Here is a 226,445-nt window from a genome sequence, read left to right on the forward strand (position 1 = left end):
AAGCCTCTGCAAATTTGGCCCGTTACGATGCCGTCAAATATGGCACCCGTAATGCTGCAGCCGATAACCTTGTTGATATGTACACCCAAACCCGGGCCGCTGGTTTTGGCCCCGAGGTAAAGCGCCGGATTATGCTCGGCACCTATACCCTCTCCGCTGGTTACTATGATGCCTACTACCTCAAAGCCCAGAAAGTACGCACTTTAATTAAAGAAGACTTCGATCAAGCCTTTGCCAAAGTGGACGTGCTCATTTGTCCCACTTCCCCCAGCACCGCTTTCAAAGCCGGCGAAAAAACCGACGATCCCCTCAGCATGTATCTCTCTGACTTGATGACTATTCCTGTCAATTTGGCAGGTCTGCCGGCCCTGAGTCTTCCCTGTGGCTTTGATGCCCAAGGACTCCCCATCGGGATGCAACTGATCGGCAATGTTCTCCGAGAGGATCTCTTACTCCAGGTGGCCCATGTCTATGAACAGGCAACGGCTTGGCACCAGAAAGAACCCCAGCTATAAAAAAAGCCCTTACACAAAACAAATTTAACAAATTCAACTTATCAGTCCCCCTCAATCACTGCAGGGGGATTTTTTTATGCCGTAAATGCCGCAGCAGAGCCCCAATCATCAAGATCAAAAAAAAGCGAACAGATAACCTGTCCGCTAATCAATCAACTAAATATTAATTGAATCTATACTTATCTAACAATAAGCAAGTTGATATAAATTACTTAACGCTTGCTTTTGCACCAGCATCTTCAAGTTGCTTCTTGATGGCTTCAGCATCTTCTTTGCCAGTGCCTTCTTTGATGGGCTTAGGCGCAGATTCAACCATTTCTTTGGCTTCCTTAAGACCGAGGCCAGTGATGCCACGAACAACCTTAAGAACGGCGATTTTCTTGTCAGCGGGAACTTCATCGAGAATAACGTCAAATTCAGTCTTCTCTTCAACTTCCTCAGCAGCAGCAGCACCGGGGGCAGCCATTACCATGCCACCAACGGGAGCAGCAGCGCTAACGCCAAAGGTTTCTTCGATTTGCTTAACTAATTCAGCTGCTTCGAGCAGGGTTAGAGATTGCAACTTCTCCAAAATTTCATCGGTAGTAGCAGACATTTAATCTATCTCCTTAGTGAATAAAAATTACGTTTAGAACAACGAGAAAGTTAGGCCGCAATGATAGAAATCACGCGACGTTGAGAGTTAGGCTGCTTCTTTTTCGGAAACAGCTTTGATGGCTCTGGCCAAAGAACCCGGTACTTCGTTGATGCCGATGGCGATTTTTGCAGTAACTGCATTGATCGCACCTGCAATCTGACCGTAAAGTTGGTCTTTGGTGGGCAGATCACCGAGGGCTTCGATTTGGTCGCTGGTTAAAGCTTGACCTTCCATAACGCCGCCACGAAGTTCGGTTTTCTTCGTTGCTTTGCGGAATTCTTTGTAAGCTTTAACGGCGGAAGCAACATCTTCTCCAGCAATTAAAAATGCGGAGGAATCTTTTAAGAGAGATTGCACAGGTTGCCACGTTTCGTCACCATCAACGGCAATATGCATCAGCGTATTTTTCGCAATTTTGCAATATGCCCCGGCAGGACGAAGGCGGTTACGCAAATCAGTGATTTCCGCAACGGTTAAACCCTTGTAATCAATCACAAAAGTAAGTTGTGCATCCTTGAGCAAATCCTTGATCTCAGCAACCAATTCTTGCTTATCTGCTAGCGATTTTCCCATTCTGTTCTCACCTCCTTTTTGGGGAAAGGTTATTAAAGTAGGGACAAAAAATAGACCCCAGCGACAATGCCAGGGTCACGCTCTTCTTCCAAGCAAACTTGGAAAAAACTTGTTTAGTCTTGTAGCGTTTTACCTCGGCAGGATATTAAGCGATCGCCCCTGCTGTCTCTGGCATGAATACAAATCTATTTAATTGTTTTGCCTAAGAAGACCTAGGCTTTTTCTTCAATGGAAAGATCCCGGAGGGCGTTGATATCCACCTGGATCGAAGGTCCCATGGAAGCAGACACATAAATGCTCCGCCAGTAACGACCTTTGGCCCCAGAAGGACGGTTCCGGTCGATGGTTTCCTGAAGAGCCTTTAAGTTTACCAGAAGATCTTCCGCAGCGAAAGAGGATTTACCAAAAAGCACGTGGACAATCCCTGCACGGTCAGCCCGGAACTCTTGTTTCCCTGCTTTAAAGGCGGCGATCGCCGTGGCAACATCCGTCGTCACAGTGCCACCCTTGGGCGAAGGCATCAAACCACGGGGGCCAAGCTGACGACCCAAACGAGCGACCTTCGGCATCATATCGGGCGTTGCGATCAAGACTTCAAAGTCCATCATGCCCTTCTGGATATCTTCAATGAGTTCCTCAGAACCAACGAGATCTGCTCCGGACTCTTCCGCAACCTTTACCTGTTCACCGCTAGTAATGACGGCGACCCGCACAGACTGACCTGTGCCTTTCGGAAAAGCAACGGTCGTTCTCAACTGCTGATCCGTGTATTTCGGATCAATCCCTAAACGGATGTGAGCCTCAGCCGTTTCATCAAACTTAGCTGTGGCAGTTTCTTTCAAAAGGGTCAAAGCTTCTAGAGGCTCATAGGCTCTATCTTCAACCTTTTCAAGCGCCTCACGAAGCCGACGAGATAATTTTTTTGCCATACTTACTCCTTGGGTACATAACGAGACACACGCCTCTCCCCAAACATAAAGATTAAAAACTTAACTGTTGTATCCAGTTTCCAAGCAGTTACTAATCCGTAACTGTAATGCCCATATTCCGCGCTGTACCGGCAACAATATTCATTGCTGCTTCGATATCGTTCGCATTCAAATCAGGCATTTTAGTTTGGGCGATTTCCTGCAATTGAGCCCGGGAGATAGAACCCGCCTTCTGCTTATTAGGCTGGGCAGAACCTTTCTCAACCCCAGCTGCCTTACGAATCAAGACAGAAGCGGGGGGCGTTTTCAGGATAAAGGTGAAACTCCGGTCTTCATATACCGAGATTTCTACAGGAATAATCATGCCTGCCTGGTCAGAAGTCTTCGCGTTGTACTCCTTACAGAAGGCCATGATGTTAACCCCATGCTGACCCAGGGCTGGCCCAACAGGAGGTGCAGGGTTGGCCTTACCCGCAGGCAAGGCTAATTTAATTACCGTAACAACTTTTTTTGCCATCGCTAGCTCTGTTTTTCCACTTGAGTAAATTCAAGTTCTACTGGCGTATCTCGACCAAAGATCGACAATAGAGCTTTCAGTTTGCTGCGCTCAGGGCTGACTTCAATGATCTCGCCTTCAAAATCCTTAAAAGGACCAGAAAGCACAAGAATTTTGTCGCCAATGGCCATATCGACTTTAACAGTCGGTTCAACAACCTGAGCTTGTTTAAAGATGCGCTCTACTTCAGACTTACTGAGAGGCACGGGTTTAACATGGCCCCGTCCCCGACCGTAGCTACGCTTCTGTTCGGCCCCAACAAAATTAATCACATGGGGCGTATTTTTGATAACCTGCCAAGCTTCATCATCTAGGGTCATCTGAATCAAGACATAACCAGGAAAAACTTTTTCTTCTCCATGTTGCCGACTGCCATCCTTACGGATTTTGACGGTTGGGGTTTGGGGAATCTGAACCTGAAAGATCCGATCCGCCACATCGAGAGTATGAATCCGTTGTTCAAGGTTTGCTTTGACTCTTTGTTCGCACCCAGATGCAACTTGGACGGCATACCAACGCGGTTTGGGTCCAGCTTGCGTTCCTGTGTATTCTTCTGAATGTTCCATAGAAAGTTAAAGAGTCTTTTAAAATACAGCACCTGAAACGAAAATGAAGAGATTGTCCACGACGTAGATAACAGTCGCAACAAGAATCACCATCAAAATGACAGCGGCAGATTCACTAATGAGCTGCTGGCGAGAGGGCCAAACAACCTTAGCTAGTTCTTCTTTTGTTTCATTGGCGTATTTCGTAACATCGAAACCTTCGGGCTTATTGGCTTCAGTCTCGACGGTCTTCTTTGTTTTGGCCACAATCAGAAACTCCTCCCAGAGCCACTGCAATACTTCAACTAAAGTTTAATGTAAATTGAAACGCGCCCTGGAGGACTCGAACCCCCGACATCAGGTTTTGGAGACCTGCGTTCTACCAACTGAACTAAGGACGCTTGGGTACTTGCTCTTAACAAGCCTTAGCAATCTTAGCACAGGTGGCAGGCTTTGTGCAAAACATTTTGAGCGAATCAAATGGATTACAAAAAGCCTAGATCGGGCGATCGAAACGTTGCTTGATCCGAGTTGCCTTACCAACGCGATCGCGCAAGTAATACAGTTTAGCCCGGCGGACTTTACCACGACGGATAACTTTGATGTTATCAACGAGGGGAGAGTGCAACAGGAAGACCCGTTCAACACCAATCCCTTGGAAAATTTTACGCACAGTGATGGTTTCGTTAATCCCACCATTGCGCATGGCAATAACGGTACCTTCGTAGGGCTGAACCCGTTCTTTGGTACCTTCTTTGATTTTGACTCCGACTCGAACGGTGTCGCCCACGTGGATGGTCGGGAGATCATCCTTGAGCTGTTCCGCTTCGATGGAGCGAATGATTGCTTCAGCGTTCATGGTTTTTCAAAAAACTCACAATTTATCAGTATATGTACAATACAACTTAAAGTCAAAATAAAACTCAGTTCCCTAAATTTAAAAGCTTAATAACTTCAAAAAAAAGTGAGCCGAAATCGACCCACTCTAAATACTCTTAGTTGTGAAGAACAACAATTCTCGGAAATCTCAATTTAAAAACTAAATCTAGTCCGAATTGCACCCACCACAATGGTGTCATTATTATCGTTATTGTTGGGGTTGAAAATGACATAAGCACCAGGAGTAATAGTGATATTGTCGTTCAACTTATAACGATACTGGAGCTCAGCAAGGTAAGAAGTGTCATCATTTTCACCAAGCGCATCAACGCCACTAGCGCTAGTTACCTTAGGCGGTTGACCGAAGATGAAGCCAAGAACGTTGCCATCGCCACCGACATCGAGGAGAGCCGCATTAACAGCCCAGTTCCAGATGTCTGCCTCGCCATCTCCTAATTCAAAGTCGGCTTTGGTGTAGCCAACCCAACCAGCAAGATTAAAACGAGAGCCGACCATCCAACTACCTTCGATACCAAAGTTGTTAGCAGTTGTGGCTTCATTCCCAAAGGGACGTCTTGGTAGACCATCAATGGTGCTAGCACTAAGGTTAACAGACCCAGATTTCTGATATGTGTTGGTGTAGGTGAGAGCCAGATCAATCTTGTCGGTGGGAGAGAATGCTAGCTGAGCCCCGGTAACATAGCTACCGTTGAAAAGGCCATTCTTTTCTTCAGGATTATTGACGTCGCCATCGTCGGCCAAATAAATACCGGAGAGAGTAAATCTATCACTGAGATTGTAGTTGAAACCGACACCAGCACCGTCAGAACCACGTAAAGTGAGCGGGTTACGGCGGCCAAAACGAGACAAAGCACCATCACCACTGCTTTCAAAATAAGGGTTAGTCGCGGTAAAGACATCATCGATACCCATGCCAATGGCACCTACGTAACCACGGGCTCTGGAACCGACAGGGAACCGATAATACAACTTAGAAATTTCGACATCATTCCCGTTATCACCGTCAAAACCAAGACGAGCAGTACGAGTTCCAGTCGCATCATTTAACTCAGCAACATTACCAGCTTCCAAACGAGTACGGAGGCGGTCTCTGCCAGTGAAGCTAGTGTCGAGATTTAGACGAACACGGTTGCTGAAAGTAATTTGATCATCAATGTCTTCGCCATCACTGTCAGCTTTCTCTTCACCGAAGGCACCAACAAGGTTAAAGAGCACTTCCCCACCGAGTTTGGTGGTAGTGGAGAATTGGTTGTCTTCGAGAAATTCAACGCGGCCTTCGAGGTCATCAACGCGAGCACCGAGGGTCGCAAGTTCGGCCTCAAATTCGTTTACGAGACGACGGAGTGCAGCGAGATCTTCGGGGGTTACTTCAGAAGTACCACTTTGAATCATCCGCTCGATTTGCTGTAAACAAGCGTTTAGGCCAGCAGCAAATTCATAACGGCTGAGGGGACGGCTACCACGGAAAGTGCCATCGGGATAACCAACGATACAGTTGTAGTTTTCGACTAGGTTGCGCAGTGCGTCAAAGGCCCAGTCAGAAGGAGAAACATCGCTGAGTTGGAAAACGCTATTAACCTGAGCGATGTCGTCTTGGCTATAGCTGTTGATTTGATCGAGAAGTTCAGTGTTGGCTTGGGCAGTGCCAGAAAAAGCTACGGTTGCACCTAGGGCAACGGAAGCGCCACTGAGAAAAGTTCTCACTGTTTTAGACATATTCGATTGAACCTCACACCTGAGATATTTTTTGACTTTGAGCTTGGGCATTTATGTTATTGATAAGCATGTTTTATTACTGCAAATCATTTTCAAAACGCCGCTTAGCAGTATAGCACCAGAAATTCACAACTTTCAATATCTGTAAAGTTGGATACGGGCTAGTTTATAGTTTGATGCACCTCTAGTGAACCAAAGGAGGATTAATATCGCCTTGATGTTGGATTAATGGCAGGTTAAAGATCCAAGAATAGACGGATAGTGGTGTGTTGGAAATGTGACAAAAAAGTTGACATAAACACAAAAGCGGTTAAGAAAATGCGTAAAGAGGCTTTCTAGGGGGGATTCTCTCGCTACAGTGAAATTATTGGCAGAGGCGACAGGCGATCGCCCCAGGCCATGTAATTTTAGACAATGGGAAATTCAACTATGCAAGGACTTAACGACTGTCTCCGCCATAAGGTTGCGTATGTGGCGATCGGTGAATTTAAACCTGGACGGTTTGCCCAGGCCCAAACCCTTTATGAAAAAATTGTGTCCAGCTATTCAGAGGGATTCCAAGGGGCTTTTTTGCTGCAAAAAATGGGGCCAAACAGTGATCAAGGCATTGCGATGATCCTTTGGGACAATATTGAAGATATGGATAAAAATCAGACGGAACTCAGCCAAAAAATTATGGCGGAAATGAATCCTCTCTTTGCAGAACCGCCAGAAACAGATTTTTATCAGGTTTGCAGTGAGGTTCAACCATAGGGAAGGAACCCCTTCCGGCCTGCGGCCACCTTCCCCAGGGAAGGATTTATTAGCTTTCGGCGGCGAGTTGTTCGAGTTGAGCCTGTTGGTCTTGGGAGATGCAAGCCTGGAGCATATCCTCAATATCTCCTTCTAGGGCCGGGGCTAAGGAAAAGTTTTGGCCTAGGCGGTGATCTGTGACGCGATTATCTTTGTAATTGTAGGTGCGAATTTTTTCAGAACGGGCGCCGGTACCCACCTGGGATTTACGCATGGAACTGACTTCCTCTTGCTGCCGCTGGAGTTCCATTTCATAGAGCTTTGCCCGGAGAATTTGCATTGCCCGCTCTCGGTTCTGTAATTGCGATCGCTCTTCTGTACAAAAGACGCGGATTCCCGTCGGTTTGTGGAACAGGTCAACGGCCGTTTCTACTTTGTTGACGTTCTGGCCCCCAGCACCGCCAGAACGGGCGGTGGTCATCTCAATGTCCTTAGGATCAATTTCGACTTCGACATCATCAACTTCTGGCATCACAGCAATGGTTGCTGTGGAGGTGTGAACCCGCCCCCCAGCTTCGGTAACAGGTACCCGCTGGACTCGGTGGACGCCAGCTTCATACTTTAATTTGCTGTAAACTTGTTCCCCTTGAATTTCTAGGATGACGGCCTTGAAGCCCCCCATGTCGGCGGCCGATTCACTCAGGAGTTTCACCCGCCAGTTTTGACCTTCGGCATAGCGAGAATACATGCGGAGCAGATCCCCAGCCCAAATGCTTGCCTCATCGCCCCCTGTTCCGGCGCGAATTTCTAACATGATGTTCTTTTCGTCGTTGGGATCTTTGGGTAACAGCAGAATCTTCAGACGATTTTCGAGGGTATCAATGGTATTTTCGAGTTCCTCGACTTCTAAATCCGCCATTTCCTTCATTTCGGGATCTCCGGCGGATTCTTTGAGAATTTCTTTGGCACCCCGGAGTTCTTCTTGTGCTTCTTTCCACTGATTGAAGGTATTTACTGTTTCTTCGAGGGAGGAGCGAATTTTTGCCACCCGTTGTAGCTCATCGGGGTTCGTCGCAATGTCGGGATCGGCCAGGCGTCGGGTCATTTCCTGGAAGGTTTGTTCGACGGACTTTAGTTTATCGAGTAAGTATGCTTCAGCCATAATGCACAGAACGTTTTTACGCTAGGGGAAGGAAAGAGATCCCTAAAAAACAAAGGAACCCAGCAGGGGGCTGCCGGGTTGGGAAAACTCAAGGAAATACCTATTTCTGGTCGTCGGAATTGTTGCTGAGCATACCGTACTTCCGGAGGAAACGGTCTACACGACCTTCGGTATCGATAATCTTTTGAGTTCCGGTGTAGAAGGGGTGGTTACCAGACCAAATTTCAACGTTGATTTCAGGTTGGGTAGAACCAATCGTCATCACAACTTCACCGTTACAGATGACTTTGGCGTCTGGGTACCATTCGGGATGAATATCAGCTTTGGGCATGGGAATTATTCTCTAATCAATTTAGTTTAATAAAATGCATAAAGGCGATCGCCACAGTAGCCATAACGAACGCCAGACCAAATAAATTAACGCTTGGAGAACTGAGGTGCTTTGCGGGCCTTGTGTAAACCGTACTTTTTCCGTTCCTTACAGCGGGGGTCACGGGTCAAATAGCCTTCAATTTTTAAAGGCTGGCGGTTGTCTGGATCCAATTCACACAGCGCACGAGCAACACCCAGCTTCACGGCATCTGCTTGACCAGTCAAGCCACCACCATGGGCATTCACAAGAATGTCATACTCGCTTTCTAGGCCCAGGGTTTCCAGGGGAGACTTTAGCACCGCAAGGTAACCAGGAATCCGGTTGAAATAATCTTCCCCGGAGCGGTTGTTAACAACAACTTTGCCAGAACCAGGTACAAGGCGTACCCGGGCAATGGATGCCTTACGACGACCTGTTCCCCAGTAAATAGGGCGATCTTGAGTAGCAGTTGCGTTCATTAGTTATCTCCTCCGGGAATAGTATTGATGGTCAGAACTTCGGGTTGTTGGGCGGCATGGGGATGTTCAGTCCCAGCATAGACCTTTAGCTTGGTGAACAGACGACGACCGAGGGCATTTTTCGGCAGCATTCCTTTCACTGCTTTTTCGATAATGCGCTCAGGAATCCGGTCTTGCAGCTGATTAAAGGTTTCAACTTTCATCCCACCAGGACGACCGGAGTGACGACGGTAAAGCTTTTGCTCAGGCTTGCGACCCGTCACAACCACTTTTTCGGCATTCACGACAATCACAAAATCCCCAGTATCCATGTGGGGAGTGTATTCTGCTTTGTTTTTGCCCCGGAGTACTTTGGCAACTTCGCTGGCTAAACGACCCAAGCGTTGGTCAGCAGCATCGACCACGTACCATTTCTGGTCGAGGGTTTCTTGTTTCGGTAAAGGTGTCTTAATCATAAAATTTTTGCGCTAGATGACGCATAAGGAATTCAACTAATGAGTTAGTAGAAAAGTTGGCTGGGTATCAAACCAAATATGGGGTGGAAACAAAGGCTCAGGATAACCAACCCTAAGTAAACATAAGCCTTTTGCTGGGGCTGAATATTTTACAAGGTGTCGCTTCTCATTTTTCCAAATATCTTGGAATTGCGCTAAAGAAAGTTTACCTTGTCCAATGTCCACTAGCATCCCGACCAGTAGGCGAACCATCCCATACAAAAACCCATTGGCTTGAATTTCTATATGAATAAAGGAGCCTCGACGGGAACATTCTGCTGCCTGTACATTGACCCATGCATGGGATCGCTTGGAACCAGTCCGTTGAAAAGCAGCGAGGTGATGTTCACCCAATAAGGGCGTCAGGGCTGCTTGGATGAGAGTCTCATCGAGGAGGGCTTGGTAATAATGCCAAGCATAGGGCTGAATGAACAGGTTTGGGGTTGGGTGGGTATAGATGGTGTATCGATACCGCCGCCATTGGGCAGAAAATTGTGCGTGCCAATCCTGGGGAACTTCGCAAGCACCACGGATATTGATATCGGGTGGCAGGCGATCGTTGAGGATTTTGGCCCATTTATAACCAGGGATTAGGCTTTCACATTCAAAGTGGGCGAATTGTCCGGCGGCATGGACACCACTATCGGTTCGGCCGGCACCATGAATTGTGATTTTTTGGCCGACAACGGTGGAGATTGTCTCTTCAATGACGGCTTGCACTGTTCTTTCTGCTGTTTGCCGTTGCCAACCACAAAAGTGAGTGCCGATATATTGGATGACCAACGCGATGCGTTTTCTGGGGTTGGCTTGGGACATGGGCATGGACAGTTGGCAGATTAGTCTGGGTTAGACTAATTCGATAATTGCCATTTCTGCGTTGTCACCGCGACGACGAACGGTGCGCACAACGCGGCTATAACCCCCTTGGCGATCGCCATAGCGATCTTTTGCTTGGGCGAACAGGGCATGGACAAGATCTTTGTCGTACATATAGCCCAAAGCCCGACGACGGGCAGCCAAGGAACCATCTTTTGCCAAGGTGATCATGCGATCCACTTCAGAACGAACCGCCTTAGCCCGCGCTTTGGTGGTTTTTACTTGGCCATGGCGAATCAGTTGAGTGGTGAGGGCACGTAAGAGGGCCTTCCGTTGATCCGCCGGTCTCCCCAATTCGGGAACGCGACAACCGTGACGCATTTTTTCTTCCTCCCTAGGATGTAAACAGTACAGTCAATGAAAAATCAAATAAATTTAAACTTACTTCGCCGTTTTTTCTTCCGGTAAAGTAATGCCTAAACGGGTTTTGAGGGCGTCGATCACTTCTTCAGCTGATTTTTGACCAAAGTTTTTGATTTCTAGCAAATCTTCTTGGCTATAGTCTAAAAGATCAGCGACAGAGTTGATTTGCGCCCGCTTGAGACAGTTGTAAGCCCGTACCGATAGCTGTAATTCTTCGATGGGAATTTGGCTAGTGGGGTCTTCGTCCTCTTGCAACTCATCTTGGATGGCTTCGAGGGTGAGATCCTTGAGGGGATTAAACAGTTCAACGGCGATCGCCGCTGCCTGGGATAATGCTTCCTCTGGCTTAATACTGCCGTTTGTCCAGATTTCGAGAGTTAGGCGATCGCGAACCGCGTCTCCCTCACTATGGATACTATCGACGCTATAGTTCACCTTAGTGACTGGCATGAACACCGCATCAATCTGTAGAAAATCTAAAGCAGTGGCTTCGTCCCGATTCCGCTGAACGGCGCGATAGCTTTTCCCCTTCTCGATCCGAAACTCCATTTCCAGCTTTGCACCATCAGCGAGGGTCGCAATATACTGGGTCGGGTCTACGACCTCCACCTCAGAAGGCAGATCAAACTGAGCCGCAGTCACCTGACCAGGGCCAGTGGCTGTTAAGCGGCCAATCTGGGGCTGATGGGTGTAGCTCTTGAGAATGATTTCCTTCATATTGAGGATAATCTCAAGGGCATCTTCCCGCACACCAGGGATCGTCGCGAACTCATGGTTCACGCCACCAATCCGCAGCGCTGTTACGGCGGTTCCTTCTAAGTTAGACAGTAGAATTCGTCTGAGGGAATTGCCGAGGGTTGTTCCTTGACCCCGCTCTAGGGGTTCAAAGACAAACTTGCTATATTGACTTTGATTTTTGTGTGTTTTGCTTTCTACACACTCGATTTGAAACTGTGTCACGCTTTTTCTGATCTCCCGTTTTTCGCGATCTGAGCCAGGCACCAAGCCTTCAGACAAGATGGATATTTACTTGGACTGATTTTCTTGTTGTCAAGAATTCAGTCGCAGAGGATTTATACCCGTCTACGCTTGGGCGGACGACAACCATTGTGGGGAATGGGGGTAACATCGCGAATCAAGGTAATCTCCAAACCAGCGGCTTGTAGAGCACGAATCGCAGTTTCACGACCCGCACCGGGGCCACTCACCATCACTTCAATTTGGCGCATTCCTTGTTCCATTGCGCGGCGAGCTGCGTTATCAGCGGCAGTTTGGGCAGCAAAGGGAGTCCCTTTTTTGGCCCCTTTAAAACCACTTGCACCGGCAGAAGACCAGGACACGGCATCGCCTTTGGTATCGGAGATGGTAACGATTGTGTTGTTAAAGGTGGATTGAATGTGGGCAACACCGTTGGGGATATTCTTTTTAACCTTCTTAGGGCTGCCTTTCTTTTGTCGTGCCATAATTTTAATCTGTAGAAGATAGGATAAATGCGTAGCTTTGTGAGGTAAAACTCAAGGGATTAACGCGGTGCTTTCTTCTTACCGGCAACAGTGACGCGACGACCACGGCGGGTGCGGGCATTGGTCCGGGTTCTTTGACCACGTACGGGCAAACCTTGGCGATGACGACGGCCCCGGTAGGTGCCGATGTCCACCAGACGCTTGATGTTCATGGACTCTAGACGTCTGAGATCCCCTTCAACTTGGTAGTTATCGGTAACGTAAGACCGGAGCTTAAGAGCATCTTCGTCAGATAGATCCCTTACTCTGGTGTCGGGGTTTACCCCGGTGTTTGCGATGATCTCCTGGGCTCTTGATAAACCAATGCCATACACATAGGTCAGGGCAATTTCAATGCGTTTATCGCGGGGAAGATCAACACCTGCAATTCGTGCCACGATTTTTTCTCCCTAAATGAACAATTTCAATAATTTATAAGTTACGGAATAAATGCCTCAGCGACTTCTACGATTTACCCTTGACGTTGCTTGTGCTTGGGATTGGCGCAGATCACCATGACACGACCGCGACGGCGTATCACGCGACATTTATCACACATTTTTTTGACGGATGCTCGAACTTTCATAGGTTTTCAGGTTAGATTTAGCAATTTTCTATATATTGATTCTGCTATGAACCGATTGGCGATTAGCACAAAACTCCGCAAGCTTATCATCATAGCAAGTTTTTTTGCTATTGAATATAAGAAACGGATGGGATTGGCTTATTTTTTTCGGAGTCGGTAGGTGATCCGCCCTTTGGTTAAGTCGTAGGGGGTCAGTTCTACTTTGACGCGATCGCCCGGTAAAATTTTGATGTAATTCCGGCGAATTTTGCCCGAGATGTGGGCAAGCACATTAAAGCCATTGTCCAAGTCAACCCGGAACATAGCGTTGGGAAGGGACTCGGTGACGGTACCTTCCATTTCAATTAGATCTTGTTTAGACAAAACAAATAGATCTCCTAATAAATTTCATCAATCGGCATCGAATTCTAACCAGGAGTTATGAAGCGATCGCCTGCTCTAGGGCGGCGGTAACTTCTTCGAGGGAGCGATCGCCATCGACGGATTTCAGAGAACCCTGTTTTTGGTAGAAGTCAATAACTGGGGCTGTTTGCTCCCGGTAAACTTCTAAACGACGCCGAATGGTCTCCTGGTTGTCATCTTTTCTGCCACGACTTAGTAAGCGTTCTACCAATGTGGCATCGGGAACTTCCAAGTTAAGGGCAACGTCACATTGCTGCTTCAGCTCGGTGAGTAAGGTGTTGAGGAACTCGGCTTGGCTCACATTGCGCGGGAAACCATCCAAAATCCAGCCTTGCTGGGCATCCTGCTCCTGTAGTCTTTCGCGAATTAAATTCAGAATCAGACTATCGGGCACTAATTCACCACGATCCACAAATCCCTGGGCCTGTTGGCCAAGTTCTGTTTGATTGGCGATCGCCGCCCGGAGAATTTCGCCAGTAGAAATGTGGGGGATTCCACAAGACTCTGCCAAAACCTGAGCTTGAGTGCCCTTTCCAGCCCCTGGGGGCCCCAAAAAAATCAACCTTACTCCCTGAGCCATAACGCCTCTATTCCCATCCAAATTGCTTACTAAATCAACAAAGAGTTTAGATATTCCAGCTAATATCTAAACCCTGCTAAAAACACTATTGTTTAACCATGCCTTCATAACGCTGGGAAATAACATAGGTTTGAATTTGCTTGGCTGTGTCAATCGCAACCCCCACCAAGATGAGTAGGGAAGTGGCCCCAAAACCCCGTAGAGTTGTGACCCCCGTTGCCCCTTCCACAAAAGTAGGAACCGTTGCGACTAAGCCAAGGAAAATTGCCCCCAATAGGGTCAAACGATTGATCACTTTTTCGAGGTATTCACTCGTGGCCCGACCAGGACGAATGCCAGGAATACTAGACCCCATCTTTTTCAAGTTCTGGGCCATATCTACCGGATTCACGATCAAAGACGCGTAGAAATAGCTGAAAAAGAGAATCAAAGCGAGATAGACCAACACATAAGGAATTCTGCCCGGTTGTAGCAGTGTCGAAATTGTGGCGATCGCTTGACCAAAGAACCCTTCCCCTGAGCCAGCCAGACCCGCCAAAGAAGAAGGCAGCACCAGAACAGCAGAAGCGAAAATAATCGGCATTACCCCACCCTGATTGAGTCGTAGGGGCAAGTAGCTTGTGCGTTCCCGATAGAGCTTACGACCCACCTGACGACGGGCAGAAACAATCGGAATCCGGCGTGTCCCTTCCTGCACAAACACAATCCCGACAATCATGATCAGAAAAACGACCAGCAGCAAAATGACTTTAGCAATCACTGCTCGACCACCAGTCTGGGCAAATTCAATAGTATTGCCTAAAGTTCTTGGTAATACGGCCACAATGTTGACGAAAATCAACAGAGAAGCCCCATTGCCTAAACCTTTTTCGGTAATCAACTCAGAAATCCACATCACAAAGACAGAACCTGCCGTCAGTGCTAATGTGGTTTCCAACACGAAAGTAAAACCAGGATCTAAAGCATAGGGGCGCAGAATTTGCAGCGTAATCCCAAAACTTTGTAAAGCCGCCCAGCCCACCGTCACATAACGGATAATCTGGGAAATTTTACGACGCCCAGCCTCACCATCATTCTTTTGCATGTCTTCAAGGGCAGGAATTGCTGCCGTCATGAGCTGCATAATAATTGAGGCATTGATGTAGGGAAGGATCCCTAGGGCAAAAATGCCGACAGCGGAAAGACCACCACCGGCAAATACATCTAGAAAGCCCAAGAGAGGAGAATTTTGGATCCCCTCACTTAGGGCCACCCGGTCAATGCCGGGGATTGGAATAAAAACGCCAAACCGAACAAGAACCAAAAGACCAAGGGTGACAAGCAGACGACCCCGAAGGCCAGCGGCTTGTGCCATTTGCATAAAGGTTTCCTGGGCGGTTGGTGTTTTTTCGCGACTGACAACCATAGTGATGTTCTCTTCGGGAGTTTACGTAATGAACAGTTCTAAGAAGTATTAAGCAACCTTGATAAATTCTAACTTAGTGCTTTGTTCCCGAATTTTTCTAGGCTTCACAACTGCCGCCAGCCGCCTCGATTTTTGCTTTAGCGCCGTTAGAAAACGCCGCTGCAGTTACTTTGAGAGCAACGGACAATTCACCATCACCAAGAACCTTGAGGGGGCCATCGTTGGTGGTGACAATGCCTGCTGCCATTAAGCTTTCAAGGGTAACTTCTGTGTTGGCTGGCAGGTCAGCTAATTGGCCAACATTCACAATGGTGAAGTTTTTCGGATTCACGATGGTGAAGTGCTTTAGCTTCGGTACACGGCGGTAAAGGGGCATTTGTCCCCCTTCAAATCCAGCTTTTGTACCAGTACCAGAACGGGATTTTTGACCCCGCATGCCGAAGCCACAGCTTGCGCCTTGGCCAGCAGCAATGCCACGGCCGACACGGCGACGACGCTTCTTTGACCCCGCTTTGGGGGATAGATTGGATAACTTCATGGTTTTTTTGAGTAAACGTTTTACTAATGTCCTTAGCCCGCCAAATTAGGGTTAGGCATAGATCCGTTCGATAGAAACGCCACGCTCTTGGGCAACGGAGGAGAAACTCCGGAGGTTACCCAATGCATCAACGGTCGCCCGAGCATTGTTCAGGGGGCTACTAGAACCCAATTGTTTGGCGAGAATATTTTTCACACCAGCGAGTTCGAGTACAGTCCGCACAGCACCACCAGCAATTACACCGGTACCGGGAGCAGCGGGACGCATCATGACTTTTGCGCCACCCGCAACGCCATTGATCCGGTGGGTAATGGTGTTGGTTTTTGTTAAAGGAACATCGACAACGTGTTTTTTCGCATCGGAGACACCTTTGCGAACAGCACCAATGACATCTCCTGCTTTACCGACGCCAACGCCGACCTTTCCGGTCTCATTGCCAATGACAACAATGGCGCGAAAACTGAGTTTCTTACCACCCTTGACAACTTTGCTGACGCGACGGATTTGGATCACACGCTCTTGCCAGTTTGTTTCTTTTTCTTTGTTCTTTGATGATTTACGACGCTTTGCCATAATTATTTTCCTAATGATTTCATCAACAGCTTAAAAGTCCAGACCGGCTTCTCTAGCGGCATCTGCTAAGGCTTTGACACGACCATGATAAAGGTTACCGCCGCGATCAAAGACGACTTTGGTAATGCCTTTTTCGAGGGCGCGCTTGGCAATGAGATTACCGACTGCAGTGGAAGCTGAGATGTTACCACCGGATGCGAGTTCGCCCTTGAGATCTTTGTCTAGGGTAGAAGCAGCCACTAGGGTATGTTGCTTCTCATCGTCAATCACCTGGGCATAGATATGCTTGTGGGAGCGGAATACTGCTAAACGGGGGCGATCGCCAGTCCCTTCGACACGACGGCGAATACGGAAATGACGACGCTGCGTGAGTTGTTTGCGAGTTGCTTTCATCTCTACTTCTTACCTGCCTTACCAGCTTTACGTCTGATGTATTCACCTTGGTAACGGATCCCTTTACCTTTGTAGGGTTCAGGAGGTCTGACAGCACGAACTTTAGCAGCCGTGTTACCCACAACCTCTTTATCAATACCAGAGATGATCACTTGAGTATTTTTTTCACCCATAGCCGCAGTCACGCCTTCAGGCATTTGCATTTCTACAGGCTTACTGTAGCCCACATTAAGGGTGAGCTTATTTCCCTGTACCTGGGCCCGATAACCAACACCGATAATTTCGAGTTGTTTAGAGTAACCCTGGGAAACGCCTGCAATCATGTTAGCCACAAGGGTGCGGCACAAGCCATGACGTTCGCGGGCCGTCCGAGAGTTATCCACGGGGGAAACAACAACGGTGTTGTCTTCTTGGGTGACAGTTACTTTTTCGGGTAATGTCCGCTCAAGGGAACCTTTCGGGCCCTTAACCGCAACATTGGCACCATTGAGGGTAACGGTCACTTTGTCGGGGATGGGAATTGGTTTTTTACCAATACGAGACATTCGTTTTTCTCCTGATATCAACTTCAGCCACGATTACCAGACGTAGCAAAGAATTTCACCACCAATACCTTCTTTACGGGCTTGGCGATCTGTCATCACGCCTTTGGAAGTTGAAATAATCGCAATTCCAATCCCACCGAGCACGCGAGGCAAGTCTTTGTGGTTACTGTATACCCGAAGCCCCGGCTTACTTACCCGTTGAAGTTTTTGGATAATCGGTTGACGATTACGACCTTTGTACTTCAGGGAAATAACAAGGTGTTTTTCAATCCCTTCACCTGCTTCGGTGTAGTTGTCAATGAAACCTTCGTCCTTCAGCACTTCAGCAATGCTCCGGGTCATGCGAGTCATCGGGACTTTTGTGTTGTCATGCTGCACCATGCACGCATTACGGATGCGGGTGAGCATATCGGAAATGGTATCGTTAGCCGCCATTATTACCTTTAATCTCTCCTAAGATTTAGCTTTCACGGAAGGGCATACCCATTTCTCTCAGCAGCGCACGACCTTCTTCATCGGTTCTCGCGGTGGTGATGATGGAAATGTCCATTCCTCGGATTTGATCAATGGAATCGTAGTCAATTTCAGGGAAAATCAGTTGCTCACGAATCCCTAAGCTGTAGTTGCCACGTCCATCGAAACTTTTAGGGCTGATGCCACGGAAGTCGCGGATGCGGGGCAGGGCTAAGCTGATGAGACGATCCAAAAAGGAATACATTTTTTCGGAGCGCAGCGTCACCATCACGCCGACGGGCATCCCTTCACGAATCTTGAAGCCGGCGATCGCCTTTTTCGCACGGGTGATTACGGGGCGTTGACCAGTGATGGTTGAAAGTTCCTTAATGGAAGACTCCATTGCCTTGGCATTAGAAGAAGCTTCTCCGAGACCCCGGTTCACTGAAATTTTGACAAGCTTGGGCACTTCATGGACATTGCTGTACCCAAACTGCTCCGTTAATTTAGGAACAATATTGTCTTGATAAAGGGTTTTGAGTCTTTGAGACATAGATTTTACGTTTAACCTCCCTGGGCTTGGTCAGGGAAAAACTAAATGTAGATAAAAATTTCAAGAAAAGCCGATTAGTCGATCACTTCACCGGTTTTCTTTAATACACGCACTTTACGGCCATCTTCAGTCAGCTGGTAGCCAATGCGACTAGCGACTTTTTCCTTTTCGGAATAGTGCATCACATTGGAGCTGTGGATCGGTGCTTCAAAGGTTTGAATCTGACCCGACTCACCTTCCTGTTGAGGCTTGACATGCTTGGTGCGGATATTGACATCCTTGACTACGACTTTGCTGGATTTGGGCAGAGTTTTAATGACTTCGCCTACTTTGCCTTTGTCGCGACCAGAAATGACTTGAACCGTATCACCCGTTTTCACATGCATTTTGTGACGTGTGGGGGTGGAACTTTTGCGTCCTGCCATGGTTAGATGACCTCCGGTGCAAGGGAAACAATTTTGGTGAAGTTTTTATCCCGTAACTCACGGGCGACGGGACCAAAAACACGAGTGCCTTTCGGATTGCCTTCTGCATTGATAATGACAGCGGCATTGTCATCGAAACGAATACTCATACCGCTAGCACGGCGGAGTGGTTGACGCGTCCGCACGATAACGGCTCGAACGACATCAGATTTTTTGACACCCATGTTGGGAATTGCTTCTTTAACAACAGCGATGATTTGATCGCCGATGCCACCATAACGACAATTCCCTGTACTCAGAACCCGTAAGCACATCAGTTTACGAGCACCGCTATTATCGGCAACATTAAGATAGGTTTGTTGTTGAATCACGGCTTTACGGTAAGGGTAAAGAAAATAGATTAGGGTCAACAGTTAGTAAAAACTATTGGTTGAGGATTTCGGCAATAGTCCAGCGCTTGGTTTTGCTGGTGGGAGGAGTTTCGCGAATACGAACGCGATCACCAACTTTGCACTTATTTTCCTCGTCGTGGGCTTTAAAACGCTTGGTCTTAACCACGATTTTTTTGTATTTCGGGTGGGGAGAGCGGTTTTCCACAGCCACAATCACGGTTTTATCCATCTTGTCGCTGACGACCATTCCCACTCTTTCTTTCGTAGCCATACGAGATTCTGTCTCCTACTTTTACTGAGCTTGGAGTTGTCTTTGGCGCTCGACTGTCATCAACTGGGCGAGACGGTGACGAGCATGCTTGATCTCATGGGTTTTCTCCAGGCGACCAGTACCTTGTTGGAGACGGAGGTCAAACAATTGTTTCTTGACGGCAACGATTTCGTCAGCAAGCTCTTGGTCATTGAGTTTGCGAGCATCTTCAATCTTGGGTAAAGGCATGATTTAGATATACTCCTCGTTGCGGGTGATGAACTTGGTTTTAATCGGCAGCTTTTGGGCCGCAAGGCGCATGGCTTCACGGGCGATCGGCTCAGCGACACCATTCATCTCAAACATGATCCGACCGGGTTTAACCACAGCAACCCAGAATTCAGGGTTACCTTTACCAGAACCCATACGGGTTTCTGCCGGACGCATGGTGATGGGCTTATCGGGGAAAATTCGGATCCAAATCTTACCACCTCGCTTGATGTAACGGGTCATCGCACGACGGGCGGCTTCAATTTGACGGGCGGTAATCCAACTGGGTTCAACGGCTTGGAGCGCGTAGTCACCAAATTGAATGTTGTTGCCGCGATACGCCATTCCCCGCATGCGACCGCGATGCTGCTTCCGGAATTTTGTACGTTTTGGACTTAGCATTGTTTCCTAAAGGGTAAACAGTGAGGGTAGAAAATTAAATTGCCAGTAGTTGGGCAATTTATTGTTCGCTACGGTCTTCAAACTGCTGACGTCGGGATTTACGACGGGGCAGAGGGGCAGCATTAGCGGCAGAAGTTTCTTCTTGACCCGGAATAATTTCGCCTTTGAAGATCCAAACTTTAATCCCAAGAATTCCGTAAATGGTTTGGGCAGTTTTGTAAGAGTAGTCGATGTCAGCGCGGAGTGTGTGTAGGGGAACACGTCCTTCACGTACCCACTCTGTCCGGGCAATTTCTGCACCGTTTAAGCGACCACTTACTTGGATTTTGATCCCTTGAACTTCCGCTCTTTGGGCCCGTTGAACGGCTTGGCGAACAACCCGACGGAAGGATACCCGTCGCTCAAGTTGCTGAACGATATATTCAGCGATGAGGGCGGCGTCGGCGTCAACGCGGTTAACTTCGACAACGTTGATGCGGATTTGGCGCTGATCGCCAAGGACATCCTGGAGACCCGTTCTGAGGGCTTCGATGCCAGAACCACCACGGCCAACGACAACACCGGGCCGGGCAGTGTGAATCTCTAGGTCAACTTGATCGGCTTTACGCTCGATCAAAACTTTGGAGATACCAGCATTATTGAGGTTTGCATCAATGTGCTGGCGGATTTTGTAGTCTTCCTGCACGAGGGCAGGGTATTGTTTGGGGTCGGCGTACCAACGGGAGAGGTGCTCTTTTGTAATCCCCAAACGGAAACCAACTGGATGAATTTTCTGTCCCACGGTTTGTTCCTTTTGATGTTTACGATCTACGACAGGTTAGGAGTACTATTCGGCAGCACCAGGGGCCACAGCAACGGTGATGTGACAGGTGGGCTTACGAATTTGATAAGCACGTCCTTGGGCCCGGGGGCGGAACCGCTTCAACACGGGGCCAGCATCAGCAAAGGCTGCACTAACAACGAGATCGGCGGGGTCTAACCCTTCGTTATGTTCCGCATTAGCAACGGCAGATCGTAAAACCTTCAGTACAGGTTCACAAGCGCGATAGGGCATAAATTCGAGAATGATCAAGGCTTCGCGGTAGCTACGGCCACGAATCTGATCGAGGACTCGTCTGACCTTGATCGGAGACATCCGAATATAGCGGGCGATCGCCTTGACTTCAGTTTGAGTATCGATAGTCATTGTTTTCTTTAACCCTTATCGACGTGCTTTCTTATCACTCTTGGCATGGCCCTTGAAGGTCCGTGTGGGGGCAAATTCTCCCAGCTTGTGACCTACCATTTGCTCAGACACAAAAACAGGCACATGTTGGCGACCGTTGTGAACGGCGATCGTGTGACCCACCATCTGAGGCAAAATTGTCGATGCCCGTGACCAAGTTTTAATCACTTGTTTATCACCGGAAGCATTAAGCTTCTCGATTTTTTTTAGGAGGCTGTCCGCAATGAACGGACCCTTTTTCAGTGAACGACCCATAGTTTCTTACAGCGTGTAATGAACAAAAATAGATAATTAACGGCGACGGCGCACAATCAAAGAGCTACTTTGCTTCTTCTTCTTGCGAGTCTTCTTACCGAGGGCAGGTTTACCCCAAGGCGTCACAGGACCACTGCGACCAATGGGTGCTCTACCCTCACCACCACCATGGGGGTGATCTACCGGGTTCATAACACTACCGCGGACTTGGGGCCGACGTCCCAGGTGACGGGTTCTCCCCGCTTTCCCAAGCTTCAGGTTCCGAGCTTCGGCGTTGCCCACTTTGCCAATGGTGGCGTAGCACTCTTTGCGAACCATCCGGACTTCCTTGGAAGGCAGCTTGATGGTGACATAATCACCTTCTTTAGCGACCAATTGGGCAAAAGCACCCGCAGAACGAACCATCTGGCCACCACGACCAGCGTAAAGCTCGATATTGTGGATTTCAGTACCAAGGGGGATTTTGTAGAGCGGTAAAGCATTGCCGATTTCGTAGGGCGCTTCTTCCCCAGCGATAATCGTGTCACCGACGCCAAGGCCAGCTGGTTGCAGGATATAGCGTTTTTCGCCATCTTCGTACTGCACCAGGGCGATGCGAGCATTCCGGTTTGGATCGTACTCAATCGCAATCACCTGGGCGGTCATATCCCGCTTGTCGCGGCGAAAATCGATCAGACGATAAAGGCGCTTGTGGCCACCACCCCGGTGACGACAAGTGATCACACCACGGTTGTTACGGCCTTTTTTGCGGTGTTTGTATTTGGTAAGAGATTTTTCCGGTTTGGATTTGGTAATCTCCGAAAAGTCAGAGACCGTAGCCTGACGAGTTCCCGGAGTATATGGTCTAAATGAACGAATACCCATGATTTATTCAAGTGAATGACGACTATACTTCTGGGAACAATGTGATTGTATCCCCTTCTGCCAAGGTGATGACTGCCCGCTTGTACTGGGGTTTGAAGCCCATAAAGCGACCGACGCGCTTTTTCTTGCGGGGTGGCCGACTGGTGTTGACCTTAACAACTTTGACTTCAAACAGAGTTTCAATGGCTGCTTTGATGTCGGTTTTTGTTGCTTTGAGGGCAACATCAAACACATATTTGTTGTCTTCAAGCAGAATTGTCGCCTTTTCACTAACAATGGGCTTGAGAATTAGATCAGCGAGGTCACGGGTTGGCACCCGGCTCGCGGTAGGCATTCTACTAGTCATTGTAAACCTCCTGGATTTTAGCCAGTGCTTCGGAGGTGACTACGATTTTGCCAGCGTTAAGAATATCAAAAATATTCAAACCATCGGCAGGAACCATTTTCACAGAAGCAATGTTGCGGGCAGAGAGATATACGTTGTCAGTCATCTCAGCAAGTACAAGGAGTACTTTTTCTCCGGATGCGACGCCCCAGCGGGTCATGGCATTGACCAACTCTTTGGTTTTGGGAGCGGCAAATTGCTCGGCAAAGTTTTCAACGACGATGAGATCTCCGTTCCGGCTGTGGAAAGCGGTACGAAGTGCTAAACGACGCTCTTTGCGGTTCATTTTAAGGTTGTACTCTTTGGGTTTGGGGCCAAAGATGACACCGCCACCTTTCCATAATGGGGAACGGATTGAACCAGCTCTTGCCCGGCCAGTTCCTTTTTGACGCCAAGGTTTGCGTCCACCCCCACGGACTTCTGCACGGGTTTTCGTGGAAGAAGTTCCCTGACGTGCGTTATTTAGCTGACGTACAAGGGCGCGGTGGACAATATGTGCGGCATTTTCTTCTTTGGCAACTTTGAAGTCGAGGTTGGCCTGGCCAACTTCTTCTCCTTGCCAATTTTTTACTGCGCAGTTAACCATAGTGATGAAGTATCGGATTATCGGTTATCAGCTAATGAAATAAATAAAGCTGTGGTTTTTCGTAAAGGGGTTGCAAATGGCGATCGCCACGCAAGCCCAATTACTTTTGGCCCACAATATTGCTCGGAGCAATACTTAATAAATTGCCGGCTTTGCCAGGAATTGCACCTTTGATCAGCAATAAATTCTTTTCTTCGTCAACGCGAACAACTTCGAGTTTACGGACGGTGATCTTGGTTCCACCATAACGACCCGCCATGCGCTTACCGGGATAAACGCGACCGGGAGTCGTCCCTGCGCCGGTAGAACCGGGGAGACGGTGGTTCTTAGAACCATGGGTCATGTTGCCTCGCTTAAAGTTATGGCGTTTTTGATAACCAGCGAAACCACGACCAATGGTATTTCCAGAAACATCGACAACTTGGCCGGCCTCAAAAATATTTGCGGTGATCGCTTGGCCAAGTTCATAGCCAGAAACGTCATCGAGGCGATATTCCTTGAGGTGGCGGAGGGGGGCAGCATCTGCTTTTTTGAGATGCCCCAGTTGAGGCTTCGTTAAGTTCTTTTCCTTAACGTCTCCGTAGCCGATTTGCACGGAGGTGTAGCCATCTGTTTCGGAGGTTTTGATTTGGGTGACGGTACAGGGCCCTGCTTGGACAACGGTAACAGGAATCGCAGTTCCAGTTTCGTTATCAAAGATTTGGGTCATACCGAGTTTAGTACCGAGGATACCGAGTGACACGGAACAGAGACCTCTATCTACTAATAGACAACATTAAAAGGTGAGTAGAAATAATATGAACCGCTCCCGAAGGAGTTGTGGTTCTTGTCTTCTACTCTTGGATATTCAGAGTGTTTTATGGCTCTGAAAGGTTTTTGCCTACAGGTAGGTGTACTACGTTTTACCCAAGACTTAAAGCGCTTGCTTCAGTATCTTGCTGTAACTGCAGGAGGGGGGCTGTCGCTTGGGGCGATCGCCTAAAAATTGTGACCGGAAAATGCAGCCTGAGGGAAGCCTGTTTCTGGGTTGAACCGATGCGACGAACAAGGGGGCAGGGGTTCTATGCTTCGTCAGGAAACTTCGTATAACTGGTTACATTTAGCCACAAGCGAGCATTATAAGCGGAGAAAGTGAGCCTTGGCAAGGGGCGTATCAGAAAAACATGACAGTTCTTAATTCTTGAGACAGAGATTGACGCTTTGAAGGAGATTTTTGGGAGTTCAAGGAACCAGGGGCGATCGCCAATGCTGTCTAGGATCGGGGCCAGCATAAAGTGTTACGATTGCCACAGAACGAAGAAAAGTGATCATAAACAAAAGGACAACACGCAATAATGCAAGAACATATTCAGTCGATTTCTTTCGATGGGCGAGAAATTCGACTAAAAACAGGTTTGTTTGCGCCTCAGGCCGGCGGGTCAGTTTTAATTGAATCAGGAGATACAGCGGTTTTAGTCAGTGCAACGACAGCCCCTGGCAGACAAGGAATTGACTTTCTACCTTTGCTGGTAGATTACGAAGAACGGTTATACGCAGCAGGACGAATTCCCGGTGGTTATCTAAGAAGAGAAGGCCGACCCCCAGAACGGGCAACGCTCATTTCGCGCCTCATTGACCGACCGATGCGCCCGCTATTTCCCCAGTGGTTGCGGGACGATATTCAGATTGTCGCCACAACGCTCTCCCTCGATGAAGAGGTGCCGCCGGATGTTCTCGCTGTGACGGGGGCTTCTGTGGCCACATTGCTCGCGGGTTTACCTTTCTACGGGCCGATGGCTGCCGTCCGGGTTGGTCTGGTGGGGGATGATTTTATCCTCAATCCCACCTACCGAGAAATGATGAATGGGGATTTAGACCTCGTGGTTGCTGGCACCCCCGACGGTGTGATCATGGTTGAGGCCGGAGCCAATCAGTTGCCAGAAGCGGACATGATCGAGGCGATTGATTTCGCCTACGAGGCGATCCAAGAGTTGATCGAAGCCCAACGCGCGCTGATGAAGGAACTTGGCGTTGAAATGGTTAGCGCTGAGCCACCTGCTAAGGATGAGGAACTCGAAAAATTCATTGGCGATCGCGCCACGGACAAGATCAAAAAAGTCTTGAGTCAATTTGATCTCGATAAAAATGGTCGCGATGCCGCCCTCGATGAAATCAAAGCAACAGAAATCATTGAGGCCATTGAAGCTCTGCCGGAAGATGCACCACTGCGGCTGAAAACCACAGAAGAACCCAAGCTCATTGATAACACTTTCAAGGCGCTGACGAAAAAGCTGATGCGGAGCCAAATCGTCGAAGATGGGGTTCGGGTTGATGGTCGTAAATTGGATCAAGTGCGCCCCATTTCCTGTCGCACTGCTGTGTTACCGAGAGCCGTCCATGGTAGCGGTTTATTTAACCGAGGTCTGACCCAGGTTTTATCCATTGCCACCCTCGGAACGCCCGGTGATGCCCAAGAGATGGACGATTTACATCCCTCCGACGAAAAGCGCTACTTGCACCATTACAATTTCCCCCCCTACTCCGTGGGTGAAACTCGCCCAATGCGATCGCCTGGCCGTCGGGAGATTGGTCACGGGGCCTTAGCCGAACGCGCCCTTTTACCCGTATTGCCGCCGAAGGATGAATTTCCCTATGTCATTCGGGTCGTTTCTGAAGTCTTATCTTCCAACGGCTCTACCTCTATGGGCTCTGTCTGTGGCTCTACCCTGGCCTTGATGGACGCTGGGGTACCCATTGCAAAGCCCGTGAGTGGTGCCGCGATGGGGCTGATCAAAGAAGGAAAAGAAGTCCGTATCCTCACCGATATCCAAGGGATTGAAGACTTCCTCGGCGACATGGACTTTAAGGTTGCCGGGACAGCTGACGGAATTACCGCCCTCCAGATGGATATGAAGATCACTGGCCTGGCCGTTGAGGTGGTCGCAGAAGCGATTAAGCAAGCTTTGCCCGCTCGCCTCCATATCCTTGAAAAGATGACCGATGTCATTGCCGAGCCGAAGGAATTGTCCCCAGCCGCTCCCCGTCTGCTCACCATTAAGATTGATCCTGATTTAATTGGGATGGTCATTGGCCCTGGTGGCAAAACCATTAAAGGGATTACCGAGCAAACCCGTGCCAAGGTGGATATTGCCGATGACGGTACCGTAACGATTGCCTCCTCTGAGTCGGAAAATGCCGAGAAAGCCAAGCGCCTAATCGTAAACATGACTCGCAAGCTCAACGAAGGGGATGTGTATTTCGGTAAAGTCACCCGTATTATTCAAATTGGTGCCTTTGTGGAAATTATGCCGGGGAAAGAGGGCATGATTCACATTTCGCAACTGGCAGAAGGTCGCGTAGGCAAAGTCGAAGATGAAGTTGCTGTCGGTGATGAAGTAGTGGTTAAAGTGCGCGAAATTGATAATAAAGGACGCATTAATCTCACCCGCCTAGGGATCCATCCTGATGAAGCAGCCGCCGCTCGGGTTGCTGCTCAATAAAAATATAAAACATCACGATTTTTCGGTGTTGTAATTTAATGTAATTTCCCCCAAGTCACTTGGGGGATTTTTTTGTTTGGCACCAGAATTTATCGTCGTCAAACGGTCGAAGGAATAGCCTAACTGATCAAATTGTTTCAAGGTAAGAAATTTTCAACAAAAGATTAAGATTAGACTTTAAGAAACTGTGATTTTCAGGGAAGCTAAATTAGATACAAGCTGGTTTGCTAGAAACTGCCACACTCGAGGGTAACCATCGCGATCGCTTTAAAGTTATTCAGGGTGTGGATCGTCCCCACGCTGCACCTCAATTTTCTCAAACCCCTTTTCAACGGGTGACAACTGGGTCGATCTTTTTTTCAATCACCATTGTGATTGCGATCTGCGGCTACATGCTGTTCGGTTGGACGGCCCTAGAATCGTTTTATATGGTCGTGATCACGGTGTTTGGGGTGGGATATGGAGAAGTCAAACCCCTGGAGACGCTGCCGGAAAAACTGTTTACGATTTTTGTCATCTTAGCGGGGACATCAGCGGCCATCATTGACTTCAAAAAAAGATCTGGATATGATTTAAGGCGTTATCATTGTGTAGATTAATCAATTAGCTGTTGCCATGAATGTAAAAAAACTAAGCCTATATCTTTTCTCTATCAATTTAGTGACTAGTTTTTTTGCTGTGGCTGCAGCAGATGAAGTCAACGAATCTCTGATAGGAACTTCTACAGATACAAATGCTTTCGACTTAGAAAATAGTGCTCAGATACTGATTTCAGATATTGTTGAGCAGGAAGATGCCGATACTCAAGAAGAAACAGTCACAGGAAATCGAGTCATTGAATATTCGACCAGTCCTTTCGAGGCTAATTTTTTAGAGCCTGCAACTATAGAATCAGCAACTACATTGCCTTCAGGCGTTCTTGATCTTAGTTCTGGATTTATTGTCTATCCTACTAATTCAGAATCCACTGGTGTGGGGTTACAAGTATATTATGGTTCTATTGAGTATGGTGTTACGGACAGGTTACAAATAGGTGCGGATGTCTCATTTTTTGATGATGTTTTAGGTGATAGATTTAATGGAGAAAGAACTAATCTAACTTTTTCATCTGTAGCACCAAATGTTAAATACAAGCTGATCGAAGAGCCTTCCTATAGTCTTGGGATTGTTGGTTCACTTGAATGGATACAAGTCCGTTCCGAAAATGGTTTATTCAGTGAACAAGGTACTTCTGCCCGCCAAAAAGATAATGTTCTGGCTGGTACCATTCAATTACCAGTGACATATAACATCTCCGAAAATGCTCAGTGGCATGCAGTGGCTGGAGCGACGATTTTCCCTGAGACCGTTAATGGGGGAGATTTCTACGGTACTTTCTTTAATGTTGGTACAGGGATAACTCTTCAATTAAGCGAAAGATTTGGTTTGCTAGCGGACATTAATTTTCCGATTGGCTCTTCTGGCGGCAATAGCGTCAATACAGACGGTAGTATTAGCGAAAAAGTGGTTTGGAATGCTGGTTTTAGTTATTTGCATAGTCCGAATCTCGCCTTGGATTTTTCAGTGACCAACCGGCTAGGCACCACACCAGCAACTAAGTTACTAACCTTTCTACCCAATGGTGATGAAGTAGGAGCTCTATTTAAGCTTAGATATACACCTGATCTTGCTCAAACCTATCGGGGGAACTTTGGAGATAATCCTTTTCCCCCTATGACGTATCGAGAGAAGCAATTACTATTTGATGGCATTCTTCTTAGTAGTCCTACCACTGTTCGTAAAGGCATGATTCTTTTGGATGGTGGAATTACTACTGATGGGGACAGTGGTGGCGCACAGCTTAGTTTTGGTCTCAGTGATACCGCTCAAATAGAATTTCTAGCTTCGCAATTAGCAGATAATGATCAGCCGTTACAAAATAATTTTAAATCTGGTGTTGCGACTAAACTTAATTTTTTGAATCAGGCCCAAGGTGATCCCTTTTCCTTAGGTTCGAGAATTGCACTTGTATTTCAAGATGGTACCGATTCCTTTTTAGGAGATTTATCTTTTGCTTATTCTCCCAATGATACGATTAGTTTTACGTTAAATCCGAAAGTAGCGTTATTTTCTGACGAGAGCATTGTTGGTGCAGGTTTAGGTGTTAATTTACAGCTGTCTCCCGGACTACAGCTAATTGGTGAAGTAACTCCTATGCTTAGTGATGATCCCTTTGTTTGGGCAGCTGGTGCGCGTTATTTATTTCCCAAATCCAATTTTGGTTTAGGAGTTTATGGTACCAACACCTCAGGCAAAGGAAATATTGGTAGCCTAATTCGTCAATCTGATGATGATGTGAGCGTTGGTTTTAATTTAATGTGGTTATTAGGTGGTGGTAGAAGTGATTAAACATATCTTATGAAATCGTCTCCATACCTCTAAAAAAATGACTGATGTCATTCATTTTAAGTTGCAGGAATTGTTTCTGGCAGCCTCGTCTACCCACCATCAAGATTAATACTAATTTTCTACATCTTATCCCCTCAATTTAGCTGCAGAATTTGGGATAAATACCGTCGTTTTTCAGGGTTTTTACTTAACATAAAATCCTCAAGCGGCTTGGGAATTTTTCTTATTTAATGCCATTATCTATCTCTGTAAAATCACCAGAAGAACAAATCAATCAATTTTCTCCGGAGTAAGAAATTTCAAGCAAAAGGTTAAGGCTAAATTCCAGAAAACTGCGATTTTCAGGGAAGCTAAATTAGATACAAGCTAGATTGAAAGAAACTGCCATACTCTAGGGTAACCATCGTGATCGCTTTAAAGTTATTCAGGGTATGGATCGTCCCCACGCTGCACCTCAATTTTCCCAAACCCCTTTTCAACGGGTAACAACTGGGTCGATCTTTTTTTTAATCACCATTGTGATTGCGATCTGCGGCTACATGCTGTTTGGTTGGACGGCCCTAGAATCGTTTTATATGGTCGTGATCACGGTGTTTGGGGTGGGATATGGAGAAGTCAAGCCCCTGGAGACGACGCCGGAAAAACTATTTACGATTTTTGTCATCTTAGCGGGGACATCAGCGGCCATCTATGGGGTGGGAGGATTTGTGCAAATGGTGACGGAGGGAGAGATTAATCGGGCGTTTGAGGCAGAAAGACAGCGCAAAAGCATTTCCAATTTAGAAAATCACATTATTATTTGTGGCTTTGGCTATATTGGCCAAATTTTAGCCCAAAAACTTGAAGATTCGGGACACGCTTTTGTGGTGCTCAGTATTGATCCAGAACAATTGGCGATCGCCGAACAGCGGGGTTATCTGACTAAGGAGGGAGATCCGGCAGATGAGCTGATTTTGCAGGGGTTAGGCATTCGGCGGGCCAAGGCTTTAGCGACGGTGCTTGATAGCGATGCCAGCAATGTATTTATTACTTTGACTGCCCGGGAATTGAACCCAGACTTAATGATTTTGGCGCGGGGGGAAGTGCCCAGTACCGAAAAAAAGCTCCGGTTAGCAGGGGCAAACCACGTCATTTTACCGGCCAGTGTTAGTGGGGCGCGGATGGCTAATTTGATTACGACACCTCCCGCAACGGATTTTTTTAGTCAGTCTTCTCAACAAGAACAACTGAATGATCTTTTGCAACAAATTAATGTGCAGATGATCGAGTTGGCGATCGCCCCCCAATCATCCCTCGTGGGGAAAACAGTCCGGGAGCTAGAAATTCGCGGCAAAGGGGCTTTTATTGTGGTGGCTTTACGGCGATTTCAAGGCGATTTTATCACCCATCCAAGTCCAACTTTAATGTTGACTTCTGGGGATATTTTAGTGGTTTTGGGTCACGAAGAAGACATTCCTAAATTTGCCCGGTTTTATCAATTATTTCAACCTAAATAAGCTTTTTTCCTCAGCAAAATTAATTTAATCCCGATGAATTATCCGTTTCTAAGGAAACCCATTACTTTATGATTGATCAACTGTGGTTGCTAATTTGTGCTGGTTTGGTACTGTTGATGCAAGCTGGCTTTATGTGCCTCGAATCTGGCCTGACCCGCACAAAAAATAACATTAATGTGGCCGTTAAAAACCTCTCCGATTTTGGTCTGTCGGTGATGCTGTTCTGGGGGATTGGCTATGGTTTGATGTTTGGGCTATCCCAATGGGGAGGGATCGGTGGAAGCAATTTCTTTTTGGGCACGACTGGCAACCCCGAAGAGGCCGCTTTTTTCCTATTTCAGGCGATGTTTTGCGGTACGGCCACAACGATTATTTCGGGGGCGATCGCCGAACGCCTCAAGTTTGAAGCCTATATCATCATTGTGATCCTGGTGTCGGGGTTTATCTATCCGGTTTTTGGACATTGGGCCTGGAACGAAGCGGGCTGGTTGCGACAACTGGGGTTTCTGGATTTTGCGGGCAGTACGGTGGTGCATAGCATGGGGGCTTGGGTGAGCCTGGGCACCTTGCTTTTAGTCGGAGCCAGAGAAGGGCGATTTACCCTCACGGGAACCCAAAAAATCCAAGGATCGAACTTGCCCTTTGCCGTTTTGGGGGCGTTGCTGTTGTGGGTGGGCTGGCTGGGATTTAACGGGGGAAGTACCTTCGTTTTTAATGACCAGGTGCCCCAAATTATTACGAATACAGTGCTGGCAGGAACTGCGGGGATGGTGACGGCGATGCTCCTCAGCCAATGGTATCTCAAGCGCTCAGAGGTCGAGGAAATTATTAACGGTTCCCTGGCAGGGCTGGTGGCGATTACGGCCTGTTGTGATCTGGTGTCGAGCCCTTTGGCGGTGGTGGTGGGGATAACGGCGGCTGGAGTAGCCCGGTGGGTGTCGAGTCTTTTAAAGCGCTACAAAATTGATGATGCGGTGGATGCGATCGCCGTTCATGGGGGCGCGGGACTGTGGGGAACCCTCTGTGTCGGTTTATTTGGCAATGTTGAAGCCCGCCATAGTCAACTGTTGGTACAACTCTTGGGGGTGGCGATCGCCCTTGTCTGGGGGACGGGGCTGACTTGGCTAATTTTGCAACTGTTGCAGCGGTGGTATCCCTTGCGGGTTTCCCCGGAAGCCGAAGCCCTGGGTTTGAATATTTCTGAACATGGAGCGAAGACCGATGCCTACGAACTGTTTCAGGTGATGGATCACCAGGCCGCGACCCAAGACTTGACCCTGCGGGTACCCGTAGAACCCTTTACGGAAATTGGCCACATTGCCACCCGTTACAACCAAGTGATCGACGCCCTCGAACAAAATCACCGGGAAAATGCCGAATCCCTAGAGGAACTTTATACAATCACCGCAATGGCCGTGGCCGCCATTGAGCACCAAAATTTTGACCCCGATTTGCTTGCCAGTTTTGGCGATCGCCCCGATGAATTGGGCATTTTAGGCCGCTCCCTCCAACAATTGCTCCAGACTATTAACCAGCAAACAGCGGCCCTCGAACAACTACAGCAGCAACAACAAACGACCCTGAAGGCCGTGCTCGGAGAAATTTTCCAGCAGCGGTTTGGGGAGCCGAGTCTCACCTATCAAGGACAATTACCCGATTTGCCCCCGGCGCTGACCATGGCCGAAATCATCCACATGGCGATCGCCGCCACCAGCTTTGGGCAATTTTTAACACAAGTGCAGGCTACCAACGTTGCCTCTGGAGAAAATCAGCCAGTTGCCGCAGATTGGAGCGATTGAAAATATAAATTCACCAAGTCCTGAAACACTGACAAAGCCTCTACCCTTGGGCCTGCCTTTTTCCGGGAAAATTAAACCATAGGTCTTTTCGGAGAATTGTTAGCTGTGGTCATCGATGCTCAGGATCGTTACGAAGCGCGTACCCAACAAATTGCCAGGGAGTTAATCGCTGCCACCAGGGAAAAACGGTCATTTTTCTCGAAAATCCAAGACCAGATGCGCCTAGATGATAAATTGCTAGGCTGGGCCATGGAAAATCCCCATTTGCGGGTGCAACTGTTTCGCTTCATTGATGTGTTGCCAGCCCTCAAGGACAATACGGCGATCGCCCAGCATCTCCAACAGTATCTAGGGGATGAGTCGGTGGAGTTACCCGGAGCCTTAAAAAAAATCCTCAATTTTACTGAACCCCATTCTCCTCCGGCACAGATCGCGGCCGCAACCATTAGTAAATCCGTGGAAACCCTCGCGTTTAAATATATTTCGGGGGAAAACGTCAAGCAAGTGCTAAAAACCGTTGAACGTCTGCGTCGAGACAAAATGGCGTTCACCATTGATCTCTTAGGCGAGGCAGTGATCACCGAATCAGAAGCCCAGAAATATCAGCAAACTTACCTCGATTTAATGGCGGATTTGGCGACAGCGGCAAAACATTGGTCTAAGGTCGATGCCATTGATGCGGCGGACGGGGAGGATCTCGCCAAGGTGCAAGTATCCGTAAAATTGACAGCGTTTTATTCCCAGTTTGATCCCCTCGATCCAGTGGGCAGCAAGGAGAATGTGGCGGAACGGGTGCGGCTATTGTTACGCCATGCCCAGGAATTGGGGGTTGCGGTGCACTTTGATATGGAGCATTACGAATATAAAACCCTCACCCTCCAGATTTTGAAAGATGTATTGCTAGAAGCGGAATTTCGGCACCGCAGTGACATTGGCGTGACTTTACAGGGCTACTTGCGGGATTCTTACGCCGATTTAGAAAGTTTAATTGAGTGGGCTAAGGAACGGGGTACCCCTGTCACTGTCCGTTTAGTGAAAGGGGCTTACTGGGATCAAGAAACGATTACGGCGCTGCAAAACCATTGGGAACAGCCGGTTTTTAACGAAAAGGGCGCGACGGATATTAATTACGAACGCATGACCCGGCTGCTGTTGGAAAATCATCAATTTCTCTACGGGGCGATCGCCAGCCATAATGTGCGTTCCCAGGCGGTGGCCTGTGCGATTGCAAAAGAACTGAATATTCCCCGGCGTAATTTTGAATGTCAAGTGCTGTACGGCATGGGCGACCAAATTGCGAAGGCGTTGGTAAAAGAAGGTTATCGGGTGCGGGTGTATTGTCCCTACGGCAGAATTTTGCCGGGCATGGCCTACCTAATCCGGCGTTTGTTGGAAAATACCGCTAATAGTTCTTTCCTCCGCCAGAACCTAGAAGAGCGTCCCGTTGAAGAATTAATCGCGCCCCCCACTGGTGATCTCAAGGCAACGATTCACGACCTTGATAGTAGTCATCTGCAATTTGCCGGGGCTGCCAACGTTGATTATGCCGAGCCAGAACTGCGGGATAAGTCCCAATTTGCAATCGCCGAGGTGAAAAAACAGCTTGGCAAACGTTATCTGCCCTACATCAACGGTGAATATGTACAAACCGAAAATTTTGTGGACTCGGTGAATCCCTCCCGTTCCACAGAACTCATTGGTAAAGTTGGTCAAATTTCCCTAGAGCAAGCAACGGAGGCGATCGCCGCCGCCAAAGCCGCTTTTCCCGCCTGGAAGAAAACCCCAGTTTCGGAGCGGGCCAACATTCTCCGCAAAGCTGCCGACATCATGGAAGCCCGTCGCCACGAGTTGAATGCGTGGATTTGTCTAGAAACGGGCAAAATCCTCAAGGAAGCGGATCCAGAAGTCTCCGAAGCCATTGATTTTTGTCGCTACTACGCCGATGAAATGGAGCGTTTGCACCAGGGTTATACCGTTAAACCCGATGATTTATCCCAGGTACAGGGCTTCAAAAAATATGATGTTTGTGGCGAAACCAACCGCTACCATTACCAACCGCGCGGCCTTGCGGTGGTGATTTCTCCGTGGAATTTCCCCTTTGCGATCGCCACAGGGATGACCGTTGCAGCCTTGGTGACAGGCAACTGTACCCTCCTAAAACCCGCTGAAACCTCCAGCGTGATCGGTGCAAAAATCGCGGAAATCCTCATTGAAGCGGGGATCCCCAAGGGTGTCTTTCAGTTTGTGCCAGGACGTGGCTCCACCGTAGGCGCAGCGATGGTTAAACATCCCGATGTGCATCTGATTGCGTTTACGGGTTCCCGTGAAGTGGGTTGTAATATCTATGCCAATGCGGCGATCGTCCAACCGGGCCAAAAGCACTTGAAGCGGGTCATTGCCGAGATGGGCGGCAAGAATGCGATTATCGTCGATGACAGTGCCGACCTCGACCAAGCGGTGACGGGTGTGCTCCATTCGGCCTTTGGCTATAGCGGTCAGAAATGTTCGGCTTGTTCCCGTGCCATTGTGATGGAAGCAATCCACGATATTTTTGTGGAACGTTTGGTGGAGGCGGTGAAATCAATCCAGGTCGGTGAAACGGATAATCCGAGCGTCAAGATGGGGCCGGTGATTGACGGGGCAGCCCAAGCGAAAATTAAGGACTATATCTTGAAGAGCAAGGAACAATCAAAAGTCGCCTTTGAAACGGCAGTTCCCAACAATGGTTATTATGTGTCCCCAACTATTTTCACTGATGTGCAAGCGGATCAGGCGATCGCCCAGGAGGAGATTTTTGGGCCAGTATTAGCGGTGATTAAAGTCAGTTCTTTTGATGAAGCCTTAGCGGTTGCCAATGGCACAGACTACGCATTGACCGGGGGCATTTATTCTCGGACACCGCAACACATCGAGCGAGCAACGGAGGAATTTGAAGTGGGCAATCTCTATATCAACCGGGGGATTACGGGGGCGATCGTGGCCCGTCAACCGTTTGGGGGCTTTAAGATGTCCGGTGTAGGTTCTAAGGCGGGTGGCCCTGACTATCTCCTGCAATTCCTAGAGCCACGCCATGTGACTGAGAACGTCCAGCGTCAAGGCTTTGCGCCCATTGAAGGAGTTGATTAATTTCTAAAAAATGGCGATCGCCTTTCTGTAGAAATATGGGATGGCGATCGTCTCAATTACTTTAATCGGGTGGGTGCCATCCTGCCGAAATCCAAGCCTGTCGCACCATGACTGCATAGGGATTATTCAGTTGAAGAGCAAGCACTGTTGCGCGACCACAAGCAGTTAAACCACGAATCAAAGCACCTTCTCTTTCCCAGATGAAATGTTCTGACCATTTCTGAGTGCGGGGGTTAAATAAAGCAACAGTTGTATTTGTCTCTATGTCCATGCCGTGGGTTTTTGTGCCTTTGTAGGAATTGCAGAGACGGCAAGCTAGCCACAAGTTATCTTCTTCGTCTGAGCCGCCTGCTGCTTTTGGGATAATGTGATCGATTTCTAAGATGCCTAAAACATATTTCTGAAGGCTTTTGCAGTAACCACATTGATTATTGGCGGTTTCTCTCACCCGTTGGCGCAGCTCTTTTGGGATGTAGCTCATTCGCTGAGGGGCTGAATTAATCCACGTTTTACGGCTTCGTTTAATGCTGTCGCTTTACGCAGAAGTCCCTCTTGATAAATTTGCATCAAGGTCTGAAGTTCGGAGGAGTCGGGATTGGACAGTTGCCCTGCTTGTTGTAAATCCAGTAGCTGGCTAAGGCGAGCATCTTGTTCTGGCTCCATCTGTAGCTCGGTTAGACCTAAGATCTCTTCATCGTCTAAGGCTGTAATCGCAGGAGATGCTGTATTGTTGGGAGCAGGAATGAGAAGCTGAATACTCTCCGCCACGACACTAGACAAGTCACGATTGGCGAGATGGGCAAATTGCTCAACTCTCTGGTAAACGTCATCTGGTAACTCAATCGTAATGCGAGTGCTCATAAATTCTGACTACTTAATGAGTTGAACTCTGGCTAAAATTATATCGTGAGGTTTTAGCGTTCAAGATGTCTGGTGTGGGTTCTAAGGCGGGCGGCCCTGACTATCTGCTGCAATTCCTAGAGCGGCGTCATGTGACTGAGAAGGTTCAGCGTCAAGGCTTTGCACCCATCGAAGGCGTTGATTAATCGATGAAGTAGTGGCGATCACCTTTCTGTAGGAATACTGGGGGGCGATCATTTTATTAGTTAGCCAAAATAAACAAGCTCTTATTCTTTAAATTGCAAGCTAAAATAGTCGGAATATCACTCAACTTGAAATACTCGTTTTTTTAAAAAAATTCGCTGAATTTACTTTCAGGCTAGCAAAATGTTCGTTCTTACTCGTGAAGACGCTCTAAAAAGATTGGAGCAAATACAAAAAAAATACGATAGAGACACATTAATTCGCAAAGCTATTAATGAAGCAGAGACAAGGTTACTTATTATTGACGAAATTCTATCTTTATTGGGCTGGGCTAAAGATGATTTTTGTCCTGAACATACGGTAAAAAATGTTGGATTTATTGATTATTTAATCACAGCAGATAATATTCCCCGCTTTATTGTTGAAGCAAAAAGAGTCGGACAAACATTTATTTACCCCACTAAAAAATTACAAAAGAGTCAATATTCATTAGGTTACATGCGCACTGCATTTGGTCAATCATTGACTGAAGTCATAACGCAAGCTGAAGGATATTCTCAAGAAAAGGGTGTACCGTTTTCTGTGCTCACAAATGGTGCAGAATGGATATTGATACAAACCCATAGAACAGAGCAAAAAAAACTAAATGATTTGAATTGCTTTTATTTTGGCAATCTATTAGCCGATTCATCACGCTTTAATTTACTATGGGAGCTGCTATCAAAGCCATCAGTATTAGACGGCAGTTTAGAAGAAAATTTTTCACAAATTAATATCTCATCTGCCGAATTTGTATTAAGTCCTGATTCAAAGCTACCTGAGATTCAATGGAAGATTGATAGAGATATAAACCATAAATACATAAGAGATTTTTATGATTATTTCTTCGGCGAAATCATTGACTCTGGCAGAAAAAAGATGCTGAAAAAATGTTTCATCAGCAATTCGAAACTTGATCAGTATCAAAAAGAAATGAAACAAGTATTGCAAGATGCTAGGCCAACATATATTCCCGATATCGAAGATATAGAACCAGATCATGAAAATGTTCCCTTTCTAAACTCTTATACAGGAGATCAGAAAGGCAAAGTTATTTTAGTCGTTGGTTCTGTCGGTTGTGGTAAATCAACATTTGTCAATAAGATTCTTGATGAAGAACAAGAGAAAGAACGAGGTTCTAACCAAGAATCAGAAAATATTTCTATAATTTTAGATCTGATCAATGAATTTGATGGAACTTCAGATACTATCAATAGATATTTATGGGATTTAATTGATAAGGAATGGAAAGAGAGAGAACCTGAATCTTACAAGTATAAGACTCTGAGAAAAATCTTTGGTAGAGAACTCAAGCTTCTACATGATGGACCATATGCGACTCTCTTTGAGAAGGATCCTGAGTTACTAATGCGAAAAGAAGCAGAAAGATTAGATGACTTATCTTCTTTGCCAGAGACTTTTTTATCCAATAGTTGGAAGTATTATAGACAAACAAAAAAGAAGGGAATTATTCTTTTTTTGGATAATATTGACAGAACATCAGATAATTATCAAAGATTTGTTTACACGTTCTCTCATAAGATTGCTAGTCGGACTGGTGCTACTGTTATTGTAACGATGCGTGAAGGCACTTATTTTAGAGGAAAGAAATTTGGATTTTTGGATGTTCGATCTGATGATATAGTTTATCATTTACAAACTCCTAATCGAGTAAAAATTATATCTAAGAGAATTGAGTACGTTAAAAATCTAGAAAGTTACTCAGACTCTGGAGAAAAAGATTATAGGTTATCTAAATGGAAACAAAGAAAAGATTGGAGCGAGTTCCGAGCAGCTTGTTTGATTTTTGCAGAGACACTCAAAGCGACGTTCTTAACTTCCTGTCACTCATCTCAAGCATTAGGGCTTTTAAATGCCGTATCTTGGCATAATCTTCGCAGTTTTTTAACTCTTTTGAAAGATTTGCATACTGTATTAGGAAATGATCGAGATGGATGGTCTATCAGTTATATCATTTCTGCCTTAACAACAGCCAATATTGATGAAGAGAGTAAATCGATATTACCTAATATATATTTTCCTATATTTAGAGAGTACCCTTGTTATTTTTTGAAAGTCAGAATTGTCTTGATGTTGATGTATGGCAAACATCCATCAGAATTGAGAAAAGGAATTTCTCTCAATGAATTACTGACATTTACCAAAGTATATGGCTATCAAGAAAGGTGGAGTAATTTAGCAATTCAAGAAATGGTCAAAGAAAGATTGATTGAATGCATGGAAATTCCTACAGAGAAAGATTTCACCAAAGACTATCAACTTTCTGACAATCATACGTTTAGAGCTGCTCCTCTTGCAGTTGCAATGGCTGAGAAGATATTTTGCGACAAAATATATCTTCTAGCTGTAGGTAGAGAAATACCTTTTCATAGTGAAAGATTATTTAATCAATATATTGATTTAGTCAAAGATTTTTTTGAAATAGTTCATGATATTCCTTTTACGAAAGAAGGAATAAGCCTATTTCTAGAAACAAAAGCATACAAGGTTGTTGCAAGATTTTTGATTGAGCAACTAGAGAAAGAAACACCACCTCATTCAAAACAATTTCCAACAATCTCTAATGTCGAGAGTCAGCTAGAAGTAATGATTCGAAAACTTCGAAAGATTGCAGAAATGCTAACTACTCGTTTAAATATTCCACAAAGCCATCCCGTTAATCAACAAGAATATTTGTTTGATACTGCTGAGTATGAAAATCAGTGTTCTCCCAAATTAATAACAGAAGTTCCACAAGAGTTCACATATTATAATTCGAATATTTCAAGATTGCCTCCTAAGATTTTTTGGGCTCTTGTTGAGCTAAAAGCAAGGGAGCAAGAATGGGTTACAGGAGCAGAAATTACTAGAATAATTAATCAGTATTTAGTTGATGACTTAAATCAAGTCGAGTCCACAAATATTTCCAAAGCTTTGCGAGGGAAAGAACTGCGTGCTATGAAGTGGTTGATTCATAAAAAAGTTGCCGATAAAAAAACCCTTTATAAAGTTTCTGATGATTGGGTTGAGTATTGGTCTAGCTTTTTTCAAGATTCTCCACCTCCAACACTACTATGAACAATCATCAGGAAAATCAGAACACCTTCTGTTAATGACGAGATAAGAGATCCGGCAATCGCCTGTTTTTGCGGGTCACGAGGATCGTTAACGTAAATAAGAATGTTCGTATCAACCGCGTTCATGCAACATCTCCCGCGTAAACCGAGGAGCATCAGAAGGGATAGGAGTTTGTTGCATCCGTTCTACAAGTTGCATTAGAAAGTTTTGTCGAGCGGCAAGGTCACTGATTTTAGGAGGAATAACTTGAGAGGATTGCACCAAAAGCTCCACTTCGACGCCTTCAGGCAAGTCACAATCTGTCTGAAGGATAAACATACCACTTCGATAAACGGCTTTTATGGCTTGGGACATGGGGAAACTCCTTCTGTAAGGCAGGCAACCTTGCGAATAACGACTCAAACTACTGACATAGCTTCATTTTAATCCAGATACTAATATAGATTTACTGAGACTGCTCATGATAAAATACATGCCTCACAATTCGGAAATCAATGACGATTTGCGTCCAGAATATGACTTTACGCAGATACCTATTGTGGCAAGTGGACAACGGCGACAAAAACAAACTGAGACAGTCAAGCCGATACCGAAAGTGGCGACTTCAGAGCAAGAAAAAGAGTTCAGTGCCCTCGAACTTGCTGGAGATCTTGTTGGATGTGTTGATGCTCCAGAAGACTTGGCAACGAACAAAGATTACTTTGAAGGCTTTGGTCAATGAACAAAAATTCAGTTGTGTGGAGAGATAGGGGGATGATCGTGGCCCGTCAACCGTTTGGGGGTTTCAAGATGTCTGGTGTAGGTTCTAAGGCGGGAGGCCCTGACTATCTCCTGCAATTCCTAGAGCCGCGTCATGTGACGGAAAATGTTCAGCGTCAAGGCTTTGCTCTTATTGAAGGCGTTGATTAATGACCGGAAGAATGGAGCTAAAGCCCCGTCCTAACTTCAGCAAGTTCAGTCACCTTCTAGGACAGCTTTCTGGTAAAGAGCATTGGGAGACCCTAAACGAACATGGAGAGATGGTAAGGCCAATTGTGTCGCAACCCAGCTAAGTATCAAGAAATCTTCGACCGTTTACGGCGGGAAAGTATGTCAACTTTTTACTGGAGTGTTCAATGGACGGTCATCCATATCGGCAACATTTAAACGTTGTTTTTCCTTGTGAATATGACCATTTTTGACCATGTGAGAAAATGCGCAGTTAAGACCGACAGGTATGGGGTTTGGCGACCAAAAAACTCCACTTTTCCACCATTACATCTTGAGCACGACTGAGCCGCGTCCTAGGGGTGGGGCATAATATTGGGGATATGTTGCCCATCACGGGGTTGCCACAAGGGAGTTGCAAAATCTGTAACCCAACGCTGGTCTCTATTTTTCTCACCTAAGCTGTAACTATGCGCCCTAGTCTCCAAGCCGTTCCTACCCCTGCGTCTTTTGCGGATTTGCCCCTGGCCCAGCCCCCCGATGGTCAGCAGCTAGAGAATATTAAAAGTCATCTGGACTTGATCTTATTGGCGTTGGAGTCCTTAGCGGGCCTGAGTTCAGAAGCGATGTTACAGGCGGCCAAAGAGCTAAATTTAGAGGCAGTCATCGGCGATCGCGTTACCTTATGGCGACTGCGACAGTCCAACCCCCTCCGGAAAAGTAGTGGGGGCCGCAAAAAATTAGACGTCGAAGAAGCCCGCTCTTTGGTGTTGATCATCTGCCATTTAGCCCGCCAGCAGCAGGATGACATTCGCCGCGCCTGCGCTCTCCTGGAACAGATGACCGAACAAGGCCAGGAACCCCACCGAGCCGCCCTTTTAGGGGATTACCTCGATAACTTTAGCAATACCTACCAAGAACGCATGGAGGAAGGGGAGGCGATCGCCTCGGCCTCCTTAGTGGGACTCGCCCTGAAATTACTGATTGATTTGCTGTTCTATGGGGCCAAAAATGGACATCGACGCCTCTGGTTAGCATTAATCGATCAAGGCAAAACCTAGAGACTTGACCTAAACTCCACCCTTGATTTTTTCTCTTTTTTACTCAATTCCCCCGTAGTTTGTTTTCGTTCTTAGATGGTTCCTATGCTCTCTCCCACCCTCACCCGTCGCTATACTCCCCCCACTTGTAGCCTGGAAGTGGCAGCGAAAACCTCGGCCCTCTCCCAGTGGACAGGGAAGCCGCTGATTAAAGAATTGAATTTTGAGTTGAGTTTTGATGATCCGCGCCTTGGCCCCGACCAGCGCATCGTCATCAAAGGCGATCGCCCCCAATTGGATGCCCTCGCCACCGCCGTCAATGACTATGTCCAAGGGTTTCTCCAAGACCTCAGTCCAGACTTAGAATGGCTGCCCCAAGCCGCCTCTGTCTATGGCTACCACAACACCCCTGGTCAGACCGTCGCCACCCTGCCCCAACCCCAGCTTGTCACCCAGGGACTTTTGTCCCATACCCTCCACCTGGGTCGCCTAGCAACCAAGGAATCTGGCCCGACCCTCCAACTCAACGCTACCCAACTCCATGACCTGGCGGAGGCCCTCGAAACCTACCAGACAGACATGGTGGCCTTACCCAGCCTCACTGCTAGCCAACAACGCCGGACTGTCACTCGCTGGGGGGCGATCGCCGCGTCTTTTCTCCTCGTGGTGGGGATTAGTAACGCCGTTTGGCAACAGCAACAAATCCCGGAAACCAGTAGTGCCCTAAACCTCGAAGCTACGGATGAAGCGGGCAACCAAGTAGAGCTTATCCCTCCGGATCCCCACGCTTCCTATACCTTCTCGCCAGTGCCATCCGCAGCCGATGCGCCCCTAGATGACCCACGGGTTGCCCCCCAAACCGTTGATCTGACTCAACCGACGCCAGGGGAAACTACGACTGCGAATCCGGCTCCCCCAGCCGCATCCCCCCCCAGTCCCCCTAGTAATGATCCGGCCCCGATCACGGCTACTGCCCCCAGGGAGAACACCAGTCTGAGCGTCGCCCCCAGCTTTGGGGGACAAATGGCCAGAACCACCGCTGCCGATCAAGCAGAACAATTTGCTGATGCGCCCCAGCAAGAGGCGATCGCCCTGTCTCCCGCCAATGCCCCAAGGCTAAACCCCGAACAGCGAGTTGAACGTCATTTTCAAACCCAGTGGCAGAGTCCCGCTGACCTCGGTGAAGTATTGGAATATCGTTTAAAGCTCAGTGAACAAGGGGCCATTGAAACGGTCTTTCCCATTGGTAAAGCCGCCGAACTGTATCAACCCCAACTTTCTTTTCTCTCTGTGGGTCGCAATGTTGGCGCTTCTTTTCCTGCTGAAAGTCGGACATTTCGCCTGGTGTTAAATCCCGATGGTCGTGTCCAGGCTTTTACCGAAGCGCCCCGCTAAAAACAGCCTTAGTAAAGGGGAAGTTAAATTCGCGATAAGCCCAAAGAAATACGCAAAAAAGCGGCCTTAGCTCCACTATGATCGTGAATAGGCGGGCATTGGCTCGTTTTGAGAAATTTATTTCGAGAGTTCAGAAGGAACTAAATCATGATGGCGCATTTTGACTTATTTAGACATGACCACGACACCCAGGATTTCGCGGCGGGCACTGTAATTTTTAGCGCAGGCACCCCGGGCGATCTGCTCTACATTATCCAAACCGGGGAAGTGGAAATTCAGTTTCAAGGGCAACCCTTGAGTATCCTCGGTGAAGGGGAAGCTCTAGGAGAAATGGCTGTCATTGAGCCGGGTTCCCCCCGCAGTGCGACGGCGATCGCCAAAACGGATTGTCGCCTCGTGGTGATTGACCAAAAGCGATTTACCTTCCTCATCCAGCAAAATCCCTACTTTGCCATCGAAATCATGAAAACCTTAGCCGAGCGTTTAAGTCGCACGAACCAAAAGCTAGAGGCCCAGGGTTAGGGACGGTCGTTAACAACAGTGCCTTGCGGTTGGATCTCGCTGAGAAGATTCATTGGGAAAAGCCGCTTAAATTCATCCCCTGGGAAATGGCAGATCAGGGGTACATTGGTAAACATCGCTGTAGTAGCCAGAAACCCAAACTTGTTCAGAAGCGCGGCAGTTTGACAGGGGAATCGGTTCAAAGAGGTTAATCGACCACAATTCAAAGGGCGTTTGGGGAAATTGAGCGCTGATTCTGTCTAGATCGTCAGTGTAAGCTGCTGGCGCATCTTGTTTTGGTATAAAAGCAAAAAATACAGGGCGTTCTAGGGCACGTCGTTGCTGTTCCCAGGCGATCCCCATCATTTCGCCAATTTGCACGGTGCTTTCCCGGGGGAGCACCATCAGTACAGGTTGGGTTGCTGTTGCGAGTCGGTCAACGATTTTGTCGGGGTGGTAGTACTTTTGGTAGCCCCAATCATGGACGACAGTTAAGGCACTACAAAAACTAATCAACACCATAAAGGCGATCGCCTTTGTCCCAGATTTCACCTGGGGAAACCGAGTCCCCATCGTTTCAACCCCTAGACAGCGAATATTCTCCCGCTGCCAAAAATAGCTCAGGCCAACGGCTCCCAAGAGAATTACCGCCGGAAAATATACAAAACTGTAGCGAGCACCACGGGTAATATCGATGCCGAGGCCAAAACTGAGCACCCCAAAGAGTCCCCAGGCAGCCCCCACAAAACGACAGAGAAAAAATAACTCATCCTGAAACTGAGGCACTGTGCTTTGGGCCTTGATGCCTTGTCGCCACAGGGTCAAAAAACGAATACCCACCACGATCATCACCGCACCACAGACAATTACCGTCGGCAAAAAATCCACCTCGATGGGCAAAAGCATCACCATCGTGACAACGGTGGCCAACAACTGAAAGACCGGACTGAGCCATGCCAGCCAATCACTGCGATCAAGGCGAATCCAGCTAGTCATACTCGTGCCATAGCTGTCGGGGAGTACCTGGGTTTTCCAGATCAGCCCCAAAAGCCCCACTGTCAGAATAATTGTGCCTAAACGCCACCATTGCTTCGGAATCAGATATTTGCGGTGGGCCACCATCCACCACCCCATGGCGATCGCCTCGGCCAGAAGCGTCAGAACAAAAAAGTAATGCACTAACAGCCCCGCCCCACAGAGGACAATCCCCACAAAAACTTGCCCCCAGGACAACGCCTGCCGGGTCTTAATTTGGCGCAGCACTAGGAAACTAAATCCCAAGGAAGCGATCACAAACAAACCAATCAATGTATAGTGACGAGCCTCCTGGGCCAGGTAAATATCAAAGGGCGAAAAAGCCATCAAAGCCGCCGTAAGTTGGGCAATTTTTTCTGACTGAAAGAGCCACTTTGCCAAACCATAAAGCGCTCCAATGCCTAACAAACTAAGCAGCACCGAGAGGAGACGCACCCCATCAATGGAAATGTAGCTCCCCATCTCTAGGGGAAATAGGCGCTGCCAGAGGTTAACCACCATGAAATACAACGGCGGGTGGTTATCGTAATGGATCAAAAAATGGGCCGCCGCAGTGACACCTTGGTCTGGGTAGCCGAGCAGTGGCGCTAAAAGCTCTTTCCCCGTGAGAATTTCGTCGTAGGGCAGTTGATTATAATTTTCGGCGCGACTGTAGAGGAGGGTCGCAAATTCATCGGTCCAAGGGGGTTTTGCACCAAGGTTTGTCAGGCGAATAATCCCGCCTAAAATCACCCAAAACCATAATAAAAAAACGGGCAAAGTTTTGCTTGAAATAATATTTTTTGGGGCGGTATTTAAAAAGAATTGCAACTTAAAAATGAAGCCTTAACTAAAATGGACGGCAAGGGGATGCAACCCCAGGGAAGTCTTTGTCTTCTCGCAATGGTGAACGATATTAGCAGACCGCAGCGATAATTTCGACGATGGCAGAAGCGTGACAAAACTTGTTAGGATGTGGTTTTTATCCATTAAAATCCTTTTGTTTTTTTCACCATGGAGGTTACGAGTGAGTCATGAAGTCCCAATCCCCCGAAGCGCTACTATTAGTGGATGGTTATAACGTCATTGGTGCTTGGCAGGAGCTTAAGGCAACTCGCGATCGCCACGGCCTTGAGATGGCACGGGACGAATTGATCGAAGTTTTAATTAACTACGCCTCCCACAACTGCTACCGGACAAAAGTCGTTTTTGACGCCCATTACCAGCAGACCCCTAGCCAAGAAGAAGAACATACGCAATTTGTTTCCGCTTACTACACCGCTTTCTCGGAAACTGCCGATACTTACATCGAAAAAGCCTGCGCCGCTTTTCGGCACGACTATAATACGCCCCGACGGGTAATTGTGGTGACCTCCGACCAGGCCCAACGGCATACGGTGGTGGGTTATGGGGCGGAATGGATGTCTTCTTTAAAGTTGCAATCGGATGTGGCCGCCGCCAATCGACGTTCCCGGGATCATCGCAAACGTCAACGCCAGCAGCGACGGGGGCAACTCTTGAATAGTCTTGATCCGAAAACCCAACAGATTTTACGTCAGTTACGCCACGGCCTCTAGGGTTTCAAGGTTTCAAAAAAAGGCGATCGCCAAGCCGACGATAAACGCGATAGACCGTGCGTACATGGTCTAAAAAAGCATAGGGTATTTTTAATTTGAGACCAGCAATCAGGGGTCGATACAGGCAATAATAGGCCCGTTTAAGATCTTTCCAGGCATAACAGGGCTCTGGTTTGAGGAAGTCGGAAATATCTACCACAAGTCCCCGACCATCGACCCCCAACATCACATTTTTCCCGTGGACATCATGGGGATTAAGGCCCTGGGCATAGACATAATCCAAGGCTTGATCAATATCTTCAATAACTTTTCTCGGAATTGGAATCCCCCGGTGGGCACAGTCGTAGAGGGTCGTGCCATGCAAACGCCGCAGCACTAAAATGCCATCCTTGGCGTAATAACATTCCGAAAACGCAGCATGGGTCCCTAGGCGACGATAAACTTCCACTTCTGCGGCAAATCCTTCCCGGTGGGGGGCATAGACCTTTACTACCCACGCCGGAAAGTCAGGATGGGCGACAACCGCAGCATAGTTCCCGGTGCCCACGCAATACCAAGGGCTGGGACAATGGCGCACGATCACAGGATGGTGGGGATGCTCGCTGGTGAGATCGAGGTGGGGTCGGAGTTCCTGTTCGAGGCGATCGCAAAAAACTTGGAGTCGAGATTGAGCCATAGATCCTTTAGGGGAGGATTTTTCGCATCAAGATTGCATGGGGCTGGTAGGTGAGGGTCTGGTAAAAGCTCTGGGCCGTCTGATTATTCGTGAAAACCTGGAGGGTAATTTGGCGATCGCCTTTGGTTTTCGCGTACCGTTCCGCTGTGGCCATAAGCGCCGAACCCAGCCCCCGACGGCGATACTCCGGCATCACATACAACAGAAAAATATGACTGTGGCGATCGCCGCTAATTTGATCAACACTATTGCCCAGCCAGAGACAACCCACCACTTGCTCTGTTTCTGTCCGTACCCACCAGAGGGGCGTATCCACTGTGAAGTAATGGTTCAAGGTTGTACGGAGGTGATCGAAGCCCGTTTCCGGATAAAGTTCCTGGTAACTGCGGTGCAAAAACTTTAATAATAACGGTCGGTCGATCATCGCACCCCGTCTCAGAGAAAAGCCCGCTGGTAGCATGACCTAGCCCAAAAAACCAATGGGTGCTGGGGCGAGCATATCGGTGGGGAGAAAAATCCGGGCGCTGACAATCCCTAAAGCCAAGAGGAAGACCAGCAAAATTAAGAACGGCAGAATCTGTTGACGAAATAAGTCCATAGGTGGCGATCCCAAACAACACATAGAAAATATCTCTGTCAGTGTAACCTCTCCCCTTGGCATAATGGAATCTGTGCCAAATTGAGTATCCATGACCATTGCCATGACCCCCCTTTTGCAATACCACCAGCACCAAGGCTTTCCTTTAACAGCTTCCGGTGAGGCCGTTGTAACCTTTGGGAACGACGCCGACATTTCCCAAGATTTCAGCAATGGCTGTCTGCTCTATGACCAAAGCCATTGGGGTCTCCTCAACTTTACGGGCGCTGACCGTCAACGCTACCTCCACAACCAAAGCACTAATCAAATCCAGCAGCTTCAACCGGGCCAAAGCTGTGACACTGTCCTCGTTAATTCCACGGCCCGCACCATCGATCTCGCCACGGTGCATATTCTAAATGATGCCCTCTGGGTGCAGGTCTCACCCCAGAAAAAGACCTTTCTCCTGGAATGGTTTGATCGGTTTCTCTTTCCAATGGACAAAGTAGAAATTAGTGATCTTTCTGGGCAGTTCAATATCCTGTCTTTGATGGGTGTTCAGGCCAAAGAAATTCTCGAAAAACTCACTGGCGTAACCTTAGCTGACTTTCCGGCTGGTGGTCATCAATTTCTAGAAATCCAGGGACAAAACATTCTCTGTGCGACGGGGAACAGTTTGAAATTACCGGGCTATACCCTGTATATTCCCGCCGAGGCTGGTGTCGAAATTTGGCAAGCTCTGATGAATTTAGGAATGATCCCCTGTGGCGAAGCAGCCTGGGAGAAACTGCGCATTCACCAAGGCAGACCCGCCCCCGACCAAGAACTCACCGAAGATTATAATCCCCTGGAAGCAGGGCTTTGGGATTGCATTTCCTTTGATAAAGGTTGCTATATCGGCCAGGAAACCATTGCCCGCCTCAATACCTACAAAGGCGTTAAACAGCACCTCTTTGGGATTCAACTTTCTGCCCCCGTAGCAGTCCCTTGCAAAATTTTTGTGGGTAAAGAACGGGCTGGCGTCATCACCAGTATTGACCCGGATAACACCTTTGCCCTTGGTTATATCCGTACGAAAGTGGGTGGAGAAGAGTTAGAAGTGACAGTAGGAGAAGTGACTGGAAAAGTCGTCGCGGTTCCCTATGTGACCCATGCTTACCCCGAACCCTAGGGAACCGTCTTTGGTTGCTTTATTCGTCTAAAAAGATGAAGCTGCCGCCCCAGGAGCCATAGTCGGCAGTAACTACGCCATTGCGATCGCCGCCCGTGTAGCTGTCCTGACCGGGGGCAATTTCGATGGTGATCGGGCCGCCCGTAGCTAGGTCAATTTCTCCGGCATGCACTGCCGCCACACAGATTGCGGAATCGTTGGTGTAAATATCTGTCCCCCAGACCGAGGCCCCTAGTTCACCGTTGGGTGGGCAATTGAAACTGTAGCGATCGCCAACATTTTCGGCAATCCCGAAGGAGCCTGGGGTCGAATCCCACTGGATATTCGGCGTTGTTGCAGCGTTACCACTGGCCTCCGGAAAACGGAAGCTCCCATCCCAAGCGCCGTAGTCACGACTGGTCACTGCATTTTGTTGACTACCGGTGTAGAGGTCTTGGCCCGCGAGGATTTCTAAAGCTAAATTCCCCCCGGTCTCTGCGGCAAATAGACCTGCATGGACGGCGGCGGCACAAATAGACGAATCGCTGGTGTAAACACCCGTACCCCAAATTCTTTGGTTGGGATCCCCCGGCGGACAGGAAAACTCGAAGATTTGTCCCACCTGGTCTTGGATTTCAAGGCTAACGGGGCTGGCTTCCCATTCCAGGGTAGTGAATTGGAGGGTTGGGGGCGACGCTGGGGTTTCCGGTGCTGATTCTGGGGTCGCAACAGTTCCGCCCCCAGTGGCGTTAGATTCTGGGGTGGTGTTGTTTTGGGTACAGGCGCCCAGGGAAAAAGTCAGGGCGATCGCCCCGAAAAAATAAGTCGTAGATTGCATCATGAAGCTTAGAAATAAGAAGAAATTCGTTTAGGGATGAAAGTCAGGATCTGGGTCTAGGCCAGTTGGCTATTGGCGAAAAAGGCGATCGCAATGCCCAAGGAAAGCCCCACAAATACCTGTACTGGTGTATGACCGAGTAATTCCTTGAGCCGTTCTTCGCTAAATTCTTTTTCCTGGAACATATCGTCAATGATCTGGTTGAGAATACGCGCTTGCTTACCCGCAGCTTGGCGTACTCCAGCGGCATCGTACATCACAATCACCGCAAACAAACAGGCGATCGCAAACTCAGAACTATCCCATCCTTTCGCCTGACCAACCCCCGTCGCTAAAGCTCCCACCAGAGCAGAGTGGGCACTGGGCATCCCCCCAGCACTGAAGAGGGAACGGAGGCTGGTTTTTTGATAACGAATCAAATCAATGGGAATTTTGAGCAACTGTGCCGTAATGCAGGCCACTAATGCCACAATCAGGATGTGATTTTGGAAAACTGCGCTGAAATTATCCATGGTGCTTGGCCGTGACGCGGGTTAGTTTTTACGGTTAACGATGTATTCCGCCAGGGCTTTAAGGGGATTGGCCTTTTCACCATAGGGTTCGAGGGAGGCGATCGCCTCTGCCACCAGCTTGCGGGCCTCAGCCTGGGATTTTTCAATACCCCATAGGCTCGGATAAGTCACTTTCTGGGCTTCGAGGTCTTTGCCCGCCGTTTTACCTAGTTCCTCCGCTGTGGCGGTGATATCGAGAATATCATCGACAATCTGGAAGGCCAGACCAATATTTTGGGCATAACGGGAGAGTAATTGCACTTCTTCCGGTTTCGCCCCGGCTAAAATTGCCCCCGCCGTGACGCAAACTTCCAGCAATGCCCCTGTTTTATGGGTATGGATAAAGTTCAAAGTTTCTACGGAAACATCGGTTTTCCCTTCCGATTCGAGATCCACCACTTGGCCACCGACGAGGCCTTCAGCCCCCACTGCCTGGCCGAGGCGTACGATCACCTGCAACAGACGTTCTGCCGGAACATCCGGGGTGCGGGCCACATATTCAAAGGCGTAGGAGAGCAGGGCATCCCCCGCCAAAATGGCAATATCTTCCCCATAAACTTTATGGTTCGTGGGTTTGCCCCGACGGAGATCGTCATTGTCCATGGCGGGCAGATCATCATGGATTAAAGACATGGTGTGGATCATCTCCAGGGCGCAGGCCGTATTCATCGCCATGGCGGTGGTGCCCCCCAACATTTCACAGGCAGCAAGACAAAGAATCGGGCGTAGCCGTTTCCCCCCAGCCAGGAGGGAATAGCGCATGGCTTCGTAGATGGTGACAGGCTCAGTGATAACTAAGGATTGGTCAAGGGCGGTTTCGACGATGGTCTTTTGTTCTTGGAGATATTGCGCGAGGGAAAAGCCCTGGGTGTGAGCGTCTGCAACTACCATAGCTACGTTTGGAAAACTGTTGATTTTTTCAAGAATATTCTACAGGGCTTTGGGGGCAAGTCTGGGGGAATCATCCTGGGTTGCTTGCAGAGGGGTGCTAATTCTGGGCTCTAAATGTGAAGTTGTTTTGCTCTGTGTGGTTCATTACACTCGCCGGGAACGTTTGGGTTTAAAACAGGAAGGGTAATTGATCTGTTGAGATAAGTCCTGATCAACCCAGGCCCAGTTTCCATGCAACCAAAAATTATTGTCTGTGGTTTAGGACGAACGGGATATAAGATTTTTCGTCTACTGCAAAATCAAGGGGCTGAGGTGATCGGCATTAGCGATCGCCCGACCCATCAGCGAGCATCCGGAATTATTGTGGGCGACCCCAGGCAGGGACAACTCCTCGTGCGGGCGGGCATTCATGCGGCCCAAACCCTCGTCCTCGCCAGTAATGATGATGCTCTCAATCTTGCGGTGCTGACCCAAGCGCGGGTGCTAAATCCAAATATTCGCATTGTCAATCGTATCTATAACCAAGCCCTTGGCGATCGCCTCGATCAAACCCTGCCAGATCATGTGACCATGAGTGTTTCGGCCCTGGCCGCCCCCATTTTTGCCTTTGCCGCCCTGGGCAACAAAGCCATCGGCCAACTGCGTCTCTACGAAAAAACCTGGCCGATCTATGAAGAAGTGATCACTACGGATCATCCCTGGTTAGGCCAACCCCTCAGTGAGCTTTGGGAAAATCCGGAGCGGATGTTTATCCACTACCTACCAGCCCAGGGGGAAATGGATTTGGTGTCGGCGGTGGTGGCCGACCAAACCCTCCAGGTGGGGGATCACTTAATCTTAGGGACGCCGCCCCAGGTTAAAAGTCAGCGTTATTCCCTCTGGCAAAAATTTCGGAAGGCGATCGCCAATCTACGGCAGTACCAACATCACGTGCGGCCGATGACCCTGGTGACGGTGGCGTTGTTGGTGACCATCTGCATTGCCACCTTTACCTATGTTTGTGTGAATTTTAATTTGTCCCTGGTGGATGCCCTCTATTTTTCAGTGGGGATGATCACTGGGGCCGGGGGAAAAGAAGAAGTCGCGGAACTCGCCCCCGATTGGGTCAAGGTTTTCACGGCGGTGATGATGGTGGTCGGCGCAGGGGTCGTGGGGATCTGCTATGCGTTGATCAATGATTTCATTTTGGGAAGTCGAATTCGTCAGTTTTGGGATGCGACAAAAATTCCTCACCAAAATCATTACGTAATTTGTGGCTTGGGAGGGATGGGCATGGCGATCGCCCGCCAACTGCACCACCAGGGCTATGACGTTGTTGTTCTCGAAACCGACCACAACAACCGCTTTTTACGCACCGCCAGAACCTTGGGGATTCCGGTCATTCTTGCCGATGCCAGCGTGACCAGCAGTTTACGGGATGCACGGATTGCCAAAGCAACGGCCCTCATTGCCGCCACCAGCCAGGACATGACCAACGTCGAAATTGCCCTGAGTGCCAAGGCGATCGCCCCCAAGGTTAATGTGATTGTCCGCATCCAAGATACGAATTTTGCCCAGTCGGCCCAGGAAGTCTTTTCCTTTGATCTGGTGCTTTCCCCGACGGAGCTGGCGACCCATTCTTTTGCTGCCGCCGCCCTAGGGGGACGCATTCTTGGCAACGGCATGACTGACGATCTGCTGTGGATTGCCCTGGCAACCTTGATTACCCCAAACCATCCTTTCTGTGGACAGCGGGTTCAAGATGCGGCGATCGCCCAAAATTTTGTCCCCCTCTACCTCGAATCCCAGGGGGAAGCGGTGCACGGTTGGCCCCTCCTGCAACGGCAACTGCAACCCCAGGATGTCCTGTATATCACCATCGCCGCTAATGGTCTCCAAAAGCTATGGCGTAAGGAACCCAGCAATTCAGAAGTAACCTTTAACCCCTTTCCGTCAGTCCAAGGAAGCGAAGCCTTTGTGCCCTAGCAATCAATAAAGTTACATCTCAATCCAGGCGATCGCCCAACTAAAAGCCCTAAAATCAGAGATGTTGAGTACAAAATGACCCACAGCTTTGAATTTTTGGACGTTACTATTACCCCCTGTTGCTGGCACTGTGATTGGGTATTTCACCAATGACATTGCGATCAATATGCTGTTTCGTCCCTACAAGGCCATCTACCTTGGCGATCGCCGTTTACCCTTCACCCCAGGCCTGATCCCCGCCAACCAAGACCGCCTCGCCCGCAATATTTCCCGGATTATTATGGGGTCGCTGCTCACCCCCGAAGAAATCCAAAAGCTCGCCCAAAAACTGCTCCAAACCGAACGCATCGAAGCCGCGATCCGGTGGCTGCTGCAATTGGCTTTTGCACAAATCCAGGGCGAACAAGAACAAAAAACCGCTGGGATTCTGGCGGCAATTCTACGAGACTTAGCCAGCGAATCTTTGCCCCGCCTCATTAAAGTTTGGTCTCGGGAAGATACCTTTTTAGAAGCCCAGGTTTACCAACTGTTTGATCAACTGCTGCTGGATTTTAAACTTACGGAGGCCCAAGCCCGCCAGCTTACCGATTGGCTGTTGCGTACTGTTCTAACCCCCGATATTCTCCGTCAGGCGACCATTGATTTTCTTACCGACAAAAATATTGAAATTATCGACACCAGCCTCCGGGAAAAAACCAGCGGTACCTATTGGGTCGTTGCGAACCTATTTGGCGTTAAAAATAGCCTGACCCGCCTCCGGGCCTTCTGTTTAGAAGAACGAGAAATTGCCAATGCCCGTCTCCAGGAGTTAATCCTCACCCTCGAAATTCGCCTTAAATTGCGCCTCTGGCTCCAGGGTTTGTCCCTCCAAAATTTGCCTGTGTCTACGGTGCGGCAACTCCGTAAAAGTTTTCACCAAACAATCCGCCAATATTTCCAGGATAAAGGGGCGGGCTTGATGGAATATATTGGTGAGTCGGTGGATTGGGATAATTTATCGGTGGTGATTTTACGGCGGCTCCAAGCGTCTCAAGTCTTAGATAGTTCCCTGGGTGTTGTTAGCCAAGAATTATCTTTGCTTTTGGATCGCTATTTAGAAAAAGACCTCGAAAAAATTATCAGTCAGGTGATCCCGATCCTCGCCATTGATCAAGTAATCATTGAGCGAGTGAACAATACCAGCCCCAGGGAACTAGAACGCGCCATCCAGGGCATTGTCAAAAATGAACTCCAAGCCATCGTTAATTTGGGGGGAGTACTGGGCTTCCTCGTTGGTGTAGCCCAATCGGTTATTTTATTGCTCAATTGATGTCAAGGTATTTTCTGGGGTTGCTTGGGCAGACGATGTTTCGAGGGTGTTAATAATTTCCAGGAGTTCCCGCTCAAAGGCCACCTGGGCGCGATTGGTTTTCCCTCCCAGATAAAAGCGATCGCCAGCGGCCAGGGCCCACACTTGGGAATAGGAAACGTAGCTCATCACCACCCCAACCATCACCAACAAAAAGCCTGTATATACCACAGGAACACCGGGATCAGCCTTGATCTGGAGGCCAGTGCTACCAACGAGATCAACCAGTTTCAAGCTAATGTCACCCACATCTAGGCGATCGCCAACCCGTACCGCCCCGACCAATTCTCCCTGCTCGTTATAGACAATGGCACTGCCCTGGAGATCCTGCATCAAAATCGAGACCCCAGCACTCATATCTGGCTTAATGGGGACCCAACTGCCCCAGAGTTTCGCTCCATTCTCCGTGGGGATTTGGGCGGCGGGTAATTGAAAAATCGGGCTATTATTCAGTTGAACTTGGACACCACCAATAGACCAACTGGTTTGATAAAAGGTGATGCCATCGTAGCGGAGGGGGTGGTTTACCGAAATCGTTTTGCGCTCAAGCTCCTGGCCCTGTTCATCGACCACCGATAGATCTGAATAGAATTGATCAATGTCACCCGTGGGGGTGTAGTCGATCCAAAAACGATTCACATTCACCGACCAAGGGCGATCGCTCTCGGAAAAAATCCCCGCCTTAAACACATTATTGACCTTAAAATTCACGCCGCTGGGAATCATCTCCTGGGCCATGAATCCCCCAAAGGCTCCCCAAATAGAACCTACCAAGGTAACGATCATGCCGATGTGGACAATAATCGGCCCAATGCGCCCCACAATTCCTTTCCGGGCATAGAGCTTTTCGCCGTCCTGAAAAATTTTGTAGCGCTTTTTTTCGAGTTGGGGTTTTAGGCTCTGGAGCGAACCATGATCCAATTCCGTACTCAGGGCTAATTTATTAAATTGCCGGGCTTGGCTGTAGTAAGTCCAATTTTGGGCTGTTTTCAGGGCAGGCAGTTGCCGCCGAAAGGTACAGGCGATCAAACTCACCCCAAAGGCCAGGAGCAAAACCAAGTACCACCAAGTTGTATAAACATGATCCAGTCCCAACCCTAATAGAACTTTCCAAGACAAAAACCCCAACAACGCCGGATCTTCAGGGTAGTTCTCTTGGTAAAACTGGATGGTACTGCCCTGTTCGATGACGGTTCCTAAAATGCTAAATACCGCAATGAGCAACAGCATGGCGATCGCCACCCGGAGATCCGCAATCCACTTTAAACCCGTGCGCCAGACCTTGCGGGGAAAACTGTGCCACGGAGAATTAGGAGAAGAATCAGAAACTGTCATGGTTTAGGGGATGAGAAAAGACAAATTAACAAGAAAAAAGCCCGTTCAGGGTTAGGGAAAATCTAGGCGAGGCCAATGGGCAGACGAATGAGGAGCGAAAACAGACCAAATCCCAGGAGCAAAGCACCACTCACGGGGTTAATCCAGCCCGACCACTGCCGCAGGGACAGCAAGCGCTTCAGGGAAGCGGTAAAAATTCCGGCAATCAAAACAGGCACCACATAACCAAGGGTATAAGAAAGTAGCAATGCCGCCCCCAACGCGAGGTTTTGGGTGGTACTAACCCAGGCTAAAAGGGTCGCCAGCACCGGGGTACTACAGGGGGAAGCCACCAAACCAAAGGTTAAGCCCACGAGATAGGCCCGCACGGCTTTTGGGAAATCCGGTTTAATCCAGTCGGTCGCTCCTAGGGAAGGAAAACGCAGGGGGACAATTTCGAGCAAGTTTAAACCCATCAAAATGGCGATCGCACTGACAATGATCGGTAAGCCAACGCCAATTTGACCGTAGATCTGGCCAAAGCCCGCCGCCACGATTCCCAGGCCCGCCAGGGTCGTCGCGAGCCCAAAACAAAACCACAGGGATTGGAAAAAGGCTTGGAGGCGATCGTTATCCTGGGTGCCGCCGATGTAGCCAATGGTGATGGGCAACATGGAGAGGGTGCAGGGGGTCAAGCTGGTGAGGAGGCCCGCCCCAAACACCAAAAAGATACTCAACAAACTCCAATGGCTCAGCTGCTCATTGACTAGGCTGTCACTAAATTGCTGGAGGTGATACAGTTGCAGACTGAAATTTTCCCACATGGTGCCGTGCCCAAAGACTGTTTGCTATTGTATCGGGTTTCCTGGGGGCAACGGCAAAGGTATCTTCCGCCTAAACCAAGGATAATTCACCCACCACATCTAAACGCTTATAGGGACTAAGGGATAAAAATTGTTCCGCCAAAGTATCGGAGACCGCCGGGGTGATCCAACCCAAACGGGTCAAAAGATAGAGGGCGACGGCATATTTAGCCCGTTTCGCGCCGTCTTTGACCTTGATTGCCAAGCCTAACCCTTCACCGACGCGACCAATGCATTGAATTCCCTCGGCACCCGATTTACTGACGATTTCTCCCTCGGAGAGGCGCATTAATTCTGTGTCGAAGCCGCCCCGGCCAGACACCATAGTGGGGTGGTAGGTCATCGCCCGCACAACCCTCTCAACATCTAGGCGATCGCCAGACGCGAGGTGGGCATAAAGGGTAGCCATTTGGCTGAGTTGCATTAAATAGGTGGGGACACCGCAATCATCCCGCGCGCCAATAAATTCCTGGGCGGGCATCTGGAGTAATTCAGCAATTTTATTGAGGATCAGAGCCTGGACGGGGTGGGACTTTTCCATATAGCTACCGAGGCCCCAGTTGCAATGCTTACAGGTCAACAGCATCCCTGCGTGTTTTCCGGAACAATTGTGTTCGAGGGCGCTGTCTTTGCCGTGGGGAATCGGACATTGCAAAACGTCAGATTCTAGATCCGCCTGCCAGAGGATGCGAAACACCTGACGGGCGTGTTCCTTGGTGCCTTGGTGGGAACTACAAATGACGGCTAAATCTTTATCGGAAAGTTTGTAATGATCTAAGGCCCCGGTACCAATCACGGCAAGGGCTTGGAAGGGTTTAAGGGCTGACCGGATAAAGGCAGAGCTTTCGGCATCCCCAGCCATGGACAGGACACGGCCTTTGGTGTCACACACTACGGCTTCGGCAATGTGAGTGGATTCTTTGAGACCTTCCCGGAGGAGGTTAATTTCAAGGGGGGGAGCTTGGACGCGTTTGCCTCTGGACATAACGATTGGGGGTAAAAGTTCAGCAGTAAAAGGATAGGGGAAAAGTACGGGGGTGGCGGGAATGATTGTGAAGATTTAAGGGTTTATAGCAGCCACAGACCGCTGATCAAACCGATGGCGATCGCCACGACAATCAAGCTGGTTTGTTGGATACGGGCGAGGATCGGCGCAATTTGGTAGGACACAATCAGGCGATCGCGTTGGAGGACGGCTTCGGGTTTGCGCCAAATTTGGCCATCGTACCAGCCGGATTCTTCGTAGGTGAGTTTCTCAGTTTGGAGGCGATCGCGGATGTAGCGCCACCCCAAGTAAAGGCGCAGTAAAACCAAACTCAATAAAAACATCCCGCCGAGATTGGCACTCAAGACCAATTTAATCGGATAGCGGTCGAAGGGAAAACTCGCCCAAGCAATGGGGGTAAAGATGAGGGTCGCCCAAAACCACACCCAGGCTACCTTGCGGATGTAGCAGACCATTTCCATGTTGCCCCAACTAAAAAACCAGGATTCCTTAAGTTGGTCATATTCGTTGAGGGGCTGTTGCTCTTCCGGGACGGGACAAAAGGTAGTGGGAGAATTGTTCATGGATGGCGACGGGACAGAGAAAACCTATGCCCAACAGTGTATCGTTTTTTTCTGGGGGGGCGCAGGGGGCGATCGCCTTTGTATTTGCCAACAAAAAAGTGACCCAGATAGATTTGGATCACTGGCAATATTTTGAACTGTTGCGGGACGTGGTAATGCTCAAACGCGACTCAGTCCCATTACTTCACGAGGAGATCTTCTCCTTCAATCACCCGCGCCGATTGAATGCGATCGCCCATTTCAATTTTGTCGATCACCGCGAGACCTTCGGTAATTTGGCCAAATACTGCATAGTTCCCATTGAGGAAATCATTCGGCCCCAAGGAAAAATAAAACTGAGACGAGGCAGAGTTCGGCAGTTGGGAACGGGCCATGGCGATCGCCCCTTTGTCATGCTTAAGCACCACCTGATTCGGATCAAGTTCTGCCTTGCCATACACGGGCTGCTCTTCACCCTGGAGCTTAATTTCTAGGGGGACATCCCGACGAATCCCGGTCTCTGGATCGACAAATCCCCCCCGACCGAGGGCATTGAGGGGCACTTGGCTGTCCTTACTGAGGGGATCTCCCCCCTGGACAACAAAGGGTTCCGGCGTCCGAATTACCCGGTGGAAAGCGGTGCCATCATAGACGCCACGGCTGACTAAATCCACAAAATTCCCCGCCGTCACTGGCGCATCTGCACCATTGAGTTCAATGCGGATCGTTTGGCCGTCCACTGCTTCAGATTGGCTCTGGAGTACCATTTCGACCACCGCTGTACAGCTATCTTCTGGGGTGGCCTCGGCAGAAGCTGGATTCGGGCAATTTAAACGGGGCTTATAATTTTCGGCACTGGGTGGGGTGGCCGTTGGATTATTGGAAGATGTTTCCGTTGTCGGCGCACAGCCACTCAAGCTGAGGCTGCCCACCAAGAGTGCGAGACATAGTAGCTGCCAAGGTCGTTCCATAGAAATTTAGTCGTACTTTTGTTTTAGATAAAACCTGGAAAAATTATAGGAAGCAGCGAAGGCGATCGCCCACTGTCTTTTTTTCGTCTCAGGTGCTTAGAAAGATCTAGAGACCTTCCAGGGGAATGGTTAAAAAGCGGGCCAACTCAGCCCCTTGATTCTCCAGTTCCGCGAGGGGAATCGGCTCTCCGACTCGGTTGAGGGGAATATCACCCCGATTTTTTACCCGGAGATAAAGCACTCGCCGGGGGTTTAGACCCTCTTTGATTTCTGCTCGAATCGACAAAATATCCTTGAGGGGATACTGAAAATTAATAATCCGGTTTTTGCCCACAAAGCCATTCCGGAAAATAGTCACCTTGCCCGTTTCTTTATTAAATTCGTTGTAACCACCGCCCACATCAAGGAAAAATACAAACCAGAGATAGGCAGACAATAGCGTTCCGGCAACGCCATAGAACGTTAAGGCAGCCCCTTGGGGAATGAATTGGATATTACTGGGGTCACTCACCCCCAGCAGATTTTTGTGAAAATAACTCGAAAGACCAGCTAACAGAAAACCAATGCCACCAATGGCAGAAACACTGGCCCAAAGCATATTACTAAAACGACGGGAGCCGAGGATCGGCTGCCGCAAAACTTTATCCGTTGAAGTTGTCACCTGTGCTGCCATAAACGTTTTTTGTAGAAAATTTATTTAATTTAAGCCCCCTCATTTTACTGGATAATCTTGACTTCCCTGCTTGGAAGCCATTACCTGGGCCATCAGATCTGCCACGGCGCTGGTGCCTTCTGAAGCTTCGAAGGTCACGGGAAATTTGCCATGCCACAACATCCGCCAACCCAACGGAAAAATCTCACCAACGCTTTGGAGGCCAATCACCATTAAGGCAAAACGCCGTTCATCGATCCATCCCCCAGCTTGCACCAGGTGAAGGAGGGTTTTTCGGTGGCGTACCGCACGACTTTCAGCGGGATCTTTTTGCTGGAGGAGGGTACTTTTGATTTGGGTAATGTGGTCGAGGGGGTCAACTTCCTGCGGACAGACATAGTTGCATTGATAACAGCGGGTGCAGGCCCAGACGCCGACTGCTGGTTGGTGGTAGTGATCTAGCCTGGCGGAAGTCGTATCATCCCGGGAATCCTTGAGCAGCCGTTCTCCCTTGGCGAGGGCGTGGGGGCCTAAAAATTCGGGGTTGACAGTGACGGCATTACATTCGCCATAGCAAGCGCCACACAGGATGCAGTTACCGGCTTTGTTTAGGGCTTCCCGCTCCTGGGGAGACTGACGAAATTCTGTTTCGGGAACCTGGGGCGATCGCCTTTGGACATAGGGAACTACCGCTTCTAGCTGTTGCCAAAAGGCGGTCATATCTACCACCAAATCCTTAATCACCGGAAAATTGTTCAGGGGAGTAATCGTAATTTTGGGAATGGCTCCAGGATCAGAATCGGTGCCTTGTAGACGGGTAATTTCTTGGCGCACATTTTCTTTACAGGCCAAGGCCGCCCGGCCATTAATCCCCATGGCACAACTCCCACAGATGGTATTGCGACAATTTTTGCGAAAAGCTAAACTGCCATCCTGCTGCCATTTGATCTGATTTAGACAATCTAAAATTGTTGTACTTTCTGGCACAGAAAGCTGATAAGTGAAAAATTCTGGTGCGACGTTTCGTTGCCGTTGGCGCAAAATATTGAAGGCGATGTCCATGGCCAACCTCTTTTTGCCACAAATTTCTTCCCTTCCTAGTCTATCGGGATGAATTCGGCAGTTAAAATCATTGTCGATAAAGTTAACAAATAATCAGCGCCACTCCGAAAACTTTAAAAAATCCCAGGGCCTCTTTTAAAAAACTTTTTAAAAAAACTGCGCAAAACAGAATTTTTGCAGTTATATTTACAAATGTGGTAAGTTTATTGCCGACAAAAATTTAGACTCAAAAAACAAGCGTTTTAGAAATATGAGTGACATCCCGACAACTCCTTTGAAAGGAAAGGCTCTGCTGAGTAAAGTAAAGGAATTATCCCATTTGCCCCGGCGAGAAACAGCAAAGCTTTGTGGATATAGCAGTACGAAAAATGGCTCGACTCGTGTCAATTTGACGGGTTTTTATGATGCTGTCCTTGAAGCAAAAGGACTCCCCCTAGACCCCGGTGGCAGTCAAGATGGCCGTGGGAGAGAGCCGACCTATCGGGTAAGTGTTCACAAAAATGGCCAAATTGTCATTGGTTCAACTTACACGAATCAAATGAACCTGAAACCAGGGGATGAATTTGAAATTAAAATTGGCTACAAGCACATTCACCTAAAACAGATCAACGAAGGCTAAAAAGGCAACAATAGTCAAGCCTTTTGGCGATTTTTTAGCGTCCCTCCTTGACACGCCTGATTTCATTCCTGGGGTTTACTAAATCTACGGGTTGATATTTAGAAGAAATCAACTGCCTTAATGGATTCTCTCCGACAAAATTCTACGGTTGATGCACAAATCACAGGTAGAGATTCCGGGTAATCTGTTGCTTGATTTTTAAAGCTATTTTTGGCTAATTTTGATGGGAGCTGTGGTCACCATGGCTCTTTTTTATTGTTTAGAGGTTTCAGGGAAAGGATTTGGAATCATGTTAGGGCGAGTGATTTTGGCGATCGCCATTGCCTTATGGTGGGGCTCATGGGTTGTTTGGGCGGCGCCTCAATCGCAGTTTTTGACAATCGCAAAAACCACCGCAACCCCTTGGAATTACGCAGATCTTGGCCCCCAGCGGTGGGGCGAGTTGCAACCAGAGTTCCAGACCTGTGCCGTTGGTAAAACCCAATCACCCTTGGCGCTTTTTCCTGAATCGTCTACTCCAGTTTCGGGGGCGTCGCTGCCTTGGCAGTATCAACCAAGTCTCGGGCTTATCCAGGCGACCAGTACCACTTTACAAATCCAAGTGACGGGGAATAATACCCTACAGCTCGGCGCTGACCGCTACAAGCTTGAGCAAATTCATTTTCATTATCCCAGTGAGCACCATGTCCAGGGAAAACAATATGCCATGGAAGTTCACTTTGTCCATCGGCGCGCTCCCCAAGAAGTCGCGGTTTTGGCGGTGCTGGTTGAGTCCGGAACAATGAATCCGACGTTTGCCCACATTTTGCAACGGTGGCCAACCCAGACCCATCCTAGTCAGGTGATTCATTTCGACCCGGCAGCGTTACTCCCCCAAGGCGATCGCCCTTATTTTCGCTATGTTGGCTCCTTGACGACTCCCCCTTGCACGGAAGGGATTTCTTGGTTGGTTGTGGCACAACCTATTTTCCTGGGGGCAGCGCAAATCAAACATTACCAAGCTCTGTATGCACCGAACGCCCGCCCCCTCCAAACAATGACAACCCATCAAGTGCAGTATTATGTGCCGGGTCAGAAAATGGAAATTTAGGCCACTTTCACGAAAATATTCTCGCCTTCTTCGCGGACTTCGTAGCGGGGTAATCCGGCGGTGGCTGGCCCCTGGAGCAGTTCTCCATCTAAGGCAAACCGTGAGCCATGGCAATCACAAACCAGATCAGCATCGGCGAGTTTTACGGGACAGCCCCGATGGTTACAGGTGGGGTCAACGGCCACAAGGCTCTGGTCACTGGGATTACGGAAAACATAGACTTTCTGCCCATTGACCTCTGTGGAAAGTTCACCATTGGCATCGAGACTCCCCACGGCGGTGAAATCAGCCACAAGATTCGCGGCATCTTCTGCTTCGGCGATCGCCCCATCATTGGCTGCGGCATCTTCTACTTCACTGACTGCTGTTGACTCCGAGCCACCAGAACAGGCGGCTAAAATTGTCGGAAAAGAACTCGCAAGTAAACCTAAACCGAATAAACCTACAAATTGACGGCGTTCCATAATTGTTTCTCAAGGGATGTCGAAAATGATGTCTTGACTGTTATAACGAATTTGAAAGGCGTTTTTCGGATTAATGGAGATTTCGTGAAAATGGCGGAGATTGGGATTGCGATAGGCGATCGCCCCGGAAAAACCCCTTAGCAATTGAGGGCTTGGCGTTGGGCTTTCGCTTTCTGTAACGACTCGGCCCATTCTTGCTCTGGATCACTGTCCGCAACAATACCGGCCCCCACCTGCCCGTAAACGGTGGCTGACCCCTGGGTATTCGGCACATAAAGTAAGGTGCGAATCAAAATATTGAGATCTAAATTTCCCCGTTGATCTAGGTAACCACAGGAACCATAAAATAAACTGCGCCGCACCGGTTCTAGGGCTTCGATAATTTCCATACAACGCACCTTCGGACAACCGGTGATCGTGCCTCCCGGAAACATTCCCCGAATTAGATTCACTGCATCCTTATCGGCGGCCAGTTCCCCCACCACATTACTAACGAGGTGAATGACATGGCTATAGCGTTCTAGGACGAATTGCTCATCCACCACGACGCTGCCCCAGATACAGGCCCGGCCAAGATCATTCCGCTCTAAGTCCACCAACATGGTGTGTTCGGCCCGTTCCTTGGTGTTCCGCAACAGTTCTTCGCCGAGGACTTGGTCTTCGCTGGGGGTTTGTCCCCTGGGTCTGGTGCCGCCGATGGGACGGGTCTGGGCAAAGCGTCCCTGTTTTTGGATCAGACGTTCTGGGGAGCAACTGATCATCTCCCCCCAGGGCGATCGCCAATAGCTGGCAAAGGGGGACGGATTGATCTGCTGGAGGTGCTGATAAATGGCCCAACTGCTATGGGCGGTTTGGGTACGGAAGCGCAGGGAAAGATTGGTCTGGAAAATGTCTCCTGCTTGGATGTACTGTTTCGCCTGGCGTACAGCATCGGTGTAGGCTTGGCGATCGCTGAGGAATTCAAGGGAAGGAGCTTCAGAGCCGACTTGGGATTGATCAAGGTCGGAGGATGCACTCGGTTGACTGAGTTGAGTTGTTAAACGATCGAGATCCGCAACGGTGGCCGCCGCCAGCCAAAGCACCTGTTGGTGGTGGTCAAGCACCGCAAAGGAATCGGGCTGGTACCAATAGGCCACGGGAAAAGGCAGGGGATCTGGATTTTCGTAGGGGAGCGTTTCAATCTCCCAGGCAAAGTCATAGCCGAGCCAGCCTAGGTATCCCCCCGTAAAAGGCAAATGGGCGATCACCGCCGGGGGATCTATTTTTGTGGCGAGGAGCTGCTTTAAACAAGCAGTAATTTCCCCTAGGGCGGGCGTAAATAGCTGTTTGGCCCTCGGTGCCCCGGCACAAATGGAGTAGCGGGAAAGCTGGGGATAATCCTTGGGGGTTGGGTAGGGGCTTTCGAGGAGGGTGGCAATCTTGGCTTGGCCGTATAGTCGCGTGAAAATTTCTGCACCAGTGCGTTGTGCTAACGGTTGCGATCGCCAATGCCACATACATTCAACCCCAAGGAAAACTCCCTAGGATTTTGACATACTTTTTTGGCGCGATGGTATTGTCGTCAACACCGCAAAAGCGGATTAATTTTTTGAGCCAGCTATCCTTGGGTGGCCTTACCCCAATCCAGACTACGCAGAAAATCTTGCACCAGTTTGCGACCAGCCACATTGTCGCCATAGTCCCCGGAGTCATCATAGAGCACTGACCAGCAATCGAGAATTTCAGTATCCAAGGCGGCACGAATTTTTGGGGCGGCAATAATGATATCGGCGCTGCGGTGGAGGGGGGTCGGGGCCTCGGCGGTTGCACTCAACAAACACAGCGGCCGTAGCCAATAGCTAGCCTGGGCTTCAATAAATTGAATAACAGCACCATATAAGCGGCGATCGCCAGCGGCTAAGCAAACAATCTGCTGGGGTTTAAAGGGTTCTGTCGTGGTTTGGGACATTGGCAGTTCCAGGGGCAAGTTCAATGATTGAATAATCAGGGTGGAAAAAATTGACAATCTAGTTCCCCAGTTTAAGGCGATCGCCTCATTTTTTTCGCAAATCCCAGCGCTAGAACAAGACATCTCTACCCGTATTTCTTTACAATGGCTGAATGTCTTTAACGCCTGCTACATTAGCTTAAAAATTTTCAACTGAATCCCCTGAACATCCCCCATTGTTGCTCCCAGGGAGAGCCATCGCCCCCCAAACCATGTCCAAACCGAACGCTGCCACTGAAATCCAAGGAATTTTTAATCGCATTGCGCCCCAGTATGACGCGCTCAATGAATGGATTAGCCTCGGTCAGCATCGCATTTGGAAAAAAATGGCGGTGAAATGGAGTGGCGTTACCGGAGGCGATCTTGCCCTGGATGTGTGTTGCGGCAGTGGTGACTTAACTTTACTGCTGGCGAAAACCGTCGGCGTTTACGGTAAAACCGTTGGCATTGATTTTGCGAGCCAACAATTGGCGATCGCCGCCCAAAAACAAAACCGTCTTTGTCCTCACCTCGATATCCAGTGGCAGGAAGGAGATGCTCTGGCTTTACCCTACCCTGACAATCATTTTGATGGGGCGACTATGGGCTATGGGCTGCGGAATGTTACCGATATTCCCCAGGCACTCCGGGAATTACAGCGGGTGTTAAAACCAGGTAAAAAAGTGGCTATTTTAGATTTTCACCGTCCGGATAATCCTGGGAAACAAGTGTTTCAACAATGGTATCTGGATCGCTTTGTGGTGCCCCTCGCAGAACGATTTCAGCTCACCCCCGAATACGCCTACATTCAACCCAGTATCAAACGGTTTCCCACCGGAAAAACCCAAGAAAAACTGGCTAAAGAAGCGGGCTTTCGGAACGCAATTCACTACGGCATCGTCGGCGATATGATGGGTGTACTAGTGGCTACCAAGTGACGGGGATAGGGGACACATGGGTCAGCGACGAATCTGTATAGGAGATGTGCATGGTCATTACGATACGTTGATGGCCCTGCTGGAGCTGGTTGCGCCCAGAACAGAAGATGCGGTTTACTTCCTCGGTGATTTGATTGACCGAGGCCCCAAAAGTGCAGACATTATTGAGTTTGTGCGCCGTAGTTCCTATCAGTCTCTCCTCGGCAACCATGAAATGATGATGCTAGAGGCGATCGCCAACGATGGCAGCGTCCAGCAAGAAACCTTTATCGCCTGGTACCATAGCGGCGGTGCGAATACCCTCCAAAGTTATAACCACCGCATCCCGGCCGAACATTTGCAATGGTTGCGCCAGCGGCCCACCCACCTCGATCTAGGGGATGTTTGGTTAGTCCATGCGGGCCTTTCCCCCCACCTACCCATCGAGCAACAGGGGGCGGAACAATTCTGTTGGGTGCGCAGTGAGTTCCATTCCATGACCCAGCCCTACTTTGCCAATAAGCTGATTATTGTCGGCCATACGATCACCTTCACTTTTCCGGGGGTACAACCGGGACAGGTGGTGCAGGGGCCGGGCTGGTTGGACATTGACACCGGGGTCTACCACACCAAAAGCGGCTGGTTAACGGCCTTTGATATTGACCAGCGCCAAATTTATCAAGTCAATAGCCACACCGCCGAAAAACGCCAACTCCCCCTAGATGCGATCGCCGTTACACCCTTTTTATCGTTCTAGTCGCCAGCCTTGGCCGCACAGGTTTTCTTAGAATTTTTCCGATCAGCAGTCGAGATTCACGCTATGATATTTCTGCTCATCACTTTTGGAGAGGTGGCAGAGCGGTTGAATGCGCCTGACTTGAAATCAGGTTTCGGGGCAACTCGGACGGGGGTTCGAATCCCCCCCTCTCCGTACAGATTTTTTAACTCATTTTTTCAAATAGCGGACTGTCGTCGCCCCAATTTTCAGTTCCCCCATTTGTGAATAAATAAAATTTTTGGGATATTTTCCTGCGCCGGGGCGATGGATTTAGGCAAAATAATGGGAAGCGCTTGCCTGAAAATAATTCTGTCTCCATGTCTAAACCTGATTTTTTCCCGACCCAAACTGAGCCGATGCTCGTACGTTTAGTGCAAAGTATTGCCTATTGGGTAGGGCGTTTTAAATATCAACTGAAATTGCGGGTGAGCGAGGCAGATCTCGGTAAGATTCGGGATTTGGGAGATGCGCGCGTGATCTTTATGCCCAATCACCCCACCTTTGACGATGGTTTGGTGCTATTTTTGCTCTCGGCCCAGTTGGGAGAAATCTTCCATTACCTGGTGGCCTACGAAAATTTTACGGCGCAACTCGCCGGGTTTTTGCAAAAGATGGGCTGTTATTCCATTCGTCGGGGCCTTGGCGATCGCCGCAGTATTGCCCACACGTTAGATCTGTTGAAACAGGAACGCTCCCGGATGGTAATTTTTCCGGAGGGGGGCTGCTCCTTTCAAAATGATGCGATCATGCCCTTTCGCACCGGGGCGATCCAGTTGCCCATGCAAGCGATGTTGGCGATCGCCAAACAAGAGGGTCAGTTTCCTCCCTGTTATCTGGTGCCCATTAGCATCAAATATCGCTACCTCAAGGCCCCTGAACTGATTATTCAGCAGAGCCTCAAAACCCTAGAGCAGAAACTAGAAATTCCCCCCAGTGACCCCGAACCCTATGGCCGTCTGCGGGGGGTCGCCCAGGTGGTGATGCAGCAACTAGAAGCAGAATATAACCTCACTCCGGCGGCCGATGATGATTGGAATGACCGGATTGAGGGCATTCGGAACCGAGCCCTCAGTCTCTGTGAAACGGAATTGGGCCTAAATTTTCCAGAGGATTTCCCGCTCCGGGAACGGGTTTATAAAATGCAGGCGCTCCTCATCGAAAAAGCCGATGGGGAGATGGCCCTCGACCTCGACACCTATGAAGCCCTCTACCAAACAACGGTGCGTTTGCTGAACTTCGATGCGATCTACGATGGCTATGTGGGGGATCATCCAAGCCCTGAACGGTTTATCGATACCCTCACTCGCCTAGAACGGGAGGTGTTTCGGGTGGAAATCCCCGCGCCCAAGGGACTCCACGAGAGCTGGCTCCGGGTGGGCACACCGATTAATCTCCAGGATTATGTGGCCCAATATAAAGGCGATCGCCAGGGCACCCTGCAGCAACTCACAGACGCAATGCAGTACGAAGTGCAGAACAACCTCCTCGATATGATTTATCATCCTTAGAATATTGGCAAAAATAAAAATTCCCCCAAACCAACCATCGATCTAAGCTGAAATCACCGTTCCTTGATAACGTTAAAACAGGGTGATTAAGACGCCTCTCAATCCCTTCTACCCCAGCCCTAAAGTGTGAGGAGAATCTACTGTGGATGCCGCCAGTCAACAAAAAATTCTCGGCTATTTCATTGAAGAAGCCAAAGAACACCTTGAAACCTTAGAACAGGGCATCCTGGAGCTGTCGGAGGTGGTGGATGATACCGAACGGGTCAATGAACTTTTCCGGGCCGCCCACTCAGTAAAAGGGGGGGCAGCGATGTTGGGCTACACGAGCATCCAAAAAACGGCCCACCGCCTCGAAGATGCGTTCAAGGTCTTTAAGGACAATACGATTACCGTCGATGAAACCCTAAAGTCTCTTTTTCTGAATGCCTACGATGTGCTCCAAGAGCTCCTCGAAAAGCTACAAAGTCCCTTTGGCCTCCAGGAAGAAGAAATTGAGAAAATCATGGCGGAGGCTGACCCTCAATTCAGCGAATTACAAAAGTATTTGGATCGTCTCGCCGTCAGCGACAACCGTAATCCTGTCGTTGCTCCAGAGGTTGCGCCGCCGCCGCTAACGCCTGCCCCCACTGGATCAGCAACTGCTATGGGGTTTTCCTTTGGGCCGCAAGTTCGTGGCTTGTTGCAGCAAATGTTGGGACTATTTCGCCAGGATGCCACCCCAGAATGCCGCCAGCAACTCCAAAAGCTCTGTATTGAACTGGCTAAACTGAATAAAAAAGCGAAACCTTGGCAAAAATTACTCAAAGCAAGTCATAAGGCGATCGCCAATCCCGCCCATCGTTTTTCGACCCTCGCCCCCATTGTGCTTAAAAGCATCAAAGAAGCTGCTGACCACTTAGAACGCAACGAACCAGAGCGTATTAGCCTGCCAACGGATTTAAAAAATTTGGCGATCGCCCAACTCCCCTACATTCTGATTCCCACAGAACCCAAGGAGGCCGCCCAAATCTTGAACAGTGCCTTTAGCGAAGCCCAACTGGCCCAATTGGTGCAGGCCCTGAAACATCGCGCTTAGTATTCTGCAAAGTTTCCGAACTGCACCCGAATCACGAAAATCACTATGGCGATCGCCCCCTGGGTAGTGAATGGCCAGTCTCTTAATGCTTGAAATACCTGTATCAATGTTTGAGATAATCACAACAAAAGAGGCCCAACCCTGGGGCTGAACCTCCTTGCTTTTTCTAAACTGAGTAGAAATTGACAGATTGGTTAGAGGGTCGTGGTCAGACGCTCAATCCTTGCCCCTAGAGCCTTAAACTTCCCTTCAAGGTCATCATAGCCCCGATCCATGTGGTGTACCTCGCGCATGATCGTTGTGCCCTCAGCCGCTAAACCAACCAGAACCAAGGCTGCTGAAGCCCGGAGATCGGTCGCCATTACGGGAGCCCCAGACAAAAAAGGTACCCCTTTAATAATGGCGTTATTGCCCTTGACTTTGACATCCGCCCCCATGCGCTTAAATTCTGCGACGTGGTGCATCCGGTTTTCAAAAACCGTTTCCGTGACGACACTGCTCCCTTCACAGAGGGTGAGCAACGCCATGAACTGGGCTTGCATATCCGTGGGGAAACCAGGATAGGGCAGGGTTTCGATATCCGTCGCCCGGAGAATCCCTTGGGGTTTGATCCGCAGACGGTTCGGCCCTTCGGCAATCACCTTTGTCCCCGTTGCTTCGAGCTTGGCAATCACCGGTAAAAGATGGTCTGGGACGACGGGAAAGACGCTAAATTCTGACTGGGTAATGGCCCCGGCCACGAGAAAAGTCCCAGCTTCAATGCGGTCGGGAATAATCGGGTAGTCGGTAGCGTGGAGGCGATCGCACCCTTGAATCACAATTTTGTTGCTGCCATCTCCGCTAATGTATGCCCCCATAGACCGACAGAAGTTTGCCAGATCAACGATTTCTGGTTCCTGGGCGGCATTTTCAATAATTGTTTCCCCTTCAGCGAGGGTTGCCGCCATCATCAGGGTTTCGGTCGCCCCAACGCTCGGATAATCTAAGTAGATTTTGGCCCCCTGGAGCCGTCGTCGATTTCCCTTGACTGTCGCTTGGACAACCCCATGTTCAATAATTACCTCGGCCCCCATCGCCTGGAGACCTCGTACATGGAGATCTACGGGCCTAGCACCAATGGCACAGCCCCCCGGCATCGGCACTTTTGCTTCCCCAAGGCGGGCCAGGAGTGGGCCAATGACAAAAAAGCTCGCCCGCAGCTTGGAAACCAATTCGTAGGGCGCTTCTGCTGTCCTAAGGTGGCGAGCATCAAAATCAAGGCTGCCAGGGGTAGCAACGATTTGTACCCCAAGGGCGGCAATGACTTCGGCCATCCGTTTAATATCCGCTAAATCCGGGATATTTGTCAGACGGCATTGATCGCTACAGAGTAGGGTTCCCGCCATGATCGCCAGGGCAGAATTTTTCGCGCCACTGATTTTAACCTCGCCACTGAGGGGATGTCGCCCTTCAATTTTGAGGATGGTTTCAGCGGTCGCACGGGTGGGGGTGAGGGGGGCAGAAGTTTTAATGGGTCGATCCTCCACAAATGGAAAGAAGATGGGGGAAATTTTGTCAAATTTTCGTCTTGATTCTACCGGAAAGTCTTGGCCTATGTTGCTCAGAATTACACTTTTTTGTTCACGGTTTAGAATAGGTTTCTTGGTAATAGATAATCTTTTGGCAATTGGCTTGACGCTTTTCGTTCTTCAAGTAATAATTGTTGATTGTGTAATTACATATTTACCTGCGGAACTGGCGGAATTGGTAGACGCGCTAGATTCAGGTTCTAGTGGGAGTTTTATCCCTTGCGAGTTCAAGTCTCGCGTTCCGCATCTAACCGACAAAAGTTGTTTGCCTTGCCTGAAGCCTTTTGACGAGAACGGTAAGGTCGATGGGGGCAAAGATGCTCACAAGTTTACAAAATCCACTGGTCAAGGAGATTCGTAAGCTGCACCAAGGGCGGGAGCGGCAGAAACAGGGTCGTTTGTTACTGGAGGGAACCAATCTAATCGAGGCGGCGATCGCCAAGGGATTTTCTTTCCAGACGGTACTGTTTACGGCAGCTTGGCAGACAAAATATCCGGCACTGGCTAGTCAACTCAAAGGCGATCGCCAAACCTTAGTTTCAGAAGAGGTGCTGCAAAAGGTGGCAACCACGGTGAATCCTGATGGCATTGTGGCCACCCTCGACCAGGCGCTCATTTCCCAGACGCCGCCCCAAACCCTCCAATTGGGGGTAGCCGTGGAGCGACTCCAGGATCCGGGTAACCTGGGAACCATTATTCGCACGGCAACGGCGACAGGGGTCGATGGTCTGTTGTTGAGTCATGACAGCGTCAATCCCAGTAACCCGAAGGTGCTGCGGGCTTCGGTGGGGGCTTGGTTCCAGACGACGCCTGTGGTTATCCCCACCTTTGCTGAACAACTACAACGGTATCGTGCCCAGGGAGTACAGATTGTGGCAACGCTCCCCCAGGCAACTAAAACCTACTGGGATGTGGATTGGCGGCAACCGAGTTTGATTTTATTAGGCAATGAAGGGGCTGGTTTGTCCCCGGCGATCGCCAGCCTCGCCAACGAAACGGTACAGATTCCCATGGGGCCGGGAGTAGAATCGCTCAATGTGGCGATCGCCTGTGCCTTGATGCTTTACGAAGCCCGTCGCCAGCGGGATCATCAAACTCTTCCCTAATTTCCTGACAGTTGGGTTTGGAGCGTCTCCAGTACCATTTGAGCATGGCCTTTAACCTTGACCTTTGACCAAATTGCCGCCACTTGACCCTGGGGATTGATTAAAAACGTACTGCGAACAATCCCCATATATTCTTTGCCCATAAATTTTTTCAGTTGCCAGACCCCATAGGCCTCGGCGGTTTGATGGTCGGGATCGCTCAACAGTTCGATGGCTAACTCTTTTTTTTCAATGAAGCGGCCATGGGATTTTTCCGAATCGGGACTCACGCCCACGATCACGGCATCTAAGGCGGTAAATTCGGGGACAAGGGCCGTAAAGTCTAGGGCTTCGGTGGTGCAACCGGGGGTATTGTCCTTAGGGTAAAAATAAAAAACGAGCCATTTGCCACTGTAGGCCGCCAGGGTACGGGCTTCACCTTGGGCATTGGTGAGGGCAAAATCAGGGGCTGCTTGGCCAATCGTCAGGGTCGTCATGGAATTAGGCATTCACTTGAAAATTCATAACTGTATTATTCCTTAGGCCAAAGCAGATCTCTAGAGTGAGCTTTGAGCGAAGCCCTACATTGCCCCAAGATTTTTCCAGACGACCCAATCCTTGGGAAAAGTCTAGCGATTTTCGTACCAGTAGCCGATGAGTTTATACACCAGCTTGGCGGCGGTGTACTCAGAAACCACAGAGTCATCTAAGGGGGCCAGTTCCATGATGTCGCAGCCGATCACTTGTTTTTCCCGAAACAGGCGACGCAAAAAGCGCAGGGTGCTGTACCAATCCATGCCACCGGGTTCAGGGGTGCCGACGCCAGCGATGAGGGTCGGGTCAATGCCATCTAGATCAATGGTGAGGAAAACTTTTTCCGTTTTAATATTGGCGATCGCCGTTTCGATCCAGTTGGGATCATGTTGCATATCCCATGCCCAAATCACCGGAATTTCCTTCGCCGCCAATAAATCCGCTTCTTCTCGACAGAGACTCCGGATCGCCACAGGCAAACTCGGCAACCCCAAATCCATTACCCGTCGCATAATGCAAGCATGGTTATGTTCAGAACCTTCGTAGCTCTGGCGCAGATCCGCATGGGCATCAATTTGTACCACCGTAAAAGGTTCTTGGTAGAACTCCAGATGACCTTTCACGACCCCTGTAGTAATGGCGTGTTCTCCCCCCAGGGCAATTACAAATTTGCCATCTTGCAAGAGATTTTGGGTGGTTTCGCTGGTGACCGCTAACATTTCCTCGGCGGACATTCCAGGATTCTGGCGCGTATCGGCGATCGCCCCATGGGTAAAAATCCCCACATCAAAACAAGTTTCCCGGCGCAACTCATCGTCATAACATTCCAGCTGGTGGGACGCTTCTAAAAGTGCATCTGGCCCCCATTCACAACCTTTGCGATAGGTGGTTGTCGCTTCGTAGGGAATGGGCAAAATCACCACCGGAGATTCTGTATAGCTCCGTTCCACTTCAGAACCAATGAAATCTTGTAAGACAAATTGAGACATAGATATTCCCTAACCGCGATAACCGAAAAATAGACCTAAAACTATACGTCAAAACGGTCTCAAGGGATCTCTTGCGGGGGAAAATGGGGTAAAGTTACCAAATTTAACCAAAAAGCAATGATTTGCTGCACCACGGTAAAAAAATCATCCACATTACTAGGTTTGGTGATAAAGCAATTGGCCTGGGCTTGGTAGCAACGGAGGATATCTTGTTCGGCCTGGGAGGTGCTAAAAATAATCACCGGGATCGCCTGGAGATAAGGATCTTGTTTGATGCGATGGAGGAGATCCACGCCGGATATTTTGGGTAAATTTAAGTCTGAAATGATTAGGGAGGGATAAATCCAATGGCTCTGGTTCTCGGCTGCCGACGGCGCGAGGGCTTGTCCTTGATTGAGAAACTGCCAGGCTTGTTCACCATTGGGGGCTGTTTGGAGGTGCAATTCTGGAAAGTATTCTTCGACGACTTCTGCCATCAACTCCAGATAGCCAGGTTGATCATCCACCATCAGAATGGAGCGTTGGATGGCGGTCAAGGAACAAGCAGAATAAATGGGGGCGTTGGGCGTTTGGGTCAAGGGCGTTGGGGTTAGAAGCCAAAGAAAGGGTCTAGGCTACGATGACTCTAAATTTTTCAAAATATACTACCGATCTCAATGGTATCGAACCTACCTAGGGGCATGACCCTGCGGATGCCTTAAATTTTTCTGTTATTTTGCGGCTAAAGGCGATCGCCCCTCAACTTGCCGTTAATTAATCACTCAATGGTGATAAATGGGCAGCGTGAAGTAAAAAGTTGCCCCTGCCTGGGGTTGGGAGGTGACCCAAATATCGCCCCCATGGATTTTGACAATGCGGTGACAAATGGCGAGACCAATTCCAGTGCCGGGATATTCTTCCTGGGTGTGGAGCCGCTGAAAAATTTGAAAAATGCGCTGCTGATGTTTGGGATCGATCCCAATGCCGTTATCTGCGACCATAAACTGCCAGTGGTGTTCGGTCTCGGTGACGTTGATCGTGATTTTGGGTTGGCGATCGCCCCGGTATTTAATTGCATTGCTGAGGAGATTTTGCCAGAGGCTTTGGAGTTGACTCCCATCACCCAGGACTTCTGGGAGGGTTTTGGGACAGTGGAGTTGGGTGTGAGTCCGCTTGAGTTTGAGCTTGAGGTTGGCGATCGCCCGTTGGAGACAATCCTCCATAGACACCAGTTCCGGTTTACTTTGACGGGTATTCAGGCGAGAATAACGCAGCAAGTCTTGAATTTGCGTTTGCATCGTGCGGGTGCCCGTGGTGATGTGCTGGAGATATCGTTGGGAACGCTCATCCAGGCGATCGCCATTGCGACGGGCTAGCAGTTGGGCATAATTAGCCACCAGTTGCAGCGGTTCCTGGAGGTCATGGGACGCCACATAGGCAAACTGTTCGAGTTCTTGGTTAGAACGGGCCAGTTCATTGGTGTAATGGCGTTGGCGTTGCAGTAGTTCCGCCTGGTTGAGGGCAATGCAAATTTGATTGATGAGCTGGCGCAGGAGATGCAATTCATCGGCATTCCAAATTTGAGGAAAATGGCACTGCTGGACACAAATCAAACCCTTTAGCCGCGGTTCTCCTTCGGGATCATCCATGGCGCTCACGAGGACAGGTAAAACAGCGTAGGCGACAACGCCATATTCCCGAAGCATAGCATCGTGGGCCGGGGGAAACTTTGCGGCTTCTACGTCGATGCAGGTCTGGAGTTCTCCCTGGCGAAATAGATCAAAATCGCCCCGGTTAAAGGCCGCCAGGGGAAACCGATGGTGGAGCATCGAGCGGACATTGGGGTGAGTCGCCTCCGCCGTCACTTTACCTTCAGTTTCATTTAAGATCTCCCAAAAAATCACCCGGTCAGCTTGGAGGGTTTTGCGGAGTTCCTGCACCGTCGTGGTTAACATTTTGTCCATATCCCAGGAGCGCAAAATTTTAACCGTCAAGGAAGCCAACATATGTTGATGGCGGCTGTAGCGCATTTTGGTCAGTTCCAGTTGACGCTCTTCGGTGACGTCCCGGGCGCTGCCTTGGATCTGTTGGATGGTACCCTGGCGATCGCGGATCGGGATCAGACAAGTCCGCCAAATTTGGGTGCTGTCGGGAAGTTCGATCACTTCTTCAAACAACAGCGTTTCACCAATTTCGAGGCAACCCTGGAAAGAATCACACAGTTGTTGCGCCAGCTTTTCAGGAAAGACGGTTTGGGGCGATTTCCCAATGATTTGCCGGGGATAAACCCCCATTTTTTCGCAGTAGGTGGGGTTGACCATTTCAAAGGTAAACTCAGTCACCAATTCGGTCAGGTCAACGGGAGCCGCAGCAGTAATGGCGATCGCCCGGTGGACACGGATCAAAAAAATAGCCTCCGCAGAATGGGTCACAATCCCGGCGTAGAGTGCTTCGGAGGCTTCTAGTTCCCGTTGGGTAGCAGTGCGGATCAAATTGTGGTGGAGCAGTTCCGCCGCCATCTTTAGGGCTTGAATCTCTAGGGCTGACCAGGGATGGGCGCGGGCTACTTCGCTGGTAAAGATTAAATGACCCCAGTGGTGGCCTTGGTGGTCAAAAATCGGTAGTCCTAAAAATGCCTTGACATCTAAAAATTCCAACAGGGGAACTAATTTTGGGTCTTGGTGCTGGTGGGCGATCGCCACGACATCACCAAGCTCTAGGAGTTGTTGCCACCAGTGGAGGGGAAATTCTGCGACCTTTTTTTGGCAAGGAGGAGAACCGTCATATGACCATTGTTCAACAATGTTGGGGGGCGAATTAATCTGACCTGCCCCATCCCAATGCCATTGAAAAATAGTGATCCGCTCCATCTGGAGGTGGCGTCCCAGAATTCCCAAGGCCTTATCTAGGGTGGCTTCAGGACGGAAAAGGGCCTGGGAAAATTTGACCAGAATGGTGGTGAGCTGGAGATGGGTTTCTAGGGGACGGGGGGCTGGCTGACGCACCAAGTCGGGGGATTTTTCCTGGAGCACAGCCCGAAAACCGAGTTCTAGGGTCAACGGCGATAGCTCTCCAGGGGGAATTGCGATCAAGCCAGGTTGCTTGGGGAGCGGAGCTGCGGTAATCACCACCACCGGGAGTGCCAGGGCCAAGCTTTGATCAAGCCATATTTCGGTTAGTGCCTCAGGGCAAAAGAGAATGATCAAATCGGCGGGTTCTAGGGGGGTCACAAAGGGTTGCGATCGCCAACTCAGATCCCACCGAGAAATTTGCTCTAGGCAATCCTCCAGGGGCGATCGCCCTAAATCTTCCCCTACAATCAAAATATGGAGTAATGACTTTGTCAGGGTTGATGCTTGTGCCAGCGGAAGATAGGTCATTGGCCCGGTTGCGATAGATCAGTGCTCATCCCCATTGTCGCGCCTAATTTAAAAATTGCCCGCTGCCCCCTGCTGTGTCCTGTTTCGTCATGTCCCAAACAAGTTTGACCATTATTCCACCCGGTCAGCCCGGCGATCACCATCTTTTGGTTTGTCAGCACCGGAGTTGTCTTGAGCGGGGAAGTGCGTTAATTCTTCAGGCTTTTCAGCGGGCATCCCTACCGCCACGGGTCTTGGCGATCGCCAGTCCCTGCCAAGGCCAATGCCACTTGGGTGTGACTGTGCGCCTGGTACCCACAGAGGTGTGGTATTGCCAGGTAACTCCTGCCGATGTGCCCCATATTTGTGCCGCGCTCCACCAAGGCGATCCCCTAGGGCATCGAGACATCGCTAACCCCGTGCGAGCAAAACTTAACCCCAGAATTCATCCCCCAGGGTCGTTGATTTAGGAGGTAACGGCTTCCTGGGCGTTTTTTTGACGATGTTGTGCCTCCAAATAAACCAGCAACGCATTAATATCTGCCGGGTTGACGCCACCGATGCGTGTGGCCTGACCAATGGTGAGGGGGCGCACCTTATTTAATTTTTCCCGGGCTTCCATCGACAGGGTTTCCACCGTCAAGTAATCTAAACCTTCCGGCAACTTCCGATTCGCATGGCGGCTAATTTGGTCAATTTGGTTTTGTTGCCGCTTGATATAACCAGAATATTTAATATCAATTTCTGCCCCTGCTTGCTCTGCCTGGGTGAGCGCCTCATTCCCCAAGCCATAACTGGCGAGATCGGCATAGTGGAACTTGGGTCGCCGCAATAAATCCGCTAAGGTCACAGAACTTTTGATTTTCTGGCCCGTATCCGCCGCAATTTTCTGACCCAAGGGATCCAATTCTTTGACCCGCTCCGTGTGGAGTCGTTCTTTTTCGGCCGCAATATTTTCCTGCTTCGTTTGGTACAAAGCCCAACGGCGATCGCCAATTAAACCAATCTCCCGGCCCAGGGGCGTTAACCGCTGATCGGCATTATCGGAACGGAGAATCAAGCGATATTCCGAACGGGAAGTCAGCATCCGGTAGGGTTCCCGTAAATCCTTTGTACACAGATCATCAATTAAAGTGCCTAGATAGCTTTGTTCCCGGGGAAAAACAACCATGTCCTGACCCTGGGCAAATTTCGCCGCGTTGATGCCTGCCACGATCCCTTGGGCTGCTGCTTCTTCGTAGCCCGTGGTGCCATTAATTTGTCCCGCTGAAAATAAACCTTCGACGCGCTTGGTCATCAGGGTGGGGTAACACTGGGTTGCAGGTAAGTAGTCATATTCCACCGCATAGGCTGGGCGGAGCATCACACAATCTTCCATCCCCGGCAGACTTTGGAGCATCTGTAACTGGAGACTTTCGGGCAGTCCCGTCGAAAAACCTTGGATATAAAGCTCTGGAATCGTGCGCCCTTCCGGTTCAATAAAAATTTGGTGGGAATCCTTATCAGCAAACCGGACAATCTTGTCTTCAATGCTCGGACAATAACGGGGGCCTTTGGAATCAATAAAGCCACCATAGATGGGAGACAGGTGCAGATTATCTTTAATCAATTGATGGGTCTTTGGGGTTGTTCGAGTCAGGTAACAGGGCATTTGTTCACGCTCTACCCAGGCTTCAGGATCAAAGCTGAACCACCGTACCTCTTCGTCCGCCGGTTGAATTTCCATTTTGCTGTAATCGACCGAACGGCGATCCACCCGGGCGGGGGTGCCTGTTTTTAAGCGCCCCGTCTCAAACCCTAACTCGTTCAAGGTTTCCGTCATGCCCACTGCGGCAAATTCCCCGGCCCGGCCCGCAGGCATCGATTTGTTCCCAATCCAGATCGTGCCCCCAAGGAAAGTCCCCGTTGTTAGGACAACAGCCTTGGCCCCAAAACAAGTCCCAAAATAGGTTTGAATCCCACAAATTTCATCGTTGTCGCCTAACACAAGATCCGTCGCCATCCCCTCGCGAATCACAAGATTATCTTGGTTTTCAACGATATTTTTCATTACCGCGGCATATTCGCGTTTATCGGTTTGGGCGCGCAAGGCCCAGACGGCTGGCCCCCGGGACGCATTGAGCACCCGCTTTTGGAGATAGGTGCGGTCTGCCATCTTACCGATTTCCCCTCCCAAGGCATCCACTTCGTGGGTTAACTGGGATTTTGCGGGGCCACCGACAGCCGGGTTACAAGGTTGCCAGGCAATTTTGTCGAGGTTGAGGGTCAACATCAGCGTGCGGCAACCTAAACGAGCCGAGGCCAAGGCCGCTTCACAACCGGAATGGCCAGCACCAATAACGATGACATCAAACTCATCTTGAAAATCAACGGGGGTTCGCAGCATTGTTTTGTTTTGGGGAATGATTGGGTTAGGACTAGGGATTCAATATTCTATCAAGGCGAGGCAGATTGTTCGTTGGGCAAAATATTGAGTTTAGCCCCTGAAATTTTGAGGATATTTTTGGGTTTGATCGGGTTTATTTTCTACATTTCGTAGCCAAATTTGTTGGGATCAACGGCGGTTAAATCGATATCAGCGAGGCCATATTCTGCCCAACGGCGATCGCATCTTTCGGCAATCTTAGGATCGGACTCAAGGACTTCACCCCACTCGTGGTCAGTTTCAGGAGGAATTTTTGTCGTCGCGTCAATGCCCATGCGGCCGCCCATGCCAATTTTTTCGCTGGCAAAATCGAGGGTATCAAAGGGGGTATCCGGCAAAATAAACACATCCCGTACGGGGTCTACCTTGGAACTAATCGCCCAGACAACTTGACGGGGATCGCGGATATTTACATCTTTATCCACCACAATCACAAATTTCGTATAGGTAAATTGGGGTAGGGCACTCCAGAAAGCGAGGGCAGCGCGACGGGCTTGGCCAGGATAGGCTTTGTCGATGGAAATAATCGCGGCCTTGTAACTGAGGGCCTCCATCGGCAGGAAAAAATCGACAATCTCGGAAACCTGTTGCCGCAGGATCGGTGTATAAATCCGGTTCAAGGCGATCGCCATCATCGCTTCTTCCTTGGGAGGGCGACCGCTAAAGGTAGCCAGATAAATCGGATCCTTGCGGTGGGTCAGGCAATGGAAGCGCACCAGGGGAGAATCCTCGACGCCGCCGTAATAGCCCATGTGATCGCCAAACGGCCCATCAGGGAGCATTTCGCCGGGGGTGATCGTCCCTTCGAGGATAAATTCGGCATCGGCAGGGACTTCGAGATCAACGGTTTTACATTTGGTCAATGCCACCCCAGAACCGCCATATAGCCCTGCAAACAGCCACTCTGACAAGTCCACCGGAATCGGTGTTGCTGCCGCCATGATTAAGATTGGATCGATACCGATGGCGATCGCCACCTCTAATTTTTTGCCATTTTCTGCCGCCTTCCGCAGGTGACGCGCCCCACCCCGCACCGAGAGCCAATGCACCGTCATCGTATTTTTCGATTGCAATTGCAGGCGATAAACCCCCACATTGGGCACCCCCGTTTCACAATCTTTTGTAATTACCAAGCCGAGGGTAATATTTTTTCCTGCGTCCTTGGGGTAGGGACGCAACATCGGGATCAAACCCAGATCTAGTTCTTCCTGCTCAATCACTACCTGTTGACAAGGAGGGAAAAAACTCCCACCGGGTTTCGCCTTCAGCACATCAAACAGCACCTTGCCAAAATCGATCGCCTGGGAAATCTTTTTCGGGGGCTTCGGCTGCTGGAGCATTGCCAATTTTCGGCCTAAATCTTCCAATTCTTCGGGCTTTTCCATTTTCATCGCCCAGCAAATCCGCTCCACTGTACCCAGCAGGTTTACCACTACCGGAACGGAAGTCCCCCGCACATTCTCAAATAACAACGCCGGGCCACCGACCTGGAGCATCCGGTTTGCAATCTCGGCAATTTCTAGATCCGAATCCACCAGAGCCTTAATGCGGCGCAATTGCCCCCGTTCTTCTACCAATTTGATAAATGCGCGTAAATCCCGTGCCATGTTTGCCGTCTGAGTTGTATAACTAAAGATATGTATGTTCTATAGCTTAACGGTTTTAGCACTTAAGAAGAGAAAAACAAGCGATTTCTCTTTAATTCTGTATTCTCGAATCAATAACAATAAAACTATCTATTCCAATTATGTCTAACTCAATTGATGAAAACTCTTATGCTGGCAAACCTGGATTTAATTGGATTGCAGGCTATCAAAAAGCCAATGGTCAACAGGTAGCAGGTCATTGGAGGACAAATCCCAATGAAACAGAAGCAGACAATTTAGGTACAGATGTTGATCATGATGGTATTTCTGGAGCTTATGATATGGATGCCGATGGTGATGGCATTTTGGACTCTACACCTTTGAACAGCGATATTTATGTTATCGATAGTTCCGATAGTATTTTAAATGAACAGGCTCTAGATGAGGGGATTATTGAGACTATTTCAGAATTTCTATCCAATATCTTTTAAGATTTTTTTTAAAATCATTAAGCAATATATCAAATGAGTAGATTTGAAACAACTATCTGCGCATTTCCGACTGGAAAGACAAAACATACAAGGGTTGTGATGTCACCCAAAAGCTTTTGTGAGGCAGCTAAAAGCTATTTTTTCATCAAAACATTTATTCTTGATAATTTTCCATGTAGACCTTTTGAATTTACAGATGGAAAACTTAATCTTTGTCTCATTAATTTGAATGTCAATAGTTCACAAGAATTCATTGAAGGCTTTAAGTTGACATGTAACGTATCGTCCCAAGAACAGGTTTCCGCATTAAAATTGGAGAAAGTCGCTAACGACATTGTATCAATACTTCCTACAAAACTTGAAATAATTCCAATTAAAACAACATTTCAAGAAATTTATCTCATCCCTTCTGATAATATCACCCACTTCCAAAATTATTCGCGATCTATCTTTAAAAACGTCGAAGATCTTTATACATATACACTAGGCTTATCTAAGGATTCCTCATCAGATATTGTGTTAGACCGTGAATTGACAATTAATGTATCCTTTAATTTTATTGAAGCCATTGAGAAAATATTTTTAAAAAACTTTGTGTATGAGGGATTGAATTATACAGTTATTTCAATCAGTGACGAACAATCATCAGTCAAAATCATTAATCTAAATACCTTCAGCAATGAATTCATAGAAGGATTTGAATTGAAGGGAAAACAGATTGATGCGTTTAAACAAGTATTTTTAAAGACTTTTAATTATCGAAAAATTGGGGGAGATTTTTCACCTTGTGTTTATGAGTTTATTCATCAAGGGGAAACATTGTATATAGCAAGAGTGGATGAAATAAAACGATTAAAAGCACTATCTCAACGACAAATTGAAATAAACAGTTCTCAAGATTTTTCTCAGTCTAATTCTCAAAATAATGTTTCGAGTCTCAAAGAAGAAATGCAGAAACATAAAAATGAGACTTATTCAAAACAAGAGATTGATGAAGGGAAGAAAATTTTCTGGAATATTCTTAGTGAAACACTTGGTGTCATAGGTCTTGCCTCTCTAGGGCTAACAATAGGGTCCGCTATGTTTACAGGACCGGCTATTCCAGCTTGGTTAACGGCAATGCTTACTGCCAGATTTACAGGTCGTCTTCTAAGAATATATTTTAATTTGTCAGAGGAAGATAGAAAAAAATGTAGAGCATTTCTTCGATTTATGGGGCTTTTTATTTAATTTGATAATTGATTGCCGATCTGTAGGGATGTTCATGAAATGTAACGCGCTTTTTTTGTGTTTCATTTGTACGTTATGCTGCGCTAACACACGCTACTAATAGGTTTCTTGAAATCATATTTGGGCGATAGGGATTAGCCAGAAATAGATGATGGGCGATGGAAGTCATGTTTTGGCGATGCTGATTTGTACCTATGCTAAACTCTAGATAAACATTGAGATGAAGCGATATGATTGCTTTAGCCCAAGAAATCCTCCATAATTTTGATCAATTACTCAATTCTGAACAATTGGCGATCGCCTCTAAAAAGAGCATATTAATTTAGATCATCTTTAACCAGCTAAAAATTTGATTTACTGTCAGTTTTAAATCTAAATCAGGGAGAACAGGAATAACTTGATCGCCAAGGTATAATGCGGGTTGCTGTTGCGATCGCAAAAATAAAACACTCAAATCATCAGGATCGATAAACCAACCTAAATGGCTACCATGTTCCAAACAATAGAGAATGTTACCAAGAACCCTATTGGCTCTTTGGTCTGGGGAAAGAATTTCGATCGTCCAATCTGGTGCGAGATCAAAATTATCGGGAACGCTGCCAGTTGCGGTAAAGGGAATTCGATCCCACCGAAAAACTGCAATATCAGGCACGATGGAGCGTGTACCAAAGCTACATCTTAATTCAGGAAAAGCATAGGCAATTTTTTGGTCTTCTGCAACCTGATTAATCACAGCACAAAGCTTTCCTTGTAAACGGCTATGCCTTCCTTTTGGCATCGGCTTCTGAATGACTTCTCCATCAATATATTCGCTGGCAGGTGTTGTTTCTGGTTGCTGTAAAAAAGCTTGGAGGGTTAGTCTTTGGGCGAGGGTGTCTACCATACCAAGCACCTTGATTCGTTGATGATGTTTCTTTAATCCTACTCAATTCTGCAGATGTTGCTTTTGACTTCAAGCATTTGAATTGACTAAGACCACAAAGCACGCCAAACAAATTGCGGTAACGCTAACATCCGTCGCCAGCGCCAAGGTTCCTGATAAAGACGATAAAGCCACTCTAAATGGAGTTTTTGCCAAAGTTTTGGTGCCCGCTGTTTTACCCCAGCCCACACATCAAAACTTCCCCCTAGACCAATCCAAGTGCTGTGGGGGCAAAGATGGCGATGTTCCTCGATCCAAAATTCCTGTTTCGGGACACCAAGGCAAGTGAAAATGAGTTGGGGTTGTAACTGTTTAAGTTGACCTTGCCAGTCCGCTGCCATTTCTGGGGTGAGATAGCCGTGCTGGGTCGTGATATCTAAATCAGGATAACGTTTGAGCCAATTTTCTTTTGCTTGGTCAGCAATCCCAGGGGAGCCGCCGAAAAAGACCACCCGCCAATCATGGGCCGCGGCCTGGGCCAACAGTTGTTCTGCGAGTTCGATGCCGGGTACCCGGTGCTGTTTTTTGCCTTTGAGCTTGAGGTAGAGGACAATCCCTGCGCCGTCGGGAATAATCAAATCTGCCTGCTTGATCACCTTGGCGATCGCCTTACTTTTTTCCGTCATCATCGCAATTTCGGCGTTGAGGGTGACCACGTGCGTTCCCTGATGGTGCTGGATCCGCTCAGTCAGCCATTGGCAATAGTTGGGGTGTAGATGTACCAACACCTGAAATACAGGGACACTCGGCAGAAAAGATTCAGCAGTCAACATAGACGAACGTCAACACCTTAGTGAAATAGACAAAAAATTAGGCGTCAAGATATAGCATCCACTCTAGCAGGCTATTGATCGCGCTTGTCTAAAGTTCTCAGGAAGATTTGGCGATCGCCACCGATAAAACACTTTGCCTGGGCAGTTAGACGCTAAAATTCTAACTCAACCTCTGTTTTGTCCCCCGTCCGGCGCTGATGGTACACATCAAGCAAATCGAGCTTTCCCACTTCAAATCCTTCGGTGGTACCGTCGCCGTGCCCCTACGTCCTGGTTTTACGGTGGTTTCTGGGCCAAATGGTTCGGGAAAATCGAATATCCTCGACGGCATTTTGTTTTGCTTGGGCCTCGCCAGTTCTAAGGGAATGCGAGCCGAACGGTTGCCAGATTTGATCAATCACAAACACAGCCAAGGGAAAGGTGCTGCCGAAACGGTAGTGTCGGTCACCTTTGACCTCAGTGATCTCGCCCAGCAATATCAAACGGAAGCCACAGAAGCCTCGGAATTAAAGGAATTTTTAGCGCAATTCCAGAGCCACGATTGGACGGTGACACGCAAACTCCGGGTTACCAAAAGCGGCAGTTATGCCTCGACCTATTACATTAATGACCAGCCCTGCACTGCTACGGAACTCCACGAACAACTGAATCGCCTGCGTATTTACCCCGAAGGCTATAACGTCGTGCTCCAAGGGGACGTGACGCGGATTATTACGATGAACGGGCGGGAGCGGCGGGAAATCATCGATGAACTGGCGGGCGTGGCAGAATTTGACCGCAAAATTACCCAGACCAGAGAAACCCTCAATGCAGTCAAAGAACGGGAAGAAAAGTGCCACATCATTCGCCAGGAGCTAGAACGCAATTTAGAAAAGCTGGCCGACGATCGCCTCAAGGCCGAACAATACCAACGGCTTAAAATTGACCTGGCCCGCCAGCAGCAGGAAGAAGTTCTTTTAACCTGGCGATCGCTCCAACTCCAGGAAGAAAAACTGCAACGGGATCTCGCCAGCAGCGCCCAGGAACGCACCCAGTTAACCCAAAATTTGAACGCTTTGGATGGGGAAATTTTTCAGACTGGCCAAACCCTAGAAAGTTTAAACGCGAAAGTAAAAGCCCTGGGGGAAGATGAACAGCTTTCGGTTGCGTCCAAACTCGCCACCCAAAAGGCAAAACGGCACCAATGGGGCCAACGACAAACGGAATTAGAGGAAGACCAACGGCGATCGCTCCAGCTCCACCGCCAACTTTTAGCAACGGTGCAAGTCAACCAACAACAACTGCTGCGCCTCGAAGAAGAAAAACTCACCCTCCAGGAAGAAACCCTCCCTCAACACCAGGCCGCCCAAGCCGCCTCCGCAAAAATCCTCCAGGACAGTCGCCAACGGGCCGATGAGTTAGCCAGTTCTTCGGAAGCTTGGGTACAGGAACAGGCGGCGATCGCCAAGGAAATTCAAGGCATCCAAGATCAACTCAATCCCCAACGCACCGAACAGGCCCTCCTGCAAGAACGCCTTAGCCAGCTTCAGCAAACAATTACCAGCCAAACTGAGCAAATTACCCAACTCAGCGCCGATATTACTCAACAGGAAACGGAATTAGCCACGGCCCAAACGGAAATTACCCGTCAGCAGGAAACCATCCAAACCCTTGCGACACAATTCGCCCAACTAGAAGAAAGCCGCAAACTCGACCAGGAAACCGGCGATCGCCTCCAACGGGAACAGCGGGACAAACAACGGCAACTCGATCAACTCGAAGCCCGTTCCCAGGCCCAACAGGAAGCCCAGGGCACCTACGCGACGAAGGTGATTTTGAACGCCAATTTACCCGGTGTCCATGGTTTAGTGGCTCAATTGGGCCAAGTGGAAAAAAATTATCAACGGGCTTTGGAAATTGCCGCTGGGGGTCGCCTAGGGCATCTGGTGGTTGAAGATGACGAAACGGCAGCGACGGGGATCAAACTTCTGAAAAATCAGCGGGCAGGCCGGGCGACTTTCTTGCCCTTGAATAAAATCCGCGCCCCGAAATTGCCCACGAACACCATTCCCCGCTACGCCCAGGGCTTTGTTGATTTTGCCGTTAACCTGATCCAATGCGATCGCCGTTATCTGGATATTTTTCGCTACGTCTTTGGTAGCACTGCTGTCTTTGAAAGCCTCGATCTCGCCCGGAATTTTATGGGGCAAACCCGCATCGTCACCCTTGATGGAGAACTTCTGGAAACCACGGGGGCGATGACTGGGGGCAGCCTCTCCCAAAAATCGACCCTCCATTTTGGCAGCATGGCCACGGGGGATTCGGCGGAAATCGTCGCCCTGCGGGAACGACTCGAAGAAATTGAGCACCTACTGCGCTACACCGAAAATGCCCTCCTCGACAAAGGCGATCGCCTCCAGGATCTCAGCCAACAACTGACCCAAGCCCGCCAACGGGAACGGGAAGCCCAACTGCACCAGGCGCAACTCACGAAATCCCTCGAAAAATTGCGCCCCCAACTTGCCCAAACCCAACAACAGCAACAGCAGTCTCAAAACGAATTGGCGATCGCCGAAACCCACCTCGAAGATCTCACCCAGACAATTCCGCAACTCGAACAACAATTAGCGGCTCAACAACAACATCTAGCCCGGCTCGAAGCCCAGCAAACCCACCGGGAGTGGCAAGAAATCCAACAGGAAATCAAAGCCCAGGAAGTCACCCTCCAAGCGGCTGCCCAGACCCTCAACAGCACCCAACAAACGATCCAAGACCGCAACGCCCAGCTAATTCGTCTCAGTGAAAAATTAACCAACGACGAACAACGACTCCAGGAAACCCAAACCCAACTAGAAGATCTCCAAGGGCAAATCGCTGTTATCCAAACCCAACTCGATCAAATCGATACCGAAATCCAGACTACTGAAACCCTGCTGGCGGAACTCTCTGCCCAGATGGGCGATGTAAAAAAACAACGGGATCAGGCGGAAATTCAGCTCAAAAATCTCCAAAAACAGCACCAAGAAGGCCAATGGCGTTTGGAAAAACTCCAAACCCAGCAACAGGAACGGGCTGAACAGCTCGAAAAACTGCAACAGCACCTCCAAGCCCAAGAGGCCGAACTGCCGCCGGATCTTGATCCAGCCCATCTGATCCTGGAGGTGATCCCCGAAAAACTCGACCAAGCTCTCCAGGAGATCACAGAACAGATTGAGAAATTGCAGCGGGCCAATCGTCGCACCCAAAAGAAAATCGAAGATCTCGAACCCGTGAATATGCTCGCCCTCAAGGAGTATGAACAAACCCAAATTCGTCTGGGGGAGCTATCTGAAAAATTATCCACCCTCGAACAGGAACGCCTCGAAGTCTTGGCCCGCATTGAACGCTTTACCACGCGCCGCTTCCAGGAATTTAAAAAAGCCTTTGACGCCGTTAACGAAAATTTCCAAAAAATCTTTGCCACCCTTTCCGACGGTGATGGCTACTTACAACTTGATGACCCAACGGATCCCTTTGCGGGGGGATTGAATTTGGTGGCTCACCCCAAAGGCAAACCAGTACAACGGCTCAGTTCCATGTCCGGGGGGGAAAAATCCCTCACGGCCCTATCGTTTATTTTTTCGCTTCAACGTTATCGTCCCTCTCCCTTCTATGCCTTCGATGAGGTGGATATGTTTTTGGATGGGGCGAATGTGGAGCGTCTTTCCAAGATGATTAAGCAGCAGGCGGCCCAGGCGCAATTTTTGGTGGTCAGTCTACGGCGGCCGATGATCGAAGCTTCCCAGCGCACCATTGGTGTCACCCAGGCCCGGGGTGCCTATACCCAGGTTTTAGGGATTCAATTATGATGCTTTTTGGGAACTTTGTCAGGGCTATTTTTAGTGCCCATTTAATAGACAATCACCCATCACTAGAAGGTAAAAATTAAGAAATCTGGATTGCGGAATAGGTATTTAAACTTAGTTGGTGAAATAAGTCTATCTTTAGCTAGTTGCGCTTTTTGGAATATTGATAAATGTTTTCTTTGATTTCGGTCTGTAACGATTTTCGCGGAAAACCAGAAGAAACGCTGTTATTTTACCCAAAACAGACAAAAAATCGATCCCCTGAGGAATCGACCCGAACGAAACAAGTTGAAAAAAATTTTAGTAGTTTATTATGTTGGGATCTATATATATCAGGTGATCCCTTGTTATATTTTCTGTAAAAAATTATGCCTGATTATTGCCAATCTCAACAGATTCGTAACATTTTTTTTATATTTATCGAGGTTTACTTTTATGGCCTTTTGTAAAGGTTTGTTTCATGTCATCAAAGGAGGCCCCAAGGAATTTTGAAATCCAGACTTCGATATTCCGCACTGGGTTTTGGCGTGTCGCCACGAGGGGATCAATCATCGGCTCCACCAAAATCGTAAATAAACCCAAGCGATTGCCAGCGAGGACATCTGTAAACAGGCGATCGCCAACCATCGCCACTTCTTGGGGGCGCAGATCCATGGCATCCATCGCTTTACGGAGCTTTTTCCGAGATGGTTTTTTTGCCCCGAACAAATAAGGTAACTCTAGGGACTCAGCAATTCGCCCAATCCGTTTTTGGCTGAGGTTATTGCTCACGAGCCAAATATCCGCCACCCGTCTGACTTGGGTCACCCACTCCAGCACATCATCTGAGGCATAGCTCTGGCGCATCGAGACCAACGTGTCATCCACATCGAGGATCAAACCCTTTAAACGGTGATGACGGATAATCTCTGGACTGAGATGCAAGATGGTTTTCCCTAAAATTAAGTTTGGCTCCAGTAAATTGGAATTAAATAGCGCCATAACACCTCAGTTGCTGTTGATTTCCAAGCTTTTATTTTAGCGGCTCACTTCCCGGTTTTCGGCTCTGGATCATCTGCAAACTTCCGCCTGCATACTGTTCCTGTTTATGGATTTCAAAGCCTGTGGTGGTGAGTTTTTCGGCTAAATCAGTTTTGATCAGCTGCCAGGCGGTCTCGGTCTCAAAGAGAAACATGAACGTATAGAGACTGGGAACGAAAAAAGGGTTGGTCGGCTGGTGCAAATCGATAAAGGTAAAGATACCGCCAGGCTTAAGGACACGGTACACTTCCTGGAAAATTTGGCTCAGTTGCGCCGGGGTCATTTCATGGAGGGCAGCACTGGTATGAACCAGGTCAAAGTGTTGATCCGGCAGGGGCATTTTTTCGGCGGGGGCAACGACATAATTCGCTTGGGGGACATTTTTTTTTGCCCGTTCAATGGCGAGGGGGGAAATATCAAGCCCGGTGACGTCGTCGCTATATTGGGTGAGAAATTGGGTGGTTTGGCCAGCACCGCAACATAAATCGAGAATTTTTAGGGTTTTGTCTCCGGTTAAGCCCTGGAGAGCAAGGTTCCGAAAACGGGTCTCACCACCGACGGTTAGGGCCGCGAGGCGGGAAATGGTGTCGTAAAGCCATTGATAACGGTAGCTGAGGGTCCGGAGAAAGGTAGCCATGGCGATCGCCTCGGAAAAATATCGTCAAAAAATGCATAGAGTCCAGAACATAAGCTAACAAAGAATCCCCACCGCTGCCGCGCTATTGCTGGATGCCTCCCTGATGATAGAGGGCTGTGATTTCTCGCAAAAAATTAAGGCTCTGGGGGCCGGTCATCGAAACGGGCGAAAAGGTCTCTGAATGGGAATATTTCAGGATAATCTGCCGCACTTCGTCCTGATTATTCAGTTGCAACACCTTCATCGACCAGATCCCAAAGTCGCGCTGGTCAATTTCTGAAAACTCGATTAATTCGGCGTTGGTATGGCGCGAATCTAGCAAAATGCGATTGTAAGTTTCACTAATGGCCCGCCGACTCCCTTCCAAAATTTGTAAAAACATCAAATCGCCAAAGGCTAACATCCCCGTAATTCCAGCTCGACGATTGTTAAACTCCGATTTTTGCAAAATTTCGATGAGATCGCGGTACTCTAGCTCGGCGATCGCCTGGCTAACGTAAATAAGTCGATAAAGCGCCATGGTTTTGTGTTTCCACCCCGAAATAACGTGTATAAGACTACCAAAAAAAATTCATCTCCGGCGGTGATCAAGAAGGCGATCGCCTGGTTACTCCCCAGCTCAAGGACGGCTCTTGGGGAAATTGCAACCCCTGGAATTGAATAAAGCAAGGTCAATGGGGCAAAATCAGTAATGGTTTAGTTGTGTAGTTGAGATTTACCGTGACTATTTGGGAACTTGATTTTTATTCGCGCCCGCTTTTGGATGACAACGACAAAAAACTGTGGGAAATCCTCATCTGCGAAACCCCCACCCGCATCCAGCAGGATCCGACGACCCTTTTCCGTTACAGTGAATTTTGCAGCAACACCGATGTAAATTCGATCACCCTCAAGACGGCCATCGAAAAGGCGATCGCCACCTCCGGCCAAAGCCCCACCAAGATCCGCTTCTTTCGCCGCCAGATGAATAACATGATCACCAAAGGTTGCGAAGATGCAGGCATTCCCGCCGCCCCCTCCCGTCGCACCTATACCCTCATGACCTGGATCACCCAGCGGGAACAGGAAGTCTATCCCCAGGAAGCCAACTACGACGAGAAATCCGCCAAATCTAGCTCCGTCCAATATCCCGCCCTTAATGCGATCGCCCTCCCCGATGCCGTTCGGGGGGATAAAGGAGACAAATGGGCGATCGTTTCCCTCGAAGCTAGTGCCTTCAGTGATTTTGACGAATGGGACATTGCCTTTGGCGAACCCTTTCCCCTGACCCACCTCGACCCCACGACAAAGATCCCCGGTCTTTTGATTTTTTCTCCTAGGGCTGTCCCCCTCGCTGGTTGGATGTCTGGCCTCGAACTCGGATTTCTCCATCTCCAAAAAAAATCCCCGCAGTAGCCTCGTCCTCGAAACAGGGGTGAGCGACAGTTGGATCGTCGCCGACCTACCCAACGCCCAAACCCTCAAAGAAGCAGAATCATTTGAAGCCGCCAAAAAAGCCGCAGCAGGAATTCATTTCCTTGCTATCCAAAAAAACCCCGACGAAGAACAATTTGCCGGGTTTTGGATGCTCCAGGCATAATCCTTAAAATTCTTCCTTAGAAAAACAAACTTTCCCTAGAAAGCCTTCTCTAATGGGCATCAGCCTTTAATTCCTCAACCAAGCGACTCAGGTGATCCACATCCGCATGGTACACCTCGTTGCAGAAATTGCAGGTGGCCTCTGCCCCGCCATCTTTTTCGATCATATCCAGCAACTCATCCTGGCCCAACATCTTCAGGGCACCCATCATCCGCTCAAAGGTACAGCCGCAGTCAAAGCGCACCATTTGTGTCTCTGGGAAAATGTTGAGATCTTCATCGCCGAGGAGATCCTGGAAAATATCATGGAGAGACTTGCCCTGCTGCAATAGCGGCGTAAAGCCCGATAATTGTCCCAGCCGACTTTCTAGTTTGGCCACTAAGCTCTCGTCACGGGCCGCTTTCGGTAAGATCTGTAGCAAAATTCCCCCAGCGGCGGTTACCCCCTCTGCACCGACAAAGACTCCCACTAACAACGCCGAAGGGGTTTGTTCCGAGGTTGCTAAATAATGGGTAACATCATCGCCAATCTCCCCAGAAACCAACTCTACCGTACTGGAGTAAGGGTAGCCCCGACCAAAATCTTTCACCGCATAAAGAAATCCTTTGCCCACAGCGCCGCCCACGTCTAACTTTCCCTTCGCGTTCGGAGGCAACTCCACGCCTGGATTTTGTACATAGCCCCGCACGGTGCCATCTGGGCCAGCATCCACCAATAATCCCCCCAGGGGGCCATCGCCTTTGATGCGCAGATTGAGGCGGGCTTCCTGTTTTTTCATACTTGAAGAAATCAACAGGGCCGAAGCCATGGTGCGACCTAGGGCAGCCGTCGCCACATAGGATAATTTATGGCGTTGTCGGGCTTCCTCAGTGAGATTTGTGGAAATAACGCCCACTACCCGAATGCCATTGTCTGCTGCGGTACCGCGAATGAGTTGATCTGCCATAGGTCTAGGAAAAGTGAATTTTTGTAAATTCTATTATGGCAACTTCTCCGTCACAAAATCGTGGTGGGTACCGGAGATTCTCGTTTTAGATTTAGGCCAGATTATTTCGCAATGCGGGTGGCAAAATTCTCTGCGCGGGTCGGAGAAAGGGCACGGGCCTTGAGGATTGCCGCAGCAAGAAAAGCATAGGAGAAAACCCCCACCACCGCCAACAGGATACTACTGAAAGAGCCGACAGTATTCCAAAGGGCATGGAGTAACGAGGAGGTAAGGCAACCAATAATCAGGATCTGCACAGACTTTGAAGGTTTGAGGACACTGAGACCGATGAAATAACCAAAATAACCGCTGTAGGCCATGTGCCCAGCAACGGAACCGAGGATTCTGGGAATGAGCAGTTGTAAACCGAGTAATTCCCCTGTGCCGGGATCGACTTGAAGGGAAACTTCGTTAATGATGTTGGGGACGTACTGACCGAGGGTTTCAATCAGGGTAAAACCGACGGCGGAGGCTGCTCCAAGCAAAATACCATCGAGGGGTTCGGTGACACCAATTTTTTCGCGACGTTTCGGGCCAAACAGGTTGCCGATGCCCATGGCGACGAAAATAGGAATTGCCTTCAAAATTTCTTCCATCAGGCCAGCACCAAAAAACATGCCGACGAAGAGTCGACCCACGCCATCAGCGTCACTGATATTGCCCGGCAGAATGACTCGAAATACAAAAATGAATAAGTCAACAACCGGGGTAACTAACATGAGGGCTGTAAGGAAGCCGGAACCAAGTATAACGATCCAAGCTTTACGCTTACCACAGAGTTGATAAATGTAGTAAAAAGCGGCCCCAGCAATATAGGTTCCCAGTAAAAAATTAAAGAGGCCAGGTGCGCCAATGGTGGCGAACATGAGGACGACAAAAATAACGGTGAGGATCCCCGGCACGAGATAGGCTTTGCTGGAGAGGTCTTTCCCGGTGGCGGCGATGGGAAAAAGTTGGGTCAGGGTGAGGTTGGAGTTGGGACTGACAATGGGGCCGGGGACAGGGATATGGGAACCGGGATCGAGGGGAGCCTGGGGATTGTGGCCTTGGCTCTGGAACTCGAAACTAAAGCTGGGGCCATTGTCTCCGAGGGTGAGGCGATCGCCTGCTTGCAGGATTCGTGAACCTTGTAACCGTTGACCATTGATAAAGGTGCCATTCGCACTGCCGAGATCAACGGCTTCCCAACCTTGACCCTGGGGGCGAATCAGAACGTGGCGACGGGAGACAACGGTGTAAAGATTGGGGTTGAGGGCAATCTGGCAACTGGGTTCGCGGCCAATGAGAATTTCTTGACGATGATCAAGGGAAAAATCGGGCAGCAGTGGGGCTTGAACACCGCCAGTAGAAATTTGGCGCAAAATACCAGAAGCTTGCATCGTAATAATTTTTTCTAAAACGCAAAAGACGGAGGAGCGCCCCGCCTCAACTTTAGTTATAACGATAGATTGCCGGATCTTAAAGATATTTTTGTAAATTGATACGGGCTGTTGAATGCCTAGTCTTGGTTGGCACGGGTATCTTGGACGGCCCACAAAAAAGAGGCAATGGTCAGGGGAATACTGAGGGCCAGGATAATGGTGGTATTGGTCGCACCGAGATCGGGTTCGCCGGAACTGAGTTCAAACACGCAACCCACAGCGGCGATCGCAAAGACGCAGCATAGTAATAATAAAACACCACTTTTGGGGGTCATCGAAACCATGGTTTTATGCCTCAAAGATTTGGTTTAGGGGATTATAAAAAAGAGTGAGATAAGGGTAAAACAGAGGTTTTCCTTGAATCTATTCAGCGAACAACCCCTGTTTTGATGCCAAATTCTAACGTAATTTACGCGGTGACTTTCGCTCGCTTGTAGGCTTCGTCGAGAACTTCCGAGAGGGTCGGGTGGGCGTGGACGTTAAACGCCAATTCTTGGACGGGTTTTTTCTCGGCGATCGCATTGGCGGCCTCTTGGATCAGATCCGAAGCATGGATCCCCATAATATGGACGCCCAATAATTCCCCGGTATCTTTACGGTAGATAATTTTGGCGATGCCGTCGGTTTCTTTTTCAGCGAGGGCTTTAGAATTGCCTTTGAAATAGGTTTTAGCCGTGGCAATTTCAAAACCACCCGCAGCGGCGGCTTCCTTCGCTTGGGGTTCGCTCATCCCCACATAGCTAATTTCTGGGTGGGTAAAGGCTGCTGCCGGAATCGCGGCATAGTCAACGGTCATGGCATTGCCGATCATATTTTCGACGGCCACAACCCCCTGACCAGAGGCAGCATGGGCCAACATCATTTTTCCGGTGGCATCGCCCACAGCCCAGAGATGGGGTACAGGTTGACCGTCTTTGATCACCTGCATTTTGTCATTTACCTCAATGAAGCCCCGGCGGTCTGTTTCCACGCCAACGGCATCTAAGCCGAGGTTTTTTGTGGCGGGGACGCGCCCGGTGGCGACCAGACAAGCATCTACTTCGAGATTTTCGACGACTTCTTTAGTTTTTGCGTCGGTGAGTTCGATCTTGACCGGAGAGCCAGGCATAACTTTCGTGGCAAAAACGCCAGTATAGGTTTCGATGTCACGGCTATCAATTAAGGCGCGCTTTGCTAGTTTCGCAATCTCTGGGTCAAAGCCAGGCATCAGATCATCGAGGGCTTCGATCATCGTAATTTCGCAACCGAGGGCGGTGTAAACATCAGAAAATTCGAGGCCGATGTAACCGCTCCCAATAATTGCGACCCACTGGGGCAGGGTTTCTAAACGGACTGCATCGTCGCTAGTGAAAACGGTTTTGCCATCGACTTGGATGCCGGGGGGGACAAAGGGTTTCGAGCCAGTGCAAATCATAATTTCTTTGGCGGTGATGTTTTTCACACCGTCTTCGCCAATGACACAGACTTTCTGGACGCCGTCAATTTTTCCCCAACCGCGAATAATATCGACATTCAAACGCTTGAGGCTATTGGTGAGATCGCTTTGGATTTTGTTTACCAAATCGGTAGCATGGGCGGCGATCGCCTCACGACTAAAATCAACCGCACCAACATTAATACCCATCTCGCTGAGGTGCTTCTGGTCGCGCATTTCCCGGACTTTTCCGGAGGCAGCCAACAGCGCTTTAGACGGAATGCAACCACGATTGACGCAAGTACCACCCATGTCTGCGGCTTCAACGATGGCCGTTTTTAGGCCACATTTCACGGCATGGAGCGCGGCACCGTGGCCACCGACCCCCGCGCCGATAATCACCAAATCATAATCAAACTGTGTTTCACTCATGAAGTTTTAATGCTCTTACTCAGCCAATTTCCTTTTGTTAGCTTATCGTGACGTTTTCCCGATGCTGAATCAAGATTACAGCACGGGCTTCTCGCCTCATGGGTGAACTCTTGCGCACCCTGGCTACTGAGAAGTTCCTGCTTCGTTGCCATCCCTACGGGTTCGGCTCCACAGGCTTAATCGATGCGTCCCACCGATTTGCTTGGAGGTATTCAATTGCTTAATACGTTTCACGTAGGTCGCACTGTTCACCAATCAAGCATTTTGTCTTGAGAGTACGTTTGTGTCGATACGCAAGGTCGCCACCAGTTTTGGCTCGATAACGGGATTTACCCCATTGCCACTATGATCGTATCATTAACGATTCCACGTTGTTCCATCGTTGTGTGCCCCATCCCGACCTCACCTCAGCCATTTCCCCCTAAAGCCCTACAAGGTGATCGCCCCCCTCGAATTCCGGTAGTTGTACGATCACAGCTTTCTCATTTCCCATTCCTTGAAATAATGTTGCTTTCTCCCTCGAAAAAATTTCTAATCCTTGTTCTGGCCTCGTTATTGATTCTCCCTATGCCAGCGGCGATCGCCACGCCCCTTGATCCCTGCCTGCTGCGGGAAGAAAGTTTTGGCTTCACCATCGATGACTATGCCATTGAGCACCAAGATTGGGCAATTCTCAATATTGCTGTCGATTTTCGCTACGTTGACCAACCCACGGCCCAGCGGTCAAACTACATTAATTTTGTGCCCCTCGCCGCTGAAATCGAACGTTTTCTACGGGAATACCCCAACGAAACAGATTACTGGGAAATTATGAACCGGAATTTAGCCGAATCTATTTTTGCAGACCATCCCCAGATGAGTGCCCTAAAAGTCAAGTTAGACATTGCCAAAAGTTCTGGGGAAGAACCCTATTCTCGCCATAGTGTTGTTTCCCTCACCCGTGACCAGGGCTGTCCTTTGACGCAATAAATCCAAAAGTTATGTTTTTAACTTGTGGAACCCATTACCTCTAGTGTGATGTCAATATTGAATACTTAAACAGCACTACCCACAATTCTTGATCGCTATATTCTTCCGCAGTTGTAGCCGCCATTATTTCAGGTCTAGGAGCCCCTGTTCCTTGAGCTTGGGCTGAAAGCGGAGGTCAATTTTGAGGCCCCGCCCGATTAGGTATTCTTTGATGGTTGCTTCCCGCTGGCGAGCATAGTTTTTCAGGTGTTTGACCATTTCTAATTCGGTGCTTTGTTGAAGGGCTTCCCGTTCTGCTGGGGGCAAATCTTCTTTAATGTCGATGGGTTGCGTCCAGAGGGATTCTGCCTCGCCGTTGCCAGTGGGCACGGTGCCATTTTCTGCCAGCCAAGCAGCCCGCATTTCTTCTAGGAGAGTCCGGCTGGGGCGATCGCACTGGAAAATTTTCACCCAATGGCATTGTTCCGGACAACGAATAAGGTGCTGCTGCAAGCTTTTGGACACATCACGGGAATAACCGACATAGCAGAGGGTCTGACTCCCATCGAAGATCCCATAGAGGCCAATCTTGCCCCCCAGGGTCGGGGCGATCGCCCCGTCAGCATCGATATAGGGCAAAAAGTCTAACTCAGTGAGTTTGGGCAAAGACATAGACAATTGGGAACAATGGAAAGGGGCATTACTATTGATCCTAGGTAAGGCCGTCCCCCGGCGAGGGGCGATCGTAAACATCCTTAATGGTTTTCTCTTCAACCTATGGCACAACCGCAGCATAATTTTTACCTCAGCCTCGAACGACGTTGGGTCGCTCCCGCCTATGGGGGTGGCATTTTATTTGTCATTGCCCTCTGTTTTTTTGGGGCCGCCACAAATACGATGGCGGGCTGGCTATATGTCCTCAGCGGTACGATCCTCGCCATTTTATGTTTAGGGGCAATCCTGCCAGTGCGAGCCTTGAGGCAACTTGAAATTCGGCGATCGCCCACGGCCCCGGTTAGCGTTGGGGAAGTTTTAAGCCTCCATCTAACCCTGACCAATGACAGTAAAAACGCCAAAACCCTCATTGCTGTCACAGATCAAATTTCGTCTGGCTTGGGGGCACCCCGGCGGACAGTCCTAGAAACCCTCGCACCCCAGGAAAGTTTAGATTGGGTCTACGAGCTTGACGCCCAAAAACGTGGTGTATTTCAGTGGGAGGGAGTCGAGTTGCGCACCGCAAACCCCTTGGGCTTGTTTTGGTGTCGGCGGCGGCGTTCAGTACCGGGCCGCGTTGTGGTTTATCCGCAAATTTTCCCCCTGAGTAGTTGCCCGATCATTGACCACATCGGCAGCGAAGATAGCACCAAATTTCAGAGTGAAAATCTCTATCAAAACGCCACCGAAGGGATGACGAAGGCAATTCGGAACTACCGGATGGGCGACCCAATGCGGTTGATCCACTGGCGCAGCAGTGCCCGTTTTGGGGAATTCAAGGTACGAGAACTAGAAATCACCACGGGCGGCGAAGAACTGATTATTTGTTTGGATCATCATTTTACTTGGGAGGCCGATAGCTTTGAACAGGCGGCCAGTGCAGCGGCGTCTCTCTATTTTTATGCCCGGCGATCGCAATTGAATGTGAAATTTTGGACAGCCCAGAGTGGTCTGCTCAACAGCCGCGCGACGATCCTCGAAGCCCTCGCCCGGATTAATCCTGAGCCATTGGGAGAAAATACGTCTCTATCCCGCCCGGAAGGTTCATTATTGTGGTTAACCCAAAACCCCCAAACGCTCCTGGAGTTAAACCCCGGCAACCGCTGGCTCTTTTTCCAAGGAGCGCCTGAACAGACGGTGAATGGGGGCCATTGTCCAGGTCTCATCATTAATCCCATCGATCCCCTACCCCAACAGTTGCAACGGCAAAGCGATCGCCTTTTGTCCTAGGGTAATCCCAAGCAAACCAGGGCAGCGTGAGCAATTCTCCACAATTGCCGCGAAAAATCCCGGAGGCCCCCTGTATAATGGCTTGCAACCCATCTAGCGTTGACGAAAACCATGGCAAATTGGCACAAAATTTCTGGCAGTGTGACGGCTCCCAAGGGCTTCCGGGCCGCAGGGATCACCGCCGGACTCAAACCTTCGGGGGCACCAGACCTGGCGCTGATTGTTTCTGACACCGAAGCGATTACCGCCGGGGTGTTTACCCAGTCAGAAGTGCGCGCCGCCTGTGTCGATTATTGCCGTCAACGCCTCCAGGAAAAACCCAGCAGTCGGGCGATTTTGTGTAACTCCGGGCAAGCCAATGCCGCCACGGGTGAAGCCGGTTGGCAAGATGCGATCCAGTCGGCCCAGTGGTTAGGCAAAGCCCTCAATGTCCCCCCAGGAAGTATTTTGCTGGCCTCCACAGGGGTGATCGGTCAACGGATCAAGATGGCTGCCCTAGAAACGGGAATCCCCCAGGTGGTATTTGCCCTTTCCCCAGAGGGAGGCGATGCAGCAGCCCAGGCGATTATGACCACGGATCTTGTGCCAAAGGCGATCGCCCTAGAAACAGAAATTGAAGGGCGGCCTGTGCGGATCGGCGGCATTTGTAAAGGCTCCGGGATGATCCACCCCGACATGGCAACAATGCTGGGCTTTATCACCTGTGATGCGGCGGTTTCGACACCACTGTGGCAAGGGATGTTGAGCCGGGCCGTGGCCAAAAGTTTTAATCAAATCACCGTCGATGGCGACACCAGCACCAACGATTGCGTTATTGCCCTGGCCAATGGTCAGTCCCGCACCACGGCGATCACCGATCCCCAGTCCAAAAGTGCCCAACAACTAGAAGCCATGCTCACGGAAGTATGCCAGTATCTCGCCAAGTGCATCGCCAGAGATGGGGAAGGGGCCACCTGTTTAATGGAAATTCAAGTGTCTGGCACCGTAGATGATCAAGCGGCCCGGAAAATTGCTCGCACCATTGCCGGATCATCCTTGGTGAAATCAGCGATTTTTGGGCGAGATCCCAACTGGGGCCGCATTGCCGCCGCCGCTGGTCGGGCCGGGGTGACCTTTAACCAGGAAGATCTGCAAATTTCCCTGGGGGATTTTCAGCTCATGGACCAGGGGCAACCTCTTTCTTTTGATCGGGCAGCAGCCAGTCAATACCTCGTGGATCGTGCTGCCGGGGCCTATCTCACAGACGATACGGTGTTGATTGCTGTTTGCGTGGGCAATGGTTCTGGTAAAGGTACGGCCTGGGGCTGTGACCTCAGCTATGACTATGTGCGCATTAACGCCGAATATACGACCTAATCGATCTGGGGTTGCCAGGGCATGAGGGCATAGACCTGCTTGGGATCATTAAGCGATCGCCACAGTTTGATGCTGGCCTGGAGCCGGAGCCATTCTTGGGAAAGGGGATCGCTCGCTTCGATCTGAGCCCCAAATAGATTACTAAAAATTTCTTCTTCCCAGGTTTGGGGTCGGGGATATTCCTTAACGGTAAAATCTTCCCCTAATTCTGCGGTATCCACGGCATAGGCGATCGCCGCCGATAGCCCCCCCAATTCATCCACGAGCCGAATCACCTGGGCATCTTCCCCAGACCAGACCCGTCCCTGGGCAATTTGGCGCACCTCAGCTTCCGTAAGACCCCGCGCCGCACTGACCCGGTCTAAAAATTTGCCGTAAATATCATTGACAAAATTTTGAAAAATCGCCATTTCCGCTTCGGTTTTCGGGCGAGACGCCGTGCCTAAATTCGCCAGTTCCCCCGTTTGGACGCTATCCCAGGTGAGGCCATTATTATTACCAATGGTTTGGATATTGGGCAAAATGCCAAACACCCCAATCGAACCGGTAATGGTATTGGGCTGGGCAAAAATGCGATCGCTTTCGGTGGCAATCCAATAGCCCCCAGAAGCCGCCAGATCCCCCATGGAGACAATCACGGGCTTGTCCGCTTCACGGATCAGTTTTAGTTCCCGCAGGATAATTTCTGAGGCGATCGCACTCCCCCCAGGACTATTAATCCGCAGCACAACGGCTTTGACCTCAGGATCCTGACGCAACTCCCGCAGTTGTCGCGAGAGGGAATCCCCGCCAATGGTGTCCGGCGTCCCTTCCCCACCGACGATATTACCCTCGGCATAGACCACCGCCACGGTATTTTCTGAGGTGACTCCGATCTGGGCTAAATCCTGTTCCAGGCTGTAATCAGCTAGATCTATCTGGGGTAAATCTTCATCCAGTTCTGTGCCCGTAAAGGTTTTGAGTTCCGCCAGAATTTCATCAAAATAAGCCAGACGCGTCACCAATTGCTCCTGTTGGGCCACCTCTGGCAAAAGAATCCCCTGGGTGTCGGCCAGGCTCTGGGGCAGGGTTGTGGCAAAGGGGCGATCGCCAGCCACCGTATCTTTAAAATCTGTCCAGAGATCACTGAGCAGGGCCTCGGTTTGTTGGCGATTTTCTGGACTGAATTCTTCTTGGGTAAAGGGTTCTACCGCACTTTTATAATCACCAACCCGCACCACCTGCACCCCAATCCCATATTGATCCAAGGCTCCCTTAAAGAAAAGCTGCTCACTACCTAAACCGTTCATTTCCACAACCCCCAGAGGATTGAGCCAAATTTCATCAGCCAAGGAACTCAGGTAATATTCCCGCTCCGTCATTTCCACATCGTAGGCGTAGATTTTCTTCCCTGCGGCTTTAAAGTCCTGGAGAGCTTGGCGCACTTCCCGCAGTGTGGCATAACCATTCAAGCTATTTTGGCGACCATCGAGGAATAGACCCGTAATTTTGTCATCCTCGGCGGCGGCGCGGATACTTTCAGTGACATCCCGCAAACTAAGGGTTTCGGGAAAATCCCCGGCAATGACATTCCCAATGGAACTAGAGGGATCTCGGTCTTGGATGATCGTGCCCATATTGAAGATCAAAATACTGTTTTCCTTGGGCCTGCCGCCGCCTTCTTGGGCAGAGAAGAGGGCAATCAGGGCAATAAACGCCGATAAAGAGAGGGTCGATAAAAGGCTGAGGGCAATCAGGGTACCGAGGCAACTGCTAAAAACCTGTTTAAAAAAATCTTTCATGGTTGAGGCATTCGGGAGAGAGGTCTTAGTTTTTACCTTAGAACTTGTGCAGGCAATTCGCCCGTTGCAGTTGCTGAAAATTAGCATTGCCCGTACAAAACAATACTGTCCGCAATTCCAGTAGCAGCAGTTCGACCCACTCGGCCAAAGCCTCTGGGGATTCACTCGCCGCCTTGAGAAAGGGTTGGGCATAGCCCACGAGGTCAGCTCCCAGGGCGATCGCCTTGGCCCCATCTAAACCGTTCCGCAGGCCCCCAGAAGCAATGAGGGGAATTTCAGGATCGTAATGGGCGATCGCCGCGAGACAGTCCGCCGTGGGAATCCCCCAATCACCAAAAGTTTGCCCTAGATTGCGCAAGAGTTGGTTTGGCGATCGCGCCGCTTCTACCTTGGCCCAGGAAGTGCCGCCCGCCCCAGCCACATCAATCACCTGCACCCCCACGTCCCGGAGGCGTTGCACCATTTTGACGGAGATCCCATTGCCTACTTCTTTGGCGATCACAGGTACGGGCAGTTGGTGACAGACCTGTTCAATTTTGTCCAATAGCCCCTTAAAATTCGTGTCCCCCTGGGGTTGGATACATTCCTGGAGGGGGTTGAGATGGAGAATTAGCGCATCAGCTTCGAGCAAATCAACAATTCTGCGGCATTCCTCTACGCCATACCCATAATTGAGCTGCACTGCCCCGATATTTGCAAACAGGAGAGCATCTGGGGCTTTTTGACGAACTGCAAAAGTAGCCGCCACCTCTGGTTTTTCGAGGGCGACCCGTTGGGAACCGACTCCCATGGCGAGGCGATGGGTTTGGGCAACTTCTGCCAAGCGAAAGTTAATCTGTTGGGCCTGGGCTGTGCCGCCGGTCATCGAAGAAATCAGAATCGGTGCACCGAGGCTTTTCCCTAAAAAGGAGGTACTCAAGTCAATGTCGGCGCAGTCCAATTCAGGCAGACAGCAGTGCTCAAAACGGTACCGTTCAAAACCGGCGCGATTGTGGCGAAATTGGACATCTTCTTCGAGACAGATGCGGATATGGTCGGCTTTGCGAACTTGGGTGCTGTCAGTCATGGGTTAGGCAAGGTTTAAGCTCCCAAAATTGTACAGAATCCCCTCTGGGTTCTCGGCATTCGTCAATGGATTGCAATATTTCAAGCCTCCAGGGCGGTTGTGTCCGGCTCATTTATATCCAAAAACAAAGGTAAAATCAGCCTAAACTTTCGCGTATTTCTTCGCCAGAGACCAACGATTATTCCTGATGAATGCCAATTTTCTGACTGCGGTGCTACTTCCCCTGGCTCTTTTCGTGATTATGCTGGGCATGGGTCTGGGCTTGACCCCTACGGATTTTAAACGGGTCTTGGTTGAACCTAGGGGGGTGATTGTCGGGGCGATCGCCCAATTGTTACTGCTGCCCTTGGTGGGCTTTGGCCTCGCAAATTTGTTTCCCCTCACCCCGGAATTGGCTGTGGGGGTAATGGTACTAGCGGCCTGTCCTGGGGGATCAACGTCTAATCTAATTACCTATCTCGTGCGGGGGAATGTGGCCCTTTCGATTACCCTCACGGCGGTCAGCAGCTTGATCACAGTTTTTACCATTCCCCTGGTGATTAATGGGGCAATGCAATATTTTCTGGGGGCCAGCGCCACCCTCCAATTGCCATTCCTCAAAACGGTGATCCAAATTGCGGTGATTACCCTGATTCCCATTGGGATTGGCATGACGCTCCATCGTTACGCCCCGAAATTTGCGGCCACGGTCGAGGGCTATGTGAAATGGTTATCGCTCTTTTTCTTGGGTTTGGTCATTGCGGGTTTGCTGTTGGCAGAGCGGGCCAATGTGGTGAGTTTCTTCCTCCAGGTGGGCTGGGTAATGTTGGCGCTCAATGTGATTATGATGTTTCTGGGTTATGCGATCGCCCTCGGCACGAAGCTGGATGGCCCCAGTGCGAAGTCCATTAGTGTAGAAGTGGGGATTCAAAACGGCACCTTGGCGATCGCCATTGCCAGTACACCGACCCTTTTAAATGCGCCAACAATGGCGATCCCGGCCGCGATTTATTCTTTGCTAATGTTTATTACCAGTGCGGCCTTTGGTTGGTTTATTCATTCCCAAACCCGGTCGCCAAGGCCAACGGAGAAGGATTCTCGTCCCTAAAAAATATTTTGTTACAAGAACATAGAGCCAAGGCAACCAATCAATACAATGGTTCAAGTCTGCTTGGCTCCTTCGTCATGGGGCTGACTAACGAATTGTGAGGTGTAACAACAATGGGTGTAATTGACTGGGCGATTGTGGCGATCTATGGCTTGATTGTCATTGCCATCGGCGTCATCGCCAGCCGCAAACAAACCAACACGGACGAGTATTTTCGGGGCGCCCGGCAAATCCCCTGGTGGGCGATCGCCTTTTCGATCATCGCCACCTCCTTTTCTGCTGCCTCACTCTTGGGGGGGCCAGGGGAAGGCTATACCAATGGCTTTCTATACCTCCAACTCCAACTGGGCGATCTCCTTGGTTATGGCCTCGTGATCGCCCTGCTCCTCCCCTTTTTTGTACGGCTGAACCTCACTACCGCCTACGAGTACCTCGAAAAACGCTTCGATGCCAAAACCCGTTCCCTCGGCTCCCTCTGCTTCTTGCTGTTTGTCATTGCCCGGCTAGGGGGATTGCTCTATGCTGCTTCCCTCGTGGTTGCCACGGTGACAGGGATGCCCACAGGCATCGCCATTCTCTTGGTGGGACTCGTCTCAATTGCCTACACCGTCGCTGGGGGCATTACCGCCGTCGTTTGGACAGATGTGTTGCAGTTTGCAATGATTTTTGTCGGGATTGGTGCAGGGATCTGGACTGCCGTGAATGGGGTTCCTGGCGGCTTTGGGGAGCTATGGCAAGTGGCAGCGGCCAATGATAAGCTTGCAGTTTTTAATTTTTCCTGGGATCCAGGCTCCATCCGGTCTTTACCGACAGCTCTCTTTGCCTACGGGATTCTTGCCTTTGCCGTAGCTGGCACCAATCAGCAATCTGTACAGCGTTATGTTTCCTGCGCCGACGAAACTTCAGCCCGCAAAGCGATTTTACTCGGTTGGTTTTCCGGTCTTGTGGGAGTAGCGGCGACGCTTTTACTAGGGGTGCTGCTATTTGGGTTTTACAGCATTAATGGGGGTTTACCCGCCGAAGTGCCCGCCGACGGTATTTTGTCCCACTTCATTATCAATCAAGTACCCCCAGGGGCTTCTGGCTTTTTGGTAGCGGCCATTTTTGCAGCAGCGATGTCTTCCATTGACTCGGCCCTCCATTCCCTCGCGACTTGCATTACTGTCGATTTCTATGACCGCTACCGTCAACCTAAAGCCAGCGAAAAACAATCTCTACGCATTGCACAGATCCTGATCGTGATTTGGGGCCTAGTGGGCATTGGGGCGGCATTTTATGTGGCCTCAACGGGGAAAGATTTACTGGAATTTCTGGTGAGCTATACCACCATGTTCCTGGGGCCATTGCTCGGTATTTTCTTGATGGGGGTTTTGTGTCCTCGGGTCAACGGTACGGGCGCTTTTTATGGGACGGTGGCCGCAGTCATTTTGGTGATTATTGGCTCGAATGCGGGGTGGCTGACCTTCCCTGGTATTTGGCGATCGGCGATCACGGCTCCCCTGGGGATTTTGCTGGGCTATGGGATCTCCCTGCTGGGTCAAATTCCGCCCCGGCGATCGCTACAGGGGCTCACCCTCTGGAGCCAAACCCAAGGGACTAAACCCCTAGGAAGACCGGGCCTAGAGGAAGATGTTTCTCGCTATGAGGATTATTAGGCATTTGTATCGATAGGCCGAGAGTAGGTTCAAATGGCACGTTGCAACACGGATCCGCCCAAAAGTTTAACGACAGGTGCCAGGGGAATCCGATATAATTTTTTGGCAAGTTCAATCCATCTCAAGATCGTAAAACCATGGCACTTCTGACCACCGGCAAAAGCTTCATTCGCACCGTAGAAAAGTCTGGCGCAGTTGCAGTCTATGCTCCCCTTGAGGGTGGTTTTGAAGGCCGCTATGTGCGCCGTTTACGTTGCTCTGGTTATTCAGTGGTCAATTTGACGGCGCGGGGTTTGGGAGATGTGGCGGCCTATTTAACGCAATACCACGGGATTCGCCCCCCCCACCTGGGTAAAAAAGATATTGCTGGCAGTGGCGCGGCGGTGGGTCTCCGGTATTATGTGCCGGGAATTGCGAGCTACCAATTGGAAAATCTCCCCCAAAAGAGCAAAGGGATTATTCTCTGGATCATTGAAGGGTTTGTGCTTTCTCGCCAGGAACAGGAATACCTTGTGAGCCTGGCTCAGGAAAATCCTCAGATTAAAGTGGTTGTGGAAATGGGTGGCGATCGCCAATTTTCCTTTAAGCCCCTGGCTGACCTCTTGGTTTAGTTATAAAGCTGGGCGTAATTTTAAGTAACCGTACAAAGCAGTTACGCCCACCACGATGCCGACGACCATTAAGCTGCCGTTAAGCCCCCACAGCCACGTTGCGCCATTGGCGATCGCCGCCAGCCCGATAAACAGCAACCGAAACGCAAAGCTATTCAGGGAAATCAGGGTCGCCCGTAGGTTCGAGGGAATTCGTTCATTGAGATAGCTCAAGACCAACGGTGTGTTGCAGCCCCGCACAAGATAAATAACGACAATTAATAGAATCCCCCAGAGGTTTTCAATCAGGCCCATCGCAATGTAGGCGATCGCCATACATCCCGGCAACAGCGCAAATAAGCGTCGATAGGAAAACCAACGGACGAGGGTGTGAATACGCCAAGAAATAAGGGCCATTGCCCCGTGAAACAATAGCCAAGCCCAGCCCAGTTGGGTCACATCCAGACCCCGTTCTACGAGATATTCTTGGGAAACCCACACCACCAAAAAAGAACCACAACTCAAGGACGCCGAAAAGAGCAGGAGCCACCGGAGCGATGGCCTTTCCTGAAAAATTGCCCGAATCTGCGGCAACAAAGTACGCCAGCCCGGTGTTTTCTCAGAGTGCTGTTGGGGCGGTTCCCGGAGTGTCAATGCCAAGGCTAGATAAGCGCCAATGCAGAGGGTTTGTAAATAAAATGGATAGCGTAGATCCCACTGGGCGACCCAAGCACCACCGAGACCACAGATCGCTTCTGTGATGCCCATGATTGCTACCCCTTTTCCTTCCCAGGCGGCATATTTTTCGGTGCGACCGAGGGAAAGCAAACTATCGTAGGCGATCGCACTATCGGCCCCAGAGATTAAACTGCCACCAAGCCCTGCTAAAATTTCGGCCCAGGCAAACCAACTAAAACTGACCTGGGTACAATAAATCAGCCAACCCACCAACCACAAACTCGCCCCCAGTACCAAACTATTTTTGCGGCCAAATTGATCGGCAAAATAACCCGAAGGAATTTCCCCCACAAAGATCGCCGCCGACAAAATAGCCTTGAGGGCGATCGCCTGGGCAATGGACAATCCCTGGGATTCGTAAAACAGCACAATTACCGGAATGGGAAACCAGGCAGATTCAAGGCCCTTAAGCAGCCAGAGGGTTGTTAAATTTTTAGCGGTTAGTTCTGCTGGTATTAAATACGCCATGTTTTGTCAAATACACCACTGGTTTTACCGGGTGTTGCGAAACGCTGATTTTCATTGCTCGCCTGAATCGCCCAGCCCTTGTATCCACTGGCGATTAAGAAACAATAAGCAACGACTGTCAAGCATAAATCGTCACTACAATGACAAATATTTCAAGGTGCTGCAAAAGACCTCAAAAAATTCAAATCTTACCCTAAGCAAACGTTTTTCGATCGGTTGAGACCGCCCCAAAAAAGGCAGTTTATTTGAGGTTGCTTTAAGATTCGCCCTTCTTTATTGTCGATTTTTTAACTGATTGATCATGGTTCGTTTCACAAATTCTTTTTTACAACCGATGCTACGGGCCGTTGCTCCCCTCACGGTGCTGACCCTCGCTGGCTGTTCTTTTTCCGTCGAAGGCTTATCCTTTGGTTTCGGGAACAGAACCCTCGATGCTGAAAAACTCGAAACAGAAATCTCCCAGGGACTTACCACCCAAACGGGATTGGCGACGACAGCAGTGACTTGCCCTGAAGATCAAGCCATCGAAGCGGGAAATGTGTTTAGCTGTGAGGCCGCTTTGGAAGGAGGCCAAACCCTCGCCATTCAAGTCACCCAAAATGATGACGAGGGCAATGTTAACTGGAGTGCCGATGAGGGCCTCGCAAATCTTCGGGGATTAATCTCCAGTGAAACTTTAGAAACACAAATCGCCCAGGGCATTGCTGAACAGTTAAACATCGAGGCAACCATCGATTGTGGTGCTCCCTATCGGATCTTGCTCACCGGTGAAAGTTTTAACTGCACGGCCACAGATAATTCTGGTAATTCGGCTTCTGTGGCAGTAACCGCTGAGGATGATGCGGGCAATGTGGTGTGGCGACTGCAATAAATTAGGCTTCGGGATTCCCAGAGTGCCCCAAAAGGCGATCGCCACCTTGTAAAATATCCACTTAACCATTGAGTTTTTTAACAGCAAGCACCTCAAAGCATTATGGACGCAACAACGCGGGTAGAACTGGGAGAAAATAGCTACGATATTGCGATCGCCAAAGGAAGCCTCCAACAAATCGGGACTTTTCTCCGTCCCCTCGACTTGGGTCAGAAGGTCTTAATCATCTCCAACCCGGAAATTTACGGTCACTATGGCGAAACGGTGGTGAATTCTCTCCAGGCCGCTGGCTTTAGCGTTGATACCCACCTAATCCCTGCTGGAGAACAGTCTAAAAATCTGGCCTCCATCGAAAAAATTTACGACACAGCCTTTAAAAATCGCCTTGAACGCTCCTCGACGCTGCTCGCCCTTGGGGGTGGTGTGATTGGTGATATGACTGGGTTTGCGGCGGCCACCTGGCTCCGGGGCATTAACTTTGTGCAGGTGCCCACGACTCTGCTTGCAATGGTCGATGCGTCCGTCGGCGGTAAAACAGGGGTGAATCATCCCCAAGGCAAGAATTTAATCGGGGCATTCTACCAGCCGAAATTTGTCCTCATCGACCCGATGGTACTTAAGACTTTGCCGGTGCGAGAATTCCGGGCGGGCATGGCGGAAGTGATTAAATACGGTGTGATTTGGGACGCCGATCTCTTTACGAAACTCGAAGCCGCTGAGCAGATTGATAGCTACGAAACCATTGACCCCGATTTGCTGGATCTGATTCTGGAGCGTTCTTGCCGGGCGAAGGCGGAAGTCGTCAGCCAAGATGAGCGGGAATCGGGCTTGCGGGCGATCTTGAACTACGGCCACACCCTCGGTCATGCCGTCGAAAGTTTGACCCACTACGAAACCTTTGTCCACGGGGAAGGGGTTGCCATTGGGATGGCTCTGGCAGGGGCGATCGCCACCCGGATGAACCTCTGGACGACGGCTGAGACCCAACGCCAAGATGCCTTGATTAAAAAAGCAGGTCTTCCCACCGAATGCCCCAATCATTTAGCAATTGAAGCGATTCTGGAGACCCTCCAGAGCGATAAAAAGGTGAAGTCGGGGAAAGTCCGGTTTGTCCTCCCGACCAAAATTGGGGAGGTCTTAATCACCGATCAAGTCAGCGCCGACCTGATCACCGACGTTTTAGCACCCGCCCTCTGCTAGAAATTTAGGGGGATGTCTGCTCTGCCACCCATTCGATCACCTGTTTACCGATGGAGACCCCATCGAGGCGATCGGCTTCCCGGACACCTGTGGGACTGGTGACATTCACCTCCGTCACATAGCCACCAATAATATCGAGGCCGACAAAATATAACCCATCGGCCCTGAGTTGGGGGGCTAAGGTTGCGGCAATTTCTCGGTCGCGCTCCGTAATATCCACCTGGGCGATGCGACCACCAACGGCCATATTCCCCCGGAAATCGTCCCCCGTCGGAATCCGGTTTACGGCCCCAATCGGGTCTCCATCTAGGACGATCAGACGCTTATCGCCTGCCTGGGCAGCGGGCAAAAATTCCTGCACCATCACCGGCTCTTTACCCTGTTTGGTGCTGATTTCCACGAGGGAATTGAAATTGCGATCGCCTTTTTCGATTAACAAAATCCCTTCCCCTGCTTTCCCACCGAGGGGCTTTAAAACAGCTTTTCCTTTGGCTTCGATAAATTGTCGTGCCACTGCCTTTTCTGTAGTGATAATGCTGGCGGGAATTACCGTGGGAAACCGGAGGGCATAGAGTTTTTCGTTGGCGGCGCGGATCCCCTGGGGATTATTCAACACCAGGGTTTTGGTGGGGATGAGCAAATCCAAAATGTAGGTGGCATAGAGATAGGCCGAAGTCACAGGCGGATCGGTGCGCATAAAGACCGCATTCATCTCCGTGAGGGGCAACAATTTCCGTTCTCCGAGGCGAAACCAATGTTCCTCAGCAACCCAGAGACCATTTTCCAAACGCACTGGCTCTAATTGCACTGCCTGCAGCGTTGCCCAGGCCTGGTGGTCAACCACACTCAACTGCTCCATGGTCGTAATCCAAACCTCATGGCCGAGGAGTTGGGCTGCTTCCATAAAAGCCACCGTCGTATCATGGCAGGGGTCAAGGTTGGCAATGGGATCGAGGATAAAAGCCAGTTTCACAGGGGGTTGCTTCCTAAACACAATGGAACCCACTGATCATAATCAATCGCCAATTGAAAAGGCAAAAGATTAGTTTTACCCAAGGGAGGCGATCGCCGTGGCAATATCCAAAACTAAAAACCGATCCAGGGCTTGGTACATCCAGTGGATAGAGCCTAAATCCCCTTGTTGAGTCGGCTGAAAACCCAGGGTTGTGGCTAATTGAGCATAGCTCGGATGGATGATTAGAGTATGCAGATCACACAGATTGGGAAAATCCCCTTGCATTTTCCGTAAGGTTTGCTGGGCATCCACCAGAAAGGTCAGTCGATAAGCCGTTAAATATGTTGGATCAATCACCCAACTGCGAATGAATACCGATACACAGGTTTCGTCACCCACAGTGGCCAGGGTAAATGGATCGACGGCGGCCATCGTACTGAGGTGCAATGCCTTTTTTGCAGGCCGAAAAAAATTCACATCGGAGCGGGGGGCGGTCGGATAGAGCAGATAAAAGCCCACCGGATTTTGATTATCCACACGCCTTAACACCCGCATTCCCCTGGGATATTGTTGTCCCCACTGGCGCAACAGTCTGGCAATCCGGTGGGGCACGGCATCGTTATTTTTGTTCATCCAGTTGTAATTTACCGCGAGCAAATTCGCTACGGGAATCGCATCACAACGGGGATTAAACTCCCCCAAGGTTAGGGAAACAACCTCGTCGGTTTCAGCACTCAAAACCTGTTGCGGTAACGGCAAAATTTCAATGCAGGTGGTGTTGCCGTCGAAATATTTGCGAATCAACCCCAAGGCCGCCAGCTTATCTAGCATCATACCTGCGGCGCGATCGCCGCCTTTTTCCTGATCGCCATAAAACAATTCTGCTGCCTCCCGGTGGGTACAAATAATCGCCCCAAATTGGGTTTGCAGTTCCGTTAAGGGGGGCTGTAGCTGAGGCTCGTGCGTTAGTTTCGCCTTCACCAGGAGATAGATCCAAAGACGCAAAAAATATTCAGCCCGCACCCGCGTGAGGCCCACCACCTGCTTTAGCTGGGTCAGCAAGGCCTGTTTTTGGGTAGTAGGGAACCAGTGCTCAAGCTCCTGGAGGGTAATCATGGCTTTCTCTGGAAGTCTAATTACTTCATCCTACTTCACCTTACTTCTACGGGCTTGGGTTTGCTCATTGCGGCTACAGAAAATCTTTCCCGACAATAAAAGTAACCAAATACAAATCACCATTGAGGTTCCAGATCATGGCCACTCCTAAATTTGATGCCCCAGCCACCCACACCAACGCTTGGATTTTTCAAACCTGGTTAGCGTTTATTCTGTCCCTCAGTGCCATGGGGATCGGCATTTATCTGTTGCCCCTCAACGGTTGGATGAAAAGCTACCTGGGCATGGGGTTTGTGTTTTCGATTAGCTCTACCATTAGCCTGGCGAAGACGACTAGGGACTTAGAAGAATCAAAACGAATCTTCAATCGGGTTGACGAGGCTAAACTCGAAAAACTATTGGCAGAATATGATCCGTTTAATAAATAGGTCTTGGTTCCCAAAAAGGTAGTACTAAAGGGGTAATGAGGAATTGTAGTGATGGATGAAATTCCACAATAGTCCAATGTGATTAAATACACACTTGGAGAAGGCTAGACTGCGTCTCACAAACCGTGACATCCTTTGCCTCACAGTACAATTAAAGCGCTCAATATAACTGGTTTTACCACTCTGTTTGCTAACCACCCGATGACGCTTTGAAGGGAATACGCCACGGTAGGCTTCCCACTCATCCGTGTAGAAGACTCCACATTGCCGATATACCCCAGGCAATGACGCCCACAGTGCTTTTGCACTCTCTCGACCACGGCAACCAACGTGCAGACCAATAATTTCCCGGGTTTGAACGTCAAGGGCCAGCCAGACCCACTGTTTATTGCCTTTGTGGTCAACAAAAGACCAGAGTTCGTCACACTGCACCTTTAAAGACCCCTTTTTTTGGGGACAACCTTGGCCCTTCTTGGTACTTGTGCTGCTTTCATATTGACGTAATTTTGCAGCCATTGTTCAGAAACTTGAACAGCTCTGGCGATGCCGGCCATCGAAATACGTTCGAAAAGCAGACGGTCAATCAGAGCGCGGGTTTCAGCATCAATGAGTTTATTGGTGGGATGTTCCACGAATTGACGACCGCATTGCTTGCAGAGAAAGCGCTGTTTACCGTTGTGGATGTGCCCATTTTTGACTGTATGTTGGGATTGACAGCTGGGACATTGAGGCATGGGTCGGAGTCAATGACTTCCGTTCTACCTTAACAAAACCGTCATTACCCTTTTAGTACCACCCCCAAAAAATTGGGGAGAGCAATAATGTTCTCCCCGGACTGGAGATATGGGGCGATCGCCTTTATTTTTTCCTTTATTCCACCGTGACAGATTTGGCGAGGTTACGCGGTTGATCCACATCTAAGCCCCGTCGTGCGGCGATGTGATAGGAAAGGAGCTGGAGAGGAATCACCGCCAATAGGGGTGACAAAATTTCGTCCACCGCCGCTACTGGTAACACTTCATCAAAGGTTTGGGTCGCTTCCGTATCATCCAGGGCTGTCACGCCGATCAAAAGGGCATCCCGTGCCTTTGCTTCCTGGGCATTGGAAATCACCTTTTCGTAAATGTCCCCTGGCATGGCGATCGCCACCACGGGCACCTTCGCATCCAGGAGGGCAATGGGGCCATGTTTCATTTCCCCGGCAGGATAACCCTCGGCGTGGATGTAGCTGATTTCCTTGAGTTTGAGGGCACCTTCTAGGGCAATGGGAAAGTTAATCCCCCGACCAATAAAGATGAAGTCCTGGGTATCAGTGAAATTGTGGGCCAATTCTTCGATGCTCTTTTCTTGATCCGCCAGGATTGACTCAATTTGGGTCGGAATCTGCTGTAATCCGGTGACAATGTGCTGGAGTTTTTCAGGGGCGAGGGTTTGACGCCGGGCCGCCAACTCCAGGGCCAGGCAATAAAAGCTCATCAGTTGCGCCGTAAAGGTTTTGGTGGCCGCAACACCGATTTCAATGCCGGCATGGGTATAGAGCACTTGGTCAACGATGTGGGTGATCGTGCTTTCCGAACGATTGGTAATGCCTAAAAGTCGAGCCTTGAGGTGATCGTTGTGGTGGAGGCGACGCTCTTTTTCCATTTCTAGGGCGGCGATCGTATCGGCGGTTTCACCGGACTGGGTCACGCCAATGGTCAGGGTATTGGGCATGATCGGTGAAGGAGAATAGCGAAACTCCGAGGCATAGTGCACAAAGGTGGGAATGCCGGCGAGTTGTTCGAGTAAATATTTCCCCACGAGGCTGGCGTGCCAACTGGTACCGCAGGCCACGATTTGGATATGGTCGATGTTGTCGAGAAATGTGGGGTCATTAATACCGAGGTTGATCGGCTGGGCTGCTTCTGGATTGAGATAGACTTCGAGGTTGGTGCGCACCACCGCCGGCTGCTCATAGATTTCCTTGAGCATATAGTGCCGGAAGCCTTGTTTTTCCACTTGACCGGGGTTCCAGTCGAGGGTGCGGGGGGCTTTTTTGAGGCGATCGCCCGCAAAATTATAAATTTCCATGCCCAGGGGCGTCATCCGGGCCATTTCACCGTTTTCGAGGGTTAGAACTGCCCGGGTGTGGGGAATTAATGCCGTAATATCCGAGGCACAGAAAAATTCTCCCTGGCCAAACCCCAGGGTCAAGGGCGCTTGCTGCCGGGCAACGATCAATTCATCGGGATAGTCCACACAAATAACGGCGATCGCAAAGGCTCCTTCCAACCGTTGCACAGCCTTTTGTACCGCAGCGAGGAGGGGTTCCGGTTCAGATTTCGTCGTTTGGAGCACATCCGCAATCAGATGGGGGATGACTTCCGTATCTGTTTCCGACAGGAAAGTATAGCCTTTGCCCTGGAGTTCTTCCCGCAACTCCCGGTAATTTTCCACGATGCCATTTTGAACCACGGCCACCCGTTGCGCCATGTCCAAATGGGGATGGGCATTGTGTTCCTCTGGTTTCCCATGGGTTGCCCAGCGGGTGTGACCAATGCCAATGGTGGCGGGAGTACTGGTCCCTTCTAATTTTTCCCGGAGACGATATAGTTTGCCCTTGGCCCGTACCGAGTGGAGTTTTTCTTGCCAGATCGTCGCAATGCCCGCCGAATCATAGCCCCGGTACTCTAGCCGTTCTAAGCCTGAGACCAGAATATCTGTTGCCGCTTGCGTGCCTAAATATCCCACAATGCCACACATAAAATCAGGTCTCCCTACACGAAAAATGAGCCGTTACTATCCTATAGTCTTTAACCTTGAATTTTTGTTTTTGTTCCCTAGAAACGATCGGATTCTGGGACTGAGGTCGTTCCGGGTTGATTAAGGAAAAGATTCCCTGCCGCATCATTTTGATAGATACAGTTAATACTCGGTGATCCTTGCAGACTACCGGTATAGCCAAAGGTATTCATGCGCCGTTTGCAATCATTGACCTGTTCTGATGTGACCAGGTTCTGCCGTTCCAGAATGGCCCAGTTATTTTGCCGAATCACACAGCCTGGTTCCATCTGCGGCTGAGTGACAAAGACATTGAAGGGGTTGAGGGTCACAAAGATTTTCATGTCCGTCACAATGGCACTCGCACCAAATTGTTGGCAAAGTTCAGCATCCGGAGCTTGACGGTCAATTTCCAGGCGAGAATCAATGCTTGTCGGGTTAAGATTGGTACTGGAGCTAAAGCCGATGCCCACCGTCACCCCTAGGACAAAAATTCCCCCAAACAGTGCCAGAGTTGCATAGTTGAAGTTAAAGAGGGACTTTTTTGGTTCCCGTTCGGGATACCTCGGACGGTCGTAGGGAGGGCGATCGTAACGTGAACGAGTTTGACGTTTCATCAGCGGATATCTATGGGGAACAGCGGCTCCATCAAGTCGATACGATACTTTGTTAAGTGATCATTCTATCCACTATAGCGATTTACTACTCCACCCGGAGCTTATCTCGAGGTTTTCCATGGCGGATCGGCACACATTAGTTTTATTGGATATTCTCATTTCGGCGCGGCTCGCGATTAATTATTTAGCGGATCTGAGTTGGACGGAGTTCCTCGGCAATATTGTGGTTCAGGATGCGGTGATTCGGCGGATCGAAATTATGGGTCTGGCGGCGCGAAATATTCCCAAGGTGATGCACCCAGAACTCCCCCAAGTGCCTTGGTTTGAACTAGAGGCGATCGCCAAAACCATGAGTGAAGATTACGAGGCGGTCAATATTGCCTTTGTCTGGGATCTGGTGCGTAATGATCTCCCGGTTTGGGCAGAGGCTTTAGAAGTAATCTTGCCGGAAAATCTCCACGTCTAGGGATGCTGTTTAAGCCTGTTTCCCATAGCGCCTGGGGCCGAAAGTTGTGGTTTGTGCGCCACGGAAATCGCTTAGATTTCGTGCAACCGGCTTGGTTTACCACGGCCCTCTATCCCTACGATCCGCCCCTTTGTCCCGCTGGCCACCACCAAGCCCAGGAGTTAGGCGATCGCCTCGCCCCAGAAACGATCCACCATATTTTCACTTCTCCTTTCCTGCGCACGATCCAAACAGGTCACTATTGCGCCCAACGTTTAAACCTCCCTCTGAGGCTAGAACCGGGCCTGGGGGAATGGCAAAATCCCCATTGGATGACTCGCCCGCCGCTGACCCACCCCAAAGCTTTTTTACGCCAAAACTTTATCCATATCGACTGGCGCTACCAGGAAAAGTATTTACCCGACTACCCCGAAAATGCCGCCCAGGTGCAGCGACGGACGATTCAGACCCTCAAGCAGTTACTAAAATCTTATTCCGGCAACTTGCTTTTGATTGGCCACAAAATTCCCCTGGGCATTTGTCTGAATTATCTACTGGGAACAGACCAAACCATTAGCCCCGATGTGTGTGCCCTCAATCAACTGGTTAACCTTGGCGATCGCTGGCTCTGGCAACGGCAAAATGAGACCCATTTCCTGACAGATCCAGGCGTCAAGGTGGCCCCCTAAACTATCAATCCGCCCAGTCGCCATCGAGGAAATTCCCGGAAATATTGTAAGATTGCTCCCATTACCGGGCAAAAATCACCATGAAAAACGAAGCGAACGGCCAACCTTCCCCTTGCTTTCCTGTCAGCCTCAGCGAACAGACCATGAGCTATGACATTGTGCAAGAAGCCGTGTTATCCCTCTGGCAAGTGGTCAATGGCCTGAGTAGTATTCAGCCGCCCCGCCGCGATCGCTATCGCGTGACAATTTTTGGTTCGGCCCGGATTACCCGTGACTCGCCCCTCTACCAAGACGTGCGCCGCTTAGCCAGTGAGTTGACGACCCTCGGCTGTGACATTGTGACGGGGGGTGGCCCTGGTTTGATGGAAGCAGCGAACGAAGGCAGTGTTTTAGCAGATCCCCATGACCGGACAAAATCCATTGGTATTCGCGTGGATTTGGGGTTTGAACAGGAGGTTAATCCCTTTGTCGAGGAGGTATTTCAGCACCAGACTTTTTTCTCACGCCTGCACCATTTCGTTTTGGTCTCCGATGCGTTTGTGGTGATGCCGGGGGGGATCGGGACAACCCTCGAAGCGTTGATGATTTGGCAATTGCTCCAGGTGCGCTCGATCCATAATATGCCGTTTATTTTGGTGGGCGACATGTGGACAGAATTAGTCCAGTGGGCCGAACAAACCATGGTGCCCCAGATGGCCGATGCGGTGGATTTTGAAATTCCTGTGTGTGTTGGGTCGGTGGATGAGGCGATCGCCCGTTTGAAACTCTCCCATCAGGCCTGGGCGCAATGCTCCCCCTAGCTTTTTTCTGCTCGGTAGGTGTAGAACTGCCGAAAAATCCCCACCGTCTCAAAGGAGTACCGTGGAAAGGGCTCCGGCAAAACAATATCCGTTTGGTAGATGCTAAAGAAAAAATAATTATTGACGCTGGTTTGCCGACTGACGATTTCGCCCAATTGGGCCTGGCTCGCGTCCACCAGGGTTTTGCAGTAGTTGCGCAGCAAATCGCTTTGGAGATTGCCTAAACCGAGGGGCAGATCCTCGCCCGAATTTTGGCAGACATTATCCTTAAGATAGATGGCAATCTGTTCGCCCGCATAATTGCGATATTGGCTCAGGGGAGGATTGGTTAAGTAGGCGATCGCCCCAAGGACAACAACGCCGAAGCCGCTGACCACACCGCTAATTTGAGAAAATTTCATAAAAAACCTGGACAAAATAAAATCAATTCGATAACATTATTAATCGTGATTATGGCGAGCGTAGCCAAGTGGTTAAGGCAGCGGATTGTGGTTCCGCCATTCGGGGGTTCGAGTCCCCTCGTTCGCCCTCTCAAATCTAACCAATTTTATAACCGAAGTCAGGGTTCCCTCACAGCCTGTCCCAGGGGATATTTTTTCAGTCAGTACCGGATTTTTATCCTCTCGTAGACCAAGCACAGGGTAACTCAGATAGTGGCTTAAGCTTGCAAAAAGTAGACCTTCGTTGAGAGCCTTGGCGTAAAAAACCTTAGCAACAGCTTGCACCTGCATTAAATCCAGGGAAAACGACCAGAAAATTGATTCCCTAGAGTCGATATTGTCTTACTGCGGACGATTCCCCACCCGACTGTACCGGACGTTGCTGGAGTTGTTGGTTGAACCAAAGGGCGATCGCCAAACTCGAAAAGAACAGCAGAATCGGTAACCAACGGGGCGCTTGGGTTGAACGCTGGGTTTGGCGTTGGGGCGCTTGGCCACGAACCCGTCTAATTTTTTCGGGCCATTCGGCAAATTCCCGCTCGGTGGTCATGGTGAAATTCTCTAAAACTTGAATGCAGCAATAATTTGTACTTGTGTTTTTTATTATACAAAGTGGCAATCCGGCCTTGGGGTTTGGGTCGTTGCTGGGATAGGGGAACTCTTCTATGCTTTAGGGGCAACCATTTTGACCGAAACAATGCAGGACATTCGCCTACTGGTGTTGGATATTGACGGCACGATTTCCGGGAAAATAAACCAAGTGAGTCCCCAGGTTTTAGAGGCGATCCAAGCGGCCCAACGGAAAGGGATCAAAGTGGCGATCGCCACCGGGCGTATGTTTTGTTCGGCCAAGCGATTTTACGAAGCCATTGCCTCCGATGTTCCTTTAATTGCCTATAACGGCGCTTGGATTCAAGACCCGCTACAAACTCTCCCCCATCAGCAGCTTTCAGTGCCAGCCGATATTGCCCTTGATATTCTCGATTTTCTTAGCACTAAGAATTGGCGATCGCAGCTCCATTTGCATGTCTATCACAACGACGAATTATATGTCGATGACTTCAATGAGCGGACTGCGGCCTACCAAGAGAGAACGGGTTGCAAGGCAAATTTGCTCACCGATTTGCGGGATATTGTGGCCCAGGCTCCCACAAAAATTCTTGCGGTTTGCCACACAGAAACGGTACCGAAAACCCTCTTGCCCCTCGTGCAAAAACGCTACACCCAGCAGCAAATTTACTGTACCCAGTCCACGGCTGTGTATGTAGAATTCACCTCACCGACGGCGACGAAAGGCCAAGCGGTAAAATTTCTCACTGAAGAAATTCTGGGGTTGCAGGCTGCTAACGTGATGGCCATTGGCGACAATTTTAACGACCGAGAAATGCTCGAATATGCAGGGCTTGGCGTAGCCATGGGGGATGCTCCTACTGCCCTCAAAGCCGTTGCGGATGCGGTGACAACCTCCGTCGAAGAGGATGGAGTCGCCGAGGCGATCGCCAAATTTTTGCTTTAAGTTAATCAATCACACGAATCGTTTTTAAGCTGGGATCACTAGCCCCGGTGATCACCCCTCCCAGTTGTAATGTCTGGCGCAAGCTGGCGAGGGTGGCTGCCGTAATTTTTTCGCCGGGCATGATCGCCGGAATCCCAGGGGGATAAGGACAAATCAACTCCGCGCAAATTTGATTGAGACTGGCTTCAAGGGAAACGGCTCTACTGGTAGCAAAAAAAGCTTGGCGCGGCGAGAGTTGTGGCAGCCCATAGCAGGTTTCAGGCTGATCGGTTGAAATGTTTGGCTTGTTTAAAGGCTGTTGTGCTTGATTGTTTTCGCTGAGGGTTTGAAACGCATCGATTAGCCGCTGAATATCCTGGTTTGTATTGCCAAAGGTAAGGATAAAAGTGAGCGATCGCCCCAGGGGGAGTTCTGCAATCACCCCCAGAGTTTCCGTTAAGATTTCATCCGCGGCATAACCCGTCAACCCTAAACCCGAAACATCAACGGTGAGGCGGGTGGGATCAAAATATTCGATGCCCGCCTGGGGCTGGGGATCAAAAATTTTTAAGCCTGGAATCGGGGTCAAAGCTTGCCGTGCTCGTTGCGCCAAAGCGAGTGTTTCTGACCAAAGGGTTTCGCCCTGTGTTGCCATTTGAGCGCGGGCCGCATCCAGGGAAGCCAGAAGTAAATAGCTGGGACTGGTGGATTCGACGAGTTGTAAAGCACGGTTGATTTTCTGGGGATCAACCCTGGCTCCTTGTCGATGGAGCATCGAGGCTTGAGTCATCGCTCCCAGGGTTTTGTGGGTCGATTGGATTACCAGATCAGCACCGAGTTCGAGGGCCGGGGGCGGGAAATTAGGATGAAATTTAAAGTGGCTACCGTGGGCTTCATCAACGATGAGCAGAATATTGTGGCGCTGGGTGATAGCGGCGATCTCCTTTAAATCTGGACAAACCCCTTGATAGCTGGGAGAAAGAACAAAAACCGCTTTAATATCAGGATGAATTTGCAAGGCTTGCTCAACAGATTCTGGCGTTAAACCATAACTCAAATCCCATTGGGGATCGTAGGGCGGATTCACAAAAACTGGCATCGCCCCAGACAAAATCAAGCCGAAAATGGCCGATTGATGGACATTGCGGGGTAAGAGAATTTTTTCCCCTTCCCCCACCGTCGCTAAAATGGCAGCGATAATCCCACAGGTGGAACCATTGATCAAAAACCAGGTTTGATCGGCCCCAAAGGTTTCGGCGGCGAGGGTTTGGGCTTCTAAAATCACCCCTTCTGGCGCAAATAGATTATCGAGACCGGGGAGCTCCGGTAAATCTGCCCGAAAAATTTCCTTACCCCAGGCTTGTGCCAACCCAGAAAAAATCCCCTGACCACCTTTGTGACCGGGGGCATAGAAGGCTGCATGGTTATCGTGGGCGAGGGCAAGCAGGCGCGAAAACAAGGGCGTCATTAATTTAAGTCAGGGAAGCTAAGGTTGTGGTCACCAGGGCAGTAACATCATGCACCGCAGGTAAACTATCCACCACCATCGCCGTACAAAGCAACATCATATAAAGAATCGAATATTTAAACATTGACTTCGCTAGGGGCTGATCAAAGGGATTTTGCTTCAATTCCCAGGCTTTTTGGATAAAAATGGCTCCCAGCACTAAGGCGGCGATCGCATAAAACAGCCCAGATGCGTGGAACGGAAAAACCAGCAACAGACTAAAGGGCACAACGATTAATGTATAAATCCAAATTTGATCGACGGTTATTTTTTCGCCCTTGACCACGGGCAGCATCGGCACCTCAACTTCTGCATAATCTTCTTTGATCATCAAGGCCAAGGCCCAGAAATGGGGCGGCGTCCAGAGGAAAATCAGCGCAAACAAAATCCAGGCCGACCAATCCAACTGACCCGTAACCGCTGCCCAACCCACCAGGGGCGGAATCGAACCTGCGGCCCCACCGATCACAATATTTTGTACGTGGTGCCGTTTCAGCCAGTGGGTATAAACCAGCATATAAAATACAATGCCCGATAACGCTAAACAGGCGCTAAGCAAGTTCACAAATACCGTTAACAGGGAAAAGGACAAACTCCCCAAAATCAGCGCAAAAATTAAGGCATGGCGTGGCTGGACGCGACCAGAAGGAATGGGCCGCTTACGGGTGCGCTGCATCGAAAAATCGATGTCCTGGTCATAGATGCAGTTGAGGGTTTGGGCAGAGGCTGCAGCGAGGGTCCCCCCCAATAACGTAATCAGCAACTTTACCGGGTCAATGTGACCATGGGAGGCAATCCACATCGAAGCAGCGGTGGTAATCAGCAGCAGAGGAATAATGCGGGGTTTGGTGAGTTGGTAATAGCTTTTGATAACCGCCCAAAAGTTTTCATGGTGCGGAGAAAGGCTGGTGCCGAGCATAAAAATACCTGAATTTAATAAAGACGCAGAGGAATGGAGAGATAGGGTTTGATTTAACTGGTGTGGGGTTGGCGATCGCGGAACGCAAAGACAGAAAACATCGCCAAAGTCCCAAGGAGGCTCGCCCCAACGGCCTGGTGGGTCACGGTGAGGGGTTCCACTTGCAGATGTAATTTAAAGGTGGCCACCCCAATCAAAATTTGTAAGCACACCAGTAACATGGCGACATTGGCGAGGCTGCGGAGAGCAGGGTGGAGCGCTGGCGTCCGCCAAGCCATGACCACAGTGACAACCGTTGCAAGGGTAGCAGGGACAACACCGACGATGTGACTGTCCATCACCACACACATATCCCCTTGGAAAAAGCACTGGTGCAAGGCCCACTGGGAGGCGACTAAACCTCCGGACAGGCTTTGGAGATAAATAAAAATGGCTGCCGTCAAACCAAACCAAGGTAATTTTCCGGCGGTGCCGTTGCCGCGATAGTCACTCAAACAACTGCCAATGGTGAGCAGAGTAACAAAGAAAAAGAGAGCCGTCCCCAGGTGGGCTGTGACGATATCAAAGCGTAGCAGTTCGGTGACGGTTAATCCTCCTAGGATCCCTTGGAACACAATCAAAAACAGGGCAAAGCTCGCAGCCCATGGCAGCCAACGGGGTAGTGCCGTCCGGAACCAGAGGGTGAGTCCCACCAAGGCGATCGCCGAGAGACCGATCAACATCGCGTCTAAACGGTGGAACCACTCCAAGAAAACCTGTAAATTCATCTGTTGGGTCGGCACCAGTTGCCCGTAGCACAGGGGCCAATCCGGACAAGCCAGTCCCGCATTCATCACCCGTGTTGCACTGCCAATCGCCATTAACAACAAGGTGGCGATCGCCATTTTCCAAACCAAACGGCGAACCCATGTTTTCACCTGATCACTCGCTGGTGAAAAAGAATTTGGAGATGAAATGGAATGAGCCATGAAGCCTCCTCACAAAACGCTTAACAATCTACGGAGTCAGAACTGCCACAGATGTAAATAGCTACACAAATTAGATTTTAGGCTAGGAAAAATAGCTAAATCTCGTTAATTAACACTGTAGTGAACCCATTTAGACGCTGCTGTTCAGCGACCTATCCTGTACAAATTCTTTACATTTAAGCAACGAATAACCGAGGAAATCTAAATATAATCTTAAGTTTTTGGCCAGATAGATTACATAATTGAGTTTTAAATAACCTTGATACAAAATCATCAAGATTTGTCATCAGTCAACCATGAAGATTGTGACAAACCAAAGGCATTTCCAAACAGTTTGTTTTAACGTGGTAACCAGCAGTTATTCCAAAAAAGCTCCAACATTTCCCGTGAATATTCCCAATAGCATCACGACCTTGATCGCTGGAATTGCCATTACCCTCATCAGTCTCTGGTACGGTCAAAACCATGGTTTACTACCCGTTGCCGCCTCCGCCGACGCCAATGATGTCGATGAATTGTTTAATCTGATGATGACCATTGCCACTGGTCTTTTTATCTTGATTGAAGGGGTTTTGGTGATTTGTCTAATTCGATTTCGCCGCAAACAGGGGGATTTGACCGACGGCCCGGCGATCGAAGGCAATGTTCCCTTAGAGATTGTCTGGACAGCGATCCCCACCGTCATCGTCTTTATCTTGGCGATCTATAGCTTTGAAATCTATAACAAAATGGGCGGCCTCGACCCGATGGTTTCTGGGGGCGGTATGACCATGGCCCACCATCATCAACATAACCCCAATACCATGGACAACATGGTGGCAATGGAACCAGATTCTAAAATTGCCATTGGCATTGGTAAATCCATGTCGGCCAATGATGAAGATCCTTTAGTGGTTGACGTGAATGGCCTGCAATATGCCTGGATTTTCACCTACCCCGATACGGGGATTGTCTCCGGGGATCTCCATGTGCCTGTGGATCGTCCAATTCAACTCAACATGAAAGCAGCAGACGTGATCCATGCTTTCTGGCTCCCAGAATTTCGCATTAAACAAGATGTGATGCCCGGCCAGGTTTCACAACTGAGCTTTGTGGCCAACCGAGAAGGCACCTACCCGGTGATTTGTGCAGAATTGTGCGGCTCTTACCACGGCGGCATGAAAACCACGATGACCGTTGAAACGGCAGAGGGTTATGACCAATGGGTGCAATCGCGCACAGTGGCGCTGAAAGACGGCGAGGGTCAACCGCTACCCGTCGATTCTACGGCCTTAACCGATGCAGCATTTCTCCAGGCCTACGCCGAGGAGATGGGGATTATTGAAAATACCCTAGAGCAGATTCCCCATAATCCTTTGGGAATGATGTCGATGGCCCAGTAAGGTCAGGCTTTTTCAAACAATTAAACCAACTAAACCTGTAACTAATTTTTTAGTAAACGCACGATAACTAATCAACGATCAACCATGAGTGACGCGACAATACACCATGCGGGCGATCGCAAATGGACGGACTACTTCACCTTTTGTACTGACCACAAAGTAATCGGGATTCAATATCTTGTTACGGCCTTCTTGTTTTACTTCATTGGTGGTGCATTAGCAGAGATTGTCCGCACAGAACTTGCGACCCCAGACCCAGACTTTGTTTCCCCCGAAGTCTATAACCAAATGTTTACGATGCACGGCACGATCATGATCTTCTTGTGGATTGTGCCCGCCGGAGCCGCCTTTGCCAATTACTTAATCCCACTGATGATCGGTGCGGATGATATGGCTTTCCCCCGGTTAAATGCCGTGGCCTTTTGGATGCAGCCCGTCGGCGGTATTCTTCTGATTCTGAGTTTCTTTGTAGGCGCACCCCAGGCGGGTTGGACGTCCTATCCGCCCTTGAGTTTGATCTCTGGGAAGTGGGGCGAAGAACTCTGGATTTTATGTCTGCTGATTTTGGGGACGGCTTCGATTTTGGGGGCGATTAATTTTGTCACCACGATTTTTAAGATGCGCGCCCCGGATATGGACATCCACAGTATGCCGCTGTTTTGTTGGGCGATGTTGGCGACTTCGGCGTTAATTTTGCTCTCGACTCCGGTCTTGGCCGCAGCTTTGATCTTGCTGTCCTTTGACCTAATGGCAGGCACAGCTTTTTTTAACCCCACAGGCGGTGGCGATCCGATTGTGTACCAGCACCTCTTTTGGTTCTATTCCCACCCGGCGGTGTACATTATGGTGCTCCCCTTCTTTGGGGTGATTTCAGAAATTCTCCCCGTCCACTCCCGCAAACCAATCTTTGGCTATCGGGCGATCGCCTACTCCGGTTTAGCAATTAGCTTTCTCGGTTTAATCGTCTGGGCGCACCACATGTTTACCAGTGGCACCCCTGGTTGGTTGCGGATGTTCTTTATGGCAACCACCATGCTCGTAGCCGTACCGACGGGGATCAAGATCTTTAGCTGGTGTGCGACCCTCTGGGGTGGCAAATTACAACTCAACTCCGCGTTACTCTTCGCCATTGGCTTTCTTTCGTCCTTCCTCATTGGCGGTTTAACAGGGGTGATGTTGGCAGCAGCTCCCTTTGATATCCATGTCCATGACACCTATTTCGTGGTGGGTCACTTCCACTATGTCCTCTTCGGTGGCTCTGTCTTTGCCCTCTTTGGGGCGGTATACCATTGGTTCCCGAAAATGACGGGCAAAATGTACAACGAAACCTGGGGCAAAATTCACTTTGCGATGACCTTTATCGGCTTCAATATGACTTTTTTGCCGATGCACTATCTGGGTCTCCAGGGGATGAACCGCCGCATTGCCCTTTATGATCCCCAGTTCCAGCCCCTAAACCAAGTTTGTACCCTAGGGTCTTACATTTTGGCCTTATCAACGTTGCCGTTTTTGGTCTCAATCGTCTTGGGGTTAGTCAATGGGAAAGCAGCCGGACGGAATCCGTGGCGTGCTCTCACCCTGGAATGGCAAACCACCTCTCCGCCGAGTATCGAAAACTTTGATGAGCCACCCGTCCTTTGGGCTGGCCCCTATGAGTATGGCATTGATGGAGAACCCAGAGATGAGGATTCCATTGAAGAGATGCTCGCTGAAGTGGCAGAAATGAGTTAGAGGAGTCGCAAAAATGCAAAGTTCAACCACCAATACGGCGATCGCCAGCGATTATCAAGCGCCCCCGATGGAACACCATGGTCATCCTGACTACCGGATGTTTGGCCTCGTGATGTTTCTAGTTGCAGAAAGTATGATTTTCCTGGGGCTGTTCGCCGCTTTTTTGATTTATAAGGCGACGATGCCTGGTTTCACAAAGGAATTAGAATTGCTCGTGCCCACGGTGAATACGATCATCCTGGTTAGCAGTAGTTTTGTGATGCACAAGGGCCAAAGCGCGATCAAAAACGACGACGTCAAAGGTCTCCAGCTATGGTTCGGGATTACGGCACTAATGGGGGCGGTCTTCCTCGGCGGCCAGGTCTATGAATATGCCCACATGGAGTTTGGCCTCACGGAGCATCTGTTTGGCAGTTGTTTCTATGTGCTGACGGGGTTCCACGGTCTCCACGTGACGGCAGGGCTGTTATTTACTTTGGCAGTGTTGTGGCGATCGCGCGAAGCCGGTCATTACAGTGGCCAAGCCCATTTTGGTGTCGAAGCAGCGGAACTCTACTGGCACTTTGTGGATGTAGTCTGGATTATCCTGTTCGGCCTTGTCTATCTGCTGTAATAGCTTTATTTCTTAAATCAATCCTTAAAGGGGAGGCCAATAATGTCTCCTCTTTTTTGTTGCTGCATTTATTTTTCACGCTGCAATTTCAACATAGGCAGAAGAAACAGAAGGCTGTGGAATTTCTAAGCCTTCTAATTGCAATCCTTCAAGGTGAAAGGCGATCGCCTCTTGCATATTTTTTTTAACCTCAGCTTTTGTTGTTCCTGTTGCGATACAACCAGATAAATCTGGAGCATAAGCGGAGTAACCCGTATTGGTTTTTTCGATGACGATTAGATAGCGCATCATTTCTACTTTGTTACTTTAAGCCAGCTTGTTTGAGAATACTATTTTGGGTTCCAGGAGCTAGTTCATCGCTGAATTTTCCTGCAACTGTTACTAATCCTAGTTTAGTTGGATGCTTGTACTGACGGTGACTTCCGCGAGTTCTAGTGAGGCTCCAACCATCGGTGGTACTAAAAGGGTAATGACGGTTTTGTTAAGGTAGAACGGAAGTCATTGACTCCGACCCATGCCTCAATGTCCCAGCTGTCAATCCCAACATACAGTCAAAAATGGGCACATCCACAACGGTAAACAGCGCTTTCTCTGCAAGCAATGCGGTCGTCAATTCGTGGAACATCCCACCAATAAACTCATTGATGCTGAAACCCGCGCTCTGATTGACCGTCTGCTTTTCGAACGTATTTCGATGGCCGGCATCGCCAGAGCTGTTCAAGTTTCTGAACAATGGCTGCAAAATTACGTCAATATGAAAGCAGCACAAGTACCAAGAAGGGCCAAGGTTGTCCCCAAAAAAAGGGGTCTTTAAAGGTGCAGTGTGACGAACTCTGGTCTTTTGTTGACCACAAAGGCAATAAACAGTGGGTCTGGCTGGCCCTTGACGTTCAAACCCGGGAAATTATTGGTCTGCACGTTGGTTGCCGTGGTCGAGAGAGTGCAAAAGCACTGTGGGCGTCATTGCCTGGGGTATATCGGCAATGTGGAGTCTTCTACACGGATGAGTGGGAAGCCTACCGTGGCGTATTCCCTTCAAAGCGTCATCGGGTGGTTAGCAAACAGAGTGGTAAAACCAGTTATATTGAGCGCTTTAATTGTACTGTGAGGCAAAGGATGTCACGGTTTGTGAGACGCAGTCTAGCCTTCTCCAAGTGTGTATTTAATCACATTGGACTATTGTGGAATTTCATCCATCACTACAATTCCTCATTACCCCTTTAGTACTACCCAACCATCTTGTTCTATAAGTTTGATAATTTCTTTAACTTTCATTATCCATGACTCATACTTGCACTAACAGGGCGACAGCATGGACACAAATTCCCTTTTCCTCACCCATGGCATCTAGTTTTTCATTGGTTGTGGCCTTAACACCCACCTGATCCGGATCAACTCCCAGGGCTTCAGCAAGACATTGAGTCATGGCTTGGATGTGCGGTTTCAGTTTCGGGCGTTCAGCGACAATCACCGAGTCAATATTGCCAATTTGCCAGCCCCGTTCTTGGATGAGTTGATGTACCTGCTTGAGCAATTCAATGCTGTCAGCCCCTTTCCACTGGGGATCCGTAGGCGGAAAATAATGGCCAATATCCCCCAAACTGAGGGCACCCAACATCGCATCCATAATCGCATGGGTCAAAACATCTGCGTCGCTATGGCCATCTAAGCCGAGGTGGTGTTCTAGCTGAATGCCTCCCAAAATGAGGGGACGACCAGGCACGAGACGGTGGACATCGTAACCGTTACCAATGCGGATTTTCATAGGAGTTAGGGGCGGGCATAAAGTCACTGGTTAGGGTAGCATATCTCTTTTTATTTTCTGGGTGTGACGGCGATGAATTTCTGGGGGAAAGCTGCCTTAGAATCACCTTAAGTAAGTTCACACATTCTGAGCACAATTTTTTTTGTTCAAGAATCCTATCGCAGGAAAAGAGTATGGCAATGAGGCAAGGCTGGCACAGTTTAATCCTGGGGAGTTTACTGCTGGGCACAGGCGGATCGGCACTGCTCTCACCTGTCCTAATACCTCCAACCTTTGCCCAAGAAGCCACCTCCACTACCCAAGGGCGTTCATTCCTTGCGGAGTTGTGGTTATTGAACCAGGGTTTTGTTGGTCTCCGGCCTGACCTAGAAGAATTCCCTGAAAATTTGGCAGCGCTCAACACGGGGACAGCGGCCTTCGATGCAGAAATTTTTCGGAATGATCGGGCTGGCCTGCAACAACTCCAGGAACAGATCCGGTTGCTGGAAGGGCAACTGGCAACGATTCAAGACCCAGCCCAACGGGAAGCTTTAGCAACGGTGATCGCCAACCTTGATCAGCAGCTCAATAATCTCACCAACCTGATTGAACCCTTTACGGATGGCTTTAATCCAGAAACGATCCGGCGGCTCCAGGAATTTTTAGACTTTTTTGAACGGCGCAACCTCAGTGAAGCAGACTATGGTTTCTACGGTAGCGTCACCCAAACAGAGCTCGAAGAATATCTTGCACAACAGTTAAGTGACCTCAGCGAAACCCTCAAAACCCTGAATGAAACCGCAGCCCAAGGGGCGATCGCCCCGGATCTAGCCACCTCGATTGATTATCTCTACACGAGCCTAAGTCTGGAAAATACCGTTGTGGATGATGGCACGACTTTTTCGGCAATGATCCAAACCCTCCAGCGGGATAATCAGCGCCTGCGACAACGCCTGCGTACCACCAATTTTCTCCTGGGGCTGCTCCTTCTGTTAGGCACCGCGACCCTTGCCCTGTTTTATCTACGGAAACCGACCCCAGCAGCTTCGCCTGTAAATCGCTATTTCCCGGATGCGGAACCGGATTCCTTTGATCTCGATCGGCTAGAAGCAAAGCTTATCAAGCGACTCCAAAACACCTACGATCTTTCGCCCAAGGAAAATTTTGCGGCGATCGCCCCGTCGCCAGTAACAACCCAACCCACCACTATTCCCTTCAGCGAAACACCGCATTCACAACCGCTGGCCACGAATATCCCAGGCGACCTAGAGGCATTCAATCCAGCTTCACAAACGCTCGATTACCTAGAGCCGAATCCTGTGGAAACAGAAATCGATACAGACACAGACGCTGATTTTCCGGTGCAATTTCTCAATGTCTACGATGCCCTAGTGGAAACCTATAACGCCGATGCCATGGGCCTGGCCCCAGAGGCGATCGCCTTGGCTGTCCAACCGCCTGTGACCCAAGACCCCGAAACTGACGGAGAAACTGAAAATTTCCTGAGCGGGTTATTATTCCAAACCGATGACCAAGGGGACTATTGGGCTATCGAAGTGCAAAATCAGTATTACCTTGTGCCTCGCGCCCAGCTTAAAATCACCCCCGATAATTATGCTTTTTTTCAGCAAACTTTTATCTGCTACGGTAACCAAAAGCCAGATTTACAGACAATTAAATTACTCAAACCTGCTCGCATTGCCACCACAGATCAAGATAATCTTTGGGAATTAGTTCAACCGGGCATTGTTGTTTTAGAAAACGTTGAATCTTTAGCCTAAGTTTTGGACGAAATCATTTGGACAAATAATATTTACTCAACCTAGTAATGGCCCCTAATAAGTCCTTTGCGCCCCCGAAACTCTGTGGTAGAAAGCTAAAATTTACCTTAAAATAGCAGCAATTCTGGACAATTTCCGTCCCCTGGTTTTGAGGAGTATAAACATGAGCTTTGCTTGCATCGGCCGACAGCATTTAAGTCACCTGGCGATCGCCACGACTTTACTAACAGGACTCACTGGCGCGATTTACCAATCCACAGCTCAGGCCCAGGCCGCCTATGGTAGCTATGTGGGTGCTGGGGCGAGCGTTGGCGTTTCCTCCGACTGGAACGGCGAAGGTCAACAACTCAGTGCTGTTTTGGCGGCCCGCTATAAGTTTCTGAAATTACCTATTTCCCTGCGGACCCAAGCCTTTATCGGTTCTGGTAGTACCGCCATTGTGCCGACCATTTCCTATGATGTGCCCCTAACCTGGCAACTCGATGCCTATGTGGGTGCTGGTTATTCCTTCGCAACCGGAAACAACCCTTCCCCCGTCGGCGATCGAAACACCTTGGTGATTCAACCGGGGCTTGATTATGCACTGCCCAACGGCAATACGGTGCTCTTTACCAATGCGGTATTTGCCTTTGATGCCTATGAAGGTAAAAATGAAAAGGCCGTTGCGCTCCAAGGAGGGTTAGGTCTCCGCTTCTAAACGGCAACCCGTGGCTTTAAAAGTACAATTGAACCGTATGTTAGGCGATCGCCAACCGAGACGAAATGAATAGTTGTGTATTAATGGCGCGCATCCTAGGGGAACCAGAACTGCGCTATACCCCCGACAATACCCCCCTGGCTCAGATCACCATCGAATTTCCGGCGCTCCGGGAGGGAGACCCCGCTTGCCGACTCAAGGCTGTAGGTTGGGGCGATAACCTCAGCCAAGACATCCAGCAAAATTACCACGACGGTGATCAAGTGATCTTGACGGGACGACTGACGATGAACACCATCGAACGACCCGAAGGCTTTAAGGAAAAGAAGGCAGAGTTAGTGATTTCGCAAATCCAAGCTATTGGTGCTGGTCTAGGCCCCACCTCCCCTGGAACGACCATGGCCCCTTCTGCTTCGACCTCACCCGTTACCCCCAGTAATGTGGTGCCTATTAACCCCATGGCTCCTGCTCCTAGTCCTGCCCCGGCTCCCAGTGAACCGGAACCGAACCTTGATGACATCCCGTTTTAGACTGTGAACCTAGGCGATACCATTGTGGCGATCGCCAGTGCCGTCGTCCCAAACCAAGGCAGCATTGGCATTGTCCGTCTATCTGGCGCAGCGGCTCTCCCCATTGCCCGTCAACTCTTTCAAGCCCCTGGTCAGCAGACCTGGGAGAGTCACCGCATTCTGTACGGCTATATCCGTCATCCCCAAACCCAAACGATTGTCGATGAAGTGCTGCTCCTGCTGATGCTGGCCCCCCGTTCCTTCACCGCTGAAGATGTGGTGGAGTTCCACTGCCATGGGGGCATTATTCCCGTGCAGCAGGTGCTACAGCTTTGTTTGGGGGCTGGGGCGCGGTTGGCGACGCCAGGAGAATTTACCCTGCGCGCCTTTTTGAATGGTCGCATTGATCTCACCCAGGCCGAAAGTGTGGCGGAACTGGTGGGGGCAAAATCACCCCAATCGGCCCAGGTGGCCCTAGCAGGCATCCAAGGGAAACTGGCCCAACCGATCCAACAACTCCGGGGTCAATGTTTAGATATTTTGGCGGAAGTGGAAGCCCGCATTGATTTTGAAGACGATTTACCTCCCCTGGATGAGCCGCAAATTCAGCGGGATCTGACCCAGGTGCTCGCAACAGTTGAACAAATTCTCCAGACCTCTGACCGGGGCGAACTATTGCGCACGGGGTTAAAAGTAGCGATTGTGGGCCGTCCCAATGTGGGGAAATCGAGCCTGTTAAATGCCTGGAGTCGCAGCGATCGCGCCATCGTCACGGATTTACCAGGGACAACGCGGGATGTGGTAGAGTCCCAGCTTGTGGTGCAGGGTATCCCGGTACAGGTATTGGATACGGCGGGCATCCGGGATACAGAGGATGCCGTGGAAAAAATTGGTGTTGCCCGTTCTCTCGCCGCTTCCCAACAGGCGGATTTGATTTTGTTTACCATCGATGCGGCGGTGGGATGGACAGCGGCAGATCAAGAAATTTTTCAGCGAATTGTGGCCACAAAAGCCAATCAACCCTTAATTCTGATCCTTAATAAAATTGACATCGGCCAACCGGAGGCCATTGAAATTCCGCCCCAAGTGCAAGGGGTCGTCAAAACAGCGGCAGCCCAGCACCAGGGTGTGGATGAATTGGAAACGGCGATCGCCAATTTGGTGCAAGCGGGAAAAGTGGGAGCCACCGATCTCGATTTTGCGATTAATCAACGGCAAGCCGCGGCTTTGACCCAGGCCCAACAAGCTCTCCTTCAAGTGCAAAGCACCATTGCCGAAGGGTTGCCCCTGGACTTTTGGACAATCGATCTGCGTAGTGCGATCCAGGCCCTAGGGGAAATTACCGGCGAAGGGGTGACTGAATCGGTTTTGGATCGGATCTTTAGCCGTTTTTGTATCGGGAAATAGGGTCAGGTGCGGATTTTAAACTGGTTAAGATAACTGGCCACTTGGTTCGGTAAAAAAGCCCGTTGGTCAATGAAGTGAATCTCTGACTTAAAAGACTCAGGCGGTAAACGCAACCCAAATCCCTGGGCGATCGCCCCGTAGGGTTCTGTAGGATAGGCTACTGCTACCAGTTCACGGGCATTTTGGGGATATTGCCGCAGCTCAAAATGTCGCCAGCGGACCATCTGGGTGAGGAGCCACAGGCCATGGGATTGCCAGCAATAATTAGCCTGGTCGGGGGCCGTAATCCGTCGCCCTTGGTCGAACCAAATGGGACTATCCCGCCGGGCAATGGGGCGATCGCCGTCTCCCCCGTAGAAATATTGGCCACTGAAGAGGGCGGTGAGGGCGGCGGGATCAAGGTCGAGGTTACTGGCTAGGAGAGGGCCAATGGTAGCCGCGTTGGTGGGATCTTGGCAATATTGGCAACCCTGGAGGGTGGCGGCAATGAGAGCCTTAGCTGTATTTGGGTTTTCTTCTCGCCAGCCTGCACTGGTGGTAATCACCGGCCCCGGGTGGCCCTGCCAAATATCCCCTGAAAGGTATTGGATAAAACCAGAATCGTTGGCGATCGCCTCTTGTCCCCAAGGTTCTTGGCTGCAGTAACCTTGGATCAACCCTGCCTGCAATTTATGACGCAACTCCGTGGGCGCAAAGGTGACTAATTCTAAATCTCGATCTGGATGGAAACCCAGGGCCGCCCACCAATAGCGATAAAGATAAGCCGTTGTGCTGTAGTCGTGGTCTACCCCAAAGGTTTTTTCCGGTAAAGCCCGCACATAGTCCCGGTAGGCCGCCGCAAATTCTGCAAAATTCGCATAGTCGATGCCAGAACGAATATTATCGGCCCAGGTCTGTTGGCGGCCACAAAAAACACCGCCGTGGCGATGGATCTGCATCAACGCGACCAGATCAACCCTAGGACTTTTGAGCTGATAAATCAGTGGTGTCGAAAAAGAGGTAATCGCCGCATCAAAACGCGATTCTAGTAGCCCCTGTTCCACGGCCTGTTGATCCACCTGGGGATACAGCTCAACTTCCAGGCCATACTGCTCAAAAAAGCCTTGGGTGAGGGCCATCAGCCAGGGGGCGATCGCCAAGTCCGGCACATAACCCAGGGTGAGGGCTTGCTTTTCCGGGGCACTCAGATCTAATACCGGCGGAGTTGATTCTAAGTTGGCTTGCTTCGCAGATCTTCCTGGCAGACGAACGGTATCAGGGAGTCGATTGCAAGCAGTGAGACCATAACCCCAGGCAGCAAAGGTTCCGTATTTGAGCAGGTGGCGGCGTTTCATAGGCAAAAATACAGGGAGGCTCCCAAATTTTACGGGTTCGGTTTGGCGATCGCAATTTTCTGTGACGGTTCCACCATCAAAAAATCCCCAGGGCAGCGAGGAGCACTGGGGATCAAAATCCAAGCACAGTCAATTTTGCTTAAACGGTGGTGGTTGTCTTGGCGGCGTCTTTCTGGAAAAATGCCGCCCGAATGGATTCGGCCATCTGGGCTGGGGTCAACCCGTGGGCCGCTTTTGATTCCGCTGGAGTTGCATGATCCACAAGCACATCTCCAATGCCAAAGCGTTTTACGGGAACAAGCACATCATGATCCTGGAGCGTTTCACAGACCGCAGACCCAAAACCACCCATTAAGCAACCCTCTTCAAAGGTGGCCACTTTACCAATTTGCTTGGCGAGGGGCGCAATGAGTTCAGAGTCCAGGGGTTTCACAAAACGGGCGTTGATCACCGTGGCGCTAATGCCGTGTTCACTGAGAATTTCGGCCACCTGGAGGGTCGAGTGCACCATGGCACCATAGCCGATCAGGAGAATGTCGTCACCATTGCGCAGGATTTCTCCTTTACCGATGGGCAGGGGTTCCCAGCCGTCTTCCATTAACGGTGCACCAATGCCACTCCCCCTGGGATAACGCATGGCGATCGCCCCGTCCGTGTATTCAATCCCCGTGACGAGCATCCGTTGCAGTTCAGCTTCATCCTTGGGAGCCATCACCACAATATTGGGAATCAGGCGGAGATAGGCAATGTCATACATCCCCTGGTGGGTCGGCCCGTCAGCACCGACGATGCCCGCCCGGTCAAGGCAGAAAAAGACTGGTAATTTTTGAATACAAACATCATGGATGATTTGGTCGTAGGCCCGCTGCAGGAAAGTCGAATAAATCGCCACCACTGGCCGCATTCCTTCACAGGCGAGGCCCGCTGCTAGGGTAACGGCATGTTGTTCGGCGATACCAACGTCGATGTACTGTTTTGGTAATTTCTGTTGGAGCTTATCTAACCCGGTGCCAGTGGCCATTGCCGCTGTAATCCCGACAATTTTGGGGTTGTTTTCCGCGAGGGTGGTCAGGGCATGGGCAAAGACCTTGGAATAGCTCGGTGGGGTTGGTTTCTTCGAGGGGAATGCTTTGCCTGTGGCCAAGTCAAAGGGTTTCTGGGCATGGTAGCCCACTTGATCTTTTTCGGCGATCGCATAACCTTTGCCTTTAACTGTGGCGACATGGACGAGGGTCGGGCCTTTAGCCTTGTGGGCCTGTTTAAAGGTGCGGATCAACTCTTCGAGGTTGTGGCCATCCACGGGGCCAAAATATTTAAAGCCTAATTCTTCGATGACGGCGCCAACTTTTGAGACAGCCAAGCGTTTCATGCTGTCCTTGAGCCGTTCCATCTCTGGGGTGAGGGAGTCCCCAAGGAACGGGAGATGCTTAACCTGTTCTTCGAGGTTATCGGTCAAAAACTGAACGGGATCACTGAGGCGAACTTTATTGAGGTATCGTGAGATGGCTCCCACATTCGGGGAAATAGACATTTCATTGTCATTGAGAACCACCATTAAATTCGTATCGGGTAAATGACCCGCATGGTTGATGGCTTCGAGGGCCATGCCGCCGGTCAAGGCACCATCACCAATGACTGCCACACATTTAAAATCTTCTTCCTTGGCATCCCGTGCCAATGCCATCCCTAGCGCTGCGGAAATACTGGTCGAGGCATGGCCAGCACCAAAATGATCAAACACATTTTCACTGCGCTTAAGGTAGCCAGCTACCCCATCCTTTTGCCGGAGGGTGTGGAATTCGTTGTAGCGTCCGGTGATCAACTTATGGGGATAAGCCTGATGACCGACATCCCACACCACCTTGTCGCGATCGAGATCAAGGTTTTGGTAGAGGGCGAGGGTTAGTTCAACCACCCCTAAACCAGGGCCGAGGTGGCCACCACTTGCGGCAATCGTCTGGAGGTGTTTTTCGCGAATTTGCCGGGCAATCTCTTCCAACTGACGGACGGTCAAGCCGTGGAGTTGGTTCGGATGGGTAATTTCACTCAGGTGCATGGGTGTTTCTAGAGAGCGATCTTATAAAGGGGTCTAGTTCTCAGGATATCAGGTCTAACAATTTTAATCAGAAGATCCCGGTTAGTCCGGATGATCCCGTGGGGTTGTGTGGGAATCTTGGTCAAGGTTCCACAGATGTTTAGGATCTAATATTTACGGGTTTTCGGACTGCACTTTGCAATATTTTTTATTGTGTTTTGGGTACAGGAGTCTGGAGTTGTTGATAAACAATTTGGGCGATCGCCTGGGGATTTTCAAAGTGGAGATTATGGCCGCCGGCAACCGTCAAACGTTGGGCTTGGGGGAGAGCCGCTTGGATCGCCTGGAGATCAGCGGGACGGTTAAATTCACTCTGGTCGCCATAGATGAGGGTGATCGGCGCTTGGATATCTTTGAGTAGGGCGAGATAACGTCGCCGGCTAATGCCATTGAATTCAATGCCTGCCCGGGTACGGAGGAAAGCATCCCAACGCCACTGCACACCTTTTTCGACGGGTTTGGTGCTGCGCTGGGTGAGGAACGCCGAGAGGTCTTTGGGCAGTTGGGGCGTGGCTTGGCGGAGGCGGCGGGCGGCCACTTCTAAGCTGGGGAAGGTCGGGTGCTGGGGGGGCGCGGCGAGGTAATCGAGATGGGTCGTCAGGTGATTACCTGTTTCAGCGTCGTCGATGTCGTTGGGAACAATGGTTTCGACAAGGATCAACTTTTCTACCTGGGTTTGGCGAATGCCTGCATACATGGCACCGATGATGGAACCCATGGAGTGGCCCACCAAGGTAAAGGGGCGATCGCCTAATTGTTTAGCAAGGGCATCTACGTCAGCCAAAAAATCAAGCATGCTGTAGGACTGGGCATGGGCGGATTTGCCGTGACCACGCAGGTCTGGGGCCACAACCCAATAGCCCTGGGCCGCCAACTGGGGCGCGATGAGTTGCCAGGATGCCCCCTGTTCGAGGATGCCGTGGAGAAGTAGCACCAATGGTTGGTGGCGATCGCCCCACTCACAGAGACAGGTTTCTAAACCGCGCACTGTCACGAACCGCTCCACCATGGGGGGCAAGGATTGGGTCTGGGGTGTTAGCTGGGGTTCCTGGGGGAGATCGTAAGCAAACGTTTCGGCCAACTGGATCGTATCCGGCTGGAGAGCAGCGGGTAGGGTAATCGAGCGCCATTTGTCGGCAAGGGCCGGATCAATGGTTTTGTGCTGGAGGAAATTGGGATCCCCGACGCCCATGGATTGTTGGTGGAGGCCATCGGTGAGGCGATCGCCGCTGTAGGGATTAAGGAGGGCTTCGTCAAAGTCCACCCCCAGGAAATCACAAATATCTGTCAAAACTTTGCGGGGGTCACGAACGAGATCCTCGTAAATCACCTGGAGATATCGATCCGCAGCGACCATGTGACCTAGGTCTAGAATATTGCGGTTGCTGGTGCGCCAAATGGACTCCGCGAGGGCGTAGGGATTTTGCTGCTCGGCCCCCAGCAGTTTATCCATCCGCAATCGGGTAAAGGATTCAATCACCGCGTAGGGATGGCGTACCAGATGGATATATTTGGCCTGGTCAAAGAGGATTTCGCTGTGGTCTAGGATGTGGCGATCGCTGCCGTAGCTGGGAGATTTGTCAATGAGTAAACGTTGTCCCGCTCGCCGTTGGAGATAGGCATAGATTTCGGCAATGGGTGTATTCGCTTCGACCCACTGGTTGACCTTCGCCTGGCTTGCCTCTGGGGTGAGATTTTCTAGATCCATTAAGGCCCGTTGTAACCCTTCGCCGAGGTGGGATAGACCCAATTCCTGGTGGCGATCGCCCATGGTTTCAAAGGGGAGCAAATGCAGCTCTGGGGGCGAATATAGCCCCGGATGTCCAGCTAACATCACCCGCAGCAACGTCGAACCCGACCGGGGGCTAGAGAGGATAAAGGCAATGGGATTCGGGTTTTTGTGGTCAGGTTTTTGCCACGGTTTTTTCGTTTTGACCGAAAGGCTTTGGGAGGGAATCGCTGCTGTCGCCGTTGCTGCTTCGGAATCATGGGCCTTGGTGAATTCCGCCGCTAGATAGGCCGTCAACACATCCAGTCTGGGCCGCTCGTAGATTTCCCTGGGGTACAACATCAATTGTAAATCCTGCTTGAGGCTGGCGATCGCCTCCATGATCATCAGCGAATCCATGCCCAGATCCAACAAACTATCGTGGCTGTGAATTTGCTCAATTTCTAACTTGAGGATTTGCGCCACAGACCGCCGCAGATAATCCAGCAGATAGTCAGCCCGTTGGGAAGCTTCTAGGTTAATTAATTTGTCAAAAATCGAAGCCGTTGGGGGCACAGCCTCAGCAGAGGGAATAACAGCGGCAAAGTAATGGGTTTTGGCAAATTCGGGGAACTGTTTGGCCAGGTTTTGCCAGTCCGGTTTAAAGACCCCCATTTCCCCCTGGGCGCCTAAGACCTTTTCGAGAATTGTTAGTCCCTGGGGCGGCGGCAGCCACGCTAAATTTTGGTTGCTGAGGGAGTTGGCCATTCCCCCTTCGGCCCAAGGCCCCCAATGGATCGCCAGGGCGGGTAAACCTTGGGCTTGTCGATATTGGGCGATCGCCGTCATGCCCCGGTTTGCGGCGGCATAATTCCCTTGTCCCGGTGAGCCGAGCACCCCTGCCACGGAGGAAAACAACACAAAAAAATCCAGATCGAGCTTTTGACTATGGCGGTGCAGATGCCATGTCCCTTTCATTTTGGCGGCGGCGACGGTCTGGAACTTTTGCCAAGTTTGTTGTTGCAGCAAACCATCGGCTAAGGTGCCCGCCGCATGGAAAATTCCTTTGACGTGGGGGTAAGTTTGAAACAGCTTTGCCACCTGGGCTGCGTCGGCTAAATCGCAGGGATAAACCACCGCATTGGTCGGTAACGTGTGCTGATCCGCCGCCGGAGCGCGCCGGCTGACGAGAATTATTTTTTCTGCTCCTGCTGCGGCTAACCATTGGGTAATTTTGCGGCCAATGGCCCCCAGTCCCCCTGTCACTAGATAGGTCTGTTGGGGTTGAATCTGGAGATTTTTCTGGGGCAGTGGCGGTTGCTTTTTAAGTTGTGCCCCGTAGAGTTTTTGCTGCCGCACGGCCAACTGCTGCACCTGTCTTTGTTGGCAAATCTGGGCAAAATTTGGCAGGCTGTCATCGACATCAATAATTCCCCCCCATAATTCTGGATGTTCGAGGGCGATCGCCTGGGCGAGGCCCCATAATCCCCCTTGGGCAAATCCGGCGACCGCATCGGTTTCAAGCACCCGTTGGCTCTGGTGGGTCACGAACCAGCAGGGAACCGCGATCTTTTGTTGATACAGGGTTTGGATCAGTTGGAGGGCGAAGCCACTGGTTTGCTTTTGAATTTCATCTAGGTCTTCTGGGTCTTCCTCTGGGGGACACAGGTAAAGGATACCCGCTAGATTTTGGGAGCCGACGTGAGTAAATAAATTATCCAACGCATCGGCAGATACTTCCCAGGGGGCAGCCGTCGGAAAATGATTGCTTTGGCCGAGATACACCCGCTGGGCGTTTTTAAATTGGGCTTCAATGGGCTGGTGAGAATGATGGTGATCGCCCAAGATTAACCACAACTTAGCCGACGGTTCAGGGGCCGATACCAAAGTGTCCAGGGGCATCCATGCCACCTGATACAACCAATCATTGAGATCGTCAGGGGCTGGGTTCACAGGTTCGGTCTCAACTGTTTGCCAAGAGCCTTGATTAAACCAATATCGCTGCCGTTGGAAGGGATAGGTGGGCAGGATCAGTTTCCGGCGGCGATCGCCAGCTTCCACGGTCTGCCAGTCAATGTTTAGCCCTTGCTCATACAGTTTGCCGAGACTGGTTAAGATTTCCGGCCAAGGCTCACTATGGGGGCGTAAACTGGGCAACCAAACCGCTTCTTGTTCAGCTAAGCAATGGCGTCCCATACTCAGGAGCACTGGTTTTACGCCGATTTCGAGATAAACATTTGCCCCTGACTGGGCCAGGGTTTGGATGCTCTGGACAAATTTGACAGGTTGCGAAACGTGCTTAACCCAATAGTCGGCCTGGGCAATTTCCGCTTCAATCTGGCCGCCCGTGACATTGGAAATGAGCGGGATACGCGGCGGGTGGAAGGTAATTTGTTCAGCAATTTCCCGAAACTCTGCCAGCATGGGGGCCATCAAAGGGGAGTGGAAAGCATGGGACACCTTAAGGGGTTTGGTTTTGATTCCTTGGCTTTGGAGTTTGTGAATACTGGCTTCGAGGCAGGGGGTCTTTCCTGATAGCACCAAATGGGAACCGTTTTCGGCTCCGACGGTTAAATGCTCCGATAGGTAGGGTTTAATGACGGTTTTATCGGCAAAGACCGCCGCCATACTGCCATTGCTGGGGAGGGCGTGCATCAGTTTGCCCCGGGCCGTAATTAATTTCATGCCGTCTGCCAGGGAAAATACCCCCGCCAGACAGGCCGCGACATATTCGCCGACGCTATGGCCCATGCAAAAGTCTGGCGTCACGCCCCAGCTTAACCATAGTTGGGCGATCGCATATTCAACGGCAAAGAGTAGGGGCTGGGTATAGACGGTTTCGTGGACGAGGTCAGGGTTATGGTCGCCGTATAACAGGTCGGTGAGGGCAGGGGCTTCGGGGGAATAGGTCTGCCAGAGGCGATCGCACTCATCCAGCACCTGCCGAAACAGTGAGCTGGTTTGGTACAGTTGTTGCCCCATGCCGTAGTATTGGGAACCTTGGCCCGTGAACAAAAAGGCAATTTTTGCGGGGGAACTGAGGCGGGGTTGGGCCAGAAAATCTTGATTGAGAGTTTGTTGTAAATCGGCGACTTGTTTAAAGACAAAAAAACGACGTTCCTTGAAAGGCGATCGCCCGGTATTGGCAGACAAACAGAGATCGCGTGGGTCAACGCTGGGATGTTGGGCCAGATAGTCTCCATAGCTTTTTTGCAGGGCATTTAAGGCCTGGGAATTTTTTGCAGACAGGGTCAGCAGATGCCAAGGGCGGTCTTGGGTAGCCGGAGGAGCAAGGGGAGATTTTTGTTGAGGATAGTCCCCCACAATCACGTGGGCATTGGTGCCACCAAACCCAAAGGAACTTACCCCAGCAAACCGTTTTTGTGACCCGCCTGACCAAGGCTGATCTTTGCTTGCAATGGTCACTAAACCGTCTAGATCAATGCGGGGATTAAGCTGCTTAAAATGCAAATGTTGGGGAATCATCCCATGCTCTAGGGACAAAATCACCTTGATTAAGCCCGCGATGCCCGCCGCTGCCTCGAGGTGACCAATGTTTGTTTTCACGGAACCCACCACACAGGGCTGTTCCCGCTGCGCCGTTTGTAAAACTGCTTTCAGGGAATTAATTTCAATGGGATCACCCAGGGGCGTGCCGGTGCCGTGGGCCTCTAGGTAAGCTAAATCGGCGGCGGTAATACCGGCTTGGGCCAGGGCTTGGCGAATAACGGCCTGTTGCGATCGCCCGTTGGGAGCCGTCAAACCGTTACTGCGTCCATCTTGATTCACCGCCGAACCGTGGATCACCGCGAGAATATTATCCCCGTCCCGTTCTGCCTGGGCCAGGGGTTTGAGGAGGACGACCCCACAACCTTCGCCCCGCACATAACCATCAGCCCCGGCATCAAAGGTCTGGCAGCGGCCCGTCTTACTCATCATGCCCGCCTGGGTAAAGGTCTGGGTCACATCGGGAGTCAAAATCAAATTTACCCCAGCGGCGATCGCCAACTCCGATTCGCCGTTGATTAAACTTTGACAGGCCAAATGAACCGCCACCAGAGAAGAGGAACAGGCTGTATCGATGCTCAGAGAAACGCCCCGGAGATCGAGGAAATAAGACAGACGATTCGCAGCAATACTGTGGGCGTTGCCCGTCCCCATGTAGGGATTGATCGGATTGTTTTCCCGCACCTGCAACTGGGCATAATCACTATTACTAATACCGACAAAAACCCCCGTTTGGGAATGGCGTAAACTTTCTGCCGGAATATTTGCCCGTTCCAAGGCTTCCCAGGTTACTTCTAACAGTAAGCGTTGCTGGGGATCCATTTGTTCCGCTTCCCGGGGGGAAATGCCAAAAAATTGCGGCTCAAACTGGTCAATATTTTCTAAAAAACCACCCCATTCTCCCGTGGCCCAGCGAGTTTTAAGGGGGCGAACTCCATCTTTACCTTGACGTAATAATTCCCAAAAAGCTTCGGGGTTGTCGGCTTGGGGAAAACGACAACTGAGACCCACCACGGCAATTTCTTTGCCCTGAATTTTCGGCACCTGTGGTATTTTCTCTAGCGCTTGATTACCCTGAACCAAAAACTGAGCCAGGGTGCGAATGGTCGGATAATCATAGGCCAGGGTGGGGTCTAATTTTCGACCTAGCCAATCCTCTAAGTCGGCTGTGACCTGTACTGCTTGTACCGAATCCAGCCCATAACTGGCAAAGGGTTCCGTTTCGTCTAATTGTTGGGGCGTAATGCCGAGGCGATGGGCAATATTATCCTTAAGCCAGGCTTCAATTTGCTGTTGGTGCTGGTCAGGCTGGGGAAAATTCGTTGATGTTGTCGTAGAAGGGGTAACGGCTTGTGTCCCAATTCCTTTTCCTTCTTTTTGGTGGCTGGGTTGCCACTCCCCAACCACAGCCAAGCTTCCGTCTAGAAAACCAGCTTTGCAGGCATGGCGACGAATCTTCCCGCTGGATGTTTTGGGAATGCTACCGGGTTTAATAAAACAAATGGCCTGGGGTTGCAGTTGATGTTCGGCGGCGATCGCCCCACGAATAGCTTGGGCTACTGCCGCGACATTTAATTTGCGGGCATATTTGCGCTCCACTTCCTGGACAATGACTAGCTGTTCTTCCCCGTCAACGTCTATTGATACAGCGGCTCCGGCTCCCTGTCGTAAAGCGGGATGGGCCACTTCGACGGTTAATTCAATGTCCTGGGGATAGTGGTTGCGCCCCCGGATAATCAGTAGATCCTTTAAACGGCCCGTAATATACAGTTCGCCACCTTGCAAAAAACCCAGATCGCCCGTGCGTAAAAAGCCCATTTCTGCACCAACGTTTCCCTGGAATTGTTGCTGGGTGAGGTCTGGTTTTTGCCAATAGCCCTGGGCAACACTTTCGCCCTTGACCCATACTTCGCCAATTTCACCGACGGCACATTCTGTTAAGGCCTGGGGGTCAACAATTTTGACAATTTGGTCACCAATCACCTCACCACTGCCGACCAAAGTTACCGTTGTTTCTGTCCCCTGGGCAGGGCGGACTTGGTTGGCTTCGATACCTTGTTTGCTGACAGTAATTTCCTGGGGAAGCTGGGCATGGCCATTACCACCGGAGACAATCAGGGTGGTTTCAGCCATACCATAGCAGGGATAAAATGCTGATTTTTGAAAGCCTGCTGTAGCGAAGGTTTTCGCAAAATTTTCGAGAGTCACAGCGCGGATCGGTTCGGCCCCGGAAAAAGCTAGTCGCCAACAACTCAAATCGAGTTCTCTGATTTGTTCCGGGGTAATTTGGCTGGCACAGAGATCATAGGCAAAATTCGGCGCACCGCTGGTGGAAACCCGATAATCATTGATCGCCTTTAGCCACCGAAAAGGTCGCTGCAAAAAGGCCACGGGAGGCATTAAAATTTGCGTTGCTCCCACATAGATGGGCTGTAAAATCCCACCGATCAAGCCCATATCATGGTAGGGCGGCAACCAGGAAACGCCCATGCTGGCCTCTGTATCCTGGAATCCTTGGTTAATCAAGCCGGAGTTGTGGATCAAATTGTGGTGGGAAACCATCACTCCTTTAGGATCGCCCGTGGAGCCACTGGTGTATTGCAAAAAAGCGAGATCTGTGCCGGAAATGTTCGGTTTTTGCCAGTTTTTTCCTGAACTTAATTCAATTTGATCTGTAGCCAAACAATGAAAGTCTGTGCCTTCTAAAGCTTCGAGGCGATCGGCAATTTTATCTTTAAGTTCTGTTGTGGTAAGGGCAAATTTTGCCTGGGCATCTTGGATAATGCTATGGAGGCGGTCAAAGGATTTATTCGGCCGTGGTGGGTAAGCTGGCACCGCAACAACACCAGCATACAAACATCCCAAAAAGGCACCGATAAACTCTAGACCCGGTGGATAAAGTAATAATGCCCGTTGCCCTTGGGCCTGGTTAGCTTGCAAAAAAGCGGCGATCGCCTGGGCTTTTTGGTCTAATGCTTCGTAGGTCAGGGCCGCAGATTCCGTTTCGCCATCAGCCAGAAAACTAAACACGGTTTTCCGCGCCTGAAGTTTAGCTCTGTACTGGAGCAGATCGACGAAATTTGCAAATTGACCAACCATGTATGCCTTAGCAACTCCTGTGAATGGAAATTCTGGACTCCGTATCCTAGCAATTTTTACGAATACCCACGGGCCATAGCCTAGTTAACCATATTAAACCGTGAGTTCCCTCCCCACGGTAAATCCTCCCAAAATCCGCCGTTCCTTCGATTATGGCGGGCCTGGTTTCAACTGATTTGAGTGTAAAAGCCCTAGGCTACGCTGACTGTTGTCGCCCTAACCAATCGAGTAAATAGCCGTTGACTAATGCCGGAGCTTCATCCTGGGGACAATGGCCGACATTATCGAGGGGAATAAACTCAATCTGAGGATATTGGGCGACAAGGGCACGGCCCAGATCAACTGGTTCCCACGGATCCGCTGTTCCCCACAAAACTGCCGTGGGGCAATGCAACTGGGGCAGCAGGTCGTCCGGGAGTGGCCCCTGGGAATAGCTCGTAAAGGCCAGGAAAACCGCTGCCGCCCCTGGGTCCTGGGCGGGGGTCAGGATCAGCTCCACCAACTCATCGGTAATCGCTGTTTTGTCTCGGTAGGCCTGGGCTAAAATTTTGCGGATTGTTTTCGGCTGGGCCAATTGCTTAAAGAACAAGGAACCGAGGGGGGTTTGGGTCAAGAGTTTTTGGAAGAGGGGAACGCCCCAGCGTTGATAAAAAGGTGCTTTTAAAAGATTGCGCTCATGGAACAGCCGCAGGGAAAAATTGAGTGCCACAACCCCCCGCACCCAGTGGGGATAGGACACAGCCGCCTGCATGACAACGACACAACCAATGGAATTACCAACTAGAAAAGCCGGTTCACCAATGATTTCAGCACAGAACGCCTTAATCTGGGTGGCCCAAGTTTCAAAAGTGTAGTCCGCTTCAACCTCCGGTTGGGGTTTTGCCGATTTCCCAAAGCCCAGTAAGTCGATGGCATAGCAGCGGTAATGTTCCCCTAAAACCGGAAGATTTTTGCGCCAATGACCGGCCGAGGCCCCAAAGCCATGGACGAAAAGAACGGGCAGCCCCTGGGTGCCCCACTGACGATAGTTAATATTGAAGCCGTGCCATTGCCAGCTGTAATCGGTATGGGGATGAGCGGGGGAAGTAATGGTCATGGTGAGCGATGGATAAAACCGAAATGAGGAACAAATGTCCTAGGGTGCGTTGTCTAAATCGTGATGGCAAAGATGGGGTACCGGATCATAACCCCCAGGGTGAAACGGGTGACAGCGGCCAAGGCGCTTTAGGGCGAGCCAACTGCCCCGGAGTACACCAAAGCGTTCCACGGCTTCGAGGGCATATTGGGAACAGGTGGGCTGAAAGCGACAACTGGGGGGGAATAGAGGGGAAATCCAGCGACGGTAGCCTTTGATGCTCCAGAGGATTAAGCTTTTCATGGCATTTAGGCAACGGAAGCGGTTTTTTGGAGGTCGATGGTTTGACCAAGGGCTTCGTTAACGAGACGACTAAAGTCTTCGCCTTCGATGGTTTCTTCTTCGATGAGACGATCCACCAGGCGATCGACAAGTTGACGATTGTCCCGAATAATTTGCTTGGCAGTTTCGTAGCACTCGTTGATAATTTCGCGCACCTTGAGGTCAATGCGCTGGGCGATCGCCTCGGAATATTCAGGCCGCTCCCCAAACCAATCATTTCTGAGGAAAACTTCACCCCGATTAGTTTCTAGGGCAAAGTGACCCAGTTCTGACATCCCAAACTTTGTCACCATTTGACGGGCAATGTTCGTGAGCATTTGGATATCCTGGGAGGCTCCAGAGGTGATTTCATCGTAGCCAAAGACAATATCCTCGGCGGCGCGTCCCCCCAGGGCCACGGCGATTTGGGCGCGGAATTGGGCTTTGGTGGTCAGACCCTGTTCTTCGTTGGGGGTAAACCAGGTTAAACCTTGGGCGCGGCCCCGGGGAATAATGGTGACTTTCTGGAGGGGATCGTGGTCTTTGAGGATGGTGCCAACAATGGCATGGCCCACTTCGTGGTAGGCAATGAGACGTTTACTTTTGCCATCGGTGAGGGCTGTTCCCTCCATCCCTGCTACGACCCGATCAATGGCGTCATTGATTTCGCTAGTGGTAATTGCTTCTTTGCGGCGGCGGGCGGTGAAAATGGCGGCTTCGTTGAGTAAGTTTGCTAGATCTGCCCCCGAAAAACCAGGGGTACGCCGGGCGATCGCCTCTAGATCAACATCCTCAGCGACTTTTTTATCTTGGGCATGGACTTCGAGGATTGCTAAACGCCCCAAACGGTCTGGATAATCCACAGTCACCTGGCGATCAAAGCGGCCGGGGCGCAGGAGAGCTTGATCTAAGACATCAGGGCGGTTAGTTGCGGCGATGACAATAATTCCGGAATTTCCTTCAAAACCATCCATTTCTGTGAGCAATTGGTTTAGGGTCTGCTCCCGCTCATCGTTTCCTCCACCAATGCCTGCACCCCGTTGGCGACCGACCGCATCAATTTCATCGATAAACACAAGACAGGGAGCATTTTCCTGGGCCTTGCGGAAGAGATCCCGTACCCGTGACGCGCCGACCCCCACAAACATTTCCACAAATTCCGAGCCGGAAATACTAAAAAAAGGTACACCCGCTTCTCCGGCGATCGCCTTTGCTAGGAGCGTTTTACCCGTCCCCGGTGGGCCAATGAGGAGCATTCCTCTGGGGATCTTCGCACCAATCGCCGTAAATTTATTCGGTTCTTTTAAGAAAGTGACTACTTCAGCGAGTTCTTCCTTAGCTTCCTCGACCCCAGCCACATCCTTAAACATGATCCCCGTTTCCGCTTCCATCTGAAAGCGCGCTTTAGAACGACCAAAGTTCATGGCGTTATTCTGCATACTGGCCGAGCGGCGGATAATCAGCACTAGCCCCCCGATCAGAATCCCAAAAAGCAGGAGATTGGTAAAAATGGCGATCGCCACCGAATGATCCTGGGAAGGCACCACCTCAAAGTCAACGTTATTTTCCCGGAGAGCGGCGAGGAGTTCTTGGTTATTGTTGAGGAGCTGGATAGTCTGGGCTTCTTCCTCAGTTTGCCCCCGGAGTGTGACCTGGGCCGTATTGGTTTCTGGGTCAAGGACGAAGCGATCCACATGGTTTTGCCGGATATCCTGGAGCAGCTCTCCGTAGTTCAAGGTCTCCGTCGATTCCGTTGATTCTGTCTGGGCGATCGCCGCCGCTCCCCCCCCCCACAGTAAGGCTTGGCTCAAAAGAAAATTAGCCATCCCAGCCCGCCACTTAAAACGAGGTTTGGCCTGATGCTTCTGCTTGCTCGGAAGGAGGTGACGATAGTGCTTCATATTTCGGAGGGACAACGACAGAGAAACTGTTCTTATTCTAGAGTTTTCCTTTCCTAATCGGGGTGCTTCCCTTGGTTTTACGCCAAAATCTCCCTCTGTTTCCCGCAAATTTCCTCGCCCAAAAGCCGTTACCAATAGCCGCTTAATCACCATGGCAAGGAATAAATTGAATCTTGATCACAGAAAAAACTCCGACTCTATCCACAGTGATTTTTTGGCTGAACTTTCACCACCCCAAAAAAGTTTAGATCGTGACTCGCATTGTAATCCCAGACGATGGTTTAGCTTGATCTTTGGAGCGTTAAGGAAAAAAACGATGGTTGCTGTCCGTTGATAAATACAGTAGGTTAATTTTTTTTGTAATTTATTTTTGGGCTGCGGTATGGGATGGTGTTTTTGCTAAGTTGAAGCCGAGATTGTTAAAAAAAAGAACTAACCGCAATCTCGAATTTCAGTCAAAAACGGCGCAAAGACAGAAAACATGAATGGGATATTCCTCGATCTTGGTGTGGTGATCGCCGAGATTATTCTCTTTTTAATCGCGATCACAGTGGGGCAATTTTTAATTATTTTGACCCTGAAACGTCTAGCCCAATGGGTGCCAGAAAAACAAGGACAAAATCCCCTAAATTTAACCCAAAAAATCCTTAATAAATCCCTCTTCGTTATTAAGATCACCGGGGCCATAATCATTGCTGCCTTAAATAGTTATTTATTCTTTCAACAAAAATCCCCTTACCTTTATCTCCTTGATTTAATTAACGGCATCTCTCCAGAACAGTGGCAAAGGCTCGCCCTCGGTTTATTAAAAAGTGTTTTACTTCTGTTGCTCGTGAGTTTAATGATCGCTTCTCTGCGCCCACGCCTGAAACGGGCTGGCGATCGCCTCAAGGCTTGGAAAAATATCGAAGGCAATAACCACAGCTTAGATACCCTCTTTAAGGCCATTGATTTGGCGATCGCCAATGGTCTTTGGATTTTGGCCCTGGTGGTGTGCCTCAATTTTTTGTTTGTCCCTCCGAGCATTACCCAATATTTTTATCTCGCGATCAAAGTTTATTTTTTGCTTTGTTTTGGGATCATTGCTGTGCGGGCATCGTTTTCTTTGCTGGATACTTTAGATGGTTTATCAACGGAATTTATTGCCAAACATCCCCGGTCTCCCCTGCGTTTTTATCCTCGGTTTCGTTATTTATTGGGCCTCACAAAACGCTGTTTAGAAACGGGTATTTATCTGGCGATCGCCGGGGTGATTTGTGCCCAATTACCCCTCCTCGATCACATTGCCCCCTATGCGATCCCGGCGAATCAAATTATCCTGATTATTTTTATTGCGGCCCTGGTGATCGAACTAAGCAATATCATTGTCGAAAAATTATTGTTGCGATCGCCAAACCTCAGTCCTGTCCAACAACGCCGTCGTTTAACCTTTATTCCCCTGGTGCAAAACACCGTACGCTACTGCATTTACTTTGTGAGTGGCGTTTCAATTCTCTATGTCTTTGACATTGACCCGACGCCGATTCTCGCCGGGGCTGGGATCTTGGGTTTAGCAGTGGGGCTTGGGGCGCAAAATTTAATCAATGACCTCGTCAATGGCTTTTCCATTTTGTTGCAAAATTACTACCTTGTCGGTGATTTTGTCGAAACGGATAATGCCACAGGCCTTGTCGAAGAAATGGATCTGCGGGTCACACGCATCCGCGATACAGGGGGACGGCTACATATCATCCGCAATGGCGACATCAAGACCATTGTGAATTACTCCAAAGATTATGTGTATGCGGTAGTTTATGTTGGGGTCGCTTACGATTCAGATTTAGACCATGTGTATCAGGTTCTAGGGGATGTAGGCCACCAAATTCAAGGCTTACACCCTGATGTACTCGAACCGACCCGCATTGATGGCCTCGATAACTTTGCCGAATCTGAACTCACCATCCGCACGGTTACCAAGGTGAAACCAGGAAAACATCTACCGGTGCAGCGCCTCCTGCGGAAGTTAATTAAAGAAGCCTTCGACCGCGAACAGATCGAAATTCCCTTTGCCCGCCGTGTACTCATCTTCAAAAATGAAGCCCCTGACCTCGATTCACTTCGAGATTTGGAAAATATGTAAGACTTTTGTAATAGCTGGGCTCAAAATAGGCGAAATTCAGTCTAATGGGAGCAGTAGTTGTCTAAAATCCAAGATTATTTGTCATGTCTAAAGCTGCCTTATCCGGAAAAATGTTGGCGATCGCCCTTGCAACCCTTAGTAGTGTTGTACCCTTGGGACGCGCCCAAGCCCAAACTGTTTTTGGAGAAGCAGAGATCAACCCCGAATCCATGGCGGCGATCGCCGTCCCCCTCAGTAACGGTGGCTATAACCTCCTCGTGGTCGAACAGCTCGAACGGGAAGACCGCAAAGAATGTTGGGCTGAAAGTGGCGCAAATCCGACCAGCATTGATCCCCTGCTGCTGAACTTTGACTTTACTGGCTATTGTCGCCGCAGCACCGATAGTAATGGCTACTCCATGCGGATCAATGGGCAAGATTTTGGCCAGAGCCACCTATTGCGCATCACTCGCTTCGAAAATGAAATTTTGTTGGTCGCCACTCCCAAAGATAACGATCAAGAAGAAATTGTCATTGGCCGCAGTAATGGTCTCACCGAAGGCTTCCTTAAGTTCAACCTCCTCCCCGGTTGGGAATTTACCCGCCGTACCTTTGAAGAGCGACCCCTGGGCCACTTTTACTTTTCTAACGAGGGCCGCCAGTTCGCCATCCTTAAAAAACCCACCATTGATGACTTAGTTGCGGGCATCACGCAGAGTTCAATTGTGACGGTCGATAGTCTCCCCGGTCTGGCAATCTCCCCACCAGAAATTACAAATCCCTCTGAAACGCCTGATCCCGGCAGTACGGTGGCCCAATTTACTGATATTAGTGGTGATATTTACCGTAACGAAATTGCCCAAGCGGTGAATGTCGGTTTTATCGCTGGTTTTAACGACAATACCTTCCGCCCCACCGATGTCCTGACCCGCGAACAGTTGGTTTCCATGGCCATTGAAGGTCTCCAAGCTCTTCCTAATGCTTCCCTAGCTGTGCCCACCCAAGTTGCGAATGCCCCCTATCCTGATGTGGCTGCCGACCGTTGGAGTGCGGCGAAAATTACCTGGGCCCAGGCGAACAATATTGTCAGTGGCTATCCCGATGGGACTTTCCAGCCTACTCAACCTGTCACCCGGGCCGAACTATTAGCTGTTCTCCGTCGCACCGCAGAATATGCCAAGGCCGCCCAAGGTCAACCGATGACCCTCGTGGCCACCAATGGCCCCATTGCTTTTAGTGATACGGCGGGTCACTGGGCCAATGATTTGGCTGCCCAGATGTCTACTTACTGTCGCGTCGCTTCTCCTTTGAATGAAAGTGGCGATCGCTTTTTCCCTGATACTGCCTCCCAACGGAACTACGCCGCCGCTGCCACCCTCCGGACACTCCAATGTAGCGTGTGATAAATTTTCCCTTTAAATCTTGGCCATAAAAAGGCCATAAAAAAATAGCCCTGGTGTTTATCCATCGGGGCTATTGCTATATCAGGCTTTTTACCAACCGAAAAGTTTAGATAGGCGTAATATTGACAGAATCAAAAAATGCGTTGGCTTCTGGACTGTCCACGCGATCGCCTTCCGTCACCATCAAAATCTGGTGGAGGGTGGGGCCGTTGGGATCGATGTAAATTTCAGCGCGGGTGGTATAAACTTCGCCATTATCCTGGGCGGCGTTCATCACCAGTTTTTTCCCCGGAATCCCAAACTTATCACTTGGCTCATCGGAAACAATCGTTGAACCTGAGTTGCTGGCCGCCCCTTCCTTGGCCGCTTCAAGTCCCTGGGCCGCATCATATTGATCAGGAGAAACCGGATACGTAACACTACTCACCATAAAAAATTGTGTGTTGGCGTCGTCCGCATAGGAAGTCATTGTGAACTGTAGTTCACCCAGATCAGAGGGGGTCGTTTGACTTTCCGTTTGAGGCGTGCCTGGAAATTTAACTGCGAGTTTGCCATTTTCCGTTTGAAAATCAACCCAATCCGCCGTGACGTTGGTGGACTCATTCGTCGCGGTTGATTCACTGGTTGTTTCTTCTGTACCTGAAGTATTTTGCTCACCGGACGTATTATTGCCAACGAGTCCGCAGCCGAATAGAGCAGCCTGAAGCGTTGCGACACTCAAAAAAAGTAAAAATTTAGATTTCATAAAATTTTAGACCAACATTTTAAATTGAGCCCGTGACCTCCTCCATGCCAAAAATAACGAGGCACAAAACGATGGGCCGCTTTCTGCAATCCTAAACATTTAGACTAAGGAGATGCACTTCTTTTAATGTTACTTAATTGAGTCTCGCTGCTGAAATATTGATCTACCCTCAGACCCTAGCACAAGACCCAATGAAAAAGGGCTGATCTCTGCGATGAGACCAACCCTAGCTCTTCGTGGGAACGCATTTAGTCGTTACTTTTGCAATACCAGTTTGACGTTCGCATTGTTGAGACCACGTTGCTTAACTTCAGCGAGGGTCTTGTTGATGGCGTACTTCTGGTTGATGGAATTGATCAGTTCAGTTTGGTTGTGCTTCTTCGCGACACCCCATAGGTCAGCGATGAGGTCAAAGCTGCCGTCGGCATTGCGAGTCCAGCCGAGGTCATAATCGCCTTCGAGAGTAGCCACGATGTCTGCTTGAATCTGTTGGCCGTTGTAGCCACGAACTGCAGCATCGGTATTCACAGAAATTCCGAGGTCTTGCAGGGAAGTCTTGAGAACTGCGGCATCGGTGATTTTAGTGCGGAGAGTGCTAAAGTGGGACATTGGAATAATTCTCCAAAAACAACAACATTTGAGTTTTTTTGTGTAAAGACCACTAATAAAGTGGTTTTTTAAATGCCAACAAGCTGGGAATCTTGTTGACCTTAATCCGGGACAGATTAAGCCTGTTAGAACTCCAATCGCTGGTATTCGGCGACGGAGGCTGAAGCAGGTCGGGCGCGCTGTCTGGCCCAATCGCGGAGACTATTGACCTGTTCAGTCATGGTGCGGGAAAGGGGCAAGGTTGCCTTGATCGCGGCGATAATGTCGAGTTGGGTGAACTCGCGAGCTTGGGCAAAGGCCTCGTACATGGCGGCAATGATCGCCTGTTCGATTTCCGCACCGGAAAAACCTTCTGAAATCTTTGCCAGTTGTTCTGTGTCGAAGCGATCGCCGACTGGCCGACGTTTGTGGAGATGGATATTAAAGATCGCTTCTCGTTCGCTGGGGTTGGGGAGATCCACGAAAAAGATTTCGTCGAATCGTCCTTTTCGGAGAAATTCCCCTGGTAGCCGATCCACTCGGTTCGCGGTGGCCATCACAAAAACGGGGGATTCTTTTTCTTGCATCCAAGTGAGGAACGAACCAAAGATGCGGCTGGAGGTGCCTCCATCGGAATCCGCAGATCCAGAGGAGCCCGCAAAAGCCTTATCCAATTCGTCGATAAAAAGGATTGCCGGAGAAATGGACTCGGCGGTTTTAAGGGCACTGCGGAGGTTCGCTTCGGATTTGCCCACGGTGGAGCCATCATATACTCGGCCCATATCAAGGCGGAGGAGTGGTAGACCCCACAACCGAGAAGTGGTTTTGGCAAGGAGTGATTTACCACAACCCGGTACACCAAGAATCAACATCCCCTTGGGTTGGGGTAGGCCATATTCCCGCGCAGCTTCGGTAAAGGCATTGGAGCGTTGTTTAAGCCAGCGCTTAAGTTCCTCCAAACCGCCGATGGCGTCAATGGTTTCGTCTTCTTCGATAAATTCGAGAATACCGTTACGGCGAATCAGTTGTTTTTTCTCGGAGAGGACAATTTCTACTTCCGAAGCGGTCAGTTTTTTCGCCTTAACCTGGGCCTTGCGATAGACTTTCTCGGCTTCGTCCTTGGTCAACCCCAGGGCTGCCTTGAGGAGTTTTTCTCGCACGACAGGGGAGATGGGGTGCCGGGGATTAAGGTACTGGGTGAGCACTTGATCGAGTTCGTCAAGGGTCGGGAAAGGAAAATCGAGGACAACAATGTCTTTTTCGAGTTCGAGGGGCACCTTTTGGTAGGGGGACATTAAAATAATGTGCTTCTGCTGGCCCTTAAAGCTGGCGATCGCATCCCGTAACCAGCGGACGGTGCTGGGATCGTCTAAAAATGGATGCAGATCCTTAAAGATAAAAATGCCAGAGTCGTTGTGGTGAATGACTTCACGAATGGCCGCTTCTGCTGAGAGGGTGCGAGTTTGGGGCTTGCGGTCGGAACCGTATTCCACCAAGCCATGGGTCATCGTCCAGACGAAAACATTCTGATACTCACACAGTTGCGCAATGTGGGCGATCGCCGCCTCGGCCCGTTCCTCCTCGGGGGTGATGAGGTAGATCAGGGGGTATTGAGCTTGAATGAGGGTATTGAGCTCTTCTTTCATGGGTTTAGTTCTGACGTTCTAAAAGGGGGAATTAGGCGGCACCACATCGACCAGAGTGGAGGTAAATCGGGAGAAAAATAAACGGCGATCGCCAATCGGACAGCTAGCAAGTGACTAGTTCTGCCCCATCCGCAGCACCCTTTGCACTTTGCAGATCCTGTGCAATCTCTTCATCAAGGAGTACCGTTGGCTGCCTCTTGAGGGAAACCAGTTGTCCATCCCGGAGTACCACCGCCCCTTCGCAATCGGGACAAATGTGGACACGGTGGGTCTGGCCATAGGTTTCTTGTACTTCTTCTACCACTTCAGGGTGTTGTAGATAGAAGGCCACGGCTTTTTCCACTAAAGCAGACATGGAATCTGCATCGAGGGCTGCCTTGATTTTGAGCTGACGATGGATCGCCGCAGGCAGATAGAGGGTGACTTTTTGCTTATCTTGCATACAACTAATGGAAGCTTTACCCGATGGGGTATACCGCCCTACTGTACCCAGCCCACCGGAGACCGTCAAGCTGCTATAGCGTTATGCCGTCTTTTTTGTAATATTCTGTTACAAAATCCAGGCGATCGCCACTGTGAGGAAATTGCCATCTGTCTGGGGGGAGACCCTGGTTTTCTCTGGCCTTTTCCCTGTAAGCTAAAGACTTTGGGAGAATCTCAAAAACCGCAACCGATTCAAGATGTGTCAGTATGCTCAAGGCATTGTGGAAAAAATTAGGAATCACTGGGGCACAACCCGCAGTCGATACCCATCCTTTTCAATGGCTAAATGCCCTCTCGACCCAAGCGTCCCTAGAAGGAGCCATTGATGAAGCCGTTGCCCAAATCCAAGAAAATCTCTCTGGTAGTGCAGATCTGGCCATTCTCTTCATTTCAGCCGCGTTTGCCAGCGAATATGCCCGGATCTTGCCGCTATTGACTGAAAAATTAGCCTGCAAAGTGGTGATTGGTTGCGGTGGCGTGAGTATTATTGGCACCGACGCAACCGGAGAAACCCAAGAATGTGAAGGACAACCCGCCCTTAGTTTAACGGTGGCTCATTTGCCAGATGTGGAAGTCGTGCCTTTCCATGTCACCGAGAAAGATTTACCCGATTTAGATAGCGCCCCAGACCCTTGGATCGACATTTTTGGGGTTAGTCCCGAGGCGGAACCGAATTTTATTTTGCTGGCGGATCCCTTTTCGTCGAGTATTACGGATCTGTTGGCGGGCCTTGATTTTGCCTATCCGAATGCGGCAAAAGTGGGGGGACTAACAAGCTCCGGTGGCAGAACAGCCAGCGGTTTGTTTTACTACGAAGCAGACCAAGAACCAACCCTGTTGCGGTCTGGCACAGTGGGGGTGGCTTTGGCTGGAAATATCCAGATGGAGACTGTTGTCGCCCAGGGATGTCGGCCCATCGGTGAGGTGTATCAAATTACCCAATGCGATCGCAATATCATTACGGAATTGTCGGTGGCCGAGGGTGAACAGCTCCGCCATGGCTCTCCCCTACGATTTTTGCAGGAGTTGATCGCCGAGTTGGATGAAGAAGATCAAGCCCTCGCCCAGGATTCTCTTTTTATCGGCATTGCGATGGATGCCTTTAAACAAAAGCTTATCCACGGGGACTTTCTCATTCGCAATTTGCTTGGGGTGGATCCCAGGGCTGGGGCGATCGCCGTAGGTGATCGCATTCGGGCGGGCCAAAGGGTACAGTTTCACCTGCGGGATGCAGAGACTTCAGCGGAAGATCTTTCGGTGCTGTTACAACAGTTCCAAGCAAATGATCCACTGGAACCTCCTTTTGGAGCCTTGATGTTTGCCTGTCTCGGTCGCGGGAAGGGACTCTATGGGGAGCCAAATTTTGATTCGACCCTCTTTTCTACGGCCTTGCCAACACCCAATTTAGGGGGATTTTTCTGCAATGGGGAAATTGGCCCCGTCGGCGATCGCACCTTTTTGCATGGCTACACTTCCGTGTTTGGGATTTTGCACCCGAAGGCATAAATTGAATCATCGCTAAATAATCGGGCTGACCTTCGCAACAACAAATTTTAAATAGCGTCCCTCTGGAAAAGCGGCTGGCACCGGATGATCGCAGGGTTGTCCGGCCTCGTGAATAATTTGCAGGTAATAATTGGCGGCGGCAGCGGCACTGGCAAGCATCTCTCGGAAGGCTTCGGGGCTGACTTGGCTGGTGCAACTGGCAGAAACCAATAATCCATTAGGGGCGACGCATTGGAGGGCGAGGGCATTGAGTTTGGTGTAGGCACGGATAGCGGCAAACCGATTTTTCTTGCTTTTAGCGAAACTGGGTGGATCGAGGATTACAAGATCGAAGGTTTGTTTTGCTTGGGCGTAGCGGTTGAGAACATCAAAGCAGTCGGCGGTGACAAAGGTGTGTTTGCCTGGATCAAACTGATTGAGGCGTACATTGGTGTTGGCGACTTCCGCTAATTGCTTGCCCACATCGACATTGGTCACTTGGCTGGCACCACCGCGCAGGGCATAGAGAGAAAAGGCTCCGGTGTAAGAAAAACAGTTGAGAACGGTTTTATCGCGGCTAATTTCGCCAATAAATTTGCGATTTTCCCGATGGTCGAGAAACAAGCCTGTTTTTTGGCCCGTTTGCAAATTCACCTGGAAAACCAGACCATGTTCGGTCACGGTAATATCGCCCTTGGGTTCCTTGCCCCAGAGCACTTGGGTTTTGCTGTCTGTATCGCGATCTTCTAAATTTTCTAAATGTTTGGTGCGCCATAAAATTCCCTGTAGTGGGGCGACTTCCCGCAGCGATCGCACGAGCCAATCGAGCAGTACATTGGCCGCTTCCATATAAGTTTGCACGACGGCGTATTCCCCATACAGATCCACCGTAATTCCTGGCAGGCGATCGCCTTCCCCAAAGAGCCAGCGGTAGGCGGTGCAATTGCTTTGGCGCAGGGGTTCCCGTAAATCCCAGGCTGTTTGTACCTGCTGTTGTAACCAGCGACGGTCAGGCAGATGCCGTTGGGAAAAAATCCGGACAGCAATGGGACTTTTGTTATCCCAAAGGCCGAATCCCGTCCAGTTGCCACATTTAACTCGCAACCATTCCCCCGTTTCAAAGCGGAGACTCTTCGGCAATTTATCGCGATAGATCCAGGGATGACCTTGCACGAGATGCTTTTTCAGTTGGGGGGAAACGGTGATTTCGCGGAGTTTTGCCATGGGAATCGTAGAATGGGCAGCCTTCTATTATTGATCGTTCCCGTCGGCGATCGCCCACCATCAAGATGTAGATAAAAGTCGCTTGTCAAAGGTTTGGCATAATTGTGGGTATATCTTTGTAGAGCTATCTTTTATGAATCAACGCACGATTGAAGGAACTTGGGAAGAGATCTTACAGCATGCATCTGAGTTGACTGGACAGCAAGTAAGGTTAACGGTTTTATCTCCTAAAGCATTACAGCCTCAGCAGCCAATGACCTTAGAACAGACACTACAAGATAGAATTGGCCGAGTTCAGTTTCAGCCCTCTGATCTATCTGCACGGACAAAGGACGCTTTTGCGGATATGTTGGCAGATAAAAATCAGTCATGGGGTCATCGTTCATGACTCTATGCGATGCTTCGGCTTTGATTGCCCTGATTAACCGGAACGATAACAATCAAAGTCGTTGTGCGGCTGTACTTTCAAGACTTCAAGCTCCATTGGTCACAACTTGGTCTTGTTTTACTGAGGCGATGCATTTGCTAGGTCGGTATGGTGGATGGCTCGCGCAGCAGGAGTTATGGAGTTATATTGCCGACGAGCTTCTTGTATTGCACGTATCTAACGGGGCAGAACAGAGACGAATGCAACAGCTAATGGAACAGTATCGGGATGTGCCGATGGATTTGGCGGATGCTTCCTTAGTCACTGCGGCTGAAGTTTTGAATCAAAAGACAATTTTTACCCTTGACCGAGATTTTTACATTTATCGCCTTCCCGGAAATCAACCTTTTGATGTTGTTCCTTGAAATTTCCTTGAATTCTTTACTCCGGCGGGCAATTGGGTCAGGGCGATCGCCTTCTGAAACAGGCGAAATTGTGCCGCCATCTGATCGCAACTCCCTACGACTCAGAGCCAGACCGAGGGAGTTGTTCCTCGCCAGTAATGGCAATGTATAAAACACTGCACATCAGATAAGCGGTTCTGTAGAGTTCTGTAACTCTAATCACTCCGTAATTCCAAACTTTCTCTATGATGCAAGTCAGTCCTATTCAGGTCAGTGAAACAGTAAGTTAGCGCACAACTCATCCATGGAATCAAGGAAAAACAGGATGAATTTTGTTGTACTCATGCCTGTTGCACAGTCTATTACTTTCCTGTCCAGGATATTTATTTAGTGGACGAAACGGGGTCATGTTTACTCTCAGAGATGTTTTTTTTGCCTTTATCCTAATTGCGTTACTGGTTTTAGCGGGGCGGTATGTTAAGCAAAAAGTGCGCTGGATCCAGAGGCTTTATTTACCTGAATCCATTGTGGCTGGTGTATTAGCACTGCTGCTGGGGCCTCAAGTTTTGGGGGCGATCGCCACTGCTATTTCTGGGGGAACCTCGATCCTATCAGATGGGCTTTTTTCAGAACCGATTCGCGCCGTTTGGTCACAATCGCCAGGGATCTTTATCAATATTGTCTTTGCGGCCCTATTCCTTGGGGAAGCTATTCCACGACCAAAAGATATTTGGACAAAAACGGCTCCTCAAGTCGTCTTTGGTCAAACATTGGCCTGGGGTCAATATGTGGTGGGAATCCTGGTAACCCTGCTGATTTTGATGCCGCTATTTGGCGTAAATCCCATTGCTGCTTGCTTGATCGAAATTGGCTTTGAAGGAGGGCATGGCACCGCTGGCGGGATGGCTGAGACGTTTACTGAACTGGGCTTTGAGGCGGGTGCGGATCTAGCCTTGGGCATTGCCACGGTGGGCATTGTTGGCGGAATTATTGCGGGTACAGCGCTAGCGGATTGGGGCCGGCGTAAGGGCCATGTCACATCTTTTCAGAAAGCTGTAGAAGATTTAGACGGTGTGCCAGAACTGACGGAAACGGAATCCCCTGAGGTGCGCCGTCGTCGCGCCCAACTCATGCGTAATCTACTGATTGATCCTCTGTCGATTAATTTTGGCATTGTCGGCGCAGCGATTGTGATTGGTTGGCTTATTTTAGAAGCACTGGTTTGGGTGGAGTCGGTTGCCTGGGGCCAAACGGGATTTGAAGTCATCTCCTATGTGCCGTTATTCCCGATGGCTCTGATTGGCGGCATCATTGTGCAGTTGGTAATGGAACGTCTGGGGTTAGCGCCTTTGATTATTCGCTCGCTGATGAGTAACATTGCGGGTTTAGCTCTGGATGTGGTGGTGGTGACAGCATTGGCATCCATTTCCCTGAGTGTAATTGGTTCCAACTTGGGTGTATTTACCATTTTGAGTGTCGTAGGCATCACCTGGAATGTGGTGATGTTTCTTTATTTCGCCCCACGCATTTTTCCGAGTCATTGGTTTGAAAAAGGAATCGGCGATATGGGTCAGTCGATGGGGGTGACGGCTACGGGAATTTTATTATTGAGAATGGTCGATCCGGAGAACCGCACCGGTGCGTTTGAGAGTTTTGCTTACAAACAACTATTCTTTGAGCCGATTGTCGGGGGTGGATTATTCACAGCGGCAGCTCCGGCGCTTGTTGTTCGGTTTGGCCTGGTACCAGTGCTATTACTCACGGGCGGGCTGTTGATCTTTTGGTTGGCGATGGGATTCTTGATTATCCGCCAAAACAAGCAGCAAAGACGGCGATCGCCTTCCCTTTGAGATTGTATTTATTGAGGCGATCGCCCTTTCCACCATTTCACTAAGGCTTCATAAAGAGCACGATCGGCGCGGTCATCGGTATGTCCATGGTTGGAATACCCCAGATCTACGATGCGACCTTCTAGGGTGAGCCAGTGCTTTTTCCCTTTGGCGGAAACATAGCAGATGCGCGTTCGATTCACCCAGTAGGATCGTTTCGCTCCTTCTTCGCGCATTCGGTGCCAAGCAATATCGGCGATCGCCTGGCGCGGTAACCACAGACAATTATGTCGCCCTAGATTATCAATCAAGCGGCCCACCAGCCCATGGGACAACAACACAATCCCGTAGCCTTCTTCTTTCCGTTTGCGCAGTCGAGAGCAATGCCAGGTGCGGTAGAACGATTGAGCCAGATCCCAGGCCATATAGGTGCAATAGCCGATCAAAACCGCCAAGATTAGGAAGAATAGAAGCGTAAACCCCAGTTCCGGTAAGCTCTGTTGGGTCAGGGTTTGCCAAAGTCGCCCATAGCTGGCGGGTTTACGAATGGCCTGGGAAATTAAAGCTGGCACCAGTCCCAGAATGGGCAATGCATACATAACCATAAAGGGCAGTAAGCAAATTTGGATAAACCAATCTGTTTGTGCGGGTAAAAACTGACCTGGCAGATGGTGAGCGCTCCCCAAGCGAAAAGCGGTTTGATAGGGTTCTGGCAGTGCGATCAGGGGATATAGCCCTGCCGGGGGAAATGAATTGGATGAAGACCTTAGTTGCTGCACAAGTCAGGCTCTGTCGCTATGGTTAGAGGAGCAGATAGCATTGAGTGTACTGTACCGGAATAGCTTACCTACCGTTATCCCATCTGCAATATCCATAAAAGGCGATCGCCTACCCTTCGAGAGACTTGATCCACTCAAGGTAGTATTGTCCTGATCCCTAAGAGATAATCTTTAGGTGAGCTGTACAATAACACAAAATTCATAATGGAAAAAAAACTGATAAGCCTATTTGCCGGAGCTGGTGGCATGGACATCGGCTTTCACGCTGCTGGCTTCAGTACGGCGGTAGCTGTGGAACAAGATCCGTCTTGCTGCAATACTCTAAGGCTTAATATGCCGGACACTCCAGTCATTGAAGGCGACATCACCTCAATTACAACACAGGCTATCTTAGAAGCGGCAAAGGTCAATCCTCTTGAAATTGACCTAGTTATTGGTGGCCCCCCTTGCCAAAGTTTCAGCCTAGCAGGTAGACGTATGGGAATGGATGATCCGAGAGGAATGCTGGTACTTGAGTTTCTACGTGTAGTCAGGGAGGCATTGCCAAAGTGTTTTGTTATGGAGAATGTCAAAGGAATGATCAATTGGTCAAAGGGAAAGGCTCTTGAGGCTATCATGACAGAAGCATCGCAGCCTATAAAATACGCTGGAAAAGAATATAAATACGCTGTTTCGTATCATGTCCTAAATGCTGCTGATTTTGGTGTTCCGCAATTTAGAGAAAGAGTATTCATCGTAGGTAATCGTTTGGGCAAAACATTCCAATTTCCTGAACCAACTCATGGGCCTAGCAACCAAGCGAGACAGATAGATCTTTTTGGCAAGCAGCTAAAACCTTACAAAACTGTTCAAGATGCAATTAGCACTCTCCCCCCTGCAACCCCTCCTTCAGCGATGGCACTAAGAGTTTCGCAGACTATAAAAGATAGGATAAAGAATCATGGATATTAAAAACGTTCATATCAAAAATCACGAACAAACAGCTCATGCACCTTCCACTCTAGAAAAAATTCGTAAAGTCAAACAAGGGGGTAAACTCTCAGAACAGACAAAGACATTTGGTTCAACCTACCGCAGGTTAGATCCGAACCAGCCATCTCCTACAGTGACCCGTAGTGGTTATCGAGATTTTATTCATCCTTTTGAAGATCGAATGCTCACAGTTCGTGAACTGGCTTGTTTGCAAACCTTTCCCCTTGATTGGGAGTTTACCGGAACTCGACTTGATTCTTATAGTAGTAAACGTAAAGTGGCGATGACTCAGTTTGGACAAGTGGGTAATGCAGTACCACCGTTACTTGCTGAAGCTGTTGCTAAAGCGGTTAGCGAACAGCTTCTGGATGTCATTGATGAAAAATAATCAGTTTGTAAACAATTTCAGTGACCTTGTGACGACAAAAGATGCTCGCAGAAGTGGTTTTCTTGAATATGCTCTTCGTCGCAATAAAGAGTCTATTCCATTTATCGATAAGGCGAAAGCTCTACAAGTATCTCTTCAGAAGAATACAAAGTGTGCAGAGGATATTCTCAAACTCTATGACATCCGAGAAACACTCATTGAGGCAGCGGGTGTATCTGTCAAGGCGAAGGCTCACCTCGATGACATGGACAAAAATGAAATTCTTGCAGGCTTTGTTAAGGAGGTTCTTGCACCTTGTGGCAAAAAGTATATCGATGAGATTGTCTATCGTTACTTGCTCACACTTGGAGATGCTCTTGGTGGTAAAATGCGCAACATTGTTGGTTCTATCGCAGAAGAGAAATTCGTCAGATTTATCGTTGCCCAGTTACAGGTGCATGATATTGAATTTGAACTATTTCCAAAACGTTCGCAATGGATTTCAAACAAAAACTATAGAGCTGAGATGGCTGCACGAACGAAAGCCTTAAGATGGAAAAATAAAACAACTTATCGATCTCTAATTTTCAACATTAATGTTCCACAGGTCAAAAAGAATATTGATATCGTGCTGCTAAATGACAAGATTGAAGGAGTAACCTCGTCTATTTTGGCTAATATCCTTAACGATAAGAATAAGTATCTTGCCATCGGTGAGTTAAAGGGCGGAATTGATCCAGCCGGGGCAGATGAACATTGGAAAACGGCAAATACAGCTCTTAGTAGAGTAAGAGATTCTTTCAAGAACAAAATCCACTTATTTTTCATTGGGGCTGCGATAGAAACCAGTATGTCGGCAGAGATTTACGAACAATGCCAGACAGGTGAACTTAGTAACGCAGCAAATCTCACTGTTGATAATCAATTATCTGCATTGTGTGAGTGGCTAATAACGCAATAACTTTACAAAATCAAACCCGATCGCCTCTCTATTTTGATAAATCTATGTCTACTCCCTCTGTTACCCCTGTAGAATCTAGCACCCTAATCAAAACCCCTGAACTGCTGGCTCCAGCGGGAAATTGGGACTGTGCGATCGCCGCCGTAGAAAATGGAGCCGATGCGATTTATTTTGGGCTGGATAAATTTAATGCCCGGATGCGATCGCAAAACTTTGTCGAGTCAGATTTGCCGGAGTTAATGGCATACTTACATCGGCGCGGCGTGAAGGGTTATGTGACGTTAAATACGCTGATTTTCACCTCGGAATTGGCGGCAGTCGAACAATATTTGCGGTCGATTATTGCGGCAGGAGTCGATGCGGCGATTGTCCAGGATGTGGGGCTGTGCCAATTAATTCGGCAATTGTCTCCCGATTTTCCGATCCATGGTTCCACGCAAATGACCGTCACCAGTGCTGCCGGGGTCGAATTTGCGCAAAATTTGGGTTGTGATTTGGTGGTATTGGCGCGGGAATGTTCGATCAAGGAAATCGAAAAAATTCAACAGGAATTAGGGCAACAAAAGATCTCGATGCCGCTGGAGGTGTTTGTCCATGGGGCGTTATGCGTCGCCTATTCCGGGCAATGTCTAACCAGTGAATCCCTCGGCGGACGGTCGGCCAATCGCGGAGAATGCGCCCAAGCTTGCCGGATGCCCTACGAAATGATTGTCGATGGTAAGCCATTTGATCTGGGTGACAGACGTTACCTACTAAGCCCCCAAGATTTGGCGGGATTGCCTGTTTTGCCGGACTTAATTAAAGCGGGCGTCGTGTCGCTAAAAATCGAAGGACGCTTAAAACAGCCGGAATATGTGGCCAGTGTCACCCAAGTGTATCGCCAGGCCATCGATCGGGCAGTGCAGGGGATTGAGCAAGAGGTTTCAGACCAGGAAAAATATCAATTGGAAATGGCCTTTTCGCGTGGGTTGTACACAGGTTGGCTCGACGGCATCGATAATCAAAGCCTTGTTCATGGTCGCTTTGGCAAGAAAAGAGGCGTATTTCTTGGTGAAATCAAGCAAATTCGTGATGGTCGCGATAAACAAGTGATTTTGCACTTAGAAGCGCCCCTAAAGGCTGGGGATGGGGTGGTCTTTGATCAGGGGAAACCCGCAGATCGTGAACAAGGGGGGCGAGTTTACGCCGTTGAAACCCAGGGAAAAGATACGATTGTTACTTTTGGGCGGCGGGATGTGGACTTGCGCAGGGTGCGGGTCGGCGATCGCCTCTGGAAAACCAGCGATCCAGAACTGGATAAAAAATTACGTCAAACCTTTACCAGTGAAAAAATTCAGTTCCAGCGGCCGATTACAATAGAAATTCACGGAGAAATTGGTGAAAAATTGACGGCGATCGCCCGTGATGGGCAGGGCAATATTGTCCAAGTCACATCAGAAATTCTTCTCGACACCGCAATCAAGAAACCCCTAACAACGGAACGTTTAACGGAACAATTTGGCCGCTTAGGAAATACCCCTTTTTATCTCCAGCATTTAGAGAATAATCTGCTTGGTGAGGCCATTCTCCCTGTGAGTGAACTAAATCGAATGCGGCGGGAAATAGTAGCGCAATTGGAAGCTTTACGCGGTCAGCCAAAACGTTGGCAGCTAAATGGTAACGCATCCCATCAAAATCTTTTACCTCATTTAGAAAAAGCAGCGAACCAATCAACGCAAATCATTGTTTTAGTGCGCAATTTATCACAACTCAAAGCTGTTTTAGGGACAAATATCCAGACCATTTATTGTGAGTTTGAAAATCCGATTAACTACCGTGAAGCAGTGAAACTGACGAAACAAACTGAGCAGCAACCAGAAATTTGGGTGGCACCGCCCCGAATCACCAAACCCAAGGAACAATACATTCTCAAGCAAGTGCTGTCTAGTCAAGCAGATGGCTATTTGATTCGGAACTATGACCAGCTAAACTTTTTTAAAAATGAACGGATTACCGCTGATTTTTCTTTAAATATTTCCAACCCAATCAGTGCCAATTATTTTAAACAAACTTTTCCCCTAGAACGTCTCACGGCCTCCTATGACCTCAATATTCACCAGTTAGAATCGCTCCTTAAAAAAGCTCCCCCCAATTGGTTTGAAATCACGATCCACCAACATATGCCGATGTTTCACATGGAACATTGTGTTTTCTGCGCGTTTCTCTCCGATGGAACCGATTTCACTAATTGTGGTCGCCCCTGCGAAAGTCATGAAGTGAAATTAGGCGATCGCACGGGTATTGAGCATGTTTTAGTTGCTGATGCGGGCTGTCGGAATACGGTGTTTAATGGCACCGCCCAGACTGGCGCAGAATATATGCAGCATTTTATGGATTTGGGAGTGCAGCACTTCCGCGTTGAATTTGTGGATGAATCTCCCGCAGAGATTACCAAAACCATTGATCTTTACCAAAAATTACTCACAGGAAAAATTTCTGGGGCACAGCTTTGGCAAACCCTCAAGCTCCAAAATCAATTAGGGGTGACCCGTGGTTCGCTAGAATAAAAAGGCGATCGCCCTGCTTCCTCCAAATCCAAGCAAAACTGTCACAGATCATCGTCAGCAATGGGCCGCACCACAATTATGGGTCGTTAAACAGACTGACCATAGTCATCTCCCCCAAGACGCCACAATCAATCACATCAACGTTCCAGATAAAATTTTATGACTCTACCCTTTAATGCGGCCCCTACCGAAGCACGGGTCAAGCAATTTTGGCAACTCGCCGCCAGTTTCGGGATGGAGCGTAATGCCTACCATAATTACCTGAACGAAATCGTCAGCGATCGCTATGCCCTGATCAGCGGCCTCCAGATTTTGCGGGATGAATTGCAATTTGTTGCCTCCGATTCAACGGATATTAAAGCTTGTGGGGCCGATATGAGTTTGCCCAGTGTGGTGACTACCCTCGCCTACACCAACTGCGGCGATCGCATTCACCAGGGGGAAGCCACAAAACGTTATCGAGATGTCGTTGCTTCCCGTTTTGCCACCCTCTCGGAAATTGGCGAATTAAAATTAGAGGCGTTTTTCCCGGCGGGTGGGGGCACCGATGACGGCGAAACCTTAGCCCATGTCACCGTGGCCCACGAGCTAGATGAATCTTTAAAGCGGCGTGTGTACGCAGGCAATCCCCAATCCATTTCCCTTGTGGCCATTGATCTCAAAACCCATGTGGGACGGTTGCGTCAGGATGGCAAGCAGGTCTATGGCAAAACCCGTGAATCGCCATGGCGTGAACCCCGCAACGCCTGTGGTGCAATTGTCGGTACCTTGAAAAATTACAACGCCCACAATCCAATCCATCGCCGCATTCGCAATGATTTAGGGGAAGAAAATTTTCATTTTTTAGCCCACAATGCCGTCCTGACGGATACCAAAAAAATTGACATTACGATGGCGGTGGCGGCCAATATTGTGGCGATTCGCGGCATTCGCAATACAGCGGTGGCGATCGCCCAAGAATTAGACGAACGGGGTTTAGCCCACCTCACTGCCAGTACCACGGTCAATCGCCCTTCCCGCGACGATTTGGTGATTTATCTCGCCCGGGCCACGGTCTTTAACGGCAGCATCAAAATCCAAAGCCTCGGCACCGATGCCCGTTTATATGGCGGCAAAATCGTTGAATATGCTGGCGAAAAACGCCTCCAATTACATTACGCCGACTGGAATTTAGACAATCTCCCCATCGAAGAAATCCCCTATCAAGTCCGCTCTTCGGGATTGTAAACGGCAAAGGCGATCACCGCTAAAACTGCTGATGATGGTGAATTACACGCAATTAGTCAGAATGGCATCCCGTAAGCCTTCTAGGGTGTAGACCTCGGCTTCGAGATCAACTCGCTGGAAAAGGTCTAAACAAGTCTGGGAAGTTTGGGGGCCAATGGAGGCAATTTTCAGCGGTTTTAATAACGCTAAATCCCCCCCCTGCTGCTGAATTAGCTGCCAAAAGTTGCGCACTGTTTTAGAACTCGCAAAGGTTACTAGATCAATGGTTTGTGCTTCGAGAGCTTGCCAGACCGCCGTCGGAATTTGCCGTGGACAACCCGATTCATAGGCGGGCACTTCAACCACCTGGGCACCCTGTTGGGCGAGTTCTTGCACCAGGATTTTTCGCCCCCCTGTTTCGACCCGGGGAAAAAGGATTTTTTGATTTTGCAGCGGATCGGGAAAGTTTTCCACCAAAGAATCCGCAATGAAATCAGGGGGAATATAGTCTGCTTTTAGGCCGTGTTGGCGCAAGAATTTTTCTGTTTTTTTACCGACGACGGCAATTTTGAGCTTGCCTAGGGCCCGCACATCTTTGCCCAGGGTTGCGAGTCGCTGGAAAAAATATTCAACGCCGTTGGCCGAGGTGAGAATCAGCCAGTCAAAGGTTTCTAGGGTGGCGATCACCTGGTCGAGGGGTTCCCAGGTGGAGGGCTCACGAATCTCTAAAGCGGGCATTTCCAAGACCTTTGCGCCAGTTTCCGCCAAAAGTTTGGTAAATTCGCTCGATTGCGACGCAGCGCGGGTAATCAGAATTGTTTTGCCACCCAATGGAGCCCGATCCATGTAATCCTCCCGGAGACTAACCACCTGACCCACAATGATCACACAGGGCGAAAGTTTTTGAACCGTCGCCGTTTGTTTCGTAATGGTCTGTAATGTTCCCGTCCAGACCTGCTGCTCTGGCAATCCCGCCGCCCGCACAATGGCCACTGGTAAATGAGGCGATCGCCCCGCTGCCATCAAGCGCCGACAAATGTCTTCTAAATTGCGTCCCCCCATCAAAAAAACCAAAGTTTCCAAGCGGGCTAGGGCTGTCCAATCAAAGGCCTCCAAATCATGGGCTGTCCCCACAAAAAAGCCGCGCCCCAAATCCTTATGAGTCAAGGGAATGCCTGCTAGCAAAGGTGCTGCTAAGGCCGATGAAATGCCAGGGATCACCTCAAAATCACAGCCCGCCCCTTGGAGTGCCAAAATCTCTGGGTGCGATCGCCCAAAAATATACGGATCTCCCCCCTTCAGGCGCACCACCCGTTTTGGCGATTGTCCATGCTCAACCAAAAGACGATTAATTTCTTCTTGGGGTGTACTCTTTTGGCCGCCTCGCTTGCCGACGAATAACCGCAAACAGTCCTGGGGCAGCAGATCCAACAGTTCTTGGGAACCCAGGGCATCGTAAATCACCACTTCTGCCCGTTGGAGGATCTCCCAACCCCGCACCATTAAATAGTCCTTTGTCCCTAAACCCGCTCCCAGCAAAAATACTTTTCCCATGTGCGATCGCCCTAAACCACCGTCAAACCTTGCGTTAAAATTAGATGCTAAGACAAAATCAGACAAAAACACCCCGCAACCGTAACGCCAACACGTTACCCAACGCATTATAAAGATCTATGAACTCACCGATTCAGGCTGTACAAGCACCCTACAGAGGTGGCGGCTCCACCTACAGGACACCACCGCCAGATCTCCCTTCCCTACTGCTAAAAGAACGCATCGTTTATCTCGGCCTTCCCCTGGTCTCTCCCGACGAGTATAAAGATCAAATTGGCGTCGATGTGACCGAACTGATCATCGCCCAACTGTTATTTTTACAGTTTGATGATCCCGATAAACCGATTTATATGTACATCAACTCCACCGGGACTTCTTGGTACGGTGGTGATTCCATTGGGTTTGAAACAGAAGCCTTTGCCATCTGCGATACCCTCAACTACATCACGCCGCCAGTGCACACCATTTGCCTCGGTCAAGCGATGGGAACAGCGGCCATGATCCTTGCTGCTGGCACGAAGGGCTGCCGCGCGAGCCTACCCCACTCGACGATTATTCTTCACCAAGCGCGCCAAGGAGCCCAGGGCCAAGCTTCCGATATTCAAATTCGGGCGAAGGAAGTGATCGAAAACAAACGGACAATCCTGCAAATGATGTCTAAATATACTGGTCAACCCCTCGAAAAACTCGAAAAGGACACTGACCGGATGTTTTACATGACACCCCAGCAGGCCCTCGAATACGGCATTATCGATAAAGTGCTCGAAAGTTCGAAGGATTTGCCGTCCCCCGTACCGGCTATGTAGCCTTCGTGATTGCTTAAAATCACCCCATTTTTTCCCGTTGTTCAGATCAAGGTAAACAAAATCCATGCCCATCGGTGTACCCAAAGTTCCCTATCAAATGCCCGGTCAGCCCTATTCTGACTGGATCAATATCTATGACCGTTTGTACCGTGAACGGATTATTTTCCTCGGTCGGGGTGTCAATGATGCTTTGGCAAACCAGATTATTGCCATCATGCTTTACCTCGATTCTGAAGATCCCAGCAAGCCGATCTATCTCTACATCAACTCCCCCGGTGGCTCGGTGACGGCGGGTCTGGCGATTTACGACACGATGAAACACATCAAGTCGGAAGTAGTCACCATTTGTGTGGGCTTAGCGGCTTCTATGGGGGCGTTTTTGTTGTCTGCGGGCACGAAAGGGAAGCGTCTGGCCCTGCCCCACTCCCGGATTATGATCCACCAGCCCCTCGGTGGGATTCAAGGCCGTCGTCAAGCGACAGATATTGACATTGAAGCCAAGGAAATTATCCGCATTAAGCATCAACTTAATGAATTGATGGCGGCCCACACGGGTCAATCCATCGAAAAAATTGAGAAGGATACGGATCGGGATTACTTTATGTCAGCCCAGGAAGCGTTGGAATATGGCCTGATCGATAAGGTAATTGAAGAACGTCCTTAATGTTTGTCTGATTTTTCAACCTTAAATTCGTTGAAGCATTCTTTCTCGCGAAAGGGTGCTTTTTTATGTGGAAAATCTTTCAAATCTCTATTGTTGAGTAATGAGATTGAGGGCTTGCTCAAGGAGATCTGGGGCAGTGTTATCGAGCCAGTGAATATCTGGGTTGGCGCGGAACCAGGTGCGTTGGCGTTTGGCAAATTGGCGGGTGTGGAGCACGGTATTGGCGATCGCCTCCTCTAATGTCCCTTGACCGCGTACATAATCCCGAAATTCAGCATAACCCAGGGTATTCAGGAGCGGTAAATCCCAGCCATATTTTTTACCGAGATGTTCAACCTCAGCAACAAAGCCTTGGTCAACCATCTGCTGGGTGCGTTGACGGATCCGTTGATCGAGGTGGTCGGGAGCGCAATCGAGGCCAATTTCGAGGATCGGATAAGTCGGCGGATTTTCTCCCTGTTGGCGGCTAATCGGTTCCCCGGTGACATAAAACACCTCTAAGGCACGAAGGGTACGCACTTGGTCATTGGGGTGAATTTTCCGACAAGCTTCTGGGTCAACCTGCTGGAGCAGTTGGTAGCTATAGGCTTGGCCCAGGTCGGTGAATTGTTGGCGCAGCTCCGGTTGAGGCGCAACCCGGGGAATTTTTAAGCCTTTGGTAATTGCTTTAATGTAAAGGCCAGTGCCGCCGACGAGTAAAACGGGCTTCTGTTCGGCGTGAAATTGCGCGATTAGTGCTTGGGCCTGGGCTTGGTATTCCGCCAAGGTGAGCGTTTCTGTCGGTTCACAAATATCGATCAGGTAATGGGGAATTTTCTGCTGCTCTTCAGGGGTTGGTTTCGCTGTACCGATGTCGAATTCTTTGTAAATTTGGCGCGAATCGGCGCTAAGAATTACCGTGTCCAGTTTTTCGGCAAGTTTTAGGGCTAAACCGGATTTACCCGTCGCGGTGGCACCACAGATGACGATGAGGGGGGCAGTCATAGAAAATTTAGGGGATCACCACGCCCTGGAGGAGTTGTTCGAGCTGGGCATTAAGGCGATCGCGGTTTTGGAACTTATCGATGCGCTCAACGATCGTGCCATCGTTGAACAAAATTAAAGTCGGGAGGGTTTTGAGGCGATAGGTATTGGCGAGCTTTAGGTTATCGTCGGCATTAACATCGACCAAAAGAAATTGTCCTTCCCATTCCTTTTGCAACTTCACCAAAAAGGGATGGAGCAAATGACACAAACCACACCAGGGTGCCCAAAAGTTCACCAAAACAGGTTGATTGGCTTCTAAAACAGTCTGGGTAAAATCCGCTTCGGTGATTGATAGAACCATAATTGCCTGTTCTTTTCGCTCACATACTCAATATTATCTGTGGTCTCTTATCTTACCTGTATCGGTCCTGGGGATCATCTTTTTTTCCGTTACCAGGGCACTTTAGCCGTCATCATCATCAACCAGGGGTGTCCCCACCAGAGCAGGGCAATGAAGGCTGTAACACCGACATAGGCAGGCTTGAGGAATTCTTCTAGTTTAAGCTGTTGACGTCCCTGGAGAATCGCCAGAAAGGGAATGATCGAGGTGCGTTCTTTCACCGCCAGAAACGTCTGCCCATAACGGGATCTCAGACGGCGATCGCCATGCCAAACCGCAAAAATATGGTGGGCCATCAAACCAATGGAAGTGAGCAACGTAAAAGAACTGCCGATCCAGAGGGTGTGAGCCACGCACCAAATCAACTGACCGACCATCTGGGGGTGACGGGTGATGCGAATAATCCCTTTTTCGTAGAGATGCACCTGGGGCTGCTTGACCGCCGCAATTTCGAGCAAATTAAATGTCGAAGGATACAAAAAGAAAAACGAAATCGCCGACAACCACCACACCGTCGGTTTCACCCAAGCGTCCCCCTGGATTTGCCACAACACTAGGCCATCGTAGCGGTGGTTAAAGAAGTAAATAATCAAACCAGTGGCGAAGGGAATACTCACCAAGGCAAAGAGCACCCGGTATAGGCGAGAACCGATTCTTTGTTCGCCCCAGGGACGCAACGCCGCCAAACCACTATGGGCGATCGCAAAACCAAGCAAAAGACCCGCCATAATCCAGTGACTTGTCGAAAACCAGCTCAAATCCGTCATAATTCCGTCGATCGAAGTATTTTGCTTAAAATTAGTACAGGCTATATTATCCATGAAAAGAGATACGATCCCCTTATTATGGTACTGTCAATCATAAAACCAGCCGTGATCCCTCTTTGTCGTCCCTTTTTGCCGAGGCTATATGTCTGACATTCCATTTACCCTGGATCAACTCCGTATCCTCAAAGCCATCTCCACCGAAGGAAGCTTTAAACGGGCAGCAGATAGTCTCTACGTCTCCCAACCTGCCGTCAGCCTCCAGGTACAAAACCTCGAAAAACAGCTCAATGTCCCCCTCTTCGACCGGGGTGGACGGCGCGCCCAACTCACCGAAGCCGGCTATCTTCTCCTCGATTACGGCGAAAAAATTATTACCCTCTGCCAAGAAACTTGTCGGGCCATCGAAGATTTACAAAATCTCCAAGGAGGCACCCTGATTGTTGGCGCCTCCCAAACCACGGGTACCTACCTCATTCCCCGGATGATTGGCTGCTTTCGGCAGAAATACCCCGATGTGGCAGTCCAGTTACAAGTACATTCGACGCGACGCACTTCCTGGGGAGTGGCTAACGGTCAAGTGGATCTCGCAATCATTGGCGGCGAAGTTCCTTCGGAGTTGCAAGATACGTTGAAAATTGTTCCCTATGCCGAGGATGAACTGTCCCTGATTTTGCCCGTGAGTCACCCCCTCGCCAAGGCAGAAACCATTTATCGAGATGATTTGTACAAACTAAAATTCATTGCCCTCGATTCTCAATCGACGATCCGCAAGGTCATTGATCAAGTCTTAACTCGCTGCGACATCGATACCAAACGGCTCAAGATTGAAATGGAACTTAATTCCATCGAGGCAATTAAAAATGCTGTGCAGTCGGGTCTAGGGGCTTCCTTTGTCTCAGTGACGGCCATTGAGAAAGAACTACGGATGGGGGTGCTGCACCGGGCGCGCATTGAAGATGTGGAAGTGCGGCGTATTTTAAGCGTGATCGTTAATCCAAACCGTTACCGTTCCAAGGCGGCAGAGGCTTTTTGTCTCGAAATTTTGCCCCAATTTGCCAATCAGTTGAAAAAGTTTGATTTGAGTGAGCTGATGCCCCAGGGTCTAGAATCCGGTCAAAAATAAGGGTTTGATGGGGATTATTCTCGGCTCAGGTAATGGTAGGGATAACGCCGGGGGGAGCCGGGTTCGGTTTCAAGCTCGAAGTTGACAATCTGCCAGCGGTCTTGGCGATCGCCAGCATCATGAAAAAATACAGGCAGGCCGTATAGGTGGGGCACTGAAGGGGTGGTCGCATAATCCGTTGTGGTTATGTCTCCCCGTCCAGGGGCCGATTTAAAATCGAGGGTGCGCCGCATTAAGGTTTGATAGCGTTGGGCGATGGTAATTTTTGTGGCCCGTAGCCCTTGGGTATAAAGACGATCAAGGGCTTCGTGGATCTCAAAGCGAATGCCGTCAGGATGGGTATGTTGACGGTACCATTTTTCCTCCCAGCGTTTCCATTGGCGACTGGACTGGAGATGGACTAAGGTTTCCGTTTCTGGATCTGCTTCAAAAGCACCATGGCGATCGCAGAGATAACTATCCGTCAAAGTTAAAGCTGGAATCATTTGACGACAATGGGGACAGGGAATTTCAGCACCAAAAATAGGGTAATGTAAGCTAGATTCAACCATTGCACTTGTGTCGGTATAGTTGGAATAAAAAAATTTTGCTGTGCCGTCCTCAAAGTTGTGTTCATTATATCGGAGATTTTTATTCGCTTCAGTGAGCTATGAACCCAGACCAAAGCCTCTCAAGTTATGACTACAACCTGCCGCCGGAACGCATTGCCCAAACCCCTGTCACTCCCCGTGATCGTTCCCGTCTGTTAGTGCTTGATTCTGCCGATAGCATCCAGCATCAGCATTTTTACCACCTGGTTGATTGGCTACAGCCCAATGATTTGTTGGTGATGAACAATACGAAAGTGATCCCGGCACGGCTCCATGGCCGTAAGACAACGGGCGCTCCGGTAGAAGTCCTCCTCTTGGAAGAACGTTTAGCGGATACTTGGCTGGCTTTAGTGAAACCGGGAAAACGTTTTACCCTAGGGTCAGAAATTTTATTCACTGCGCCCCATGATTTGAGCCAAACCCTGAAAGCAACGGTGGTTGATCGAGACCCAGAGACAGGGGGGCGCTTACTCGAATTTCAGTTGCGGCCAAACCAAACCCTTTGGTCTGTGTTAGACGATTTTGGGGAGATCCCTTTCCCTCCCTATGTGACAGATTCTGAAGCAAAGCCCGACCAGTACCAAACGATCTATGCTGATACCCCTGGAGCTGTGGCGGCACCGACAGCAGGGCTACATTTTACGCCGGAGGTATTTGCAGCACTAGAAGCAAAAGGCATTGAAAAAACCTTTGTGACCCTCCATGTGGGGGTTGGCACATTCCGCCCGGTGGAAGTAGAAGATATCACCGCCCATGATATGCACTATGAGTGGATTGACGTGCCGGAGGAAACAGTGAAAAAAATCCGGGAAACGAAAGCAAAGGGCGGTCGGGTCATTGCGGTCGGGACAACGGTTGTGCGATCGCTAGAGGGAATGGCCGCCGCTTCTCCTAGGGAATTACAGTCTTTCCAGGGACAAACCAATTTATTTATCTATCCGGGTTACGAATGGCAGGTGGTGGATGGGCTGATCACAAATTTCCATTTACCCAAGTCGAGCTTACTGATGCTAGTTAGTGCGTTGATTGGGCGCGAAAGATTGCTCGACGTTTACCAGGCGGCGATCGCCCAGGAATATCGTTTCTATTCCTTTGGGGATGCGATGCTCATTTTGCCTGAGGCGAAAGTCTTTTAGGGACATTAGGATTGAATCGAAAGTTTCCGCTAAGTGGCGTTATTTACAGTTTGTAGGGTATCGGTAGGAAAATTTTATGAGCGATTTTGCCCAGCAGCTCCTGGATCTAGCACATCAGGGGGGAGCCGAGTTTGCGGAAGTTTACCAGGGAAGTTCCGTTTCCCACCCCGTCACCTTTGAGGCGAATCGTCTCAAACAATTAGAAACGGCTGAATCCATCGGTACGGCACTGCGGCTTTGGTACCAAGGGCGGCCTGGGCTCGCGGTGGCCTATGGCCATGTCGCACCACAACTATTAGTAGAAAAGGCGATCGCCTTGAGCCAACTCCAGGAACCGACGCCCCTAGATGTCTGTGAGCCGCGCCGTGATATTAATCCTCCCATTGGCACTGCCATGGCCGTGGAAACTTTAGTTGAGAAAGGCAAAGCAGCGATCGCCCAACTGCGTGATCACTATCCCGATATTCTCTGTAGCGGTGTGTTCGACTGCGAATCGAGCCATACACTCCTGGTCAATTCCGAAGGTCTCTATTGCACTGCCGCCGATATTTCCCTCAGCTATGGCCTAGAGGTGGAGTGGGTGCGGGGGGATGACTTTTTGGGCATTTATGATGGGGATATTACCCAGGATTCCCTCGATCCAGAGGCAACGGTACACAGGATTCTGGAGCGTCTCCACTGGGCGAAGCAAAATAGTCCGGCCACCACGGGCAAAATACCAGTAATTTTCACCAGTAATGCTGCGCCCCTGCTGTGGTCAACGGTTGCCGCCGCCCTCAATGGGAAAAATATCCTCGAAAAGTCTTCTCCTTGGAGCCAAGCCCTTGGCCAACGGGTCGCCTCATCCCAGATCAGCCTCTACCAAGACCCCACCGCCAAACCTTACATTTGCCACTTTGATGACGAAGGTACCCTGACTCGCTCTTTGTCCCTGGTGCGGGAAGGTTCTACCCAAGACATCTACGGCGATCGCCAAACAAGTCGAAGCCTTGGGATGCGACCGACGGGCAACGGATTTCGGGCCAGCCTCGGGCGCTATCCAACCCCAGAGCTTGTTAATTTGATTGTTGCCCCTGGCGTAGGCAGTCTTAACACAATTATTTCGCAATTAGATACAGCAATTGTCGTCGATCAAATTCTGGGAGGAGACGCAGACCTTTCGGGAGACTTTTCCGTCAATATTGACCTGGGCTACCAGGTACGACAAGGGCAGATCACCGGACGGATTAAGGATACGATGGTCACTGGCAACGTTTATGAGGCCCTCAAACAAGTTATTCAAGTGGGAGGCGATCGCCGCTGGCAGGGTTCTTGTTATACCCCCTGCATTGCCCTCGAATCTTTGTCTATTGTTGCCTAGGAAATCATTCATTGCCTTTGCAAGCGTACCTGTCAGTGCTGTGTGCTGGCATTTTTGGCAATAAAAAAGGTGGGACCACCCACCCTGTACATCCTTGAGAGAAAAACACCATCTTTAGAATACCCTTAGTTGATAAATTAAGTCAACAATATTAAAAATCTTTTTTATTAGCCGTCCAGATGGACAAAAAAAAGATGGGGAGAATGCCCCATCTCAGAATGCCTAAGTCATGGTGAAAAGTTAAAAAATTTAGCTGGCAACCAGATATTCACGAATTTGCGATCGCCGACGCCGCAGATGATTCAAAGCCTGGCGTTCTAGCTGGCGTACCCGTTCCCGGCTGAGGTTCATGCGTTTGCCAATTTTTGCCAGGGATAGTTCTTTGCCATCGTTCAGGCCAAAGCGCAGAATAATCACTTCCTGTTGCTGGGGGGTCAAATCCGCGATCAGGTCACGCAAATCCTGTTTGAGCAACTCATAGGTGACGTTGTTGTCGGGGGATTCGCCGCTGTCTTCGAGTAAATCCATTAACTCGGTATCTTGGTTGTCACCAACCCGGACATCGAGGGAGATTGGGTGCCGGGAAACGCGGAAATATTCACGGATTTGGGCTGGTTCTAATTCGAGGGCTTCGGCGATTTCAGCGATGGTGGCCGCCCGGCCTAGGTCTTGGGCCAGTTGCCGCTGGGTTTTCTTAATTTTGTTGAGCTTTTCGGTAATGTGGATCGGTAGTCGAATCGTGCGACCCTGTTGGGCGATCGCCCGGGTGATCGCCTGGCGAATCCACCAGTAGGCATAGGTAGAGAACTTATAGCCTTTTGTGGGGTCAAACTTCTCGACACCCCGTTCTAAACCAAGGCTGCCTTCTTGGATCAAATCTAAGAATTCTAGGTTGCGCTTTTGATATTTCTTGGCGATCGCCACCACAAGCCGGAGATTTGCCTCAATCATCTTGCGCTTTGCCCGTTCCCCGATTTGGAGATCCCGTTGGAGTTGCTTCGGTGTCAGTTGAGCGGCCTCGGCCCATTCTTCACGGGTTGCTTCGCGATCAAGGGATTCTTCTAGGGTTTGGCGTTTTTCCTGGAGGGCCATCAGGCGCTGAACCTGTTTCCCATAGACAATTTCTTCTTCGTGGGTTAACAAGGGCACCCGGCCGATTTCCCGGAGATAGGTACGCACCATATCCGCAGAACTTTTGCCGTTATTGGGGGCTTGTTGAAGATTTACTTTAGGCATTTACGCTTTAACTCCTTAAATCTAAAGAACGAAGAACTATATGGTGCGGCCCAGGGGGGCAGATACTTTACAAAACAATCATCATGTAGGTCACAATCTAGAACACAAAGAATTTTTCTAAAAAATAAACGACATACCCTTTAACTTTCTTACGCTTTATAACTTTTAATTGAGCGCTCACTACTTTAGACGGGCAACAATCGAAAAAGGTTCAACGATTCATTAAAATCTCAGGGATGGTGAATTCATCGGCGTTCTATACTTAATTCTCCTTGATTGACCAAGAGATTGAAAAGGGGAAAAGATGCGGGATTACCGAACTTGGAATATCGACAGACTCAATTGGAAATATAGTGTCGTTGCAATATGTTATTCAATGCGATAAGGGTGGCCCTTTCGGGGAAAACATCTCTCAAAAATAAGACCTCTATTGCAGTAGAGGTACAGGGAGACGCCCATAAATTAAGACTTTTCACTTCTTATAGTGTATCTTTTCGCGCGAATAAGATCAAGTTCGGTGGGGTTAACTCCACCCAGGGATAGACTTTTTTGCCCATGGCGGCAGTATCCCTTGTGATGATCACTACCGTTTAAAAGATTGAAAAAGAATATTTTTTTGACCAATAAGTCTAGTTTATTCAAAAAAAGGCGCTTTGTATACCTTTAGGAAAAAGATAATCTCAACAAAATTAAGGGCATTTAGGCCAGAAATGAAGAACATAGAAGTATTTTGGCAAGTCAGGGGTTTCACCTAAAAATCAACGGTTGATAATCCTTCTCAAAAATAAAAGAATGTCCTTGTTAGTCCAGGAAACCGAGGTAGCGATCGCCTTTGGCTCAAGATCCATTCCTAGGGTTGCAGAATTTGTGCCGTGATGGGATGGCGTTTCGGTTTTTGTAACCCGGTGCGATGGATTAGCCAGGTGAGTAGCGATGGATAATTTTTCTAGCCTCTTCACCCCAAAAAGATCTAGCGGCTTCCCTGGGGCATGGGATGATAGGTTAAGCTGTCTTACGGTCTTTTGCCCCTGATTTTTCTATGGTTAGAATTAACGAAAATTACCTCAAACTTAAAGCAGGTTATCTCTTTCCCGAAATTGCCCGGCGAGTGAATGGGTTTCTAGCAGAAAACCCCAATGCGCCCATTATCAAATTAGGGATTGGTGATGTCACCGAACCATTACCCGCTGCCTGTCGAGAAGCAATGGCAAAGGCCATTGACGACATGGGCGATCGCGCCAACTTTAAAGGGTATGGCCCAGAACAAGGCTATGCTTGGCTACGGGAAAAAATCGCTGCCCACGACTTCCAGACCCGTGGTTGTGACATTGACGCCTCTGAAATTTTTGTGTCTGATGGTGCCAAATGCGATACCGGGAACATCCTCGATATCTTTGGCAAAGACAACACTATTGCCGTCACTGACCCCGTTTATCCCGTTTACGTTGATACCAACGTGATGGCAGGACATACCGGGGAAGCCGACGAGTCTGGTAAATATGGTGGCCTGACCTACATCCCCATCACCGCTGACAATGACTTTGTCGCCCAAATCCCCACAGAAAAAGTCGATCTGATCTATCTCTGTTTTCCGAATAATCCCACCGGGGCAACGGCGACGAAAGAACAGCTCCAAGCTTGGGTGGATTATGCCAAAGCCAATGGTTCGATTATTTTCTTTGACGCTGCCTATGAAGCGTTCATTACCGACGAAAGCCTACCCCACTCGATCTACGAACTAGAAGGAGCGAAGGATTGCGCCATCGAATTCCGTTCTTTCTCTAAAAATGCAGGCTTTACGGGGACTCGGTGTGCCTTTACCGTTGTGCCGAAAAATCTGACTGTTACTGCGAGCAATGGCCAAGCCGTGCAACTCTGGAGCCTTTGGAACCGCCGTCAGTCCACCAAATTTAACGGCGTTTCTTACATCGTCCAGCGGGGGGCAGAGGCCGTTTATTCCGAAGCGGGTCAAGCCCAAATCAAGACACTGATCGATTTTTACTTGGAAAATGCGGCCATTATTCGTCGGGAACTCCAAGCGGTTGGTTTTGATGTCTATGGCGGCGTGAATGCGCCCTATGTCTGGGTTAAAACCCCTGCTGGTTTATCGAGTTGGGACTTTTTTGACAAGCTCTTGATCAACTGCAATGTGGTCGGCACCCCAGGCTCTGGTTTTGGGGCCGCTGGGGAAGGCTATTTCCGAATCTCTGCTTTCAATAGTCGCGAAAATGTGCTCGAAGCGATGAAACGGATCACGACAGCATTCCAATAATGATTCAGTCATTTCTAAACATTGGGTTTAAAAATTGACTGTTAATCTTCTGAGGCGCACCGGAGTGCGTCTTTTTTTGTGACCTTTACCAGGACATGGGAGAGTGTGGGCGCAAAATATCGCGGACAGTCCGCTGGAGAGGCAGGTGATTCATCATAAAAGTGTGCAGTACTGGTAATTGGATCACAGGATCTGCTGGAGAAAGGCGTGTTTCTTCTAGGGCAACAATGCCATCATTAAATTCTTCGCCAAAGGGACTTAAGCTCCCCCTGGGACCACCGACGCCAGCAATTACCGTGTAGGGTGCATCTAAATTGGGGAGAGCCTTGTAAAAAGCCGGATCTGTTAAATTAAACCCACATTGGCCTGTCCACCAGCGAAAAGGAGGCAATTGCCAAGCCCAAGCCGCTAAACGAGGTGGTTGGTTCGGGGTGCCCAACATCACTACATGTTCTGGGTCTGGGGTTTTCGGGCAAGTGAGGGCAGCCCGCGTCAGGACTCCTCCCAAGGAATGGGCCACGATACTGTATTTTCCGGTTTTGGCGATCGCCTGAATTTTTTGGCGGAGCCGCACGACAATCTGCTCAAAACTTTCCGTAGCCGCAAAATAGCTAAACTGCTCCGTTGCCCAACCATGGCGCTCCAAATATTGAGCTAACCCCAGGAGAGAAAAGGGCGTCCGGCTGAGGCCGTGAATACATAAAATTTTCATTGATTACACTGCACAATCGCCGCTCATAATACAAAAATCCTAGGCGGCAGGAATTGTTTTTCTGATCCGATGGTAACGTTTTTGGAGCCACTGGTACGACACCAAATTCAATAAAAGACCAATCCCCAGGAGTAACGTCATCAACACAAGCTGATACCAGGGAGCTTGCACCACAATGTCTGCGATCAAATGGCCCATATTTAGCACTGAATATAATACAGTCACCAAAAAATGTAGTCGCCGAAACCCTTTACTGTTGGTGAAAGTCATCAAAATGATCAACACCATGGGGATGGTGAAGAAAAAAAGCATAAACCCGAAAACGAGATCTAGGTTGCCTCCAGCATGGGAATGCTCCACCGCCTGGTCATGGAACAGAGGCATCAATCCCAAGTCCGTATGAAACAAGGTTCCCAAAAGAAAAGCTATCCAAAGGGCGTTGATCTGTGTCGGGTAGCGATTCGCCATTATCCTAAGCTCCACCATGGCCACTTGCCTCAGTCATAGCACTGCCGCACCAACCTAGCCAAGGGAGCATTTACCAAACATTACGCAGGGGCCAATTCCCAAAGTCCCCACCAGATTGAGTGAGGACTTTGATTAGATTCAATGTCTGGGACTAAGCATTTAAAGCGCGGTAGACGGCTTGTACTTCGGTGATCGTAAACAAGCTAGAAAATTTGAGATTTTGGCTAGCGTAAAATTCGGCCCCTCCCTGCTGACGGTCAACAAGGGCAATAATTTCTTCTACTTGGTAACCGGCATCCCGGAGACGCTCAACGGCTTGGGCGGCGGACTGTCCCGTGGTCACAACATCTTCAAGGACAACCACTTTCGCGCCTGGGGTAAGGGATGGCCCTTCGATATAGGCTTGGGTGCCGTGGCCCTTTGCTTTTTTGCGAATAATCAGAGCCGGAATGGGACAATTTTCGTAGGCTGACACAACACTGACGGCGCTAACAATCGGGTCAGCCCCTAGGGTTAAACCAGCGACAGCAGCAACGTCTTGATCGAGCTGAGCAAGGATGAGACGACCGATGAGGAGCGCTCCCATTGGGGTGAGGGTGACCAATTTACCGTTGATATAGTAGGTGCTTTTTTGTCCGGAAGAGAGGGTGAAGTCGCCTTCTTTATACGCATCTGTGGCGATTTGATTGAGGAGTGTTTGTCTGAGGGTGGCTTGATCAGCGGTCAGGAGGTCAGAAAGGGCAGGCATGGTTGTATATGAAGTTCAGTACAGAGAAAACTTGACCAATTGGGTTTTGTGAGCAAAGATGCTGGTAAAGATTTGACTTTATGGATGTAATGCCATGAAAAAATGGTTTCATCATTTAACCACAGTTTTTGTGGTAGGTGCGGCGGTACAGGGAATTGGCCAAGGGGCGATCGCCCAAACGTATCTAGAGGGAAGATACCCCACTTACCCAGAACATACAAATGATGTATTTACCCGCGCCCTCTACTACGAGTTGCAGGATACCTTTGCGAGCTTTAGCACGGGCCAAGTACTCAATGATTATTTTGGTGTTTCTCCCTTTGGCTTGAATGGGGCAGGCTATCCCGAACAACGGGCGAAACGAGATATCAAGAAAATCGATATTCTTTACCGGGATATTTTGTTGCAACAGGTAGACAGTGACCCGGTGCTGCGTACCCAAGATTTGCCGAATCCGTTTAACTCTTCCCTGCAAACGGAAGCTGCTTTCGACTACAACATGGGTTATTAGGGCGCAATAACATTCACCCAAGCGGCAATGCTCCCAAACGAAAGGCGATCGCCTTTGGGGCGTTTTTTTCGCAACCTTTAAATTGGTAAATTTGAAGCTCGAAAACTTACCTGAAAGTCCAGGGTGCAGGAGTTGAACCTGCCTGGGACGAATTATGAGTTCGTTGCCTAAACCGCTCGGCCAACCCTGGCAAATTTGTTGGGGCGATTTTGCCCACAGGCTATCATAGTACAATTTCTTCTCTTCCTTAACTGTTCCCTCGGCGATCGCCCATGAAGTTTCAAACGACCCTGGCTTTTACTTTCCTGCTCCTACTGGCGATGTTTGGTGCTGGAACCGTGAGTGCCCTCTATGGCTTTACCGTCGGTTACGAAGCCCTAAAAGGTGTCAAGCAACCCGAAGGAAATCCGAGTCAGCAACTGATTCGTAGCCGTCAGCCAGACAATAGCGAAGCAGATCCCGCCGAAAATTTAGAATTTGTGTCCGAGCGATCAATTATTGTGTCTGTTTACGATCAGATCCAGGCCCAAGAAAAGGAACTCCAAAAGGCCACCCCGACAGCAACACCGCAAAAGGACGCCTTTATTGAGGAACAACCTGCGGAAACCGCCAACCAAAAAACCTTTCCCCTCAGCACCAGCGCAGACGATGTCACTTTAGAAATTGTAAGCGGCCAACTTTCTGGCAACGATTGGCTCATGGAAGTAAACCTGCAAAATAATGGCCAGGAAGCGGTGAATTTTTTGTATAACTTCCTTGAAATTAAAACCGAAACGGGACGGTTGCTAAGTACCCAAATGGATGGCCTCCCCAACGAAATCCCTGCAAATCGGCAAAAGTATGCTGGCACCATTCGGATTCCGGCGGTGATCCTGGATGAGACGCAAACCCTGTCGCTCCAACTTCAGGACTATCCAGATCGGGAAATTTCCCTAGAACTTTCTCAGATTCCAGTGATACGTTAGGTAGAAACAGTACGCCTGCAAGGGTTATAGCGCAATTCCATGTTATCGAGCGGTGAAATTTTAGTCCGATTATTGTCTGTGTTGTTGCTGATCGCAATTAATGCTTTTTTTGTGACCGCAGAATTTTCGATTGTCTCGGTGCGACGATCGCGCATTAGTCAACTAATTGCGGAGGGGGATCTCCAGGCCAAGATGGTACAAGCTCTCCAGTCCCGCTTAGAACGCCTCCTCTCGACGACCCAATTGGGGATTACCCTCTCTAGTTTGGCCCTGGGCTGGATTGGGGAAGATACCATGGCGACGGTTATTGCTCAATTTTTGGTGGGATTGCCTCTCCCCGACGACTGGATTCAACCCTTTGCTGTTTCCATTTCGATCCCTTTTGCTTTTTTCTTAATTGCTTATTTGCAGATCGTCTTGGGGGAACTCTGTCCTAAATCCTTGGCCCTCTCCCATGCCGAAGAAATGGCCCGCTGGTTGGCCCCTCCCAGTTTGGCGATCGCCCGAATTTTTAAACCATTTATTTGGATCTTGAATCAATCTAACCGTCTCCTGTTGCGCCTTGGGGGCATTGCGCCGATTCAGCAGGGGCTTTGGTATGACCGACTGACACCAGAGGAACTCCAACTAATTATCACCACCGAACAAGAATCCATGGGCCTAGAGGCGGAGGAACGAGAGCTTTTAAGTAATGTCATTGAATTTGGTGATGTGGTTGCCGAAGAAATTATGACGCCCCGCACAAAAATCCATGCGATCGCCAACGGCGCGACCCTCGGCAAACTGTTGCAAAAAGTCAGCCAGACCAATCACTCCGCCTATCCTGTTTATGGAGAATCCATCGATGACATTGTCGGTTTTGTGCGCTTCCGGGATTTTGCCAAACCCCTAGCTGCCGGGGGGATGAATCTCAATACAGCCATTAATCGCTGGGTAAAGCCTATTCCCTTCGTCGCAGAGGGTACCCCGATCGCCGACCTCTTACCGAAAATGCAGCGCACCAAACAACCGATGGTCATGGTAGTAGACGAATTTGGTGGTACCGCTGGGCTTGTCACCCTCAAAGATATTATTAATGAAATTATTGGCGATGAACTCGACAGTCATACCAATGCGCCACTCCATTTCAAAGCTTTAGATCGACAGACTTTCCTGGTCGATGCCCAAATTGATCTCGAAGAACTCAATGATTTGCTAAATGTTGAATTGCCCTACACCGACGATTATCAAACCCTCAGTGGCTTTTTGCTCTACCAATGGCAAAAAATCCCAGAAACGGGTGAAGTCTTTCACTTTGAAGACCTAAAATTTCAAGTGATGGGTATTGACGGCCCCCGCCTCCAACAGGTCAAGATCACCCGTGACCCCTCTGATATTGAGGCGATCGCCGAATTTGATTTTCCTCCAGAGCCAGAGGATCATCCAGACATGGAAGAAATCCTTGGCCCCGACTTTAAACCCAGCGGCGGAACCGACTAAGACTGATCCTGGGACTCTTTTTTCTGCAAATCTGGAATCAGATCCGGGCGTTTGGCATCTTCCCAACCCGAAGGCCGCTTGGAATTAAAAAAGGCGATCAGACCAATAGATACCGCCGCCACGAAGCCCACCACGTAAACGAGGGTGAAGTATAAAGGAAAGGGTTGGCCAGCAACCGCCAAAAAGAGGAAATGAGAATCGGACATAACTTCTTGATCGTTACAATTCGTTACAAGCTTACCAAGAAACGGGTCTCCGCCTAGATCCGTCCCCGGAGCATCATCGCCATTTCGTTGGGCGTCGGCGATTTTTCTAGGGCGATTTCCTCTGTAATCCGGCCTTCTTGGTAGAGGTTAAACAACGACTGATTCATGGTGACCATGCCATCAAATTCGCCATTTTGCATCAATTCGAGCATTTTGTCGTACTGACCGCTGACGATGTAATCTTTCATGGTTTCGGTATTCACCAAAATGTCATGGTAAGCCGCCCGCTTTCCATCGGTGGTACGGCATAGCCCTTGGGCGATAACAGAAACCAAGGATTCGGCGATCGCCACCTTCATCGCATTCTGCTCATCTGCACTGTAGAGATTAAGAATCCGTTCAATGGTTTTAATCGCACTGTTGGTATGGAGCGTTCCCATGACAAGGTGCCCCGTTTGTGCTGCTTTGAGGGCCGTATTAACCGTTTCTTTGTCCCGCATTTCCCCAACCAGGATGATGTCTGGATCTTCCCGGAGGGCCGCTTTGAGCGCATTATCAAACTTTAGGGTGTGCATCCCCACTTCCCGGTGCTTGATTAGAGATTTCCGACTTTGGTGAACAAATTCAATCGGATCTTCAATGGTGATGATGTTCTTTGGGTGGGTTTTGTTGATGTAGTCCACCATTGCCGCCATGGTTGTGGATTTACCCGAACCCGTTGGCCCTGTAACCAGAACGAGGCCTTTTTCTGCATCAGAAATATTCTTAAAGATGGGTGGTAGGCGCAACTGTTCCATGGTCAAGATTTTGAGCGGAATCAAACGCAAGACCAAAGAGGGGCCATTTAGAGAGTCAAAAATATTGATCCGCACCCGCGCGAATTCGTATTGGGTGGCACCGTCAAAATCAAGGGTGTCCTTAAAGCGTTGGATTTCCTGTGGCTTAAGCACTTCATGCAGCCAAGCATAAAACGTATCTTGGTCAGTCACCGGATATTCAGTGATCACCATTTCCCCCCGATCACGATACCGAGGCACTTCCCCGACCCCAAGGTGCACATCGGAAAATCCTTCTTTGTGAGCCCTGGTGACCAGTTCTTTTAAACTCGGTTGCCCTGGCCCCCGTTGGGGAATTCGTTCGGCATTGGCCCCTAAATATTGTCGAGGTGGCGTAGGTAAAGGCGGTGGCGGCGGCATCCGTTGCATCGGCGGAGGCGGCGGTGGGGAGGCTGGGCGACGTTGTTGGGGTTGGGTCGTGGGCTGGGGACGCCGCTGTTGGGGCATCACAATTTGTGTTTCATCCGCCGAAACAGCAGGTTGGGGCCGTGCAGAGATAATTTGGGTTGCCTCGCTGGCAGGGGGAACGGGAGGACGGGAGCCCGCAGAACGGTTCGGAGGCATGGAATCACTCATAGGTATCTTTCCGCAATGGAGGGGACTGAAAATGAGGGGACACCCTGGTGTTGTGTGGGTTTAACCGGGGAATTTTGCCTAAATTTATTGGCTGACTTTCCCTATGGTAACTTGAAATCTTCGCTCTGCTAAAGGGGAAATGCTGTAGGCGATCGCCTTTATCTTGACCCAAAAATCAAAGATCGCGCCCTTCATCTTTAACGATTTGCCACTAACACAATCTCCAGCTCTATCTAGGGATCTTTTGCCACAACATTTCTAATGTTTTCTGGGGTCGTCCCCAAGGGACAAACAATCTCTTTTAAACCGAGCATAAATACCCATGATTTGATGTGAATTAATGTAACAGAATCTCAGGTGCCAGGGCAAAGTTTTAACGACAAAAAAGCGTTCAATAGCAGTCCAGAAACGGCTTTTTATTACCTGAGTATAAATAACTATTTCTAATGACCTAGAGGGAGCAAAAGACTTGAATAATCAGTGGTTTCGATATTTTTCCTTGAATTTCTACCATAAAAAAAAGCTTTAGAAATTAATTTATGTAAAGGGATTCTCATTTTTACCCAATTCCTGTTTATACTATTTACTATCGAAGGGCATCAACACCCAGAAATATTGATGCTTCCATTTAAGTTTTTTGACAACTAAACATATCCCTGGGAGGGGACAGATTATGGACTACTCATCGACGCGCAGTTGGGATTCAGCTTACCTATCTGTACTATTAAAAAGCTTTTTGATCTGGAGTTTTACGCTACTGGTTTGCCTTTTGGTTGTCGGTTTTCCAATTGTTGTTTTAATGATGACCATTGGTTCACTCATGGCCATTGTGCTCCAGTCTATTTTGCCAGTTAGTGCAGTGCTCGTTGTTGCCGGAACGATTATTGGCGGCACCTTGATGGGCATTTTGGTCGCAGCGGCAATGCTAACAGCCAAGGGAGTTCACCCCCAAGAGGTGACTTGGTTAACTTGGCTCCATGGAAATGCAGAGGTCGCATCGGATTCTATTTTTGCAGCCTGCCCTTTAACCTGTGAAGTTAGTTAGAGGCACACCTGTACACTGCCTCGTTGATTAGAGTTTTCCAAAGTTCATAGTGATCTAAAAAAAGATGCTTGTATCTGCCCGGTAATTTGCCGGGTTTTTTCGTGACCGGCAAGGGAATCTGTAGAATGGATAAGATCTTTTGGTGAGTGTTTTATGCCCTCAGTTTGTATCACTCTTGGTACCCGCCCGGAAGCGATTAAGCTCGCGCCTGTGATCCGGCAATTTTGCCAGCAGTCTGATTTTAAAACCCATGTGATTTTGACGGGGCAGCACCGGGAAATGGTTGATCAGGTGATGCAGTGGTTTGATCTACGGGCCGATGATGATCTCGAAATTATGCAACCGGGACAAACCTTATCGGACATTACCTGCCGGAGCTTGGCGGGTTTACAGGCAATTTACCAAAAGTTATCCCCGGATATGGTGCTGGTGCAAGGGGACACAACGACGGCGTTTGCGGCAGCTTTAGCGGCGTTTTATCAGCAGATTCCGGTGGGCCATGTGGAAGCGGGCTTACGAACGGATAATTTAATGAATCCTTTCCCAGAGGAAGCCAACCGACGCCTAATTTCTCAGATTGCCCAGTTACATTTTGCACCGACTCCCCAGGCGATCGCCAACCTGAAAAAAGCGGACATTTTAGGGGGCACCTATTGCACGGGGAATACGGTAATTGACGCTCTTTTAGCCGTCGCGGCGGCAAATCCCCCCTGTGAGATTCCTGGTTTAGATTGGGGGCGGCAACGGGTGATTCTTTCGACGGTGCACCGTCGGGAAAATTGGGGCGAACCGCTCCAGGACATTTTGCAGGGGTTACATAAGATTGTTACGGCGTTTCCAGATGTGGCGATTTTATTACCGATGCACCGCAACCCCACCGTCCGGGAACCAATTCAGCAAATCCTAGGCCAACATCCGCAAATTTTTCTCACAGAACCCCTAGATTACCCGCAGTTAGTCGGGGCGATGCAACGGAGTTATCTGGTACTCACGGATTCTGGGGGGCTCCAGGAGGAAGCACCGAGCTTGGGTAAGCCGGTGTTGGTTTTGCGGGAAAATACCGAACGGCCAGAGGCGATCGCCGCCGGTACCGCCCAATTAATTGGCACTGCCCAGGACAATATTTTCCAAGCGACCCAACTCTTGCTCACAAACCGGGAAAAGTATGAGCAAATGGCCAATGCGGTAAATCCCTTTGGAGATGGCACTAGTTCCGCGCAAATCTTGCAAATTGTGCGTGATTTTCTGCAAGCTAGGGCAGTGTAAGATCCCGGGCCGGAGCGGAGTTCACAAAATCCCGGAGATTGACAGAGCTTGGGGCTTGGATCGTGTCTTGGCCCTGGAAATTAGGATTCTCCTGGGCGGATGTTGCCGGGTCAGGCTGAAAAGAGTCTGGGGGGGTTTGCGAATCGAGGGTCGGTACGCTGGCGACATTGTTAAGAGGGCGATCGCCTGCTGTTTGTCCACTGGGTTGACCCGCACTGGGATTGGGGTTTAGGGGCGGACTGGCGAAGTTTGGAATTCTGATATTCGCCCAATAGTTGGGATAGGGCGGCACAGAAGGCTGGTTGGTGGCGTACTGGGGAATCGCCGTCGGAATGTTGCGGAGTGCTTCGGGGGAGACCGTTTCGTAATCTTTGAGGATCTGTTCGCGACTGTCGTTTTCGGCAAAGGTGGCCGTGGTTGGTTCGTCGGTCATAAAACTTGGCTCGGAGTCGCCATTGCCAAAGGTTTCATTAGCGGCTGTTTCCGTTGTTTCAGCGGGGCGATCGCCTTGACCGAATAAACCAACTGCCGCTGGCGTCAAAATCGCCCCAGCCAAGAACAAACCACCGTATAAAAAATATTCTTTCTTTGCCATCTTGTTCAGATATAGTGCGAACTCATCTTCCTTCTAGCACATTGTTCCGTGTTTCGGTGTCGCGCCAAATTTGCCGATTAACATCCTAGGCGATCGCCGTCCCCAAACAAATTTGAGGAGAACTAACCCAGCATGGCACAATCTAGGGCGAAGATCGATTTACAATGAAGCAGCTCTCAAGTTTTTTTATTTCTCCAAGACGGCCCAATGACTACCGATATCCCCAATCTTCCCAGTCAGTACGATCCCCACAACACCGAGAATAAGTGGCAACAGACTTGGTTTGAACGGTCAGTGTTTCGGGCCGACCCCCAGAAAAAAGGCGATCCCTTTTGCATCGTGATTCCGCCCCCCAACGTCACGGGCAAGTTGCACATGGGCCACGCTTTCAATACCTCCCTGATCGATACTGTCGTTCGTTATCACCGCATGAAGGGGGAAAATGTTCTCTGTCTCCCCGGCACAGACCACGCCAGCATCGCTGTTCAAACCCTCGTCGAAAAACAAATTAAAGCCGAAGGCAAAACCCGTTACGATCTCGGTCGCGAAAAATTCCTTGAAAAAGCCTGGGAATGGAAAGCCGAATCCGGTGGGGCGATCGTCAACCAACTTAAACGCCTGGGACTCTCCGCCGACTGGACGCGGGAACGTTTTACCCTTGACGAAAATCTCTGCGAAGCCGTTAAAAAAGCCTTTATTACCCTCTACGAAGAAGGTTTAATTTATCGCGGTAATTATTTAGTCAACTGGTGCCCCGAATCCCAATCCGCCGTCTCCGATCTCGAAGTGGAGAACAAAGAAGTAGACGGACATCTGTGGCATTTTCGTTATCCATTGAGCGATGGTAGTGGCTATGTGGAAGTAGCAACGACTCGCCCAGAAACGATGCTCGGTGATACGGGCGTTGCCGTTAATCCCAACGATGAACGCTACAAAGATCTAATTGGGAAGACGTTAACCTTGCCGATTGTCGGGCGGGAAATTCCGGTGTTTGCCGATGAGCACGTAGACCCTGAATTTGGGACAGGTTGTGTGAAGGTTACGCCCGCCCATGATCCGAATGATTTTGACATGGGGAAACGCCATAACCTCGAATTTATTAACATCATGAACCGCGATGGCACGTTAAATGAAAATGCGGGGATGTTTGCAGGACAGGATCGCTTTGAGGCGCGGAAAAATCTCGTTGCCAAATTAAAAGAGGATGGCGTACTGGTCAAAACGGAAGACTATCGCCACAGTGTTCCCCACAGCGATCGCGGGAAGGTTCCCGTAGAGCCACTCCTTTCCACCCAGTGGTTTGTCAAAATTGACCCCCTAGCAGAGAAAACCCTCGCCTTTTTAGACGAAGAAAATCAGCCGAACTATGTGCCGGAACGGTGGCGCAAGGTGTATCGGGATTGGTTAGTGAAGCTGAATGATTGGTGTATTTCGCGGCAGTTGTGGTGGGGCCACCAAATTCCGGCGTGGTATGTGGTTAGTGAAACCAATGGCGAAATTCAGGATCACACGCCCTTTATCGTTGCCCATAATGAAACCGAAGCGAAACAAAAGGCGATCGCCCAGTACGGTGCAGATTGTCAGTTAGAGCAAGACCCCGATGTATTGGATACGTGGTTTTCCTCTGGCTTGTGGCCCTTCTCGACCTTGGGTTGGCCCGACAATAGCGAAGATTTTCAAAAATATTTCCCCAATAGCGTGCTGGTGACGGGGTTTGACATTATCTTTTTCTGGGTGGCGCGGATGACGATGATGTCCAGCCATTTCACGGGCAAAATTCCCTTTAAGGATGTCTACATTCACGGGCTGGTGCGGGATGAAAACGGCAAAAAAATGTCGAAATCTGCCAATAACGGCATTGATCCCCTGCTGATGTGCGATCGCTATGGGACGGATGCGTTGCGTTATACCCTGATCCGTGAAGTCGCTGGAGCCGGACAGGACATCAGTTTGCAATACGACCGCAAAACCGACGAATCCCAGTCTGTAGAAGCGTCTCGAAATTTCGCCAATAAGCTTTGGAATGCGGCGCGGTTTGTGATGATGAACCTCGATGGGAAAACCCCGACCGATTTGGGTCGTCCTGCGATGGCGGATCTAGAGTTAGGCGATCGCTGGATTCTCTCCCGTCTGCACCAAGTGATTGCCGATACCCACAAAAACCTCGAAGGGTATGGCTTAGGGGAAGCCGCCAAAGCCCTCTATGAATTTATCTGGGGCGATTTCTGCGACTGGTATATCGAACTGGTCAAACCCCGTCTCTATGCCAAGGAAGCGCAAGATCAAGCTTCTCGCACCGTTGCCCAACAGATTTTGGCGTGGGTCTTAGAAGACATTTTGAAATTACTCCATCCCTTTATGCCCCACATCACCGAGGAAATTTGGCAGACCCTCACCCAAGCGGACGGCCAAACATTCCTCGCGACGCAGCTTTTCCCCGCCGAAAATGACCAGTTAGTTGATCCCTCCCTAGAGGATGAATTTGCCCTGCTCATCGAAGCCATCCGCACGATCCGCAATCTCCGTGCAGAAGCGGGCATTAAACCGGGGGCAACGGTCACCGTGATCCTCCAAAGTGAAACGGAAACGGAACTCAACACCTTGGCGAAAGGGGAAGCCTATATTCTCAAATTAGCCAAGGTGGAAACTTTAAAATTGACCAATACCGTCGATAATTCTCTCAAACAGGCGATCGCCGGGGTAGTGGGGACGATTCAGGTCTTAATTCCCCTCGAAGGCCTTGTCGATATTCCTGCACTGCGGTCAAAATTAGAGAAGAATCTCGCAAAAGTGAATAAGGAAATTCAATCCCTCAGTGGACGTTTGAATAACCCTGGCTTTGTCAATAAAGCTCCAGCAGAGGTGATCGAAGGTGCCCGGTCTGCCCTTACCGAAGCTGAAGCACAACAATCTATTTTGACGGAACGTTTACAACGACTTCAGTAATGCGTTTCCTTTACCTGTGATGCGTCACCTTGCTCAAATTCAACGTCATCCCCAATCGACTCAGCTTCAACTTGTGTTTGTGGCGCAAGAGCAGCCTGACGGGAGTTGGCTCATCCATGACCAAGGCGATCGCCCCTCCATGGTTTATTCCCAAACGGAATTTGCTGTGGGGGCACTGGTTTTAATTCAACTTGATAAACAGCGACAATTGGCCAGCATCCAAGACGCAACGGACTGGCTTTTGAATGTGGTGCACCATTATTTTGTCCCGGGAAAAATCACCCCGGAGTTTGTCCAGCAAGAACAAAAAAAAATAGAAACTTGGCGGCAAGAAATGACGGCCCAAAGCCAAGACTTTACCCGTCGTCAACTCGAACTAGAGGTACGCCGAGAGCAGCTAGAAGCCCTGGAACAGAAACTGTCTGACCCCTAATTGGTTCGTTCAATGTTGAGCGTTTATGTTGGATTTTCTTGTCGCTGCTGCCGTCGTTCTGCGAGGGAAATGACTGTTGCTTCGCCGTTTTCCCTGGCGATCCGTACCAAAAGTCCCGCCAGCATCAAACTAGAAATAATTGAACTGCCACCATAGCTAAAGAGGGGCAAGGGTAAACCCGTTGTTGGTAAAGCCCCCGTTGCTACGCCAATGTTGAGCAAAGATTGACCAATGAGAATAAAGGTGGCCCCAATGGCAATCAGTCGGTGACGGAGCACAGGCGATCGCCAAGCCACATAACTCCCCAAAGAGGCATAGGCGAAGAGTAACCCCAATAGCCCCAAGGAGCCAATTAAACCAAATTCCTCTGCAAAAATCGCGAAAATAAAATCCGTGTGTTGAATAGGCAGAAAGAATAACTTTTGCTGGGATTCGCCAAAGCCTAAGCCCCAACCACCACCGGAGGAAACCGCCAGCAAACTTTGCACCAACTGATAACCTTCATCCCGTGCAGCGCGGAAAGGATCAAGGAAAAATGTCAATCGCTCCCGTTGATAACTATTAACACTAATACTCGCTAAGGCCGCCAATCCCCCGACACCAGCGGCTCCCCCCAGCAATAGCCAAGGAATACCTGCGGCCAAGGCAATAAACCAGATCGTCATACCACAAAGGGCGGTGGTACTTAGGTTGGGTTGCTTCAAAATTGCCAATAAAATCCCAGCAAATAAGCTCAACCAAACAGCTCGGTGCCAAATTTTTAACTGACGCCAACGACTAAAGACATTGGCGGCTTCTAAGACCAAAAAAGGCTTTGCAAACTCCGAGGGTTGTAGGGCAAATCCGGCAATCCCAATCCAACGGGAAGCGCCCCATTCTTCACTGCCCCGACCAAAACCGACAATCGTCAGCAGGATCAATCCAAAGGAAATGATCAGGCCGCCAAACGAAATCAGGCGAATTTTTTTCAGGGGGACGCGGGCGATCGCCCCAGCACAGATCAAACCGGCGATCGCCCAAACGATTTGCCGCTTGACATAGTACCAACCATCACCATAATCAACGGCTGCCACCGGATAAGACGCAGAAAAGAGCGTGACTAATCCAAGCCCAAGCCACAACAAAGTCAACCATCGCAACAACCTTGCCTCCAAGGCCCAATGCTTGACCTCAGTAAAATACGTCAAAAAATGGTGGAGGAGATCTTTGTTAGCCAACACGTTTTAAGGGTAAAAAATGCTTCCCTATTATCGCAAAGGATGCTCGATCCTAGGGTTGCTTCTCCTGGACTTTTTTGCAAACTTATTGATGAATTTTTGATATTGCTTACCGTAGGCTATTGGGTGACAAATACCGATTCAAGAGAAATGACTCTTTTTCCTCCTAAGCCATTGCCGGAATTTCAACCTCCAAACGTGCCGCTGTGACAGCACTAAAGGCAAAGGCCATCACCAACGGTAAAGGGCAATGCCAATAATAAGTAAAAATGCCTGAAACTAAGGTCACCCCGGCGGCCAAAGCCAGCCAACGTTTTTCATCTTGGGTAAAACCTTTTTCCGATTTAATGAGGCGGAGAATTTCTCCAGGAATGGGTTCGGGCATCACGCCATTTGGCGGAAAAGCCCAATAAAAATTGGTACTGACTAACGTTGGATCTGTCCAGCCATTGCCATCACACCACTCTTGAATCCACTCGTCGCAATAATGCCTCATACTTATTTGTTCCTGCTGATTAATTCTGTAATGTCTATTGATCTGGCAAACAATAAACAATTATTTAAGATTTGATGTTGTTTTATCTGTTCATTCCCAAAGACAATTCCAAACACAGAACGCCTTGAAGAATGGAATTTTATCCTATCAACTGAAAAACCAAAGGCGATCGCCAAAGAAAGAAAAGTTTAGATAAAATAGCTGGGTATAATTACTTATTCTTCAGGGCTTAAATATCTGTTCTCACATCAAAAATACAACCACTCATCTTTAAGAGAATCGATTTTTCCGTGATTAATCTTGCTGGCGATCGCCAAATCTGAAATCAAGGCCTGGACAAAAAATTACGCCATCTGTAAAGAAATGTTGCGAAGTTCGACGGTGCTTGTTACAATTTTTAACAAAGCTCACTCCAAGATTTTACAGGTTTCCATTCCAGTGGATCTGTCGGCAAAGTACCATGCGCCGTCTTGACATTGAGTTTCTCCTCTCATACAGCAAGCTCAAACTGACCAGCCCTGAAGCTTAGGCTGGTTTTTTTATGTGTTGGCGTAATTGGTTGTTAGCCTAGCGGTGTTCAGAGCCATCGGGCATCATCGCCCCAGTCAGAATGACCCCAGCAAGATTTGTACTGCTAATTTCAGCACGGATCAAGTTCGCCCGGGTTAAATCTGCTCCCATCAGATTGGCGCGGGCAAGGTAAGTATCAATCATTTCAGCATCGATTAATTTGGCCTGGGAGAGGTTGGTGCGACTGAGATCCGCCCGGTTGAGACGGGCATTGGTCAAATTGGCTTTATTGAGTTTGGCGCGATTGAGGCGGGCACCAGGAAGATTAGCCCAGGTAAGATTGGCTAGGCGAAGATCAGCATCCTCCATTAACGCCCGCTCAAATTTCGCATTTTTGAGATTAGCTTTAACGAGGTTGGCCCCAATCAAATTCGCTTCGGTCAAAATCGCGTTTTCTAAGTTGGCCCCACTGAGATCGGCTTCATGGAGATCGGCCCGTCGGAAATTCACACCCTTGAGGTTGGCACCACTTAATTCGCCCCGGGCGAGGTCGGCACCTTGGAGGTTCGCCCCCTGTAGATCGGCTTTCCGGAGGATGGTGCCCCGCAGACTGGAATTATAAACTCGCTTTTCTTCCCGAAGATTGGCTTCCCGCAAACAGACCCCAGAAAGATTCGCTCCGCTTAGGTCTGCCCCCCGGAGATCTGCTCCCATCAGGTTGGCATCGAGTAAATTTGCCAGGGTCAGGTCGGCGTTGGTTAAGTTAGCACCAATTAAAACAGCACCATGGAGATCAGCGTTATGAAGTTCTGCCAAGGTTAAATTGGCTTGGTTGAGGTTAGCGCCGCTGAGGTTGGCATTAATGAAATTGGCTTGTTTTAGATTGGCCCGGCTGAGATAGGCAAAAATCAAAATTGCGTTGTGGAGGTCAGCATCCTGGAGATTAATGCCGATGAGATCTGCCCCCCAAAAGTTCGCGCCATCGAGTTGGGCTTCTGGGAAATGGGTTTCTCCAAGCGCATATTTAGCAATGAGTTCTTGGGGGGTCATAGGTCATGGACGGGGGGGGGGATTGGTGAAAGTCGTCACGGCTTGAACAATGGCTCCGGCGGCCTGGAGATGTTCGTTGGCGTCAAAGAGTGACCGGGCGATCGCCGAAAGTTTGATTTCCAGAGCCTTGAGACTAGAGGCATCCCGCAGCACTTCGGATAATAACTCATCAAAATCACAGGTACGCAACATTGACCAGTCTTTGCCGCTGAGGTCAAAGGGATGATGGACGACGGAAAACAGCAAAATTTTTGTGCGGAGGGGATTCGCGTATTTCATCACCTCCAGCTTAAGTTCGTAGATGTTGAGAGCCGCCGCAAAATGCTTTTTTTTCGGTACTGGAGCAGGCGTAGGGGCCGGCATTGGTCGAGGGGAGCCGGTGTTGAGCAACATCGTCTGGGTCATCTGGGTCTCTGGAGCTAGCGCCAGGGTTTGATTTTCACTGAAATCAAGATCCATCGACTTGGCAGGCTTGGGAATGGGGAGCTCGTCAATATTAAAAGCCATGGTCTGCTTATAGTTCACAGACTCTGGTGCTGGACTTGGGGCAGGGGGAGGGGGCGGCACCACTGGGGTGGGAACTGGCGCTGGGGGGTCAGCGGTGGGTTGGGTTAAACCCGTGGCAGAATCACCAGATTTGTATAGGGGGGCGATCGCCCCAAGGATCACATCAGCCAATTGGCCATAGATTTGTTGGCGATTAAGCAGAGAAACTAATTTGCGCAGGATCGTCTCAAATTGGTTACGGGTGGGGTAGTTAACGACGACTTGGCGTAACAGGTTAGCCAAACTGTATTCTTCTAAAACCTGAAAACTATTTTCCCAACGCTTAAAACAAAGGGCATAGAGCAATTTTTTGATGCGAATATTCTCGCGGTGTTCTTCGAGGGTTTGCACCGCAACTTCTAGGTGAATCTCTGTAATGCTTTGGTGGCTATTCTGGCCAGCAGCAACAATACCCGTCGAAGGATCTTGATCTTCGCTTTCGTAGAGGGGGCTTAACTGGGTCAAGATGTCGTTGGCAAGGCGACCATAGGTAGCAGGCCGGCTGAGGGTACTGACAGAGGTACTAAAGGCCCGCTGGAGTTCTTTAAAGCTTAAAAACTGGTCAAGATTTTTTTTGACAATGCGCTCCAGGGAGAGACGTTGGAGTAACTGGGGATTACTTTCCCACCGATTGACAGCAGTATAAATTAACAACTTTTTGATGCGTTGGGCATCTGGGTGTTGTTCTAACTCTCGAATGATGGCTTGGAGAGAGACAGGGGGAGTCATAGGTTGAGAAACAATTCCCACGGGAAACCAGCGTTTAAGGGGACAGGATTAAGGCAGCCAAAGTATTTATGCTTTCGATCTTACTTGTTTATGCTAAATATCTAACCGGATACCCCGAAATTCTTTGCCACGGGTGGCCAGTTGTTGGTTACTGTGACGCTGCACAGGTAATAATTTGGTTAACGGCTTGGCGATCGCCAATGACATTGATCACAGTTTGCAAATTTTCTGCGGTAAAACCCTGGGGACAATGGATTAGACAATAGGGGAGCCCTGTTTCCTGGAGCGCTTCCTGGGGGGCGGTGGTTTGACTCAGGGCAATAATTTGGGGGAAAGGTTCACCGCCATAAACGGCGATCGCCTCGATGGCCAGTTGGAATAACCCCGGCTGAAAACTGGGATTGAGTTGCCCATCATATTCAAACTTACTGAGCATCAACTGCAACGCATAGACCCGGTCAGCTTGAAATTGCCCCATTTGCGGTACGGATTTGGCCCGAAAAACAGGCACAAGCTCGCTAAACGGAATATCCACGCTCAGCCACTGGTCTGCGGTGGTCTCAAAGGAATAACTATAGCCAATGCCATCCCAACGGTTTTCGCAGCGGGCAATAAATTTGTAGCGTTGGCCATCGCCCTTTACCCGGAGCCGGAACCCCGCATATTTGGATAGATCCCAGGGATTCGCCAAACTTTTGGTGCGTACCGACGCAAAACCGCCATTGTTATCGGTGGAGACATTACCTGTAAATAGCGCCCCAGCCGGGGTTAACCGCAATTGACTTTGGCTAACACCTCCCATCACCACGTCGTCCACGGCTCCCCACAGTTGAGCGAGGGCAGGGGTTGCTTGGCGAAAATTAAACAGTTCCCACTGGGGCGATCGCCATTGGGGATCTTGACTCACCTGGGCGAGGAGGGAGTCTCTGGTTGTGGCGGCGAGATCAGCACAAAGAATAAGCATGGCCGCGCCATCTAAAGATTCAACAGAATCTTTCGCCCAATGGGTTTGATAGCCGCGAGCCGAAAGGGCCTGCACAAGGGTTTGATTTTCTGGGCGATCGCCACCCACCACTAAAATTTTCCCCATCTGGGCGCTGCCTCCAAATGTTTCATTATCTGCATCTGCTGCCACGTTTTCTTGACCCAACCAAGGCTTAATCAGTTGACTCCCCGGCATAACATCGAACTGAATGAGGGTCTGCATAAAACGACCGAAATCCCAAATTGCCATTGTGTTTCCCTCGGTTGCTGATCCGTTAGCCAAAGTGTAACGGGTTTCCCTGGGCGATCGCCAAAACGAGGCGATGATTTCCTTTCATTAATGTCATTAATGGCTCGGATGAATATAAGCTTTGAGCTGCGGCCAATGCTCCGGATACAGTTCTTGGAGCACTGACCCCTGGGCAACTTCCAAATCTTGGTAATCAAATCCTGGGGCCACCGCTTCCCCCAAAAGACCAAATTCGCCCGCTTCTAAAATGGCCGTTTTCCAGTAGCCCCCTGGTACCAGGAGTTGGGGCACTTCTCCCGCTGCTAAGTCAAAGCCGAGCTTTGTGGTCTGCCACTGGCCTTCCGGAGAAAGGGTATGGTAGGTGATCGCCGCACCGCCGTGGAAATAGTGCATGATTGGCGATTGGTTGCAGTGTAGATAGTCCATGGGCCGCGATTGACTGAGCAGGTAGTAAATCGAGGTTAGCAATTGGCGATCGCCTCCCGGTCTTTCGGTGGCCATAGAGAGTGTTGAGCGGTAAGTTTCCCGAAAATAGCCCCCTTCCAGATGGGGTTCTAGGCCCAAATATTCAATTACGGCTGCCGCTGTCAAAATCATAAATTAAAAATCCTCTAATGAAAACGAACTCAAAAAATTAGCTCGAATTTTGTTTGACTTCAAGATAGCGCCCGATCACAGAGATCAAACAAGCTAAAAATATTTTTAATTGATCATTTTAGGCAGTAAGACAAAATACCTAAAAATAAACTCTGATTTCGATGCAACTCTCAGCAAATCGCAATATTTTTTTAGAAAATCAGTTACAAAACAACAGGCAAGTTAAAAAAAGCAAAATTCATTAAGTTTGCTTCTGGGAAACCTTAAATGTTCATTAGGGTTTATTTTTTTTAGGCAAGGTCACCTCTATGATCAGTAGCGTAAGCAAGTTAGGTCAACGCTGCAAAATCACTTTTTCTGCCGTAGCTGTTTCTGCCAAATTTTTCTTGAGCAATCGTATTTTTACTCAGCCAGACCGACCTATTACAACTTTTATTGACTATTGAGATCCGTCGTATTTTTCCCTGATTTAGGCTCACTAAAGAGTCTTGAATTTTCTCCTCAAAAATCATTGTTTCCCTTGGTGACACATCATGATTCCGAAAATTTTAGTGATCGAAGATGAATCTGATCTGCGAGGTAGCTTAGTGATTTCTTTAATCGTTGAAGGCTATGCAGTGACGGGCGTAGGAAATGGTGCCCTGGGGGTTAGTTTAGCGCGGCGACTAACACCAGACGTGATTATTTGTGATTTTCGCTTGCCCTGTCTCGATGGCCAAGAAATTTTTGGTCAATTGCGCCACGATCAATCCACCGAAAAAATTCCGTTTATTTTGATCAGTGCCGATGCCTTACCAGAATATTCTGTGCCACAACCCGATTCTTTTCTCCGTAAACCCTTTGGTCGCCCCGAATTAATGGCTGCTGTACTGCAGGCGATCGCCAAGCCCCTAGCGTCCTGAAAGTTTCACAATGCCAATGCCGCCAAAATATAAGCCCAGGACGGCCCCAGCTAAGAGCGATTGGGTCATCGGATCTGTCGAGGGCGTAATCACCGCGCCGAGCACCACTGCCCCCAGAACGACAAAGCGCCACCCCTTCAGCATCAAGCTCGAAGAAACAATCCCTAGCCAAGACAAGATCATTTGCACCACAGGCACCTGAAACGCTAGCCCCGTAAAAAACATCAGACCCAGCACCAACTCAAAATATCGCTCAATAGACCAGGCCGCCTCTACGACATCAGCACCATAGGTAATGAAAAAATTCAAAGCCGCTGGAATCAGCGCCACGTAGGCAAAGGCCAAGCCCGCAAAAAATAGCACACCAGACCCCAAGACAACGGGAGCGAGGAGACGCCGTTCTCCCCTGGTTAGCCCCGGCAAAACAAACTGAATAATTTGGTACAGGATAAAAGGGCTTGCCAGTAAAGCGCCGGTGTAACCCGCCACCTTAAACGAGAGAAAGAAAAATTCGCCGGGGGCCACCTGGATGAATTTCACCCCAGCAGCCGGCGCTTCTAAGATCTGGACGATGGGTTTGACAAAAAAGAAACAACCGACCCAACCGACAACAACGGCAATCAGCGAATAAAAAATTCGCCAGCGGAGTTCTTCGAGGTGATCGAAAAAGGACATTTCTGCTTCATCGGGAATCTCCCGCATGGGATCTGGGGACTCGGTTGGGGGCATTTTACTTTGGGTCGAGGTCATGGTGAAGAAAGGTGCACAGCAGAGTTTTATTTTAACGGAGGTTTTTGGGGAAGTTAGGGGAAATCAGCCCTTCAGTTGATGCACCCGCAGCCATTGTTCGGGGGTGATTTTGAAATTGGTACTGCTGGGCGTGTGGATAACATCGAGATCCCGTAGGATGCCATCAAATCGCAATTCTATCTTGCGTAGGGGTTGACCGAGGAGTTTGCGAATAAAGCGGATTTGGCTGCGGGGTTTATCGGCCCGGAGTCGCTTGGGATCCGTCCAATAGTCGCGGTCTTGAATGTCTTTGGGGGAAATAACTGTGGGGAGACTAATGATTTCGGCGATCGCATAAATGCCGGCAGCTTCACCGGCCATCCAAATTAAAACGCCATCACCGACTTGAATTTTATTTTTGTAGCGGGTCACAAGCCAGGGCATTTCCGTTTGTTCACGGATGGCATCAAGTACACGATGATAGCGGGGGTTCCCTTGAAAAAGCCAATATGCCATCTGATCCAGATTGAGAAAATGTAAAGGATGCTGAGGAATACAATACCGCCATTTCCCCAATGCGGTAAATTCTTAGCAGAATAGTATCGCACCAGTAATACGGTTCATCTGGATTTTTTCAGCCCATTACATCGGCAGATATTTTTATGGTTGCTCCCGCTTCAAACACAATTTCCACCAGGCTACTTTATCCGCAAATTGCATCTTTACTGATTTTTCAGGGGGTGTTTGCGGATCCAGTTGGTCAGACCTTTTTGGCGTTGTTAGAAAGCTTATATTCAGATCAAGCAGCCCAATCCTCTGGGTCAACGGCCAGTATTCAGTGCTTGCGACGCTATGGGCGCTGGTTTCAAGCTTTGGCGATCGCCGATGTGAGTTGGCAAGATTGGCTTGTGGGGCGCATTCTCCAGGATGATAATCCCTTTAGTCGCCAGGCCCAGGTGAAATCCCTAGGGGAAATGAGCCGTTCCCTCCAGGAAGCGGTACGCCATGACCTGACGATTTTGCACCAAGTGTATTCGTGCGAACCTGAAACCGTCCGCTATTGGGTCACCGTTGCCACCCAGGTCGCCACAACCCTCACCCCTTGGCGGCGATCGCCCATCAAAGATTCTGCTTTTCTCCATTCCCACGACGCTTGGCCCGACTCCCTGGAGCAGTTGGCTGGTTATTACCATCGCCATGGCGCAGGCCAGTTTAGCCAATATGGTGCGTTCCGCTGGGCTGAAGGAAGTTTGCAACCCGTCCTTGATCCCGAATGGCTCCCCCTCGCCGATATTGTGGGCTACCCTGAGCCAAAAACTGCCTTGATCCGTAATACCGAAGCTTTACTTCAAGGTTTACCGGCGTTGAATGTGCTTTTGTACGGGAGTCGCGGCTCTGGTAAATCTTCCCTGGTAAAAGCCTTGTTAGGAGCCTACTATGACCAGGGCCTCAGACTAATTGAAGTGGACAAAACAGGTCTAGGAGATTTACCGCAAATTGTGGAAATCCTCCGGCAACAACCCCAAAAATTCATTATCTTCGTTGATGATTTGTCCTTTGAAGAGGATGATGAAGTGTTTAAGTCCCTCAAGGTGGTGCTCGAAGGCAGTATCCGGGCTAAGGCAAGTAATGTGGTCGTCTATGCCACTTCCAATCGCCGTCATCTGGTGCGGGAATTCTTTGAGGATCGGCCCCGACCCAGCCAAGCAGAAGAAATTCACCACTGGGATACAGTTCAAGAGAAATTATCCTTTAGCGATCGCTTTGGGTTGACCCTGACCTTTGCCCCGGCTAATCAGGCCACCTATCTAGAAATTGTCCACCATTTAGCCCAAAGAGCTAGTTTAAATTTGGCTCCGGCTGAGTTGGATTTTCAAGCGAAGCAATGGGCCACCCGCCATAATGGTCGTTCCGGCCGGACAGCTCGCCAATTTGTTGATTTTTTGGTGGCAGAACAAGCCTTGAATTCGTCCCAATAGCCTGTGATGAAAAGACCCCAACGATTAAAGAAATCTTAAGGGTAGCGAAAATCGTCAAACCCAACACAGTTCTGGGCCAATTCTTAGTTAGAATAACAGCACCTTCTTTAACCACTTAATTTTTTAGTTTTTTAAAAACATTGGCTTCCTAACAATTGTGTTAGCAGGCCCTGACACCTATGGACTCCAGTGGCTCTCCCGGCAAACCTGCCGACCCTTCCCCCCGATGGTCTGATCTGCTTGGTACAGCGATCGCCCTTTTGACCTTGACCATTCCCCTACTGATTATTGGGTATTACTCCGACCGACCTGTCCAGAACCTCGCACCGGATCTCACCTCCTCTGTGTTATTGGAATAATCCTGCGGGCAAAGGAACCGCTTCTGTGTAGAATGCTTGAGGGCGATCGCCTCGCACTTTTTTTAGAGTGTTTTAGGGCCGCCTCAACCCTTTGTTCTGGATATATTTGGAGAAATTACCCGTGGATTTATCTCGGATTCCTGCCCAACCGAAAGCTGGTTTGATTAATGTTTTGATCGAAATCCCCGGCGGCAGCAAAAACAAGTATGAGTTCGATAAGGATATGAATGCCTTTGCCCTCGACCGGGTGCTCTTTTCTTCGGTGAAATATCCCTACGACTATGGCTTTGTGCCCAATACCCTCGCCGATGATGGCGACCCCCTCGATGGGATGGTAATTATGGACGAACCGACCTTCCCCGGTTGTGTCATCGCTGCCCGCCCCATTGGGATGTTGGAAATGATCGACGGTGGCGATCGTGACGAAAAAATTCTCTGTGTTCCCGCCGAAGATCCCCGTTACAACGACATTAAATCCATCAAACAGATCTCTCAGCACCGCCTAGATGAAATTGCCGAATTCTTTGCCTCCTACAAGAACCTGGAGAAAAAAGAAGTGGAAATTTTAGGCTGGAAAGACATCGATGCCGTTGCGCCCCTCGTGGAAGAGTGCGTCAAAGCTTACAAATAGAGTGCTGTAAATTGACAATGTTTAAGGGTGGGCGTGTTCTTATTGGGATGCGCCCCTTGCTTTGGGTTCTAGGCCAAAACACCATGGAGAAAGATGTCAGCGATGCCTTCTGCCATTTCCCGGAGTGATTCTGGGGTGGCGTGGGGGTCAGCGATGGTCACATCAGAAAAGCCGGCGATCGCAAACATCCCCAAAAAGACCTGGGCGACAATGTGGGGGTTCATTTTTCGGTAAATGCCCTTTTCCATGGCCGACTCGAAAAACGCCTCTGCAATACCCGTCATTTTATCGATCACTTCTGCCTGGATTTTTTCCTGGAGTTCTGGGTGGGCTTGGGTTTCAATGAAACAAACCTTGAGCAGATTTTTATTTTTGTGCATATTCAGCATCCGGTGGCGCATCACCTGGGCGATCGCCTTGTAGCTGCCCATCTCACTCATTTCCGTTAAAAAATCCGTGAGGAGATCCATCCAGCCGAGGGTCGCCACTTCCACGAGGATGGTTTTTTTGTTGCTAAAGTGACGAAACAAAGTCCCCTCTGCCACCTGGGCCTTGGCGGCTAATTCCTTCGTTGTGGTTTTTTCGTATCCCTTTTGGGCGAATAACTGTAGTGCCGCCTTTAAAATTCGGTCCCGGGGCTGGTCTGCCGCGCAGTTCTCTGCTAATCCTGTCTTTGGCGATCGCTGCTGAAACATGACCATCTTTCCTACGTCCCATATACAGTATCTAACTACTTTTATTGTGTCTTAGGAGACGAAATCTCCTCCCTTAGCCTTCATAAAACTTGAGGTGCTCCCCCAGAAAATATTGAGAAACATTTAGTGACAGAAAAACAAACTAAGCGGGCAATTCATTATGGAAAATACAGCGAACTATTTTTGTGCCTATTGCGGCGAAGAAAGCATTACTTTTGTGGATCTCAGTGGTGGTTTTTCCCAAAGTTATATCGAAGATTGTCAAGTCTGTTGTCAGCCGAACCGCCTGTTTATTACGGTCGATGAAGAGACCCTAGAAGTGACCATTGAAACTGACATCACCTATTGATCCCCCATATTTCCAAGCAAATGGACGGCCAATTAAACATTAAATTTCCAGTCCCCAGCGATTAATACTGTTTAATTGAAATTTGTCTCCTTTGACCACAAAAAATATTTCAACAACAGCAAAAATACCGCTAACTATTACTATCGTTATTTTCCGAGTTTTGGCGGATTGTAGTGGCGAATTATTTCACTATACTGAAGTGGTGTGCCCGTCTTATTGCCACTATGGATGTCCCAACCAAAAACCAAAGTTCGATACCATCATCTGTCAAGATCTGCCTTAGCAGTGCCTTATTTTTGAGCCTTCCCCTCGCCATTTCCGTGAAAGCCGAAGTTTACCAAGGGATTGATTTTCCCCAGGGGGCCAGCTCCTTTGCAGATCGAGTCGTGAGCTTGGAATACAACGGGGCCACCAATGTTAGTGGTGAATATCGTGACGGCTCCCGCGCCCTGGGCATTCCAGATGGTAACCACGTCTCCCTCGGTAATGCCTCAGATGAAATGAATTCTTCTGCGTTGATTGTGGAGTTTGTAGATAATCGCCTGGTGGACGTGCCAGGGCCAGATCTTTACATTTTTGAAGTGGGGCCAGCGGTGGAGGCCACCAACGTGGCGATTTCTACAGATGGACAGCAATGGTACGAGTTGGGGCGTATTCAAGGCGCTACCCGTTCTGTGGATTTAGCAAGGTTTAATGATTTGCCCCCTGGTGCCCAATATCGCTTCGTGCGCTTACGTGATTATCCCGACTGGCGAACGAGTGGTAGTCCCTACGGTGGCCCAGATATTGATGCCATTGGTGCTATTGGGTCTGTGGCGGCATCGCCGGAACCGGTGCGGGTGCCCCCTGGCAATCGTCCCGATTTGTTTCAGCCTGGGCCTGGGGATACGCTTCAACTGGGTAACAATGCCCAAGCTTGTCGCAACGGCAATGTGACCTTTCAAGCCATTGGCAATCCCCAAGTGTCATTGCGCTTTGAGCCAGCCCAAGGCTTTGTGACTGTCCCCTACATTGGCGTTATTAACCATCAGCAGCGGGGAGAGGTGGCCCGATTTGAATATTCAATTTCGGTGGGCTATCCCAGAGCTAATCTCATTTTGCAAAACAGTACAACGCCGACAGATCCCCCTAGCTTTCCCATTTACTTTTTTGATGCTCGTTTAATGCCGACCTATGGGGACGTGAAATCAGAGTATGCGGTAATCTCAGGGTTTGGCTCCTATGATCATTACTTCAATGTGGAGGGGGGTTCCCGCACAGGAGGCGGAGAAATTGGCGATGTGATGTGGCGTCAACAATGTTCGGGTTAAGACAAGCCGCTAAAGTCGAGGCAGGGGGAGGCGATCGCCTTGGGGATTATCTAATAACAAAATGTGGCGATCGCCATCAATTTTTAGCCAGCCTTGCTGTTGAAATTCCTTAAAAAGTCGGGTGACAGTGACGCGGGTCGTCCCAATGGTATCGGCGAGGTGCTGGTGCGTGAAACGGTAACGGAGCCGGGTGATGGTTGCCTCTGATTTGCCCATTTCGTCCTTGAGGAGCAGCAGCAAAGAAATTAAGCGGTCTTCAATGCGTTTGAGACCGGCGATCGCCAAGAGATATTCGGCTTGACGGAGGCGCTGGAGGGTTTGTTGGAGTAATTCCTGCTGGAGGCTGGGAGACTGTTTCACGGCTTTGGCGGAATGGCGCACCAGACGACTGTCCACAAGGGCGATCGCCTCGATCCCTTCCAGTTTGGTCATAAATGATCCCCAAAAACTGCCCTTTTGCAGCCAACCCAATACCGTCACCGTTCCTTCGGGGGTATGGCTCCGGAGCTGCAACACGCCCCGTTCCACCTGCCAAATATCCTGGGAATAGCGGGGAATCACCTGACCCCGGAGGAAAGAATGGCAAATTTTTTCCGCAGCGTCCATGGGCTTACACAAGTCAAAGGTTGGGCCAATAATAATTGCTGAAAAAGATAATTTTGGTTAAGAAATTATTGAAACTTCGCCCAGGATAAAGGAGGTAGTTAAATAAAATGTAATCGTGAGTTTAAGGTTAATCTTCTGCAAAGCACCAAACCACGAAGAGAACCCCGATCCAAAATATTACTTGTTGACTAAGTTGAACGAGGGAGTTGAACCCCCAGTAGCCATAAATCACAGCAAATTGAGTTGTGACATAGGTTGTAACCAAAAAGAAAGCACTTAGTCCCAATAATAATCCAATCATTTTTCTCGAATTTTTATTTTAAGAAAGCCATGGTCATTATTTAGAATGTAGCATTACCTTGGTGAAAATAGGCGCATTGGAACACCAATCATTCCCCCTAAATTCACAATTAAAATATTGGTAATATCAGAGACAATTTGAGAGACTCGCATCATTTTTGCCCAGAGCCATTAATATTTTTTGCAAAACCCTAAACAGCACTGGCTCTTGATCTTAATTTCTGGGCTTCGGGGCTGGTGAGAATAAGTAGTTTTACTTATCAATAATTGTTGTTGAGAATTAATAGCAAAAGAATTGGATTCGATTTACCAAAACGCTTGTTAAAGCTTTAGCTTAGGTTAGCTCAAAAGATCATGATCCTTTAGGCGGAAAAAACCAGAAAAGCAATAGTGTTTTGATTAGCCTTTCTGATGATCAGCTTTATTTTTGTTCAAACCTTTATGGTTCTTGACTTGACGGCTACTCAAGGACAATTTTCCGTCGCTATAATTAGTAGCTGTTTTAACTTGGTCTTAATTTAGATTAAGGAGTATTTATATTATGTACATCAAACGTTTTCTCTTGGTGGCGATCGCCTCTGTTATGAGCCTTGGCTTCTTAGGTGCTTGCGGCCCTGAGACCACTGCACCCACCGATGAAACCACCACGGAAGAAGTTCCCGCTGAAGGTGAAGTTACCGAAGAAGCTCCCGTTGACGGTGAAGTAACTGAAGAAGAAGTTCCCGCTGAAGGTGAAGCGACTGAAGAAGCACCTGCTGAAGGCGAAGAAACCGCTAACTAATCATTTGGCGATCGCCTAGCACTTGGCTCCTCAATCCCTAGCTGGTTGGGGGGCTTTTTAATGGGTTCGCAAAAGTCAGGGGCGAAAAATCCTAACGGCGCTTAATTGCGGGGAGCATACATCATGACCAAAACCCCGGCGATCGCCAAACCACAGCCCAGCCAATCGTAGTTATCGGGACGAACTTGGTCGATACGCCAGCCCCACAGCAACGACAAGACAATAAAAATACCGCTGTAAGCCGCATAGACCCGACCAAAGTGAGCCGGTTGCAGGGTCGGAATCACGCCGTAAACCATCAGCAGTAGCCAGCCCAAAAGGGCGACGGGTAAACTTTTTCCTTCCCTAAGCCAGAGCCAGACGAGATAACCGCCACCAATTTCAAACAGCCCTGCCAGCACAAAATACAGCAAAGATTTGAGGATGACGCTGGTCATTGGGAAAGCTCCTGGGCAATTTTAATCAGTCGTTTTTCTGTACAAACATAGTCTAAGGGCACGTCCCAGGGATCGTTGGGCAGGGTTGGCACAAAGCAACATTCAAACACAATGCCCACTGTGATGACGGGTTGGGGTAGGGTGGCAAAAAATCGATCATAAAATCCAGCGCCGTAGCCGAGGCGATCGCCCGTTTGACTACAAGCAAGGGCTGGTACTAGCACTAGATCAATGGTTGTCAGATCAATTAAAGGAGCCGTGGCTTCCGGTTCGCGGATGCCAAATTTGCCCGGTATCAGGCGATCGCCCATTTGGTAATGGTGCCAAGCGAGATCGACCCCGACACAACGGGGTAATCCCCAGGTTTTAGGAGCACTCAGTAAGGCTTGTAAACAGGGCTCGCGGTGGTGGGATAGGTAGCCCAAAACTGTTGTGGAATTTTGCCAGAGCAGGCTGTCCTGGAGCTGTTGACAGATGGCGGCATTGGCCTGTTGCCAAGTTGATTCAAGCAGCGATCGCCGCCGTTGTTTAAAGGTTTGTCGTAAGTGGGTTTTTTGATCCATATCCATGGATATACCAGACCCATCACTACCGCTGCAATAGGGTTCTGATAGGCTAGAAAGCGTTTTTGCGGGGGGATCAATTCTTGCTTAGGAAATTCTGGGTCGTTGTGTTAATGGGAAAAGTGACGCCATGATGGAAGCACAGGTACACCAAATCCTGGTGGCGATCGCCCGTGAGCAAAATATTAGCCCCTGGCCCCACCATTTAACCCTGGCCCGGTTAGTGGCGCGGGGATTACGCTTAGGTCGCTCTGCTCTGATTCAAACCAGAACGGGTATCGAAGACTATGCCCTCAGCTATCTGACCCCTGCTCTCTTGAGTTCGGAGCCTGTCACCATCGTTGTTCCCCAGCTATTGTTAACTTGGCTCCAGGCAGAGGAAATCCCTCGCCTACAGCGTTTACTGGGAACCGAGCGCCCCATTTCCATCCTTGAAACCGGAGACCAAACCCAGCCCAGCGCCATTACGCTTTTAACCCCTTCCCAATGGTTTGGAAGAATGACTGGCGATCGCCCCCCGGCCCCCGTGACAACGATTCTTAATCCCGTCGATGAGCTATGGCAGTGGGCCCAAGATTTTTACCGTTGCCAACTGCAACTTGCCGATTGGGAAATGCTCAAGCAACAAAACCCCGGCCAGCAGGATTTTATTCAGGGCCAATATGACCAATTAAAGGCACAACTACTGCGGCGATCGCCGAATCCCTACCATTGCTATCCCCTCGACCCAGACAATCAACGCCGTTTGGCCACCTGTTTTCAACTCCCCCACCTCCCCGCAGCTTGGCGTACCTTTGCGGCTACCTGGCAACACCGTCACCAGTCCCCCCTTTGTTGGGCGCACCTCCACCAACGGGACGGCCGATTTTCTCTCCAAGTAGCTCCCCAGACCCTTAACCAAAGCCTTGCACCCCTCTGGCAACGGCAGCCGACTTTATTGATTGGAAGCTTTCTCGAACCCCAACGAGAAGCCCCCAGCTTTTGTACACAAATTGGCCTCAACCCAGACCAGCTTACTTGCGTAGACTTTGCGCCCCCCCGTCAACAGGATCAAGTGCGCGTTTATCTGCCAGAACAGCGCCTTCCCTTACCCAATACCCCAGAATTCCAAGGGGAACTGTTGCACCAACTGCGTCATCTAATTCGCCGCCACCCTCACCAGAAGCGTCCCATTGTTTTATTGATTAACGACGTGCCCCTCCAGGCACAGATGGGGGCGGCCCTCGCCGCTGAGTTTGGGTCGCGGGTTAAGGTCGAAACAGCAAATCCCCAGGCCGATAGCATTTTGATCTGTGGTTGGGCTTTTTGGCGACGGCTTACGGATCCCTTGTTCTATGGTCAATCCGTGGGCTTCCCGTTACCTCAACTAATGGCGATCGCCACCCTCCCTCTCCCGTCCCTAGAAAATCCTCTAGTGGCAGCCCGCGTCGCCCAATACAAACAAAAACGCCAAGATTGGTTTCGCCTGTACCTACTCCCCACGGCCCTCCAGGAAATGCAACGGGCTACCTATCCCCTCCACCAAGAGCAAAGTGTGATCGCCATTCTCGACAACCGCATCAACCACCGTGCCTACGGTCAACAAATCCTCGATGCCCTCCAGCCCTGTTCTGTGTGTAATTACCTTGAACCCAACTGGTTGGGAAATTAATTTTTGAAGGCTCAAACAAAAGTCAATGCTTTTGTAACGATTTGCAATATTTCGTAAACTTATGTTAAGATTATTAATGTAGACAAACAAAACAGGCAATTTTATGGTTACCAACTTTAATTACAAACCTGAAAATCTCTTCACCCCCGTTATTTTCCGTAAGGACTTTAGCAACGCCACCATTTCCGCGACCCAAGCTTGGTCTCTCTTCTTCTCGGCGGGTCAAGAAGAAAACCTCTTTGGCCAAGAAAAAGAAATTGGTTGGTTCTATAACAATGTGTTGTTAGCCGGTGGTGTCGCCTTTGCCCTCGCCGCAATCTTCTTTAGCGCGCCCCTATCTCCTCTGTTCTAGACCTCCCTAGACTTGTGCTAAAACCTAAACCCCCAAGGCAGCCCCGTGGCTGTCTTTTTGTTATGGTGAAGGCTTGATTCACAACGTAAAGTTAGGTGGCGATGGCTTCTCCGATTCACAGCACGACAAATCCTTGGGATCAGAATTTTCAACCCTACACAGACATTATTGATGTGCGATCGCCAGCGGAATTTGCCGAAGATCATATTCCCGGTGCTGTCAACTTTCCGGTGTTAAATAACGAAGAGCGGGCCTTGGTGGGCACCATCTACACCCAGCGATCGCCCTTTGAAGCCCGTAAAATTGGGGCCGCCCTCGTGTCTAAAAATATTGGCCGTCACTTAGAAACGCATTTTTTAGAAAAACCCAAGGAATTTCACCCCCTCATTTACTGTTGGCGCGGTGGCCAGCGTTCCCACAGTTTCGCGACGGTACTCAGCCAAATCGGTTGGCAAACAACTCTCTTGACCGGGGGCTACAAAACCTATCGCCAGTATGTGCGCCAAGCCCTTGCCCATCTCGGAACGACCCTGTCTTTGCGGGTACTCTGCGGCTATACGGGCAGCGCCAAAACAAAATTACTCCAGGCATTACAGGCAGCACAGTTTCAGGTTTTAGATTTAGAAGCCCTCGCCGCCCACCGGGGATCTCTGTTAGGACAAATGTGGCAAGAAACGCCCCAGCAACAGCCTGCGCAAAAGTGGTTTGAGTCACAACTGGTGGCCCAGCTCCAAGCCTTTGATCCCAGGCGACCGATTTGGGTTGAGTCAGAAAGTAAGACCATTGGCAAAATCCATGTGCCGAAACCCCTCTGGGAAAATATGCGGCGATCGCCTGTGGTGGAAGTGGTTTTACCGATGGCCGAACGGGTTAAGTTACTCATCGCGGAATATCCCCACCTCATCGAACATCCAGCGACCTTGAAACAATTGCTCAGTCACCTCGTACCCAAATATGGCAAGGGCAAAATCCAAGCCTGGTACAACTTAATCGATGCTCAACAATGGCCAGAGTTTGTGGAGGCAATCCTCGAAGCGCATTATGACCCCACCTATCGGCGATCGCTGCCCCACCATTTTCGCCAACCCCAACAAACCATTCACCTCAATGGGTTAAACGCCGCTGACATTCAAAGCTTTATCAAGACTCTTGGCTCAAGGTAATAGAGATTTAATACAGCTAATAAAAATCCCCTGCTGCGGGGATTTGTCACATTTCAAAACGATCTAGATCAAGTCCCAAAAATTAGGGAGTACGCTGTAACGTGGCATTTTCTTCTGGGATAATTGCCCCTTCGACGGGACAAACCTGAATACAAATGCCGCAATCGATGCACACATCAAAATCAATCCAGTACCAATCGGTACCTTTGGCATTTTTACCGGGGCCATCGTGGATACAAGCCACAGGGCAAGCTTCGACACAATCCGCGATGCCTTCGCAAACGTCAGTCACAATGGAATGGGGCAAGGGTTTTTCCTCAAAGATGTACTGCTTGTTGTTACTGTTTGTAACCGATTCCTTGCAAGAAGATCAACGTTTCGCTATTTCTCCCCAAAGGATGCTCCGGAATATTGCTCTTCGCTATGGGGACAGGCGATCGCCCCCAGCCCAAGCCTCAAATTTATCGACTATGCTTAAAACAGCACGCTTGATGACACAGGACTTTAGACTATGGCAGGCTTCAGTGATTTAGTACAAAAGGCCTTTTACCTTGGGGTCGGGGCCGCTTCCCTCGCTGCCGAAAAAGCAGGGGCAACGATCCATGATCTGCGCGAACAGGCCCAGGTCATCGCCGATGAGATGGTGCAAAAAGGGGAGATGAACGCCGAGGAGGCCAAAAAATTTGTCAATGAAATGGTCAAGCAGGCCCAACAGCGAGTGCCCCAAAGCCCAGAAACGACAACAAGCTCCAACAGCGAGACCAAAGAGCCGCGCCGCATTGAAATCCTTGACGATGACGAACCTGAAAACACCGACGCCATGGACGAAGCTGAACGGCTCCGGCGGGAAGTAGAATCTCTCCAAGCAGAGCTGAATAATTTGAAACGGTAACTCACAGGAGGCAGTTCTGGGGTCATGGGAACGGCACGGGGGCCAAAGATGGGATGACTTTAAGGGTTTCGAGGCGGGCGATCGCCAATTCTAATCGCTGTTTTTCTAGCAGAAGGTGATCGCGTTCCTGGGGACGATCGGCAATGACCGGATTAATTTTCACGGTGTCTCCCTCTTTTACCTTGAGGTCATCGAGTTCAGTGAATTTAACTTTGAACGTATAGTGGCTGGGGCTATTGCTGACTTCTTCTACGAGGTCAATTTCCCTCTCCTCCTGTTGGGCGATGGAACCGAGGGTCAACAAAAAGGCACCGAAACTCATAAAAATCACTATCACTGAGAACAGATAGCGGACAGGTTCACTGGGCTTGAGTTTTTGTGCGGCAAAATTCAGCATCATTTTCTGGTGTAAGACAAAAAATACCCTCTCCGGCTTTCAGCCACCTCCCCCAAGGGAGGATAATTGGTCGCAGAGTGTATCAAAAAAGATGCAATAGTCGATGTGGGTAATCTGGAGGCAATAAAATGACGAACAATCAGCATATTGGTTCTTCCTTGGATGACCTGTTAGAGGAAGATGGCATTTTGGCTGAAGTCAATGCTTTAGCTCTCAAGCGGGTATTGGCTTGGCAACTGAGCCAGGAAATGGAACGACAAGGTTTGAGTCGTTCTCAGATGGCAGCTTCGATGAAGACGAGCCGTTCTTCCCTGCAAAGATTACTAGATCCTGAAAATACCTCGGTGACGTTGAAAACCATGGAAAAAGCAGCGGCGATCGTTGGGAAGCGACTACGGATTGAGTTAGATGATATTCAGGAGCCTGCAAATAGTTGATCTGTTACTTGAAGATCAACAAAAAATAAGCAGAAAGTTTAGAATTTGATTAATATATTTTTCCCGGTAGTACTAAAGGGGTAATGAGGAATTGTAGTGATGGATGAAATTCCACAATAGTCCAATGTGATTAAATACACACTTGGAGAAGGCTAGACTGCGTCTCACAAACCGTGACATCCTTTGCCTCACAGTACAATTAAAGCGCTCAATATAACTGGTTTTACCACTCTGTTTGCTAACCACCCGATGACGCTTTGAAGGGAATACGCCACGGTAGGCTTCCCACTCATCCGTGTAGAAGACTCCACATTGCCGATATACCCCAGGCAATGACGCCCACAGTGCTTTTGCACTCTCTCGACCACGGCAACCAACGTGCAGACCAATAATTTCCCGGGTTTGAACGTCAAGGGCCAGCCAGACCCACTGTTTATTGCCTTTGTGGTCAACAAAAGACCAGAGTTCGTCACACTGCACCTTTAAAGACCCCTTTTTTTGGGGACAACCTTGGCCCTTCTTGGTACTTGTGCTGCTTTCATATTGACGTAATTTTGCAGCCATTGTTCAGAAACTTGAACAGCTCTGGCGATGCCGGCCATCGAAATACGTTCGAAAAGCAGACGGTCAATCAGAGCGCGGGTTTCAGCATCAATGAGTTTATTGGTGGGATGTTCCACGAATTGACGACCGCATTGCTTGCAGAGAAAGCGCTGTTTACCGTTGTGGATGTGCCCATTTTTGACTGTATGTTGGGATTGACAGCTGGGACATTGAGGCATGGGTCGGAGTCAATGACTTCCGTTCTACCTTAACAAAACCGTCATTACCCTTTTAGTACCACCTTTTTCCCTAATTGTTTATTTTAAGCCAGTAGTAATTTATAAAAATATTTAATACTTAAGTCAATAAGTGTATGAATAAAAATAATAGCCTTTTAGGAAGTTTTTATGTATTTGTTTTTGTATTAATTATATTATCTATTCCGATTTTTATGATTACGTTTGCCGATTCTAAAATACGCTCAGAGATAAGGGATTGGCTGAAAGTAATAGGGAGCTGCCTCATTCCATTAGCCCTCTTCTATCTAAACAAAGAATTTGATAAAAGAACAAAAATGGAAGAAGAGTTAAAATCTAATGAGTCCAGGGAAAGAACAGAAAGTAAAAATGTGCAAAATTTCATGAAAAATATCAATGATATCATTGATGAAATTAGGAAAATCGAACCGACCAGCAGCGAAGAAGAAAAAGATTCTTTAAAATTTGCTCGTGCTCTTACCGTTGAGATTTTAAGCACTGTAACTAGCTCAGCGAGAAGAAATTCAATAATCTATTTTTTAAGATCTCTTGGAATAACTACGGAAAAATATAAGCTTTTTAATCATCTTCTACTTGAAAACTGTGATTTAAAGGAAATCATCATAGTAATGGACAACTTTTCTTATTCTTTATTTAGTAATAGTAATTTATCTGGGAGCAAAATCCAATGTGTGGAATTTTATCAAGCAGATTTTCAAAATGTGGATTTTAGCTCTTCCAAAATTTTTAATTCTCGCTTTAATAATATTGATGGGGAAGAGCTTATTTTCAGAAATGTAAAAGGAGTTTCTAATGATTTTAGAGGGGCCAATTTGAAAAACGCTGACTTCTCAAAGGCATGTTTAATGAATTCTAATTTTTCTCCAGGTCTAGCTGGAGAGACACATCTAAGAATAGATACGGATCTAACAAATGCTAAATTTATCGAAGCAGAATTAACTGCTTCAGTTTTAGATTGTACTATCTTACATAATACAAATTTTAGCGGTGCTCAATTGGAAAATGCTTCTTTACGCAATGTACAAAACATTGAGACAGCAATTTTTAATAATGCCCAACTAAAAGATACACGTCTTTCTAAAGCTCTTTCTCCAGAACAAATAAAACAATGTAAGGTTTATGAACCGATTATAGAATAGCTCAAAGCAGAATTTAAGAAGGTGGGGACGAGTATAAAAACTTTAAAATCAAGCTGCCCGATCGCCCACTGGTCTTGAAGAATTGAAATCGCCTGGTTCAGGTCAGCATAGACTAGAGTGACCCTGGTGCCATAGACCTGAACTTCTGGGGGTAAGGAACTGGGCAGTTCATCAGGAAAATCAATGGTGATACTGCCGGAAACCAGGACAAGACTGTTGGAATAACGCTGGGCGATCGCCTCCAAACTTTCCCCTAGCGGTTCATCATTAAAACCCTGGGTAAATGTTTGATTGACTAGTTTACGATAAACGTAGATGTTTTGGAAATGGATAACTGGAAAGAGTAATGTCTGATGCTTCTTTATCACCCCAAACCCCAGAAGTGTATGCCGGTTACTACGGCAAATTTACGATCACCGCTGCCGATCGCCAGGAGGTTTTTCTTTATCGTCTGGGGTTGGCGATCGCCGCTGGTGCCTTTAGCTTTGGTACTGCTTTAGCTATTGCTTTAGGCGATCAGGGTTGGACGCAGGGATTAATTTCTGGACTATTCGTCGCCTTTTGTGGTGGTCTGGGTCTCAGTTTGGCCAAGATTCATATTTATCTCATTCCTCTACACCGACTGCTCCAGGGCTTTTGGCTTGTGGGCTGTGGTGCGGCGATCGCCTTCGGTCTCATTTTTCCAGAACCGCTATTCGTCACCGTTTTAGAAAAACCCCACACCCTCTGGGGCATTGGCTTTCTTTTTGCCGCCTTGACGGGAATTTTCTTTAAAGAGGGCTTTTGTTTTCGACGTTTGGAAACAATGCTTTTGACGCCCCTGGTGCCCCTGCTGCTTTTGGGTCACTTGACTCAGCTTTTACCGTTAGCAGTTGCCCAAATTGGGTTCAGTCTGTGGAGCGTTTTATTCATCATTTTTGCGGCTCGGAAATTTACACAAAAGCCCGCCGATGATATTGGTGATAAAAGTGTATTTGACCATCTCAAACAAACCCAATAATTAATGCCCCTCGTTACTGCTGCTGCCCTAGTTGACCAGGCAAACAATGGCCAAGTGGTGAGCTTCCCCACGGATACCGTGCCTGCCCTCGCGGCCAAACCCGACGCCGCCCCCCTGATCTATCAATTGAAACGGCGATCGCCCGATAAACCGCTGATCCTGATGACGGCTTCCCTGCCGGAGATTTGGGACTATGTGGTGGGTAGTGAGACAGAAAAAGCGCAATGGCAGGCGATCGCCCAAGAATATTGGCCAGGGGCATTGACCCTTGTCCTACCTGCTTCTGAAAAGGTTTCGGCGGCGATGAATCCAACCAATTCCGGTACCATTGGCGTCCGTGTCCCCGATTTGGCCTTGGCCCAAGGGATTTTACGCAAAACAGGCCCCCTCGCCACCACCAGCGCCAACCGTTCTGGTAGCGACCCCCTCGAATGGATGACGGCGATCGCCAAAGAATTTCCCGAAATCCCGGTGCTCGATTGCACAACCCAGGAACAAACGGGCAAAATTGGCAGTGGACAGCCCTCGACGGTGGCCCAGTGGACAGGCTCCGGCTGGCGCATTCTCCGTCAAGGGGCAGTGAGCCTTAATTTGTAAATTTGTAAAAAATAATTTGTGTTTAAGCGCGGTCTTGGTTTTGGCGCATCCCAAAGACAAGGCCCAAGCCGACGATCCCCGCTAGGAACGAATAGGCAAAGTAATCATGGCTGTGTTCTGGTTGGGGCAGTTCGCTAATGGCGTTGGCGTCGATCCCCTCTGCTTGGACGGGCACAATCAGGCGATCCCAGTGGCTATCGTCGGCGGAACCAATTTCTACGGCCCAGTCCCCGGCCTTGGTGGTGTCGGCTTTGAAGCTAAATTTCCCGTTTTCATCGGTGCGACCAATCATGATCGGTTGGTCAGGATTTTCTGGAGAGTAAACCGTAACGGGGGCATTGGGGAAAACTTCGCCATCGCCAAAGGTGCTTTGGAGCTCGAAATTGTCGAAGCGCACTTGGAAGTTCGTTTCAATGGCGTGGGCAAGGGCTGCTTTGGGGGCGAGACAGCCGACTGACAAGCAAGTGATGGTGGTGAGGAGAGACTTAATATTCATAGGTACTTTACTGAAATAGGGCGTAACCTGAAACCTAGGGTATTTTAAAAAATCTGAGGCACCAGCGCGAACGGGCCAGGGCCTTAAAATTGGCTTCAATTATAGCCAACCTTTCTGGGAAAATTTGTGAGGCAAGTTTTTCGCCCAAAACCTAGGATTTGACCTGGGCGCCGTGGCTACGGGGATCACTCTGGCGGGGTTTTTGATTGGGGCGATCGAGTTTAGAAACCTGGCCCTGGTCGTAGGTGTAGGGTAAGTCGTTGTGGGCGAGGAGGGCATTGAGGTCGGCTTCTAAAATACTGCGGGGTTGTTCGCCAATGGTTTCGGCGATCGCCTCACCAGTTTCATCAAGGAAAACAAAGTGGGGAATGCCATCAACGCGGTATTTCAGCACTTCCGGGAGCCATTTGCCGTTATCGACATTGAGCATCACAAAATTGAGGCGATCGCCGTAGGTTTGTTTGATTTGCCGAAGATCCGGGGCCATGGCCTGACAACTGGTACACCAATCCGCATAAAATTCCATCAAAGTCGGGCGACCATTGTCGAGGGCGACGGTGAGGGGCACAGCTTCGGCGGCCTGGGCTTCGAGGGTAGCGGCAGGGGGCTGGAATTTGATCCCCAGGGCGAGGGATACCGCCAAGGCGATCGCCACCAAACCAATTACGAGACCTTTGAGTTTATTTTGTCCAGAATTTGTGTCAGTCATAGCTAAGGGCCAGATTCCAAGTAAAACTTATAAGTATTGTAAAGGGCGCGTTCCGTCAGAAAAATCCGATAAAGTAAGAAGCCTGAGTTTTTAACCCACATTTTTCACATCGCTCTAAAAAAAGGCATCGAGGCGCAACATGGCAGAACAGGATTGGATCATCATTGGCCAGGTGGTGGCCGCCCAGGGTCTTAAAGGGGAAGTGCGAATTAATCCCAGCACTGATTTTCCTGAACGCTTCGAAGTGCCCGGTCAACGGTGGTTACAACTACCCAACCAAGACCCCCAGTCGGTAGAACTCGAACGGGGCCGACAAATCCCTGGCAAAAATTTATTTGTGGTGAAATTTGAACATATCCAAGACCGCACCCAAGCAGAAAATATCCGGGGTGCCAAAGTCCTGGTGCGGGCAGGCGATCGCCCCGAACTCGAAGCCGACGAATACCATGTCAGCGACCTGATTGGCCTTGAGGTATTTGATTACAACACCCAAGCAAAACTAGGGATTGTCAGCGATCTCTACACGGCGGCCCAGGACGTCCTCGAAGTCACCGATGCCAACCAGAAAAAGCACCTTGTCCCCTTCGTGAAAGCCATTGTCCCCGTCGTTGATCTGGTAGAAAATCGCCTGGAAGTGGATGCCCCTCCCGGACTTTTTGAGATTTAAGTACCAAAACTCCGCCTGTAAATCTAGAAAAAAGGCGATCGCCCCCAGGGAAAAATCCGTCCAGGGTGAGCAGTCAGGATAGAATAATCCTTTGTTCTATACAAAAACTTAAGGATCTGTAGCCCTCGTGCCCACGGGAACTTCCCCCAAACCCCGCCCCCGGCGACACGACCCGCAGTATCCGACCCAAACGAAACATTTATATTTAATCGAATTGTTATGGCTAAAGTTCTTGTTTCCGACTCTATCGACCAAGCCGGAATCGATATCCTCTCCCAGGTCGCCCAAGTAGACGTTAAAGTCGGATTACCCCTCGAAGAACTCATCAGCATTATTCCCGAATACGATGCCCTGATGATTCGCTCCGGGACCAAAGTCACCAAAGAAGTGATCGAAGCCGGTAAAAACCTCAAAATCATTGGCCGTGCTGGGGTTGGTGTTGACAATGTCGATATTCCCGCCGCCACCCGCCAAGGGATCATCGTCGTCAACTCCCCCGAAGGAAACACCATTGCCGCCGCCGAACATGCCCTCGCGATGATGTTGTCCCTCTCTCGCCACATCCCCGATGCCAACCAGTCCGTCAAAGCCAAAGAATGGAACCGGAAAAAATTCATCGGCGCAGAAGTTTACAAAAAGACCCTCGGCGTTGTCGGTCTCGGCAAAATTGGTGCCCACGTAGCTAGCGTCGGTAAAGCCCTAGGCATGAAGCTCCTCGCCTACGATCCATTTATCTCCGAAGAACGGGCCGGACAATTGGGTTGTCGCCTCGTCGATCTCGATTACCTGTTCCGGGAAGCTGACTACATTACCCTCCACGTCCCCAAAACCCCCGAAACTACCCATTTAATTGGCGAAGAGTCCATCGCCAAAATGAAACCCACCACCCGCATTGTTAACTGTGCTCGCGGTGGCGTTGTTGACGAAGCCGCCGTTGCTAAAGCGATCCAAGAAGGTCGCCTTGGTGGGGCCGCTTTGGATGTTTTTGAAGAAGAGCCCCTGGGTGAATCCGAACTCCGGGCCTTGGATAATGTCGTCCTTACGCCCCACTTGGGTGCTTCTACTGCTGAAGCCCAGGTAAATGTTGCCGTTGATGTTGCCGAGCAAATTCGGGATGTCATTTTAGGGTTGCCAGCACGCTCTGCGGTGAATATTCCTGGCCTCAATGCCAACGTCATGGAAAAACTGCGTCCCTATCTCCAGTTGGCGGAGACCCTAGGGAACATGGTCGGTCAGTTGGCCGGGGGCCGCATCGAAAAATTAAATGTGACCCTCCAAGGGGATTTAGCCGAAAAAGAAGCCAAACCCTTGGTTGTGGCTGCTCTCAAAGGCTTACTTTCTCCGGCATTGCGGGAACGGGTCAACTATGTAAACGCAGAAATTGAAGCGAAGGAACGGGGCATCCGGATCATTGAAACCCGTGATGAATCGGTACGTGATTACACCGGGGCTATTCACCTAGAAGCCACTGGGGCCGATGGGGAACACTCCGTCAATGGGGCGCTGTTGAGTGATGGGGATATCCGCATTACCAGTATCAATGGTTTCCCAATCAATGTGCCGCCGACGGGCTATATGCTCTTTACGCTCCACCGGGATGTGCCGGGGATTATCGGGAAGATTGGTTCTCTGCTGGGCAGCTTTAATGTGAACATTGCCAGTATGCAGGTGGGCCGCAAGATTGTCCGGGGTGATGCCGTGATGGTACTGAGCTTGGATGATCCGCTGCCAGAAGGCGTTCTGAGTGAGATTACGAAGGTAACCGGCATCCGGGATGCCTATACGGTTAAGCTGTAAGGTTAAGCTACGGGGGAAAGGTCTCTGGATACTTTCCCCTGGCCAACGACAAGGGGAAAAAGATGACAACAACTTGGTGGGAATTACAGATCCTCTGCGACCCGAGTTTAGAAGAGACGATTTTCTGGCGCTTAGATGATTTTGGCTGTCGGGGAATGGCGGGGGAGCAGAAGGGGCAGTCCTACCTGATTCGTGCCTATAGTCCTCAGGCGGAGTTTGATCATTTAGATCTTGCGGCCTTAGCGCTGCTACTGAAACAGGATGCTTTACTTGCCCGTTTGCCTAAACCCGCGGTTAAGTGGCATCTCATTGATGAGGAAGATTGGTCAAGTAGCTGGAAGAGCCATTGGCAACCCCAAGAAATTGGCGATCGCCTGTTGATTTACCCAGCCTGGTTAGAAGTGCCCACCCATTCAGAACGCCTCCTATTGCGCCTCGATCCGGGTTCTGCCTTTGGGACTGGCGCTCACCAGACCACCCAACTGTGCCTCGAAGCCCTAGAAATGCGTTTAGGGCAGCAACCAGAAACCCAGGTAATCGCGGATATTGGCTGTGGTTCGGGGATTCTTTCCATCGGGTCTCTCCTTTTGGGGGCGAAGCAAACCTTTGGGGTGGATACGGATATTTTGGCGGTGACTGCCTCCAACAGTAATCGGGCGCTCAATAACATCGAACCAGAGCGCATGGTCGTCGCCCAGGGTAGCATCGATACCCTTCCCCAAATGTACCCGGAGCCCTTTGACGGGATTGTTTGTAATATCCTGGCGGAAATTATTATTGAGCTGATCCCCAAGATGTCGGCGATCGCCAAACCGGACACCTGGGGCATCCTCAGCGGCATTCTGATCGAACAAATTCAACCCATCGCCGATACCCTCGAGCAAAATGGCTGGGCGATCGCCGCCCTCTGGAAGAAAGACGAATGGTGTTGCTTCAATATCCGCCGAAACTAAGTCTTTTTGCGCAAATGTGACAAAGTGCCGAAAAAAACAACCCACCCCCAGCAAATCAGTTCATAATAATTGACACTAGATGTGCAATTAAACTGAATGGCATGAGTGACAACACTTCCCTTCCCCCCATTTCCCGCCGTAGCGCCCTCAAACTCCTTGGGGTGGGAGCCGCCGGATCGATGGTCGGGTACACCCGCTTCGCCAAACCCCACCCGACGATCCACCAGCAAGAATCCTTGGATTTACCCCACTATCACACCCAGGGGAAAAAAGTCGTTGTCATTGGGGGCGGTTTAGCAGGGCTGGCCGCTGCCTACGAATTAAGCCAACGGGGTTTTCAGGTCACGCTGTTAGAAAAAGCTCCCCAACTCGGTGGCAAGGTCGCCAGTTGGAAAATTAATGTCGGTGAAGACGAGTTCATGATGGAACATGGCTTCCACGGCTTTTTCCCCCAGTATTACAACCTCAAGAGCTTGGTCAGTGAACTGAGCATCAACGACAATTTTCAATCCTTAGATTTTTATTCCCTCGTTTTCAAAGATCCAGACCGCTATCGCCCGGAGGTGTTTCGTCCCAGTAATACCGCCTTTCCTTGGAATATCGTGGATCTCGCCATTTCTTCGCCGAACCGACTCCGTTGGGGCATTAACCTCACAAAAATTAAGCATTTAGAGGTTTTCCACGCGATCACGGGCTTTAAAATCCCCCGCACCTACGACACCTACGACACTATTACCGTGGCGGATTGGGTCCGGGGTGAATTTCCCCAGGGCCTTTATGACCTCTACTTTTTGCCCTTTGCTAAATCTAGCCTCAATGCTCCTGATACCTTGAGCACAGGGGAATTGCTGCAATTTTTCCACTTCTACTTTTTTGGGAACCCAGAGGGCCTGGCGTTTAACGGCACCGTAGATGACATGGGCACGAGCCTCGTTCAACCCATTGCCAATGCCATCCGCGCGAAAGGGGGCCAAATTTTGACCGATGTGTCCGTCAGCGAAATTCAATGTCAGGACAACAAAATCCAGGCGATCGCCTACCAACAGGGAGACGAGCAAACGGATGTGCCTTTTTGGACGAAGCAGAATGAATTGATTACCGATGACAGTCTGGAATACTACGGCGCTGGAGATGCAATGTATGCGGTCAATCCGGCAACGGAGGAGGGCTTGTCCTTAACCTGTACCCACCAGGGTTGTACCGTCGGTCGGCAACCGGATGGATCTTTCCTCTGTCCCTGCCATGGCGCTCGCTATGATGCCAATGGTAAACGCCTGAGTGGCCCCGCCCAACGGGATTTAGCTCCCTTTAAAGTCCAGGCCCGTGAAGCTGATCAGGTACAGTTAGTAGCCGAAAATCCCAGTGATGAACTCCAGCGGGGCACCCTTGCCGCCGATTATGTGGTGCTGGCGACGGACGTACCTGGAACTCGCCATTTATTTACCCGCTTAGTGGGAGACCGGGATCCAGAGGCAGAACGTAAAGTTGATCAATTGGTGGTTTCTGATCCCTTTGCGGTGGGACGGTTCTGGTTGGATCGAGATTTCCCCTGGGAGCACAGTAAGTTTGCATCATTGTCGGGCTATGCCTTGACCGATAGCATTACCCTGTATCACCAAATCCAGACCCAGTTTAAGGATTGGGCCGCCCGCACCGGGGGCAGTGTGGTGGAGCTCCATGCTTACTGTTACAAGGAAAAAGAATTTCCCACCCAAGAGGCACTGTTGGCCACCTTTGAGCAGGAACTATACGAAATTGTACCGGAACTCAAGGGAGCGACGGTGCTTCATCGGCAACTGGTGAACCAAAAGAATTTCTCTGGCTATCCCCCCAATAGCTATGGCGATCGCCCCACCACCGAAAGCGAAATTAGCAACCTCATGTATGCAGGAGATTGGGTAAAAATGCCGTTCCCCTGTGGCTTAATGGAACGGGCGATCAGTAGCGGCTTGCTCGCTGCCAATAGCGTTCTCCAACGGGAAGGGATACAGCGGCGGCCGATTCTCTCGGTGAATCCAGAGGGAGTTTTTAAAATCTAAATTTATTCAGATTTGGTCTGTTTGAGTTTGGCGATCGCCCCGACAAAACCCAAGACCACCAGCACGTTGGAGAGGGTCAAAAAAGATTCAGCGCTGCCATGGAGCCAGTCCACATTTGCCAACTCTTCGCCATATTGCACCTGGGCGTAAATGCCGGCGGGAATGGAGATCGCCACAAAAACGAGGAGGACGTAAAAGCCGATCAGGGCCAGTTTTGGCGTTTTCCCGGATTTGGTCAGGAACCATAAAAAACCGAGATAGGGAAACAGGGACAGGGCAAAAAAAGTTTCTTTGGAGAACATTATGGAATAATCAGCAACCAAGGGGCGTTTGTCTCCGTATTTTAAAGGATTCTGTCTATTTGCTTTGATGTCGTCGCTCCAAATCATTGATCAAAAAAATCCAACCTTCTTTGCTGAAGCGTTTCAAAAAGCGATCGCCCGTCACGAATCCGTGTTGCTGGTCAATTCTACTTGGCAAACTTCAGAACGGACACAAATTAAATCACTCTTAGGGCAAGATCAAAGGCCAGAACTTCTAACAAAAAAATCCCACATTTTAATTCCCACTGGCGGCACATCAGGACAGCTAAAGTTAGCAATTCATACCCCTGAAACCTTGTCTGCTTCGGCCCAGGCTTTCCAACGTTTCTTCGCTTTAGAACGGGTAAATTGTTTTTGTATTTTGCCCCTCTACCATGTCAGCGGCTTGATGCAATGGTGGCGATCGCATTTGAGTGGGGGGGACTTTAAATTCGGCGACTATCAAGCTCTAAAACGCGGCATTTTGCCGGATTGGGATGTCAGTAATTTTTGTCTATCCCTAGTACCAACTCAATTACAAGTATTACTTCAAATTTGCCCCCAATGGTTGGCCCAGTTCCGCTTAATATTACTCGGTGGTGCTCCGCCTTGGCGATCGCTCCTTGAGCAAGCCCGGCAATTGCAGCTCCGGATTGCTCTGACCTATGGCATGACGGAAACCGCTTCCCAGGTGGTAGCCCTAAAACCAGCAGACTTTTTAGCTGGCAAAGATTGTGCGGGCCAAGTTTTGCCCCATGCCAATTTATCTTTATCAAAAACGGGTTTAATTTCCATTGCGGCCCAATCGTTATTTCTCGGTTATTATCCCAAGTTTGATCATCCTAAAATTCTAAAAACCGATGATGTAGGTCACTTCGATCAAGCAGGCTATTTACATTTATTGGGACGCCAAAGCCAGAAGATTATTAGTGGCGGTGAAAATATTTATCCAGCAGAAATTGAAGCGGCAATTCTAGGAACGAAATTCGTTAAAGATGCGGCAGTTTTGGGTTTGCCAGATCCTTACTGGGGAGAAGTTGTCATTGCTGTGCTGAGTTTGAAAAATCCAAGTGATTTAGACAGGGTAAAAATGGCGATCGCCAAGCAATTAAGCCCTTATAAACAGCCAAAACATTGGTTGCTGGTTGAACAATTGCCGCGCAATGCCCAGGGAAAGTTAAACCGAATCAAACTCCGCCAAATGATTGAAAATCGCTATCAGTAAAGGTTGAAACGACATTTTTGATGTAGATTTATGAAGCAAGCTTAATTTTGCCAATACATCTGCCATGACTGCCCTTAGTCCTACCCACATCAACCCCAGCTACGCCCAACGTCATCCGCTGCGGGTCGTCGCCTTCGGGGATAGTTTGGTGTATGGGTTTGGCGATCCAGTCCGGGGTGGTTGGGTCGAGCAATTACGGCTCCACTGGATGGGCAATCCCCAAGGCCATGTGCTCTATAACCTCGGTGTGCGCGGTGATACGGTGAAATTGGTGGGCGATCGCCTTGGAGCCGAGTACCAACAACGGGGTGAATTGCGTAATAAACAGCCGGATTTAATTTTATTGTCCGTCGGGGTCAATGATTCGCCGCGCCTGGGGCGTCCCGATGGGAAAAGTTTTACGGATTTTGACCTTTTCCAAAGCCAGTTAGACAATTTATTAGCACAGGCGCAACAATTTTGTCCGGTAATTTTTATCGGTCAAGTGCCCGTTAATGAAGCTAAAATGCCCTTTCTCGACTGCCTATATTACAGTCACAGCGAACAATATTGTTACAAAGAATTGACGAAAAAGCTGTGCGGCGATCGCCAAATTCCGTACCTAGATATTTTTGATTTGTGGCTCAGTCGTGGCACCCACTGGGTCAATGAGCACCTCAGCGCCGATGGTCTCCACCCCAACAGCGGAGGCTATGCGATGCTCTTTCAAGATGTGATCAACTGGCAGGCGATCGCCCAACTCGATTTTGGTAACACTTGCTCAATTTCATCGAAAACACCAGTATCCCTTGGGGTTTAAGATAAAAGTCAGTTCTCTGGCTGAAAATCTCCCATGGCATCCCCTGTTATCCAAGCGACCATCGAGCGCCTAAAAAGTTTTGTTGCATTGCCGACCCAAACGACATGGCAATTTTACCAAACGGAGACCGCTGTTCCGAAAACATTTCGGCCAGATTTAGCAACCTTTCAACCCACTCAGCTCGCAGCAATTCAACCAAATAATAATGGTTATCTCGTTTTTGAAAAGGGGTTAAAGCTCGCTTGGTTTTACCAAAAAATTACGCTCCCCGAAAGTATTAATAATTATAATATTTCCGGATTCAATGCCCGCTTAAATCTTACTTGGTGGGCCGAAATTGCCGCAATTTTTGTCAACGGTAAATTAGTTTGTGAAGGTGATTTATTTGATTCTTCAACGCGGTTACTATTAACGGATCAGGCCCAAGCAAATCAAACTTTTGAGGTGGCGATCGCCCTCGTTAGTCCGGGCCATGACATTGGCGCATTAATGAAGTCGAGTTTGATCTTTGAATCCCCGACCTTAGAGATTTCAGAAGCGGGGAGTTTTGCCACAGAATTACAAATTTTGACCGACTATTTAGCGCGTTATGATCCGGAAAAAATAACTTTTGTAGAAGCGCACTTAAATCATATCCCTTGGGCACAAGTCACAGATACACAAACATTTAATCAAACGTTAGCAGAAATTCGGACAGAACTAATACCAGTTGCCAGTTGCCTTAAAACACGAAAATTTCATGTTTTGGGTCACGCCCACTTAGATATGGCTTGGCTCTGGACAACTTCTGAAACCTGGGAAGTAGGACAACGCACATTTCAATCGGTTTTAAATCTCCAACGGGAATTTCCTGAATTGATTTTTGGCCATAGCACCCCAGCCCTCTATGATTGGATTGAAAAAAATTGTCCTGATCTTTGGGAAGAAATTCAACAAGCAGTTAATAATAATTGTTGGGAATTATTAGGCGGAACGTGGGTCGAGCCCGATGTAAATTTGGTTTCTGGAGAATCTATTATCCGCCAATTTCTTTATGGCCAACAATACTTTTTTGAAAAATTTGGCCGACGTTCAACCATTGCTTGGT

At 49.4% G+C, this 226,445-nt stretch carries 232 protein-coding genes, 5 tRNA genes, 2 pseudogenes and 1 other annotated feature (2 of these 240 only partly in view); of the genes and pseudogenes, 101 read left to right on the top strand and 138 right to left on the bottom strand.

The annotated features are described in order from the left end of the window. Positions 1-515 carry the 3' portion of an Asp-tRNA(Asn)/Glu-tRNA(Gln) amidotransferase subunit GatA gene (gene gatA, locus AWQ22_RS05250; protein WP_065710415.1) on the top strand. Its footprint begins 943 nt before the window's first position, so 515 of the gene's 1,458 nt are visible here — the last part of the coding sequence; its start codon lies off the left edge, out of view; it ends in the stop codon at positions 513-515. A 208-nt stretch (positions 516-723) separates the two neighbouring features. Here the strand turns inward: gatA and rplL are convergent, their stop codons facing one another. From rplL to AWQ22_RS05295, 9 genes are all read right to left on the bottom strand, one after another. Then, positions 724-1,110: a 50S ribosomal protein L7/L12 gene (gene rplL / locus AWQ22_RS05255; RefSeq protein WP_030007220.1), complete on the bottom strand. Its 387-nt coding sequence runs from the start codon at positions 1,108-1,110 to the stop codon at positions 724-726. A gap of 87 nt (positions 1,111-1,197) precedes the next feature. After that, positions 1,198-1,725: a 50S ribosomal protein L10 gene (gene rplJ, locus AWQ22_RS05260; protein ID WP_012306654.1), complete on the bottom strand. Its 528-nt coding sequence runs from the start codon at positions 1,723-1,725 to the stop codon at positions 1,198-1,200. 38 nt (positions 1,726-1,763) lie between these two features. Continuing rightward, positions 1,764-1,915: a sequence feature (ribosomal protein L10 leader region), on the bottom strand. 22 nt (positions 1,916-1,937) lie between these two features. Then, positions 1,938-2,654, bottom strand: coding sequence for a 50S ribosomal protein L1 (gene rplA / locus AWQ22_RS05265; RefSeq protein ID WP_030007219.1), 717 nt, complete (start codon positions 2,652-2,654; stop codon positions 1,938-1,940). A gap of 91 nt (positions 2,655-2,745) precedes the next feature. Beyond that, positions 2,746-3,171 (bottom strand): 50S ribosomal protein L11, encoded by a 426-nt coding sequence (gene rplK / locus AWQ22_RS05270; RefSeq protein ID WP_012306656.1) that lies wholly within the window; start codon positions 3,169-3,171, stop codon positions 2,746-2,748. Positions 3,172-3,173: 2 nt separating this feature from the next. Beyond that, a complete protein-coding gene (gene nusG, locus AWQ22_RS05275) occupies positions 3,174-3,776 on the bottom strand; it encodes a transcription termination/antitermination protein NusG (RefSeq protein ID WP_012306657.1) in 603 nt (200 codons plus the stop codon). Between the two features lie 18 nt (positions 3,777-3,794). Further along, the gene (secE, locus tag AWQ22_RS05280; RefSeq protein WP_012306658.1) at positions 3,795-4,022 is read right to left on the bottom strand and encodes a preprotein translocase subunit SecE; all 228 of its coding nucleotides are present in this window, start codon (positions 4,020-4,022) and stop codon (positions 3,795-3,797) included. A gap of 61 nt (positions 4,023-4,083) precedes the next feature. Continuing rightward, positions 4,084-4,156 (bottom strand) — tRNA-Trp (locus tag AWQ22_RS05285). Positions 4,157-4,251: 95 nt separating this feature from the next. After that, positions 4,252-4,614: a 50S ribosomal protein L19 gene (gene rplS / locus AWQ22_RS05290; RefSeq protein WP_012306659.1), complete on the bottom strand. Its 363-nt coding sequence runs from the start codon at positions 4,612-4,614 to the stop codon at positions 4,252-4,254. Between the two features lie 173 nt (positions 4,615-4,787). Further along, complete coding sequence (locus AWQ22_RS05295) at positions 4,788-6,371, bottom strand: iron uptake porin (protein ID WP_065711643.1); 1,584 nt, start codon at positions 6,369-6,371, stop codon at positions 4,788-4,790. Positions 6,372-6,800: 429 nt separating this feature from the next. On the opposite strand from AWQ22_RS05295, the gene AWQ22_RS05300 reads away from it, so the two are divergent. Next, a complete protein-coding gene (locus AWQ22_RS05300; RefSeq protein ID WP_030006180.1) occupies positions 6,801-7,124 on the top strand; it encodes a hypothetical protein in 324 nt (107 codons plus the stop codon). A gap of 49 nt (positions 7,125-7,173) precedes the next feature. Here the strand turns inward: AWQ22_RS05300 and prfA are convergent, their stop codons facing one another. The 31 genes from prfA to rplC form a co-directional block, all read right to left on the bottom strand. Next, positions 7,174-8,265: a peptide chain release factor 1 gene (gene prfA / locus AWQ22_RS05305; RefSeq protein WP_065710416.1), complete on the bottom strand. Its 1,092-nt coding sequence runs from the start codon at positions 8,263-8,265 to the stop codon at positions 7,174-7,176. Between the two features lie 100 nt (positions 8,266-8,365). Then, complete coding sequence (gene rpmE / locus AWQ22_RS05310) at positions 8,366-8,596, bottom strand: 50S ribosomal protein L31 (protein WP_012306663.1); 231 nt, start codon at positions 8,594-8,596, stop codon at positions 8,366-8,368. Between the two features lie 86 nt (positions 8,597-8,682). After that, the gene (gene rpsI, locus AWQ22_RS05315; protein ID WP_012306664.1) at positions 8,683-9,096 is read right to left on the bottom strand and encodes a 30S ribosomal protein S9; all 414 of its coding nucleotides are present in this window, start codon (positions 9,094-9,096) and stop codon (positions 8,683-8,685) included. Further along, positions 9,096-9,551 carry a 50S ribosomal protein L13 gene (gene rplM, locus AWQ22_RS05320; protein WP_012306665.1) on the bottom strand — a complete coding sequence of 152 codons (456 nt, stop codon included), beginning with the start codon at positions 9,549-9,551 and terminating at the stop codon, positions 9,096-9,098. The genes rpsI and rplM overlap by 1 nt, the downstream gene beginning before the upstream one ends. Positions 9,552-9,587: 36 nt before the next feature. Continuing rightward, positions 9,588-10,412 carry a tRNA pseudouridine(38-40) synthase TruA gene (gene truA / locus AWQ22_RS05325; protein WP_065710417.1) on the bottom strand — a complete coding sequence of 275 codons (825 nt, stop codon included), beginning with the start codon at positions 10,410-10,412 and terminating at the stop codon, positions 9,588-9,590. A gap of 24 nt (positions 10,413-10,436) precedes the next feature. Continuing rightward, a complete protein-coding gene (rplQ, locus tag AWQ22_RS05330) occupies positions 10,437-10,787 on the bottom strand; it encodes a 50S ribosomal protein L17 (RefSeq protein ID WP_012306667.1) in 351 nt (116 codons plus the stop codon). Positions 10,788-10,847: 60 nt separating this feature from the next. Continuing rightward, a complete protein-coding gene (locus AWQ22_RS05335) occupies positions 10,848-11,789 on the bottom strand; it encodes a DNA-directed RNA polymerase subunit alpha (RefSeq protein ID WP_012306668.1) in 942 nt (313 codons plus the stop codon). Between the two features lie 113 nt (positions 11,790-11,902). After that, positions 11,903-12,292, bottom strand: a complete 390-nt coding sequence (gene rpsK / locus AWQ22_RS05340; RefSeq protein WP_012306669.1) for a 30S ribosomal protein S11 — start codon at positions 12,290-12,292, stop codon at positions 11,903-11,905. 59 nt (positions 12,293-12,351) lie between these two features. Continuing rightward, positions 12,352-12,729: a 30S ribosomal protein S13 gene (gene rpsM, locus AWQ22_RS05345; RefSeq protein ID WP_012306670.1), complete on the bottom strand. Its 378-nt coding sequence runs from the start codon at positions 12,727-12,729 to the stop codon at positions 12,352-12,354. Between the two features lie 74 nt (positions 12,730-12,803). Further along, entirely contained in the window at positions 12,804-12,917 is a 114-nt protein-coding gene (rpmJ, locus tag AWQ22_RS16345) for a 50S ribosomal protein L36 (RefSeq protein WP_071819462.1), read from the bottom strand. 138 nt (positions 12,918-13,055) lie between these two features. Beyond that, positions 13,056-13,280: a translation initiation factor IF-1 gene (gene infA / locus AWQ22_RS05350; RefSeq protein WP_006276978.1), complete on the bottom strand. Its 225-nt coding sequence runs from the start codon at positions 13,278-13,280 to the stop codon at positions 13,056-13,058. Positions 13,281-13,335: 55 nt separating this feature from the next. Continuing rightward, positions 13,336-13,899 (bottom strand): adenylate kinase, encoded by a 564-nt coding sequence (locus AWQ22_RS05355; RefSeq protein ID WP_012306671.1) that lies wholly within the window; start codon positions 13,897-13,899, stop codon positions 13,336-13,338. A gap of 85 nt (positions 13,900-13,984) precedes the next feature. After that, positions 13,985-15,304 carry a preprotein translocase subunit SecY gene (secY, locus tag AWQ22_RS05360; RefSeq protein WP_012306672.1) on the bottom strand — a complete coding sequence of 440 codons (1,320 nt, stop codon included), beginning with the start codon at positions 15,302-15,304 and terminating at the stop codon, positions 13,985-13,987. 97 nt (positions 15,305-15,401) lie between these two features. Further along, positions 15,402-15,842, bottom strand: a complete 441-nt coding sequence (rplO, locus tag AWQ22_RS05365) for a 50S ribosomal protein L15 (protein WP_030006184.1) — start codon at positions 15,840-15,842, stop codon at positions 15,402-15,404. 51 nt (positions 15,843-15,893) lie between these two features. Then, the gene (gene rpsE, locus AWQ22_RS05370; RefSeq protein ID WP_012306674.1) at positions 15,894-16,415 is read right to left on the bottom strand and encodes a 30S ribosomal protein S5; all 522 of its coding nucleotides are present in this window, start codon (positions 16,413-16,415) and stop codon (positions 15,894-15,896) included. Between the two features lie 30 nt (positions 16,416-16,445). Continuing rightward, positions 16,446-16,808: a 50S ribosomal protein L18 gene (gene rplR / locus AWQ22_RS05375; protein WP_012306675.1), complete on the bottom strand. Its 363-nt coding sequence runs from the start codon at positions 16,806-16,808 to the stop codon at positions 16,446-16,448. 2 nt (positions 16,809-16,810) lie between these two features. Beyond that, a complete protein-coding gene (gene rplF / locus AWQ22_RS05380) occupies positions 16,811-17,353 on the bottom strand; it encodes a 50S ribosomal protein L6 (protein ID WP_065710418.1) in 543 nt (180 codons plus the stop codon). A gap of 33 nt (positions 17,354-17,386) precedes the next feature. Beyond that, positions 17,387-17,788, bottom strand: coding sequence for a 30S ribosomal protein S8 (rpsH, locus tag AWQ22_RS05385; RefSeq protein WP_030006186.1), 402 nt, complete (start codon positions 17,786-17,788; stop codon positions 17,387-17,389). A 25-nt stretch (positions 17,789-17,813) separates the two neighbouring features. Next, positions 17,814-18,359, bottom strand: coding sequence for a 50S ribosomal protein L5 (gene rplE, locus AWQ22_RS05390; RefSeq protein WP_030006187.1), 546 nt, complete (start codon positions 18,357-18,359; stop codon positions 17,814-17,816). A gap of 74 nt (positions 18,360-18,433) precedes the next feature. Further along, complete coding sequence (rplX, locus tag AWQ22_RS05395) at positions 18,434-18,784, bottom strand: 50S ribosomal protein L24 (RefSeq protein WP_012306679.1); 351 nt, start codon at positions 18,782-18,784, stop codon at positions 18,434-18,436. Between the two features lie 2 nt (positions 18,785-18,786). Beyond that, entirely contained in the window at positions 18,787-19,155 is a 369-nt protein-coding gene (rplN, locus tag AWQ22_RS05400) for a 50S ribosomal protein L14 (RefSeq protein WP_012306680.1), read from the bottom strand. A gap of 52 nt (positions 19,156-19,207) precedes the next feature. After that, positions 19,208-19,447 carry a 30S ribosomal protein S17 gene (gene rpsQ, locus AWQ22_RS05405; RefSeq protein WP_012306681.1) on the bottom strand — a complete coding sequence of 80 codons (240 nt, stop codon included), beginning with the start codon at positions 19,445-19,447 and terminating at the stop codon, positions 19,208-19,210. A gap of 21 nt (positions 19,448-19,468) precedes the next feature. Beyond that, positions 19,469-19,675: a 50S ribosomal protein L29 gene (gene rpmC / locus AWQ22_RS05410; protein WP_030006188.1), complete on the bottom strand. Its 207-nt coding sequence runs from the start codon at positions 19,673-19,675 to the stop codon at positions 19,469-19,471. A gap of 3 nt (positions 19,676-19,678) precedes the next feature. Next, positions 19,679-20,098 carry a 50S ribosomal protein L16 gene (gene rplP, locus AWQ22_RS05415; protein WP_012306683.1) on the bottom strand — a complete coding sequence of 140 codons (420 nt, stop codon included), beginning with the start codon at positions 20,096-20,098 and terminating at the stop codon, positions 19,679-19,681. Between the two features lie 58 nt (positions 20,099-20,156). After that, entirely contained in the window at positions 20,157-20,879 is a 723-nt protein-coding gene (gene rpsC / locus AWQ22_RS05420; protein WP_012306684.1) for a 30S ribosomal protein S3, read from the bottom strand. Between the two features lie 45 nt (positions 20,880-20,924). Continuing rightward, positions 20,925-21,284 (bottom strand): 50S ribosomal protein L22, encoded by a 360-nt coding sequence (gene rplV / locus AWQ22_RS05425; RefSeq protein WP_030006189.1) that lies wholly within the window; start codon positions 21,282-21,284, stop codon positions 20,925-20,927. Between the two features lie 15 nt (positions 21,285-21,299). Further along, the gene (gene rpsS, locus AWQ22_RS05430) at positions 21,300-21,578 is read right to left on the bottom strand and encodes a 30S ribosomal protein S19 (RefSeq protein ID WP_012306686.1); all 279 of its coding nucleotides are present in this window, start codon (positions 21,576-21,578) and stop codon (positions 21,300-21,302) included. A gap of 36 nt (positions 21,579-21,614) precedes the next feature. After that, complete coding sequence (gene rplB / locus AWQ22_RS05435) at positions 21,615-22,442, bottom strand: 50S ribosomal protein L2 (RefSeq protein ID WP_030006190.1); 828 nt, start codon at positions 22,440-22,442, stop codon at positions 21,615-21,617. 22 nt (positions 22,443-22,464) lie between these two features. Continuing rightward, positions 22,465-22,776 carry a 50S ribosomal protein L23 gene (locus AWQ22_RS05440; protein ID WP_030006191.1) on the bottom strand — a complete coding sequence of 104 codons (312 nt, stop codon included), beginning with the start codon at positions 22,774-22,776 and terminating at the stop codon, positions 22,465-22,467. A gap of 4 nt (positions 22,777-22,780) precedes the next feature. Continuing rightward, positions 22,781-23,413, bottom strand: a complete 633-nt coding sequence (gene rplD, locus AWQ22_RS05445; RefSeq protein WP_062433288.1) for a 50S ribosomal protein L4 — start codon at positions 23,411-23,413, stop codon at positions 22,781-22,783. A 100-nt stretch (positions 23,414-23,513) separates the two neighbouring features. After that, positions 23,514-24,155, bottom strand: a complete 642-nt coding sequence (rplC, locus tag AWQ22_RS05450) for a 50S ribosomal protein L3 (RefSeq protein ID WP_012306690.1) — start codon at positions 24,153-24,155, stop codon at positions 23,514-23,516. Positions 24,156-24,747: 592 nt separating this feature from the next. Between rplC and AWQ22_RS05455 the strand changes: the two genes are divergently transcribed. The 6 genes from AWQ22_RS05455 to pruA all read left to right on the top strand — a co-directional run bounded on the left by AWQ22_RS05455 (position 24,748) and on the right by pruA (position 35,701). Then, positions 24,748-26,892: a polyribonucleotide nucleotidyltransferase gene (locus tag AWQ22_RS05455; protein WP_062433293.1), complete on the top strand. Its 2,145-nt coding sequence runs from the start codon at positions 24,748-24,750 to the stop codon at positions 26,890-26,892. A gap of 224 nt (positions 26,893-27,116) precedes the next feature. Further along, a complete protein-coding gene (locus AWQ22_RS05460) occupies positions 27,117-27,491 on the top strand; it encodes a potassium channel family protein (protein WP_065710419.1) in 375 nt (124 codons plus the stop codon). A 16-nt stretch (positions 27,492-27,507) separates the two neighbouring features. Next, the gene (locus AWQ22_RS05465) at positions 27,508-29,280 is read left to right on the top strand and encodes a hypothetical protein (RefSeq protein ID WP_065710420.1); all 1,773 of its coding nucleotides are present in this window, start codon (positions 27,508-27,510) and stop codon (positions 29,278-29,280) included. 431 nt (positions 29,281-29,711) lie between these two features. Beyond that, positions 29,712-30,776: a TrkA family potassium uptake protein gene (locus AWQ22_RS05470; RefSeq protein ID WP_065710421.1), complete on the top strand. Its 1,065-nt coding sequence runs from the start codon at positions 29,712-29,714 to the stop codon at positions 30,774-30,776. Positions 30,777-30,844: 68 nt separating this feature from the next. Beyond that, positions 30,845-32,575: an ammonium transporter gene (locus AWQ22_RS05475; protein ID WP_065710422.1), complete on the top strand. Its 1,731-nt coding sequence runs from the start codon at positions 30,845-30,847 to the stop codon at positions 32,573-32,575. 105 nt (positions 32,576-32,680) lie between these two features. Next, complete coding sequence (gene pruA / locus AWQ22_RS05480; RefSeq protein WP_065711644.1) at positions 32,681-35,701, top strand: L-glutamate gamma-semialdehyde dehydrogenase; 3,021 nt, start codon at positions 32,681-32,683, stop codon at positions 35,699-35,701. A 61-nt stretch (positions 35,702-35,762) separates the two neighbouring features. On the opposite strand, the gene AWQ22_RS05485 is transcribed toward pruA, so the two are convergent. Together AWQ22_RS05485 and AWQ22_RS05490 are read right to left on the bottom strand one after the other, a co-directional pair. Then, positions 35,763-36,182, bottom strand: coding sequence for an HNH endonuclease (locus tag AWQ22_RS05485; protein ID WP_065710423.1), 420 nt, complete (start codon positions 36,180-36,182; stop codon positions 35,763-35,765). Beyond that, the gene (locus AWQ22_RS05490) at positions 36,179-36,562 is read right to left on the bottom strand and encodes a hypothetical protein (RefSeq protein WP_065710424.1); all 384 of its coding nucleotides are present in this window, start codon (positions 36,560-36,562) and stop codon (positions 36,179-36,181) included. Before AWQ22_RS05490 ends, AWQ22_RS05485 begins: the two co-directional genes overlap by 4 nt. A 366-nt stretch (positions 36,563-36,928) precedes the next feature. On the opposite strand from AWQ22_RS05490, the gene AWQ22_RS05495 reads away from it, so the two are divergent. Beyond that, entirely contained in the window at positions 36,929-39,862 is a 2,934-nt protein-coding gene (locus AWQ22_RS05495) for a P-loop NTPase fold protein (RefSeq protein ID WP_065710425.1), read from the top strand. A 111-nt stretch (positions 39,863-39,973) separates the two neighbouring features. On the opposite strand, the gene AWQ22_RS05500 is transcribed toward AWQ22_RS05495, so the two are convergent. After that, positions 39,974-40,216: an antitoxin family protein gene (locus AWQ22_RS05500; RefSeq protein ID WP_065710426.1), complete on the bottom strand. Its 243-nt coding sequence runs from the start codon at positions 40,214-40,216 to the stop codon at positions 39,974-39,976. Positions 40,217-40,334: 118 nt separating this feature from the next. Here AWQ22_RS05500 and AWQ22_RS05505 point away from each other — a divergent pair, with 118 nt between their 5' ends. The 5 genes from AWQ22_RS05505 to AWQ22_RS05525 all read left to right on the top strand — a co-directional run bounded on the left by AWQ22_RS05505 (position 40,335) and on the right by AWQ22_RS05525 (position 43,746). Then, complete coding sequence (locus AWQ22_RS05505) at positions 40,335-40,583, top strand: hypothetical protein (RefSeq protein ID WP_157094581.1); 249 nt, start codon at positions 40,335-40,337, stop codon at positions 40,581-40,583. Between the two features lie 32 nt (positions 40,584-40,615). Continuing rightward, positions 40,616-40,771, top strand: a complete 156-nt coding sequence (locus tag AWQ22_RS05510) for a hypothetical protein (protein ID WP_157094582.1) — start codon at positions 40,616-40,618, stop codon at positions 40,769-40,771. Between the two features lie 488 nt (positions 40,772-41,259). Next, positions 41,260-41,850, top strand: a complete 591-nt coding sequence (locus AWQ22_RS05515; RefSeq protein WP_065710429.1) for a DUF3038 domain-containing protein — start codon at positions 41,260-41,262, stop codon at positions 41,848-41,850. An 84-nt stretch (positions 41,851-41,934) separates the two neighbouring features. Continuing rightward, positions 41,935-43,224, top strand: a complete 1,290-nt coding sequence (locus AWQ22_RS05520; RefSeq protein WP_065710430.1) for a DUF4335 domain-containing protein — start codon at positions 41,935-41,937, stop codon at positions 43,222-43,224. 147 nt (positions 43,225-43,371) lie between these two features. Continuing rightward, the gene (locus AWQ22_RS05525) at positions 43,372-43,746 is read left to right on the top strand and encodes a Crp/Fnr family transcriptional regulator (RefSeq protein ID WP_012306702.1); all 375 of its coding nucleotides are present in this window, start codon (positions 43,372-43,374) and stop codon (positions 43,744-43,746) included. Positions 43,747-43,818: 72 nt separating this feature from the next. Here the strand turns inward: AWQ22_RS05525 and AWQ22_RS05530 are convergent, their stop codons facing one another. Then, positions 43,819-45,519, bottom strand: coding sequence for a glycosyltransferase family 39 protein (locus AWQ22_RS05530; protein ID WP_157094583.1), 1,701 nt, complete (start codon positions 45,517-45,519; stop codon positions 43,819-43,821). A 254-nt stretch (positions 45,520-45,773) separates the two neighbouring features. Here AWQ22_RS05530 and AWQ22_RS05535 point away from each other — a divergent pair, with 254 nt between their 5' ends. Next, positions 45,774-46,316, top strand: coding sequence for an NYN domain-containing protein (locus AWQ22_RS05535; protein ID WP_062433333.1), 543 nt, complete (start codon positions 45,774-45,776; stop codon positions 46,314-46,316). Between the two features lie 4 nt (positions 46,317-46,320). Here the strand turns inward: AWQ22_RS05535 and AWQ22_RS05540 are convergent, their stop codons facing one another. Genes AWQ22_RS05540 through AWQ22_RS17265 form a run of 3 tightly spaced genes read right to left on the bottom strand, consistent with a single transcriptional unit; the run spans position 46,321 to position 47,590 of the window. Beyond that, positions 46,321-46,992 carry a serine/threonine protein kinase gene (locus tag AWQ22_RS05540; RefSeq protein ID WP_065710432.1) on the bottom strand — a complete coding sequence of 224 codons (672 nt, stop codon included), beginning with the start codon at positions 46,990-46,992 and terminating at the stop codon, positions 46,321-46,323. Between the two features lie 7 nt (positions 46,993-46,999). Then, complete coding sequence (locus AWQ22_RS05545) at positions 47,000-47,416, bottom strand: GNAT family N-acetyltransferase (protein WP_223209858.1); 417 nt, start codon at positions 47,414-47,416, stop codon at positions 47,000-47,002. A 39-nt stretch (positions 47,417-47,455) separates the two neighbouring features. Beyond that, positions 47,456-47,590, bottom strand: coding sequence for a hypothetical protein (locus tag AWQ22_RS17265; RefSeq protein WP_254903385.1), 135 nt, complete (start codon positions 47,588-47,590; stop codon positions 47,456-47,458). 91 nt (positions 47,591-47,681) lie between these two features. Here AWQ22_RS17265 and AWQ22_RS05550 point away from each other — a divergent pair, with 91 nt between their 5' ends. Next, positions 47,682-48,740: a folate-binding protein YgfZ gene (locus tag AWQ22_RS05550; protein WP_084448962.1), complete on the top strand. Its 1,059-nt coding sequence runs from the start codon at positions 47,682-47,684 to the stop codon at positions 48,738-48,740. A 19-nt stretch (positions 48,741-48,759) separates the two neighbouring features. Here AWQ22_RS05550 and AWQ22_RS05555 read toward each other — a convergent pair whose 3' ends face one another. From AWQ22_RS05555 to crtE, 3 genes are read right to left on the bottom strand one after another with little or no spacing between them, the layout of a single operon-like run. Beyond that, a complete protein-coding gene (locus AWQ22_RS05555) occupies positions 48,760-49,560 on the bottom strand; it encodes an LCCL domain-containing protein (RefSeq protein WP_065710433.1) in 801 nt (266 codons plus the stop codon). Between the two features lie 53 nt (positions 49,561-49,613). Next, on the bottom strand, positions 49,614-50,069 hold the full coding sequence (locus AWQ22_RS05560) for a divergent PAP2 family protein (RefSeq protein ID WP_030006209.1): 456 nt from the start codon (positions 50,067-50,069) through the stop codon (positions 49,614-49,616). A 21-nt stretch (positions 50,070-50,090) separates the two neighbouring features. Beyond that, positions 50,091-50,999 (bottom strand): geranylgeranyl pyrophosphate/diphosphate synthase/geranyltranstransferaseCrtE, encoded by a 909-nt coding sequence (gene crtE, locus AWQ22_RS05565; protein WP_065710434.1) that lies wholly within the window; start codon positions 50,997-50,999, stop codon positions 50,091-50,093. Positions 51,000-51,230: 231 nt separating this feature from the next. Between crtE and AWQ22_RS05570 the strand changes: the two genes are divergently transcribed. Both AWQ22_RS05570 and AWQ22_RS05575 read left to right on the top strand, forming a co-directional pair. Next, positions 51,231-52,964 carry a TrkA family potassium uptake protein gene (locus tag AWQ22_RS05570; RefSeq protein WP_065710435.1) on the top strand — a complete coding sequence of 578 codons (1,734 nt, stop codon included), beginning with the start codon at positions 51,231-51,233 and terminating at the stop codon, positions 52,962-52,964. 88 nt (positions 52,965-53,052) lie between these two features. Beyond that, positions 53,053-54,273 (top strand): DUF445 domain-containing protein, encoded by a 1,221-nt coding sequence (locus AWQ22_RS05575; protein WP_030006212.1) that lies wholly within the window; start codon positions 53,053-53,055, stop codon positions 54,271-54,273. Here AWQ22_RS05575 and AWQ22_RS05580 read toward each other — a convergent pair. From AWQ22_RS05580 to AWQ22_RS05610, 7 genes are all read right to left on the bottom strand, one after another. Beyond that, positions 54,259-55,647, bottom strand: a complete 1,389-nt coding sequence (locus AWQ22_RS05580; RefSeq protein ID WP_065710436.1) for a cytochrome c biogenesis protein — start codon at positions 55,645-55,647, stop codon at positions 54,259-54,261. The two genes, AWQ22_RS05575 and AWQ22_RS05580, sit on opposite strands and share 15 nt — an antisense overlap. A gap of 62 nt (positions 55,648-55,709) precedes the next feature. Continuing rightward, positions 55,710-56,450 (bottom strand): cytochrome c biogenesis protein CcdA, encoded by a 741-nt coding sequence (locus tag AWQ22_RS05585; protein ID WP_065710437.1) that lies wholly within the window; start codon positions 56,448-56,450, stop codon positions 55,710-55,712. A gap of 70 nt (positions 56,451-56,520) precedes the next feature. After that, a complete protein-coding gene (locus tag AWQ22_RS05590) occupies positions 56,521-57,474 on the bottom strand; it encodes an asparaginase (RefSeq protein ID WP_012306715.1) in 954 nt (317 codons plus the stop codon). 83 nt (positions 57,475-57,557) lie between these two features. After that, positions 57,558-58,058, bottom strand: a complete 501-nt coding sequence (locus tag AWQ22_RS05595) for a CGLD27 family protein (RefSeq protein WP_012306716.1) — start codon at positions 58,056-58,058, stop codon at positions 57,558-57,560. A gap of 179 nt (positions 58,059-58,237) precedes the next feature. Further along, positions 58,238-59,008, bottom strand: coding sequence for a peptidylprolyl isomerase (locus AWQ22_RS05600; RefSeq protein WP_065710438.1), 771 nt, complete (start codon positions 59,006-59,008; stop codon positions 58,238-58,240). A 106-nt stretch (positions 59,009-59,114) separates the two neighbouring features. Further along, positions 59,115-59,681: a photosystem I assembly protein Ycf4 gene (locus AWQ22_RS05605; protein WP_012306718.1), complete on the bottom strand. Its 567-nt coding sequence runs from the start codon at positions 59,679-59,681 to the stop codon at positions 59,115-59,117. A gap of 39 nt (positions 59,682-59,720) precedes the next feature. Next, positions 59,721-60,722 carry a succinate dehydrogenase/fumarate reductase iron-sulfur subunit gene (locus AWQ22_RS05610; RefSeq protein WP_065710439.1) on the bottom strand — a complete coding sequence of 334 codons (1,002 nt, stop codon included), beginning with the start codon at positions 60,720-60,722 and terminating at the stop codon, positions 59,721-59,723. 250 nt (positions 60,723-60,972) lie between these two features. Between AWQ22_RS05610 and AWQ22_RS05615 the strand changes: the two genes are divergently transcribed. Both AWQ22_RS05615 and AWQ22_RS05620 read left to right on the top strand, forming a co-directional pair. Further along, entirely contained in the window at positions 60,973-61,341 is a 369-nt protein-coding gene (locus AWQ22_RS05615; RefSeq protein ID WP_012306720.1) for an AbrB family transcriptional regulator, read from the top strand. A gap of 241 nt (positions 61,342-61,582) precedes the next feature. Next, positions 61,583-62,431, top strand: coding sequence for a carbonic anhydrase (locus tag AWQ22_RS05620; protein ID WP_198166524.1), 849 nt, complete (start codon positions 61,583-61,585; stop codon positions 62,429-62,431). Here the strand turns inward: AWQ22_RS05620 and AWQ22_RS05625 are convergent. The 3 genes from AWQ22_RS05625 to AWQ22_RS05635 all read right to left on the bottom strand — a co-directional run bounded on the left by AWQ22_RS05625 (position 62,428) and on the right by AWQ22_RS05635 (position 64,966). Then, positions 62,428-62,895, bottom strand: coding sequence for a ubiquinol-cytochrome c reductase iron-sulfur subunit (locus tag AWQ22_RS05625; RefSeq protein ID WP_065710441.1), 468 nt, complete (start codon positions 62,893-62,895; stop codon positions 62,428-62,430). The genes AWQ22_RS05620 and AWQ22_RS05625 overlap by 4 nt on opposite strands. Before the next feature lie 137 nt (positions 62,896-63,032). Next, positions 63,033-64,391 (bottom strand): anthranilate synthase component I, encoded by a 1,359-nt coding sequence (locus tag AWQ22_RS05630; protein WP_065710442.1) that lies wholly within the window; start codon positions 64,389-64,391, stop codon positions 63,033-63,035. Between the two features lie 101 nt (positions 64,392-64,492). After that, positions 64,493-64,966, bottom strand: coding sequence for a hypothetical protein (locus AWQ22_RS05635; RefSeq protein WP_232321507.1), 474 nt, complete (start codon positions 64,964-64,966; stop codon positions 64,493-64,495). A 128-nt stretch (positions 64,967-65,094) separates the two neighbouring features. Between AWQ22_RS05635 and ubiE the strand changes: the two genes are divergently transcribed. The 5 genes from ubiE to AWQ22_RS05660 all read left to right on the top strand — a co-directional run bounded on the left by ubiE (position 65,095) and on the right by AWQ22_RS05660 (position 69,139). Further along, on the top strand, positions 65,095-65,799 hold the full coding sequence (gene ubiE, locus AWQ22_RS05640; RefSeq protein ID WP_065711646.1) for a bifunctional demethylmenaquinone methyltransferase/2-methoxy-6-polyprenyl-1,4-benzoquinol methylase UbiE: 705 nt from the start codon (positions 65,095-65,097) through the stop codon (positions 65,797-65,799). Between the two features lie 16 nt (positions 65,800-65,815). Then, on the top strand, positions 65,816-66,535 hold the full coding sequence (locus tag AWQ22_RS05645; protein WP_065710443.1) for a metallophosphoesterase family protein: 720 nt from the start codon (positions 65,816-65,818) through the stop codon (positions 66,533-66,535). Between the two features lie 87 nt (positions 66,536-66,622). Continuing rightward, positions 66,623-66,709, top strand: a tRNA-Ser gene (locus AWQ22_RS05650). Positions 66,710-66,873: 164 nt separating this feature from the next. Next, positions 66,874-68,064, top strand: a complete 1,191-nt coding sequence (locus tag AWQ22_RS05655; RefSeq protein WP_065710444.1) for a 1-acyl-sn-glycerol-3-phosphate acyltransferase — start codon at positions 66,874-66,876, stop codon at positions 68,062-68,064. Positions 68,065-68,206: 142 nt separating this feature from the next. After that, positions 68,207-69,139 carry an Hpt domain-containing protein gene (locus tag AWQ22_RS05660; RefSeq protein WP_065710445.1) on the top strand — a complete coding sequence of 311 codons (933 nt, stop codon included), beginning with the start codon at positions 68,207-68,209 and terminating at the stop codon, positions 69,137-69,139. Between the two features lie 194 nt (positions 69,140-69,333). On the opposite strand, the gene murA is transcribed toward AWQ22_RS05660, so the two are convergent. Then, positions 69,334-70,650, bottom strand: coding sequence for a UDP-N-acetylglucosamine 1-carboxyvinyltransferase (murA, locus tag AWQ22_RS05665; RefSeq protein WP_065711647.1), 1,317 nt, complete (start codon positions 70,648-70,650; stop codon positions 69,334-69,336). Positions 70,651-70,867: 217 nt separating this feature from the next. On the opposite strand from murA, the gene AWQ22_RS05670 reads away from it, so the two are divergent. After that, positions 70,868-70,953 (top strand) — tRNA-Leu (locus AWQ22_RS05670). 71 nt (positions 70,954-71,024) lie between these two features. Continuing rightward, positions 71,025-71,813, top strand: coding sequence for an RNA methyltransferase (locus AWQ22_RS05675; protein WP_065711648.1), 789 nt, complete (start codon positions 71,025-71,027; stop codon positions 71,811-71,813). On the opposite strand, the gene bcp is transcribed toward AWQ22_RS05675, so the two are convergent. The 4 genes from bcp to AWQ22_RS05695 form a co-directional block, all read right to left on the bottom strand. Continuing rightward, positions 71,810-72,289 carry a thioredoxin-dependent thiol peroxidase gene (gene bcp / locus AWQ22_RS05680; protein ID WP_065710446.1) on the bottom strand — a complete coding sequence of 160 codons (480 nt, stop codon included), beginning with the start codon at positions 72,287-72,289 and terminating at the stop codon, positions 71,810-71,812. The two genes, AWQ22_RS05675 and bcp, sit on opposite strands and share 4 nt — an antisense overlap. A 132-nt stretch (positions 72,290-72,421) precedes the next feature. Further along, complete coding sequence (gene speB, locus AWQ22_RS05685) at positions 72,422-73,315, bottom strand: agmatinase (protein WP_065710447.1); 894 nt, start codon at positions 73,313-73,315, stop codon at positions 72,422-72,424. Between the two features lie 59 nt (positions 73,316-73,374). Beyond that, entirely contained in the window at positions 73,375-73,893 is a 519-nt protein-coding gene (locus AWQ22_RS05690) for a response regulator (RefSeq protein WP_084448963.1), read from the bottom strand. Positions 73,894-74,076: 183 nt separating this feature from the next. Beyond that, positions 74,077-76,674, bottom strand: a complete 2,598-nt coding sequence (locus AWQ22_RS05695) for an ATP-binding protein (RefSeq protein WP_065710448.1) — start codon at positions 76,672-76,674, stop codon at positions 74,077-74,079. Positions 76,675-76,763: 89 nt separating this feature from the next. Here AWQ22_RS05695 and AWQ22_RS05700 point away from each other — a divergent pair, with 89 nt between their 5' ends. After that, a complete protein-coding gene (locus AWQ22_RS05700; protein WP_065710449.1) occupies positions 76,764-77,123 on the top strand; it encodes a ferredoxin in 360 nt (119 codons plus the stop codon). On the opposite strand, the gene mnmG is transcribed toward AWQ22_RS05700, so the two are convergent. Then, the gene (gene mnmG, locus AWQ22_RS05705) at positions 77,120-79,039 is read right to left on the bottom strand and encodes a tRNA uridine-5-carboxymethylaminomethyl(34) synthesis enzyme MnmG (RefSeq protein WP_065710450.1); all 1,920 of its coding nucleotides are present in this window, start codon (positions 79,037-79,039) and stop codon (positions 77,120-77,122) included. The two genes, AWQ22_RS05700 and mnmG, sit on opposite strands and share 4 nt — an antisense overlap. Positions 79,040-79,179: 140 nt before the next feature. Then, the gene (locus tag AWQ22_RS05710) at positions 79,180-80,685 is read right to left on the bottom strand and encodes a UbiD family decarboxylase (RefSeq protein WP_062433390.1); all 1,506 of its coding nucleotides are present in this window, start codon (positions 80,683-80,685) and stop codon (positions 79,180-79,182) included. Between the two features lie 140 nt (positions 80,686-80,825). On the opposite strand from AWQ22_RS05710, the gene AWQ22_RS05715 reads away from it, so the two are divergent. Both AWQ22_RS05715 and AWQ22_RS05720 read left to right on the top strand, forming a co-directional pair. After that, positions 80,826-81,155 carry a hypothetical protein gene (locus tag AWQ22_RS05715; protein ID WP_065710451.1) on the top strand — a complete coding sequence of 110 codons (330 nt, stop codon included), beginning with the start codon at positions 80,826-80,828 and terminating at the stop codon, positions 81,153-81,155. A 33-nt stretch (positions 81,156-81,188) separates the two neighbouring features. Further along, the gene (locus AWQ22_RS05720) at positions 81,189-82,385 is read left to right on the top strand and encodes a hypothetical protein (RefSeq protein ID WP_065710452.1); all 1,197 of its coding nucleotides are present in this window, start codon (positions 81,189-81,191) and stop codon (positions 82,383-82,385) included. Positions 82,386-82,707: 322 nt separating this feature from the next. On the opposite strand, the gene AWQ22_RS05725 is transcribed toward AWQ22_RS05720, so the two are convergent. Together AWQ22_RS05725 and AWQ22_RS05730 are read right to left on the bottom strand one after the other, a co-directional pair. Next, complete coding sequence (locus AWQ22_RS05725) at positions 82,708-83,268, bottom strand: Uma2 family endonuclease (RefSeq protein WP_065710453.1); 561 nt, start codon at positions 83,266-83,268, stop codon at positions 82,708-82,710. Between the two features lie 86 nt (positions 83,269-83,354). Next, positions 83,355-84,080 (bottom strand): WecB/TagA/CpsF family glycosyltransferase, encoded by a 726-nt coding sequence (locus AWQ22_RS05730; RefSeq protein ID WP_062433395.1) that lies wholly within the window; start codon positions 84,078-84,080, stop codon positions 83,355-83,357. A gap of 197 nt (positions 84,081-84,277) precedes the next feature. Between AWQ22_RS05730 and smc the strand changes: the two genes are divergently transcribed. Further along, positions 84,278-87,907, top strand: a complete 3,630-nt coding sequence (gene smc / locus AWQ22_RS05735) for a chromosome segregation protein SMC (RefSeq protein ID WP_065710454.1) — start codon at positions 84,278-84,280, stop codon at positions 87,905-87,907. Positions 87,908-88,321: 414 nt separating this feature from the next. On the opposite strand, the gene AWQ22_RS05745 is transcribed toward smc, so the two are convergent. The 4 genes from AWQ22_RS05745 to AWQ22_RS16930 form a co-directional block, all read right to left on the bottom strand. Further along, positions 88,322-88,885, bottom strand: a complete 564-nt coding sequence (locus AWQ22_RS05745) for a YqeG family HAD IIIA-type phosphatase (protein ID WP_012306742.1) — start codon at positions 88,883-88,885, stop codon at positions 88,322-88,324. A 31-nt stretch (positions 88,886-88,916) separates the two neighbouring features. Next, positions 88,917-89,561, bottom strand: coding sequence for a class I SAM-dependent methyltransferase (locus AWQ22_RS05750; RefSeq protein WP_065710456.1), 645 nt, complete (start codon positions 89,559-89,561; stop codon positions 88,917-88,919). A gap of 82 nt (positions 89,562-89,643) precedes the next feature. Further along, a complete protein-coding gene (locus AWQ22_RS05755; protein WP_012306744.1) occupies positions 89,644-90,081 on the bottom strand; it encodes a BLUF domain-containing protein in 438 nt (145 codons plus the stop codon). Continuing rightward, the gene (locus AWQ22_RS16930) at positions 90,033-90,230 is read right to left on the bottom strand and encodes a hypothetical protein (protein WP_198166526.1); all 198 of its coding nucleotides are present in this window, start codon (positions 90,228-90,230) and stop codon (positions 90,033-90,035) included. Before AWQ22_RS16930 ends, AWQ22_RS05755 begins: the two co-directional genes overlap by 49 nt. A 51-nt stretch (positions 90,231-90,281) precedes the next feature. On the opposite strand from AWQ22_RS16930, the pseudogene AWQ22_RS05760 reads away from it, so the two are divergent. Beyond that, positions 90,282-91,140: pseudogene (locus AWQ22_RS05760) on the top strand (Tab2/Atab2 family RNA-binding protein). Positions 91,141-91,189: 49 nt separating this feature from the next. Here AWQ22_RS05760 and hslO read toward each other — a convergent pair. From hslO to lpdA, 4 genes are all read right to left on the bottom strand, one after another. Then, positions 91,190-92,086 (bottom strand): Hsp33 family molecular chaperone HslO, encoded by an 897-nt coding sequence (gene hslO, locus AWQ22_RS05765; RefSeq protein WP_012306746.1) that lies wholly within the window; start codon positions 92,084-92,086, stop codon positions 91,190-91,192. A 101-nt stretch (positions 92,087-92,187) separates the two neighbouring features. Then, positions 92,188-93,504 carry a PrsW family glutamic-type intramembrane protease gene (locus AWQ22_RS05770; RefSeq protein WP_065710457.1) on the bottom strand — a complete coding sequence of 439 codons (1,317 nt, stop codon included), beginning with the start codon at positions 93,502-93,504 and terminating at the stop codon, positions 92,188-92,190. Between the two features lie 119 nt (positions 93,505-93,623). Next, the gene (locus AWQ22_RS05775; RefSeq protein WP_012306748.1) at positions 93,624-93,821 is read right to left on the bottom strand and encodes a hypothetical protein; all 198 of its coding nucleotides are present in this window, start codon (positions 93,819-93,821) and stop codon (positions 93,624-93,626) included. Between the two features lie 134 nt (positions 93,822-93,955). After that, positions 93,956-95,392 carry a dihydrolipoyl dehydrogenase gene (lpdA, locus tag AWQ22_RS05780; RefSeq protein ID WP_012306749.1) on the bottom strand — a complete coding sequence of 479 codons (1,437 nt, stop codon included), beginning with the start codon at positions 95,390-95,392 and terminating at the stop codon, positions 93,956-93,958. Between the two features lie 504 nt (positions 95,393-95,896). Here lpdA and AWQ22_RS05785 point away from each other — a divergent pair. After that, on the top strand, positions 95,897-96,361 hold the full coding sequence (locus AWQ22_RS05785) for a hypothetical protein (protein ID WP_157094584.1): 465 nt from the start codon (positions 95,897-95,899) through the stop codon (positions 96,359-96,361). 123 nt (positions 96,362-96,484) lie between these two features. Here the strand turns inward: AWQ22_RS05785 and AWQ22_RS05790 are convergent, their stop codons facing one another. Further along, the gene (locus AWQ22_RS05790) at positions 96,485-97,012 is read right to left on the bottom strand and encodes a GIY-YIG nuclease family protein (RefSeq protein WP_065710459.1); all 528 of its coding nucleotides are present in this window, start codon (positions 97,010-97,012) and stop codon (positions 96,485-96,487) included. Between the two features lie 105 nt (positions 97,013-97,117). Here AWQ22_RS05790 and AWQ22_RS05795 point away from each other — a divergent pair, with 105 nt between their 5' ends. Both AWQ22_RS05795 and argJ read left to right on the top strand, forming a co-directional pair. Further along, complete coding sequence (locus AWQ22_RS05795) at positions 97,118-98,284, top strand: DUF58 domain-containing protein (protein ID WP_065710460.1); 1,167 nt, start codon at positions 97,118-97,120, stop codon at positions 98,282-98,284. A 111-nt stretch (positions 98,285-98,395) separates the two neighbouring features. After that, complete coding sequence (argJ, locus tag AWQ22_RS05800) at positions 98,396-99,640, top strand: bifunctional ornithine acetyltransferase/N-acetylglutamate synthase (protein WP_065710461.1); 1,245 nt, start codon at positions 98,396-98,398, stop codon at positions 99,638-99,640. On the opposite strand, the gene sppA is transcribed toward argJ, so the two are convergent. Together sppA and fni are read right to left on the bottom strand one after the other, a co-directional pair. Then, complete coding sequence (sppA, locus tag AWQ22_RS05805) at positions 99,637-101,421, bottom strand: signal peptide peptidase SppA (RefSeq protein ID WP_065710462.1); 1,785 nt, start codon at positions 101,419-101,421, stop codon at positions 99,637-99,639. The genes argJ and sppA overlap by 4 nt on opposite strands. Before the next feature lie 37 nt (positions 101,422-101,458). Then, complete coding sequence (gene fni, locus AWQ22_RS05810) at positions 101,459-102,487, bottom strand: type 2 isopentenyl-diphosphate Delta-isomerase (RefSeq protein WP_065710463.1); 1,029 nt, start codon at positions 102,485-102,487, stop codon at positions 101,459-101,461. Between the two features lie 187 nt (positions 102,488-102,674). Between fni and AWQ22_RS05815 the strand changes: the two genes are divergently transcribed. The 3 genes from AWQ22_RS05815 (at position 102,675) to AWQ22_RS05825 (ending at position 105,840) form a co-directional block, all read left to right on the top strand. After that, positions 102,675-103,574, top strand: a complete 900-nt coding sequence (locus AWQ22_RS05815) for a bile acid:sodium symporter family protein (protein ID WP_065710464.1) — start codon at positions 102,675-102,677, stop codon at positions 103,572-103,574. Between the two features lie 113 nt (positions 103,575-103,687). Further along, positions 103,688-105,229 carry a sodium:solute symporter gene (locus AWQ22_RS05820; RefSeq protein WP_065710465.1) on the top strand — a complete coding sequence of 514 codons (1,542 nt, stop codon included), beginning with the start codon at positions 103,688-103,690 and terminating at the stop codon, positions 105,227-105,229. Between the two features lie 137 nt (positions 105,230-105,366). Beyond that, positions 105,367-105,840, top strand: a complete 474-nt coding sequence (locus AWQ22_RS05825) for an NAD(P)H-quinone oxidoreductase subunit N (RefSeq protein ID WP_065710466.1) — start codon at positions 105,367-105,369, stop codon at positions 105,838-105,840. Here AWQ22_RS05825 and AWQ22_RS05830 read toward each other — a convergent pair whose 3' ends face one another. Continuing rightward, on the bottom strand, positions 105,841-107,025 hold the full coding sequence (locus AWQ22_RS05830) for an MFS transporter (protein ID WP_065710467.1): 1,185 nt from the start codon (positions 107,023-107,025) through the stop codon (positions 105,841-105,843). A gap of 301 nt (positions 107,026-107,326) precedes the next feature. Here AWQ22_RS05830 and AWQ22_RS05835 point away from each other — a divergent pair, with 301 nt between their 5' ends. Then, on the top strand, positions 107,327-107,896 hold the full coding sequence (locus AWQ22_RS05835; protein WP_065710468.1) for a DUF4333 domain-containing protein: 570 nt from the start codon (positions 107,327-107,329) through the stop codon (positions 107,894-107,896). 102 nt (positions 107,897-107,998) lie between these two features. Next, positions 107,999-109,096: a 3-dehydroquinate synthase gene (gene aroB / locus AWQ22_RS05840; RefSeq protein ID WP_065710469.1), complete on the top strand. Its 1,098-nt coding sequence runs from the start codon at positions 107,999-108,001 to the stop codon at positions 109,094-109,096. A gap of 4 nt (positions 109,097-109,100) precedes the next feature. Here aroB and gshB read toward each other — a convergent pair whose 3' ends face one another. Beyond that, positions 109,101-110,069 (bottom strand): glutathione synthase, encoded by a 969-nt coding sequence (gshB, locus tag AWQ22_RS05845; RefSeq protein WP_065711650.1) that lies wholly within the window; start codon positions 110,067-110,069, stop codon positions 109,101-109,103. A gap of 75 nt (positions 110,070-110,144) precedes the next feature. Continuing rightward, positions 110,145-111,167, bottom strand: a complete 1,023-nt coding sequence (locus AWQ22_RS05850) for a hypothetical protein (RefSeq protein WP_084448964.1) — start codon at positions 111,165-111,167, stop codon at positions 110,145-110,147. Between the two features lie 137 nt (positions 111,168-111,304). Here AWQ22_RS05850 and AWQ22_RS05855 point away from each other — a divergent pair, with 137 nt between their 5' ends. Next, complete coding sequence (locus tag AWQ22_RS05855) at positions 111,305-111,595, top strand: YiaA/YiaB family inner membrane protein (RefSeq protein ID WP_012306772.1); 291 nt, start codon at positions 111,305-111,307, stop codon at positions 111,593-111,595. 24 nt (positions 111,596-111,619) lie between these two features. Here AWQ22_RS05855 and AWQ22_RS16540 read toward each other — a convergent pair. The 3 genes from AWQ22_RS16540 to AWQ22_RS05870 all read right to left on the bottom strand — a co-directional run bounded on the left by AWQ22_RS16540 (position 111,620) and on the right by AWQ22_RS05870 (position 114,972). After that, positions 111,620-112,329, bottom strand: a protein-coding gene (locus AWQ22_RS16540; RefSeq protein ID WP_397428282.1) for an IS1 family transposase whose coding sequence is annotated in 2 segments (ribosomal slippage) — positions 111,620-112,044 and positions 112,044-112,329 — 711 coding nt in all. Because the reading frame shifts where the segments join, the coding sequence is not laid out codon by codon here. A 136-nt stretch (positions 112,330-112,465) separates the two neighbouring features. Next, a complete protein-coding gene (gene glmS, locus AWQ22_RS05865; protein WP_065710470.1) occupies positions 112,466-114,337 on the bottom strand; it encodes a glutamine--fructose-6-phosphate transaminase (isomerizing) in 1,872 nt (623 codons plus the stop codon). 77 nt (positions 114,338-114,414) lie between these two features. Further along, a complete protein-coding gene (locus AWQ22_RS05870) occupies positions 114,415-114,972 on the bottom strand; it encodes a DUF3172 domain-containing protein (RefSeq protein WP_012306774.1) in 558 nt (185 codons plus the stop codon). Between the two features lie 118 nt (positions 114,973-115,090). Between AWQ22_RS05870 and AWQ22_RS05875 the strand changes: the two genes are divergently transcribed. From AWQ22_RS05875 to AWQ22_RS05885, 3 genes are all read left to right on the top strand, one after another. Beyond that, complete coding sequence (locus AWQ22_RS05875) at positions 115,091-115,438, top strand: DUF86 domain-containing protein (RefSeq protein ID WP_012306775.1); 348 nt, start codon at positions 115,091-115,093, stop codon at positions 115,436-115,438. Between the two features lie 2 nt (positions 115,439-115,440). Further along, the gene (locus AWQ22_RS05880) at positions 115,441-116,106 is read left to right on the top strand and encodes a histidine phosphatase family protein (RefSeq protein WP_065710471.1); all 666 of its coding nucleotides are present in this window, start codon (positions 115,441-115,443) and stop codon (positions 116,104-116,106) included. Positions 116,107-116,186: 80 nt separating this feature from the next. Next, positions 116,187-116,906: an LOG family protein gene (locus tag AWQ22_RS05885; protein WP_041443431.1), complete on the top strand. Its 720-nt coding sequence runs from the start codon at positions 116,187-116,189 to the stop codon at positions 116,904-116,906. Here the strand turns inward: AWQ22_RS05885 and AWQ22_RS05890 are convergent. Then, positions 116,903-117,307, bottom strand: coding sequence for a DUF4359 domain-containing protein (locus AWQ22_RS05890; protein WP_065710472.1), 405 nt, complete (start codon positions 117,305-117,307; stop codon positions 116,903-116,905). The two genes, AWQ22_RS05885 and AWQ22_RS05890, sit on opposite strands and share 4 nt — an antisense overlap. Before the next feature lie 54 nt (positions 117,308-117,361). On the opposite strand from AWQ22_RS05890, the gene AWQ22_RS05895 reads away from it, so the two are divergent. Next, positions 117,362-117,434: transfer RNA gene (locus tag AWQ22_RS05895), tRNA-His, on the top strand. Positions 117,435-117,671: 237 nt separating this feature from the next. Here the strand turns inward: AWQ22_RS05895 and AWQ22_RS05900 are convergent. Further along, positions 117,672-117,896, bottom strand: coding sequence for a hypothetical protein (locus AWQ22_RS05900; RefSeq protein WP_030006256.1), 225 nt, complete (start codon positions 117,894-117,896; stop codon positions 117,672-117,674). 147 nt (positions 117,897-118,043) lie between these two features. On the opposite strand from AWQ22_RS05900, the gene AWQ22_RS05905 reads away from it, so the two are divergent. Further along, the gene (locus AWQ22_RS05905) at positions 118,044-118,862 is read left to right on the top strand and encodes a Cof-type HAD-IIB family hydrolase (RefSeq protein WP_065710473.1); all 819 of its coding nucleotides are present in this window, start codon (positions 118,044-118,046) and stop codon (positions 118,860-118,862) included. 1 nt (position 118,863) lies between these two features. Here the strand turns inward: AWQ22_RS05905 and AWQ22_RS05910 are convergent, their stop codons facing one another. The 3 genes from AWQ22_RS05910 to AWQ22_RS05920 are packed head-to-tail and all read right to left on the bottom strand — an operon-like array spanning position 118,864 to position 122,235. After that, positions 118,864-120,309, bottom strand: coding sequence for an aminotransferase class I/II-fold pyridoxal phosphate-dependent enzyme (locus AWQ22_RS05910; protein ID WP_065710474.1), 1,446 nt, complete (start codon positions 120,307-120,309; stop codon positions 118,864-118,866). Between the two features lie 4 nt (positions 120,310-120,313). Next, positions 120,314-121,267 (bottom strand): heme o synthase, encoded by a 954-nt coding sequence (locus AWQ22_RS05915; RefSeq protein ID WP_030006259.1) that lies wholly within the window; start codon positions 121,265-121,267, stop codon positions 120,314-120,316. Between the two features lie 53 nt (positions 121,268-121,320). Next, positions 121,321-122,235 (bottom strand): heme A synthase, encoded by a 915-nt coding sequence (locus AWQ22_RS05920; RefSeq protein WP_065710475.1) that lies wholly within the window; start codon positions 122,233-122,235, stop codon positions 121,321-121,323. A gap of 386 nt (positions 122,236-122,621) precedes the next feature. On the opposite strand from AWQ22_RS05920, the gene AWQ22_RS05925 reads away from it, so the two are divergent. The 3 genes from AWQ22_RS05925 to AWQ22_RS05935 all read left to right on the top strand — a co-directional run bounded on the left by AWQ22_RS05925 (position 122,622) and on the right by AWQ22_RS05935 (position 125,961). Then, entirely contained in the window at positions 122,622-123,617 is a 996-nt protein-coding gene (locus tag AWQ22_RS05925; protein WP_065711652.1) for a cytochrome c oxidase subunit II, read from the top strand. Between the two features lie 84 nt (positions 123,618-123,701). Beyond that, the gene (gene ctaD / locus AWQ22_RS05930) at positions 123,702-125,348 is read left to right on the top strand and encodes a cytochrome c oxidase subunit I (RefSeq protein ID WP_012306785.1); all 1,647 of its coding nucleotides are present in this window, start codon (positions 123,702-123,704) and stop codon (positions 125,346-125,348) included. Between the two features lie 13 nt (positions 125,349-125,361). Next, on the top strand, positions 125,362-125,961 hold the full coding sequence (locus tag AWQ22_RS05935; RefSeq protein ID WP_065710476.1) for a heme-copper oxidase subunit III: 600 nt from the start codon (positions 125,362-125,364) through the stop codon (positions 125,959-125,961). 75 nt (positions 125,962-126,036) lie between these two features. Here the strand turns inward: AWQ22_RS05935 and AWQ22_RS05940 are convergent, their stop codons facing one another. Both AWQ22_RS05940 and AWQ22_RS17365 read right to left on the bottom strand, forming a co-directional pair. Then, positions 126,037-126,252 (bottom strand): type II toxin-antitoxin system HicB family antitoxin, encoded by a 216-nt coding sequence (locus AWQ22_RS05940; protein ID WP_232321510.1) that lies wholly within the window; start codon positions 126,250-126,252, stop codon positions 126,037-126,039. A gap of 10 nt (positions 126,253-126,262) precedes the next feature. Then, a pseudogene (locus AWQ22_RS17365) lies at positions 126,263-126,412 on the bottom strand (type II toxin-antitoxin system HicA family toxin); the annotation flags it as partial. Between the two features lie 63 nt (positions 126,413-126,475). Between AWQ22_RS17365 and AWQ22_RS16545 the strand changes: the two are divergent. Then, positions 126,476-127,185, top strand: a protein-coding gene (locus AWQ22_RS16545; RefSeq protein WP_397428282.1) for an IS1 family transposase whose coding sequence is annotated in 2 segments (ribosomal slippage) — positions 126,476-126,761 and positions 126,761-127,185 — 711 coding nt in all. Because the reading frame shifts where the segments join, the coding sequence is not laid out codon by codon here. A 61-nt stretch (positions 127,186-127,246) separates the two neighbouring features. Here the strand turns inward: AWQ22_RS16545 and ispF are convergent. Beyond that, the gene (gene ispF / locus AWQ22_RS05950; RefSeq protein WP_062433447.1) at positions 127,247-127,726 is read right to left on the bottom strand and encodes a 2-C-methyl-D-erythritol 2,4-cyclodiphosphate synthase; all 480 of its coding nucleotides are present in this window, start codon (positions 127,724-127,726) and stop codon (positions 127,247-127,249) included. A gap of 173 nt (positions 127,727-127,899) precedes the next feature. Between ispF and AWQ22_RS05955 the strand changes: the two genes are divergently transcribed. From AWQ22_RS05955 to mnmE, 4 genes are all read left to right on the top strand, one after another. Further along, the gene (locus AWQ22_RS05955) at positions 127,900-129,486 is read left to right on the top strand and encodes a hypothetical protein (RefSeq protein ID WP_065710477.1); all 1,587 of its coding nucleotides are present in this window, start codon (positions 127,900-127,902) and stop codon (positions 129,484-129,486) included. A gap of 163 nt (positions 129,487-129,649) precedes the next feature. Beyond that, entirely contained in the window at positions 129,650-130,183 is a 534-nt protein-coding gene (locus tag AWQ22_RS05960; RefSeq protein WP_065710478.1) for a hypothetical protein, read from the top strand. Positions 130,184-130,248: 65 nt separating this feature from the next. Continuing rightward, a complete protein-coding gene (locus AWQ22_RS05965; protein ID WP_030006266.1) occupies positions 130,249-130,713 on the top strand; it encodes a single-stranded DNA-binding protein in 465 nt (154 codons plus the stop codon). Positions 130,714-130,716: 3 nt separating this feature from the next. Next, complete coding sequence (gene mnmE / locus AWQ22_RS05970) at positions 130,717-132,099, top strand: tRNA uridine-5-carboxymethylaminomethyl(34) synthesis GTPase MnmE (RefSeq protein WP_065710479.1); 1,383 nt, start codon at positions 130,717-130,719, stop codon at positions 132,097-132,099. A 2-nt stretch (positions 132,100-132,101) separates the two neighbouring features. Here mnmE and AWQ22_RS05975 read toward each other — a convergent pair whose 3' ends face one another. From AWQ22_RS05975 to ftsH, 6 genes are all read right to left on the bottom strand, one after another. After that, on the bottom strand, positions 132,102-133,433 hold the full coding sequence (locus AWQ22_RS05975) for a CmpA/NrtA family ABC transporter substrate-binding protein (RefSeq protein ID WP_157094585.1): 1,332 nt from the start codon (positions 133,431-133,433) through the stop codon (positions 132,102-132,104). Between the two features lie 139 nt (positions 133,434-133,572). Next, a complete protein-coding gene (gene dxs, locus AWQ22_RS05980) occupies positions 133,573-135,489 on the bottom strand; it encodes a 1-deoxy-D-xylulose-5-phosphate synthase (protein ID WP_065710481.1) in 1,917 nt (638 codons plus the stop codon). Between the two features lie 187 nt (positions 135,490-135,676). Then, positions 135,677-143,842 (bottom strand): fatty-acyl-[ACP] elongase/decarboxylase Ols, encoded by an 8,166-nt coding sequence (ols, locus tag AWQ22_RS05985; protein ID WP_065710482.1) that lies wholly within the window; start codon positions 143,840-143,842, stop codon positions 135,677-135,679. A gap of 196 nt (positions 143,843-144,038) precedes the next feature. Next, positions 144,039-144,938 (bottom strand): alpha/beta fold hydrolase, encoded by a 900-nt coding sequence (locus AWQ22_RS05990; RefSeq protein WP_012306796.1) that lies wholly within the window; start codon positions 144,936-144,938, stop codon positions 144,039-144,041. Between the two features lie 39 nt (positions 144,939-144,977). Further along, positions 144,978-145,220, bottom strand: coding sequence for a membrane protein insertion efficiency factor YidD (gene yidD / locus AWQ22_RS05995; RefSeq protein WP_065710483.1), 243 nt, complete (start codon positions 145,218-145,220; stop codon positions 144,978-144,980). A 5-nt stretch (positions 145,221-145,225) separates the two neighbouring features. After that, positions 145,226-147,139 carry an ATP-dependent zinc metalloprotease FtsH gene (gene ftsH, locus AWQ22_RS06000; RefSeq protein ID WP_065710484.1) on the bottom strand — a complete coding sequence of 638 codons (1,914 nt, stop codon included), beginning with the start codon at positions 147,137-147,139 and terminating at the stop codon, positions 145,226-145,228. 481 nt (positions 147,140-147,620) lie between these two features. Here ftsH and AWQ22_RS06005 point away from each other — a divergent pair, with 481 nt between their 5' ends. Then, positions 147,621-149,258, top strand: coding sequence for a mechanosensitive ion channel family protein (locus tag AWQ22_RS06005; protein WP_065710485.1), 1,638 nt, complete (start codon positions 147,621-147,623; stop codon positions 149,256-149,258). Between the two features lie 83 nt (positions 149,259-149,341). After that, a complete protein-coding gene (locus tag AWQ22_RS06010; protein ID WP_065710486.1) occupies positions 149,342-150,640 on the top strand; it encodes a DUF3747 domain-containing protein in 1,299 nt (432 codons plus the stop codon). A 106-nt stretch (positions 150,641-150,746) separates the two neighbouring features. Here the strand turns inward: AWQ22_RS06010 and AWQ22_RS06015 are convergent, their stop codons facing one another. The 4 genes from AWQ22_RS06015 to AWQ22_RS06030 all read right to left on the bottom strand — a co-directional run bounded on the left by AWQ22_RS06015 (position 150,747) and on the right by AWQ22_RS06030 (position 154,061). Further along, on the bottom strand, positions 150,747-151,385 hold the full coding sequence (locus AWQ22_RS06015; RefSeq protein WP_012306801.1) for a hypothetical protein: 639 nt from the start codon (positions 151,383-151,385) through the stop codon (positions 150,747-150,749). Positions 151,386-151,640: 255 nt separating this feature from the next. Continuing rightward, positions 151,641-151,994: a DUF1257 domain-containing protein gene (locus AWQ22_RS06020; protein WP_012306802.1), complete on the bottom strand. Its 354-nt coding sequence runs from the start codon at positions 151,992-151,994 to the stop codon at positions 151,641-151,643. Positions 151,995-152,119: 125 nt separating this feature from the next. Then, complete coding sequence (locus AWQ22_RS06025; RefSeq protein ID WP_065710487.1) at positions 152,120-153,619, bottom strand: AAA family ATPase; 1,500 nt, start codon at positions 153,617-153,619, stop codon at positions 152,120-152,122. A 103-nt stretch (positions 153,620-153,722) separates the two neighbouring features. After that, entirely contained in the window at positions 153,723-154,061 is a 339-nt protein-coding gene (locus AWQ22_RS06030) for a hypothetical protein (RefSeq protein WP_030006276.1), read from the bottom strand. Between the two features lie 248 nt (positions 154,062-154,309). Between AWQ22_RS06030 and AWQ22_RS06035 the strand changes: the two genes are divergently transcribed. Continuing rightward, positions 154,310-155,608 (top strand): FIST N-terminal domain-containing protein, encoded by a 1,299-nt coding sequence (locus AWQ22_RS06035; protein WP_012306805.1) that lies wholly within the window; start codon positions 154,310-154,312, stop codon positions 155,606-155,608. 12 nt (positions 155,609-155,620) lie between these two features. Here AWQ22_RS06035 and AWQ22_RS06040 read toward each other — a convergent pair whose 3' ends face one another. Continuing rightward, positions 155,621-156,811 (bottom strand): class I SAM-dependent rRNA methyltransferase, encoded by a 1,191-nt coding sequence (locus tag AWQ22_RS06040; protein WP_065710488.1) that lies wholly within the window; start codon positions 156,809-156,811, stop codon positions 155,621-155,623. 133 nt (positions 156,812-156,944) lie between these two features. On the opposite strand from AWQ22_RS06040, the gene AWQ22_RS06045 reads away from it, so the two are divergent. The 4 genes from AWQ22_RS06045 to AWQ22_RS06055 all read left to right on the top strand — a co-directional run bounded on the left by AWQ22_RS06045 (position 156,945) and on the right by AWQ22_RS06055 (position 159,432). Then, on the top strand, positions 156,945-157,199 hold the full coding sequence (locus AWQ22_RS06045) for a hypothetical protein (RefSeq protein WP_065710489.1): 255 nt from the start codon (positions 156,945-156,947) through the stop codon (positions 157,197-157,199). Then, on the top strand, positions 157,196-157,603 hold the full coding sequence (locus AWQ22_RS06050; protein ID WP_065710490.1) for a type II toxin-antitoxin system VapC family toxin: 408 nt from the start codon (positions 157,196-157,198) through the stop codon (positions 157,601-157,603). The genes AWQ22_RS06045 and AWQ22_RS06050 overlap by 4 nt, the downstream gene beginning before the upstream one ends. Before the next feature lie 7 nt (positions 157,604-157,610). Next, positions 157,611-157,754, top strand: a complete 144-nt coding sequence (locus AWQ22_RS16705; protein WP_157094586.1) for a hypothetical protein — start codon at positions 157,611-157,613, stop codon at positions 157,752-157,754. Between the two features lie 235 nt (positions 157,755-157,989). Further along, positions 157,990-159,432 (top strand): sodium/glutamate symporter, encoded by a 1,443-nt coding sequence (locus AWQ22_RS06055; RefSeq protein WP_065710491.1) that lies wholly within the window; start codon positions 157,990-157,992, stop codon positions 159,430-159,432. Between the two features lie 8 nt (positions 159,433-159,440). On the opposite strand, the gene AWQ22_RS06060 is transcribed toward AWQ22_RS06055, so the two are convergent. Further along, the gene (locus tag AWQ22_RS06060) at positions 159,441-160,016 is read right to left on the bottom strand and encodes a hypothetical protein (protein WP_157094587.1); all 576 of its coding nucleotides are present in this window, start codon (positions 160,014-160,016) and stop codon (positions 159,441-159,443) included. 378 nt (positions 160,017-160,394) lie between these two features. Here AWQ22_RS06060 and AWQ22_RS06065 point away from each other — a divergent pair, with 378 nt between their 5' ends. From AWQ22_RS06065 to AWQ22_RS06085, 5 genes are all read left to right on the top strand, one after another. Further along, positions 160,395-161,141, top strand: coding sequence for a DNA cytosine methyltransferase (locus AWQ22_RS06065; protein WP_030006282.1), 747 nt, complete (start codon positions 160,395-160,397; stop codon positions 161,139-161,141). After that, a complete protein-coding gene (locus tag AWQ22_RS06070; protein ID WP_030006283.1) occupies positions 161,131-161,550 on the top strand; it encodes a DNA cytosine methyltransferase in 420 nt (139 codons plus the stop codon). The genes AWQ22_RS06065 and AWQ22_RS06070 overlap by 11 nt, the downstream gene beginning before the upstream one ends. Further along, positions 161,540-162,490: an AvaI/BsoBI family type II restriction endonuclease gene (locus AWQ22_RS06075; RefSeq protein WP_030006284.1), complete on the top strand. Its 951-nt coding sequence runs from the start codon at positions 161,540-161,542 to the stop codon at positions 162,488-162,490. Before AWQ22_RS06070 ends, AWQ22_RS06075 begins: the two co-directional genes overlap by 11 nt. A 44-nt stretch (positions 162,491-162,534) precedes the next feature. Beyond that, complete coding sequence (locus AWQ22_RS06080; RefSeq protein WP_065710493.1) at positions 162,535-165,036, top strand: U32 family peptidase; 2,502 nt, start codon at positions 162,535-162,537, stop codon at positions 165,034-165,036. A 159-nt stretch (positions 165,037-165,195) separates the two neighbouring features. Beyond that, positions 165,196-166,263 carry a hypothetical protein gene (locus AWQ22_RS06085; RefSeq protein ID WP_030006286.1) on the top strand — a complete coding sequence of 356 codons (1,068 nt, stop codon included), beginning with the start codon at positions 165,196-165,198 and terminating at the stop codon, positions 166,261-166,263. A gap of 42 nt (positions 166,264-166,305) precedes the next feature. Here the strand turns inward: AWQ22_RS06085 and cobA are convergent, their stop codons facing one another. Further along, complete coding sequence (gene cobA, locus AWQ22_RS06090; RefSeq protein ID WP_065710494.1) at positions 166,306-167,796, bottom strand: uroporphyrinogen-III C-methyltransferase; 1,491 nt, start codon at positions 167,794-167,796, stop codon at positions 166,306-166,308. A 119-nt stretch (positions 167,797-167,915) separates the two neighbouring features. Between cobA and AWQ22_RS06095 the strand changes: the two genes are divergently transcribed. Then, complete coding sequence (locus tag AWQ22_RS06095) at positions 167,916-168,602, top strand: ATP-dependent Clp protease proteolytic subunit (protein WP_065710495.1); 687 nt, start codon at positions 167,916-167,918, stop codon at positions 168,600-168,602. A 64-nt stretch (positions 168,603-168,666) separates the two neighbouring features. Next, positions 168,667-169,266, top strand: a complete 600-nt coding sequence (locus AWQ22_RS06100; RefSeq protein WP_012306816.1) for an ATP-dependent Clp protease proteolytic subunit — start codon at positions 168,667-168,669, stop codon at positions 169,264-169,266. An 87-nt stretch (positions 169,267-169,353) separates the two neighbouring features. Here AWQ22_RS06100 and miaA read toward each other — a convergent pair whose 3' ends face one another. From miaA to AWQ22_RS06115, 3 genes are all read right to left on the bottom strand, one after another. Continuing rightward, positions 169,354-170,250 carry a tRNA (adenosine(37)-N6)-dimethylallyltransferase MiaA gene (miaA, locus tag AWQ22_RS06105; protein ID WP_065710496.1) on the bottom strand — a complete coding sequence of 299 codons (897 nt, stop codon included), beginning with the start codon at positions 170,248-170,250 and terminating at the stop codon, positions 169,354-169,356. Between the two features lie 7 nt (positions 170,251-170,257). Further along, positions 170,258-170,593: a co-chaperone YbbN gene (locus AWQ22_RS06110; RefSeq protein WP_012306818.1), complete on the bottom strand. Its 336-nt coding sequence runs from the start codon at positions 170,591-170,593 to the stop codon at positions 170,258-170,260. An 89-nt stretch (positions 170,594-170,682) separates the two neighbouring features. Then, positions 170,683-171,399 (bottom strand): NnrU family protein, encoded by a 717-nt coding sequence (locus AWQ22_RS06115; RefSeq protein ID WP_065710497.1) that lies wholly within the window; start codon positions 171,397-171,399, stop codon positions 170,683-170,685. Positions 171,400-171,541: 142 nt separating this feature from the next. On the opposite strand from AWQ22_RS06115, the gene AWQ22_RS06120 reads away from it, so the two are divergent. Beyond that, positions 171,542-172,522, top strand: coding sequence for a LysR family transcriptional regulator (locus tag AWQ22_RS06120; RefSeq protein WP_012306820.1), 981 nt, complete (start codon positions 171,542-171,544; stop codon positions 172,520-172,522). A gap of 14 nt (positions 172,523-172,536) precedes the next feature. On the opposite strand, the gene AWQ22_RS06125 is transcribed toward AWQ22_RS06120, so the two are convergent. Next, the gene (locus AWQ22_RS06125) at positions 172,537-173,073 is read right to left on the bottom strand and encodes a TIGR02652 family protein (protein ID WP_065710498.1); all 537 of its coding nucleotides are present in this window, start codon (positions 173,071-173,073) and stop codon (positions 172,537-172,539) included. 98 nt (positions 173,074-173,171) lie between these two features. Here AWQ22_RS06125 and queA point away from each other — a divergent pair, with 98 nt between their 5' ends. After that, the gene (gene queA, locus AWQ22_RS06130) at positions 173,172-174,248 is read left to right on the top strand and encodes a tRNA preQ1(34) S-adenosylmethionine ribosyltransferase-isomerase QueA (protein ID WP_065710499.1); all 1,077 of its coding nucleotides are present in this window, start codon (positions 173,172-173,174) and stop codon (positions 174,246-174,248) included. A gap of 76 nt (positions 174,249-174,324) precedes the next feature. Continuing rightward, positions 174,325-175,608, top strand: coding sequence for a TldD/PmbA family protein (locus AWQ22_RS06135; RefSeq protein WP_065710500.1), 1,284 nt, complete (start codon positions 174,325-174,327; stop codon positions 175,606-175,608). A 249-nt stretch (positions 175,609-175,857) separates the two neighbouring features. On the opposite strand, the gene AWQ22_RS06140 is transcribed toward AWQ22_RS06135, so the two are convergent. Continuing rightward, positions 175,858-176,844, bottom strand: a complete 987-nt coding sequence (locus AWQ22_RS06140; RefSeq protein ID WP_012306824.1) for an RNA polymerase sigma factor, RpoD/SigA family — start codon at positions 176,842-176,844, stop codon at positions 175,858-175,860. A 1,039-nt stretch (positions 176,845-177,883) separates the two neighbouring features. On the opposite strand from AWQ22_RS06140, the gene AWQ22_RS06145 reads away from it, so the two are divergent. Beyond that, the gene (locus AWQ22_RS06145; RefSeq protein ID WP_065710501.1) at positions 177,884-179,116 is read left to right on the top strand and encodes an LL-diaminopimelate aminotransferase; all 1,233 of its coding nucleotides are present in this window, start codon (positions 177,884-177,886) and stop codon (positions 179,114-179,116) included. Positions 179,117-179,201: 85 nt separating this feature from the next. Here AWQ22_RS06145 and AWQ22_RS06150 read toward each other — a convergent pair whose 3' ends face one another. The 3 genes from AWQ22_RS06150 to pyrE form a co-directional block, all read right to left on the bottom strand. Further along, the gene (locus AWQ22_RS06150) at positions 179,202-179,828 is read right to left on the bottom strand and encodes a triacylglycerol lipase (protein ID WP_065710502.1); all 627 of its coding nucleotides are present in this window, start codon (positions 179,826-179,828) and stop codon (positions 179,202-179,204) included. 39 nt (positions 179,829-179,867) lie between these two features. Continuing rightward, positions 179,868-180,299 carry a hypothetical protein gene (locus AWQ22_RS06155; RefSeq protein WP_315862439.1) on the bottom strand — a complete coding sequence of 144 codons (432 nt, stop codon included), beginning with the start codon at positions 180,297-180,299 and terminating at the stop codon, positions 179,868-179,870. 148 nt (positions 180,300-180,447) lie between these two features. Then, a complete protein-coding gene (gene pyrE, locus AWQ22_RS06160; protein ID WP_065710503.1) occupies positions 180,448-181,044 on the bottom strand; it encodes an orotate phosphoribosyltransferase in 597 nt (198 codons plus the stop codon). A gap of 94 nt (positions 181,045-181,138) precedes the next feature. On the opposite strand from pyrE, the gene AWQ22_RS06165 reads away from it, so the two are divergent. Then, complete coding sequence (locus tag AWQ22_RS06165; RefSeq protein ID WP_052349607.1) at positions 181,139-181,555, top strand: hypothetical protein; 417 nt, start codon at positions 181,139-181,141, stop codon at positions 181,553-181,555. A gap of 117 nt (positions 181,556-181,672) precedes the next feature. Here AWQ22_RS06165 and AWQ22_RS06170 read toward each other — a convergent pair. Next, positions 181,673-181,745 (bottom strand) — tRNA-Ile (locus tag AWQ22_RS06170). A gap of 82 nt (positions 181,746-181,827) precedes the next feature. On the opposite strand from AWQ22_RS06170, the gene AWQ22_RS06175 reads away from it, so the two are divergent. Both AWQ22_RS06175 and AWQ22_RS06180 read left to right on the top strand, forming a co-directional pair. Then, positions 181,828-182,520 carry a hypothetical protein gene (locus AWQ22_RS06175; RefSeq protein ID WP_065710504.1) on the top strand — a complete coding sequence of 231 codons (693 nt, stop codon included), beginning with the start codon at positions 181,828-181,830 and terminating at the stop codon, positions 182,518-182,520. 39 nt (positions 182,521-182,559) lie between these two features. Further along, the gene (locus AWQ22_RS06180; protein ID WP_065710505.1) at positions 182,560-183,999 is read left to right on the top strand and encodes a hemolysin family protein; all 1,440 of its coding nucleotides are present in this window, start codon (positions 182,560-182,562) and stop codon (positions 183,997-183,999) included. On the opposite strand, the gene psb35 is transcribed toward AWQ22_RS06180, so the two are convergent. Both psb35 and AWQ22_RS06190 read right to left on the bottom strand, forming a co-directional pair. Further along, the gene (psb35, locus tag AWQ22_RS06185; RefSeq protein WP_065710506.1) at positions 183,996-184,205 is read right to left on the bottom strand and encodes a photosystem II assembly protein Psb35; all 210 of its coding nucleotides are present in this window, start codon (positions 184,203-184,205) and stop codon (positions 183,996-183,998) included. The two genes, AWQ22_RS06180 and psb35, sit on opposite strands and share 4 nt — an antisense overlap. 53 nt (positions 184,206-184,258) lie before the next feature. Beyond that, positions 184,259-185,605 carry a type IV pilus twitching motility protein PilT gene (locus tag AWQ22_RS06190; protein ID WP_157094645.1) on the bottom strand — a complete coding sequence of 449 codons (1,347 nt, stop codon included), beginning with the start codon at positions 185,603-185,605 and terminating at the stop codon, positions 184,259-184,261. A gap of 685 nt (positions 185,606-186,290) precedes the next feature. Here AWQ22_RS06190 and AWQ22_RS06195 point away from each other — a divergent pair. After that, on the top strand, positions 186,291-186,662 hold the full coding sequence (locus tag AWQ22_RS06195) for a hypothetical protein (protein WP_012306834.1): 372 nt from the start codon (positions 186,291-186,293) through the stop codon (positions 186,660-186,662). 153 nt (positions 186,663-186,815) lie between these two features. Next, on the top strand, positions 186,816-187,928 hold the full coding sequence (wecB, locus tag AWQ22_RS06200) for a non-hydrolyzing UDP-N-acetylglucosamine 2-epimerase (RefSeq protein ID WP_065710508.1): 1,113 nt from the start codon (positions 186,816-186,818) through the stop codon (positions 187,926-187,928). Here wecB and AWQ22_RS06205 read toward each other — a convergent pair. Beyond that, positions 187,915-188,523 (bottom strand): hypothetical protein, encoded by a 609-nt coding sequence (locus AWQ22_RS06205; protein WP_157094588.1) that lies wholly within the window; start codon positions 188,521-188,523, stop codon positions 187,915-187,917. The two genes, wecB and AWQ22_RS06205, sit on opposite strands and share 14 nt — an antisense overlap. Positions 188,524-188,730: 207 nt before the next feature. On the opposite strand from AWQ22_RS06205, the gene AWQ22_RS06210 reads away from it, so the two are divergent. Both AWQ22_RS06210 and AWQ22_RS06215 read left to right on the top strand, forming a co-directional pair. Further along, positions 188,731-191,469, top strand: a complete 2,739-nt coding sequence (locus tag AWQ22_RS06210) for a valine--tRNA ligase (RefSeq protein ID WP_065710510.1) — start codon at positions 188,731-188,733, stop codon at positions 191,467-191,469. A 19-nt stretch (positions 191,470-191,488) separates the two neighbouring features. Then, positions 191,489-191,902 (top strand): hypothetical protein, encoded by a 414-nt coding sequence (locus tag AWQ22_RS06215; protein WP_065710511.1) that lies wholly within the window; start codon positions 191,489-191,491, stop codon positions 191,900-191,902. Positions 191,903-191,925: 23 nt separating this feature from the next. Here AWQ22_RS06215 and AWQ22_RS06220 read toward each other — a convergent pair whose 3' ends face one another. The 6 genes from AWQ22_RS06220 to AWQ22_RS06245 form a co-directional block, all read right to left on the bottom strand. Further along, the gene (locus AWQ22_RS06220) at positions 191,926-193,122 is read right to left on the bottom strand and encodes an FtsW/RodA/SpoVE family cell cycle protein (protein WP_065710512.1); all 1,197 of its coding nucleotides are present in this window, start codon (positions 193,120-193,122) and stop codon (positions 191,926-191,928) included. A 163-nt stretch (positions 193,123-193,285) separates the two neighbouring features. Then, complete coding sequence (locus AWQ22_RS06225; RefSeq protein ID WP_065710513.1) at positions 193,286-193,615, bottom strand: hypothetical protein; 330 nt, start codon at positions 193,613-193,615, stop codon at positions 193,286-193,288. A 567-nt stretch (positions 193,616-194,182) separates the two neighbouring features. Further along, entirely contained in the window at positions 194,183-195,175 is a 993-nt protein-coding gene (locus AWQ22_RS06230) for a pentapeptide repeat-containing protein (protein WP_012306841.1), read from the bottom strand. A 3-nt stretch (positions 195,176-195,178) separates the two neighbouring features. After that, positions 195,179-196,450 (bottom strand): hypothetical protein, encoded by a 1,272-nt coding sequence (locus AWQ22_RS06235; RefSeq protein ID WP_065710514.1) that lies wholly within the window; start codon positions 196,448-196,450, stop codon positions 195,179-195,181. 148 nt (positions 196,451-196,598) lie between these two features. Further along, on the bottom strand, positions 196,599-197,684 hold the full coding sequence (locus AWQ22_RS06240; RefSeq protein WP_065710515.1) for a CIA30 family protein: 1,086 nt from the start codon (positions 197,682-197,684) through the stop codon (positions 196,599-196,601). A 96-nt stretch (positions 197,685-197,780) separates the two neighbouring features. Then, positions 197,781-198,281 (bottom strand): cupin domain-containing protein, encoded by a 501-nt coding sequence (locus tag AWQ22_RS06245; RefSeq protein ID WP_065710516.1) that lies wholly within the window; start codon positions 198,279-198,281, stop codon positions 197,781-197,783. 533 nt (positions 198,282-198,814) lie between these two features. Between AWQ22_RS06245 and AWQ22_RS06255 the strand changes: the two genes are divergently transcribed. Then, on the top strand, positions 198,815-199,183 hold the full coding sequence (locus tag AWQ22_RS06255) for a response regulator (protein ID WP_012306845.1): 369 nt from the start codon (positions 198,815-198,817) through the stop codon (positions 199,181-199,183). On the opposite strand, the gene tatC is transcribed toward AWQ22_RS06255, so the two are convergent. Continuing rightward, positions 199,172-199,933, bottom strand: a complete 762-nt coding sequence (tatC, locus tag AWQ22_RS06260; protein ID WP_065710518.1) for a twin-arginine translocase subunit TatC — start codon at positions 199,931-199,933, stop codon at positions 199,172-199,174. The genes AWQ22_RS06255 and tatC overlap by 12 nt on opposite strands. A 63-nt stretch (positions 199,934-199,996) precedes the next feature. Further along, positions 199,997-200,428, bottom strand: a complete 432-nt coding sequence (locus tag AWQ22_RS06265) for an EVE domain-containing protein (protein WP_065710519.1) — start codon at positions 200,426-200,428, stop codon at positions 199,997-199,999. A 146-nt stretch (positions 200,429-200,574) separates the two neighbouring features. On the opposite strand from AWQ22_RS06265, the gene AWQ22_RS06270 reads away from it, so the two are divergent. The 3 genes from AWQ22_RS06270 to AWQ22_RS06280 all read left to right on the top strand — a co-directional run bounded on the left by AWQ22_RS06270 (position 200,575) and on the right by AWQ22_RS06280 (position 202,881). Continuing rightward, positions 200,575-201,891, top strand: a complete 1,317-nt coding sequence (locus AWQ22_RS06270; RefSeq protein WP_065710520.1) for an ATP-binding protein — start codon at positions 200,575-200,577, stop codon at positions 201,889-201,891. Positions 201,892-202,070: 179 nt separating this feature from the next. Beyond that, positions 202,071-202,250, top strand: a complete 180-nt coding sequence (locus tag AWQ22_RS06275) for a hypothetical protein (RefSeq protein WP_030006310.1) — start codon at positions 202,071-202,073, stop codon at positions 202,248-202,250. Between the two features lie 121 nt (positions 202,251-202,371). Then, positions 202,372-202,881, top strand: coding sequence for an inorganic diphosphatase (locus AWQ22_RS06280; protein WP_030006311.1), 510 nt, complete (start codon positions 202,372-202,374; stop codon positions 202,879-202,881). Positions 202,882-202,949: 68 nt separating this feature from the next. Here AWQ22_RS06280 and AWQ22_RS06285 read toward each other — a convergent pair whose 3' ends face one another. Next, entirely contained in the window at positions 202,950-203,576 is a 627-nt protein-coding gene (locus AWQ22_RS06285; RefSeq protein WP_012306850.1) for a TetR/AcrR family transcriptional regulator, read from the bottom strand. A gap of 160 nt (positions 203,577-203,736) precedes the next feature. Between AWQ22_RS06285 and AWQ22_RS06290 the strand changes: the two genes are divergently transcribed. Together AWQ22_RS06290 and AWQ22_RS06295 are read left to right on the top strand one after the other, a co-directional pair. Beyond that, positions 203,737-203,925, top strand: a complete 189-nt coding sequence (locus AWQ22_RS06290; RefSeq protein ID WP_012306851.1) for a CPXCG motif-containing cysteine-rich protein — start codon at positions 203,737-203,739, stop codon at positions 203,923-203,925. Positions 203,926-204,221: 296 nt separating this feature from the next. Beyond that, positions 204,222-205,235, top strand: coding sequence for a hypothetical protein (locus AWQ22_RS06295; protein WP_157094589.1), 1,014 nt, complete (start codon positions 204,222-204,224; stop codon positions 205,233-205,235). Between the two features lie 9 nt (positions 205,236-205,244). Here the strand turns inward: AWQ22_RS06295 and AWQ22_RS06300 are convergent, their stop codons facing one another. After that, complete coding sequence (locus AWQ22_RS06300; RefSeq protein WP_065710522.1) at positions 205,245-205,841, bottom strand: Crp/Fnr family transcriptional regulator; 597 nt, start codon at positions 205,839-205,841, stop codon at positions 205,245-205,247. A gap of 841 nt (positions 205,842-206,682) precedes the next feature. Between AWQ22_RS06300 and AWQ22_RS06305 the strand changes: the two genes are divergently transcribed. Beyond that, entirely contained in the window at positions 206,683-206,922 is a 240-nt protein-coding gene (locus AWQ22_RS06305) for a hypothetical protein (protein WP_030006316.1), read from the top strand. Positions 206,923-207,023: 101 nt separating this feature from the next. On the opposite strand, the gene AWQ22_RS06310 is transcribed toward AWQ22_RS06305, so the two are convergent. Continuing rightward, entirely contained in the window at positions 207,024-207,359 is a 336-nt protein-coding gene (locus AWQ22_RS06310; protein WP_065710523.1) for a YnfA family protein, read from the bottom strand. Beyond that, complete coding sequence (locus AWQ22_RS06315; protein ID WP_232321515.1) at positions 207,356-207,928, bottom strand: 5-formyltetrahydrofolate cyclo-ligase; 573 nt, start codon at positions 207,926-207,928, stop codon at positions 207,356-207,358. The genes AWQ22_RS06310 and AWQ22_RS06315 overlap by 4 nt, the downstream gene beginning before the upstream one ends. A gap of 124 nt (positions 207,929-208,052) precedes the next feature. Between AWQ22_RS06315 and AWQ22_RS06320 the strand changes: the two genes are divergently transcribed. The 3 genes from AWQ22_RS06320 to mnmH all read left to right on the top strand — a co-directional run bounded on the left by AWQ22_RS06320 (position 208,053) and on the right by mnmH (position 211,088). Further along, a complete protein-coding gene (locus tag AWQ22_RS06320; RefSeq protein ID WP_065710524.1) occupies positions 208,053-209,573 on the top strand; it encodes a helicase C-terminal domain-containing protein in 1,521 nt (506 codons plus the stop codon). 103 nt (positions 209,574-209,676) lie between these two features. After that, on the top strand, positions 209,677-209,925 hold the full coding sequence (locus AWQ22_RS06325) for a hypothetical protein (protein ID WP_012306858.1): 249 nt from the start codon (positions 209,677-209,679) through the stop codon (positions 209,923-209,925). 101 nt (positions 209,926-210,026) lie between these two features. Next, positions 210,027-211,088: a tRNA 2-selenouridine(34) synthase MnmH gene (gene mnmH, locus AWQ22_RS06330; protein ID WP_065710525.1), complete on the top strand. Its 1,062-nt coding sequence runs from the start codon at positions 210,027-210,029 to the stop codon at positions 211,086-211,088. Between the two features lie 82 nt (positions 211,089-211,170). On the opposite strand, the gene AWQ22_RS06335 is transcribed toward mnmH, so the two are convergent. Further along, positions 211,171-211,395: a ferredoxin family protein gene (locus AWQ22_RS06335; protein WP_012306860.1), complete on the bottom strand. Its 225-nt coding sequence runs from the start codon at positions 211,393-211,395 to the stop codon at positions 211,171-211,173. A 204-nt stretch (positions 211,396-211,599) separates the two neighbouring features. On the opposite strand from AWQ22_RS06335, the gene AWQ22_RS06340 reads away from it, so the two are divergent. Beyond that, a complete protein-coding gene (locus AWQ22_RS06340; RefSeq protein ID WP_012306861.1) occupies positions 211,600-211,980 on the top strand; it encodes a phasin family protein in 381 nt (126 codons plus the stop codon). A 22-nt stretch (positions 211,981-212,002) separates the two neighbouring features. On the opposite strand, the gene AWQ22_RS06345 is transcribed toward AWQ22_RS06340, so the two are convergent. Further along, positions 212,003-212,380, bottom strand: coding sequence for a hypothetical protein (locus AWQ22_RS06345; RefSeq protein ID WP_157094590.1), 378 nt, complete (start codon positions 212,378-212,380; stop codon positions 212,003-212,005). 125 nt (positions 212,381-212,505) lie between these two features. Between AWQ22_RS06345 and AWQ22_RS06350 the strand changes: the two genes are divergently transcribed. Continuing rightward, a complete protein-coding gene (locus AWQ22_RS06350; RefSeq protein WP_065710527.1) occupies positions 212,506-212,814 on the top strand; it encodes an XRE family transcriptional regulator in 309 nt (102 codons plus the stop codon). 72 nt (positions 212,815-212,886) lie between these two features. Here AWQ22_RS06350 and AWQ22_RS16550 read toward each other — a convergent pair. Beyond that, positions 212,887-213,596 (bottom strand): IS1 family transposase gene (locus tag AWQ22_RS16550; RefSeq protein WP_397428282.1). Its coding sequence is split into 2 segments (ribosomal slippage): positions 212,887-213,311 and positions 213,311-213,596, totalling 711 coding nucleotides; the frame shifts between segments, so codons are not numbered across the junction. A 134-nt stretch (positions 213,597-213,730) separates the two neighbouring features. Here AWQ22_RS16550 and AWQ22_RS06360 point away from each other — a divergent pair. Then, positions 213,731-214,774: a pentapeptide repeat-containing protein gene (locus AWQ22_RS06360; protein ID WP_065710528.1), complete on the top strand. Its 1,044-nt coding sequence runs from the start codon at positions 213,731-213,733 to the stop codon at positions 214,772-214,774. On the opposite strand, the gene AWQ22_RS06365 is transcribed toward AWQ22_RS06360, so the two are convergent. Beyond that, positions 214,753-215,142, bottom strand: a complete 390-nt coding sequence (locus tag AWQ22_RS06365; protein WP_065710529.1) for a hypothetical protein — start codon at positions 215,140-215,142, stop codon at positions 214,753-214,755. The two genes, AWQ22_RS06360 and AWQ22_RS06365, sit on opposite strands and share 22 nt — an antisense overlap. On the opposite strand from AWQ22_RS06365, the gene AWQ22_RS06370 reads away from it, so the two are divergent. Both AWQ22_RS06370 and AWQ22_RS06375 read left to right on the top strand, forming a co-directional pair. Further along, positions 215,121-215,774, top strand: a complete 654-nt coding sequence (locus AWQ22_RS06370; RefSeq protein ID WP_065710530.1) for a DUF2301 domain-containing membrane protein — start codon at positions 215,121-215,123, stop codon at positions 215,772-215,774. The two genes, AWQ22_RS06365 and AWQ22_RS06370, sit on opposite strands and share 22 nt — an antisense overlap. Positions 215,775-215,777: 3 nt before the next feature. After that, positions 215,778-216,371 carry an L-threonylcarbamoyladenylate synthase gene (locus AWQ22_RS06375; RefSeq protein WP_065710531.1) on the top strand — a complete coding sequence of 198 codons (594 nt, stop codon included), beginning with the start codon at positions 215,778-215,780 and terminating at the stop codon, positions 216,369-216,371. A gap of 22 nt (positions 216,372-216,393) precedes the next feature. Here the strand turns inward: AWQ22_RS06375 and AWQ22_RS06380 are convergent, their stop codons facing one another. After that, the gene (locus tag AWQ22_RS06380; protein WP_012306864.1) at positions 216,394-216,867 is read right to left on the bottom strand and encodes a hypothetical protein; all 474 of its coding nucleotides are present in this window, start codon (positions 216,865-216,867) and stop codon (positions 216,394-216,396) included. Positions 216,868-217,018: 151 nt separating this feature from the next. Continuing rightward, positions 217,019-217,576, bottom strand: a complete 558-nt coding sequence (locus AWQ22_RS06385; RefSeq protein WP_065710532.1) for a thioredoxin family protein — start codon at positions 217,574-217,576, stop codon at positions 217,019-217,021. Positions 217,577-217,715: 139 nt separating this feature from the next. On the opposite strand from AWQ22_RS06385, the gene rimM reads away from it, so the two are divergent. From rimM to AWQ22_RS06405, 4 genes are all read left to right on the top strand, one after another. Continuing rightward, the gene (gene rimM / locus AWQ22_RS06390) at positions 217,716-218,243 is read left to right on the top strand and encodes a ribosome maturation factor RimM (RefSeq protein WP_012306866.1); all 528 of its coding nucleotides are present in this window, start codon (positions 217,716-217,718) and stop codon (positions 218,241-218,243) included. Positions 218,244-218,462: 219 nt separating this feature from the next. Beyond that, entirely contained in the window at positions 218,463-220,040 is a 1,578-nt protein-coding gene (gene serA, locus AWQ22_RS06395; protein WP_012306867.1) for a phosphoglycerate dehydrogenase, read from the top strand. A gap of 62 nt (positions 220,041-220,102) precedes the next feature. Next, entirely contained in the window at positions 220,103-220,993 is an 891-nt protein-coding gene (prmA, locus tag AWQ22_RS06400; protein WP_062433597.1) for a 50S ribosomal protein L11 methyltransferase, read from the top strand. 101 nt (positions 220,994-221,094) lie between these two features. Then, positions 221,095-223,032 carry an FAD-dependent oxidoreductase gene (locus tag AWQ22_RS06405; protein WP_084448967.1) on the top strand — a complete coding sequence of 646 codons (1,938 nt, stop codon included), beginning with the start codon at positions 221,095-221,097 and terminating at the stop codon, positions 223,030-223,032. A 2-nt stretch (positions 223,033-223,034) separates the two neighbouring features. Here AWQ22_RS06405 and AWQ22_RS06410 read toward each other — a convergent pair whose 3' ends face one another. Then, positions 223,035-223,334: a DUF3593 domain-containing protein gene (locus AWQ22_RS06410; RefSeq protein ID WP_030006473.1), complete on the bottom strand. Its 300-nt coding sequence runs from the start codon at positions 223,332-223,334 to the stop codon at positions 223,035-223,037. Between the two features lie 67 nt (positions 223,335-223,401). Here AWQ22_RS06410 and AWQ22_RS06415 point away from each other — a divergent pair, with 67 nt between their 5' ends. The 3 genes from AWQ22_RS06415 to AWQ22_RS06425 all read left to right on the top strand — a co-directional run. Beyond that, the gene (locus AWQ22_RS06415; RefSeq protein ID WP_065710534.1) at positions 223,402-224,559 is read left to right on the top strand and encodes a 2-succinylbenzoate--CoA ligase; all 1,158 of its coding nucleotides are present in this window, start codon (positions 223,402-223,404) and stop codon (positions 224,557-224,559) included. 64 nt (positions 224,560-224,623) lie between these two features. Next, positions 224,624-225,358 carry a GDSL-type esterase/lipase family protein gene (locus AWQ22_RS06420; RefSeq protein ID WP_065710535.1) on the top strand — a complete coding sequence of 245 codons (735 nt, stop codon included), beginning with the start codon at positions 224,624-224,626 and terminating at the stop codon, positions 225,356-225,358. A gap of 33 nt (positions 225,359-225,391) precedes the next feature. Continuing rightward, positions 225,392-226,445, top strand: the start of a protein-coding gene (locus AWQ22_RS06425) for an alpha-mannosidase (protein WP_065710536.1). Its footprint extends 2,084 nt past the window's final position; only the first 1,054 of its 3,138 coding nucleotides appear in the window; it begins with the start codon at positions 225,392-225,394; its stop codon lies off the right edge, out of view.

Source organism: Picosynechococcus sp. PCC 7117 (assembly GCF_001693275.1).
Taxonomy (GTDB): Bacteria; Cyanobacteriota; Cyanobacteriia; order Cyanobacteriales; family MRBY01; genus MRBY01.

Excerpts from the sequence above, each read along its gene's own strand:
- AWQ22_RS06345 (WP_157094590.1), bottom strand. The coding sequence starts at position 212,380 with ATGATGCTGAATTTTGCCGCACAAAAACTCAAGCCCAGTGAACCTGTC.
- AWQ22_RS05470 (WP_065710421.1), top strand. The coding sequence starts at position 29,712 with ATGGATCGTCCCCACGCTGCACCTCAATTTTCCCAAACCCCTTTTCAA.
- secY (WP_012306672.1), bottom strand. The coding sequence starts at position 15,304 with ATGGTTGTCAGTCGCGAAAAAACACCAACCGCCCAGGAAACCTTTATG.
- AWQ22_RS06065 (WP_030006282.1), top strand. The coding sequence starts at position 160,395 with ATGGAAAAAAAACTGATAAGCCTATTTGCCGGAGCTGGTGGCATGGAC.
- ctaD (WP_012306785.1), top strand. The coding sequence starts at position 123,702 with ATGAGTGACGCGACAATACACCATGCGGGCGATCGCAAATGGACGGAC.
- AWQ22_RS05815 (WP_065710464.1), top strand. The coding sequence starts at position 102,675 with ATGAATGCCAATTTTCTGACTGCGGTGCTACTTCCCCTGGCTCTTTTC.
- AWQ22_RS06410 (WP_030006473.1), bottom strand. The coding sequence starts at position 223,334 with ATGTTCTCCAAAGAAACTTTTTTTGCCCTGTCCCTGTTTCCCTATCTC.
- AWQ22_RS05590 (WP_012306715.1), bottom strand. The coding sequence starts at position 57,474 with ATGTCCAGAGGCAAACGCGTCCAAGCTCCCCCCCTTGAAATTAACCTC.
- AWQ22_RS06080 (WP_065710493.1), top strand. The coding sequence starts at position 162,535 with ATGTCTACTCCCTCTGTTACCCCTGTAGAATCTAGCACCCTAATCAAA.
- rplR (WP_012306675.1), bottom strand. The coding sequence starts at position 16,808 with ATGAAAGCAACTCGCAAACAACTCACGCAGCGTCGTCATTTCCGTATT.
- rplV (WP_030006189.1), bottom strand. The coding sequence starts at position 21,284 with ATGACTATCGATACTCAAACTGAAGTCAAGGCGATCGCCCGCTATATT.
- tatC (WP_065710518.1), bottom strand. The coding sequence starts at position 199,933 with ATGACCTCGACCCAAAGTAAAATGCCCCCAACCGAGTCCCCAGATCCC.
- AWQ22_RS06325 (WP_012306858.1), top strand. The coding sequence starts at position 209,677 with ATGGTTACCAACTTTAATTACAAACCTGAAAATCTCTTCACCCCCGTT.
- AWQ22_RS05510 (WP_157094582.1), top strand. The coding sequence starts at position 40,616 with ATGATCGTGGCCCGTCAACCGTTTGGGGGTTTCAAGATGTCTGGTGTA.
- AWQ22_RS05540 (WP_065710432.1), bottom strand. The coding sequence starts at position 46,992 with ATGGCTCAATCTCGACTCCAAGTTTTTTGCGATCGCCTCGAACAGGAA.
- AWQ22_RS05975 (WP_157094585.1), bottom strand. The coding sequence starts at position 133,433 with ATGAAACGCCGCCACCTGCTCAAATACGGAACCTTTGCTGCCTGGGGT.
- AWQ22_RS05725 (WP_065710453.1), bottom strand. The coding sequence starts at position 83,268 with ATGGTAGACACCCTCGCCCAAAGACTAACCCTCCAAGCTTTTTTACAG.
- AWQ22_RS05525 (WP_012306702.1), top strand. The coding sequence starts at position 43,372 with ATGATGGCGCATTTTGACTTATTTAGACATGACCACGACACCCAGGAT.
- AWQ22_RS05300 (WP_030006180.1), top strand. The coding sequence starts at position 6,801 with ATGCAAGGACTTAACGACTGTCTCCGCCATAAGGTTGCGTATGTGGCG.
- rpsI (WP_012306664.1), bottom strand. The coding sequence starts at position 9,096 with ATGAACGCAACTGCTACTCAAGATCGCCCTATTTACTGGGGAACAGGT.
- AWQ22_RS06230 (WP_012306841.1), bottom strand. The coding sequence starts at position 195,175 with ATGACCCCCCAAGAACTCATTGCTAAATATGCGCTTGGAGAAACCCAT.
- AWQ22_RS06265 (WP_065710519.1), bottom strand. The coding sequence starts at position 200,428 with ATGGCATATTGGCTTTTTCAAGGGAACCCCCGCTATCATCGTGTACTT.
- AWQ22_RS05755 (WP_012306744.1), bottom strand. The coding sequence starts at position 90,081 with ATGGCGCTTTATCGACTTATTTACGTTAGCCAGGCGATCGCCGAGCTA.
- AWQ22_RS06235 (WP_065710514.1), bottom strand. The coding sequence starts at position 196,450 with ATGACTCCCCCTGTCTCTCTCCAAGCCATCATTCGAGAGTTAGAACAA.
- rimM (WP_012306866.1), top strand. The coding sequence starts at position 217,716 with ATGGCAGAACAGGATTGGATCATCATTGGCCAGGTGGTGGCCGCCCAG.
- AWQ22_RS05570 (WP_065710435.1), top strand. The coding sequence starts at position 51,231 with ATGCAACCAAAAATTATTGTCTGTGGTTTAGGACGAACGGGATATAAG.
- smc (WP_065710454.1), top strand. The coding sequence starts at position 84,278 with ATGGTACACATCAAGCAAATCGAGCTTTCCCACTTCAAATCCTTCGGT.
- AWQ22_RS06240 (WP_065710515.1), bottom strand. The coding sequence starts at position 197,684 with ATGGCAATTTGGGATTTCGGTCGTTTTATGCAGACCCTCATTCAGTTC.
- AWQ22_RS05455 (WP_062433293.1), top strand. The coding sequence starts at position 24,748 with ATGCAAGAACATATTCAGTCGATTTCTTTCGATGGGCGAGAAATTCGA.
- rplO (WP_030006184.1), bottom strand. The coding sequence starts at position 15,842 with ATGAAGTTATCCAATCTATCCCCCAAAGCGGGGTCAAAGAAGCGTCGT.
- AWQ22_RS05515 (WP_065710429.1), top strand. The coding sequence starts at position 41,260 with ATGCGCCCTAGTCTCCAAGCCGTTCCTACCCCTGCGTCTTTTGCGGAT.
- AWQ22_RS05605 (WP_012306718.1), bottom strand. The coding sequence starts at position 59,681 with ATGGCAGCACAGGTGACAACTTCAACGGATAAAGTTTTGCGGCAGCCG.
- AWQ22_RS05795 (WP_065710460.1), top strand. The coding sequence starts at position 97,118 with ATGGCACAACCGCAGCATAATTTTTACCTCAGCCTCGAACGACGTTGG.
- AWQ22_RS06360 (WP_065710528.1), top strand. The coding sequence starts at position 213,731 with ATGAATAAAAATAATAGCCTTTTAGGAAGTTTTTATGTATTTGTTTTT.
- AWQ22_RS06165 (WP_052349607.1), top strand. The coding sequence starts at position 181,139 with ATGAAAAAATGGTTTCATCATTTAACCACAGTTTTTGTGGTAGGTGCG.
- AWQ22_RS05790 (WP_065710459.1), bottom strand. The coding sequence starts at position 97,012 with ATGTCTTTGCCCAAACTCACTGAGTTAGACTTTTTGCCCTATATCGAT.
- rplD (WP_062433288.1), bottom strand. The coding sequence starts at position 23,413 with ATGGTTAACTGCGCAGTAAAAAATTGGCAAGGAGAAGAAGTTGGCCAG.
- rplJ (WP_012306654.1), bottom strand. The coding sequence starts at position 1,725 with ATGGGAAAATCGCTAGCAGATAAGCAAGAATTGGTTGCTGAGATCAAG.
- bcp (WP_065710446.1), bottom strand. The coding sequence starts at position 72,289 with ATGACGACCCTGACGATTGGCCAAGCAGCCCCTGATTTTGCCCTCACC.
- AWQ22_RS05850 (WP_084448964.1), bottom strand. The coding sequence starts at position 111,167 with ATGATTACCCTCCAGGAGCTTGAGCACTGGTTCCCTACTACCCAAAAA.
- AWQ22_RS06205 (WP_157094588.1), bottom strand. The coding sequence starts at position 188,523 with ATGGCAAAGAAAGAATATTTTTTATACGGTGGTTTGTTCTTGGCTGGG.
- AWQ22_RS06020 (WP_012306802.1), bottom strand. The coding sequence starts at position 151,994 with ATGTCCCACTTTAGCACTCTCCGCACTAAAATCACCGATGCCGCAGTT.
- rpsS (WP_012306686.1), bottom strand. The coding sequence starts at position 21,578 with ATGGGTCGTTCACTGAAAAAGGGTCCGTTCATTGCGGACAGCCTCCTA.
- rpmJ (WP_071819462.1), bottom strand. The coding sequence starts at position 12,917 with ATGAAAGTTCGAGCATCCGTCAAAAAAATGTGTGATAAATGTCGCGTG.
- pyrE (WP_065710503.1), bottom strand. The coding sequence starts at position 181,044 with ATGCCTGCCCTTTCTGACCTCCTGACCGCTGATCAAGCCACCCTCAGA.
- AWQ22_RS06150 (WP_065710502.1), bottom strand. The coding sequence starts at position 179,828 with ATGAAAATTTTATGTATTCACGGCCTCAGCCGGACGCCCTTTTCTCTC.
- rplQ (WP_012306667.1), bottom strand. The coding sequence starts at position 10,787 with ATGCGTCACGGTTGTCGCGTTCCCGAATTGGGGAGACCGGCGGATCAA.
- wecB (WP_065710508.1), top strand. The coding sequence starts at position 186,816 with ATGCCCTCAGTTTGTATCACTCTTGGTACCCGCCCGGAAGCGATTAAG.
- AWQ22_RS05355 (WP_012306671.1), bottom strand. The coding sequence starts at position 13,899 with ATGGCTCAGGGAGTAAGGTTGATTTTTTTGGGGCCCCCAGGGGCTGGA.
- AWQ22_RS05885 (WP_041443431.1), top strand. The coding sequence starts at position 116,187 with ATGAAAAACGAAGCGAACGGCCAACCTTCCCCTTGCTTTCCTGTCAGC.
- dxs (WP_065710481.1), bottom strand. The coding sequence starts at position 135,489 with ATGCACCTGAGTGAAATTACCCATCCGAACCAACTCCACGGCTTGACC.
- AWQ22_RS05485 (WP_065710423.1), bottom strand. The coding sequence starts at position 36,182 with ATGAGCTACATCCCAAAAGAGCTGCGCCAACGGGTGAGAGAAACCGCC.
- AWQ22_RS05775 (WP_012306748.1), bottom strand. The coding sequence starts at position 93,821 with ATGACCCCCAAAAGTGGTGTTTTATTATTACTATGCTGCGTCTTTGCG.
- AWQ22_RS06060 (WP_157094587.1), bottom strand. The coding sequence starts at position 160,016 with ATGGTTATGTATGCATTGCCCATTCTGGGACTGGTGCCAGCTTTAATT.
- AWQ22_RS05900 (WP_030006256.1), bottom strand. The coding sequence starts at position 117,896 with ATGACCACCGAGCGGGAATTTGCCGAATGGCCCGAAAAAATTAGACGG.
- AWQ22_RS06385 (WP_065710532.1), bottom strand. The coding sequence starts at position 217,576 with ATGACTGACACAAATTCTGGACAAAATAAACTCAAAGGTCTCGTAATT.
- AWQ22_RS06215 (WP_065710511.1), top strand. The coding sequence starts at position 191,489 with ATGCGTCACCTTGCTCAAATTCAACGTCATCCCCAATCGACTCAGCTT.
- rplF (WP_065710418.1), bottom strand. The coding sequence starts at position 17,353 with ATGTCTCGTATTGGTAAAAAACCAATTCCCATCCCCGACAAAGTGACC.
- AWQ22_RS06285 (WP_012306850.1), bottom strand. The coding sequence starts at position 203,576 with ATGTTTCAGCAGCGATCGCCAAAGACAGGATTAGCAGAGAACTGCGCG.
- AWQ22_RS06225 (WP_065710513.1), bottom strand. The coding sequence starts at position 193,615 with ATGAGGCATTATTGCGACGAGTGGATTCAAGAGTGGTGTGATGGCAAT.
- rplB (WP_030006190.1), bottom strand. The coding sequence starts at position 22,442 with ATGGGTATTCGTTCATTTAGACCATATACTCCGGGAACTCGTCAGGCT.
- AWQ22_RS05550 (WP_084448962.1), top strand. The coding sequence starts at position 47,682 with ATGACCATTGCCATGACCCCCCTTTTGCAATACCACCAGCACCAAGGC.
- AWQ22_RS05440 (WP_030006191.1), bottom strand. The coding sequence starts at position 22,776 with ATGCCTACCGCGAGCCGGGTGCCAACCCGTGACCTCGCTGATCTAATT.
- AWQ22_RS05585 (WP_065710437.1), bottom strand. The coding sequence starts at position 56,450 with ATGTGGGAAAATTTCAGTCTGCAACTGTATCACCTCCAGCAATTTAGT.
- AWQ22_RS06075 (WP_030006284.1), top strand. The coding sequence starts at position 161,540 with ATGAAAAATAATCAGTTTGTAAACAATTTCAGTGACCTTGTGACGACA.
- AWQ22_RS06010 (WP_065710486.1), top strand. The coding sequence starts at position 149,342 with ATGTCTAAAGCTGCCTTATCCGGAAAAATGTTGGCGATCGCCCTTGCA.
- AWQ22_RS05880 (WP_065710471.1), top strand. The coding sequence starts at position 115,441 with ATGCTGTTTAAGCCTGTTTCCCATAGCGCCTGGGGCCGAAAGTTGTGG.
- AWQ22_RS05955 (WP_065710477.1), top strand. The coding sequence starts at position 127,900 with ATGGCAATGAGGCAAGGCTGGCACAGTTTAATCCTGGGGAGTTTACTG.
- AWQ22_RS05715 (WP_065710451.1), top strand. The coding sequence starts at position 80,826 with ATGTCTAACTCAATTGATGAAAACTCTTATGCTGGCAAACCTGGATTT.
- AWQ22_RS06025 (WP_065710487.1), bottom strand. The coding sequence starts at position 153,619 with ATGAAAGAAGAGCTCAATACCCTCATTCAAGCTCAATACCCCCTGATC.
- hslO (WP_012306746.1), bottom strand. The coding sequence starts at position 92,086 with ATGGCAGATCAACTCATTCGCGGTACCGCAGCAGACAATGGCATTCGG.
- argJ (WP_065710461.1), top strand. The coding sequence starts at position 98,396 with ATGGCAAATTGGCACAAAATTTCTGGCAGTGTGACGGCTCCCAAGGGC.
- prmA (WP_062433597.1), top strand. The coding sequence starts at position 220,103 with ATGACAACAACTTGGTGGGAATTACAGATCCTCTGCGACCCGAGTTTA.
- AWQ22_RS06085 (WP_030006286.1), top strand. The coding sequence starts at position 165,196 with ATGACTCTACCCTTTAATGCGGCCCCTACCGAAGCACGGGTCAAGCAA.
- AWQ22_RS05615 (WP_012306720.1), top strand. The coding sequence starts at position 60,973 with ATGAGTGACATCCCGACAACTCCTTTGAAAGGAAAGGCTCTGCTGAGT.
- AWQ22_RS05915 (WP_030006259.1), bottom strand. The coding sequence starts at position 121,267 with ATGCTCGGCACCAGCCTTTCTCCGCACCATGAAAACTTTTGGGCGGTT.
- AWQ22_RS05960 (WP_065710478.1), top strand. The coding sequence starts at position 129,650 with ATGAGCTTTGCTTGCATCGGCCGACAGCATTTAAGTCACCTGGCGATC.
- AWQ22_RS06340 (WP_012306861.1), top strand. The coding sequence starts at position 211,600 with ATGGCAGGCTTCAGTGATTTAGTACAAAAGGCCTTTTACCTTGGGGTC.
- lpdA (WP_012306749.1), bottom strand. The coding sequence starts at position 95,392 with ATGAGTGAAACACAGTTTGATTATGATTTGGTGATTATCGGCGCGGGG.
- AWQ22_RS17265 (WP_254903385.1), bottom strand. The coding sequence starts at position 47,590 with ATGGACTTATTTCGTCAACAGATTCTGCCGTTCTTAATTTTGCTGGTC.
- AWQ22_RS05535 (WP_062433333.1), top strand. The coding sequence starts at position 45,774 with ATGAAGTCCCAATCCCCCGAAGCGCTACTATTAGTGGATGGTTATAAC.
- ispF (WP_062433447.1), bottom strand. The coding sequence starts at position 127,726 with ATGAAAATCCGCATTGGTAACGGTTACGATGTCCACCGTCTCGTGCCT.
- AWQ22_RS05700 (WP_065710449.1), top strand. The coding sequence starts at position 76,764 with ATGTCCCAAACAAGTTTGACCATTATTCCACCCGGTCAGCCCGGCGAT.
- rplK (WP_012306656.1), bottom strand. The coding sequence starts at position 3,171 with ATGGCAAAAAAAGTTGTTACGGTAATTAAATTAGCCTTGCCTGCGGGT.
- AWQ22_RS05600 (WP_065710438.1), bottom strand. The coding sequence starts at position 59,008 with ATGGAACGACCTTGGCAGCTACTATGTCTCGCACTCTTGGTGGGCAGC.
- AWQ22_RS06040 (WP_065710488.1), bottom strand. The coding sequence starts at position 156,811 with ATGGCAAAACTCCGCGAAATCACCGTTTCCCCCCAACTGAAAAAGCAT.
- rplA (WP_030007219.1), bottom strand. The coding sequence starts at position 2,654 with ATGGCAAAAAAATTATCTCGTCGGCTTCGTGAGGCGCTTGAAAAGGTT.
- rpsK (WP_012306669.1), bottom strand. The coding sequence starts at position 12,292 with ATGGCACGACAAAAGAAAGGCAGCCCTAAGAAGGTTAAAAAGAATATC.
- AWQ22_RS05620 (WP_198166524.1), top strand. The coding sequence starts at position 61,583 with ATGGCTCTTTTTTATTGTTTAGAGGTTTCAGGGAAAGGATTTGGAATC.
- AWQ22_RS06175 (WP_065710504.1), top strand. The coding sequence starts at position 181,828 with ATGAAGTTTCAAACGACCCTGGCTTTTACTTTCCTGCTCCTACTGGCG.
- AWQ22_RS05770 (WP_065710457.1), bottom strand. The coding sequence starts at position 93,504 with ATGCAAGCTTCTGGTATTTTGCGCCAAATTTCTACTGGCGGTGTTCAA.
- AWQ22_RS06270 (WP_065710520.1), top strand. The coding sequence starts at position 200,575 with ATGGTTGCTCCCGCTTCAAACACAATTTCCACCAGGCTACTTTATCCG.
- AWQ22_RS06055 (WP_065710491.1), top strand. The coding sequence starts at position 157,990 with ATGTTTACTCTCAGAGATGTTTTTTTTGCCTTTATCCTAATTGCGTTA.
- AWQ22_RS06135 (WP_065710500.1), top strand. The coding sequence starts at position 174,325 with ATGAGCGATTTTGCCCAGCAGCTCCTGGATCTAGCACATCAGGGGGGA.
- AWQ22_RS05750 (WP_065710456.1), bottom strand. The coding sequence starts at position 89,561 with ATGGCTACCTTTCTCCGGACCCTCAGCTACCGTTATCAATGGCTTTAC.
- AWQ22_RS06415 (WP_065710534.1), top strand. The coding sequence starts at position 223,402 with ATGTCGTCGCTCCAAATCATTGATCAAAAAAATCCAACCTTCTTTGCT.
- AWQ22_RS06405 (WP_084448967.1), top strand. The coding sequence starts at position 221,095 with ATGAGTGACAACACTTCCCTTCCCCCCATTTCCCGCCGTAGCGCCCTC.
- AWQ22_RS06045 (WP_065710489.1), top strand. The coding sequence starts at position 156,945 with ATGAATCAACGCACGATTGAAGGAACTTGGGAAGAGATCTTACAGCAT.
- AWQ22_RS06140 (WP_012306824.1), bottom strand. The coding sequence starts at position 176,844 with ATGCCTAAAGTAAATCTTCAACAAGCCCCCAATAACGGCAAAAGTTCT.
- AWQ22_RS05965 (WP_030006266.1), top strand. The coding sequence starts at position 130,249 with ATGAATAGTTGTGTATTAATGGCGCGCATCCTAGGGGAACCAGAACTG.
- crtE (WP_065710434.1), bottom strand. The coding sequence starts at position 50,999 with ATGGTAGTTGCAGACGCTCACACCCAGGGCTTTTCCCTCGCGCAATAT.
- AWQ22_RS05710 (WP_062433390.1), bottom strand. The coding sequence starts at position 80,685 with ATGGCACGGGATTTACGCGCATTTATCAAATTGGTAGAAGAACGGGGG.
- rplL (WP_030007220.1), bottom strand. The coding sequence starts at position 1,110 with ATGTCTGCTACTACCGATGAAATTTTGGAGAAGTTGCAATCTCTAACC.
- AWQ22_RS05910 (WP_065710474.1), bottom strand. The coding sequence starts at position 120,309 with ATGACGCCCTTGTTTTCGCGCCTGCTTGCCCTCGCCCACGATAACCAT.
- AWQ22_RS06275 (WP_030006310.1), top strand. The coding sequence starts at position 202,071 with ATGGACTCCAGTGGCTCTCCCGGCAAACCTGCCGACCCTTCCCCCCGA.
- prfA (WP_065710416.1), bottom strand. The coding sequence starts at position 8,265 with ATGGCTGAAGCATACTTACTCGATAAACTAAAGTCCGTCGAACAAACC.
- AWQ22_RS05595 (WP_012306716.1), bottom strand. The coding sequence starts at position 58,058 with ATGAACAATTCTCCCACTACCTTTTGTCCCGTCCCGGAAGAGCAACAG.
- psb35 (WP_065710506.1), bottom strand. The coding sequence starts at position 184,205 with ATGTCCGATTCTCATTTCCTCTTTTTGGCGGTTGCTGGCCAACCCTTT.
- AWQ22_RS06245 (WP_065710516.1), bottom strand. The coding sequence starts at position 198,281 with ATGATTTTGACAGCGGCAGCCGTAATTGAATATTTGGGCCTAGAACCC.
- AWQ22_RS06100 (WP_012306816.1), top strand. The coding sequence starts at position 168,667 with ATGCCCATCGGTGTACCCAAAGTTCCCTATCAAATGCCCGGTCAGCCC.
- AWQ22_RS05835 (WP_065710468.1), top strand. The coding sequence starts at position 107,327 with ATGGTTCGTTTCACAAATTCTTTTTTACAACCGATGCTACGGGCCGTT.
- AWQ22_RS05855 (WP_012306772.1), top strand. The coding sequence starts at position 111,305 with ATGGCCACTCCTAAATTTGATGCCCCAGCCACCCACACCAACGCTTGG.
- AWQ22_RS05555 (WP_065710433.1), bottom strand. The coding sequence starts at position 49,560 with ATGATGCAATCTACGACTTATTTTTTCGGGGCGATCGCCCTGACTTTT.
- ftsH (WP_065710484.1), bottom strand. The coding sequence starts at position 147,139 with ATGAAGCACTATCGTCACCTCCTTCCGAGCAAGCAGAAGCATCAGGCC.
- AWQ22_RS06210 (WP_065710510.1), top strand. The coding sequence starts at position 188,731 with ATGACTACCGATATCCCCAATCTTCCCAGTCAGTACGATCCCCACAAC.
- AWQ22_RS06120 (WP_012306820.1), top strand. The coding sequence starts at position 171,542 with ATGTCTGACATTCCATTTACCCTGGATCAACTCCGTATCCTCAAAGCC.
- ubiE (WP_065711646.1), top strand. The coding sequence starts at position 65,095 with ATGTCCAAACCGAACGCTGCCACTGAAATCCAAGGAATTTTTAATCGC.
- AWQ22_RS05490 (WP_065710424.1), bottom strand. The coding sequence starts at position 36,562 with ATGAGCACTCGCATTACGATTGAGTTACCAGATGACGTTTACCAGAGA.
- AWQ22_RS05990 (WP_012306796.1), bottom strand. The coding sequence starts at position 144,938 with ATGACCATTACTTCCCCCGCTCATCCCCATACCGATTACAGCTGGCAA.
- AWQ22_RS06115 (WP_065710497.1), bottom strand. The coding sequence starts at position 171,399 with ATGACGGATTTGAGCTGGTTTTCGACAAGTCACTGGATTATGGCGGGT.
- AWQ22_RS06290 (WP_012306851.1), top strand. The coding sequence starts at position 203,737 with ATGGAAAATACAGCGAACTATTTTTGTGCCTATTGCGGCGAAGAAAGC.
- AWQ22_RS05875 (WP_012306775.1), top strand. The coding sequence starts at position 115,091 with ATGGCGGATCGGCACACATTAGTTTTATTGGATATTCTCATTTCGGCG.
- AWQ22_RS06380 (WP_012306864.1), bottom strand. The coding sequence starts at position 216,867 with ATGAATATTAAGTCTCTCCTCACCACCATCACTTGCTTGTCAGTCGGC.
- AWQ22_RS05905 (WP_065710473.1), top strand. The coding sequence starts at position 118,044 with ATGCAGGACATTCGCCTACTGGTGTTGGATATTGACGGCACGATTTCC.
- fni (WP_065710463.1), bottom strand. The coding sequence starts at position 102,487 with ATGACTGACAGCACCCAAGTTCGCAAAGCCGACCATATCCGCATCTGT.
- AWQ22_RS06350 (WP_065710527.1), top strand. The coding sequence starts at position 212,506 with ATGACGAACAATCAGCATATTGGTTCTTCCTTGGATGACCTGTTAGAG.
- ols (WP_065710482.1), bottom strand. The coding sequence starts at position 143,842 with ATGGTTGGTCAATTTGCAAATTTCGTCGATCTGCTCCAGTACAGAGCT.
- AWQ22_RS06300 (WP_065710522.1), bottom strand. The coding sequence starts at position 205,841 with ATGGACGCTGCGGAAAAAATTTGCCATTCTTTCCTCCGGGGTCAGGTG.
- AWQ22_RS05870 (WP_012306774.1), bottom strand. The coding sequence starts at position 114,972 with ATGAAACGTCAAACTCGTTCACGTTACGATCGCCCTCCCTACGACCGT.
- AWQ22_RS06110 (WP_012306818.1), bottom strand. The coding sequence starts at position 170,593 with ATGGTTCTATCAATCACCGAAGCGGATTTTACCCAGACTGTTTTAGAA.
- AWQ22_RS06370 (WP_065710530.1), top strand. The coding sequence starts at position 215,121 with ATGTCTGATGCTTCTTTATCACCCCAAACCCCAGAAGTGTATGCCGGT.
- AWQ22_RS05520 (WP_065710430.1), top strand. The coding sequence starts at position 41,935 with ATGCTCTCTCCCACCCTCACCCGTCGCTATACTCCCCCCACTTGTAGC.
- AWQ22_RS06420 (WP_065710535.1), top strand. The coding sequence starts at position 224,624 with ATGACTGCCCTTAGTCCTACCCACATCAACCCCAGCTACGCCCAACGT.
- AWQ22_RS05695 (WP_065710448.1), bottom strand. The coding sequence starts at position 76,674 with ATGACCTATCTTCCGCTGGCACAAGCATCAACCCTGACAAAGTCATTA.
- AWQ22_RS05935 (WP_065710476.1), top strand. The coding sequence starts at position 125,362 with ATGCAAAGTTCAACCACCAATACGGCGATCGCCAGCGATTATCAAGCG.
- AWQ22_RS05745 (WP_012306742.1), bottom strand. The coding sequence starts at position 88,885 with ATGGCGCTATTTAATTCCAATTTACTGGAGCCAAACTTAATTTTAGGG.
- AWQ22_RS05820 (WP_065710465.1), top strand. The coding sequence starts at position 103,688 with ATGGGTGTAATTGACTGGGCGATTGTGGCGATCTATGGCTTGATTGTC.
- AWQ22_RS05720 (WP_065710452.1), top strand. The coding sequence starts at position 81,189 with ATGAGTAGATTTGAAACAACTATCTGCGCATTTCCGACTGGAAAGACA.
- AWQ22_RS06005 (WP_065710485.1), top strand. The coding sequence starts at position 147,621 with ATGAATGGGATATTCCTCGATCTTGGTGTGGTGATCGCCGAGATTATT.
- rpmE (WP_012306663.1), bottom strand. The coding sequence starts at position 8,596 with ATGCCCAAAGCTGATATTCATCCCGAATGGTACCCAGACGCCAAAGTC.
- AWQ22_RS05655 (WP_065710444.1), top strand. The coding sequence starts at position 66,874 with ATGTCTAAACCTGATTTTTTCCCGACCCAAACTGAGCCGATGCTCGTA.
- AWQ22_RS05580 (WP_065710436.1), bottom strand. The coding sequence starts at position 55,647 with ATGACAGTTTCTGATTCTTCTCCTAATTCTCCGTGGCACAGTTTTCCC.
- AWQ22_RS06095 (WP_065710495.1), top strand. The coding sequence starts at position 167,916 with ATGAACTCACCGATTCAGGCTGTACAAGCACCCTACAGAGGTGGCGGC.
- AWQ22_RS06190 (WP_157094645.1), bottom strand. The coding sequence starts at position 185,605 with ATGCCTCCGAACCGTTCTGCGGGCTCCCGTCCTCCCGTTCCCCCTGCC.
- AWQ22_RS06320 (WP_065710524.1), top strand. The coding sequence starts at position 208,053 with ATGATGGAAGCACAGGTACACCAAATCCTGGTGGCGATCGCCCGTGAG.
- rpsH (WP_030006186.1), bottom strand. The coding sequence starts at position 17,788 with ATGGCGGCTAACGATACCATTTCCGATATGCTCACCCGCATCCGTAAT.
- mnmG (WP_065710450.1), bottom strand. The coding sequence starts at position 79,039 with ATGCTGCGAACCCCCGTTGATTTTCAAGATGAGTTTGATGTCATCGTT.
- AWQ22_RS05465 (WP_065710420.1), top strand. The coding sequence starts at position 27,508 with ATGAATGTAAAAAAACTAAGCCTATATCTTTTCTCTATCAATTTAGTG.
- AWQ22_RS06015 (WP_012306801.1), bottom strand. The coding sequence starts at position 151,385 with ATGAAATCTAAATTTTTACTTTTTTTGAGTGTCGCAACGCTTCAGGCT.
- AWQ22_RS05625 (WP_065710441.1), bottom strand. The coding sequence starts at position 62,895 with ATGGAACGCCGTCAATTTGTAGGTTTATTCGGTTTAGGTTTACTTGCG.
- glmS (WP_065710470.1), bottom strand. The coding sequence starts at position 114,337 with ATGTGTGGCATTGTGGGATATTTAGGCACGCAAGCGGCAACAGATATT.
- mnmH (WP_065710525.1), top strand. The coding sequence starts at position 210,027 with ATGGCTTCTCCGATTCACAGCACGACAAATCCTTGGGATCAGAATTTT.
- rpsE (WP_012306674.1), bottom strand. The coding sequence starts at position 16,415 with ATGGCAAAGCGTCGTAAATCATCAAAGAACAAAGAAAAAGAAACAAAC.
- AWQ22_RS05505 (WP_157094581.1), top strand. The coding sequence starts at position 40,335 with ATGCCTCACAATTCGGAAATCAATGACGATTTGCGTCCAGAATATGAC.
- aroB (WP_065710469.1), top strand. The coding sequence starts at position 107,999 with ATGGACGCAACAACGCGGGTAGAACTGGGAGAAAATAGCTACGATATT.
- AWQ22_RS05635 (WP_232321507.1), bottom strand. The coding sequence starts at position 64,966 with ATGTCTTGTTCTAGCGCTGGGATTTGCGAAAAAAATGAGGCGATCGCC.
- AWQ22_RS06255 (WP_012306845.1), top strand. The coding sequence starts at position 198,815 with ATGATTCCGAAAATTTTAGTGATCGAAGATGAATCTGATCTGCGAGGT.
- AWQ22_RS06125 (WP_065710498.1), bottom strand. The coding sequence starts at position 173,073 with ATGGTTGAATCTAGCTTACATTACCCTATTTTTGGTGCTGAAATTCCC.
- yidD (WP_065710483.1), bottom strand. The coding sequence starts at position 145,220 with ATGAAAAGCTTAATCCTCTGGAGCATCAAAGGCTACCGTCGCTGGATT.
- AWQ22_RS05545 (WP_223209858.1), bottom strand. The coding sequence starts at position 47,416 with ATGATCGACCGACCGTTATTATTAAAGTTTTTGCACCGCAGTTACCAG.
- AWQ22_RS05475 (WP_065710422.1), top strand. The coding sequence starts at position 30,845 with ATGATTGATCAACTGTGGTTGCTAATTTGTGCTGGTTTGGTACTGTTG.
- rplM (WP_012306665.1), bottom strand. The coding sequence starts at position 9,551 with ATGATTAAGACACCTTTACCGAAACAAGAAACCCTCGACCAGAAATGG.
- AWQ22_RS05675 (WP_065711648.1), top strand. The coding sequence starts at position 71,025 with ATGCTCACAAGTTTACAAAATCCACTGGTCAAGGAGATTCGTAAGCTG.
- AWQ22_RS05825 (WP_065710466.1), top strand. The coding sequence starts at position 105,367 with ATGGCACTTCTGACCACCGGCAAAAGCTTCATTCGCACCGTAGAAAAG.
- AWQ22_RS06145 (WP_065710501.1), top strand. The coding sequence starts at position 177,884 with ATGGTTAGAATTAACGAAAATTACCTCAAACTTAAAGCAGGTTATCTC.
- rplE (WP_030006187.1), bottom strand. The coding sequence starts at position 18,359 with ATGTCTCAAAGACTCAAAACCCTTTATCAAGACAATATTGTTCCTAAA.
- AWQ22_RS06030 (WP_030006276.1), bottom strand. The coding sequence starts at position 154,061 with ATGCAAGATAAGCAAAAAGTCACCCTCTATCTGCCTGCGGCGATCCAT.
- AWQ22_RS06070 (WP_030006283.1), top strand. The coding sequence starts at position 161,131 with ATGGATATTAAAAACGTTCATATCAAAAATCACGAACAAACAGCTCAT.
- AWQ22_RS05940 (WP_232321510.1), bottom strand. The coding sequence starts at position 126,252 with ATGATGCGCTATCTAATCGTCATCGAAAAAACCAATACGGGTTACTCC.
- AWQ22_RS06310 (WP_065710523.1), bottom strand. The coding sequence starts at position 207,359 with ATGACCAGCGTCATCCTCAAATCTTTGCTGTATTTTGTGCTGGCAGGG.
- sppA (WP_065710462.1), bottom strand. The coding sequence starts at position 101,421 with ATGAAAGATTTTTTTAAACAGGTTTTTAGCAGTTGCCTCGGTACCCTG.
- serA (WP_012306867.1), top strand. The coding sequence starts at position 218,463 with ATGGCTAAAGTTCTTGTTTCCGACTCTATCGACCAAGCCGGAATCGAT.
- AWQ22_RS05495 (WP_065710425.1), top strand. The coding sequence starts at position 36,929 with ATGTTCGTTCTTACTCGTGAAGACGCTCTAAAAAGATTGGAGCAAATA.
- AWQ22_RS06180 (WP_065710505.1), top strand. The coding sequence starts at position 182,560 with ATGTTATCGAGCGGTGAAATTTTAGTCCGATTATTGTCTGTGTTGTTG.
- miaA (WP_065710496.1), bottom strand. The coding sequence starts at position 170,250 with ATGACTGCCCCCCTCATCGTCATCTGTGGTGCCACCGCGACGGGTAAA.
- AWQ22_RS05295 (WP_065711643.1), bottom strand. The coding sequence starts at position 6,371 with ATGTCTAAAACAGTGAGAACTTTTCTCAGTGGCGCTTCCGTTGCCCTA.
- AWQ22_RS05890 (WP_065710472.1), bottom strand. The coding sequence starts at position 117,307 with ATGAAATTTTCTCAAATTAGCGGTGTGGTCAGCGGCTTCGGCGTTGTT.
- rplX (WP_012306679.1), bottom strand. The coding sequence starts at position 18,784 with ATGGCAGGACGCAAAAGTTCCACCCCCACACGTCACAAAATGCATGTG.
- AWQ22_RS06195 (WP_012306834.1), top strand. The coding sequence starts at position 186,291 with ATGGACTACTCATCGACGCGCAGTTGGGATTCAGCTTACCTATCTGTA.
- cobA (WP_065710494.1), bottom strand. The coding sequence starts at position 167,796 with ATGGGAAAAGTATTTTTGCTGGGAGCGGGTTTAGGGACAAAGGACTAT.
- truA (WP_065710417.1), bottom strand. The coding sequence starts at position 10,412 with ATGCCCATGTCCCAAGCCAACCCCAGAAAACGCATCGCGTTGGTCATC.
- AWQ22_RS05630 (WP_065710442.1), bottom strand. The coding sequence starts at position 64,391 with ATGTGGCATTGGCGATCGCAACCGTTAGCACAACGCACTGGTGCAGAA.
- AWQ22_RS06375 (WP_065710531.1), top strand. The coding sequence starts at position 215,778 with ATGCCCCTCGTTACTGCTGCTGCCCTAGTTGACCAGGCAAACAATGGC.
- AWQ22_RS05610 (WP_065710439.1), bottom strand. The coding sequence starts at position 60,722 with ATGGACATCGCCTTCAATATTTTGCGCCAACGGCAACGAAACGTCGCA.
- AWQ22_RS05830 (WP_065710467.1), bottom strand. The coding sequence starts at position 107,025 with ATGGCGTATTTAATACCAGCAGAACTAACCGCTAAAAATTTAACAACC.
- AWQ22_RS05645 (WP_065710443.1), top strand. The coding sequence starts at position 65,816 with ATGGGTCAGCGACGAATCTGTATAGGAGATGTGCATGGTCATTACGAT.
- rpsQ (WP_012306681.1), bottom strand. The coding sequence starts at position 19,447 with ATGGCTACGAAAGAAAGAGTGGGAATGGTCGTCAGCGACAAGATGGAT.
- AWQ22_RS06050 (WP_065710490.1), top strand. The coding sequence starts at position 157,196 with ATGACTCTATGCGATGCTTCGGCTTTGATTGCCCTGATTAACCGGAAC.
- AWQ22_RS05785 (WP_157094584.1), top strand. The coding sequence starts at position 95,897 with ATGTTGCTTTCTCCCTCGAAAAAATTTCTAATCCTTGTTCTGGCCTCG.
- AWQ22_RS06035 (WP_012306805.1), top strand. The coding sequence starts at position 154,310 with ATGCTCAAGGCATTGTGGAAAAAATTAGGAATCACTGGGGCACAACCC.
- nusG (WP_012306657.1), bottom strand. The coding sequence starts at position 3,776 with ATGGAACATTCAGAAGAATACACAGGAACGCAAGCTGGACCCAAACCG.
- AWQ22_RS05920 (WP_065710475.1), bottom strand. The coding sequence starts at position 122,235 with ATGGCTCATTCCATTTCATCTCCAAATTCTTTTTCACCAGCGAGTGAT.
- rpmC (WP_030006188.1), bottom strand. The coding sequence starts at position 19,675 with ATGCCTTTACCCAAGATTGAAGATGCTCGCAAACTCAATGACCAAGAG.
- rplP (WP_012306683.1), bottom strand. The coding sequence starts at position 20,098 with ATGCTAAGTCCAAAACGTACAAAATTCCGGAAGCAGCATCGCGGTCGC.
- rplS (WP_012306659.1), bottom strand. The coding sequence starts at position 4,614 with ATGAACGCTGAAGCAATCATTCGCTCCATCGAAGCGGAACAGCTCAAG.
- speB (WP_065710447.1), bottom strand. The coding sequence starts at position 73,315 with ATGTCTCAATTTGTCTTACAAGATTTCATTGGTTCTGAAGTGGAACGG.
- AWQ22_RS06305 (WP_030006316.1), top strand. The coding sequence starts at position 206,683 with ATGTACATCAAACGTTTTCTCTTGGTGGCGATCGCCTCTGTTATGAGC.
- queA (WP_065710499.1), top strand. The coding sequence starts at position 173,172 with ATGAACCCAGACCAAAGCCTCTCAAGTTATGACTACAACCTGCCGCCG.
- AWQ22_RS05560 (WP_030006209.1), bottom strand. The coding sequence starts at position 50,069 with ATGGATAATTTCAGCGCAGTTTTCCAAAATCACATCCTGATTGTGGCA.
- AWQ22_RS06315 (WP_232321515.1), bottom strand. The coding sequence starts at position 207,928 with ATGGATATGGATCAAAAAACCCACTTACGACAAACCTTTAAACAACGG.
- AWQ22_RS05500 (WP_065710426.1), bottom strand. The coding sequence starts at position 40,216 with ATGTCCCAAGCCATAAAAGCCGTTTATCGAAGTGGTATGTTTATCCTT.
- AWQ22_RS05730 (WP_062433395.1), bottom strand. The coding sequence starts at position 84,080 with ATGTTGACTGCTGAATCTTTTCTGCCGAGTGTCCCTGTATTTCAGGTG.